The organism is Nocardia sp. NPDC005746, from assembly GCF_040630785.1.
Classification (GTDB): domain Bacteria; phylum Actinomycetota; class Actinomycetes; order Mycobacteriales; family Mycobacteriaceae; genus Nocardia.
On sequence record NZ_JBEXYE010000001.1, the window covers coordinates 171,251 to 399,897 of the forward strand.

Consider the following 228,647-nt stretch of genomic DNA (forward strand, 5'->3'; position numbering starts at 1 on the left):
GCGCGCTACCCGGTCTTCGCCGCGGCCCTCACCAGGGCTGTCGACGTGGTCGTCGAGGTGGGCGGCCCGCGAGTATGGACGCCGCGCTATGGATTCGGGCGGAACGGGCACGTCGCGGTGTCGGCCTCGACCCCGCACCCGGCGTCGGACCATTCACCGCCGTCCACGGCCGCGGCCGCGTCGGGTCGCGGCGATGACCGAGCAGACGCTGCGGAGCTCGACGAGACACCGTGCGCGGGTGCCCCTCCCGATAACGAGACCGGCAGTGGGATCCACGGCGATCTCCGCGACTCCAGTAGGCACGACGGGGGAGTGACGGGCATCCCGGATGGCCGCGATGGGATCGTTTCCAGACAGATTTCGCTGTTCGTCTTCCAGTACGCGCTGACGGAACTGCTGGAGTCGTGGGGGATTCACGCGGACGGGGTCGCCGGGCACGGTGCGGGCGAGGTCGCGGCGGCGGTCGGGTGCGGCGCGTTGTCGCTCGAGGACGGGGCGCGCGTCGCGGTGGCACGAGCGCGGCTGGTGGCCCGGGCCGGTGGCGGCGGGACCGCGGCGGTGCTGGAAGCGACCCCCGCCGAGGTGAATCAGCTGGTCACGCCGATGAGCGCGGAGGTCGCGGTGGCAGCCGTGGACGGCCTGGCGATCACCGTGTCAGGTGAGCCACGGTATGTCGATGCGCTGGTCCGGCGAGCCCATCGGCGCGCCATCTTCGCACAGCGGGTACCCGCCGGATCGGACCACGAGCCGCCACACCTGCCGATGGTCCGCGGCCGCGCCCACGAATTGCGCGGCGAGCTCGCTGATCTCGCGCCCCGGCACCCGTGGTGGCCGCTCTATTCGACCACCCGACGCGGCGCCGTGTTGCGCCCCGACAGCCCGGATTGCTCGCCCCTGATGGACGGCGAGTATTGGACCGCGAACGTCTCGCAGGCGGTCGAGCTCGCGGCGGCGTTGGACGGTGTTGTCGCGGACGGCTTTTCGACCGTGCTCGAGGTCGGTCCCACCTCGGTGCTGACCTCCGCGGTGCGGGAGCGGATCGCGCTGCGGGACGGCGCGTGGCCCGTGCTGGCGGCGGATGACGAGGCGGGGAGTCTGTTGCGCACGATCGCGCGGTTGTATCTGGAGGGGCGGACCGTGGATTGGACCGCGCTGGGTCCGCACACGACCGCACCGCCGCAACGGCAGTGGCGGCGACCGGATTCCGGTGATTCGGGCAGTTGGCCGCGGCCCGGGTTCGCCGCGGACGGACATCCGCCCGGTCCGGTGTTCCCCGAGGTGGAGATCCGTCCCGAGGGGACATATGTGGTAGCGGGCGGGCTGGGGCCGCAGGGCGAAGCCGCGGTGCGGTGGCTGCTGGCGGCCGGTGCGCGGGACGTGGTGGTGTTGACTCGCACACCGCGGCCGCTGCCCGCCCGATTGACCGGCATGGAGGATCGGATCGTCATGATGCGGTGCGACTGCGCCGATCGCGCCGACCTCGCGACGGCCCTGCAGGACATACGCGAATGCGGGTCGGTGGTACGGGGTGTGGTGCACGCGTCCGGCGCGACGCGACTGGTGGCGGCGACCAATCTGCTGGAGCTGACCGCGGCCGATCCCACGGACTTCACCGTGCTGCTGACCTCGGCGCCCGGCGCGGGCGGGCCGGAGGCGGTGCGGGAACTCGCGGACGCGCAGGCGGATCGGCGGGTCATCTGCGTGGAGTGGGAGGTCGGGCCCGCAGCCTGAACGAGTATCGGCGCCGGCTCAGGCATGATGACTGGATGACGGATCCCGAGATCACGGTCGAGTGGAAGAAGGAGCCGGACGAGCACGACTACCCGGCCGCCGCGGACTACCTCGAGATGCTGGCGGAGCCGGACGTCATCGAGCAGGTCGTCCAGTCGCTGCGCGACGCGCCGGTGAGCCACAAGAAGGCCAAGGACCTGTTGCGGGCGTCGCACCTGGAGATCCTGCCCAGCTACAACCCCTACGTGCGGCGTGACCTGGCCAAGATCACTGCCGGGAAGGCGCTGTCGCCGATCCTGGTGGTGCGCGGCGACTTCCGCAAGGGCGTGCCCATGCAGATCGTCGACGGCTACCACCGGGTGTGCGCCATCTATTACACCGACGAGAACATCGCGATCCCGGTGAAGATCGCCCCACTGCCGTGAGATCGAAGTGAACTTCCAGACCCTCACACTGATCACCGTCCTCGGACTGGCCGGGCCCTGGCTGGCCTGGCGGCAGTCCTGGCATCTGCCGGTGATCCTGGGCGAGCTGCTGGCCGGAATCGTCTTCGGCACCACCGGCTTCGGCCTGCTGCACCCGGCCGACCCGACCTTCACCTTCCTGGCCGACGTCGGCTTCGCGGTGGTCATGTTCGTGGCGGGCACCCACGTGCCGGTGCGCGACACGGCGATCCGCTCGGCGCTCGGGCGCGGCGCGGCGCGCGCGGTGGCGGTGGGCGTGCTGGCCATGATCGCGGGGCAGGGCATCGCGGTCTGGTTCGACACCGGGCACGGGCTGCTCTACGCGGTGCTCATCGCCTCGTCGTCGGCGGCCATCGTGCTGCCGATCATCGACTCGCAGGGCCTGGGCGGAAAGCCGGTCCTGGAGTTGACCGCTCAGGTCGCCCTCGCCGACGCGGCCGCGGTGATCGCGTTGCCGCTGGTGATCGATACGGGCAATGCGGGCCGGGCCGCCATCGGCGCGCTGCTGGTCGCGGCGGCCGCGCTGATCGTCTACTTCTTCCTGCGTTGGCTCGAGGAATCCGGTATCCGGCACCGGCTGCACACGGTGTCCGAGGATCGGAAGTTCGCTCTCGAATTGCGGGTCAGCCTGGCGCTGCTGTTCGCCCTCGGCGCGCTGGCCACCCGCAGTCACGTGTCGATCATGTTGGCGGGCTTCGCCCTCGGTCTGGCGGTGGCGGCGGTCGGCGAACCGCGCCGGGTGGCCAGGCAGCTGTTCGCCCTGAGCGACGGATTCCTCGCGCCCTTGTTCTTCGTCTGGCTGGGTGCGCGTCTGAACCTGCGCGAGTTCGGCGACCACCCGTACCTGATCCTGCTCGGCCTAGCCCTCGGGGCGGGCGCGGTGCTGGCCCACGCGCTCATGCGGGTGCTGGGTCAGCCGGTTCCGTTGGGCGCCATCGCCTCGGCGCAGATCGGGGTCCCGGTCGCGGCGGTCACGGTGGGCACCCAACTGCATGCGCTGAAACCGGGCGAACCGGCCGCCCTCATGCTGGGCGCACTGGTGACCATTGCCGCGGCCGCGTGGGGAGCACGGTCGGCCGCGGCGACGCAATCGGGGAATCTCGCTCCGGCGCAGGGCGATAAGAAGTCCTGAGCGTCCCGATCAGTCGGATTCGCGACCGAGGAGTTTGTCGGTCTCGCGGCGCTCCCGCTTGGTGGGGCGTCCCGCACCGCGATCCCGGCGCGGTATCAGCGCGGTCAGTTGCGGATCGGGCGGCGGCGGGCTCTTGTCGATCATGCACTGTACGGCCACGGCCGCGCCCACCCGTTTGGTGATGAGCTGCTCGACGATGACGATGCGTTCGGTCCCGTTGACGCGCACCCGGATCTCGTCACCGGGTTTCAGCGAGTGCGCGGGTTTCACCGGCACGCCGTTCACCCGGACATGCCCGGACCGGCAGGCCGCCGCGGCCGCCGATCGGGTCTTGAAAATGCGGACGGCCCAGGTCCAAGAATCAACTCGGGCCTGGGCCGTAGTGCTCAGTGGAGCAGGGGTCACGCTCTAAAGATTACGTGTCACGCGTTGACGACGCGGCGGGCGGTGACCACCTGGCTGGCGTGCAGCGGGGTGTAGGAGACCGGGGTGCCGGACTGCACGGCGTTCAGCAGCTTGCCGTCGCCGGCGTAGATGCCGACGTGGCCGCCACCGTTGGTGATGACGATGTCGCCGGGCTGCAGGTCGTCGAAGGCGACCGGGGCGCCGACATTGGACTGCTCGAAGCTGGTGCGGGGCAGCTCGATTCCGGCCTGCTTGTAGGCCCACTGGACCAGGCCGGAGCAGTCGAAGCTGTAGGGACCGGTCGCACCCCAGGAGTACTGGGCGCCGACCTTGGTCTCGGCCGCGTGCAGGGCGATGTCACCCACGGAGCTCGGCTTGTTGAAGATGGTCGGCAGCTGGAACTGCGGAGCGGGCGCGACCGCCGGAGCGCCGACCTGGGCGCCGCCGCCCAGAGCGCCGGGGGTCTGCAGCGCCGTCGCGGCGTCCTTGACCGTCTGGTTGAACTGCTGCACCTGGGGCGTGAATTCGTCCGGCACATCGAAGTTTCCGATGCCGGGGATCTCGACGGTGGCGGCCGTGGCGGTGATCGCCGGGAAGACACCAGTAGTCGTCGCCGCCATCGCACCCATGACGATGGCACCCTTCACGGAAGCCGGAAGCTTCGATTCCTGCTGCAAGCTGTGCTTACCCACTGAGACGCATCTCCGATCGTGCTGCTTGTAACTTCGCGGGCTGCCTCTCCGATGAAGCAACAGACTCCGCTAAGTCACGAGAAGATTACGACTCGGTCGCCCGGTTGTCCACCCGACACAGGCGGCGCGTCCAATGTTTCCGAAAACGTCCCGCTAAGCGGTCATTTCGGTGTAAAGAGCCGTGGATCACGAGACGGTATAGGCGATCGTTCCGGCCGTTATCAACCCTTCGCCTGAGCGCCCCGCTCCAGTTCGGCAATCCGCCGGCGCGCGTCGGCGAGGTCCACTTCCAACTGGCCCAGGGCCATCACCAGCGGTCCCACCGCGAGGTCGGCCACCAGCTGCGGATCGTCGTACCCGCGCTCGATGGCGACCAGGATGTTGTTGCGGATGCGTGCGGCGACCACCGCCTCGGCGGGGACGTTCCAGGACTCGACCACCTCCGCGACGGTGGGGGGTACGACTTCTTCCGACATGAACCCTCCTGCCCTGGATCCCAACGAATCAGGCATAAGGGTAGAGACCCCGGGCGACACCGCGGGCACATGTGCCACATGCCGGTCGATAGCTGCGTCTAGGGCCCGCCATAGATACCCGGATAATCCGTGATTCCCGCGCTACGGTTGGGCCGCATGGACCCCGTCAAGAATCCGTACGCACCCGGCGCGGGGCAGCGGCCACCGGAACTCGCGGGCCGGGGCCGGCAGCTCGCGGCCTTCGACATCGTGCTGGAACGGGTGGCGAAGGGCAGGCCGGAGCGCAGCGTCATGCTCACCGGACTGCGCGGGGTCGGAAAGACGGTGCTGCTCAACCAGCTTCGCTCCGCCGCCCGCACCCGCGGATGGGGCACCGGCAAGCTGGAGGCGCGGCCGGATCAGGAACTGCGGCGGCCGCTGGCCTCGGCGCTGCACATGGCGGTGCGTTCCCTGGCCGTGGGACACCGCAATCCGGAGCAGGTGGACGATTTCCTGGGGATTCTCAAGGCTTTCGCGCTGCGCTCCACCGCCGACAAGGGCATGCGGGACCGCTGGAACCCGGGCATCGACGTGCCCGCGGTGACCGGGCGCGCCGACTCCGGCGATATCGAGATCGACCTCGTCGAGCTGCTCGTGGAGGCCGCGGCGCTGGTGCGCGATCACGGCATCGGGATCGCGGTGTTCATCGACGAGATGCAGGATCTCGGGGCCGCCGACATCTCCGCCATCTGCGTGGCCTGCCACGAATTGAGCCAGGACGCCGCGCCTTTGATCGTGGTCGGGGCGGGGCTGCCGCACCTGCCCGCGGTGCTGACCGCGTCCAAGAGCTACTCCGAGCGGTTGTTCTCCTATCACCGGATCGATCGGCTGGATCGGGAGTCGGCGGATCAGGCGTTGATCGCGCCCGCCGAGCGGGAGAGCGTGGAGTACTCGGCGGAGGCGCTGGACGCGCTCTACAAGAAGGCCGACGGGTATCCGTATTTCGTGCAGGCGTACGGCAAGGCGGTGTGGGACGCGGCGGCGCGGAGTCCGATCTCGGCCGAGGACGTGGCGGTGGCGTCACCCGCCGCCGAAGAAGAATTGGCGGTCGGTTTCTTCGGTTCCCGCTACGAACGCGCTACGCCCGCCGAGCGTGAATACATGCGCGCTATGGCCGATCTGTCCGGAGACGACGGACCGGTCGCGACCTCGGCGGTCGCCAACGAACTGGGGCGAAAACCCGCATCTCTGTCCCCGGCCCGGGACGGGCTGATCAAGAAGGGACTCATCTATTCGGCCGAGCGCGGCACCATCGGTTTCACGGTTCCGCATTTCGGCCGCTATCTCCGTGGTGTGCAATAGGAATGGTGAACGATCGATATACCCCTACCGGTGGGTAACAAAGGCTCCTACACTCGAATGTGATTCTCATCACGGTCGAGGAGGACATCATGGCGACTGTCGCCAAAGTCGACGCCACCGAAGAACAGGCCCGGGCACTCGTCGAGGAATCCCGCGAAACCACCTGGGCAAAGCCATCCTTCGCCAAGGAGATGTTCCTCGGCCGATTCCGGCTCGACCTCATCCATCCCTTCCCCCGCCCCAGCGCCGCCGACGAGGCCGCGATCGAGGCCTACCTGACCCGGCTGCGCGCGTTCTGCGAGACCATCGACGGCCTCCGCATCGAGGCCGAGGGCCGCATCCCCGACGAGTACGTGCGCGGGCTGGCCGAGCTCGGCTGCTTCGGGCTCAAGATTCCCGCGGAGTACGGCGGGGTCGGACTCTCCCAGGTCGGCTACAACCGCGCGCTCATGCTGGTCGGCTCCGCGCACGCCAGCCTCGGCGTGCTGCTCTCGGCGCACCAGTCCATCGGCGTGCCGGAACCGCTGAAGCTGGCGGGCACCCCGGAACAGAAGCGGGAGTTCCTGCCGCGCTGCGCCCAGGGCGCGGTCAGCGCGTTCCTGCTCACCGAACCCGATGTCGGCTCCGATCCGGCGCGCATGGCCTCCACCGCCACCCCCACCGCCGACGGCGAGGCCTACGAACTCAACGGCGTGAAGCTGTGGACCACCAACGGCGTGGTGGCCGAACTGCTGGTGGTGATGGCGCGGGTGCCCAGGAGCGAGGGGCACCGCGGCGGCATCTCCGCGTTCATCGTGGAGGCCGACAGCCCCGGCATCACCGTGGAACGCCGCAACGGGTTCATGGGTCTGCGCGGCATCGAGAACGGCGTCACCCGCATGCACAATGTGCGGGTCCCGAAGCGAAACCTGGTGGGGCGTGAAGGCGACGGGCTGAAGATCGCGCTGACCACCCTCAATGCCGGTCGCCTGGCGATTCCGGCCATGTGCACCGCGGCGGCCAAGTGGTCGCTGAAGATCGCGCGGGAATGGTCGGCCACCCGTGTGCAGTGGGGCCGCCCGGTCGGCGAGCACGGCGCCGTCGGCACCAAGCTGTCCTTCATCGCCGCAACGACTTTCGCGCTGGAGTCGGTGCTCGACCTGTCCGCCACCATGTGCGACGAGAACCGCAACGACATCCGCATCGAGGCCGCGCTGGCCAAACTGTGGGCTTCGGAGATGGCCTGTCAGATCGCCGACGAGCTGGTGCAGATCCGCGGCGGCCGCGGCTACGAGACCGCGGCATCGCTGCAGGCCCGCGGCGAAAGGGCGGTCGCCGCCGAGCAATTGGTGCGGGATCTGCGGATCAACCGCATCTTCGAGGGCTCCAGCGAGATCATGCGCCTGCTCATCGCCCGCGAGATGGCCGACGCCCACATGGCCGCCGCCGGCGCCCTGGTCGACCGCAATGCCGAACTGAAGGACAAGGCCAAGGCGGCGGTCGGCGCGAGCGGCTTCTACGCCAAGTGGTTCCCGCAACTGGCCGTCGGCGCGGGCACCGCCCCGGTGAGTTACGGCGAATTCGGCCCCCTCGCACGCCACATGCGCTACGTCGAACGCATGTCCCGCAAGCAGGCCCGCGCCCTCATGTACGGCATGGCCCGCTGGCAGGCCAAGCTCGAATACAAACAGGGCTTCCTCGGCCGCATCGTCGACATCGGCGCCGAACTGTTCGCCATGGCCGCCGCCTGCGTCCGCGCCCAGTCCCTCCGCGTCGCGGGCGGCCCCGACGGCGAAGCCGCCGAGGAGCTGGCCGAAGTCTTCTGCCGCCAGTCCCGTCTCCGCATCGAGCGCCTCTTCGACGCCCTCTGGTCCAACACCGACGACGCCGACACCGACCTGACCCGCGGCATCCTCGACGGCCGCTATCGATGGATCGAGGGCGGCGCCCTGGACCCGAGCGAAGGCACCGGCCCCTGGATCGCCGAATGGCAGTTCGGCCCGTCGGTGGAGAAGAACTTGATCCGCCCGTTCCTGCCGTCCACGAAAACGGAGGCCGCGACCTAGCCGACGGCGCGCGCGATAAAACTCTGCCGCTATCTAGCGAATTGCCTAGATAGCGGCAGATTCTCAGGACGAGGGGTGGGGTGCCAAGGCGCGGGCCCAGATCTCGCGGAGGGCGATGGCGACGAGGACGATCGGCAGGGCGGGGAGGACGGCGGAGGTGCCGTGGCCGCCGCAGCCGGTCGGATTCACCGACCAGAGCACGATGGCCGCGACGAACGGGGTGCCGACGGTCATCAGGCCCGGGGCGAGGCGGCCGACCGCGGCCGCTTCCACCGCGGCGGCGATGATCAGGACCAGGAAGGCTACGACCGCGATCGGGCCGGCCATGCAGAAGCCGTCGGAGGGGAGGTAGTCGGCGTATCCGCGGGGCAGGTCGACGTCGCCGGTCCAGCTGAAATCGGCGCTGCCCGGCCACAGGGTCGCGACGACGAAGACCCACCAGCACGCGTGGCCGGTGACATGGACGAACCGGAACAATCGGTCTCGTGTCACCGGGTCAACTTTAGTCGTGGACTATCTAGAGGTTTCTATTGTTTTTGATAGATACAAGTAGATATTCAGGAGGTGCAAGTTGCCGAGGCGGGGGAGGATCCGTCGGCAGGCTGTATAGATCAGCGGAGACAGTTGGACAACTTGTGCATAACGCCTGGTGTGGGGGGTTAACGCCGGGGGCATCCATTCCGACAACCGGGCAAGAAGGCGCACTCTTCAGGAGGACGTCATGTCCACGCTCAACTCTCGCGCGGCCGATTTCGACGGCCGCCACATCACCGTCACGGCGGATGACGGCGTGCCGCTCGCGGTTCGCGAGTTCGGCGCCACCGATGCCCCGGTCACCGTGGTGTTCGTGCACGGACACTGTCTGCGCGCGGAATCGTGGGCGTTCATGCGCGGGCATCTGATGGAGACCTGGGGCGAGGACACCCACATGGTGTTCTACGACCATCGCGGACACGGGGATTCGGGCAATGCGGACCCCTCGACCTACACCATCGAGCAGCTGGCCAAGGATCTGGACGCGGTGTTGCGGGCCGTGGTGCCGACCGGACCCGTTGTGCTGGTGGGACATTCGATGGGCGCCATGACGGTGCTGGCGTACGCGCGGCTGCACCCGATGGCCATCGGCACCCGGATCGTGGGCGTCGGCCTGATCTCCAGCGCCGCCAATGGCGTGACCCGGGTGGGGCTGGGACGGCTGCTGAGCCCGCCCGCGGTGAGCTCGCTGCGCGCTGCGGTGAAGCGCGCGCCGCGGGCCATGCAGGCCTCGAAGCATCTGAGCCGCAGGATCTTCGAGCCGATCATGCGTGACGCCACCCTGGGCACCCGGAAGGTGAGTCCGCGCATGCTGGCGGTGGCGACGGCCATGCTCAACGACACCTCGCTGCTGACCATGGCCAGCTTCCTGGAGTCGTTGATCCAGTTCGACGAGTCCGCGACCCTGCACCGGCTGGGCGAGATTCCGGTGCTGGTGCTGGCCGGGTCCGCGGACATCATGATCCCGTTCGCGCATTCGGTGGTGCTGGCCTCCCAGGTCGCCGATGCCGAGCTGGTGCGCCTGGACGGGGCCGGGCACAGCGTGATCCTGGAGCGGGCCGAGGAGGTGGCCGCGGCGGTGGTCGGGCTGGTGGCGCGCGCGACCGCGGCGATGCGCGCCGAGAACCCGGATTTCGGCCCGGACGGCGGGCCCGAGTACGCCATCGCGGGGTAGCCGGAAGCCGCTCGGCGACGGCCCGATTCGTGGATCTGAAACGTGTCAGACCCCGATTCGAGCCCTCTCGACAGGCCCTCGAACAGCAAATATCCATCGCGGACGAGACGAATCCCGCATGATCACGTACTGTGTTGTAGATCACGATGTGTGGTCTGTCACACAGGTCGAGGAGGTTTTCGATGACACGCAGCGAGATTGCGGAACTCCGCTACGCGGTTGGCCAGCTCCGCCAGTGCGTGGGCGCGCTGCGCTCGCACTACGGAGACGCGGGCACCGTTCGCCGGCTGGAGAACGATCTGGAGCGGCTCAGCATCGATGCCGACGAGTTCGAGCAGACCCCGCCCCCGGAGTCCCCGGCCGCGAAGCAGGAGACCATCTACGTCCCGGACGCCAAGCACGACGAGGCGGCCTGGATGGGCGCGCAGGACGAGGGCCTCGGCTTCCACTCCCGTCCCCGCACCAAGTAGCCGAACCGTCGTTTCGAACAGCAGCTGAGCCACCTCGACAATGGCGTCGGGGCTCGGTGATTCGGCCAGCGCGTCGGGTGAGCTCAGTTGCCGCTGTAGCGCGCCGATGAGCCGCGCATGGGGATCAGTCAGGGGCGGTGACGACCTCGACCGGAGCGCCGGCCGCCCGCGCCACGGAAGCGCGCACCGCGCGGCGTCTCGGAAACCGGTGTTCGATCCGGTGATTCGAAGATCGCCGCCAGGGCGGTGTCGGGGCCCGCGGGGGTGACCGCCAGGCCGAGTCCGCCTTCCCGGCGAGCCAATTCGTACAGCATGGTGGTGACCATGCGCAGGCCCGCGGCGCCGCCCGGCTCGCCCAGGGCGATCGACCCGCCGTGCACATTCAGGCGGCCATCCGCGGGGTCCGCGATACCGCCCGCGTGTTCCGCCGACCCACCGGCGTGTTCCGTCAGGCCCAGCACGCGGGCCAGCGCCAGAACCTCGACGGCGGACGATTCCTCGACCTCCAGCAAGGCCAGATCGGACAATTCGAATCCATTGCGCCACAGGGTCTTCGCGATCGCACCGGTGGCGGCCGGAGCGGTGGCGTCGGCGGGCGCGGCGGCGCTGGCCCAGTCCATCAGGTAGGCCAGGGGTTCCAGGCCCAGGTCGGCGAGGCGGTCCTCGGCGACCACCAGGCAGGCCGAGGCGGCGAGGCCACGGGTGCTGCTGTTGGCGGCGGTGGTCACCCCGCCGGGGCGGAACGGGGGCAGGGCGGCGAAGGCGCGGTGCGAGACATCGTCGCGCAGGCCCTCGTCGCGGTCGACCAGACGCACCACCTCGGAGTTCGGGTCGTCCGGTCGGGCACACACGACCGTCGGCGCGATCTCGGCTCCGAAGACGCCCTGCCGGTGAGCGCGGGCCGCGCGGCGGTGGCTGACCGCGGCGAAGTCGTCGGCGGCGGTCCGGTCCAGGCCGTGGTGGCGGGCCAGCTGTTCGGTCCGCACCGAATCCGCTTGTCCGCGTGCCGGTTCCGTGGCCCACAGCGCGATCTGCTCGTCGGTGCTGGGGCCGGCGTCCGGAGCTCCGGGCCCGGCGGCGGGCGTCCGGACGCTGGCGAATTGCGCGGCAAACGACGGTGCGGCACAAGGATATTCGGCCCCCACGGCCAGCACCACGCCCGCCGCGCCGGACCGCACCATCATGGTGGCGGTGATCAGGGCACGCAGGCCGCTGCCAGGTCCGGATCCGACGGTGAATTCGCCGAGCTCGGGGGACAGCCCGCAGCGTGGCAGCGCGGGGCGGATGACGCCGGGGTCGGGCACGGCGGTGACCAGCTGTTCCACCCGGAGCGGGTCGATGCCGGACCGGCCGAGCACCGCCCCAATAGCCGTGCCGACCAGACGGTTCGGCGGCACCGCGGCGAGCGCGCCGCCGGGCAGGCCCACCGGTGTGCGCATCGGCATGACGATGGCGGCACGTCTCATCATCGGCTCCCTTCCAGCCCTCATCAGGGGGACAGGCCACCACACCCTTGTTGCTGCCGTGTGACGGTGTGTAACCGGCGAAAACAACCCTCCGGAGCTGCGCAGTCACGCCACGGCCAATCCCGGTGACAGCCCGCCGAGTTCGCGCGATTGCCGTTTGTTCACTACACGAACGAACCGCGAAAGTTCGCAGGAAATGTGGCGTAAATCACTGGATCACGAAATAGCTGATGCGAGCTCGAGTAATAGCACTCCTGTCGTAGGGTGCTCACCATCACATTCGATGCCGGAGGTAACGATGACGTTCCACGGGGTAGAGCAGCGAGGCAGGCCGCAGTGAGCGCCGCACCAGTCAAGGCTTCTGAATCGAGTACCGGGGTTTTCAGCAGGGGTCGGGCCGCCATCGCGGCACGCACACTGCGCACCGACCGGTGGTGGTTGCCGCCGGCATTGACGGTGCTCGGACTGGGGGCGTTCGTCGTCTACGCGACCGTCAGATCCTTTGTGCGGACCGCGTATTGGGTGAACGACTTCCACTATCTGACACCGTTCTATTCGCCCTGCCTGAGCGCTTCGTGCGTCGAGGGCTCGAGCCACTTCGGCACCCCGATCGGCCACCTGCCCATGTGGATTCCGCTGGGCTTCCTGGTGCTGCCGTTCCTGTTGCTGTTCCGGCTCACCTGTTACTACTACCGCAAGGCCTACTACCGGTCGGTGTGGATGTCCCCGCCGGCCTGCGCGGTGGCCGAGCCGCACGCCAAATATTCTGGGGAGACCAAGCTTCCGCTGATCATCCAGAACGCGCACCGCTACTTCTTCTACGTCGCGGTGATCATCTCGGTGATCAACACCTACGACGCGGTGATCTCCTTCCACGCCAAGGACGGTGGCTTCGGCATCGGCCTGGGCACGGCGATCATCACCGGGAACGCCCTGCTGCTGTGGGCGTACACGCTGTCGTGCCACTCCTGCCGGCACATCGCGGGCGGGCGGCTCAAGCACTTCTCGCAGCACCCGGTGCGCTACCGCTTCTGGACCGTGGTGTCGAAGCTGAACACCCGGCACATGCAGTTGGCCTGGACCACGCTGGGCACGCTGGTCCTCACCGATTTCTACGTCATGCTGGTCGCGAGCGGAACCATCTCCGATCCTCGCCTCATCGGCTGACAGTCCTCTATTCCTCAGTCTCCCAGGAGTATTCGGTTCCATGCCTGAAGTCGAGCGGCACAAGTACGACGTCGTCGTGATCGGTGCCGGCGGTGCCGGTCTGCGTGCGGTGATCGAGGCCCGCGAACACGGGTTGTCGGTGGCGGTGGTCTGCAAGTCCCTGTTCGGCAAGGCGCACACCGTCATGGCCGAGGGCGGCTGCGCGGCCGCCATGGGCAACGCCAACGAGAAGGACAGCTGGCAGGTCCATTTCAAGGACACCATGCGCGGTGGAAAGTTCCTCAACAACTGGCGCATGGCCGAACTCCACGCCCAGGAGGCGCCCGACCGGGTGTGGGAGCTGGAAACCTATGGGGCGCTGTTCGATCGAACCCCGGACGGGCGGATCAGCCAGCGCAACTTCGGCGGCCACACCTATCCGCGGCTGGCGCACGTCGGTGACCGCACCGGCCTCGAGATCATCCGCACCATGCAGCAGAAGATCGTCTCGCTGCAGCAGGAGGATTTCGCGCAGACCGGCGACTACGAGGCGCGGATCAAGATCTTCGCCGAGTGCACCATCACCGAACTGCTCAAGGACGGCGACAAGATCTCCGGGGCCTTCGGCTACTGGCGGGAATCGGGCCGCTTCATCCTGTTCGAGACGCCCGCGGTGGTCATCGCCACCGGCGGCGTCGGCAAGTCCTACAAGGTGACCTCGAACTCCTGGGAGTACACCGGCGACGGCCACGCGCTCGCGCTGCGCGCCGGGGCCTCGCTGATCAATATGGAGTTCCTGCAGTTCCATCCGACCGGCATGGTCTGGCCGCCCTCGGTGAAGGGCATCCTGGTCACCGAGGGTGTGCGCGGCGACGGCGGGGTGCTCAAGAACTCCGACGGCAAGCGATTCATGTTCGACTACATCCCGCCGGTGTTCAAGGGGCAGTACGCCGAGAGCATCGAGGAGGCGGACCAGTGGTTGAAGGACAACGACTCCGCCCGCCGCACCCCGGACCTGCTGCCCCGTGACGAGGTGGCGCGTGCCATCAACGAAGAGGTGAAGGCGGGACGCGGCACCGAACACGGCGGCGTGTACCTCGACATCGCCTCGCGGCTGCCCGCCGACCAGATCATCAAGCGGCTGCCGTCCATGCACCACCAGTTCAAGGAGCTGGCGGACGTGGACATCACGAAGGAGCCGATGGAGGTCGGGCCGACCTGCCACTACGTCATGGGCGGCATCGAGGTCGACCCGGACACCCAGGCGGCGAAGGTGCCGGGCCTGTTCGCGGCCGGGGAGTGCGCGGGCGGCCTGCACGGATCCAACCGGCTCGGCGGGAACTCACTGTCGGACCTGCTGGTGTTCGGCCGTCGCGCCGGACTGGGCGCGGCCACCTACGTGGAGCAGCTGGCCGCACGGCCCAAGATCTCCGACACCGATATCGCCGCGGCCGCGAAAGCGGCGGTGACGCCGTTCGATCCGCCGGACGAGGGCCGGGGGGAGAACCCCTACACCCTGCACATGGACCTGCAGCAGACCATGAACGACCTGGTCGGCATCATCCGCAAGGAACACGAGCTGAAGCAGGCCGTGGAGAAGCTGTCCGAACTGCGCGACCGCTACGACCACGTCACCGTGGAGGGGCACCGGCAGTTCAACCCGGGCTGGCACCTGGCCATCGACCTGCGCAACATGCTGCTGATCAGCGAATGCGTCGCGCAGGCGGCGTTGTTGCGCACCGAGAGCCGCGGCGGTCACACCCGCGATGACCACCCGGGCATGGATCCGGTGTGGCGGAATCAGTTGCTGGTCTGCACGATCGGCGAGGACGAGGTCGGCTTCTCGGTGCCCGCGGTCACCGTCACCTCCGAGGCCCAGATCCCGATGCGCGCCGAGCTGCTGCGGCTGTTCGACCTGGCCGAACTCGAAAAGTATTACACCCCCGCCGATCTCGCGGAGCTGCGGGACGACGCCGGAAAGGCGGAATAGCCATGGGTTATCAGGCGAAGTTCAAGGTGTGGCGCGGCGATACCGAGGGCGGCGGCCTGCACGACTTCACCGTGGAGGTGAACGAGGGCGAGGTGGTGCTCGACATCATCCACCGCCTGCAGGCCACCCAGGCCCCGGATCTGGCGGTGCGCTGGAACTGCAAGGCGGGCAAGTGCGGTTCCTGCTCGGCCGAGGTGAACGGCCGGCCGCGGCTGCTGTGCATGACCCGGATGTCGACGTTCACCGAGGACGAAGTGGTGACGGTGACGCCGATGCGCACCTTCCCCGTGATTCGCGACCTGGTCACGGATGTGTCGTTCAATTATCGGAAGGCGCGCGAGGTCCCGTCGTTCACACCGCCGGTGGATCTGAAGCCGGGTGATTATCGGATGCAGCAGGCCGACGTGGAACGGTCACAGGAATTCCGCAAGTGCATCGAGTGCTTCCTGTGCCAGAACACCTGTCATGTGGTGCGCGATCACGAGGACAACAAGCACGCGTTCTCCGGCCCGCGTTACCTGATGCGTATTGCGGAACTCGAAATGCATCCTCTCGATGTGGCGGATCGCCGTGATCTGGCGCAAGAGGACGCCGGGCTGGGCTACTGCAATATCACGAAGTGCTGCACCGAGGTGTGCCCCGAGCACATCAAGATCACCGACAATGCGCTGATCCCACTCAAGGAACGCGTGGTGGACCGGAAATACGATCCGATCGTCTGGCTGGGAAACAAACTGTTCCGTCGCTGACGATCACCACAGAAAATCTGGCACCGGGGCCCCGCGCACCAGTGCGGGGCCCCGGATTCCCAGCGCTGAGAGTTGATCACGAAACGGCAGCCGTTCAGCAACGAAACCATGTTTACGCGCGTTAAAACATGGGTATCCAACTATTCGTGGACCGAGGACTGAAGAATGCACGTCCCCGGTACCGCAAATTGGGTCCTGACGACTGGGTCGAACGGCTGATCGTAGGGATGCTCTTCGCGGTATCGGCGATGGGCGTATACATACTGACCGGCGCTTTGATGCCTTCGGTCGCGATCGGTGTGCTGGTGGCCGCCGTCGCGATCGGAGTAGTCGCGATTCTCTGAGTGTGATCGTGAACGACCGATGCCGAGGTGTGCGGGCAATGGAGCCCGCGCACCTCGTTCAGTTTCTCAGCGCTCGCGAATCGTCCGCCGCACGTGAATCACCTGTCGAAGCACCCGTTTTCGAGGCCGGCGGTGAACGACGACCACTCCGCGGCGCCGAACACCAGCGCCGGCCCCTGCGGATTCTTGCTGTCCCGCACGCCGACCCGGCCCGCGGGCAGGAACGCCACTTCGACGCATTCCTTACCGGCCCCGCTGCGGCTGCTCTTGAACCAGCGGGCCCCGGAAAGCTCCACACTCATGCCGAATACTCCTTCGCCACCTGCCGCAGCAGGCTTCTGCTGTCCTGAACGTCCAACGCGCAGCGTTCCAGCCCCGCCTGGGCCCGGCGATAACGCTGAACGTCGCCCTGTCTCTCGAGATACAGATCGCCGGTGAACCCCTCCACGTAGACCACCGGGGGCTCCACCGGCTGCCCCTTGCCGTCGGATCCGAACTCCAGGATCACGAACGGGCCGGTCGAAAGTCCCAGGGGGACACCGGCGGCGAAGGGCAGAATGCGCAGGACGACATTGGACCGGGTACTCAGTTCCGCCAAGTGCCGCACCTGCGCCGCCATCACCCTTGCACCTCCCACCAGGCGGCGCAATACCGATTCGTGCAACACCATGGCGATCGCGGCCGGGCGCATGCGCCGGGTGATCATGGCCTGGCGCTGCATACGCAGCTGAACGCGCCGATCCACCTCGGCCGCCGTCTCTTCCGGGTATCCGAGCCGGTTCAGGGCCCTTGCGTAGTCGGAGGTCTGCAGCAGGCCCGGCACCAGTTCCGATTGGTAGCAGGACAACTGCTGCGCGGATGCCTCCAAACCCACGTAGACGTCGAAGTTCTCGGGAATCAGGTCGCCGTAGGAGTGCCACCAGCTCTTGACGGCCGCCTGCTGCGCCAAACCCTTGAGTCCGTCGGCGATTTGGGCGGGGATCCCGTAGATCCGGCACAGCTCCTGGATGTCGATGGTGCGGATGCGGTCCGCGTTGCCCTTCTCCAGCCGCTGCAGGGTGCTGGCGCCCCACTCCATCAGCTTGGCGGCCTCGGCGATGGTCAATCCTGCCTGGATACGCCAGTCCCGTAGGTAGCGGCCGAGCTGGCGGCGCGGCAGGGTGGATGACGCGGGACCTTCTGACACAACACGCTCCATTCGCGTTCGCGGGCATGGATCGGGGGACGCGAGGTTCGTCCACTATGGAGAATCGTCCTCTCCCAAGTGGATTCGCTGCTGGGAATTCGCGCAATTTTGCGTTCTCCTTGTCGAAATTCGCCCGCTTGGCGTCTGCTCGTGGTGTGCTAGATATGTGCCCGGAGCGGTGTAGCTAGGCCCCTTTCCTTTCCTGAACCTCCGGGCACTTCAGGAACCAGCGGGAACGAGGAGTGGTCTGGACATGCAACTGACGTCCCTCAATTTGCACATCGCCGTTTTGTCGCGCTGCCGCCGGGATCCGGGGGTGATGACCGCCGAACAGGCACACGCAGCAATGCAATTGCACCTCGATTGCACCGTGCAGACCTGCAAGGTGCGTCGACGAGCCCGGGCCACCCTGGTGGAGGAGGGACGGTGCGTGCTCGACGAGCGCGCGTTGCCATGACGTCCATCGAACCGGCGCACTCGGGCTTCGACCGGGTCGTGTATCGGCTGTTGTGGCTGGTGCTCGACACCCGTTCCACGCGCCATCGCACCCGGAAGTTTTCGCGGTCCGGGACATACCGGGGAATCCCCCGGCCGCGATAAACGCTGCGGCACAGCGCTTTCGAACGCCCCGCGCCTAACCTCCGGGCGACGGCGGCGTGGTCCCCACCGCGTGCAGCAGCGCGGTTCGGCCCGTTCGTTCCACAGACGGCGAGCGGGCCGAACCGCACCCATCCTTCGGCGTGACGCTTACCCTGGAATCCATCGCACTTGCGCCCGGGGTGGAGGGGAACACCGTTGTTGGCCTTCGAAGAGCCGGATATTCCGGTATGTCGGACTGCGTCGCTGGCGGATCTGGACGCCATTCGAGCGCTCGAGGTGGTCGAGTTCGAACATCTCGCGTATCCGTATTTCGTTCTGCGGCAATTGTTCGAATTACACGGAGCAAACTGGACGGTTGCTGAAGATGCGGGGGAGGTGTGCGGGTATGTCCTCACCGCCATCGACGGCGACGGCACGGCGTGGTTCCTCGGCTTCGCCGTGGCTTCCGCCTGCCGCGGCCGCGGTTTCGGCCGGGTCCTGCTGGAAGCCGCGCTGGCCCACTGCCGCAAGGTCCACGCCGAACAGGTCTACGTGACCGTGAAGCCGGGCAATCGCACCGCCTATCACCTGTACAAGGAGGTCGGGTTCGCCTGGGCGGACCACGAGCCCACCTACTTCGGCGCCGATGAGCCCCGAGATGTGCTGGTGCACAGGATCTACCATTGATCATGCTCGAGAGAAACGCGCCGTCGTCACCCTTCGTGGCCGATATGAGCATGCGGATCGAGCGCCACGCCGACGCCTACGGCGAGAGCATCACCGAATTCCTCGCCCAGCCACACGGATTGCGGCGGCGCGCCACCGAGCAACCCCTGCTGGATCTGTTCACCCGGCACACCGAGGCGGTGGTCGCCACCTACGATCCGCCCGGAATCCGCCGGGCCGGCGACAGTCTCGTCTTCGGCCACATCTACGCGCCCGCGCTGCTCCGCCCGGCCGGGTCGGATCCGCAGGCCGTGCCGGTCAACCAGCTGCTCGCGGCGCTCATCGCCGCGGAGGTCGAGTTCCGGGGCCCGCTCCGGCTGAGCCGCACCCAGAATCGGCTGCTCGCCGAGGCGTACGAACGTCTGGGACGTCCGCTCGTCCAGGCCGGACTGCCCGGCCACGCCGCCCTGGCCTATCGGCGCGCGGGCAGTCTGTACCGCATCGACGAGGACACCGACGCCGAGGACCGCTGCGGGCTCGCGCTGGCCCGGGCCCGGCGGCAGGCGCAGCCGCAGGCCTGGAGGCGGCTCGGCGGCCTGGTCCCGGATCTGGTCTGCGGCTACGGGTATCGGCCGTTCCGGATGCTGTGGTTCGTGGTGTTCCAGCTCCTGGTCTTCACCGGCGCGGTGGCGTTGCGCGCGGAGCAGCCGGTGGCCGTGACCGTGTACCAGGTGCTGATGAACTACCTGAACCCGCTCGGTATCGGCGACACCGATCACCTGCGGGTGGGCGGCCGGGCGGTGTTCGTCACCGAGGCGTACACCGGTGCGGTCACCATGTCGGTGTTCTTCGCCCTGCTGGTGCGCCGCTGGTTCCGGCTCTGAGCACCGCCATCACCACTGCACGGTGCTGATCTTGGAGCTGCGCAGCGCTTCCAGGGTGGCCACCGCCAGCCGGTCGCGCAGGTGCCCGACCTGCGCGGTCCACTGCCGGGTGAAACCGGGATCGGATTCCAGCCGGGTCCACAGTTCGCGCAGCCGGGGCGGGGTGTGCGCACCCGGCATCCACAGGTGCACCAATTGTTCGAGCAGCGGAGCCAGTTCGCCTGTGGGATCGCGTTCGAGCACGGGACGATTCGCGTCCGACAACGCGGCGGCGAGGGTGGACAGCAGCCAGTCGTGGACGGCGAGGTCTTCGCAGAAGCGCTGAACCCCGGCCAGGTCCCGGACAGTCGGCACCATGATCCGGACAGACCGGGTGTTCTCGTCCTCCAGCCGGAAGGCGAACAGCGTCCGCCCCCGCGCGCTCCCATCCACCGGCGGCGCGACGCGCGCGGCCCAGCGCAGCCGAGTCGCCCCGGAGTGCACCGGCGGATCCTGGTCCAGCCGCGGATCGGTGCGCACCCGGGTGAGTAGCCGTTCGCTGATCGAGCCGAGGTCGAGGGTGGTGGCGCTGGACGCCTCCAGGAAGCCCTCGGTGAGGTCGACCGCCGTGGCGGTGTCGTCGCCGACGCGGTGCACCAGTTCGACGGTCCCGGCCCGGCTCAGATAGTGCGACCAGGGCCGCCGGTTCTGATTGGCCGCCCGCACCACACTGGAGCAGGCCGAACTCTGGATCACCCGGCCGCCGACCAGTACGGCGTGCGCGGCCACCGTGCCGATGGCCCGGCTGTCGGACCGCGACACCGTCGCCAGTCGGCAGTCCACGCCCACCGGTGTGGTCGGCGAGATGGCCAGCGCCAGTGGGCGTTCCCGCATCAGCACCCGCTGCCCAGGCAGCAGCGAGAGCAGCGCCGACGCTTCCCGCGCCGCCAGTCCCCCCGCATTCGGCAGCAGCGCGGTGCGCACCTCCCCCAGCAGGACCAGCGGATCGCTCATACGGCGGCCACCTCAGACGTCACCGAGGAACAGGTGGTTCAACCGGCGGGTGGCCTGACGCGGCACCGCGACCGGAATCCGTTCGCCCGCACCGCGTTCGGCGAGCTTGGCGTGCACATCGTCGTCGAGTTGCAGGTGGTCCAGGATCACCCGCACCGCGTGCTCGATACCCAGGTAGCTGTAGGGCAACACCGACAGCGCCCGATAGGCGGCGAACGGTTTGGCCTGCGGATTCAGCTGCACCACCGCGGGCAGCCGCGACCACTCCTCGGGCCACGGGTCGCCCCACGCCACCGGGGCGGCCACCATGGCGCCCTCGTCGCGAATCATCCCCAGCCGCAACAACTGCCAGATGGAGGCGAGGAACGGGCAGGACCAGAGGATGCGCTCCACCTGCTGTCCGGCCACCTCCTCGAGCCGGCGACTCCACAGCTGGACGTCCAGGAAGATGGAGTGGTTGCGGGCCCCGAACTCCTCCGGTGGCCGGTACCGCGCGATCCGCATGGCCTGTCCGGCATCGTATTCCGAGGAGCGGCGGCCGTTGCACAGCCAGCCGGATTCGACGGTGGGCGGGCGGCGTCCGGTGCTGTCGCGTTCGGGTTCGGCGACGATGCGCGCCGCCATCATCTCGGCCAGCCGCACCGGTTCGCCCACGGGTTCACCGTCCAGGAACGCCGGCACCTCCGCGCACCCGGCCTCACGGGCCAGGTAGTCGATGCGGACCTCGCATTCCTCCGCGGCGGTCAGCAGTTTCTCGAGCACGTGCCGGGGGTCGGCGACGCGGCGGGCGTCGCGGCCGCGGCCCGGGGTGCGGCCCCAGAAGTAGTCGTCGACCAGGAAGCAGGTGCTGACCCGCGCACCCGGGCCGAATTCCTTTTCGGCGGCCGCGATCTGGGTCTCGACGATGGGCGCGACCTTGCGCAGTTGCGCGCGGATCCGGTCGACGCCGTTCACCAGCTCGTCCATGTAGAAGTGCCCGACCTCGATGGACAGGTGCGAGAGCGGCTGCCCGGCCACGCGGTTGCGTTCGCCGGCCTCGCTGTAATCGGTCGCGGAGCTCATCTGCGTATCTCCACCTGTTCCCAGACGGCGTCGTTCATGAGTTTCTCGGTGAGCGTGCGGAACGCGTCCACGGTCTCGGCATTGGCGACGTGGGCGGCGACATCCACATCCAGGATCACCTGCTCCCGGCATTGCAGCATCGGTTCCACCGGGGTCTGGCCCAGTATCCCGCTCGGACCCATCCCGTGCCGGTTGGCCGCGCGGGTCAGGGTGTTGTGTTGTTCCTGCAGCCAGGCGGCCTGGGCCGGACGCAGCCCGGCGGTGCGGTTCAGTTCGGGTACCGCGATGCGGACGAAGCGCAGCGAGTTCAGCAGTCCGGTGCGGTCGTGTCCCCACGCCTCCCCGGTGGCCAGCACCCCGTGGTCGTCGTGCACCAGGCCGCGGGCGGCGGCGATGTGCTGGCGGGTCCAGCGATGGAAGATGAGCCACCGGCACACCGCGCGCGACAACTGCGACTGCTTGGTCGCGCTGAGCGCGAGCGCCAGGGCGATGGAGCGGCCCGCGCTCAGATCCACGAAGGTGACGTCGAATTCCTGCTCGCAGGTGGCGAACAGAGCGGCGCAGCGGTCGATCATGCGCTCGTCGAGGGTGGTGAACTCGGAGCCCCCGAGATCACCGGGGAACAGCACCAGGCGGCCCGAGGGATGCCGGGACCGGCTCAGTTCCATCCGGTCGGTCTCCGAGCGCACGCTCAGCCGGGCGGGGGAGCCGTTCTCGTTGAGCAGGTACGCGTGCAGGCCGGTGCCGTCACGCACCCCGTTGTCGATGCGGCTGATCTCGAAAGTCCCGCCCGCGGTGGGCGATCCGAAATCGAAGTCCAGATAGGCGACCTTGTGGCCCTTCATGCTCAGCCAGTACGCCATATTGCAGCTGGTGACCGAGCGGCCGGTGCCGCCCTTGTCGGACGCGGAGAACACGAGCACGGTCATTCGCTCCTGGTGGCGTCGAGCCGGGCATAGGCGAGTTCGTCCAGCTCCAGGAGAGCCTGCGAGGCCAGACTGACGGCGGTGCCCGGGCGCTCGTCGATGAGTGTGCGGGCCCGTTCCAAGCGTTGCTCGGCCAGCGCCAATGCGGTACGGCCCGCGGTGATGTCGGTTTCGCTGAGCTCCAGTATCTCCCGGTTGAGCAGGTGTTCGGCCTCGGTGAGCAGCTCCATCGCGCGGGTCGCCGAGTTCGGCGCGCGCAGTGGCGGTTCCCGGTACATGCGGGCGGCGGTCACCATGCACTCGACCACACGCTCGGTGAGATACCAGGACGGCAGATGCGAATCGCTGCCGCCGAAGATGCGGCTGGGGTCGTCCCAGAGGCCGGTGGCCGGTCCCTCACGGAAGGCGCGCAGATCGAGGTGGTCCATGGTGGCCTGGGCCAGCGCCATCAGCTGATCCCGGGTCTCGATGGTGCCGGAGAGCCGCGCCGCCTGCAGGGTGCGCTTCAAAAGCACCGTGGCGTAATCGGATACGGTCCACAGCAGCAGTGGGCCGTCCAGCTCCTCGCTGCCCAGCAGGCGCAGGCTCACGCCCGGGGTGTGCATGGTGCGGGCCGGGTCCCCGGCGGTGAAGCGGCGGATGATGCGGCCGCGGCGGGCCAGTTCGTCGAAGATGGTGGCGGCGCGATCCAGGTCGTCGTCATTGGCCTCGCGGTTGAGCAGATCCTGCATGAGGACCGCGGACACGATGAGACTGAAGTAGTCGGACTCCTCGCCGTCGGAGGTGCGCCACGGAATGTCCTCCAGCGGCCAGCGGCCATTGCCGAAGCGGGCCACCGCCGCCCAGTAGCGCTGAGCCAGATCCCAGCGCAGCTGCAGCGCCTCGGCCAGACGCCGCTGCTCGGGATCGAGCAGGTCGAGTTCGCGGGTGCGCTGCGAGGTGAGGTCGTTGATGCCGTCCAGCGCCACCACGGTGAAATGCAGGTAGGGGCGGGCGACGGCGTGGCCCGGCTGCTGCGCGACGGGCAGGTCGACGAAGTCGATGTCGGCGGCCTTGCGCACGATGGCCCAGCTCCAGCCGCATTCGAACAGCATGTCCGAGCTGTCCAGGTCGACGCCCTCGATCTGGCTCAGGGTGGCGTCGTTGCGTAGTCGGATCCGGACCCGGTCCAGGCGGTCCCGCACCGCCCGTACCACCGTGTCGGTGGAACCGCCCGTCTGATTCAGCATCGACAACATGGCCTGCCCCGCCGGGGACTTGGGCGTCACCGTGTTCACCACGAAACTGCGGATCAGCCCCACCATCGCGGCGGTCAGGCGGGTATTGATGTGCGCGTCGAGGCGGTCGATGCGGGGGCCCAGGTCGATGGCGGTCCGGTTTCGCCGGCCCACCGCCAGCGCCGACACCGGACCGCTGAAGCCGCGCAGGAACTTCAGGGCGGCCAGGCACAGGGTCAGCGACATCGAATAGGAGTCGACGACTTCGAGCGCGTGCTGGTCCGAGGTCGGCTCGGCGCCGTCGGAGGAGGCCAGATAGCTGCCCGCGGCGAAGTTCGGCAGTTCCTTGCCGGTATCCGGATCGTGGTCGGTGTGCCGTTCGACGTACTGCTCGAGCAGCCACACCACCCGCTCGCCGATCCGCAGGCCGTCATCGCCCAGTGGGGACAGCACCGCGAGGATGTCGTCGGCGATCTCGTCGGGCGTCTCCAGGCCGAATCCGTCGATCTCGGTGGCCGGATACAACAGGCACAGCAGCTGTTCGGCGTCGCTGATGGAGTTGGAGCCGTTGCGGCCGCCCCAGACCCAGGCCCCGTCCTGGTAGCACGCGGTCAGCAGCGACCGCCAGACTCCGAGGATCTGTTCCCGTGGCTTGATTCTCATCGACGCCGTCCCCTGCCCTGTCGTGGCCAGCCTCGCCGTCATCGCGATGTACGAGCGCGGCACAAACTATCATGCGCCGACGCCGCGCACCGGGTGGAAAGCCGGCTCGAAATCGCGTCGCGCACAGCGCAATATCGGACATCACACAATATCGGGCAAGTCGGGCGTGGGACGGCGCGCGCACCCGCGCCGGGCCGGTAGCGTCGCCCATCATGGACCGGACGGCCCGCCGCGCCACAGCCGGCACCAGGCACGCCGCGGTCGGCTACGCGCTGCTGCTGCCCAGTCTGCTCGGGGTCGGCTGCTTCCTGTTGCTGCCGATCGCGGTGGTGCTATGGCTGAGCCTGCACAGCTGGAATCTGCTGGGGCCCATTCGATTCACCGGCTGGGACAACTGGCGATCCGTCCTCACCGACCGGCAATTCGGACATTCCATCCTGGTGACACTGGTGTTGACGGCGCTGGTGGTGCCGGTGCAGACGGTCTTGGGGTTCGCGGTGGCGGCGCTGCTGGCACGACGCGGGCGGGCCGGAACCGTGCTGCGGGTGGTGTACGCGCTGCCGTGGATGTGCGCACCCGTGGCGGTAGGCGTGGTGTGGCAGTGGATCTTCGCGCCGACCGGCGGGGCGCTGAACGCCGTCCTGGGGCATCGGGTGGAGTGGTTGAGCTCGCCGAGCCTGGCGCTGCCCGCCGTGGCCGCGGTCATCGTATGGATGAATGTCGGATATGTGGCTTTGTTTTTCGTGGCCGGGATCCGGGCCATACCGCCCGAGATCCTCGACGCGGGGGCCTTGGACGGGGCCGTCGGGTGGCGGCGGGTGCGTTGGCTGATCCTGCCGTTATTGCGGCCGACCATGTTCTTCGTGCTGGTCACCGGGGTGCTCAGCGTGTTCCAGACCTTCGATGCGGTGTACGCGCTGACCAAGGGCGGGCCGGGGCACCACACGGATGTCGTTGCCATGCGGATCTATTCGGAGGCGTTCGACGCCGCGCATCCGGGGCGGGCGGCGGTCATGGCGGTGGTGGTGTTCGCGGTGATGTTCGTGATCACGGTGGCGCAGCACCGGTACTTCCGGAATCGGACCAGCTATGAGTACTGACCGGCGGACGGCGGCGCGGGCGGTCGCCGCGTACGGGGTGTTGATTCTCGGGGCGCTGCTGACGGTCGCGCCGCTGGTGTTGAGCGCCATGACGGCGTTCAAGACACCCAAGCAGTTCGCGGCCGAATCCGCCATGGCCACACCGGATCCAGTGACTGTGGATAACTTCCGCACAGTGCTGGATCAGGGGCTGGGCCGGGCTGTCGCGGTCACCGCGCTGATGACGGTGTGCATAACCTGTGGACAACTCGTGACGTCGATCATGGCGGCATATGCGTTCGCACGCACCAGGTTTCCCGGACGGGACGTGCTGTTCTGGGTATACCTCGGGACCATGATGGTGCCCAGCGCGGTCACCCTCGTGCCGCTGTACCTCATGTTCGCGAAACTGGGGTGGCTCAACACCTTCTGGGCGCTGGTGCTGCCGTTCCTGTTCGGGTCGCCGTACGCGATCTTCCTGCTGCGCCAGTACTTCCTGGCCATCCCGGGGGAGATCATCGACGCGGCGCGGGTCGACGGCGCGAACACCCTCGACATCCTGTTCGGCGTGGTGGTGCCGATGAGCAGGCCCATTCTGGCCACCCTCACCGTCATCACGGTGGTCTCGCAGTGGAACAGCTTCATGTGGCCGTTGGTCGCCGCGTCCGGGGCGAAGTGGCAGGTGCTGACGGTGGCGACGGCGAACATGCAGACCCGGTACAACGCGCAGTGGACGCTGATCATGGCCGCCACCACGCTCGCGATCGCGCCGCTGGTGCTGCTGTTCGTGGTCTTCCAGCGGCAGGTGCTGCGGTCCATCGCGGTGACCGGACTCAAATGAGGAGCCTCCACGTGAAGGACTCGACCCGGGCGGTCCTCGGAATCATCGCGGTCGCGGTACTGCTGGTGGCCGCGGCGCTGTGGCTCGGGCGGGATGCGGAGAGCGGCGGGCGGACGGTGGTGCGGCTGCGGATCTGGGATCAGAGTTTCGTCACCGCCTACCGGGCCTCGCTGGATGATTTCCAGCGCGCCAACCCGGATGTCGAGGTGCGAATCACGCTGGTGCCGTGGGCGTCCTACGCGCAGAAGCTACGGCTGGACGTGGCGGGCGGGATCGCCGATGACCTGTTCTGGACCAACCTCTACGAGGACTACGCCGACAGCGGACACCTGATGGATATCGGCGCGACGCTCGGACCGGAGGCCGCGCGCGGTTGGGATCCCCAGGCCGTCACCCAGTTCACCCGGAACGGGACGCTCTGGGCGGTACCGCAATTCGTGGACGGCGGTAGCGCGGTCTACGTCAATCGTGACCTGCTCGGGCAGGCCGGGGTCGATCCGGGTGAACTGGCCGGACTGCGGTGGAATCCGGATCCCGGGCAGGACACCTTCCGGCCGGTCCTGCGGCGGCTGGCCGCGGTCTCCACATGGCCGTACAACGCCGCCAACGACTTTCAATCGATCGCGCTGCCGTATCTGGGCTCGGCGGGCGGGCAGCTCCAGCGGGACGGGCGGTTCGCGTTCGACTCTCCGCAGGGGCGCGACGCCTACGGATACACCGTGGGTCTGGTGGCCGACCGGCTGTCACCATCGGCCGCCGACACCAATACCAGCGGCGACTTCGCCAAGAACGCCTTCTTGCAGGGCCGGATGGCCTTGTTCCAGTCCGGCACCTTCAATCTGGCCACCATCGCACGGAATGCCGGATTCCCATGGGGATTGGCCATGATTCCCGAGGGACCGGCCGGTCGGGTCAGCGCCAACAATGCCATCGGGGTCGCGGGCAATGCCGCCACCGCACATCCGGACGCGGTGCGGCGCGTACTGGCATGGCTGGGCAGCGCGGCCGGCAACCGCTACCTCGGCCTGGACGGGAACACGATTCCGGCGGTGGTGTCGGAGCAGCAGGTGTATCGCGACTACTGGGCGCGGCGCGGTGTGGACGTGTCGCCGTTCTTCGACGTGCTGCGCGGCCGGACGATCAGCGCCGGTGGTGGGCCCGGATTCCCGGTCGCGCTGCAGGCGATCACGCCCATCTTCGACGAGATGTACCTGGGCCGAATCCCGGTGCCCGAAGCCCTGACCCGCGCGCAGCGGGCGGCGGACACCGCCGCCGAACAGCGGTGATCGGCGTTCAGATGCGGCTGTGATCGGTATAGGGCGTGCGCGGACCGAACTTCGGCTTGTGCGCGAAACCGGCCAGTCCGAGCAGCCGCACCGCCCGATACCGGTGCGGGCGTAGCGGTTCCAGGTATTCGACCATGGCGTCGTCGTCGATCGGCTCACCCAGCAGAGTCCAGCCGACCGTGGCGGCCAGATGGAAATCGCCCACCGACAGGGCGTCCGGATCGCCGAAGGCGCGCTGCGCGATCTCGGCGGCCGTCCAGATCCCGATCCCCGGCACGGTACGCAGCCGGTGCGCGGCGTCGGCGTGACCCAGGGTGGCGGCCTGCTCCAGCTTCGGCGCCATCCGGGCCGCCAGCACAATGGTTTTCGAGCGCTGCGGCCCGACATTGGCGCGGTGGTAGACCCACGACGGGATATGCCGCCAGGTCTCGGCGTCCGGCATCACCCGCAGACCGGCGGGGGCCGGTCCGGGCGCGGGAGTCCCGTAGCGCCACACCAGTTTCCGCCAGGAGTCATGGGCGGTCCTGGTGTGCACCTTCTGCTCCAGCACCGCGGGAACCAGCGCCTCCCACACCAGACCCGTGCGCAGCATGCGCAGGCCCGGATTGCGGCGGTGTGCCTCGACGATCTTGGGATGTTCGGGAGTGAAGTCGCTGACGTCCTCGTCCAGGCACAGCATGCGCGGCAGCTGCGCGAGGAATTCCTCGCTGCCCGGGCCCCAGGCGCGGGCGTCGACGGTGTGCCGGTCGCGCTGACGCAACCGGTAGGTGACCTCGCCGGACGGCATCCGCGAGGCGTGCCAGTGCGAGCCGTCGGGCGTTTCGCGGTGGCAGGGGTCGCCGAATCCGCGGCGCAGCGGGGAGATGGTGGCGGCCAGATCCAGCGGCCGGTCCGAGCTCAGCGTCCGGCTGTGCTCCGCGGCGACAGCCACCGGCCCGCGAGCGGGCTGGGCGGACGGCGGGGAAGTCACCGCGTCATTCTAGGGACGCCTCACCGGTCCAACAGGAACTGGGCGAGATGGCGGGAGGAACGCCCGGTCAGCTGCGCGGCCTGGGTCCGGCAGGAGAAGCCGTCCGCGAGCAGGATCGCGTTCGCGGGCGCGGTGCGCAGAGCCGGGAGCAGGCCGCGCTCGGCGACCGCGACCGAGACGTCGTAGTGGCCGCGCTGCATGCCGAAGTTGCCCGCGAGTCCGCAGCAGCCGATGACCTCGATCACCCGCGCGCCGGTGCGGTCCAGGATCCTGCGGTCGGCGGCGAATCCGAACACGGCGTGCTGGTGGCAGTGCGGCTGCACCAGCACCGTGCGGCCGGAGCGGTCCGGGGGCTGCCAGCCGGGCTGGGTCTCCAGGAACTCGGCGAGGGTGTGCACCGCGGCCGCGACGGCGGCGGCGCGCGGGTCGTCCGGGAGCAGGCGAGGGAGGTCGTCGCGGAGGGCGGCGGTGCAGGACGGCTCCATGCCGACGACCACGCCGCCGGATCGGACGTGGGCGTCGAGCGCGTCGACGGTGGCGCGCAGTCGCTGTCGCGCGCCGTCCAGTTGGCCGGTGCTGATCCAGGTCAGGCCGCAGCAGACGCGCCGGTCCGGGATGTGCACGTGATGGCCGAGCGATTCGATCAATTCGACCGTGGCGGTGGCGATCTCGGGATCGAAAGCGTCGGTGAAGGTATCCGTCCACAGCAGCACGCCCGGCCCGTCCTGCGGAGGCGCCGAAGGACGCCAAGTCCGGCGGAAGCTCTTCTTCGCGAGTGCGGGCACCGTGCGGCGGGAATCCATTCCGGCCGCCCGCAATCCGAGTCCGCGCAGCGGACCGGCACCGCTGAGCGCGTTGACCAGACCCGGCAATCGCGACGCCGCTGCCAGCCAGCGCGGCAGCTGACCGAGGGTGTAGTGATCGATCGGCCGGGGCCTGCCCCGATAGCGGCGGTACAGCGTCTCCGACTTGTAGGTGGCCATGTCGATGCCGGCCGGACACTCGGAATGGCAGGCCTTGCAGGACAGACACAGGTCCAAAGACTCCGCGACGGCCTCCGACCGCCAATCCAGCTCGCCCCTGACGACATCCTGGAGAACTCGGGCGCGGCCCCGGGTGCTGTCCTTCTCGTCGGCGGTCGCCAGATAGGACGGACACATGACGCCGCCGGGAGTATCCGCGCGGCACTTGCCGATACCGACACAGCGGTGCACCGCGGCGGCCAGATCACCGTCGGCGGGGAAGGCGAATCCACCCGTGGTGGGCACCGGGCGCAGGCCCGCCAGGCGTAGGTCGGCGTCGAGCGGGCGGGGATGAACGAGGACACCGGGATTCAGGACCGCGTCCGGATCGAACAGCGCCTTGAAGCCCGCGAAGGCGTCGAGCGCGTCCTGGGAGTACATGAGCCGCAACAGATCCGAACGGGCGCGGCCGTCGCCGTGCTCACCCGACAGCGAGCCGCCGAACCCCACCACCTGCCGGGCCGCGTCCTCGAGGAAGGCGCGGAAGCGTTGCGGCGCATCGGCTATCGGCAGATCCAGGCGCACGTGGACGCAACCGTCGCCGAAATGGCCGTACAACAGGCCGTCCACGCCGTGCTCACGGGTGAGCCGCTCGAAGTCGCGCAGGTAATCCCCCAGGCGGGCGGGCGGCACCGCGGCGTCCTCCCAGCCGGGCCAGGCCGGATGACCGTCCGGGGTGCGTCCGGCCAGGCCCGCGCCATCGGCTCGGATGCCCCACAGTGCGCGAGCCACGGCCGCGTCGGTCACCAGCCGGGAGTCGAGGGCGTGGGCGGACGCGCGCAATGCCTCGGCCTTCTCGCGCGCCTGTTCCGTTGTGTCACCGTCGATTTCGATCAGGAGCCAGCCGCGGCCGCGCGGCAGTTCGGGCACCGCGCCCCGGTGCACACGCACCACATCGACCAGGCGGGCATCCATACCTTCCACGGCGATCGGCCCGGCGGCCATGATCGTGGCGATATCGTCGGCGGCCGTGGGCATGTCCGGGTAGCCGAGCACGACCAATACCGTCGCCGCGGGCACCGGGACCAGATCGACGGTCGCGTCGAGCAGAAGTCCACAGGTTCCCTCGGTGCCGACGAAGGCCTTGGCCGCCGACGAACCGCGTTCCGGCAGCAGATGTTCCAGCGCGTATCCGGATGCCTGCCGTTCGAATCTGCCGAGTTCGGTGCGGATCAAGGCCAGGTGTGCCCGGGTGAATTCGGGCAGCCCGGCGAGTACCGACGGATCGGCCCCGAGGGTGCGCTCCACGCCGCGCCCGTCGAGAATCCGCAACTCCCGCACCGTATCCGAGGTCCTGCCCCAGGCCACGGCGTGCGGGCCGCAGGCATTGTTGCCGATCATCCCGCCCAGCGTGCACCGGTTCTGGGTGGAGGGATCCGGGCCGAACCGCAGCCCGTGCGCCCCCGCCCGCCGCTGCAACGCGGCCAGCACCACGCCCGGCTGCACGCGGGCGATCCGCCGGTCGGGGTCGAGATCGAGGATCCCGGTCAGGTGGCGGCTGAAGTCGAGGACCAGACCCGGTCCGATGGCATTGCCCGCGACCGAGGTGCCCGCCCCGCGCGCGGTCACCGACAGTCCCTCGGCCCGGGCGATATCGAGGGCGGCCATGACATCGGCCGCGTCGCGCGGAAACACGACGGCCGCCGGTGGCACCCGATAGTTCGACGCGTCCGAGGCGTACTCGGCCCGCCGGCGCGGTCCGGTGTCGACCTCGCCGGTGATCGACCCGCGTAATGCCCGCTCCCACGCCGCGCTCACGTCCCGACCTCGCTTCACGGGTCCAACCCTAGGCGGGTTTCGCTGCGAGCGAACTCCTGACCAGGCCGGAAGCACTTGCCCTCAACCTTTGTTGAGGTCTTAGTGTCGGTGGTGAGGGGTTTGCTGTACCCCGGACAGGTGAGGAGCGGGGATGAGTATCGAATCGGTGGCGTGGAATCAGCTCTATCGGCAGATGCACGCGCCCACGGAGCAGCGGCCGCTGCGGATGGCGACGGCGAAGCGGATCCTCGCTTTCGCGCGCCCGCATCACCGGCAGCTGGTGTCGTTCCTGATCTTCAGCATCGTCTCCGCGCTACTCGCGGTGGCGACGCCGGTGCTGGCGGGACGCGTCGTCGACGCCATCGTGTCGCACGGCGCGCCGCGGACGGTCATCGTGCTGGCGGTGATCATCGCGGTGGTCGCGGTCCTGGACGCCGGGCTGGGCCTGGTGATCCGGTGGCTGTCGGCGCGCATCGGAGAAGGGCTCATCTTCGATCTGCGCACCGCGGTGTTCGACCACGTCCAGAAGATGCCGATCGCCTTCTTCACGCGTACCCGGACCGGCGCACTGGTGAGCCGGTTGAACAATGACGTCATCGGGGCGCAGCGGGCCTTCAGCACCACCCTGTCCGGGGTCGTCACCAATGTGGTGACCCTCGCGCTGACCCTGGCCGTGATGCTGCGGCTGTCCTGGCAGATCACCCTGCTCGCGCTGGTGCTGCTGCCGGTGTTCGTCCTGCCCGCGCGGCGCATGGGCGACCGGCTGGCCGGGATCCAGCGTGAGGCCGCCGGGCTCGACGCGGCCATGAGCACCCAGATGACCGAACGCTTCTCCGCGCCCGGCGCCACCCTGGTCAAACTGTTCGGGCGGCCGCGGCAGGAGTCGGCGGAGTTCGGGCTGCGGGCCGGGCGGGTGCGCGATATCGGGGTGCGCACCGCCATGCTGCAGACGGTCTTCGTCACCGCGCTCACCCTGGTCTCGGCGCTCGCGCTGGCGCTCGTCTACGGGCTCGGCGGCTACCTCGCGCTGAAGGGACAGATGGAACCCGGCTCGGTCGTCGCGCTCTCGCTGCTGCTGACCCGGCTGTACTCGCCGCTCACCGCGCTGGCCAGCGCCCGGGTGGACGTGATGTCGGCGCTGGTGAGCTTCGAGCGGGTCTTCGAGGTGCTGGATCTGAAGCCGTTGATCCAGGATTCGCCGCTGGCCGGGCCGGTGCCGCCGGGTCCGGTGGCGGTCGAGCTGGACGGCGTCAGCTTCGGCTATCCGTCGGCGGACAAGGTGTCGCTGGCCTCGCTCGAGGATGTGGCGACCCTGGACACCCGGGGCGGTGAGGAGGTGCTGCACGAGGTGTCGCTGCGCGCCGAGCCCGGGCAGATGGTGGCGCTGGTCGGCTCCTCCGGGGCCGGGAAATCCACCATCGCGCAATTGGTTTCGCGGCTCTACGACGTGGACTCCGGCGCGGTGCTGCTGGGCGGCAAGGATGTGCGGGAGCTGACCGGGCAGTCCATCCAGGACACCGTCGGCCTGGTCACCCAGGACGGGCATCTGTTCCACGACAGCATTCGCGCCAACATGCTGCTCGCGCGGCCCGAGGCCACCGAGGACGACCTCTGGGACGCGCTGCGGCGGGCCCGGCTGCGCGACCTCATCGAATCGCTGCCCGACGGTCTGGACACCGTGGTCGGCGAACGCGGTTACCGCCTGTCCGGTGGTGAACGGCAGCGGCTCACCATCGCCCGACTGCTGCTCAAACAGCCGCGCGTGGTGATCCTCGACGAGGCCACCGCTTCGCTGGACTCCACCTCGGAGGCGGCCGTGCAGGAAGCGCTGGCCGAGGCGCTCGACGGCCGCACCGCCCTGGTCATCGCGCACCGGCTGTCGACGATCCGCAATGCCGACCAGATCGTCGTGCTCGAGCACGGCCGGATCGTGGAACGCGGCACCCACACCGAACTGCTCGCCGCGGACGGCCGCTACACCGAGCTCTACCGCACCCAGTTCGCCGATTCCAGCGTGCCCGCGACGGCCTGATCGGACTCGGCGGGGTCGGCCTGATCGGACCGGACACCTTGCCGGATCGGCAAAAGGATTCGAGGCGGGTGGGCGCTCCCCGATAGCGTCGGGGCATGAGCGCTCACTCCCACGAACAGGCAGGCACGCACGGACACCAGCATTCCCACGGTCACGGCCACGGGCATGCGCACGGTCACGGTCACACGCACGACGGAATCGACTGGGCGACCATGATTCCCGACCTGCAGCGCGACGACGCCATGTCGGCCGCCACCAATGCCGAGATCGCGCGCCGACTGGTCGGATCGATTCCCGCCGGGGTCGAGGCGGTCGTGCTCGACATCGGTGCGGGCGCGGGCGGTCAGAGCGTGGCGTTCGCGCGCGAACTACTCGCCCGCGGCGGCGGCCGGTTGCTGATCGTCGACGCCGTGCCCGAACTGCTCGAGGTCGCCCAGCAGGCCGTGAAGGTCGCGCTGGACGGCGACGACCGGGTGCACGTCGAGACGGTGACCGCCGATGCCGCGGCCGCGGACTTCGGCGCGGGACTCCCGGCCGCGGACCTGGTGTGGGCCTCCCGCATGGTGCATCACCTGCCCGATCAGCAGGCGGGCGTGGCACGCTTCGCCGGACTGCTGCGTCCCGGCGGGCGGCTGGCGCTGGCCGAGGGCGGGGTGAGCGTGCGGTGCCTGCCGTGGGAACTCGGCATCGGCGCACCCGGTCTGCAGGATCGGCTGCTGGGCCTGCGCGACGCGGGCTTCGCGCAGATGCGCACCGACATCACCGGCGCGGTGTCCATGCCCTACGGCTGGAATGTGGCGCTGACCCGGGCGGGGCTGGCCGAGGCCACCTCCTTCAGCGTGCTCACCGATCACCCCGCGCCGCCCGCACCGGCCGTGCGCGACAGTGTGGTGGCGTGGCTGACCGGTTTGAGCGAGCGGGTCGGTGAACGCCTCGACGCGGCGGACCGGGCCACCATCGCGGCCCTGCTGGATCGAGACGCCGATACGTATATCGGTGCGCGCGAGGACATTTACATTCTCGGGGCCACCACGGTGTTCGTCGGCCGCCGCTGATCCGGCTCCCGCCATGCCGCGGGACGACATGTCGATCGGGCGCGATCGTGATCTGGCCGTGCCCGAACCGACACCGTGTTGTGGCCGCAGAACCCGCTCCGACCTCCCGAAATGCCCTGCTATGCGGCATAATTCGAGCTCCCATGGCATAACCCACATGATCGTTTCACATGCCGGGGGAGGAGTTTCGGTGACCCGTACCAAGGAGCAGCGGCAGACGGCCGCGACCCGCGTCGACGATATCGAGGGCGTGCTCGGTGCACGCCGATATCGGCCCTCGATGGACGCGCCTCCCCTGGAACTACGGGTGACCAGCGGCACCAAACGCACCGACGAGGACTGGATCGTCCCCAAACAGCTGGTCGCCGAATGCGTCTCGGGCAAGCTGGTGGTCGACTTCACCCAGGCCCGGTGCTCCCGGCGCGAGATCGACATCCGGGTCGCGGCCGGTGCGGGCGCCATCGTGCTGATCGTGCCGCGCGGCTGGCGGGTCGACACGGACGGCGTGCGACCCGGCAACGGCACCGTCGCCAATCGGGTCAAGCTGCCGCGGTTCCCGGGCGCCCCGCTGATCCGGGTCACCGGGGAGGCCGATTCGGGTGCGGTGAAGGCGCGCTACGCCTACCGCACGCCCATCGGGCTGCTGCGCCGCTCCCGCTGACCCCGGGCGCGCTGCCACCCGACGGATTCCGCGGATCCCGGCATTCCGGGAAACCATGCGGTATGACGGAAGGGTGACGCGCTGGCTGCTGCACGTCGACCTCGACCAATTCCAGGCCGCGGTCGAATTCCGGCGGCACCCGGAGCTGCGCGGGCAGCCGGTCATCGTGGGCGGGAACGGCGATCCCACCGAACCTCGCAAAGTGGTGTCCTGCGCGTCCTATCCGGCGCGGGCATTCGGGGTGCGCGCGGGTATGCCGCTGCGCACCGCCGCGCGAGTCTGCCCGGACGGTGTCTTCCTGCCGCAGGATCTGGCCACCTACGCCGAGGCGTCCGAGGAGATCATGGCGCTGCTGCGCACCTTCCCCGGACGGGTGGAGGTGCTCGGCTTCGACGAGGCCTTCCTCGCCGTCGACACCGAGGATCCCGAGGAACTGGCGGGCGAGATCCGGTCCGCCATCTCGGAATTGGATCTGACCTGCGCGGTCGGCATCGGGGACAACAAGACCCGGGCCAAACTGGCCACCGGGTTCGCCAAGGCCGTGGGGAAATCGCCGCCGGCGGCCGACGAGCCGCCGCCCGAGCAGGACGCGGGGACCGGGATATTCCGGCTGACCAGCGCCAACTGGGTCGAGTTGATGGCCCACCGGCCGACCACCGCGCTGTGGGGGATCGGCGCGCGCATCGCGAAACGCATGAGCGGGTTGGGCATCGAGACCGTGGCCGATCTGGCCGCCGCCGACCGAGGCTTACTGGCGGCCGAGTTCGGGCCCAATACCGGGCCCTACCTGTGGGTACTCGGGCACGGGGCGGGCGACACCGATATCGCCGAGCCGCGAGAACCGGTGGGGCACAGCCGCTCGGAGACCTTCCCCCGCGACCTCACCGAACGCGACGAGATCGACGCCGCGGTGGTGCGGCTGGCCACCCAGGTGGCGGAGGAGACCTTCGCGGCCGGGCGGGCCGTCGGGCGGGTGAGCGTGACAGTGCGGACCAAGACCTTCTTCACCCGCAGCAAGCAGCGGAAACTACCCGCGCCGACCACCGACGTCGACGAGATCGCGCAGACCGCGTTGGAGGTACTGGGCGGGTTCGAGCTGGATCGGCCGATCCGGTTGCTCGGGGTTCGTGTCGAGTACGCCATGCTGTGATCAGGTCTACCGACGGAAGGCATCCTCTCGATGAGCGACAACTACGAGAACATCCTGTTCGAGCACGACGGCCCGATCGCCCGCATCACGCTGAACCGGCCGAACGCCGCCAATGGCATCGATCAGGCGCTCGCCGAAGAGCTGGAGCGCGCGGCCACCTACTGCTCGGAGGATCCGGCGGTGAAGGTCGTGGTGCTGACCGGGGCCGGGCGGTTCTTCTCCGCGGGCGGCGACGTGCGGGCCATGGCGGCCAGCGGCGACACCGGCGCGTTCATCGAGAAGCTGGCCGGGACCCTGCACCGCGCGGTGTCGGCGCTGGCCCGGATGGACGCGCTGCTCATCGTGGGCGTGAACGGCACCGCCGCGGGTGCGGGCATGAGCCTCGCGGTGGCCGGTGACCTGGTGGTGGCCGCCGAGTCCGCCGCCTTCACCATGGCGTACACCAAGATCGGCCTGAGCCCGGACGGCGGCGCGTCCTACTATCTGCCGCGTCTGATCGGCCTGCGCAAGACCCAGGAGCTCATGCTCACCAACCGCACCCTGCGCGCGGCCGAGGCCCTGGAGTGGGGTCTGTTGCACCGCGTCGTCGCCGACGACGAGCTGGCCGGGGCGGTCGAGGCGCTGGCCCAGGAGTTCGCGGCCGGTCCCAAGGCATCGAACGCGGCGGTGAAGAAGCTGCTGCTGGTCTCCGGGCAGCACAACCTGGAGGAGCAGCTCAACACCGAGGCGGCGTTCATCACCCGTAACGCGGAGTCCGCGGACGGCCAGGAGGGTATCGCCGCCTTCACCGGGAAGCGCGCCCCGAAGTACGCCTGACGTCCGGATTCGTCTGAGCCCGGCCGTTTTCCCCGATCCGGCCGGAGCTCCGCCCCCTATGCTCGGACCATGGGTTTCCAGGCGATGGTGGCACAGGAATCGGACAGCGGGATCGCCCTCATCCGGGAGGAAGTCGCCGACGACTTCCTCATGCCGGGTGACGTGACGATCAAGGTGCATTTCTCGAGCGCCAACTACAAGGACGGACTGGCCATCACCCCGCGCGGCGGCGTGGTGCGGCAGTACCCGCTCATCCCCGGCATCGACCTCGCCGGTGAGGTGGTCAGCTCCACCGATCCGGAGTTCGCGCCCGGCGACCTGGTGGTCGCCCACGGCTACGACATCGGCGTCGCCCACCACGGCGGCTTCGCCGAATACGCCCGCGTCCCCGCCGGCTGGGTGGTGAAACTGGACGGCCTCACCCCGCGCGAGGCCGCCGCCATCGGCACCGCGGGCTATACCGCCGCCATGAGCGTGCAGGCCCTCCTCGACCGCGGCCTCACCCCCGACTCCGGCCCGGTCCTGGTCACCGGCGCGACGGGCGGCGTCGGCACCGTCGCCGTCGACATCCTCTCCGGCCTGGGCTTCGAAGTAGTGGCCTCCACCGGCAAACTCGGTGCGAGCGAATTGCTTTCGGCCCTCGGCGCGACCTCGGTCATCGGCCGCCTCCCCGCCGAAGGGGAAAAGCTCCGCGCCCTCGGCAAGGCCCAGTGGGCCGCCGCCGTCGACAGCGTGGGCGGCGAATCGCTGGCCCACATCCTCAGCACGGTCAAATATGGTGGCGCGGTGGCTGTTTCCGGCCTGACCGGCGGCTCCGACCTCCCCACCACCGTCATGCCCTTCATCCTGCGCGGCGTCTCCCTCCTCGGCATCGACTCGGCCCACTTCCCGATCGCCCAGCGCCGCGACCTGTGGGCCCGCCTCGCCAAAGACTTTAAACCCCAGCACCTCTCATTGCTGGAGAATTACGCCCCCATCACCGAAGCCGAATCCGTCCTCCGCTCCATCCTCGACGGAACCCACTCCGGCCGAACGATTCTCGGCGTCGCAGGCGAGTTCTAGCCGACGATCGCATGAACGAGGTTGTGGTCGGAGGCTCCGGCCACATCTTCGACGACGAGGTCGCGCACGGGCACTCCCTGCGCGACAACATGATCGATGAACTGGGACTTCGACCCCGAGTCGCGAGGGCGGGTCGGGATGGAATCCGACGGGAACTCGGCCACGGTGTATCCGTCGCCCAATCCGGCCGCCAGCACCGCCCTGTCGATATTGAAGTCACCGAGCAGGACCGCCGGTCCGGTCGCGGTGAGTTCACGCAGCTGAGCCAGTTGATCGACGCGACGCTCGTCGCCGGTCACGTGCGTGGCGACAATCCGCAGTCCGTCGATCTCGATGGCGACCCAGCCATTGCCCGGATCGGAGTCGAAGGGCACCGCGCCGACCTGCCGTGCGGATCCGTTCACCATCAGCACGAGATGCTCGGTCCGATCCGCCAGGACATCGGGCACGCGCCGCGGCTTCGGCACCCGCGGGTAATCGAGAACGTGGAATTCCCTGGCCGGCAACGCAGCCCGAAGGCTTGCCAACTGGTCGCCACTGACCTCCATGAGCGCGATGACGCGCTCGGTCCGGGCCGCGAGGGTGGCAGTCACGGCCGCGATGCGCTTCGATTCCTCCGGCCACTTCTCGGCGATAGTACTGGCCCAGTTGTCGGCATGGATGCGGTGCAGGACATTCCAGGTGGCGACGGTAATCACCATTGCACCCTATGAGATCCGAACGGAGCGTGCGGCTTTCGTTTCATGTGAAACATAGAAGTTCGCTCAGAGGTTGCGGGGTATCGGCCCGCCGAAACGAAAGGAGCCGTGTGTCCGCACAGCAGACACACGACTCCGGCTCGATCACTCACGCGGTCGCGCTCAGCTGCCGCCCGTCGTAGGCCGGTTCGGCGACCGGTTCGATGGCGTAGGCCAGGATCTCGGCCACGTCGGCCACGGGGCGGACATCCAGGGCGGCCAGCACCTCGGCGGGGACCTCGTCCAGGTCCGGCTCGTTGCGGGCCGGGATGAACACGGTCTTCAGGCCGGCGCGCTGGGCGGCGAGCAGCTTCTGCTTCACGCCGCCGATCGGCAGCACCCGGCCGTTCAGCGTGACCTCACCGGTCATGCCGACATCCGCGCGGACCTGGCGACCCAGGGCCAGCGACACCAGGGCGGTGACCATGGTGACGCCCGCGGACGGTCCGTCCTTGGGCACCGCGCCCGCCGGGAAGTGGATGTGGATATTGCGATCCAGCACCTTCGGCTCGATGCCGATCTCTTCCAGGTGGGAGCGGACGTAGGTCAGGGCGATCTGCGCGGACTCCTTCATGACGTCACCCAGCTGGCCGGTCAGGGTCAGCGAGCGATCGCCCTCGGCGGCATTGGCCTCGATGTAGAGGACGTCGCCGCCCGCGCCGGTCACGGCCAAACCCGTTGCGACGCCGGGAACCGCGGTGCGTTCCACCCCGTCGGGGGTGAAGCGCGGACGGCCCAGGTAGTCCTTCAGGTCACCCAGTCCGATCACCAGCTTGCCGGACGCCGTCGCGTCGGCGTCGTAGCCCAGATCCTGGTCGTACCCCAGGCCCTCCGGCACGAATTCGCCCTTGCCGACCAGGCTTTCGGTGTCCGAGATGTCCGCGGACTCCGACAGCTTGGTGGCCGCCTTGCGCAGCGCCTTCGCGATCAGCCGCTCCATCTGGCGCACACCGGCTTCCCGGGTGTAGTTGGCGGCGACCTCACGCAGCGCCTCGTCCGTGATCGAGACCTCCTCGGCGGTCAGAGCGTTGCGCTCCAGCTGCCGCGGGATCAGGAAGTCGCGGGCGATGGCCACCTTGTCGGCCTCGGTGTAGCCGTCGACGCTGATCAGTTCCATGCGGTCCAGCAGCGGGCCGGGGATCGTCTCGAGGACGTTCGCGGTCGCGATGAACAGCACGTCGGACAGGTCCAGATCCAGGTCCAGGTAGTGGTCGCGGAACGTGTGGTTCTGCGCCGGGTCCAGCACCTCCAGCAGGGCCGCCGCGGGATCGCCGCGGAAGTCGCTGCCGACCTTGTCGATCTCGTCCAGCAGGACAACGGGATTCATCGATCCCGCCTCCTTCATGGCGCGGACGATGCGGCCGGGCAGCGCGCCGACGTAGGTGCGCCGGTGACCGCGGATCTCGGCCTCGTCGCGCACGCCGCCCAGGGCGACACGAACGAACTTGCGGCCCAGCGCCCGTGCCACGGACTCACCCAGCGAGGTCTTGCCGACGCCGGGCGGACCGACCAGCACCAGCACCGCGCCGGAACCGCGTCCGCCGACGACCTCCAGGCCGCGGGCGGCCCGGCGAGAACGCACGGCCAGGTACTCGACCATGCGGTCCTTGACCTCGTCGAGGCCGTGGTGGTCGGCGTCCAGCACCGCGCGGGCGGCCGAAACATCGGCGGAGTCGGTGGTTTTCACCGTCCACGGCAGTTCCAGCACGGTGTCCAGCCAGGTGCGGATCCAGCCCGTCTCCGGGCTCTGATCACTGGAGCGTTCCAGCCGTCCGACCTCGCGCAGCGCGGCCTCGCGGATGTCGTCGGGCAAGTCGGCGTTCTCGACGCGGGTGCGGTAGTCCTCCGCGCCGTCCGGCTCGTCCTCGCCCAGCTCCTTGCGAATCGCGTTGAGCTGCTGGCGCAGCAGGAATTCGCGCTGGGTCTTCTCCATCCCCTCGCGGACGTCCTCGCTGATCTTCTCGCTGATCTCGGTCTCGGCGATGTGCTGGGTGGTCCAGTCGATCAGCTTGTTCAGTCGCGCTTGGGTATCCGGAGTGTCGAGGATCTCGCGCTTCTGCTCGTTGCTCAGGTACGAGGCCCATCCGGCCGCGTCGGCCAGCGTGGACGGATCGTTCATCTGATTGACCGCGTCGATCACCTGCCACGCCTCGCGGCGCTGCAGAACCGACACGACCAGCTTCTTGTATTCGGCCGCAAGCTCTTTCGTGCGTCCGTCGGCGGCCGGAATCTCCACCGGCTCGGCCTCGACCCACAGCGCCGCGCCCGGCCCGGTCACGCCGTGCCCGATCTTGGCCCGGCTCTCGGCCTTCAAGACCGCCGCGGGCGCGCCGCCGCGCATCCGGCCGACCTGTTCGATGGTGGCCACCACGCCGTAGGCGGCGTAGCCCTCATCAAGGCGAGGCGCGACCAACACCTGGTTGACCTTGCCCGCGCGGGCGGCATCGATGGCGGCCTGCGACGACTCGTCCAGCTCGATCGGCACGACCATGCCGGGCAGCACGATCGGATCGGTCAGGAACAGGACCGGCAGGTTCTGAGGTGTAGTCACGTCTTCGACCCCTTCCAAGGTTGAGCGTCACCCAGTCAACCTCGGAGGTATACCGATTGTTCCACCCCGCTGTTCGCCGGCGGCGAACGTGGCCGCGACCTAGGGAATGAGGATCGGGACCAGGTAGGTCCTGGCGAAAGCCGTGAGCGCGGGTTCGGAGTCGAGGTCGATGCCGCCGGTTGGTTGCAGGATCAGGGAGTGGACTATTCGGCAGACGACTTCGGTGCGGGAGGAGAGGTCCGCGGGCTCGGGTAGGGCGTTGTCGGTCAGGACTTTTCGGAGGAGTTCGGTGGCGGAGACGATGGCGAGGACGAAGGGGGCGGCGCCGTCGGTGGTGAATTGGGGGAGGAGGCGCTCGGGTTCGAGGGTCATCAGGCGCTCGACCAGGGGGTGGGTGCGCCAGCGGGTGACGACGGTGGAGAAGACGGCGGCGACCGTGTCGGCGAAGGTGTCGTGGCGGGACGGGATGTCCTCGAGGTCGTCGAGGAGACGGCGGACCTCCCGGGCGGTGACGGCCCGGACCAGTTCGTCCCGGGAACCGATGCGGCGGTAGACGGTGACGCGGTCGACCTCGGCTTGGCGGGCCACGTCCTCGATCGTCGTCTTCTTGACTCCGACGCGGCCGAATTGCACCAGGGCGGCGTCGAGGATGCGGTCCTCGATGGAGTCCGTTCCGGGGGTGTCTTTCGAGGTGGCGGCTGTCGGGGGCACGGTTCGAGGCTAACAGTCGGATGCAGCGATGCAACAATTTGCGGTGATTTGTGGCTGCAACATTGCCATGGTGTTTGTTGCTTTGTTACGGTCGCGGCATGGCTGAGGACAGTGCAACGAGGCGCTCCTATCAGGACGAGGCCCACGCGATTCAGGCTCGGGACGTGCATTTCGACTTCTCGTCGGTGCCGATGCACTACATCCCCGGGGAGGTGCTGGCGACGCACGTCGTGAATGTCATGCACCTGGTGCTGCCGGAGGGGGAGCGGGCCATGGCGGCCTGCCTGGCCGAGGCGCTGCCATTGATCGACGACGAGCGGTTGCGGGAAGAGGTCGCGGGGTTCGTCGGACAGGAGTCGATGCACGCGAGCAGCCACGAGGGGGCGCGGAAGCACCTGCAGGAGATCGGACTCGACGTCGAGTCGTATGTCTCGAAGATCGCGTGGCTCACCGATCGGGTGCTCGGCGATCACGGCCTCACCGGGCGCGCGAAGCAGGAATGGCTGAAGGAACGGCTCGGATTGTTCGCGGGGATGGAGCATTTCACCGCGGTCATCGGCGAGTGGCTGCTGGAAACCGATGCGCTGCAACGGGCCGGGATGGATCCGACCATGCTGGATCTGGTCCGGTGGCACGGCGCGGAGGAGGTCGAGCACCGCAGCGTGGTGTTCGACGCGTACATGCACGTCGACGGAGGATACGGGCGTCGGGCCCGGACCGGGCTGCTGGCCAGTGGACTGCTGCTGCCGCTGTTCGTGATGTCGACCGCGTACCTGTACCGCCGCGATCCGAGCCCGGACAAGGGCCGGTTCTGGCTGAAACAGTTCGTGAGCGCGACCCGGCGGCAGGTGATTCCGAACTTCACCACCTTCGTCACCGAGATGCCGCGCTACCTGGACCGGAGATTCCATCCCTCCCAACTGGGTTCGATGGACAACGCGCTGCGCTACCTGGCGCACTCCCCGGCGGCCCGCGCATGACGGCCGCGCCGACCTTCGGGCTGCGGGCGCTGGGCGCGGCGGTGGACGTGTACAAGAAGGTGTTCACCACTCCCGCGCTGTCGCGACCGCACCCGGTGCGCCACAACGGCTTCGACATGGACGCCGTCGTCGAGACGGCCGAGGCGGAAGCCGAGGATGTGGTGAGCCTGACCCTGGTGCGGCCCGGCCGGGAACGGTTGCCCGCGTGGCGGCCCGGATCGCATCTGGACCTGTTCCTGCCGTCCGGCCGGCAGCGGCAGTACTCGCTGTGCGGCGATCCTGTCGACCAGCACTGCTATCGGATCGCGGTGCGCCGGCTGCCCGACGGTGACGGCGGATCAGTGGAGATGCACGCGCTGCGCCCCGGCGATCCCGTGCGAATTCGCGGTCCCCGCAACGCGTTCACATTCGTCGAGCGCGCGCCTTCCTATCTCTTCCTCGCCGCCGGAATCGGCATCACGCCGATCCTGCCGATGGTGCGCGCGGCCGGAAAGCGCGGCCACCTCGTCTATCTGGGGCGATCCCGGGACACCATGCCGTTCCTGGACGAACTGCCCGGCGACACCGACATCCGCCCCGATGACGAGTGCGGCGCGCCCGATATCGCGGCGATCCTGCGGACCGCGGAGCCCGGCGCGGCGGTCTACGTCTGCGGCCCGCCGCCGGTCCTGGAGGCCGCACAGCGCACGCTGTTCGCGGTGAATCCGACGGCCTCCCTGCACACCGAACGCTTCTCCGCGTTACCGGTGATCGACGGCCGGGAATTCGCTCTGACTTTGGCGCGCAGCGGAATCGAGGTGCGGGTCGGCAGCGCCGAAACCGCGCTGGACGCCATCCGCCGAGTGCGACCCGACGTCGCCTATTCCTGCCGCCAAGGCTTCTGCGGCACGTGCCGGACGCGCGTGCTGTCCGGCTCGGTCGACCATCGCGACCGGCTGCTCACCGAGGCCGAACGACCCGGTCACATGCTCACGTGTGTGTCCCGCGCGGTCGACGGCCCGCTCGTGCTCGACCTCTGACCAGTGAAAGGCCGAACGGTCTCATGCTCACTCGCTTCCCGCTCACGCCCACCGACGACGCCTTCCTGACCACCGCCGCGCACCGCTACGTCCACGTGGTCGATCTCCCCGGCACCCCGCAGGCGGTCTGGCAGCTGCTGATCGCCGACGATGCCCTGGCCTCCTGGTCGGCGGCGGTCACCTCGGTCGAATGGCTGTCGCCCCGCCCCTTCCGGGCAGGCACCACCCGGGTGGTCACGCTCGGCGGCGTCGTCAGCCTGCTGGAGCGGTTCTACCGCTGGGAGCCCGGTTCGCGAATGACCTTCACGGTCGACGCCGCGTCGATTCCCGGTCTGAAACACTTCGCCGAAGACATTCGGCTCGAGCCCATCTCGACGGGAACACGGTTGACCTGGACCTTCGCCCTCGAAGGAACCCCGGCGCTGCGACCCCTGCTCACCGCGGCGAGCCCACTCCAGCGGTACGTCACCCAGACGATCGCCCGGGGCATCACCCGCCGGGCGCAGCCGGCTTCCGCGGAGGCCCGACGATGACCGACTCCATCGAACACCGGAACATCGTCATCCTCGGCGCGGGCTTCGGCGGGATCGGGCTCGCGATCAAGTTGCGGGAAGCCGGATTCGAGGATCTGGCGCTGCTGGAACGCGCGGCGGATCTGGGCGGGACCTGGCAGGCCAATACGTATCCCGGGTGCGCGTGCGATGTGCCGTCGCAGTTGTACAGCTACTCGTTCGCGCCGAATCCCGACTGGTCGCGCACGTATGGGCGGCAGCCGGAGATTCTGGAGTACATCCGGGCCGTCGCCACCGAACACGATGTGGTGCGGCACATTCGGCTCGAAACCGAGGTGCTGGACGCGCGCTGGGACGAGGAGCGTTCGCATTGGCTGATCGAGACCTCACGAGGGCCGATCACGGCGGACTACTTCATCGCCGCGGCCGGGATCTTCGCGGAGGCGAAGTATCCGGACCTGCCGGGGCTGGACACCTTCGAGGGCACGGCATTTCACTCCCTGCACTGGGACCACTCCCACGATCTGACCGGGGAGCGGGTCGCGGTGATCGGGACCGGCGCGTCGGCGGTGCAGTTCATTCCCGAGATCCAGCCGAAGGCCGCGCGGCTGACCGTGTTCCAGCGTTCCGCGCCCTGGATCGTGCCGCGCATGGACCGGCGAACGCTCGGGATGGAACGCGCGATGCTGCGCCGGATTCCCTTGACGCAGCGCCTGGTTCGCGGCACCTGGTACGCGCTGATCGAGAGCTTCGGCCTGGTCGGATTCGTGGACAATCGATTCCGGCATCCGTTCGAGACGCTCGGGCGGATCCAGCTGCGACGGCAGATCCGCGATCCGGAGCTGCGCGCGAAGCTGACCCCGGACTACATGATCGGCTGCAAGCGGGCGATCTTCTCCGACGCCTATCTGCCCGCGCTGGAGCGGGACAATGTCGAGGTCGTCACCGACGGTATCGCGGAAGTCCGCCCGCACTCGGTAGTGACACGCGCAGGCGTCGAAATCCCGGTCGACACCATCGTTTTCGGCACCGGCTTCGAACCCCTCGCCGCCGCTTTCGAACACATCACCGGCCGCGACGGCCTCAGCATCGCCGAGCTGTATCGCAAACAGCCACGCACCTACCTCGGGACAGCGGTCGCCGGCTTCCCCAACTTCTTCTGCACCCTCGGCCCGTTCGGCGCGGCGGGCAACCAGTCGGCCGTCTACATGATCGAGTCGCAGATCGCCTACATCGTCGACGCCCTCGCCACCGTGCGCGACCGCGGCGCGCGCCGGGTGGAAGTGCGGGCCACGCAACAGGACGCGTTCGTGGCCGAGATGCACCGGCGCAGCGCGGCGACGGTGTGGCTCACCGGCGGCTGCGAGACGTACTACACGACGCCGGACGGCGGCAATGCCGGACTGTATCCGGGCTGGAGCTTCGAGTACCGCAGGCGCACACAGCAGTTCGATTCCGACGCGTACGAGGTGAGCGCCTGATGGAGTACGACATCGACGGCAAGGTCGTCCTGATCACGGGCGCGGGCCAGGGCATCGGCCGGGCCCTCGCCGCCATCCTGTACCGGCGCGGCGCACGGGTGATCGTCGCCGATATCGACGCGACCGCCGCGCGGCGAACCGCACTCGACCTCGGCGAACGCGCCCACGCCGTCACCGCCGACGTCACCGATCGGGCGCGGATGGCGGCCGTGATCACCGAGGCGGTCGAGCGGTTCGGCGGCCTGGACGTGGTCGTCGCCAACGCGGGCGTGACACCGGTGCCCGCCACCCTGCGCACCATGGACCCGCGCGACTTCGACCGCGTCCTCGGCATCAACCTGACCGGCGTCTTCAATACCGTGCACCCCGCCCTCGACCACATCGTCCGCGCCCGCGGACACGTCGTGGTGGTGTCCTCCTGCGCCGCCTTCGCCCCCGGCATGGGCGGGTCGCCGTACATGATGAGCAAGGCCGCGGTCGAGCAGCTGGGCCGCGCCCTGCGGGTGGAACTCGCCGCGAGCGGGGCCACCGCCGGCGTCGCCTACTTCGGCATCGTCGAGACCGCCATGACCCACGACATGCTCGACGCCGACGACCTCGGCCGCCGCCTGGACGCCCTGCTGCCCTGGCCGCTGAGCGTGCGCATCACCGCCGACCAGGCCGCTCGCACCATCGCCGACGGCATCGCGCGCCGCGCCGCCCGCACCATCGCACCGCGCGGATGGACGCCCTACGCCCTGCTGCGCGGCGCGATCAATGTCGCACTCGACGGCCGACTGGCCGCGAATCCCACTGTCCACCAGCTCATTCACGCGATCGAGGACCGCCGATGACCGACACCCTGCCCGCGGCATTCCAGCACACCGCCGCCCTAGACCCCGACGCGATCGCGCTGCGCACTCCCGGCGACACACGCACTCTGACCTGGCGGGACTACGCCCGTCAGGTGCGGGAGGTCGCCGCCGGGCTAGCCACCATCGGCGTCACGCGTGGGGACACCGTGGCGCTGATGATGAGCAACCGGGTCGAGTTCTATCCCCTCGAAGTCGGTGCGCAGCATCTGGGAGCGACATCGTTCTCGGTGTACAACACACTGCCCGCCGAGCAGCTGGCGTACGTGCTCGGGAACGCGGGAGCGCGAATCGTGATGTGCGAGCCGCAATACGTGGAGCGGTTGCGGAGCTGCGGGGTGCCACTCGATCGGATCATCTGCGTCGACGACGCGCCCGAGGGGACCATGACGGTCGCCGAGCTGATCACGTCCGGTGCAGCCAATTTCGACTTCGAGGCCGCATGGCGGGCCGTTCGACCGGAGGACATCGCCACCCTGATCTACACGTCCGGGACCACCGGCAATCCCAAGGGCGTGGAGACCACGCACGCCAATCTGCTGTTCCAGGTGCGCGGGATCGCCGAGGTACTGGGGTTCGTATTCGGCGACACCATCACGTCGTTCATGCCGACCGCGCACATCGCCGACCGGCTCACCGCGCTGTACGTGCAGGAAGTGCTCGGCACCCAGGTCACCTGCGTCAGCGACGCCAAGGAGATCGCGCCCGCGCTGGTCGATCTGAAGCCGACCGTGTGGGGTGCGGTGCCCCGGGTGTGGGAGAAGCTCAAGGCCGCAATCGAATTCAAGGTCGCCAACGAACCGGACGTGGATCGGCGGGCGGCGATGGAGTGGGCGCTGTCGGTGGCTGCCACCCGCAGCGGCTACCAGCTGGCCGGCGCAGCCGTGCCCGAGGATGTCGCCGCGGATTGGAAGCGCGCCGACGACTTGGTGCTGCGACACCTGCGGGCCGCTCTGGGGTTCGACCGGCTGCGCTGGGCGCTGTCGGGAGCAGCGCCGATTCCGCCGCAGACCCTGGGATTTTTTGCCGGACTGGGTATTCCGATCGCGGAGATCTGGGGCATGTCGGAGCTGTCGTGCATCTGCAGCGTCTCCCATCCGGACGACGCGAAACTCGGCACGGTCGGAAAACTATTGCCCGGCATGGCGGCCCGACACACCGCCGACGGTGAGCTCCAGGTGCGCGGACCACTGGTGATGAAGGGGTATCGAGGGCTGCCCGAGCAGACCACGGAGGCGATCGACGCGGAGGGCTGGCTGTCCACCGGCGACATCATCACCGTCGACGCGGACGGATTCCTCACGGTCGTGGACCGCAAGAAGGAACTGATCATCAACGCGGCAGGTAAGAACATGTCGCCCACCCACATCGAGAACACGGTGAAAGCCGCGACCCCGCTGATCGGGGCCATGGCGGTGATCGGTGACGGTCGGCCGTACAACACGGCGCTGATCGTGCTCGACGAGGAGACCGGGGAGCGATTCGCCGACCCGGCGGTGCTCGAGGCGATCGCGGCCGGGGTGGCCGCCGGGAACGAACGCCTGTCCCGGGTGGAGCAGATCAAGCGGTTCGTGGTGCTGCCGACCTTCTGGGAGGCGGGCGGCGACGAGATCACGCTGACCATGAAGCTCAAGCGCAAGGCCATTGCCGCCAAGTACGCGAAGGAGATCGACGAACTCTACGAAGTCAGGGGTTGACGCGGTTGGCTAACTCGATTAGCTTTATAGCTATCGCAGTTAGCTACCCCCAGAGAGCGACAGGACCATGACGCAGTACGTGGACATCGACGGCGGCCGGATCGCATACGACGAGCAGGGCACCGGCCCGCTGGTGGTGCTGTCCCATGGGATGGGCATCGACCGCACCGTGAACCGGCGCCTCGCCCCCCTGCTGGCGGCGGCCGGATACCGGGTGGTCAACACCGATATGCGCGGCCACGGCGAATCCAGCCTGGACTGGGCGTCGGAGACCGGCAAGGCGGCCATCAGCCGCACCGATGTCGCCCACGACCTGCTGGCCGTCATCGAAAAGCTGGGCGGCGGTCCCGCCATCGTGGTGGGCCATTCGCTCTCGGGCGGCTCGGCCACCATCGCCGCCGCGCTGCGGCCGGACCTGGTGCGGGCGATCGTGGAGATCAACCCCTTCACCCTCACCCAGAAGGCCGACGTGGGAGCGCTTTTCACCAACGCGCGCCACCGCCGCGGCATGGTCCCGCTGATGGGGACCATGATGTTCAAGAGCATCGGGCAGTGGCTGAAGTACCTGCGGGTGGCCATGCCGTCCCAGCCCGCCGACCTCGACACCTACCTGGGCGAGGTGGCCGCGAAGCTGAACGAGCCCGGTCGCATGGCCGAGTTCATGAAATGCGGCAAGTCCACCCCGGCCGACGCGGAAGCCCAGGTGCCCAACGTGACCCGGCCCGCGCTCATCCTGATGGGCACCGCCGACCCGGACTTCCCGAGCCCCGAGGCCGAGGGCCAGCGCATCGTCGCCGCTCTGCCCGCCGGACTGGGCAGCCTGGGCCTGATCGAGGGCACCGGCCACTACCCGCAGTTCGAGGCCGCCGAGCGCACCGCCGAACTGATGCTGCCATTCCTGAAGGAACACCATGCCTAGGGTCGGGCTGAACCGGCCCGACGTCATCGCCGCCGGCGCCGCCCTCGCCGACGAGGTCGGCTTCGGCGACCTGGCGCTGGGCGCGCTCGCGCAGCGGCTCGGAGTGCGCACGCCGTCGCTGTACAAGCACATCGAGAGCTTGGCCGATCTGCGGCACGGCATCGCCGCGCTCGCCATGGCCGAACTCGACGCCCGGGTCCGCGACGCCATGCACGGACTCGCGGGCCGCGACGCGCTCACCGCCTTCGCCAACGCCTTCCGCGGCTACGTGGTCGAACATCCGGGCCGGTACGCCGCCACCGTGGGCGCGCGCTTCACCGGGCCGGACGACCCACTGCTGCAATCGGGTTCGCGGCTGCTGGAATCCATGGAGGCGGTGCTGCGCGGCTACGGCATCGGCGCCGACGAGATGGTGCACGCGCTGCGCACGCTGCGCTCCACCTTCCACGGTTTCGCCAGCCTGCAGGCCTCCGACGGCTTCCAGTGGAGCGACGACGCCGAGCAGAGTTTCGTCTGGATGATCCGTTTTCTCGACCGTGGACTCACCGACATCGGCCTACGATGAGCCGATGACGATGCTGGCCGCACGACTCCATCTGGGACCCGAACGCCGACTCGAACTGGACCGGGTGCCGATCCCGGAACCCGGCCCGGACCACGTGCTGGTCAAGGTCGAAGCCGCCGGTGTGTGCCTGTCCGACGTGCACCTCATCGACGGCACCCTCACCCCGCTGTTCCTGCGCGGCGACGTGGTGACGCTCGGCCACGAGGTCGCGGGCACCGTCCACACCCTCGGACCGGGGGTCACCACCGCGAAGGTCGGCGATCGAGTCCTGTTGCAGGCGGGCGAACTGCGCGGCGGCGCCACCTTCACCCGCGGCGTCGACTACGACGGCGGCTGGGCCGAATACACCCTGGCCCGCGTCGACACCCTGGTCCCGATTCCCGACGAACTGCCCTTCGAACAGGCCTGCTTCATCCCCGACGCGGTGTCCACGCCGTGGGCGGCCATCACCGCCACCGCCGAGGTGAAAGCCGGTGAGGCCGTGGGCGTCTGGGGTGTCGGCGGGCTCGGCGCGCACGGGATCCAGTTATTGCGCCTGGTCGGGGCCGCACCCATCATCGCGATCGATCCGCTGCCCGCCGCCCGTGAGCGCGCGCTGTCCTTCGGCGCGGATCTGGCGTTCGATCCGGCCGATCCGGACCTGCGCGCCAAGATCTTCCAGGCCAGCGGCACCGGTCTGGCCGCGGCTTTCGACTTCGCGGGCGTGGCGCCGGTGCGCGAACAAGCGGTCACCTGCCTCGCACCGCAGGGCCGCCTGGTGCTGGTCGGGCTGACGGACAAGCCGATCACCATTACCGGCGGCACCGCGTTCAGCTTCTTCCAGCAGCAGCTGCGCGGGCACTACGGGTCCGCACCGGAGCATGTCACCCAGCTGGTGAAACTCCAAGGGCTGCAACGAATCGACTTCGCGCGCTCGGTGAGCGCCGTGGTGCCGCTCGCCGACGCCCCCAAGGCCGTGCACGCCCTGGAGGCCAAGGAAGGCAACCCGATCCGGATCGTCCTGAAACCGTAGGCGACGAGCGTGCCTGGTGCGGGCTAGCCGAGCCGACGTTGGAAGACGTTGGCGGACTGGCCGTTCGAGAGGTCGACGGTGTAGACCCCCAGGTCCGCGGCGGCGGGGGTCAGGTCCAGGACCATGAAGCCCAGATCGTTGTAGTTCTCGTAGAGCGCGACGTTGGGGCTGCCCTCGCCGCCCGAGGACGGTTCGCCGTGCACGGATTTCGCGGCCGCGCCGGAGATGATCTGCCGGGTGCCCTTCGACGCGGTGGTGGGTTCGAGCACCTGCAGCGAATGATCGTGGCCCGACAGCAGGAACTGACAGCGGCCGACCACGTGCGCCTCGAAGAAGTCCCGCGCGTGGCGGCCGTCGATCGGGCCGATGGTCAATCCGTCGTATTCGCCGGCGTTCCCGTGCGGCCCATTGTTGCGGTACGGATGGTGGGTGCAGGCGATCTTCCAGGGCGCGGGGGACTCGTCGAGAGCGCGGTCCAGCCAGGCCGCCTGCTCGGTCATGAACTGGCCGTCGGCCGCCCAGTACGGCTGGAAGAGCGGGGGCAGGTAAGCGGCGACGGGATTCAGGTCGAGCACGAAGAACTCGACGACCGGATTCTCCTGCGGAACCCGCACCGAGTAATAGCGCGACGGCATGAACCAGCGGGCCGAGCGAGCGTGATAGGCCACCTCGTGATCGCCGCGCAGCAGCCAGCCGCCATCGCCGGGCAGGATCGAGGAATTGTCGTGATTGCCCTGCACCATGAGCCAGGGGAAGTCGAGGTCGTGGTTGGGGTTCTCGAACTTGGCCGCGAACTGGGCGTCGTCGTCGGCCCACGGGCCCTGCTCGTAGACATTGTCGCCGAGGGCGAGGGCGAGCGAGAACGGGTCGCGCGCATGCTGTTCGCGCATGGCGTCGGCGACCTGCCACTGCGGGCGCGCGCCGGTGCCCGCGTCGCCGGTGACGAGCACGCGCAGCCGCTGCGCGTCAGGGAAGGCGAATTTACCGACGGCCGGGGCGTTCTCGGCCTGCGCGGGCGCCGCGCCCACGGTCAGCGCCGCAGCGCCGCCCATTGCCGCGGCGGCGGTGCCGCCGATGAAGGCCCGACGATCGACGGTCATACTCTGCTCCCTGCCTGTCACCCTGGACTCCCCGACTACCACCCTGGTCGGTTGACCAGTATTCCGAACTCCCGGACCCGCCGCAGAGTACGTTGCCATGACCCCGCCCACACCGGCACGACACGACACGTTCTTCCAGGCCAGGACCTTTTGACAGCGACTCGGACCGATGAGAGTGTTGGGGATCTGATTTCTCACCACGAGCTCGGCCGTAGGGGGACCCCGCAATGACGACACTGGCCTCGGGCCTGTTCCTGGATTGGGAACAACTGACGGGCCAGTCCAAACTCGTGGTCGATCTGATCAGCTTCCCCATCTTCAGCGCCATCGCCGGCTGGCTCACCAACTGGACCGGCGTGCTGATGTTGTTCTGGCCGGTCTACTTCAAGGGTTTCCGGGTGCCCGGCCTCGAGATCCTCTACCCCTACCTGCCGCGCCGCGTCCAGGTGCTGCCCACCTTCTCCGGCGACGGCAGGCAGCTCGGCTTCCAGGGCTTCATCCCCGCGCGCGCCGAGAAGATGGCCAGCATCTGTGTGGACGTGGCCATCATGCGGATCGGCAGTCCCAAGGACTTCATTCGCGAACTCGACCTCGAGGGCATCGCCGACCACATCGCCGAGGTGGGCCGCAAACAGGTGCCGGGCATGGTCGACGAGATCATGAGCAAGGAGAACCCTGACCTGTGGGGCGCGGTGCCCAAGTCCGTGCGCAATGCGCTCTACCAGCGCATCGAACGCGAACTGCCGTCGCTGGCCCGGACCGCCTTCGACCAGCTCGGCGACAATGTCGACCAGCTGATCGACATCAAGGACTTCGTCATCCGGTATCTGCGGGAGAACCCGGAGATCCTCAAGGACCTGACCACCACCATCGCCGCACCGGAACTCAAGTTCATGGTCCGCATCGGCCTGCTGGGCGCGCCGTTCGGCCTGCTGCTCGCGCTGTACATGCATGTGCACCAGAGCATTCCGGTGCTGGGCTGGATCCCGCCGTGGCTGGTCATCCTGTCCGCGACCGCGACCATCGGCGTGCTGGTCAATGTCATCGCCGTCAAGATGGTGTTCGAGCCGGGCGATCCCCAGCCTTGGTACAAGTACCTGTGGAAGCAGGCGCTGCTGGCCAAGCGGCAGCCCGAGGCCGCCGCCGATCTGGCCCACATCCTGGCCTACCAGGTGCTGACCCTGCCGAACCTGGCGGGCGAACTGCTCAGCGGCCCCAACGGTGACAAGACCCGGCAGCTGCTGGAACGGCTCATCGCCAAGGAGATCCACCGCCAGCTCGGGCCGACGCACTCGGTGGTGCGGACCGTGTTCGGCAAGCGGCAGTTCGACAATCTGAAGATCGGCGCGACCACCGCGGCGGTAGGGCTGGCCCCGAGCCTGGCCGACGATCCGGAATTCGCGGCCGCGCAGGCCAAGAAGATCGACGAGTTCGCGGCCCGCAAGCTGCAGCAGCTCACGCCGGGCGAGTTCATGGAGATGTTCTACGCCTCCGTCGAGCAGGACGCCTGGCTGCTGTATCTCCACGGCGCCGCCCTGGGCCTGGTGGTCGGGGCCGTGCATCTGATCCTTTTCGGCTGGTAGACAGCCCTTTCGGAGCAACTCTCCGGCAGCCCAGGAAATCAAGCACGCATGCTTGCATTTTTCCGGGACGGCTGCGATGCTGGGCCCGTGGCCGATCTCGAGGCATTGCTCGCCGACTTCACCGCCGAATGCGCCGATCTCGATCGGCTGATCGCGGACCTGGATCCGACCGGCTGGGAGCGCGACACGCCCGCCGCCGGGTGGACCATCGCGCACCAGATCGCCCACCTGAACTGGACCGATCAGGTCGCCGCCATCGCGGCCACCGATGCGGCCGAATTCGACAAGCTGGTGCAGGCGGCGCTGCCGAAGGCCCTCACCTTCGTCGACGAGGCCGCCGAGGAGGGCGCGAAAACCCCTGCGCCGCAATTGCTCGCCGACTGGCGTCGCGACCGTGCCGCCCTGGTGGAGGCGCTGCGCGCCGTTCCGGCCGGGACCAAACTGCCCTGGTTCGGCCCGCCCATGAGCCCCGCCTCCATGGTCACCGCCCGCCTGATGGAGACCTGGGCGCACGGCCAGGACGTGGCCGACACGCTGGGCCTCACCCGGGAGCCCACCGCGCGGCTGCGGCACATCGCGCACATCGGCGTCCGGACCCGGAACTTCGCGTACATGACGCACGGCAAGACCGCTCCCGCCGAGGAGTTCCGCATCGAGCTGACCGCGCCCGATGGCAGTCTGTGGACCTGGGGCCCGGACGACGCCGCGCAGCGGATCAGCGGTCCGGCCTGGGATTTCTGCCAGCTGGTCACCCAGCGTCGCCATCTCGACGATCTGGCTCTCGAGGTGCGGGGCGAGGAGGCGTTGGAATGGCTGGGCCTGGCCCAGGCCTTCGCCGGTCCGCCCGGAAGCGGCAGAACGGCGGGCCAGTTCGGCTGACCCGCCGTCGATCCCGGCCTCCGACCAGAATCCCCAATTCCCACAGGGGCTTTTCTCCCAGCGGTCCGGGCAATGCCCGACCGACCGGGAGGGAGCGAGCGAGCGCCAGCCTGGGTGCGCCGTGCCTGGTGCCGACCGGACGCCGTTGGCCGGAGGTCTCTTCGATGGCAGTCGAGTTGGCGCTCGCCGCTAACAAGTTTTTACCCAGGCTTTCGCTGCCGAAAACCTGATGATGCCCAACCTTTCTCGATAGTGATCCTGGTCTCACCCCAGGCATGTGGTACCCGCCGCCACCGTAATCTGGACGTGCGTACGACTTTCAATGGTGCGGGTCTGCGTTGCGCAGGGGGCCCCAGGGGAGAGGGAGAGGACGCACCAGTCATGTCGCATCAATTGGCGACCCAGGCCGCCCGGTCGACCCGGCGAACAGCCCAGGTGATCCGCTACAGCGCCATCGTCACCGCCAGCATGGCCAGCATCGGGCTGACCGTCGCGGCGGGCTCGTACATCGCCAACGAGATGGCCCAGCGGCCCGGCAAGCTCACGACCACCACACCGGCCGGACGCCCGGCGCTCGCCGCGCCCGGCCCCGCCACCGATCGGCCGGGCGTCCAGCTCGGCGCGCCGATCGCCGAGAAGATCACGCTGACCTCGCTTTTCAGCGGATATCCACTGGATTCCGCGGTGGCGCAGGTGATTCCGGACCACACCCCGGGCACCGCTCCCGCGGCCGAGGCGCCGCGGCCGCTGGCCGGTCAGCTCCGGCTCGGCACCACCTATGTGGGCGCGCAGCTGGCCGGGGTTCAGCACGAGACGGTGACCCTCACCCTCGACACCAACGTCTTCGCCACCGTGGCCGACGTGCTGCTGAACTCGCCACTCGGGCAGCAGCTGGGGATCACCACCGATCCGACCGCCAACACCCGGCTGCGCACCGATGTGAACAGCCGCGGCGACGTGACGCTGACCCTGTCGGATCCGGCGCTGGGCACCTACGGCCTGCAGATCGCCCGGCATCCGGTCCCGGCCGCGGCCGATACGAACGTCGTCCACGGAGCAGACTCCGCGACCGTCACTGTGTGAGACTTCCGGTGTGTACGACTACTGCGTGATCGGCGGGGGCATCGTCGGGGTGGCGACCGCGCGCCGCATTCTCCAGCGTCACCCGGGGGCGAGCCTGCTGCTGGTGGAGAAGGCCGGACAGCTGGGCCTGCACCAGACCGGGCACAACAGCGGGGTCATCCACTCCGGCATCTACTACGAGCCCGGAAGCCTGAAGGCGCGGCTGTGCGTGCGCGGCGCGGAGCTGACCAAGGAATTCGCGGCGGCACACCACATTCCGTTCGAGGAATGCGGAAAACTGCTGGTGGCCACCGATGCGGCAGAGCACGCGCGGATGCTCGCGCTCTACGAGCGGTCGGTCGCCAACGGGGTCGAGGTGGAATTGCTCGACGCCGCCGAACTGGTGCGACGGGAGCCGCGGATCACCGGGGTCGGGGCCCTGTTCGTGGCGAGCACCGGCATCATCGACTACGGCAAGGTGACCCGGGCGCTGGCCGAGGACGTGCGCGCGGCCGGGGGCGAGATCGTCCTGAACGCGGAGATCGCCGCTATCACCGAAACAGACTCAGCGGTAACAATTTCCGGTCCGCCCGGCACCTGGCAGACCCGGCGGCTGGTGGTGTGCGCGGGCCTGCAGGCCGACCGGATGGCGCGACTGGCGCGACTCGACATCGATCTGCGCATCGTGCCCTTCCGCGGCGAGTACTACCAACTGCCGCCGCACCGCAAAGATCTGGTGAACACCCTCATCTACCCGATCCCGGATCCCGAATTGCCGTTCCTGGGGGTGCATCTGAGCCCCACCATCGACGGCGCGCTGACCGTCGGGCCCAATGCCGTGCTCGGCCTGGCCCGCGAGGGGTACCGCAAGGGCAGCGTGAATCTGCGTGACGCCCGGGAGATCCTGGGCTACCGCGGTTTTCACAAGGTGGCCGCCGCCAATGTCCGCACCGGGCTGCGGGAGCTGCGCAACTCCCTGTTCAAGCGCGGCTACCTGGCCGAATGCCGCCGCTACTGCCCGGAGTTGACGGCCGCCGACCTGTTGCCACGGGAGGCCGGTATCCGCGCCCAAGCGGTGCTGCGCGACGGTAGCCTGGCTCACGACTTCCTGCTCGAGCGCACCCCGCGCTCGGTGCATGTGCTCAACGCACCGTCCCCGGCGGCCACCTCCGCGCTGCCGATCGCCGAGTACATCGTGGATCGATTGGGCGACTCCGTTCAATAAATAGGATTGCTGTAGTACTTTTGATGGCAGCCGTGGGACAGGGAGCAGCCTATGGGCCATTTCAAGTACGCGAGTGATGTCGGCGCACCGGTGGAAGTCGCGTTCACATATACGGACAACCATCAGTTCGTGCCGGACTGGGCGTTCGGCGTGGCCGCCTTCGAGCCGGTCGGGGATTCCGACCATGGTCTCGGAGCGGTATTCGCCGCGACGCTGCGCGTCGGCCTGTGGCACCCCACGATCGAGTGTGAGATCACCGACTACCGCCGCAACGCGGTCATCGAGTACACACTGCGCCGACGCCGGAAGGGGAAGCCGGCGTCGGCGTGCTCCAACTTCTGTGTCATCACCCTGCGCTTCGACCCACTCGGGTACGGACGCGCGGTGCTGACCTCGGAGACCGAATACTGGGCGCCGCGCGGTGTCACCGGCAAGTTGCTCTCCGCGGCGCTGGCCGCATTGGTGCAGGCCACGGTCCGGCAGACCGAATCGCAATTGCGCAGGGAGATAGAGGAATTCCACGGCACCGATCTTGTCGGCCGGATCGCGTAGGGTAGGCCGCATGATCATCGTGAGCACCGACGGATCATGCCTGCGCAATCCGGGCGGGGCGATCGGCTGGGCCTGGGTCAATCACGCGGGCGGCTCGGCCAGCGGCGGCGGGCCCTCGGGCACCAATCAGATCGCGGAACTGCGCGCGCTACTCGAGGCCGTCCGGGCCCATCCGAGCGCCGAACCCCTACTCATCGAGAGCGATTCGCTCTACGCCATCAAATGCGCCTCCGAGTGGATCCACGGCTGGCGCAACAACGGCTGGAAGACCTCGACCGGCGCGGCGGTCAAGAATGTCGAACTGATCCAGCAGATCGATCGCGCCATCGCCACCCGCCCCGGTCCGGTCCGGTTCCGCTGGGTGCGCGGCCACGTCGGCAACTACTTCAACGAACAGGCCGACACCCTGGCCGGACAGGCGGCCCGCCAGGCCGCCGCCACCGGGCAGACCACCGACTCCGATGCCGGTCAGCCGGAGCCCTTCGATCCGCCCACCGCGCCGATCCCGGTCGTGGAACCCAAGACCGAGCCGCTGCCGGTGACCGCGCCCGCGGAACCGGCCGAGAAGATCGGCGCGACCGCGCATTCCGCACCGGCCACCCCGCGCCGCCGGGCCGCCGCCGCCAAAGCGCCTGTCACCGAGGCACTCACACTGTTCTGAGAACAGCCCCGAGGACCCGGGTGCAGCGCGCCTACCTGCGACGATAACGCCGCGATACAACCAGAAGGGCCCACCTCCGGAAAGATCCGGGGGCGGGCCCTTTTCGCGCTGTGGCGAACTACTCAGTTGCCGGGCTTGGGAGCCGCGGACGTCGGCGCGGGCTGCGCCGGGGGAGTCGCCTGGCCCGAGGGCTGGACGCCCTGCTTGTCGCCACCCGCGCCGGGGATGGCGCTGTCATCGTTTCCATAGACCGTGCGGTACTTGGTGACCAGCCATTTGTCGCCCTTCTTCTCCAGCTCGACGTAGGAGGGCAGCGGCAGCACGACCGGCTGGGCGTGCAGATCGTTGCTGGCGGTCTGGAGCACGTCCACCAGGATGGTCGCCTTGTTCGCGTCGCCGGACTCGTAGGCGCAGCGCAGCATGCCCAGTGTCGCCTTGGCGTGCTGCTTGATCAGTAGATCCTGCAGGTCGGAGGCGACCGGATCGAAGCTCTGCGCGAACTCGCCGCCGTCGGCGATCTGCGCCTTCATCCGGGCGGCGAAGTCGGGCAGCGACTTCTCGTCGTACGCGGTGAGGGTGCGTACGAAACCGCAGGCCGCCGAGGTGGCGTTGTCGCGGTCGTCGAGCTGCTGGGCGCGGTCGTGGGACTGCCACCAGAATCCGGCCGCACCGGCGATCGCGGCCACCGCCACCACACCGAGGGCGCCGAGCGCGACCAGCGGCACCGGCACGGCGGACAGCAGGCCGGACTTGCCGCCCGCCTTCGGATCGGCGGGCGACTCGGAGCCCGCCGCGGCCTCGGCGTCCACACTCGCCTTCGGCTCGGCGTCCTTGCTGATCACCACCGTTTCGGCGGTTTCGCTCGCCTTCGGCTCGGCGGTTTCGCTCGCCTTCGGCTCGGCGGCGGCCGGCTCGGTGACCTGTTCGGCGTTGCCCTGGCTAGCGGCCTCGGCGATCGAATCGTCTTCGGTTTTCTTGTCCTGGGCAGCGTCGTCCGACATCTATCGATCACTTTCCCGGTGCGCTGCGGACGCACCGTGTTGGTTATGGCCTCACTTGACCGGCGGCAGGGTCCGCTCGTTCGGATCCGCGCCCGCGGGCGGCAGTGCGCCGTTGTTGGGCACGTCCGGTCGCGGAGCGTTGGCCGATCCGCGGATCTGCTGGTCCTGCGGCGGGTTCTGGCAGTAGCCCGCCCACCGCGGGAAGGTGTTCTCGGTGGCCGCATCCGGCCGCACCTTCTTGGTGACGTAGTCGCAGAAGGACCGCGGCCAGATATCGAGAATCGTGTAGAACTCGCCGTCGTGCGCGGGCACACCCATGGCGGAGGTACCGATCACCAGCGACGGGAACAGTGCCCGCAGCGCCGGCGCGCGCAGCTGCGCGGCCCTGGTGATGGCCGCGAAGTTGGTGGCCAGGCTGGTCATCGGGTCCGCGGTCCGGTCCAGCACCGCGCCGAGGTCCCGCATCTGGCCGGGGGCCTGCTCCAGGATCTTCTGGAGTTCGGCATTCGCGTCGTTGAACTGGTTGAACAACACACTCGAATTACGGGTCAGCGTACCCAGGTCCGGTTGCGCGAGCGCGGTGGTGCCGGAAATGACCTGCAAATTCTTGAGCAGGTTGGTGGTCTGCGGGAGCAGATCGTCGAGACCCTTGGTGGCGATGCTGACCGCGTTGATCAGCGAACGCAGCTGGTCCGGGCCGCCGGACAACGCGGTGTCCAGCTCGGTCAGGACGACGCTGAACTTGTCCGGATCCACCTGCGCGATCAGGGCGCTGGCGTTGTCGAGCACCGACCACACCGGGGTGGGCGTCTTGACCTTGGCCGGATCGAACTGCACCAGCGAGCCGTTGTGCAGGAACGGGCCGCTCTCGGTGTTCGGGCGGAAGTCGATGTACTGCTCGCCCGCGCCGGAGAGCGCGCCCACCGCGACCACGGTGTCCGCGGGAATGGAGTACTTCTTGTCGATCTCGGCGGTGGCCGCGATGGCCGCGCCGTTGTCGATCAGCTTGATGTCGTCGACCTTGCCGACCCGGAAGCCGCGCAGGGTCACGTCATTGCCCGCCTGCAACCCGCCGGAACGGTCCAGATTGACCGTCACCGTGTAGGTTTCGCGCAGCGGGTTCACCCGCATCACGCTGATCGCCAGGTAGGACGCGCCCACCAGCAGGATCAGCACCAGCGCGGCATTGGACACCAGGTTCTTGTGTCGCGATACCCAGTTCATCGGTGTCCCCCGTTGATCCGGCCGTAGATGATCTGCAGGACCTGGATCAGGCTGCCGCCGAAATCGTTGAGGTCCTTCAGGTCCGGGAACTTGCTGTTGGCCGGGTCGGTGAGCAGGCCGATATCGAGCATGGTGAGGGTGGCGCCGACGGCCAGGGTGTCGCCCTTGAAGGAGGCGTCGGCCTTGGGCCGGATGTCGTGCAGCGCGTCCAGCGCCGGGCCGAGCGTCTGATCGGTCCGGGCCAGCGCCGACATCAGCTGGTTCAGGTTGTCGAGCAGACTGCCCAGCGAGTCCGACGTGGTGTTCGCGTAATCACCCAGGGCCGCACTGGTCGTCGAGATCTTGTTGAGCAGATCGCCGATGGCCTGGTTGTTCTCGGCGATGGCGCCGATCATGCCGGGCAGGCTGTCGGCCACCTGGCCGAGCTGCTGGTGATTGGCCTCGATGGTGTTGGCCAGCGCACTGAAGCCGGACAGCACATTGTCGACGCGCGCGCTGTTCTTGTTGAGACTGGCCATCACACTGGTCATCTGGGTCAGCACGTGGCCGAGTTGTTCCCCGCGGCCGCCGACGATGGAGTCCATCTCGGAGGTCAGCTTGGACAGGCTGGCGATGCCACCGCCGTTGAACAGCAACGAGACCGAGATCAGCAGCTCTTCGACGGTGGCGCCGGCCGAGGTGTTCTCGATCCGGCCGCCGTCCTTCAGCATCTCCGCGCCGGGCTGGGTCTTGGGTTTGGACACCGCCACGAAGACGTCGCCGAGCGGGGTGGCCTGCCGCAGTTCCGCCGTGCTGCCCTGGGGCAACTCGATGTCCTTGCGGATGGCCAGGTCGACATTGGCCTTGAAGTCCTTGGTGGTGATCTTGGTGACCACCCCGACGTCGGAACCACCGATCTTGACCTTGGCCTGGTCCGGGAGGTTCAGGGCATTGTCGAAGGCCGCGTGAATCGTGTAGGTATCGCTGCCCGGACCGGGTTTGGGCAGCGGCAGGCTCTCCACCGTGACACCGCAGCCCGACGCCACCACGGCCGTCGCGGTGACCGCGACCGCGACGATCGCGCGCCGCGCCCGGCGGCCCGTGCGCTCACCCCAGAGGGCCGACATTCGATTACTCATTTGGTCATCCCCAGCGCCGCCGCCATCAGACCGAAGTCGGGTCCGAAGTCCTCCATCTTGCCCGTCCGGCAGCCGTCCGCCTTCATCTGCACACGCTCGCAGAACAGGCTGACGATCTCACCCGAGAGCGCGGTGCCGATCAGGCCGTGCAGGCGAATGAAGTTGCCCTGCCGGTTGACCGAGCGGTCCAGGTTCTGCATGAGCAGCGGCGTCACGTCGACCACCTCGGTCACCCCGGCCGCGTTGTCGCGCAGCTGCTTGGTGACCGCGGTGAGCCCGGTGAGGGTGCCGTTGAGCTGATCGGAGTACTGCGAGAACGCGCCACTGGTGTTGGCCAGGAAGGCGTTCAGCTGATCGAGGGTGGCCTGCAGGCCGGGGGCCTGGTCGGACAGCAGCCCGGTCATCTGGGTGATCTTGTTGCTGAACCCGCGCACCGAATCGTCGTTCTCGGCGAGCATGGTGGTCAGCTCGTTCAGCTTGATGATGATGGTGGAGATGGCGTCCTTGTTGTCCAGGCCCGTCTTCAGGGCGCCGGACAGCGAGTTGAGCACATCGCGCATCTTCTCGCCGTTGCCGTTCATCATCGGGTAGAGCACCCGGCCCGACAGCGGGCCGATGCCGTCCTGTCCCTCTTGGGGTTTCAGCGCGGCGGCGAACGAGTCGATGGTCTTGATCATGGTGTCCAGCTCGACCGGGGTCTTGGTCTGCTGGGTGGTCAGGTGCGCGCCGTCGCGCAGCTTGTCACCGCCGGTGTAGCGCGGGGTGAGCTCGATGTGCCGGTCGGTCACGATGGAGGGCGAAACCAGCGCGGCCTGAACGTTCTTCGGGATGTCGACACCCTTGTCCACGGTCATGTGGACCTCGACGTACTGACCCTTGGGCACGATCTTGTCGACCCGGCCCACCTCGAGGCCGAGCACGGTGATCGGGTTGCCCTCGAACATGCCCGCGATATTGAGGAAGTCGGCGGTGAAGTGCTGGGTCTGACCCGCGGCGTCCTTCACGCCGAGCGGTACGAGCGAGCACGAGCCGATGGCGGCGGCCGCCACACCGACCATGGCCGCCTGGGCAATTCGTTTCAGCATCATGGGTGGCACCCCTCGTTCACCTGCGCGAAGCACAACCAGTTGTCCGGGAACAGCCAGGGCAGCGCGACCTCACCGTAGTTGCCGTTGCCGAAGACATTGTTGAACTGCCGCACGGCCGGCGGCATGATCGACAGCAGCCGATCCAGGTTGTCCTTGTTCTTCTGCAGACCCTCGGCCATGGTGTTGAGCTGCGTCAGCGTCGGGCCGAACCGGTTGTCGTTCTGCGCGCCGATCTGCTGCAACTGCTTGCTGAGCGTGGCGATATTGTCCAGCAGGCTCTTGAGCAGGCCCTGCCGCTCCATCACCCGGTTGGCGATGGCCTCGCCCTGGGTGATCACCAGCAGCACGCTGTTGCGGTTGTCACCGAGGATCTTGGTGACCTTGTCCAGATCCTTGAGCAGCTGGTCGACCTGGTCCTTGCGGTTGTTCATGGTCTTGGCCAGCGCGCCGATGGCGTCGAGGGCCTGCACCGTCATCTGGGGGGTGTCGCCCATCTGCTGATTGATCAGATTGAGCGAGTCCGCCAGCTTCTTGGTGTCGAGCTCCTCGAACTTCGGCGTGCCCTCCTGGACCACGTCGGCCAGGTTGTAGGGAACCACGGTGTTGGACTTGGGGATCCGGTTGCCCTTCAGGCCCTTGCCGTCACCCGGGACGAGGTCGACGTAGCGCGCGCCCAGCAGGGTCGCCATCTTGATCGAGGCCTTGGCGTCCTGGCCGAGCTTCACATCGTCGTTGACGCTCAGGGTGATCAGCACGTGGTCGCCCTCGAGCTCGGCGGCCGAGACGGTGCCGACCGGGACGCCGGAGACGTCCACCTTGTCACCGACCTTGATGCCGGCGGTCTGCACGAACTCCGCCTTGACGCTCTTGGTGCCGATGCCGACCGACTTGTAGATGGAGGAGCCCATCAGCAGCCCGACGATCACCGCGGCGCCGAGCACGCCGAGCCAGAAATTGCGGTTGGAATTGAAGCGGGACTTGAGTTTCGACATCATGGCCGGCACACCGCCGAGTGGGAGTTGCCGCCGATCTGCGAGAACAGACCGCGCGGGAAGAGGACACCGTACAGCGAGACATCCAGGCCGCACAGGTAGGCATTGGCGTAGGCGCCGTTCTGGGTGAACTTGCCGACATCGGAGAGGATGCCGGGCAGATCCACCGCGGCCTGGTCCAGCTTGGGGCCGTTGGCCAGCAGCAACGCGAGCGCGTCGTTGCTGGAGGCCTGCGCCGCCACCAGCTTGGGCTGGATCTTGCCGAACATGTCGACCAGACCCAGTGTGGCGTCGGCGATCTGGACCGTGGACGCCTGCAGCGACTGCCCCTGGGCGTACAGGCCGCCGATCAGGGCGCGGGTCTGGGTGACCAGCGTCTCCAGTTCGTCGCCGCGCTTGGCCAGGCCGGACATGACGCTGGACAGATTGGTGATCACGTCGGAGAGGATCCCGTCGCGGCGTTCGAAGTCCGAGGCCACCGCGGCGGCCTGGGTGATGAACGCGCTCAACGAGACATTGTCGCCCTGCAACGCCAGGATGAAGGTGTTGGACAGGTTGTTCACCTGCTCCGGCTGCAGCACCTGGAACAGCGGCTGGAAACCGTTGAGCAGACCCGAGACGTCGAACGACGGCTCGGTGCGCTCGATCGGGATCACGCCATTGTTCTTCAGCGCCACGTGATCACCGGTCTTGGGCTTGCCCGCGACCGGCGGGGTCAGCGCGACATACCGCTGACCGATGAGGTTCTGGTAGCGGACCAGCGCCTTGGTGTCGCCGAACAGCGTCTGATCGCGCTGCACGATGAAGGTCACCTTGGCCTGGTTCTTGCTGTCCAGCTCGATTTTGTTCACCTTGCCGACGCGCACGCCGGCCATCCGCACGTCGTCGCCCGGACGCAGACCCAGCACATCGGTGAAGGTCGCGGAGTAGGTGTTGGTGGACCCCTGCACGGTGCGGGCCAGTGTGTTCCAGATGACCGCGGTCACCAGGACGGACACGATCGCGAAGATGCCGAAGCCGATCAGCGGTTTGCGAATGCTCATCGGCCGGCCTCGCTCTGCGTCAGGTGCACGGTCGCATCCTTCAGAATCGGGCTCAGCAGCAGGTATTCCGCCGCGGTGGGACGCCTGCCGAGCATCGCGGTGATGGCGTCGTCACCGCCGAGGGCGATGTCCTTGCCGGTCGCCGGGGCCCCCGGCTGGCTCGCCGGGGCCGCGGGAACCAGGTTCGGGAACATGCCCTGCAGCGGGGTGCCCGCGAGCGGGTCATTGCCCGGCTGCTTCGGAGCCTCACCGGTCGAGGGCGTACCCGTGACGGTCACGCCCGGGATCAGCGGGAAGCCCGGCGGCGGCGCGGTGATCGGCAGACCCGCCGCGGCGTCGATGGACCTGGGCCGCAACGAGTCCGGCAGCGTGCCCGGATCCGAGGTGAGCGGCGCGGTGCCGCAGCTGGGCGCGGCCAGCTCGCCGTACCGCGGGCAGTCCTCGCGGGTGTACGGCTTGTACGGCGTGAACGTGATGCCCAGGTTCCAGATCATCTGGTTCTGCGTGCCCCAGTGGAACGTCGAGCCCAGCTTGCGGACCGAGTCGTTGAGGTTCGCGATGGCCTGCGGGATCGCGTCCGGGTTGTCCGACAGCGCGCCGAACAGGGCGCTGGTGCCATTGGTGACGTCCTTACCGACATTGGGGTTGCGGGCGAAGAGGCCGTTCACCTTGTCGATGGTGTTGGACGTCCCGGCCAGCAGTGCGGTCAGCTCGGCCCGGCGGTCGGAGATGGTCTGCGCGGTCTTGACCGAATCCTGCAGCACCCCCATCAGTTCCGGCGCGGACTGGTTGAGCGCGCGGAAGGAGGTGGAGAAGTCGTCGAGGAAGCCGCCCACATCCGGGACCGCCCCGCGCACCCCGGCGAGCCAGGTGTCGACACGCTCGATGGTGGAGCCGGGCATCCGGCCGCTGCCGTCGAGGGCGTAGGACAGGGTGCCCAGCACCCGGCCCAGCTGCACCGGATCCAGCTTGCCGAGGATGTTGCGGACCGTGGTGAGGGTGTCCTGCAGGGCGATGGTGCCCTTGGAGGTGTCCTCCGCGATCTGCGAGCCCTCTTTGATGTGCGCGGAATCGGCTCCGTTGTAGACCAGTTCGACCGAGGTGACGGCGAACAGGTTGGACGGCACCACGCGCGCGGTGACATTGGCCGGGATGCCCGAGGTGTACTCGGGCTTCATCTCGATGTGCACCTGCTGCAGCTCGCCCTTGGCGGCCACCGACACATCCTTGACCGCGCCCACCAGCACGCCGCGGAACTTCACGTCCGCGTTGGCCGGCAGGCCGTCACCGGTGGTGGTGAGATTCGCGGTGACGTTGACCTTTTCGACGAAGTAGCCCTTGTACCGCGCCATCAGGAAGCCCAGGATGACGGCCATGACGGTGAGGCCGCAGATACCGGCGATGAGCAGCTGCCGCATCGTCGGTCCGCGCCCGCTCGGATCGATGATCATCGTGTGCGCCCCCTATCCCGAGATCCGGATACCGGGGTTGACCCCCCAGATCGCCAAGGTCATGAACAGGTCGGCGAAGACGACCGCGATGATGCAGTACTTGATCGCGCGCCCAGCGGCCACACCCACGCCCTCCGGGCCGCCGGAGGCGAAATACCCGTAGTAGCACTGGATGAAGGTGGTGATCGCGACGAAGATGATCGCCTTCAGCAGTGAGTACAGCACATCGTGGGGGATCAGGAACTGATAGAAGTAGTGCTGGAAGGTGCCTGTCGCGGTACCGCCCACCAGGGACACGGTCAACGAGCAGGAGATGTAGGCCAGCGGCAGCGCCAGGCAGTACAGCGGCACGATGGCGATCATGGCCGCGATCATGCGGGTGCTGACCAGGTACGGAAGCGGCCGGATGGCAACCGATTCCAGCGCGTCGATCTCCTCGGAGATGCGCATGGCGCCCAGCTGCGCGGTGAACCGGCAGCCCGCCTGCGCCGCGAACGCGACCGTGGCCAGCATGGGCCCGAGCTCACGCGTGGTGGCGAAGGCGGAGATGGCACCGGTCAGCGGGCTCAACCCGAGCAGGTTCAGCGAGGTGTAGCCCTGGATGGCGACGGTCATGCCGCCGAACGCCGACAGGATCAGCACCACGCCGATGGTGCCGCCACCGACCACGAGATTGCCGTTGCCCCAGGTGACGTCGGACAGCAGCCGCCACACCTCTTTGGGGTACTGCTTGAACGCCATCGGCATGGAGCCGATCGAGCGTAGGAAGAAGAAGACCTGGTGGCCGATGCGCGCCAGCCAGTCGCGCGGCCATCCGGCCGCGCCCTTGATGCGTGTGAACGGCCGCAGCAGCGGCGGTACGTAAGTAGCTGACACGGCTCAGACCATCGCTGGGGGGAAGAAGGAGTTGTACAGCTGCGTGATGATCAGATTGACGCCGAAGAGCATGACCGCCGACATGACCACGGCGGTGTTCACCGCGTTGGCGACACCGCCCGGGCCGCCCTTGGCATTGAGCCCGGAGTCGCAGGCGATGATGGCCGCGAGCAGGCCGAAGATGAGCGACTTCAGTAGGGCGGCAATCAGATCGGCCGTGACGGCGAAGGACGAGAAGGTCCCGATGTAGGAGCCCGGCGTGCCGTTCTGCGCGAAGATGTTGAAGACGTAGCCGGTCAGGAAGCCGACGAAAACCACGAAGCCGCAGAGCAGTACGGAGACCAGCATGGCCGCGCCGAGGCGGGGGGCCACCAGCCGCCGCATGGGGTCGACGCCCATCACCTTCATGGCGTCGATCTCCTCGCGGATGGTCCGCGAGCCGAGGTCGGCGCAGATGGCCGAACCGACCGCTCCGGCGATCATGAGCGAGGTGACCAGCGGCGCGCCCTGCTGAATGATGCCCAGGCCGTTGGCCGCACCGATGAACGAGGTCGCACCGACCTGTCCGGCAACCGAACCCACCTGGATCGAGACGATGACGCCGATCGGAATGGCGACCAGCAGGGTGGGGGCGGCGGCGACATTGGCCATGAAGGCGCACTGCCGGACGAACTCACCGTAGGGGAAGCGCCTGCGGAAGATGGCCACGAAGAGCTCGGTGACCGCCGCGACACCCATCACCATCATGCGGCCGCCGGTTTCCAGCGACCGTTTCGGATGGTCCCGCCAGTACCCCTTGGCCCAATCCACTGCCGTATTCATCCGTGACGCCGGCGGTGGACTCCCCGGTCCCCCCGGGATCGTGGTCGACTGCACTGACTACCCCTCTCGACGCCGGAGTTACCCGCCTCCGGCGACTGTTTGCTTGACGCACCCTACTACGGAGTTAGGAAAAACACACCACCGATTGTGGTTCCGATCATAGAGCCGGATCACATTCACGCTATGGCTGTGAACAGCCACATCAGGGTTGGTTTTCGTGCAAAAGAACCTGGCAGATATCTAGAACTTGTTCTAGTTTTCGACTATCCACCGGAAGATGCGAACACCTACCGGCAACAATTTGCAGGACTAAATTTATCGGAATTCGATAGCCATTGCGCATTGTCCCGATATACCCATCCAACTAGGTAAGTGCCGCGAAGCCCAGCAGGACACGGCTCGGCAACACAAGGCACTACAACCGCCAACCGGGCCCGAATACTGACAGGATGTGTAACCGCAGGTTGCGATTCGTGCGGTTTCCGACACCTGGAGGGACATGATCAACAAACTGGCCGGGGCGACCGGCGTGCTCGCCGTCGCTATCGGCACCGTGCTCGCCGGCGCCGGAGCCGCTCATGCCGACGGAGGCGCCGTCATCGGCGGCGGCTCCGGGATCATCATCGACGATCAATACGAATGCACCGTCACCACGATCGGTCACGACGGAGCAGGGCGCCTGGTCGGCCTCACCGCCGGTCACTGCGGCGACGCGGGCTCCAAGGTCTGGGCCGAAAAGGACCGGGCCGCAGGGCAGATCGGGCAGTTCGTGTACTCCAACCACGATCTGGACTACGCCGTCATCCAGTTCGATCCGAACCGGGTCATCCCGGTCAACCGGATCGGCGGCGTCACCATCACCGGCATGGGCGGTCCGGCGAGCTTCCCCACCATCGTCTGCAAGGAGGGCCGGACCACCGGCAACACCTGCGGCGTCGCGTGGGGCGACGTCTTCGACACCAATGTCGAGACCTGGAGCCAGATGTGCGTCGTCGAGGGCGATTCCGGCGCGCCGGTCGTCGTCGGCACCACCCTGGTCGGCATGGTCAACGCCTACCTGGCGGTGGCCTGCTTCGGCCCGGAGGTCGGCACCAATATGAGCGCGATCATGGATGACGTCAACGCACGGGGCGGTGTCGGCGCGGGCTACCGTCCCGTCTGACCCGGCCCTCGGTCATCCGAGGCGAGAAATGCGGACAGCGGCGGTGATTCGAGAATCACCGCCGCTGTCCGTCGTACCGGTCCTGGAGCGTTTCGACGCCGTTCTAGAGCGTATTCACGCAGACGACGAAGTTGCGATCGTCGTAGACGTAGCCCTGGTCACCGTCGGGGCAGTCGTCGACGCTGGTGCTGTGCTGCACGATCGACACCACCTTCACGCCCTCGGTGGCCGTCTTGCTGGTGCACGGGATGCGGTGCGCGGTGTCGCCGCCGACCTCCATGCAGTCGCCCACCACCCAGTCGATGGTCAGGCAGAGCGCGCCGGTCTCGGAACCGTTGAGGGTCTCGTAGTAGACCTGGTCGGAGTCCTTGCCGCACTGGGCATTCTTCGGGGCCTTGCCGGTCACCTTGTAGTTGGAGTCCTGGCTGCCGCACACCGCCTTGTCGATGGTGGCGTTCTCGGTGGTGCCGCCCAGCTTCACGCAGTCGCCGATCGAGGCGTGGAAGTCGGTCTTGCCACCGCGATCCGCGCGCGGAGTGGTGGTCGGCGCACCGGGCTTGCCGGGCTTGGTGGGCGTGTTCCCGGGGGTCTTGGTCGTGGTCGGGAGCACGATATCGCCGGGGGCGGCCGTCGGATGGCCGGTGACGGTGCTCCCACAGCCGGCGAGCAGCAGGGCGGCGACGGCGGAGATCGCGGGCACGACGATCCGGACGGAAAGCTGCTGACGCAACACGGGCGAGTCCTATATTTCGAAACAAACAGGTTTGAGTTGTGCGCCCATGAGTACACCACGGGCACCCAGAAGATCGAATCAAGGCTGCGAACCATTTCATCCGGGCACCCGTAGAGGAAGCCATGAGCACCGACATCCTGGAGCGGTACGTCACCTGGCGGCGCGCCCGCGACGGCGATCCCTTCCGAGTGCGCATGCCCACGCTCGGTTCGGTTCTCTTCACCGGCACCGCCGCCGGTGCGCGGGAACTGTTCCGCGCGCCCATGGATCTGCTGGAACCGCCGCTGCCCAATCCGATCGAGCCGATGGTCGGCGCGGCCTCACTCATCCTGGCCCGCGGCGAGCGGCACCGGCGCGAGCGCGCCCTGCTCGCGCCCGCCTTCCACCGCAATCGAATCAGCGCCTACGGCACCGTCATTCGCGACGCCACCCGCGCCGAATTGGATGGCGAACGCACCGGGACGCCGTGGCGGCCGGGCACCCGCGTCGATGCCCGCGCGGCGGCCCGGGCACTCACGCTGCGGGTGATCCTGGCGGCCGTGTTCGGCATCGACGAGCCCGCGCGGCGCGCCGAGTACACCGCCGCCACCACCGCCTTCCTGGAATCCTTCGGCAGCACGCTGTTCCTGGCTCCGGGCCTGCGGCGCAACATGTTCGGGCTGACCGGCTGGGAGCGGTTCGCCGCGGCGCGGGACCGGCTCGACGAACTCGTCGACGCCGAGGTGACGCGGCGGCGCGCGCACGGGGGCGGCGGCACGGATCTGCTGGCGCTGCTGCTGGATACGCGTTACGAGGACGGTGACGCCATCAGCGACACCGATCTGCGCGAGCAGTTGCGCACGCTGCTGGTGGCGGGGCACGAAACCACCGCCACCGCACTGGTGTGGGCGCTGTACCGGCTGCACCGGGAACCGGACACGCTGGCTCGGCTGCGCGACGAATTGACCGGCGCCGGAACCGATCCCGATCCGGCCGAGTTGATGAAGCTCCCCTACCTGGACGCGGTCTGCCAGGAGACGCTGCGATTGCATCCGCCGGTGCCGATCGTGTTGCGCAGGCTCGCAGGTGATTTCGCGCTGCTCGGCAAGCCGCTGACTGCGGGGGACACCATGGGGGTGTCGATGCACCTGCTGCACACCGATCCCGCGGTGTGGCCGGAACCACGGCGTTTCCGGCCCGAACGGTTCCTCGAGCGCAAATACGGCCCGTTCGAGTACGCGCCGTTCGGGGGCGGTCACCGGCGCTGCATCGGCGCCACCCTGGCCGATTACGAGCTGCGCATCGTGCTGGCAACCATGCTGAACGGGGTGCGGATGCGGCTCACGCCGCGCTTCGCGCGCGGGGGCGCGCCGCCGTCGGTGCCGCACACCATCACAGTCGGACCGCGGCGCGCCATCACGTTCGACATCGTCGAGTCGTGAAGCGCCGTCGGTGATTTCGATCACAAGTAGGTTTTGGGAAGCAATCACTCCGAAAGCGGCCGTACCGGTGTCACTTTCGGTGAATCGCCGCCGCCATCGGCGCATACACACCCGGCGAGGAACCGACCCGCGGTGTTGTGACTGAGCGAACACCTAGCAGTCGGTATGAATAAGTCGCAGAAGGCGGTTGGCGCACTCGACAGATCGCTGTAGTAATGGACGCGGGGTTGGGACTACTGCGGGTGAAGTGCGCCCGCGTTCTGCGTGAAGAACAAAGATCTGAGAGGACCAAGCTGTGCGCCATACCCGGTATCGAAAGACGGGACTGATCGCCCTTGCCGCCATCGCGGCAACCGGAGCAGTGGTGGCAGCACCCGCCTCAGCGACTCCGCTATGGCCGGGCGGCCCGGACATTCCGGGCACCCCCTCCGCGGTCATGCCGCAGCCCGAGCCGGGCTCGCTGCCGACCGACCCGAACGCCAAGGCGCCGATTCCGCCCGCCAACTTCGCGGCCCCGAACATCAGCCCCGGCGACGGTGACGTGGTCGGCGTGGCCATGCCCGTCATCATCAACTTCAAGGACCCGGTCGGCGACCACGCGGCCGCCGAGAAGTCGATCCGCATCACCTCCACCAACAAGGTGAACGGCCACTTCTACTGGATGGGCGACAAGCAGGTCCGCTGGCGGCCCGAGAACTTCTGGCCCGCCGGCTCCAAGGTGACCGTCCAGGCCGGTGGTACCGACGTGGCCTACACGATCGGCGACGAGTTCATCACCACCGCCGACGACACCACCCACACGATCACCGTGACCCGCAACGGCGAGGTCGTGAAGACCATGCCCACCTCCATGGGCAAGAAGGGTCACGAGACCCCGAACGGGACCTACATCGTCAGCGAGAAGAACCGCAAGATGATCATGGACTCGTCCACCTACGGCGTGCCGACCACCGCACCCGAGGGCTACAAGCTCGAGGTCGAATACGCGACCCGCATGTCCAACAGCGGCATCTTCGTGCACGCCGCCCCGTGGAGCCTGGCGCAGCAGGGCGTCTCGAACGCCTCGCACGGCTGCCTGAACGTGTCCACCGAGGACGCCAAGTGGTTCCAGGAGAACGTGCAGAAGGGTGACCCGGTCATCGTGCAGAACACCGCGGGCGGCACGCTGAACACCGGCGACGGCTGGGGCGACTGGAACTGATCCAGCCCTGAATGCGAGGGCCGCGCTCGAATCGAGCGCGGCCCTCGCTGTTTTCTATTGGCTAACCGTTCATATTGTTTTGGCCTCGAAACATCTTGGGCGGTCGTACGATTCGGCGCATGTCCGCGCCCCTCGGTGGTGTGACCGGTGAACAGTCGATGGCGGGAGCCGACCGACAGTTCAGCGAGCTACCATCTGGAATTAACCAATCAGTTGCCAAGGGCCGCAAGGCTGCGCGGGTGCGATCTTGGCCCGAACGAGTACTCCCGACGCCCCCCGGGCGCGGGTGGCGAAACAGACCCTGGCGGGACTACGCGCTGTTCACCGTCCTGGTCGCGCCCAACCTGATCCTGTTGGGGCTGTTCGTCTATCGGCCGCTGATCGACAACGTGCGACTGTCCTTCACCGACTGGAACATCTCCGCGACCACCCTGAACTGGGTCGGATTCGACAACTACACCGAATGGTTCGGGCGCGACGACTCCTGGCAGATCGTCGGCAATACCGTCGTGTTCACCGTCGCCGCGGTGCTGGGCAGCATGATCCTGGGCCTGGCCCTCGCGCTGCTGCTGGACCGCAAGCTGCTCGGGCGCAATGTGGTTCGATCCGCCATCTTCGCGCCGTACGTCATCTCCGGCGCGGCCATCGGCGTGGGCTTCCAGTTCATCTTCGACCCCGGCTTCGGCCTGATCCCGGACCTGCTGCAGCGGATGGGAATCCACTCACCCGACTTCGCGCAGGACCCGCACTGGGCACTGTTCATGATCACGGTCACCTATATCTGGAAGAACCTGGGCTACAGCTTCGTCATCTATCTGGCGGCGCTGCAAGGGGTTCGGGCCGACCTGATGGAGGCCGCCGAGATCGACGGCGCCGGCCGCTGGACCACCTTCACCCGGGTTTTGCTGCCGCAGCTGCGGCCCACCACCTACTTCCTGTCGATCACGGTGCTACTCAACTCGCTGCAGGTCTTCGACCTCATCAACGTGATGACCCGCGGCGGGCCCATCGGCACCGGCACCACCACCATGATCTACCAGGTCTATCGCGAATCCTGGGTGAACCAGCGGGCGGGCTACGGCGCGGCCGTCGCCACCATCATGTTCCTCGTGCTGCTGATCGTGACATTGATCCAGGTGCGCGTCATGGACCGAGGAGACGAGAAGTGAAGCGGCTGAACCTACTGCGCGCATTCCACGATCAGGAGTTCTGGGCCAAGGTCTTCGGCTACGCCGCCATGGTGTGCGTGCTGATCATCATCGGCGTCCCGCTGTACTACATCCTCACGCGCTCGTTCATGGCGCACGCGGAGGTCTACTCCCAGCCGGTCAGCTACTGGCCGAAACAGTGGCTGGCCTCCAACTATCACGACGCCACCACCACGCTGCCGTTCTGGCAGTTCCTGCGCAACTCCATCATCGTGACCAGCATCGTGTCCGCGGTGAAGTTCGTGCTCGGCGTGCTCAGCGCCTACGGGCTGGTGTTCCTGCGCTTCCCCGGCAAGAACATCGTGTTCCTGGTGATCATCGCGGCGCTCATGGTGCCCAACCAGATCACCATCATCTCCAACTACGCGCTCATCGCGCAGCTGGGCTGGCGGAACACCTTCCAGGGCATCATCGTTCCGCTCTGCGGCGTCGCCTTCGGCACTTTCCTCATGCGCAACCACTTCCTGTCGCTGCCCTCCGAGGTCATCGAGGCGGCGCGGATGGACGGCGCGGGCTGGTGGCGGCTGCTGACCCGGGTGGTGCTGCCCATGTCCGGGCCCACCATGGTGGCGTTCGCGGTGGTCACCCTGGTGAACGAGTGGAACGAATACCTGTGGCCCTTCCTGATGGCCGACGACGCGCGGGTCGCCACCCTGCCGGTCGGCCTGACCCTGCTGCAGAACACCGAGAACCCCAGCGTCACCAACTGGGGACCCGTCATGGCCGGGGTCATCCTGACCATGCTCCCTATCCTCATCGTCTTCCTGGTGCTCCAGCGCCAGATGATCAAGGGCCTCACCTCCGGTGCGGTCAAGGGTTGAGTCCCAGAAGGAGATTCACGTGTCCGATTCACGATTTCCCGCGCTGTCGCGCCGCGGCTTCCTCGGCCTGGCCGGCGCGGCCGCGGGTGCGGTGGCCCTGACCGCGTGCGCCGGGTCCGGTGGCGGTGGCACCCAGGGCGGCGACTCGAAGACCATCACCTTCTGGTCCAACCACCCGGGCACCTCCAAGGATCAGGAAACCGAGCTGATCAACCGGTTCCAGGCCAAGTACCCGGACCTGAAGGTCAACCTGGTCGACGCGGGCAAGAACTACGAGGAGGTCGCGACCAAGTTCAATGCCGCGCTCTCCGGCGGCGAACTGCCCGACGTGGTCATCCTGTCCGACGTGTGGTGGTTCAACTACGCGCTCAACGGCACCATCGAACCGCTGGACAGCCACTTCGCCGGCGCCGGCGTGAACGTGTCCGACTACGTCGACACCTTCATCGGCGACTACAAGTTCAACGGCAAGACCTGGGCGCTTCCCTACTCACGCTCGACGCAGATCTTCTACTACAACAAGGACGTCTGGGCGAAAGCCGGGCTGCCCGACCGCACCCCGAACAGCTGGGCCGAATTCGACGAGTGGGGCCCCAAGATCCAGGGCGTGCTCGGCGGCGACAAGTGGGCGCACGGCTGGGGCGACGCCAAGAACTACCTGGCCTGGACCTTCCAGGGACCGTGCTGGACCTTCGGCGGCGCGTACTCCGACGAGTGGAAGCTGAAGTTCAACGACCCGGCCACCATCAAAGCCGGTGAGTACCTGCGCGACTCGATCAACACCAAGAAGTACGCCAGCATCCGGCCCACCTACGCGGTGGACTTCGGCAACGGCATCATCGCCTCGGCCATCGGCTCCACCGGCGACCTCAAGAGCATCAAGAAGAACTCCGAGGGCAAGGTCGAATTCGGCACCGGATTCCTGCCGCACCCGAACGGGGCGGGCGCCACCACCGGCGGCGCCGGCCTGGCGATTCCGGCCCGGATCAGCGACGCCCGCAAGGAGAACGCGCTCAAGTTCATCGAGTTCATCACCAACGCGGCCAACACCTCCTACTTCTCGCAGGCCACCGGCTATGTGCCGGTGCGCAAGTCGGCGCAGCAGGACCCGGGCATGGCCGACTTCCTGGCCAAGAACCCCAACTTCAAGACCGCCATCGAACAGCTGCCGCTGACCAAGCCGCAGAACTACGCGCGCGTGTTCGTGCCCGGCGGCGACCAGATCATCGGCACCGGGCTCGAGCAGATCGGCCTGCAGAACCGGGACGTGGCAGGCGCTTTCGGCGACATCACCAACCAGCTGCAGACCATCATCGACCGGCAGATCACGCCCAAGCTGCCCAAGTAAGAACTAAGCGAGGAGACCCGCCCGCCATGGCGACTGTGCAGTTCGAGGGTGTTTCCCTCACCTATCCGGGTGCGCCCGGCCCCGCGGTCGACGACCTGAATCTGGAGATCGCCGACGGCGAATTCCTGGTGCTGGTCGGGCCTTCGGGCTGCGGCAAGTCCACCAGTCTGCGCATGCTGGCGGGTCTCGAAGCGGTGACCGCCGGGCGGCTGCGCATCGGCGGCCTGGACGTCACCGGCCTGCCGCCGCGCTCGCGCGACGTGGCCATGGTGTTCCAGAGCTACGCGCTCTACCCGAACATGACCGTGGCCGACAATATGGGATTCGCGCTGCGTAACGCCGGAATGAGCAAGGCCGACACCCTGGTTCGGGTCAAGGAGGCCGCGGCCATGCTGGAGCTCGAGGACCTCCTGGACCGCAAACCCGCGCGGCTGTCCGGCGGCCAGCGGCAGCGCGTCGCCATGGGCCGGGCCATCGTGCGGCGGCCGCAGGTGTTCTGCATGGACGAACCGCTGTCGAATCTCGATGCGAAACTGCGGGTCTCGACCCGCTCGCAGATCGCCGCGCTGCAGAAGCGGCTCGGCACCACCACCGTGTACGTCACCCACGACCAGGTCGAGGCCATGACCATGGGGCACCGGGTGGCGGTGATGAAGGACGGGAAGCTGCAGCAGGTCGCCGCCCCGCGGGAGCTCTACGACGACCCGGTCAATACCTTCGTCGCCGGATTCATCGGATCCCCCGGCATGAACCTGCTCACCGCGCCCGTCCGCGAGGGCGCGGCCGTGCTGAACGACCTGCGAATCCCGCTGCCGCACAGCGTCGACGGCGCCAATGTCATCGTCGGCATCCGGCCGGAATCGTGGGAGGTCACCACCGACGCGAGCGATGCGCTCGCGGTCGAGGTGGAGCTGCTCGAGGAGCTGGGCTCGGAATCGTTCGTCTACTCGCACGGCGTGGCAGACGAATGGTCCAGCCGCTCCGGCCGGGTGGTGGCGCGCGTCGACCGGCGCTTCCAGGTCGCGCTGGGCGACCGGCTCTACCTGACGCCCAAGCGGGACGAACTGTTCTTCTTCGACGCCCGAACCGAAGAGCGCCTGCGCTGATCCACCGCCCCCACGCCTCGAGCCCCACCCGCCAGGACGGGGCTCGAGGTCGTCAGAGGTGAGTGATCACCAGATCTTCACGCGCTCCGCGGGATCCAGGTAGAGAGCATCGCCGGGAGTGACCTCGAAGGCTTCGTGGAAACTGTCGAGGTTGCGGACGACGCCATTGCAACGGAACTCCGGCGGGGAGTGCGGATCGACCGCGAGGCGGCGAATCGCCTCCTCCGAGCGAGCCTTGGTGCGCCACACCTGCGCCCAGCCGAAGAACACGCGCTGCAACCCGGTCAGCTGGTCGAGGACGGGGGAGTCCTGACCCTCGGTGGCGATCTTGTACGCCTCCAGCGCGATCGACAGACCACCCAGATCGCCGATGTTCTCACCGATGGTGAACTCGCCGTTGACCGTATGGTCGTCGGACAGGTCCTTCGGCGAGAAGGTGCTGTACTGGGCGATCAGCGCCTTGGTGCGCTTGCCGAATTCGGTGCGGTCCGACTCCGTCCACCAGTCGATCATGTTGCCGTCGCCGTCGTACTTCGAACCCTGATCGTCGAAGCCGTGACCGATCTCGTGGCCGATGACCGCGCCGATACCGCCGTAGTTGGCGGCGTCGTCGGCGTTCATGTCGAAGAACGGAGGCTGCAGGATCGCGGCCGGGAAGACGATCTCGTTCATGCCCGGGTTGTAGTAGGCGTTCACCGTCTGCGGGGTCATGAACCACTCGCCGCGATCCACCGGGCCGCCCAGCTTGTTCAGATCCCGGTCGTGCTCGGCGGCGTACCCGCTGCGGTAGTTGCCCACCACGTCGGCGGGATCCACGGTGACGGCGGCGTAGTCGCGCCACTCGTCCGGGTAGCCGATCTTGGGGGTGAACTTCTCCAGCTTGGCCAGCGCGGCCTGCCGGGTGTCCGGGCCCATCCACTCCAGCTGGGAGATATTGCGGCGGTAGGCCTCCTGCAGGTTCTCCACCAGCTCGACCATGCGGGCCTTGGCGGCGGGCGGGAAATGCCGGGCCACATAGAGCTTGCCGACCGCCTCGCCGAGCAGGTCCTGCACCAGGGAGACGCCGCGCTTCCAGCGCTCCCGGTTCTCCTGCGCGCCGGTCAGGGTGCGGCCGTAGAAGTCGAAGCTCTCCTCGACCAGGGCCTCGGTCAGGTACGGGGCACGGGCCTTCACCACGCGCCAGGCGGCCCAGCCCTTCCAGTCCTCCAGCGACTCCGACGCCCAGGTCTGGGCGAAGGTGCGCACGTAATCGGGCTGGCGCACCACCAGTTCCGCGAACAGCTCGGCGCCCGAGCGGTCCAGGCCGGCGGCCAGCGCGGAAGTCCAGGCGGTCCAGTCGAATTCCGGGTTCTCCGCGGTCAGGTCAGCGAAAGTCACCAGGTTGTAGCTCAATTCGGCGTCGCGGCGGCGCACCACGTCCCAATGGCCCGCGGCCAGCTTGGCTTCCAGGTCGAAGACCCGCTGCGCGTCGTAATCCAGGCCCGCCAGCTCGAACATACGGCGCATGTGCGCGACGTACTTCGCACGGATCTCCGCGTATTCGTCCTTGTGGTAGTACGACTCGTCGGGCAGGCCGATGCCGGACTGAGTGGCGTGCACCAGGTAGCGGGTGGAGTTCTTGTCGTCGGTGTCGACGTAGAACGCCAGCGCGCCGCCGACGCCGGTGCGCTGCAGGCGGCCGATGAGGGCGGCGAACTCCGCGCGGTCGGCGACCGCGGCGACGGCGGCAAATTCCTCGGCGATCGGGGTCAGGCCCGCGGCCTCGATGACCTCGGCGGCCATGAAGCTGTTGTACAGATCGCCGATCTTGCGCTCCTCGGAGCCGGGCGCGGCGTCGGCGGCCGAGGCGTCCTGGATGATCTTCTGCACATCCAGTTCGGCCTGGTCGTAGAGCGTGCGGAAGGCACCGTCGACCGCGCGGTCGGCCGGTATTTCGTAGGTGTCCAGCCATTTGCCGTTGACGTGCGCGAACAGGTCGTCCTGCACCCGCACGTCCGCGTCACGGAAGGACAGGTCGATACCGGAGGGAGGCGTCAGCTGCGAAGTCACGGTGTCCAGTATGCCGATTACGAGGGCATCCGGCCGGGGTGTGTGAACTTCGCACCCATTGCGTTCACGATTGGTGAACGCACCGATTCAGGCGCCGACCGGCACCCGGTCGAATTCCCCGTCCCGTACCCCGGCGACGAAGGCTCGCCATTCGCCAGGGGTATAGATCAGGGTGATCGGTCCGTGCCGGAGCGAGGTGTGGCCGTCCGCACCGGTCTCCGCGATGAGCGCGGTGCGGTGGATATGGCGGCCCAGCACGGCGGCCAGGAATGTCATCCATTCGGCCGCGGTGACGGTGATGATGGGCTCGTCGTCAGGGCGATGTTCCGGATTGCGCCGGTACTTGCTGTCGCGGATGAGCACCGCATCACCGTCGAATCGAACCTCCACGCACTGATTTCCGTTATTGGTACGAGTCGACGTGAACCAGCCGCTGGATTCCGGCTGATACTTCGCGGTGGTAAGCATGGGCAGCATTTTACCGTTACGCATGCGTCTCCTACCCTTGCGAATAGCGTTTGATGAGCTCCAAAGATTCTGCGCGACCGAGTGATTGGTCGAGTGCGCGCACAAATGCGAACCGCAGATCGCGAATCTGATCCGGATCCTCCACGGCCCCACCGAAAACCGCGCTCTCCACCCAGGTGAAGGTGGGAAGACTTTCGGAAGCGAAATCCAGCAGATGGAAACTCGAGCCGCCCAGCATCGCGCCGCGTGTCGCGGTGAACGGAATCACCCGCACCGAAATGGAATCCAGTTCATCCAGCAGTATTGCCAGATGTTCGAGTTGGCCGCGCAATACCTTCGGGCCGCCGATCTGCTGCAACAGGGTGGCCTCGCCGATCACCGCGGTGAGCTCCACCCGGTCGTCGCCGCGCAGCCGTTCCTGCCGCTTCATCCGCACCGCCACGAGCTGTTCCACCTGCACCGGGCGGATCATGACGTCGGCACTGATCAGCGCCCGCGCATATTCCTCGGTCTGCAGCAGGCCCGGCACCACCAGGCTGTCGTAGCTGAGGATGCTCTCCGCGCCCAGCTCCATGCCGTAATACCGTTGCAGCTCAGGCCCGATCAGCGCCGAGGACTTGGCCCACCAGCCGCGCTCCTTGCTGAGCAGCAGCAGCTCCAGCAGTTCGTCGCGCTCCTCGCCCTCCACCTCGAGCAGCTCGAGCACCGGGCCGATGGTGGTCGTGGTGAGGACGCGGCGGCCCTTCTCCACATGCGACCAGTTGGCCGGGGTGAAGCCGACGTGCTTGGCGAACGTCGCCGAATCGAAGCCGCACTGCTCGCGTAATTCGCGCAGTCGCAGGACCAGCTCCCACCGGGCGACGGTAGGCGAGACGGGTGCCACGGCCACCGATGCTACGCCGCGAAACTCGCTGGCGTGTGACTATTGTCATAGTGATTGCGCGGGCTTACTGTCGGTAGCAGGAGGTTCGCCATGAGCGCGCTGGACCCGTCGTCGTACACCGCCACCCAGGAAGCGCTGGCCCGGTGCAGACGCTACCGCAAGGAACACGGGCTGTACGGCGTGGTGGATTCGACGCTGGGCCGAATCATGTTGGAGGTCGGGGCCGTCGGCGCCGTGACCATGCCTGCTGAGCTGGGCCGCAGGGTCCGCGACCAGCTCACCGCGCGACAGCGCCGCGGTCCGGTCATCGCCCATCCGCGCTCCGGCCGCTGGACCTTCCTCACCGGGCCCAGCGACGATTCGTATCTCGACATGGCGCTGTTCTCGGACCTGTTCCGCGATTGCGCGTCCGTAGCGCAGCCCGGCAGCACCATCGTGCTGCCCTCACCCACCGACGAGCACAACGCCTACCGCACCTGGATTCACCCGCCCGAACGGGACTTTCGCCCGGAACTCTCCGAAGTGCTGGCCGCCGTACGCGAATGCCACCCGGGGGCAGCGGGATCCAGCACCAGCGGCGTCAGCGCGTCGGAACCGGTGTGAGGGTCACGCTGAACTTGTCCTCCAGCCGCTGATTGAACTCGCGCTGGCATTGATCGACCTTGGCCTGATCGCCGTTCGCGTCGCGGACACAGTCCAGGAAGTCGGTGGTGCCGGTGTCCTTGAACACCGTCCACACCAGCACGCCGATCACCGCGCCGCCGATCAGGCTGATCACCCCCATGATCACGCCCGCCAGCGCCATCCCGAAGCCACCGGCCGTCCCGCGCCGGGCCTTCATCACCGCGATCAGGCCCAGCACGATGGCGACCACGCCGCAGATCAGGCCGACAATGGTGAACAAGACGGTCCAGAACGTCAGCAGGCCGATGACGCCGAATACCAGGGCGGTGATCGCCATGCCCTTGCGCTGCGGCGACTCCTGCCAGTACTGCCCACCGCCCGGCGGCGGATAGTTGCCCGGCGGCGGGTACGCACCCGGCGGGTAGTTCCCCGGCTGCCCCTGCGGCGGGTACTGACCGTGCTGGTCCGGTGGCGGGTACTGGTTCATGGGCAGATGCTATTGCCCGCCGAGCCGGGCATGCATTTCCCACACCAGCAGCTCCGACGGCAGGTTGGCCGTGACCCGCTGGCCGCCGCTGCGGGCCAGCCGGACCGCGTCACCCTCGTACAGGGTCCCCGCGCCCTCCATCTCCACCTCGCCGCGTGCGACGAAAACGTGCAGGTAGGGGGCCTCGGGTAGGCGGACCTCGGTGCCCTCGCCGGGCATCCGGGCCACGTGCATGGCGGAATGACTGCTGGCGATGGCGATGGCCGTGCGGTCGCGGTACCGGGGCAGGCCCGAGGCCACCGTGACCAGGTCGCCGCTCGCGAGTTCGGCGTCGATCTCCAGCTGCTGGTAGCCGGGGGTCAGCCCGGAGTCGTCGGGCACCACCCACATCTGCACGAAATGTACCGGCTCCTGGTGTTCGGGCGCATTGCTGAGCCGCCAGGAGTCGTTCTTCTCCGAGTGCAGGATGCCGGTGCCGGCGCTCATCCGCTGGGCCAGGCCCGGGTAGATGACGCCGTTGTGGCCCAGGGAATCCTGATGCACCAGGCTGCCGCTCAGCACCCAGGTGACGATCTCCATGTCCCGGTGCGGATGGGTCTCGAACCCCTCGCCGGGCAGGACGATGTCCTCGTTGTTGACCAGCAACAGGCCGTGATGGGTGTTGTCGGGATCGTAGTGTTCTCCGAAGGAGAAAGAATGCTTCGAATCCAGCCACGCCACACGGGTTTTCATGCGGTCGCCGCCACGATGGATATCGATGTGTGGTGTCGTGAGGGTGGACACCGCCGTACTCCTCTCACCGGCGAGCACCGATCGGATTCCAGGGTAGGGGCCGATACAGCGGCCCAACTTGAATTCCGGGTTAAATTCTAGCGTGCGGGCAGCGCTGCCCCACCTGCCGCCGACCAGGTACTACGCTTCCGGCAATCGGCCCGGGCAAATGCCCGGCGATTGTCCGGGCGCCCGGCCGCCACGTTCCCGGATCCCGCCCCGACCATCAGCGGGTTTCGGTCGGCGACCGTATCATGATGTGCCGCAAGCGAAACGGGAGGGAGAGCAGGGGGATGCGACCCGAGGTACTCGCGGGCATCGAGCGCGAACTCCGGCAGCAGGCCGAGAGCGAGGGGATCGCTCATTTCGTCATGGGCGTGGCCGTCTTCCGGGACGGCAAACTCCTGGTCGTACGGCGTGTCGAGGAAGGCTCGCACGCGGGGATGTGGGAACTGCCGGGCGGCGGCGTGGAATCGGGGGAGACCTTCGCCGACTGCGTGGCCCGCGAGCTCTTCGAGGAGACCGGGCTGCGGGTCGTGAACATCACCGATGTGCTGGGCGGCTTCGACTACGCCACCCGCACCAAGTCGCGGGTCCGCAAATACAGCTTCGTGGTCGAGGCCGAACCCGGCGAGATCCGGCTCGACCCCCTCGAACACGATCGCTACCAGTGGATCGATTCCGACACCGTCGACAACCTGCCCATGGCCGATGACATGCGCGCCGCCGTGTTCGCCCTGGTGACCACGCACCCGTCCCGGTGACCGCGCCCCCGCCCGCCGAGCCGCGCACCCGGCTCGCCGCGGTGACGGCCGCGCTGCGCGAGAACCCGGGCACCCTGCGCCTGACCCTGGTCCGGCTCACCGGACAGTTCGGCGACGGCATGTTCCAGGCCGCCCTGTCCGGCGCGATCCTGTTCAACCCCGAGCGGCAGACCGATCCGCTGGCCATCGCCGGGGGCTTCGCCGCGCTGCTGCTGCCGTATTCGATCATCGGGCCGTTCGCGGGCGCGCTGCTCGACCGCTGGGACCGCCGCCGGGTGCTGCTGTACGCCAACCTGCTGCGGGCCGTGCTCATCGTGGCGACCGCCGCCGGGCTGCTGGCCGGGATCCGGGCCACGCCGCTCCTGCTGGGCGCGCTGGCCGTCGTCGGGGTGAGCCGCTTCGTCGGCGCGGGCGTGTCCGCGTCCCTGCCCAAGGTGCTGTCCCAGCGCTGGCTGGTCCCGATGAACTCGGTGCTGGCGACGGTGTCGTCCGGGTGCGCGATCCTCGGCGCGGGCCTGGGGTTCTCGATCATCGGCGTGATCGGGGCGGGTGACTTCGCGTCCGCGGTGGCGACGGCCGCCAGCGCCTCGGGCTCGATCGTGAGCGGGCTCGTGGTGGCCGGATTCCGGCCGCGGGCACTGGGTCCCGACCGGGACGGGCCCACCGTCGAGACCGTGGGCGGGCTCGCCACCGTACGGGCCATCGCCGCCGGACTGCGCCGGGGCGCCACCGCGGCCTGGGGGTCGCGGGACGTGACCACCGCGTTCCTCGGGATCGGCGCGCACCGCATCGTGTTCGGCGCGGACACCCTGCTCATGGTGCTGGCGCTGCGCCGCGGCGACGAGTCCGCGGTCGGCACCCACCTCGCCAAGTTCAGCGCGGCCATCACCGCGACCGGGGCGGGACTGGTGACCGCGGCCGTGGTGGCGCCGTTCCTGATTCCGCGGCTGGGCCGCCCGCGCACCGTGGTGAGCTGCCTGGTGGCCGCGATCATCGTGCAACTGACCCTGGTCACGCCCATCACCGTCGCCACCGGCGAGACCGAGCGGCGGGCGGAACTGCTCCTGCTCGCGGCGGCCTTCCTGCTCGGGCTGGCCGGGCAGGTCATCAAGCTGACCGGCGACGCGGCCATGCAGATCGAGATCGACGACACCCACCGCGGCCAGGTGTTCGCGTTGCAGGACACGATCTTCAACATCACCTTCGTGCTGGCCCTGGCCGGGACCGCGCTGCTGATCCCGGCGGACGGGCGCTCCCCGGCGGTGGTGGTGGCCGCGGCCGCCGTCTACGCCTGCGGAATCGTCGCCATCGGGGCGAATTCCCGCCGCCGGACCGGTCCGTCCAGGGCATAGATATCGGCTCGATCACACCGGCCCGGCGACACGCGGCAGCGCTCTGTCGGATCCGGCCGGGGCCGATACCGTGGATTCAATGACTGCGCGGCGCTCCGAAGCACCTGCGGCACTGGCGCTCTCCAGCCTGGCGATGGCCGGGGTCATGGTGCTGCCCGGCGTGCCCGCCACCGCGAACGCCCTGGCGCCCTGGGCGCCGCCGCCGCTGAACGCCTGCGGCGAAACGGGATTCGATCCGCTGGCCCGGGAACCGGATCCGGACCTCCCGCCGCCGCCACCCCCGCCCGTGGACACCACCATCCACATCCAGCTCCCGGTCCCGAAGTTCACGCCGGTCCCGATCCCCGGACCCCGGCAGAACAACACCCGCATCGACCCGGCGCCACTGCCCGAGGACCCGTGCGCCAACCCGTGCCCGGACATTCGCACCGACCAGAGCCCACGGCCCGAGAACCTCCCGCCCGAGACCGAGCCCGCCGAACCGGGCGACGACGAGGAAGCCACCGACGAGCCGCCCGCCACCGAGCCGGAGCCCGAACCCGCGCCCCCGCCGCCGGCCAACAGCGGATCGGACGGAATCCCGTTGCCGCGGCTCCAGATCGATCAGGTCCCCGAGACCATCCCGATCCCGATCCCCGGCGGGGAACCCCCCGAACCACAGTCGCGGCCCGCGCCGGCCGTGCCGTCCCTGGCGCCCGCGCCGGTCGCCGCGCCCGTCGCCCCCGTCGCGCTCGACGAGCTGGAGCTGGTGAACCAGGTGACCGGGCACGGCTCCAGCAACCGCACCGACATGCGCTGGTCGGTCGACGGCACGGACCTCGGCCTGATGTGGGAAACCGAGCCCGGACGGATCGCCGTCGTATTCGGCGACACCTTCGGTAAGGGCTGGGAGCCGGTCGGGGCGGGCAACGGGGACCAGGACTGGCGCAGCAACGCCATCGCCTTCAGCACCGAGCGCGACCTGTCCAAAGGTCTGGTGCTGGACGCCTTCGCCCAGAACAGCCGCTGCCACGCCGCCGAAATCCTGGCCAGCCGCAAGGTCGACAACTTCGAGATCACCACCATCCCCACCTCAGGATTCGCGCTGCACGGCCGGCAGTATCTGACCTACATGTCGGTGGCGCGGTGGAGCCGCGTCAAGCCCGGCATGTGGTGGACCACTCTGGGCGGGCTGGCCTGGTCCGACGACGGCGGCGATACCTGGACCAAATCCGAATGGGCGCGCTGGGACAACGTTTTCGGACTCGGGCGGTTCCAGGTCATGGCGATGGCCCCGCACGACGGGTACGCGTACATGTTCGGCACGCCCAACGGCCGGTTCGGCACCATCGCGCTGGCCCGGGTGCCCAGCGATCAGGTGCTCAACAAGTCGGCGTACCAGTACTGGATCGGCAACACCTGGGTGCCCGCGTTCGGGCCCGACGAATTGCTCGCCACGCCCGTGGTTTCCGGGACCGCGGGGGAGGTGTCGGTGCGGTACGACGCGTCGACGCGGCGGTGGCAGATGCTGTACCTGGACCTCGACCGGGGGGCGCTGGTGCTGCGCACCGCCGCCGAACCGCAAGGGACGTGGACCGATCCGGTAACGCTGGTCGACACCCGCGAATATCCCACCACCTACGGCGGATTCATCCATCCCTGGTCGAGTGGGAACGATCTGTACTTCACCATGTCGGCGTGGAACAGCTACAACGTGTACCTCATGCACGCGAAGCTGAAGTAACGCAGTGGAATCCGTGCGGCCGCACTGTCACTCGATGCGGCGGAAGCGCAGCGGCTGCCCCGGTCTGGCCTGCGCCACCGTGTCCACGTCGGCGTCCACCACCACCGCGATCACCGGGTAGCCCCCGGTGATCGGGTGATCCGCGAGGAAGACCACGGGCTGACCGCTGGGCGGCACCTGCACCGAACCCAAGGCCATACCCTCCGTGGGCAATTCACCGGCGACGCTGCGCTGCAACGCGGGGCCGCGCCGCCGGTCCAGCCGTGCGCCGATCCGGTCGGTGTCCGGGGACACCGTCCACTCGCCCGCGAAAAGCGCTGCGGCATCGGTGAACCAGTCGGCGCGCGGGCCGGGCACCGCGCGCACCGTGAGCAGGTCGTTGCCCAGCGCCGGAACGGGTGCGACATCCACGATCGGCAGCGCGCGCGGCGGCGGGCCCACCGGCAGCAGGTCACCCGGGCGCAGCGGCTCGGGGCCGATCCCGGAGAGGGTGTCGCGGCTGCGGGAACCCAGCACCGGCGAGACCTCGATCCCGCCGCGCACCGCCACATAGCTGCGCAGGCCGGTGGCGGCGAGCCCCAGCCGAAGCCGTTGGCCCTCCTCGATTTCCAGCACGCTGGCCGTGCCCATCGGGCGGTCGTCGACGGTGACGGGGGCCGACGCGCCGGTCACCGCCACCGTGACATGCCGCTGGGCCAGTAGTTCCAGCCCGCCCAGCAGCACTTCGATGCCGGCGGCGCCCTCGGAGTTGCCGACCAGTCGGTTCGCCAGCCGTAGCGAGGCCCGGTCCGCGGCCCCGGCCGCGCCCACCCCCGAGTCGAACCAGCCCGGACGGCCCAGATCCTGAATGGTGGCCAGCGGCCCCACCCGATCGACCCGCAATGCGCTCATGGCCTACCTCCCCGCGTCGACGAACCGGACCCGCGTCCCCGCGCGTACGAGGGCGGGCGGATCCCGGTCCACATCCCACATCGATGAATCGGTGGTGCCGATCAACCGCCACCCGCCCGGGCTGCGGCGCGGGTAGACGGCCGAATAGCCGCCCGCCAGGGCCACCGCGCCCGCCGGGATCGCGGTCCGCGATTGGGCGCGCCGCGGCACGGTCAGCCGGGCGTCGGGTGATTCCAGATAGCCGAAACCGGGCGCGAAACCCACGAAGGCGCAACGCCATACGGTCCCGATGTGCTGGGCGACGACCTCGGCCTCGGACAAGCCGAGCAGGCGCGCGACCTCGGGTAGATCCTCGCCGTCGTAGCGGACGGGGATCACGACCGGTTCGCGTGGCGCGGCCCGCTCACCACGATCGCCCACGACATCCTCACGACTCCAGCCGTCGAGAGCGGAAGGCCGCGCCGGTGACCGCCGATCACCGGCACCGACCCGGGCCGCCGCGTCGAGCCGGTTCAGCAAGGTCAGCAACCGCTTTCGCACCGGCTCCAGCGACCGCGGCGAATCCAGGGTCACCAGCACGGTTTCGGCGGCGGGCAGAACATCCAGCACGCCGCGCGGCCGCGGCTCCAGCGCGGACACCAGCTCGGCGACCCAGGCGTGCAGCGGTGGAATCACCAGCAGCGCACGGTCACCCGCCGCCCGCACTTCGCCGGCGGCGTCGATCTGTGGGGGTTCGGTCATGGCGCACCATCCCCGGTCAGGTGAAAGCCCGCACGGGCGTGCCGGATTCGTCGAGCGCCGCGCGGATCCGGCGGGCCATCTCGACCGCCGCCGGAGTGTCGCCGTGCACGCAGATGCTGGCCGCCGTCACCGCCACCGTGCCGCCGTCCACGGCCGCCGCCTTGCCGTCCCGGGCGATCGACAGCGCCTGGGCCACCGCCGCGTCCGCGCCGAGCACCGCGCCGGGCAGCCCGCGCGGGGCGAGCAGACCCTCCGGCGTGTAGGCGCGATCGGCGAAACCCTCACCGAAGAACGGGGTTCCGGCGGCCGCGGCCGCGTGCTCGAGTTCCGTGCCCGCCGGGCCCAGCAGGGCCAGAGCGGTGTCGAAGTCACGCAGCGCCGCGACGATCGCGTCGGCCAGCGCCCGGTCGGCGGCCGCCTGGTGGTACAGCGCGCCATGGGGTTTCACGTAGCGAACCCGGTCTCCGGCCGCGACGGCGAAGCCCGCCAGCGCGCCGATCTGATACAGCGTCTCGTCCCGCAGGTCGGCCGGGGTGACGGCGATGGCGCGGCGGCCGAACCCGGCCAGATCGCGATGGCCCACGTGCGCGCCGATCCGGACACCCTTCTCCACGGCCAGGGCGCAGGTGCGGCGCATGATGGCCGGATCACCCGCATGGAAGCCGCAGGCGATGTTCGCGCTGGTGACCACGTCAAGCATGGCGGCGTCATCGCCCATGGCCCAATCGCCGAAACCCTCGCCGAGGTCGCTGTTCAGATCCAGCGTCATCCGCGTCCTCTCGCTGTCGTCGTGATCCGATTGTGGGCGCGCCCGCATCCGGCGACAAGAATGTCACGACAGAAACTGTGTCATGGATCACAGCGACGTGCGGCCGGTTCCGGCGGCGCTCCCCGCGTCAATACGCGTAGACGTCCACTTCGGTCGCCTTCACCGCGAAATACACCTCCATACCGGGGGCCACGCCCAGCCGGGCCACGGCGGCCGGAGTCAGGTCGGCCGCCAGGCCCGCGGTCGCCCCCGGGCCGTCCATCGCGCGTACCCGCACGATCCCGCCGCGATCCTCCAGCTCGGACACCGTCACCCGGAACACATTGCGGGGACTGCCCTCCGGATGGTCCCGATGCACGGCCACCGCGGCGGGCGAGAACACCGCCGCGGCGTCGCCACCGGGGGTCCACTCCTCCTGGGCCCGGCCGAAAACCTCGGCGCCGCCGTCCGTCACGGCGCCCAGCCCCGCACTGTCACCGGGCACCGCCGTACCGAGAATCAGGTTCACCCCGGCGATCCGGGCCGCGAAACGGCTGCGCGGACGCGCGAGAACCTCGGTGACGGAACCGGATTCGATGACCCGGCCGGACTCGATCACGACGACCCGATCCGCCAGGGTGACCGCGTCGATGATGTCGTGGGTGACCAGAATCGTGGCCGTGGGACGCGCATCGGCGAAGGCGGCGTCCTCGCCGTGCGGGCGCAGCACCTTGCGCACCAACGCCCGCATGGCCGGGGCCGCGGTCACATCCAATGCCGCCATGGGTTCGTCGAGCAGCAGCACCCGCGGATGCACGGCCAGTGCCCGGGCCAGGGCCACCCGCTGTGCCTGGCCGCCCGACAGGGAAGCGGGCGAACGGTTCGCCAGGTCCTCCGCCTCGACCGCCCGCAACCACTCCCGCGCGAGCGCCACCGCGGCCTTGCCGCGCATGCCGCGGCTCCGGGGGCCGAACGCGACATTCGCCTCCACCGACAGATGCGGGAACAGCAGGGCATCCTGCGCCAGCAGGGATACACCCCGCTGATGCGGCGGCACCGCAAGACCTTTCGAGGTATCGGTCAGCGCACGCCCGTCGAGCCGGACATATCCCTCGTCCGGAACGGCCAGGCCCGCGACCACATCCAGCAGACTCGACTTGCCGGCGCCATTCGGGCCGAGGACCGCCAGCACCGCACCAGCCGGAACCTGAACGGCCACCTGGACATCCCGCTCGTGCAGCCGGGCGGACACCTCGAGCCCGGTCACGGCGTCAGCTCTCCCAGCAGCGTGCCCAGGTGGCGGGGCGCGGGGGACCCGTGCGCGAGCATCGCGTCGTGCCAGTCCCGCAGGGGAGTCGCGGCGGGGCGCACGGCGGCCAGGGCGGCCACCTCGGTGTAGCCGACGAAATAGGTGGAGAGCTGGGTGGAGGTGAGCAGGGTGCGACGCCATTTGCCGGCGGCCTCGCCCTCCTCCTGGAAGCCGCGGTCGTGCATCAAGCCCATGGCCTCGGACTCGGTCATGGCGTCGCAGTGCACCGACTGGTCCAGGATGGCGTTGATGGTCATGCGGAGGTGGGACTTCAACTGCTGCAACCGGACCGGGAGCCCGCCGAAACCGGTGTCGGCCATGAGTTTCTCGGTGTAGACGGCCCAGCCCTCGATGAACGTCCCGCTCGAGCACAACGCGCGGACCGCGGTCGACCCGCGGAAGCGGCGGGCTCGCGCCAACTGGAGATAGTGACCGGGCACGGCCTCGTGCACGGTCAGATTGCGCATCATGTGGTCGTTGTATTCGCGATAGAACGACCTCGCCCGCTCCGGCGACCAGTCCTCCGGGGTCGGGGCGATGGCGAAGAAGGTGGGGAGCTCGGCGGTCTCGAGCGGACCCACCGAATCGCAGTAGGCCACGGCCACCCCGCGCGCGAATTCCGGCATCTCCTGGATCACCAGCGGGTCCTCGACCAGCGACACCAGGTCGTGCTCGCGGACGAAGGCGGTGGCCTCGGCGAGCGCGTCGGTGGCCACGGCCACCACCGTGTCGTTCGACGGGCGCTGGGCCGACACCCGCTCCAGCGCGCGGCGCACGGTGTCGTCGTCGGGGTTCGCGATGCCGAGCAGTTCGCCCGCCGCCGAACGGATTTCGCCGGTCAGCCGCTCCAGATGACGGTGGGCGCGGTCCAGGATCTCCCGCGAGCCCAGTTCGGTGTCGAGGGTGTGCCAGAGCCTGGCCTCCCACAGGCGACGGCCCAGGCGCGGGTCACGCTCCGCGCCGTCGAGGCGACCGCCCAGCCAGGAGGTGAACTCCCTCAGCGCCGACACCGCGCCGGTGACGGCGGGCTCGATGGCGAACCCGGGCGCCTCGGCGGCCAGCGCCGGCACCTGGTCGCGCACCAGCGCGGCCACTCCGTCGAACTGGCCGATCGCGGTCCCGACATGGACGCCCGGCATGTCACCGAGCACCGCGCGCGCCGTGGCCAGTGCGTCCGGGAGCGCGGTGAGCCGGGCGCGCAGCGCCTCCAGCCGCACCTCGGCGGGAGCGAACGGGCGGGCGATCAGGTGATGCAGGAGCGGACCGGGATTGTGCACCAGCGGATTCCACTCGTGTTCACGGATCTCGGTGAGCTCGAAGAGCAGGCCGTCGACCCGCTGCTGCAGCAACGCCAGATCGACGCCGTCCTCGGGCGCGAGATCGTCGGGATCCACCTCGGCCAGCGTGTGCGAGGCGTCGCGCAGCAGGGCGACCCGCTCGGCCACCGCACCCGGCGACAGATCCGGCAACCGGTCATCGGCGCGATGATCACCGACCTCGGCGGCCAGGTGCGGATCGGCGGTCAGCAGCGCATCGACGATGCGCTCGGCACGGGAGGCGAAGATCGGCGACATGGTGGTCACGCTAGCGTCCGCCGGTACGCGACCAGCACGATCACCGCGGCGACCAGCACCAGCAGCAGCGAAAGCGCCACCGCGGCATCCGGATCGGACTCACGTTGCAGATAGATCTCCAACGGCAGGGTGCGGGTCCGGCCCTGCAGACTGCCCGCGAAGGTGAGGGTCGCGCCGAACTCACCCAGCGCCCGCGCGAACGCCAGCACCGTCCCCGACACCAGGGCCGGGCGCAGCAGCGGCAAGGTCACCCGCCACCACACCACCGACGGCCGCGCGCCCAGGGTCGCCGCGATCCGCTCGTACCGGTCGCCCGCGGTGCGCATCGCGCCCTCCAGCGTGATCACCAGGAACGGCAGCGCGACGAACGTCTGCGCCAGCACCACCGCCGTCGTGCTGAACGCGATGCGGATGCCGATCGACTCCAGCTCGCGGCCCACCAGGCCGTGCCGTCCGAACAGATACAGCAGCGCCAGACCACCCACCACCGGCGGTAAGACCAAGGGCAGCAACACCAGTGCGCGCAGCACCGGCATCACCCGCCACCGGACCCGGGCCAGCACCGCCGCCATGGGCACGCCCAGCAGGACGCACAATACGGCGGCGGCCAGCGACGTGCGCAGGCTCAGCTCCAGCGCCACCCGCGAGGACTCCGAGGTGATCAGGCCGAAGAAATGCGACCAGTTCACCGCCCCGGTCAGAGCCACCAGCGGACCGGCCACCAGCACGAAGCCGATGGCGGCCGGCAGCAGCAACCAGACCGGGGGACGCATCACGGCTGCCCGAAACCGGCCTGCTGCAACGCCTTCCGACCGTCCGGTCCGGTGACCAGGGTGACGAAGTCCTTCGCCGCGGCCGCGTTCTTGGAATCCGCCACCGTCGCGATCGGATAGGTGTTCACGGCCTTGGCGGATTCGGGGAAGTTCACGGTGGTGACCTTGGCGCCCGCGCCCGCCGCGTCGGTGACGTAGACCAGCCCGGCGTCGGCCTGACCCGAGGTCACCTTGGCCAGCACGTCGGTCACCGAGGACTCCTCGCTCACCGGCGAAATCGCCACTCCGGCATCGGCGGTCACCTTCTTGGTGGCCGAACCGCACGGCACCTGCGGCGCGCACACCACCAGCCGCAGACCCGCGTGCGACAGGTCGGCCAGCGAATTGACGTGCGCCGGATTACCGGGCGGCGTCACGATGGTCAGCACATTGGTGGCGAAAGTCTGCGGCTTGTCGGTGATCCTGCCGCCCTTCACCGCCTTGTCCATATTGTTCTGGTCCGCGGAGGCGAAGACGTCGGCGGGCGCGCCTTGATTCAACTGCGCCACCAGATCCGAGGAACCGGCGAAGGAGAACGTCACCTTCGTCCCCGGGTGTGCGGACTCGTACTGCGTGCCCAGCTGGGTGAACACCTGCTTCAGGGACGCGGCCGCGAACACGGTGACGGTCTTGGTCTCGGTGCTGTCCGACGAGGACCCGCACCCCGCGAGCAGGCCCGCGCCGAGGACGGCGGTCGCGGAGAGGGCCGCGCCGGACTTGAAACCTAGGCCGCGCCACCGGCTTCCTTGAATGTCGCGGTGGTCGCCGTCTCCACCACGACGGTGGTCGCCTTGACGCTCGCCCACGCCACGCTGCCGGGCTGCAGCCCCAGCTCGCGCACCGACTCGCTGCTCATCAACGACACCACTGTGAACGGTCCGCATTGCATCTCCACCTGTGCCATCACGGTATCGGCCACCACTCTGGTGACCAGTCCCGGAAACCGATTGCGCGCCGAACTGGCGCTACCCATCCGGGTATGCGGCGTGCGGGCCTGCTCGACGGCCAATTCCGCGAGCTCCCCGCCGTCCACCACCAGGCGACCGGACTCGTCCTTGCGGCCGGACAACACGCCGCCGTCGATCCAGCGGCGCACCGTGTCGTCACTGACGCCGAGCAGCTGCGCGGCGTCACGAATCCGTATTTCGGGCATGGCAGGCAGGATATATCCGCAACTACGGAGATATCAATGGGATACATCCGCAAGTACGGATGACAAGAGTTCTCGGAGTGTTCCTGTTCACTTTCGCGCCGCTGGCGTCGCCACCGGCGGCCAGTACGCTCGAAGCAATCATGGCCACGTATTTCGATCCGAAGGCCTGGTCACCCCTGCGCGCGGTGGACCTGGGCATGGACCTCGGAAAACGCTTGTTCGACCAGGTCTGGGTGGAGCAGTGGACGAGCTTCACCAGCGCCTGGCTCGAACCGGCCGCCGACTTCGGGTCCGGAACCGTCACCGCGCTGATGCCCGACGTCCTCATGACCCTGCTGTCCGAAGGCATCCTCAGTCAGTTCGGCGGCCAGGAGGTCAGCGCCACCCTGCTCGGCAGCGATATGCGAGCCACCCTGCACACTCTCAAGGTGCGGCGGCGCGGCGCGCACTTCCAGGCCAAGACCGTGCTCACCGGACTGCTCTGGAACACCCACCCGATCGAGGAACTGACCGTCATCGCCCACGGACTGCGGCTCATCCCCGGCGTCCCCACCAAGGTCCGCACCTCACAGCTCGACCTCACCGGCGTGATAACCCTTGCGGCACTGCTGGAATGGATCAACAGCTGGCAGCCCGACTGGGAACTGGAACCCGCCGACGACGGGCTCATCCTGGCCCGGCACCGGCGGCGGCGGATCCGGGCGCTGGCCTCGGCCGAGGTCATCGACAATGTCCTGTCGATCACCGTGCACCGCGCACACTGGCGAAAAGTCCGCGCGCCCAAACGATTCACCACGCTCAACCCGATCCCGCTGACCGGGCTGCCCAGTCAGGCTCGGATCAGCCGGGCCGAACTGGTCGGCGAGCACGTGTTCTTCCGCATCGACCTGCCGGGCATCACCGGCTCGTTCGATCTCGCGCAGATCCGATCGGCCATCGTCGCGGGGACGACGCTGATCATCTTCTGACGCAACGCCTTACCGCCGGGCCAGACGCTACTTCTGCGTCGGCCACCACTCGAGCAGGGCCGCTTCGGCTTCATCACGAGTCATCGGGCCGCGGTCCAGGCGCAGTTCCTTCAGGAAGCGCCACGCCTTGCCGACATCCGGGCCCGGCTTCAGATCCAGCAGCTCCATGATCGCGTTGCCGTCCAGATCCGGCCGCACCCGCGCCAGATCCTCCTGCTCGGCCAGCGCCGCGATGCGCGTCTCCAGCCCGTCATAGGTCGAGCGCAGCGCCGCGGCCCGGCGCTTGTTGCGGGTGGTGCAGTCGGCGCGAACCAGCTTGTGCAGGCGGGGAAGCAGATCACCGCCGTCGGTCACGTAGCGGCGCACCGCCGAATCGGTCCACTGGCCCTTGCCGTAGCCGTGGAAACGCAGGTGCAGGTACACCAGCCGCGCCACATCCTCGGTGAACTGCTTGGGATACTTCAAGGCGCGCAAGCGCTTTCGCACCATCTTCGCGCCCACCACCTCGTGATGGTGGAAGCTGACGCCGCCGCCGGGCTCATTGCGCTTGGTCGGCGGCTTGCCGATGTCGTGCAGCAGGGCGGCCCAGCGCAACACCAGGTCCGGATCGCCGTCCTCCTGGTCGATGGCCTGGCGCAGCACGGTCAGCGAATGCTGATAGACGTCCTTGTGCTGGTGGTGCTCGTCGATCTCCAGCTGCATGGCCGGAACCTCGGGCAGCACCCGCTCGGCCAGACCGGTCTCGACCATGATGTCGATGCCGTCGGTCGGGTACTCGCCGCCGATCAGCTTGTCCAGCTCGGTGCGCACCCGCTCCGCGGTGATTCGGTCGATCTCGGTAGCCATCTCCACGATCGCCGCCCGCACCCGCGGGGCCAGCTCGAAACCCAGCTGCGAGACGAAACGCGCGGCGCGCAGCATGCGCAGCGGGTCGTCGGCGAACGAATCCTGCGGCAGCGCAGGCGTATCCAGGACACCGGCCAGCAGCGCCTCGACACCGTCCAGTGGGTCCACGAACTCCAGCTCGCCCAGCGCGCCGATCCGCACCGCCATGGCGTTCACCGTGAAGTCCCGGCGCACCAGATCACCCTCGAGGGTGTCGCCGAAAGTGACCTCCGGATTGCGGGAGACCCGATCGTAGGCGTCGCTGCGGAACGTGGTGATCTCCAGTTGCTGGCCGTCCTTGGCCGCGCTCACCGTGCCGAAGGCCAGGCCACCGGTGTCCCACAGATTGTCGGCCCAGCCGCGCATCAACTCCTGCACCACTTCGGGGTGGGCGTTGGTGGTGAAATCCAGATCGGTGCCGAGACGGCCGAGCACCGCGTCGCGGACGCTGCCGCCGACCAGATACAGCTGATGGCCGTGCGCGGCGAACAGTTCGCCGAGAGGAGTCAGAACATCGGAGAGCCTGCCGAGGGTTATCGCGGCCGCCGCCAGCAAGCGAGTACGGCGATCCTCGACAGCTACATCCTCGGACTTCGGCGAAACCACGAAGACGCAGCTTAGTCGCACGTGGGCGCAATCCCCGAATAGTGTCCCGCGACCCGGTGCGGGCATCCGGCGTGCCGTGTCACGACCGGTGTCTACCTGCTATGAGAGCTCCGTATATATAGGAGCCACCGCGCTGGGGCGGGCGGAGCCGCCCTCCCCTATAGACTGACGCAGTGTCCCCGGCCGATCGTGCGAACAGTCGACGCCGCCAGCCCCGGCGGCGTGGTTCGGCCGGTAATGCGGCGAAAGCTACCGGCGCGGCGAAACCGCGCATGCGCACCGTCCGCGAGACCTCCGCGGGCGGACTCGTGGTGGACGGTCTCGACGGCCCCAGCGAGAAGCGCTGCGCCGCCCTCATCGGGCGCACCGACCGGCGCGGACGCCTGCTCTGGTCCCTGCCCAAGGGACACATCGAAGAAGGCGAGACCTCCGAGCAGACCGCCATCCGGGAAGTCCAGGAGGAGACCGGCATCCACGGCACCGTGGTCGCCGAACTCGGCAGCATCGACTACTGGTTCGTCACCGAGGGCCGGCGGGTACACAAGACCGTGCACCATTACCTGATGCGTTCACTCGGCGGTGAACTCTCCGACGCCGACGTCGAAGTCACCAAGGTGGCCTGGGTTCCCTTGAGCGAACTAGACTCCCGGCTCGCCTACGCTGACGAACGCAGGCTGGCCGAGGTCGCCAACCGGCTGATCGACCGGATGGAGAACGGCAGACAATGACGCGTGCGGGATCGCGGCGCACGCTGCTGTCACTCGTCGCGGTAATGCTGGCGGTGCTCACCTCACTGGGAATCGGCCCGGGAATCGGCACGCCCATTGCCGCCGCCGAACCCACCGGCAGCGGTAGCGGTAGCGGACAGAACAGTGGACCCAAATTCCTGAAACTGTCACTGGATTCGGTGACGCCGACCGCCATCACGGCCGGCAGCGACCCCTACTTCGTGGTGTCGGGCACCGTGACCAATATCGGCGACCGGCCGGTCGACGACGTCAGCGTCCGCATCCAGCGCGGCGCGGCCGTCACCAACCCCAGCGCGTTGCGCACCACTTTGCGCCTGGACCAGGCCAGTTACGACGTCACCGGTGAATTCCAGGACGTCGCAGACCGATTGACCGCCGGACAGCGCAAGCAGTTCAGCGTCACCGTCGCCCTGCACTCCGGAACCGAGCTGCCCGACGGCATCTCGTCGCTCAATATCGACGCGCCCGGTGTCTACCCGCTGCTGCTCAATGTGAACGGGCAACCCGCCTACGGCGGCCAGGCCCGCCTCGACGATGCCCGCTTCCTGCTGCCCGTGCTCGGCGTGCCCGGCGGCGCCGACCCCAAACACGCGCCCGGGCAACCCGCCCCGTCCGTCGTCGACACTCCGCCGGTCGCCACCACCCTGCTGTGGCCGCTGGCCGACCGGCCCCGGCTGGTCGCCGGGCAGCCCGGAGCACCCGACGCGCAAGCCCTGCTCACCGATGACGACCTCGCCGCCTCACTGGCCCAGGGCGGACGGCTCGACCAGCTGCTCTCGGCCCTGGAGAGCATCGTCAAACCCGACAGCGCCCGCGACCGCAGCCTGATCAACGCGGTCTGCCTGGCCGTCGACCCGGACCTGCTCATCACCGTGTCCGACATGACCAGGGACTACCGGGTGCTGGCCAGCCCCTCCGACCCCGAAGGATCCACCCGGTCCGGTAGCGGCGGCCGGGCCGCCAAGGCGTGGCTGGAACGACTGCGCACGCTCGCGCCGGGAATGTGCGTGACCGCCCTGCCGTTCGCGCAGGTCGACCCGAACGCGCTGGCCGCGGCCGGGGACGTCACGCTCGCCGACCGCGCGCTCAACGCGCCCGCCGACCTCGTCGACTCCGTACTCGGCGTGAAATCGGTGCGCGGCGTGGCCATTCCGGACGCGGGCACCGTCGACAACGAGGGCGCCGCGCTCTTCGCGCACCACGGCTTCACCACCACCGTGCTCGCCGACAACGCGGTCGCACCGGCCGACGGCCGCTCCAACCTGCTCACCGCCAAGACCCCGCCCGCGACGCCCGGCGGCGCACCCGAACCCGGCACCCCGGACATGGTCACCCTGGCCGATGTCAGCCCGCCGCCCGCCACCGGCACCACCACGCAGCCCGCACCCGCCGCCCCGCGTGCCGCCACCTTCGACATCTGGGCCGCCACCGCGCTCGCGGCCATCGGATCCAACCCGCCCACCCCGCCCTTCACCCCGGACAAGGCCCGCTACGACGTCACCGTCGACTCGCGCGCGGCGCGGTTGCAGGACGCGCTCGGGGCCGTCGCGTGGACCGCCCTCAACCCGCAGCCCGGCCGCCCGCGCTCCGCGCTGCTGGTACCGCCGCAGCAGTGGGGGGCCAACCGGGACGAGGCCTCCTCGGTCCTCGCCCTGCTGGACCTGCAGCTGCGCAACAACCTCGCCACCCCGCGACCGCTCACCGAACTGCTTGCACAACAGCCCGATCCGCAGCCCTACACGCTCGACTATCTGGAGCAGGCCGCCGACGACGCGGTCCCGGCGCACTACGCCGAACCCGTGCACCAGCAGGGCCAGCGCATCACCGAACTGATGAGCGCGCTGGTGGACGTGCCGCAGCAGGAGCTCAGCCCGCGCGCCTTCCTCACACCGCTGCGCGATGACCTGATCCGGGTGCTGTCGCTGACCGACCGCCGGTCCGGGGGCGCCGCCGCCGACACCAATGCCCAGCGGCGGCTGGACCAGACCACCAAGACCATGAACAACCTGTTCGGATCGGTGACCGTGCTGCCGCCCGGCGGCGTCTACACGCTCGCCTCCGAACAGAGCCCGCTGCTCCTGGTCGCCCGCAACGACCTGCCGGTGGCCATCCGGGTGCGGTTCAAGATCAACGCACCGGCCGAGACGAATATCACCGATATCGGCGAACAGCAGCTGCCCGCCAAGGGAAACCGGTCTTTCCAGATCCCGACCGAGGTCTCCGACAGTCGAAACCTGACCATTCCCATCGGACTCAGCACGCCGGACGGCGTGCCGCTCGGCAATGCGGTCTCGGTATCGGTGCGGTCCAACGCCTACGGTCAGGTGTTGGCAATAATTACGGCGAGCGCCTGTGCACTTCTGCTCCTGCTGGTCGGTCGCCGGCTCTGGCACCGCTTCCGCGGACAGTCCGATCCGGCCGACGAGGAGGGGTTCGACGCCGGCGCCGCCCACGGCCCCGAGCAGGACGGCCGCGGGCGCAAGCGGGACATGAAACGACAGGAGGCACGGTGAGCGAGTACGGCGGACCACGCTCATCCGGCCGACCGGAGGACTCATCGGGCCGGGCCGCGGGCCACCCCGGACATCACGAAGGACAGGGCGGGCGGCAGGACGGGCCCGACGGTCCGCCGCAGGCGCGCCGTGCCCCCTCCGCGCCGTGGGAACGCGGCGTGCCCCGCCCCGGACCGCGCGGACCGCAAGGCCCCGCCTCCGGAGCACAGCGAGCGATTCCCGGTCATCCGCAGGGCAATCCCGGCCGCCCCTATCCGGGTCAACCGACCGGTCCACAACGACACGTTCCCGCGCCCGGCGAATCCGGGCCCATCATGCGACGACCCCAGCAGGGCCGCCCCGAACCCGCCGCCGGACGCGTCCCACCCGAAGAGCGCTACCACTGGGGACACCCCGGCGCCGCGGGCAACCGCGCACCCGGAACCGGGCCCATCTCGATGCCGCCCGGCCCCCAGCGCTACCCGACACCCCCGATGTCGAATCCGCGCCCGATGGCCGCCCCGCGCCCCGGACCGCCGACCGGGCCGCAGCGGCAAGCCGATTCGGGCCGGCAGGCAGTGGTCACCGCACCGCGCGCCGACGAGAAGCCGGACAACTCCAACGCCAAACTCGTGCGCGACACCGGCTCGCTCGCGCTGGCGACGCTGATCAGCCGCATCACCGGATTCGCGAAACAGGCGCTGCTGCTGACCGTGCTCGGCCCGGCCATCGCCAGTGCCTTCACCATCGCCAGCTCCATCCCCAACATGATCTCCGAGCTGCTGCTCGGCGCGGTGCTCACCGCCATCGTGGTGCCCACCCTGGTCCGGGCCGAACGCGAGGACGCCGACGGGGGAGCGGCCTTCGTCCGACGGCTGTTCACCACCGCGCTCACCGTGCTCGGCACCGGAACCGTCATCGCGCTGATCCTGACCCCGGTGCTCACCGAGCACGTCTTCCTGTCCAGCGACAGCAAGGTCAACTCCGCGCTCACCACCGCGCTGACCTTCATGCTCGTGCCCGCCGTACTGCTCTACGGCATGTCGGCGCTGCTCATGGCGATCCTGAACACCCACCAGGTGTTCAAACCCGGCGCCTGGGCGCCCGTGCTCAACAACTGCGTCGCCCTGGTGGTACTCGGGCTCTACGCCCTGCTCCCCGGCGAGCTGACGCTCAACCCGGTCCGGATGGGCGAACCCAAACTGCTGCTGCTCGGCATCGGCACCACCGTCGGCGTCGCCGTTCAGGTCGCCACCCTGCTGCCCGCCATCCGGCGCGAAGGCATCGACCTGCGGCCGCTGTGGGGCCTCGACGCCCGGCTCAAGCAGTTCGGCGGCATGGCCGCGGCCATCATCCTGTACGTGCTGATCAGCCAGATCGGCTTCAGCTTCACCCTGCGCGTGGCCTCGCACGCCGACGTCGCGGGCCCGACCATCTACCAGAACGCGTGGCTGCTGCTGCAGCTGCCGTGGGGCGTGCTCGGCGTGACCCTGCTGACCGCGATCATGCCGCGGCTCAGCCGCAACGCCGCCGCCGACGACACACCGGCCGTGGTCGACGATCTGAGCGCGGCCACCAAGCTCACCATGATCGCGCTGGTGCCGATCGTCACCTTCCTGACCTTCGCCGGCACCCAGATCGGTGAGGCCATCTACGGATACGGCCGCTTCGGCGGCGACGCGGCCCGCCTCGGCGAAGCCGTGTCCTGGTCCGCGTTCAACCTGATCCCGTACGCGCTGGTGCTGATCCACCTGCGCGTCTTCTACGCCCGTGAACAGGCGTGGACGCCCACCTGGATCATCCTCGGCATCACCAGCGTCCAGATCACGCTGTCGGCGCTGGCGCCGGTGTTCTTCTCACCCGAACACGTGGTCATCGCGCTCGGCGTGGCCCGCGGGCTCGGCTTCGTGACCGGCGCGATGATCGGCGGCTGGCTGCTGCACCGCAGCCTCGGCGATCTGCGCATGGCCAATGTCGGCCAGACCATCACGCGCGTGGTGCTCGCCTCGCTGGCCGGCGGCGCGGTGCTGCTCATCGTGGACAAGGTGCTGGGCCTGCACCGGCTCTCGGACTCCTTCGGCGGCTTCGGCTCGCTCATCCGGGTCGGCATCACCGCCATCGTCATGTTCGGCGTGGCCTTCGGACTGATGCGCCTGCTCGGCATCCCCGAGATCGTGGCCATCACCGTCGCCGTGTCGCGGCGGCTCGGCTTCACGCCGCCCGCCCCGGATCTGGACCTCGACGGCACCCCGCTCGAGGACCTCCACGAGACCACCCTGCTGCCCAAACCGGACCTGCGCGCCGCGCCGTACTACTACCGCTTCGATCCGTACCTCGACGCGCAGACCATGGTGCTTCCGGTCATCCGACCCGACGCGGTTGAACTCACCGAGAAGGTGGAGTTCCCGTACCCTGTTCGGCAGGCAAACGCAACTGCCCAAACCGGCCTGCCCGCGGACAGCTCCCGCGGCACGCCGGATGCCGCCCGGAACCCCGACGGCGGCTTCCGCACTACTCCGGAGGCCGCCGCGGCGGGTCCGGCGCCGACACATCGGTCTTCGACATATGAGGGCGAAGGAGGAACGAGGGTGAGCGACGACGCGGCGGGTGGTGTCCCGGCCGCCGAATCCGCACAGGCCGCGGGCGGCGGGCTCTCCACGGACACCCCTCCGGTCGGCGAGGCCGGCGGAAAGCCCGGGGTCAGAGCCGAGTCCGCGGACCGCACGAGCGGGTCCGGCGGACCGGAGAAACTACCGGAGGACCAGGACCACGCAGGTCCCGAAACCGGTGTCTACGAGGCCATCTCACCGCAGATGCCGCCCATGCGGGTGGAATCGCCGACCAAGCGGATCCAGCGCGGACCCAAGCTGACCCCCGGCGCCTCCGTGGCGGGCGGCCGCTACCGGCTGCTGGCCGGACACGGCGGCGCGCGCGGCCTGCGGTTCTGGCAGGCCCTGGACGTGAAGCTCGACCGCGAGGTGGCCCTCACCTTCGTCGACGCCGACCAGGAGGCCACCGAGAACTCCGGGCACGACGGACCGCAGGCCATCCTGTCCCGCACGCTGCGCCTGGGCCGGATCAACTCGCCCGGCCTGGCCCGCGTCCTGGACGTGGTGCGCGGCTCCTCCGGCGGCATCGTGGTGGCCGAATGGACGCCCGGCCGCTCGCTCAAGGAGATGGCCGACACCGTGCCGTCCCCGATCGGCGCGGCCCGCGCCATCCGGGCGCTGGCGGCCGCTGCCGAGATGGCGCACCGCGGCGGCGGCTCACTGTCCATCGACCACCCCGACCGGGTGCGGATCAGCGCCTCCGGCGACGCCGTGCTGGCCTTCCCCGGCACCCTGTCCGACTCCGACGCGCAGTCCGACGTGCGCGGCCTCGGCGCCATGCTCTACGCGCTGATCACCGCGCACTGGCCCATCCGCCCCGGCGGCATCTCCGGCAGCGCGATCACCGTCGGCGGACTGCCGCTGGCCGATTTCGGGCCCGACGGAACCCCGGTGGAACCCCGCAATATCCGGCCCGAGGTGCCCTTCGAGATCTCCGCGGTCGCGGTGCGCTCGCTGGAGTCCAACAAGGGCGTCCGCACCGCCGCCACCGTCCAGCACGTGCTGGAGCAGGCGTCGGTGGTGGACCAGAAGACCGACTTCATCCCCGTGCTGCGGCTCGGGCAGAAGCCGCCCAGCGCACCGGACGAGACCCTCGCCGATCCGGAACTGCTCGCCGCCGAGAAGGAACGCTCGCAGCGGATGATGTGGATCCTGGTCGGGATCGGCGTGCTGGCCGCGCTCGTGGTCGGCGTCATCATCTGGTGGCTGCTGAGCGTGTTCGCGCCCGGCTCCTCCAACGCGCCGCTCAACGAACAGCGCAATATCGGCCTCACCACCTCGGCGACGCCGCCGCCCGGCCCGGGCGCGGCCACCCAGACCCCCGTCGGCGCGCCGCCCGCCGGCGGTGTGCCGGTGCCGGTCACCGGCGCGACGGTGTTCTCCCCGGAGGGCACCCCGGACAATGTGGGCAGCATCGGGGCCGTGCTGGACAACAACCCCACCACCACCTGGCGTAGCGACGCCTACTTCCAGCAGTTCCCGGCCCTCAAGAAGGGCGTGGGCGTCCTCACCACCCTCGGCAGCCCGTCCAAGCTGACCAAGGTGAGCATCGAATCGCCCTCGCCCGGAACGCAGGTCGAGATCCGCACCTCGCCGACCGCCTCGCCGACCCTCGACCAGACCCAGCTGGTCGGGTCGGCAGTGCTCGGCGACGGCATGACCGAGATCCCGGTGCGGGCCGACCAGCCTGCCCGGTACGTGCTCCTGTGGATCACCCAGCTCGCGAACAACGGCGGCCAGTTCCAGACGGCCATCGCCGAAATCCGCTTCGAAGCAAGTGTCTGACGGGCTCCTCCGGCGTCCTGAACGCTGACCGCCACCAGGCCGCGTGATCCGAACCAAACGGCCGCTACCTGCGCATTCTTGCGCGATTCACCGCTGCTGAATCGTTGTCCTCGATATGATCTTGGCGCTCTCGGCATGGGGAGTTCGCCGCTCTGAGGGGATGCATTGCCGTCACCGAACGCAGTGTCAGCATCGAGGACAGAGTCACCGTCGAACGCGAGCGATCGCGAACTATTGGCCGCGCACGCCGCGGGCGCACCGCACGCCTTCGCCGAACTGTTCCGCCGCCATGGCGACCACCTCTACCAAACCGCGCTACGCGCCTCCTACAGTCCCGAGGACGCCGCCGACTCGCTCCAGGACGCCCTGCTGTCCGCGCACCGCGGCGCGGCCGGATTCCGCGGCGACGCCGAGGTCCGCAGCTGGATGCACCGCATCGTGGTCAACGCCTGCCTGGACCGCATCCGCCGCAACAAACTGCGCCGCACCGAACCGCTGTCCGAGGACACCGCCGACGAGCCCGCCTGTCCGCGAGACGATTTCGCGGCCCTGGAGGCCAGCCTGCTGGTCGACGCGGCGCTGTTCACGCTGCCCGCCGACCAGCGCACCGCACTGGTCACGGTGGAACTCGAGGGCTACTCCATCGCGGATGCCGCTGCCCTGCTGGGCATCCCGGAGGGCACGGTCAAGAGCCGCTGCGCCCGCGGCCGCCGAAGGCTCGAGATGAAACTTCGCGAATAGGACGTTTGCGCGCCGACACAGCCGGGCATGAACACCTGAATTCCGCTCGAACACCGCACTATTGGGGGAACCTTGTACGGTTCCCATACGTCCGATACGAAGACAGGTCTGTGATTCCCACTCGACGCCCTGGAGGGGCAATGGAGGAAACCTTCTCCACCGAGCTGCTGGCCGATCTGCACGGCGGCAGCCTGCCGCCGGAGCAGGCCGCACGGCTCTGGCCCGCGGTCCGGCGCGACCCGGAGGCCATGCGCTACCTCGAGGCCCTCGACGGCATCGACGACCGGCTGCGCGAACTCGGACGCGACGAGAACATCACCCGCCCCATCCCCACCGACGTGGCCGACCGCTTGGAACGCATGATCGACGACCTCGCGGCCGGGGACACCCCTATCCCCACCGCACCCATGCCGGTCCTCGACGGCTCCATCTTCGCCACCGGCCGCCTCGACCCCCGCGAACTCGAGGAACCGCTCCTCCCGCCGGACCTGGACGAGGACGAGACCGCCGAGTTCACCGAACGCCCGTCCCGCCGCCTGCGCTGGCTCACCGCCGCCGCGGCCGCCGCCGCCCTGGCCGCGGGCGCCGTCGTCGCCGTGGACGCCCTGAGCACCCGCCCGACCACCCCGGCCGCCCAGCCCAGCGCCGACGAACTGGACCCCGCCCTCTCACCCGGCGTCGTCCTGACCGCCATGGGCCGCCACGACATCACCGGCCCCCTGGCCGCGGGCACCGCCCTCAGAGACTGCCTACGCGCCGCCGATCTGGACCGCCAGGTCCTCGGCAGCCGCAGCGTCGTGTTCTCCGGCACCCCGGGTGTCCTGGTCCTGCTCCAAGGCCCGAAAGCGCCACAGATCACAGCTGCCGTCCTCGGAACGAATTGCACGCCTGGCCACCCCCAGGTGCTCGGCCGCACCGATATCGGGTAGCCCACCTGCCAGTTCGCGGGCGTCTCGATTCCGGACTGCGGCTTGTTAGACCTCCGCCTCGGAGCGGGGGAGCGAAGCGCAGAAGGGCAGAATCGAGACCTCGGGGCCGCGAACCCGCCGGAGCGAAGCGGAGGCGATCAGACCCGGGAATGACAGCGTTTAGGCTGTTGTTGACCGGTTCGCTCACGCTCGAGCGATCGAGATTCTGTACTACAGCTTCGGAGGGCCATCTTGAGCACGCCTGTTCGCGACCTGATCATCGTCGGCTCCGGCCCGGCCGGCTACACCGCCGCGGTGTACGCCGCCCGCGCGGAACTGGAACCGCTGCTGTTCGAGGGCACCCAGTTCGGCGGCGCGCTCATGACCACCACCGAGGTCGAGAACTTCCCCGGCTTCCGCGAGGGCATCATGGGCCCCGACCTGATGGAGGAGATGCGGGAGCAGGCCAAGCGCTTCGGCACCGATATCCGCACCGAGGACGTGGACGCCCTCGATCTGACCGGTCCGGTCAAGAAGGTGACCGTCGGCGGCGAGGTGTACCAGGCGCACGCCGTGATCCTCGCCATGGGTTCGGCGGCCCGCTACCTCAATGTCCCGGGCGAGCAGGAGCTGCTCGGCCGCGGCGTCAGCGCCTGCGCCACCTGCGACGGCTTCTTCTTCAAGGGCCAGGACATCGTGGTGGTCGGCGGCGGCGACTCGGCGATGGAGGAGGCGACCTTCCTCACCAAGTTCGCCAGCTCGGTGACCGTCATCCACCGCCGCGAGGAGTTCCGCGCCTCCCGGATCATGCTGGAGCGGGCCAAGAACAACGACAAGATCCGCTTCATCCTGAACTCGGAAGTCGCTGCGGTACACGGTGATTCGAGCGTCACCAGCCTGACCCTGCGCGACACCCGCACCGGCGAGACCTCCGAGCTGGCCGCCACCGGCCTGTTCGTCGCCATCGGCCACGATCCGCGCAGCGAACTGGTGCGCGGCCAGGTCGATCTGGACGACGAGGGCTACGTGCTGGTCCAGGGCCAGAGCACCTACACCTCGGTGCCGGGCGTCTTCGCCGCCGGCGACCTGGTCGACCACACCTACCGGCAGGCCATCACCGCCGCCGGCACCGGCTGCCGCGCGGCCATCGACGCCGAGCGCTGGCTCGCCGACCAGGGTGACATCACCAGCAACACCCTCGATCACGCCGGTCAGCCGGTGGAAGTGAACAACTAAGGAGTTTGGCAATGTCCGACGCCAAGACCGGTGCCACCAAGACGGTGACCGACGCGACCTTCGCCGACGAAGTACTGCTCAGCGAGAAGCCCGTACTCGTCGATTTCTGGGCGGCCTGGTGCGGCCCGTGCAAGATGGTCGCCCCCGTGCTGGAGGAGATCGCCGCCAACACGGACAAGATCACCATCGCCAAGCTCGACGCCGACAACAACCCGGAGACCTCGAAGCACTACGGGATCCTGTCGTTGCCTACCATGGTCCTGTTCCAAGGGGGCAAGGAAACCAAGCGGATCGTCGGAGCAAAGGGCAAAGCCGCCCTCTTGCGCGAACTAGAAGAAGTTCTTTAGCGACGCTGGATAGAATTTCGGCGCCAGCGGGGGCCTACGTGGTTACACAGGCAAGCGCGGAGAGGCGGAGCGACGCCTTCGGCCCCTGACGCTGGCGCCGGGGTTAGTATCCCTGCACTCGACAGTTGCCGAAATTCGGTCCGGGTCTGAAACAATCGTTCAACGCTCCGGTCGCGCGGTGGTGTGGACCACTGCGCGAATGGGTACCCGGGTTGGCGGAAGGAAAGGGCTCTCACGCATGCACCGACTTCGTCACGGCGATACAGGACCAGCCGTAGCAGAGGTTCGGAGCACCCTGGCAAGCCTCGGGTTCCTGCACACTCATCCCCATAGCGATCCGGCGGGTCTGGACGGGGAGTACTGGAAGGACGCCGACGCCACCTTCGACCATGATCTGGACTCCGCCGTACGCGCTTTTCAGCAGCACCGCGGTCTCCTGGTCGATGGCGTGGTCGGCCCGGCCACCTACCGCGCGCTGAAGGAGGCCTCGTACCGCCTCGGCGCTCGCACTCTCATCTACCAGCTCTCCGCACCGCTCTACGGCGACGACGTCGCCACCCTGCAGCGTCGGCTGCAGGATCTCGGCTTCTATGTGGGCCGGGTCGACGGGTACTTCGGCCCGCACACCCACGACGCGCTCACCGCGTTCCAGCGCGAGATCGGGCTCTCCTCGGACGGCATCTGCGGTCCGGACACGCTGCGCTCGCTGGATCTGCTGGGCGCCCGCGTCACCGGCGGCAATCCGCATCGGATCGCCGAGGAAGAGGTGGTGCACCGGGCCGGGCCGCAGCTCACCGGCAAGCGCATCGTCATCGATCCGGGTCTGGGCGGGCCGGACAAGGGTTCGCCGGTGCCGACCGAATTCGGTGACGTCTACGAATCGGAGATCCTCTGGGATCTGGCCAGCCGGCTCGAAGGCCGCATGGCGGCAACGGGTATGGAGACCTTCCTGTCGCGGCCGTGGGGGGCCAACCCCTCCGATGCCGAGCGGGCCGAGACCTCCAATACCTTCGACGCCGACCTGATGATCTCGCTGCGCTGCGCCAGCAGCGACAACGATTCCGCCAGCGGCGTGGCCAGCTTCCACTTCGGCAACTCGCACGGCTCGACCTCGATGATCGGTCAGGTGCTGGCCGGGTTCATCCAGCGCGAGATCGTGGCCCGTACCTCGCTGCAGGACTGCCGGACCCACGCCCGCACCTGGGACCTGCTGCGCCTGACCAAGATGCCGACCGTGCAGGTCGACATCGGCTATCTCACCAGTGATTACGACGCGTCGGTGCTGACCAATCCGCGCATGCGCGACGTCATCGCCGAGGCCATCCTGATCTCGGTGAAGCGGCTGTACCTGCTGGGCCAGGACGACCAGCCCACCGGGACTTACACATTCGCCGAGTTGCTCGCCGAAGAGTTGGCGGCCGCAGACCGGCTGTAATGTTTCACATGAAACAACCCCGCCTCCCGAACATCCGGGAGGCGGGGTTTTTCGTTGCGGTGGAACCGGACGGGGGAGTGGTCAGCGGGTGGAGATACGGGTCGGCATGGTGAGCGCCGCCGCCGCGAGAAGCTGATCGAGCGCCCGCTCGACGTCTTCCTTCCACAGGTGCTCGTGATCCAATTCCAGCCGCAGGCGCGGGAACCGGTGATGCGAGGCGACCACCTTGAAACCGACGTCCTCCAGGAAGTCGGCCTCGATCATGCAGTTCTCGGGGGAGCACCCCGAGGGCGACGGCGCGGGGGAGCGCAGCGGCGAGCCGATCCGCTCGCGCAGCGACATGGAACCGACGGCGGGCATGGAACTGGTCGGCGGATCCTTGCGAATGCCGAACGCCTCGATGGCCCGCACACCGCGGCGCACCAGATCGCCCACCACGGCCTGGATCAACTGCTGACCAACCTGCTCCCCTTGGAACGGGATTTCGGCGCTCAGCGTGGTCAGCAGCACCGCATCCGGGCTCACCGGGGACGTGGGGAAGAGACCCGCGCGCGGGACCGCGCTCGGCGGCGCGTAGATGGCGCAGCCGGCCGGTTTATCCTCGACCACGGCGACCTGACCACACAACCCCCACTGCAACATGACGGTCGAGAGCCAGGCCTCCTTCTCGAAGACCGGGTCACTGAAGCTATGGGAATCCGCCGCCACCGCCGGATCGATCTCCCAGAACACGCATCGCCGCGCATGCACCGGAAGTTTGTCGAGTCCGCCGAGGGTAAGTGCTGTCACGCTGGTCGACACTGCTCTGCTCAGCCTCCAGCTGTCTGATTCATCCACACTCACGCCGCATCACACAGTTCTCGCCAGCAAGAATAAGCGATCAACGCTTTACGCCTCTCCAGGGCCGTAAACCCGAACGTCACAGTGACGTTTCCACTGTGACCTCCGGGATGGGCCCTCCTTAGGGCCTGGACTGCTCCATCATGCTGACAATCCGCTCCAGATCGTCGATGGAGCCGAATTCGACAGTGATCTTTCCCTTGCGCTTGCCGAGGCTGACCGTGACGCGAGTGTCGAACGACTCCGACAACCGCTCCGCCACATCCTGCAGACCCGGCATCTGAATCGGCTTCCGCTTCGGCGCCGGGGGAGCGGCCGCATCCGGATTCCGGTTCGCCAGCGTCACCGCTTCCTCGGTGGCCCGAACGGACATGCCCTCGGCGACGATCCGCGCGGCCAACGCCTCCTGCGCATCGGCACCCGCCTCCAGCGCCAGCAGAGCGCGCGCGTGGCCGGCGGACAAGACGTTCGCGGCCACCCGGCGCTGCACCGGGATCGGAAGCTTCAGCAGCCGAATCATATTCGTCACCACCGGACGCGAACGGCCGATCCGCGAAGCCAGTTCCTCATGGGTGACGCCGAACTCCTCCAGCAGCTGCTGATAGGCGGCCGCCTCTTCGAGCGGGTTCAGCTGCACGCGATGGATGTTCTCCAGCAACGCATCCCGCAGCATGGAGTCGTCGGCAGTCTCGCGCACGATGGCGGGGATGGCTTCCAGCCCCGCCTCCTGGCTGGCCCGCCACCGCCGCTCACCCATGATGAGCTGATAGCGGGGGACCGGCCCGGACTCGACCTGACGCACCACGATGGGCTGCATCAGACCGAATTCCTTGATGGAGTGCACCAGTTCGGCCAGCGCCTCTTCTTCGAAGACCGAGCGCGGCTGCTTCGGGTTGGGCTCGATCTGCTGCGGTGGGATCTCGCGGTACACCGCGCCCGGGTCCGCGCCGTCGGCCGACTCGACCGGATCGGGGACCCGATGCAGGTACGCCGACGCGGGCTGCGGCCCAGCCGGATCGATGCCGATGACGACATTGGCCGCGGCACTGCCCAGCCCGCCCGGTGTGGTGGCCGGTCCGGTCGGAATCAATGCCGCGAGGCCACGCCCCAGCCCGCCCTTCTTCGCCTGACTCATCGGCCTACCGATCCCTTCCGTTGTTCACCGTCACCGCCGCCGAGATTTATCTACACACCGGATTGTGCGTCCGAAACGGGCACCGGCGCGGCTTGGCGCGCCGAGTTCCGCGACGCGATCTCACGACCGGCGTCGAGGTAGCTCATCGCACCCCGCGAGCCCGGATCGTAATCGAGGACGGTCATGCCGTACCCGGGAGCCTCCGACACCTTCACGCTGCGGGGGATGACCGAACGCAGCACCGCGTCACCGAAGTGTGAGCGGACTTCCTCGGCCACCTGATCGGCGAGCTTGGTGCGGCCGTCGTACATGGTGAGCACGACGGTGGAGACATGCAGTCCGGGATTCAGGTGCGCCTGCACCAGACCGATATTGCGGAGCAGCTGACCCACGCCCTCGAGTGCGTAGTACTCGCACTGGATGGGGATCAGCACCTCCTTGGCGGCGACCATGGCATTGACGGTGAGCAGACCCAGCGACGGCGGGCAGTCGATCATCACGTAGTCGATGTCGTACCCGGCGAGGTTCGCTTCCTGGATGGCGGCCTTGAGGCGGCCCTCACGGGCGACCATGGAGACGAGTTCGATCTCGGCGCCGGCGAGGTCGATGGTGGCGGGGATGCAGAGCAGTCGTTCATTGTGCGGGCTCTGCTGGATGGCGTCGCCGACCGAGCACTCGCCGATGAGGAGTTCATAGCTGGACGGGGTGCCCGACTGGTGGGGGATGCCGAGCGCGGTGCTGGCATTGCCCTGCGGGTCGAGGTCGATGACGAGGACCCGCATGCCCTGGATGGCGAGCGCGGCAGCCAGATTCACGGCCGTCGTGGTCTTGCCCACGCCGCCCTTCTGATTGGCGATGGTGATGACGCGCTGTTCTTTGGGACGCGGAATGTGGGCGTTGGTCCCCGACAGCACCTGACTGGCGCGCTGCGCCTCGGCGGCAATCGGGGTGTCGGCGGAGATGTTGCCGTAGGGGGTGCGGCTGAACTCGTCCGTATCGAAGGGACCGCTATCGAGCATGCCGGGAACCCGAGACGTTGTTTCCCGTGAAACATTCGCCGGACCGTTGGACATACAGGCTCCTAACCCCGAGAACTCAAAGACACGTGGCCGAGCTGAAATTCGCGCGCCTGGCAGCAGCAGCCGCGTCACTGCGTTGTCACTGAGGGCTGGCTGGAATCGGCTGGAAGTCGTTCATTGCTCGACGTTCATTAGCTTGCCAGTAGAGGACACAATACGGAAGTTGAACGCACAGCTTCGCACCACGACACACCCCGAGGCGACTCAAAGATCGCGAGGGGGCGCATGTTTCACGGGAAACATCGCTTCGTCAGTGACGCTTCGAAGGCGGGGTCCCACGACCCCCGGCTTTGCGCTCAGCACTCGCCGCTTTGCGTTCCGCACTGCCTGCCTTGCGCTCAGCACGACGCTCGGCGCGGGCCAGCCGCTCCGCGCTGATGACGAAGGTGGGCGTCTCGAGCACTCCCACACCGCATTCCAGAACTTCGGCGTGACCCGCGCCCGCTTTGGTGAGCTCGTCACGATCCCGCTCGAGTTCCTCGGCGGCGCTGATTCCCTTGAGGGCCAACATCCGTCCGTGCTCGTGCACCAGCGGCATGGACCACCCCGCGAGCTTCGCCAGGGGAGCGACCGCACGGGAGGTGACGATGTCCGCGCCGCCCGCCTCCTTCTTCACGCCCGCCTGCTCGGCGCGGCCGCGCACGATGACGATATTGTCCAGCCCCGCCTCGGCCGCGAACTCGGCGAGGAAGACGGTCCGGCGAAGCAGCGGCTCCACCAATGTGATCCGGAGATCGGGCCGGGCGATGGCGAGCGGGATGCCGGGGAGGCCCGCGCCGCTGCCGATGTCGACCACACGCGCGCCGGGCGCGATGAGGTCACCGATCACCGCGCAGTTGAGGATGTGGCGATCCCAGAGCCGGGGAACCTCCCGGGGGCCGATCAGTCCGCGCTCCACACCCGCGGTCGCGAGCGCGGTGTAGTACTGCCGGGCCTTGTCGAGCCGATCGCCGAAAACGACCGCGGCGGCGGCCGGGGGATCGACCGGACCCGGAGCGGTCATCTCGGTGTCTGGTTCCACGTGAAACATCCTTCCGGGGGGACGACTATAGCTAAAAGAGTAGGGCCCCTGGGTTTCCGAAACCCGGGGGCCCTACCGCTGCGATCCGCGTGTCAGCCGGGGAGTACCACCACGTGACGATTCGGCTCGACACCCTCACTCTCGCTCACGACACCGTCGATCGCGGCCACGGCGTCGTGCACGATCTTGCGCTCGAACGGAGTCATGGGGGAGAGCGCCTCGCGCTCGCCGGTTTCCAGCACGCGCTTGCCGGCCTCGGCGCCGAGCGCGCTCAGCTCCGAACGACGCGCGGCCCGCCAGCCCGCCACATCCAGCATGAGCCGGCTGCGGATGCCGGTCGCCTGCTGCACGGCCAGCCGGGTCAGCTCCTGGAGCGCGTCCAGCACCTCACCCCGGCGGCCCACCAGCTTCGCCAGATCCTTGCCGCCGTCAATGCTCACGATGGCACGGTCGCCCTCGACATCGAGGTCGATATCGCCGTCGAAGTCGAGGACATCCAGCAACTGCTCGAGGTAGTCGCCGGCGATCTCGCCCTCTTCGATGAGCGCTTCCTCGGCGTCGCTCGCGGCGCCCGGTGCGGCCGTCGCTGACGTCACAGTGGGATCCCCTCCGTCGGTTTCAACAGTCATGGTTGTTTCCTTCATCTGGAGTTGTAAGTCTCAGCGACGCCGCTTCTGGTTGGCGCGACCACGGTTGCCCGACCGCTTCTTTCCGGTGGTGGGCTTGGCGCCGGCGGCCGGCTTGGCGGGCGCGGGGCTCACACCATTCTGCGACGCGTCCTCGGCGGCATCGGTCACGGCGTCCTCGACCTTGGTGCCGGACGGCTTCTTGCGGACGTCGACCGGCTTCGCGCCCGGCTTCGGGGCGTTCTGGGCGCGTCGCTCGAGAGCGGCCTGCTTCTTCTCCTCTTCCTCTTTTTCGATCTTGCCGAAAACGAGGTGCTGCTGACCATAGGTCCAGATGTTGTTGGAGACCCAGTAGATCAGGATGGCGACGGGCAGGAACGGACCACCGACGAGCACGCCGAGCGGGAACACGTAGAGCGCCAGCTTGTTCATCATGGCGGCCTGCGGGTTGGCCGCGGCCTCCGCCGACTGCCGGGCCACCGAGGCGCGGGCGTTCATGTGGGTCGCGATACCGGCGATCACCATGAGCGGGATCGAGACCAGCGCGATGACCAGCTTGCTCGGCACGCCGCCGTAATCGGCGAAGGACTCCAGGACCTTCGCCGGCTCGGTGATGTACGCCGACAGGGGAGCGCCGAAGAGCCGCGCGGTCAGGAAGGACTGGACGTCGGCCGCGGAGAAGATGTAGTTCGGGGTGTGGGCGTTGTCGTAGGGCGACATGCCCAGCTGCCCGATCCCGGTGCCGGTGCGGTTGAACGACCGCAGCACGTGGAACAGACCCAGGAACACCGGAACCTGCAGCAGCACCGGCAGACAGCCCATGAGCGGGTTGAAGCCGTGTTCCTTCTGGAGCTTCTGCATCTCGACCGTCATCTGCTGACGGTCGTTCTTGTACTTCTTCTGCAGCTCCTTGATCTGGGGCTGCAGCTCCTGCATCTGCCGGGTGGTGCGGACCTGCTTCACGAACGGCTTGTAGAGCACCAGCCGCAACGTGAACACCAGGAACACCACGGCCAGAGCCCAGGCGAATCCGCTGTTCTTGCCCAGCACATACCCGAATGCCTGGTGCCAGAACCACAAAATGGCCGACACCGGGTAATAGATGAAGTCGAGCACGGCGCTATGCACTCCCGTCGTTCGTATCGCCGGTCACCGCGGGCGATGATCCTTCGTAAGCTGATGCCGCGCGCCGGTGCTTACGCTCCGGAACGGGGTCCCACCCACCAGGGTGCCAGGGCGCACATTTCGCCAGACGGACGGCTGCCAGTCCGAGTCCGACGAACAGTCCGCGGGTGCGCAACGCCGTCACCGCGTACTCACTGCACGTGGGAGTGAATCGGCACACCGGCATGCGGGTGGGGGAGATATAGGTCCGATACAGCTCGATGAGGAATATCAGAGCTTTGGCCGGTAATCCGGCAGCCGCGCGCAGCGCGCCCGCGGAAGAATGCGGCGCGTTCATGCGAGGGAGCCGAGCTTGCGCAGTCCGCTGTGCAACTGGCGCAGCAGTTCTTCGGAGGGCGCGTCGGCGGCACCCGGGAGGGCGCGAATGACAACATCTGCGCCGCCGGGCAATTCGGCCGTCAGGCTTGCGCAGATATGACGCAGGCGGCGGGCCACCCGGTGGCGTACCACCGCCGGACCCACCGCCTTGCTGACGATCAAGCCGAAACGCGGACCGCCCACCCGGATGGGTGGGGTCGATCCGTTCGCTTGATCGTCGTGTAGCAGTACGTGCACAACGAGGTCCCGTCTCCCGATCCGCCGGCCCTGGCGCACCGTCCGGGAAAAATCGGTGCGCCGGTGCAGCCGGTAGGGCTCAGGCAGCACCTGAGCGTCCAGCGGAGTGCGGGCGGATGGGGGACCGGAGACCGGACGGCGAGTCGCTCATACGACGCCGCATCCGGGGTTTCCGAATCAGGCGGTCAGCTTGGCGCGGCCCTTGCCACGACGAGCCGACACGATGGCGCGACCCGCACGGGTCCGCATCCGGAGACGGAAGCCGTGGACGCGCGCCCGACGACGGTTGTTCGGCTGGAACGTCCGCTTGCCCTTGGCCACGGTCAACACTCCTCTAGGTGGTGGACGTCCGGTGACGCCCGAAGCTGTTCGGTGAAACGGTGCTCTCGACGGACGGGAGTCCCTCGGCGCAATACCCTTGTCGGCACGGGCAGCAGACAGCCGCCACCGCACCATAGGGTGACTGTAGAAGGGTACTTACCCCCTGGACGAGGGTCAAACTCGGGGGTCGAGGCCCGATTTCGCGGGACTGGATCGATCGTTCCGCGTGGCGTTCGGGGAGGGTTCGTGTCGGAGCGCCGGTGTCGTGTACGGTCCTTCCCAGTCCCTTCCGGTGACCGCGGACGGCTTCGTCCTCCGCCCCGCGAGCGGTATTGCCAGCTGGTAGCTGTGAAGCCGCAGGTACGCGCCGGATCCGAGGAATCAGACACGCGGACGCGCGTATCCCCAGGTTGTCCACATCTGTGGATAATTGTGTGGAAATACCCCTGGAGTGGCATATTCGTAGGGCCGACGGTACCCGCCGACGCCCGGTGACTGGGGGAGCCGAGCAGCGCAACCGTCTGCTCCTATCGACCTACATCCGGGGAGGACTACGTTCGTGGACGACGAGCAGAATGTGCTGACGGCTGTCTGGCCGGAGGTGATCGCCGAATTGGCGAGCGGCTCCGCGGATGGGGAGATCCAGCCGGTCAGCAAGGCTCACAAGGCGTGGCTCAACACTATCGAACCGATCACCTTCGCGCAGGGGTTCGCCCTGCTCTCGGTGCCCGGCACGATGGCGCAGGTGACGGTCGAACGCGACTTGCGGGAGCTTATTCTGCGGTCTCTCGCCCGCCGCGGACTCCAGGTCGAGGGGCTGGGCGTGCGCATCCGCGCGCAGCAGAATCCGCCCGCCGGACGGTCCGCGAACGCACCCCGGCACGCCCGCATGACCTCCCGCCCGGAGCGTCCCCGCGAGCCCGAACCGACGCCCCCGGCGTACGCGCCCGAGCCGCCGATGACCGAGCGTCCACAGCCCTCGTACCAGTCCCAGCCGGAGTACGCGCCGCGCTACCTACCTCCCCAGGACTACCCGGGCGAGTACGACGAGCGCGAGGCTTATCCACCTGTGGAATACGGGCAGCCGCCGATGGCCGAGGAGTTGCCGCCCGTCACCGCCGACCGTCCGACCGCGCCCGAGCGGCCGTTGCCGGGTGGTGAACCGGCCGCCGCGCCCCTGGGCCAGCGGCCCGACCGGCGGCGGGACAACCATCGCGGCGCACCCATGCCGCCGGGACAGGAGTCCCTGTTCTCCCCGGACCCCGAGGACGAACCGGTCCGGTCCGCCCCGCAGCGGTACGCCGACGAGCCCGCGCCCCAGCGCTACGCCGACGAACCGTCCCCACAGCGCTACGCGGACGAACCCGCGCAGCAACGGTATTCCGACGAGCCCGCGCCGCAGCGCTATGCGGATGAGCCCGCGCCGCAGCGCTACGCCGACGAACCGGCGGTTCGCTACGAGGAGCCCGCGCCGCGCTACTCCGAGGAACCGGCCGCGCGCCGTCCGGTGGACGAGCCGCACGACGACGAGCCGGTGGTCAATGTCCGCAATTCGTGGCCGACCTACTTCAATCGGCCGCCCGAGCGGGAGCCCGCGCCCGCGCCGTCCTCGGCCAGCCTGAACGCGAAGTACACCTTCGACACCTTCGTCATCGGCGCGTCCAACCGCTTCGCGCACGCCGCGGCGGTGGCCATCGCGGAGGCGCCGGCGCGCGCCTACAACCCGCTGTTCGTTTGGGGCGCTTCGGGTTTGGGCAAGACGCACCTGTTGCACGCCGCGGGCCACTACGCGCAGCGGCTGTTCCCGGGCATGCGGGTGAAGTACGTGTCCACCGAGGAATTCACCAACGACTTCATCAACTCGCTGCGTGACGACCGGAAGGTGGCGTTCAAGCGCCGCTACCGGGAGACCGACATCCTGCTGGTGGACGACATCCAGTTCATCGAGGGCAAGGAAGGCATCCAGGAGGAGTTCTTCCACACCTTCAACACCCTGCACAACGCGAACAAGCAGATCGTGGTGTCCTCCGACCGGCCGCCGAAGCAGCTGGCGACGCTGGAGGAGCGGCTGCGGACGCGGTTCGAGTGGGGTCTGATCACCGATGTGCAGCCGCCGGAGCTGGAGACCCGCATCGCGATCCTGCGCAAGAAGGCGCGCATGGACCGCCTAGACGTGCCGCACGACGTGCTCGAACTGATCGCCAGCCGGGTGGAGCGCAATATCCGCGAGCTGGAGGGCGCGCTGATCCGCGTCACCGCGTTCGCGTCGCTGAACGGGCAGCCGCTGGATCTGTCGCTGGCCGAGGTGGTGCTGCGGGATCTGATGCCCGACACCGCGACGCTGGAGATCACGGCGGCCACGATCATGGCCGTGACCGCGGAGTACTTCAACACCACGCTGGAAGAACTGACCGGACCGGGTAAGGCGCGGCCGCTGGCGCAGGCCCGGCAGATCGCCATGTACCTGTGCCGTGAACTCACCGACCTCTCCCTGCCCAAGATCGGCCAGGCCTTCGGACGCGACCACACCACGGTCATGTACGCGGAGAAGAAGGTGCGCAAGGAGATGACCGAGCGGCGGCGTGTGTACGACCAGGTTCAAGAACTCACAGCCCGAATTAAACAGCGTTCGCGCTGATCCACAGTCCACAGGACCCCACGTCGTCTGACGTGGGGTTCTTTGCTTTCCGGGGTTGTGGATTCCTCGAGGAGTCCTCGAGGAAAGGGTGTGGAGTCCTCGAGGAATCCCACTGTTGTCCACGGGGTTGCGCACAGGTCGCTACTCACAGTGGTGCACAGGTGTCGATCCACAGATCCCACAGGTGAATTCATCCTCGAGGGCTGAGCTGCGCGGATGGGGTTTTCGGCTTGTGGATTCCTCGAGGAGTCCCTGTCAGGTCCTCGAGGAATCCACGGGGTAGTCCCCGGTTCCATCCTCATGTGGGTATCCCGGCCCGATTCGGGGGAGCAACTCGAGGATCACTCGAGGATGGCTGGGGAGTTCCCGGCTGACTCCACAAGCACCGGCTGTTCATCCTCGAGCCACCCCAACGACATCCCCACGCCGCCGCCTGGTCGGACCTGCGGAAACAGGCGAAGTCCACAGAACTAACAGGACCTACTACTACTTCAGTTCTTCATCTAGAGAAGGTTCTTCTAAAACAGGGTGTGTGGAAACTCGGGTGGGGAGGGCACGGTGCGATGGGCAGCTCCTCCACACCCGATCGGGAGGCAGGGAGGAGAAGGGAGAGGGACCGGTCCGCAGCGGAAGGCTCGGCGGGGTCGGGGCAAAGGCTCGGTGGGTCGGCGTAGGCGGGTCGGTCTCGCGCAGGTACGGTTTGGTGTCGGCCCCGTGTGCGAGACTGCCGATTACCGTTTCGAGATCCGAACGACCCCCAGTGGAGAGGACAGACCGGGCGATGGAGCTTGCAAGCATGAAGTTTCGGGTCGCCCGCGAGGACTTCGCCGAATCCGTAGCTTGGGTGGCCCGCAGCCTGCCGTCGCGGCCTCCGGTGCCCGTGCTCGGTGGCGTACTCCTCGTGGCTGACGAGGACGGCCTGACGGTGTCCGGTTTCGATTACGAGGTCTCCGCGCAGATGCGGGTGGCGGCCGAGGTCGCCGGTCCGGGCCAGGTGCTGGTGTCGGGCCGCCTGCTGGCCGATATCACCAAGGCGCTGTCCAACAAGCCCGTGGACGTGTCGGTGGACGGCACCCGCGTGCTGATCGCCTGTGGCAGTGCCAAGTTCTCGCTGCCGACCATGCCCGTCGAGGACTATCCCCAGCTTCCCGAGCTCCCGCCGCAGACCGGCGAGCTCGCCGTGGATCTGTTCTCCGAGGCCGTCTCCCAGGTGGCCGTGGCCGCCGGCCGTGACGACACCCTCCCCATGCTCACCGGCATCCGTGTGGAGATCGAGGGCCCGAAGGTGGTCCTGGCCGCCACCGACCGTTTCCGGCTCGCTGTGCGCGAACTGGAGTGGCAGCCGGGCCGTGCGGATGTGGAGACCGCGGTCCTGGTCCCGGCTCGCACCCTGTCCGAGTCCGCGAAGACCCTCGGCGCTTCCGATCAGCCGGTGCAGTTGGCGTTCGGCACCGGCACCGACGGCCTGCTGGGCATCGTGAACGGCGGCCGCCGCACCACCACCCGCCTGCTCGACGCGGAATTCCCCAAGTTCCGCCAGTTGCTCCCCAAGGAGCACACGTCGCTCGCGACCATCGCGGTCAGCGCGCTCACCGAGGCCATCAAGCGTGTGGCCCTGGTGGCCGAGCGCGGCGCCCAGGTGCGGCTGGAGTTCTCCGAGGAGGGCCTGCTGCTCTCCGCCGGTGGCGACGACGCCGGTCGCGCCGAGGAGTGGCTGGTCGCCGATTTCCGCGGTGAGCCGCTGACCATCGCCTTCAACCCCGGCTACCTGCTCGACGGCCTCTCCGCCGCGCATTCGGACCGGGTGACCTTCGGCTTCACCACGCCCAGCCGTCCGGCGGTGTTCCTGCCCGCGCCGGAGGAGGAGCCCGCGCAGCTGGAGTCGGGCGCGTTCGCGGCGCTGGCCGGAAGTTACATCTACCTGTTGATGCCGGTGCGGTTGCCGGGCTGAGCAGGTTTGGCGACCCATCGCTTCGGAGCGAACGACATACCTGTGCACAGTGTTGACAAACCTGTGAAAAACGCGGGGACGGTGGACTGACCGGATGTACGTGCGTGCGCTGTCACTGCGCGATTTCCGGTCCTGGGAGGCCGCCGAACTCGAACTTTCGCCCGGTGGAACGGTTTTCCTGGGGTCCAATGGGAACGGCAAGACCAACCTGATCGAGGCCATCGGGTATTTGTCCACACTCGGCTCACATCGGGTGTCGGCCGATGCTCCGCTCATCCGGATCGGCGCGCAGAAGGCCCGGATCGGCGCGACGGTGGTGAACACCGGCCGCGAGCTGCGGGTCGACATGGAGCTGAATCAGGGCACGGCCAATCGCGCCCAGATCAATCGGTCCCCGGTGCGTCGGCCGCGGGAGATCCTGGGGATTCTGCAGACGGTGTTGTTCGCTCCCGAAGATCTGTCGCTGGTGCGCGGAGATCCGGGGGAGCGGCGGCGGTTCCTGGACGAGCTGGCCACGGCCCGGCTGCCGCGCCTGGCCGGGGTGCGCGCGGATTACGAGAAGGTGCTGCGGCAGCGGTCGGCCCTGTTGAAAACGGCTGGGCGCAATGCCCGTTCGGGGGCGCGGGGCGCGGAGATGAGCACCCTCGATGTGTGGGACGGCCATCTGGCGGCCCACGGCGCGGTGCTGCTCGCGCATCGGCTGCGACTTGTCCACGACCTTTATCCACATCTTGCACAGGCTTATTCAGATATCGCGCCCGAGTCGCGGCCCGCGTCGATCGGCTATCGCAGTGCGAGTCTGCCGCCGGAATTGCTGGATTCCGCGCGTTCTCCACAGGACGATGACGAGGAGGCGCTCGAGGCGATCCTGTTGCGGGAGTTGGCCGCCGCGCGTCCCAAGGAGCTGGAGCGCGGGGTGTGCCTGGTCGGCCCGCATCGTGACGAACTGGATCTGATGCTGGGGTCCGCGCCGGCCAAGGGTTTCGCCAGTCACGGCGAGTCCTGGTCCTTCGCACTGGCTCTGCGGCTCGGGGCGTTCGAGTTGTTGCGGTCCGCCGGGACCGATCCGGTGCTGATCCTCGATGATGTCTTCGCCGAACTGGATCGCCGCCGTCGCAGTGCGCTGGCTCGGGTCGCCGCGGGCGCGGAGCAGGTATTGATCACCGCGGCGGTGCCCGAGGACGTTCCGCCCGAACTCGATGCCGCGCCGCAACGCGTGGAGACGACCGGGGAGGCGGATCGGCGGGCCTCCCGGATCGCGGAGTGAGGTTGCCCGAGTGCGTCGGCGGTGGGAATCGCCGAGTCGTCGGTGGCATGCGGCAGAATCACGTGACGAACCGAGGGTGATCATCCGGATTCCCAGGTGTGGAAGGAGTTGTGGATGGCCGAGTCGCCGGAAGCCGACGACCACACCCCGCGCGGGGGTGCGACCGGACCGGGCGCCGAACCGGAGTTGCGTGGAGTCGATCTGGCTCGGCGCGCCCTGGAGGAGGCGCGGGCCGCGGCACGCGCGGCCGGGAAGTCGGTGGGGCAGGGGCGGGCCTCGCCGGCCGCGCCGCGCAAGGGCGGCATCCGGGCATTGCGGCGGCGCAGCAGCTGGTCGGGCGCGCACCCCGACGATCGGGATCCGCAGACCTTCGCGTCCCTGGCCATGCAGTTGGCGAAGGGCCGGGGCTGGTCGGCCAAGGTCGCCGAGGGCACGGTGTTCGGCCGGTGGGCGAGCGTGGTGGGGGAGGACATCGCCTCCCATGCCCAGCCGATCTCGCTGGAGAACGGCGTGTTGAGCATTCAGGCCGAGTCCACGGCCTGGGCCACCCAGCTGCGCATGTTCCAGTCCCAGATCCTGGCGAAGATCGCGGCGGCGGTCGGGAACGGCGTGGTCAAGCAGCTGAAGATCAATGGTCCGACCGCGCCGAGCTGGCGTAAGGGCGAGCGGCACATCAAGGGCCGCGGCCCCCGCGACACCTACGGGTAGGCCGCTGTCACCGGGGTCCGGGCCGTGAATCCCGGCGTCCGCGCGCTGGTTTCACGTGGAACGTTCGGAGATCACGACGAACCCTCGCGCAAACGCCCGCGTGTCCGCTGGCGCATCGACCGCTGAGGCTCCCGGAACCGCCCAGACCCATAACGGGTCATGTCGCTGGTCGATTTCATGACCGTACGGCCCACTCAGGGGTGTCATAGGTGGGTTCTCTGTCGGTCGTACCAGTAGGATGAGGGAGTAACTAGCGGCGATACCTCCCGGCGCGTTCCGTAGCGCCCGCGCGTGGGCCCCCGTAACTCTCGAGCAGACAGTGTTCCGGAGCTCGGGCAGACAGTGTCTGTGGGCCTCACGCGTGCGACCGCACTGTGCCGGGAGGATCAGCAAGTAAGGAGAGCTACCGACCAGTGGCTGCCATGGACTCCAACGCAGACGGCTCGACCCAGCCCAAGTCAGGCAAGCCGACGTCGTACGGTGCCGACTCCATCACCGTCCTCGAGGGCCTCGAGGCGGTTCGCAAGCGCCCCGGTATGTACATCGGTTCCACCGGTGAGCGCGGCCTGCACCACCTGATCTGGGAGGTCGTCGACAACTCGGTCGACGAGGCGATGGCCGGATACGCCTCGCGGGTCGATGTCACCCTGCTGGCCGACGGCGGCGTCGAGGTGGTCGACGACGGCCGCGGCATCCCGGTCGCGATGCACGCTCAGGGTGTGCCCACCATCGAGGTGGTCATGACCCAGCTGCACGCGGGCGGCAAGTTCGACGGCGAATCCTATGCGGTGTCGGGCGGTCTGCACGGCGTCGGCATCTCGGTGGTGAACGCGCTGTCCACCCGGCTGCAGGCCGATGTGGACACCGACGGGTACCACTGGACCCAGGAGTACAAGGACTCCAAGCCGGGCAAGCTGGTGCAGGGCGGCGCGACCAAGCGCACCGGTACCACCATCAAGTTCTGGCCGGACCCGGACATCTTCGAGACCACCACCTTCAGCTTCGAGACGGTCGCGCGCCGCCTGCAGGAGATGGCGTTCCTGAACAAGGGCCTGACCATCACGCTGACCGATCAGCGGGTGTCCGAGGGTGACGTCACCGACGAGGTGGTCAGCGAGACCGCCGAGGCGCCCAAGCACATCGACGAGAACACCCCGGCCGCCGAGCCGAAGGTGAAGACCCGCACCTACCACTACCCGGGCGGGCTCGAGGACTACGTCAAGCACATCAACCGGACCAAGACGCCGATCCACAACTCGATCGTGGCGTTCACCGGTAAGGGCACCGGCCACGAGGTCGAGGTCGCGATGCAGTGGAACTCGGGTTACTCCGAGTCCGTCCACACCTTCGCCAACACCATCAACACCCATGAGGGCGGTACCCACGAGGAGGGCTTCCGCGCGGCGCTCACCACGGTGGTGAACAAGTACGCGAAGGACAAGAAGCTCCTCAAGGAGAAGGAAGGCAACCTCACCGGTGACGACATCCGTGAGGGCCTCGCCGCCATCGTGAGCGTGAAGATCGCCGACCCGCAGTTCGAGGGCCAGACCAAGACCAAGCTCGGCAACACCGAGGTGAAGTCCTTCGTCCAGCGCACCTGCAACGAGCACATCTCGCACTGGTTCGAGGCGAACCCGGCCGACGCGAAGACGATTGTGCAGAAGGCGGTTTCGTCGGCGCAGGCCCGCGTCGCCGCCCGTAAGGCGCGAGAGCTGGTGCGGCGCAAGTCCGCCACCGATCTGGGCGGCCTGCCGGGCAAGCTGGCCGACTGCCGTTCCAAGGATCCGAGCAAGTCCGAGATCTACATCGTGGAGGGTGACTCCGCCGGTGGCTCGGCCAAGTCCGGCCGTGACTCGATGTACCAGGCGATCCTGCCGCTGCGCGGCAAGATCATCAATGTCGAGAAGGCGCGCATCGACCGCGTGCTGAAGAACACCGAAGTGCAGTCCATCATCACCGCGTTCGGCACCGGTATCCACGACGAGTTCGATATCGCCAAGCTGCGTTATCACAAGATCGTGCTGATGGCCGACGCCGACGTGGACGGCCAGCACATCTCGACCCTGCTGCTCACCCTGCTGTTCCGCTTCATGCGCCCGCTGGTCGAGCACGGTCACGTGTACCTGGCCATGCCGCCGCTGTACAAGCTGAAGTGGCAGCGCTCGGAGCCGGAGTTCGCTTACTCCGACCGCGAGCGCGACGGGCTGCTGGAGCGCGGCCTGGCGGCCGGCAAGAAGATCAACAAGGACGACGGCATCCAGCGCTACAAGGGTCTCGGTGAGATGAACCCGAAGGAGCTGTGGGAGACCACCATGGATCCGAGCGTGCGGGTCCTGCGCCTGGTCACCCTCGATGACGCCGCCGCGGCCGATGAGCTGTTCTCCATCCTGATGGGTGAGGACGTCGAGGCTCGCCGCAGCTTCATCACTCGGAACGCCAAGGACGTCCGGTTCCTCGACGTGTAATTCGCGACGGCAGCGGCCCTTCCGGGTCGCTGCCTGCGCGCCGCGAGGACCACCCACAACTTCTGACGGAGACCAATTCATGACTGAGACTTCGCTTCCGCCCTCGGGTGGCGACCGCATCGAGCCGGTCGACATCCAGCAGGAGATGCAGAACTCCTACATCGACTACGCCATGAGCGTGATCGTGGGCCGTGCGCTGCCGGAGGTGCGCGACGGTATGAAGCCGGTGCACCGGCGCATCCTGTACGCGATGTACGACAACGGGTATCGGCCCGACCGCGGCTATGTGAAGTCCGCGCGCCCGGTCGCCGACACCATGGGTAACTATCACCCGCACGGTGACACGGCCATCTACGACACCCTGGTGCGTATGGCGCAGCCGTGGGCGCTGCGGTATCCGCTGGTCGACGGTCAGGGCAACTTCGGTTCCCGCGGTAATGACGGCGCGGCCGCCATGCGTTACACCGAGTGCCGCCTGACGCCGCTGGCGATGGAGATGCTGCGCGAGATCGACCACGAGACGGTCGATTTCACCCCGAACTACGACGGTAAGACCCAGGAGCCGACCGTCCTGCCGAGCCGGGTGCCCGCCCTGCTCATGAACGGTTCCAACGGTATCGCCGTCGGTATGGCGACGAATATCCCGCCGCACAACCTGAACGAGCTGGCCGAGGCCATCTATTGGGCGCTGGATAATCACGACGCCGACGAGGAGGCCACTCTCGCCGCGTGCATCGAGCGGGTGAAGGGTCCGGACTTCCCGACCGCGGGCCTGATCGTGGGTACCCAGGGCATCCACGACGCCTACACCACCGGACGCGGTTCGGTCCGCATGCGCGGCGTGGTGGAGATCGAGGAGGACAGCCGCGGTCGCACCACGATCGTCATCACCGAGCTGCCGTACCAGGTCAATACCGACAACTTCATCAATGCCATCGCGGAGCAGGTGAAGGACGGCAAGATCGCGGGTGTCTCCGACATCCACGACGAGTCCTCCGACCGTGTCGGTATGCGCATCGTGGTGACCGTGAAGCGCGACGCCATCGCCAAGGTGGTGCTCAACAACCTCTACAAGCACACCCAGCTGCAGACCTCCTTCGGCTGCAACATGCTGTCGATCGTCGACAAGGTGCCGCGCACGCTGCGTCTGGATCAGATGATCCGGCTGTATGTGAATCACCAGTTGGAAGTCATCATCCGGCGGACCCGCTACCTGCTGCGCAAGGCGGAGGAGCGGGCTCACATCCTGCGCGGTCTGGTGAAGGCGCTGGATCAGCTGGACGCGGTGATCGCCCTGATCCGCCGTTCGGCCGACACCGAGACCGCCCGCACCGGCCTGATGCAGTTGCTGGAGATCGACGAGATCCAGGCGACCGCCATCCTCGACATGCAGCTGCGTCGCCTGTCGGCTCTGGAGCGGCAGAAGATCCTCGACGAGTTGGCCAAGATCGAGGCCGAGATCGCGGATTTGAACGACATTCTGGCCAAGCCGGAGCGGCAGCGCGCCATCGTCCGTGACGAATTGGCGGAGATCGTCGACAAGTACGGCGACGACCGCCGCACCAAGATCATCGCGGCCGACGGCGACGTGCAGGACGAGGACCTGATCGCCCGCGAGGACGTGGTCGTGACGATCACCGAGACCGGCTACGCCAAGCGCACCAAGACCGACCTCTACCGCTCGCAGAAGCGCGGCGGCAAGGGCGTGCAGGGCGCGGGTCTCAAGCAGGACGACATCGTCAAGCACTTCTTCGTCACCTCGACCCACGACTGGCTGCTGTTCTTCACCAACAAGGGCCGGGTGTACCGGGCCAAGGCGTACGAGCTGCCCGAGGCCAACCGCACCGCGCGCGGCCAGCACGTGGCGAACCTGCTGGCCTTCCAGCCGGACGAGAAGATCGCCCAGGTCATCCAGCTGAAGTCGTACGAGGACGCGCCGTACCTGGTGCTGGCCACCCGCAAGGGCCTGGTCAAGAAGTCCAAGCTGACCGACTTCGACTCGAACCGGACCGGCGGCATCGTGGCGGTCAATCTGCGCGACGAGGACGAATTGGTCGGTGCGGCACTGTGTTCGGCCGATGACGACCTGCTGCTCGTCTCCGCGCACGGCCAGTCGATCCGCTTCAACGCCAATGACGAGGTGCTGCGCCCGATGGGCCGCGCCACCTCCGGCGTGCAGGGCATGCGCTTCAACGCCGACGACGAACTGTTGTCGCTCAACGTGGTTCGCGACGCGGAGGGCATCTATCTGCTTGTCGCGACGGCGGGCGGGTACTCCAAGCGCACGGCCATCGACGAGTACACCGCGCAGGGTCGTGGCGGCAAGGGTGTGCTGACGATTCAGTACGACGAGAAGCGTGGCAGTCTGGTCGGTGCGCTCATTGTCAATGACGACGACGAGCTGTACGCGATCACCTCCGGCGGCGGTGTCATTCGCACACTGGCGCACCAGGTTCGTAAAGCGGGTCGTCAAACCAAGGGCGTCCGGTTGATGAACCTGGGTGAGGGCGATACTTTGCTCGCGATCGCTAGGAACGCGGATGAGCCCGACCAGGTTGCCGAAGATGACACCAGCGGTTCGGCGAAGCAGTAGTTTCTCCACAGCAGCGGCGGCACAACGGATCGAAGGATTCACCATTGACCACGAATCAGCCGAATGACCAGCGAGGTCACGCCAACGGCGTGACCGAGAGAATCGCCCCGTCCCCGATTCCGCCGCGTCCCATTCCGCGGCCGGGCGCGCAGGACGGTGGAACGCCGCAGAATTCCGAATTGCCGCCCAAATCCGGTGATTCGGCCGCCGAGGCCCCCGCGGCCGACGCGGCGCCCGCCGCTCCCGAGGCGGCGGACGGGCAGGGCGGTTCGCCCTTCCAGGAGGGCTGGTCGCAGCTGCCGCAGCGGGAGCCGCAGTCCAACCTGTACCGTCCGGGCCAGTCCCCGACGGCGGGCCGGCCGGGGACCAACCCGAGCCTGGGCGGTGGCGGCCTGCAGGGCGGCGGCCTGAACGCCGGTGTCTCCAATGCCCGCACCACCGCCGACCTGGCGGCCAAGGCGGCGCGCAAGGAGGCGGCCATGGTGAAGTCCGTCGGCATCGACGGACCGACCCGCAGCATCTCCCGCCCGGAGCTGGTCAAGGATCTGCCGGATCTGTCCGAGCTGCGGCACCCGCTGCCGCCGCCGGACCCGATCGCGCCGGCCGGCCCGGTGTCGCCGTCCGCCCCGGCGGCGGTGGCGCAGGCCGCGGCCACCGGTGAGCCGCTGCGCGCCACCGTGCAGCTGCGCCACATCGACCCGTGGTCCACGCTGAAGGTCTCGCTGGTGATCAGCGTGGCCATGTTCTTCGTGTGGATGCTGGCGGTCGGCCTGCTGTATCTGGTGCTGGAGGGTATGGGCGTCTGGGAGCGCCTGAACTCCACCTTCACCGACATGGTCTCGGACAACTCCAGTTCGGCGCTCATCGACGCGGGCACGGTCTTCGGCTACGCCGGTGTGATCGGCCTGATCAATGTGGTGCTGCTCACCGCGCTGTCCACGGTCGGGGTGTTCGTCTACAACCAGTGCACCGATCTGGTCGGCGGCATCCAGGTCACCCTGTCCGATCCGGACTAGGAAACCGCTGTTTCGATCCGCCCGCGACGGCCGGTCAGTCTTGCTTCCGCAAGCCGCTGACCGGCCGTTTTGGTTATCGGTGCCGACGTACGGTAATCTTCTGCCTCGTTCGAGTCACACACTTCGAACACCCACTAAGGGCCTATAGCTCAGGCGGTTAGAGCGCTTCGCTGATAACGAAGAGGTCGGAGGTTCAAGTCCTCCTAGGCCCACCCACAGGTAAAGAACGAACTGCCTTCCCAGGGGCCTTAGCTCAATTGGCAGAGCACTGCCTTTGCAAGGCAGGGGTTAGGGGTTCGATTCCCCTAGGCTCCACTCCCACCAGCCGCAGACCGCCTCGGTCTGCGGCTTCTGTCGTTGCAGTACTGTGGGATTCATGAAAATCCTGCTCACCATTGTGATCGCCGCCGCCGTCGTTTTCGGGATCAGCAAACTGCGTCAGCGCAATGACGCCGACCTGTGGCATGAGGTCACCACGCGCTGACCGCCTCGAATTTGGCTGTGACACGGAACAAGCGGCGGTTTTCCATCCGATTCACGCCGTAAGGTCGAGAGATGGCGTCCACTGAGATCTCCGAGCTGGTGCAGTCCGTGGTCGAGCCATATCTGTTGAGCGGCCCGCGCCGGTACAACCGGCATCAGGTCGCGGATCTGACCGGGTTGCCCAACAATGTCACCCGCCGCCTGTGGGTGGCGTTGGGCTTCCCGGCCGATCCGGACGACGAGGCCGTGGAATACAGCGACTCCGATATCGAGGCCGCCCAGACCTTCGCCAAGCTGCACGTGCTGGCCACCGCCGACACGCACCGTCAGACCACGGCCGCGCGCACGCTGGGACGGTCCATGGCGCGGCTGGCGGAGTGGCAGGTCGATCTGGTGACGGAGGAGATCCTGGACCGGATCACGACCCTCGCGCGCGAGCAGCCGGACCTCGATCCGAAGGAAGCGGCGCGCATCGCCACCGACGAGGTGGTCACCGAATTCGAGACCTTGCAGCGCTACGCCTTCCGCCGGCACCTGGACGCCGCGCTGGCGCGGTCGCTGGACGGGGGAGCGGCGGCGGGGGACACGGTTCGCGTGCTGGCCGTCGGATTCGCCGACATGGTCGGTTACACCCGCCTGACCCGCCACCTGGAGGCCGATGAGCTGTCGGCGCTGCTGGAGGCCTTCGAGACGGCCACCAGCAACGCCATCGTCGCCAATGGCGGCTGGGTGATCAAGAACGTGGGTGACGAGGTCATGTTCGCGGCGGCGACGGCCACCGACGGGGCGCGGATCGCGCTCGCGGTGCAGGAGGCCGCCATCGCCTCGCACGGCGTCACCCAGGAGCTGCGGGTGGGTCTGGCCTACGGGGAGGTGTTGCAGCGCTTCGGCGACCTCTACGGGTCGACGGTGAACACGGCGGCGCGGCTCACTGGTGTGGCCCGGCCGGGCACGGTGCTGGTGGACGACGGGGCGGCCGCGGCCATCGAGGCGGATCTGGATTTCACGCTGCGGCATCTGGCCACGGTGCGGGTGAAGGGCATCAATCGGCTGTACGGGCATGTGCTGCGCCGCAATGAGATTCGACCGCTGGTCTGAGTGATCCCCGTCGAGGACGTGCTCCGGGAATGGGGGCGGGCCTCGGCGAAGGGGGGGGAGTTAGCCGAGGCCCGCGTAAGGTCGGCCCGGGGGGGAGGGGCCGACGGGAACGATCCTACGCGACGATTTCGGATTGTGTGGCTATCGGGGCATCGCGTTCAAAGATTTTTTCGAGTAATAAGCGCGGTTGTCGGCGGCGGGCTCGGCATCGTGACCGAAATGCGTCCTTCGCCGAATTACGTTCGAGTAGTTGACGACTCACGATCCCGGGCGCCGTCCGTGCCGACACTGGTGAAACTCGGATGACTCACTCTGCCGATCCGGGCATACTGGCCAGACGCCGACGATCGTGTTCGACCGCATCCGTGCAGTTCGGAACAGGAGAATCATGCCTGCCGCCATAGTCGCCGAGGGTCTGGTCAAGAGGTACGGCCATCTGGTCGCCCTCGACGGCCTCGACCTCTCGGTCCCCGAAGGCACCGTGACCGCCCTGCTCGGCCCCAATGGCGCCGGCAAGACCACCACCGTGCGCGTGCTCACCACGCTGCTCATCCCCGACGCGGGTCACGCCGTCGTCGCCGGGGTGGACGTCCTGAAGGACCCGCAGCTGCTGCGCTCCCGCATCGGCGCCTCCGGCCAGTACGCCGCGGTCGACGAATACCTCACTGGCTTCGAGAATCTCGAGATGGTGGGCCGTCTGTACCACATGGGGGTGCGGCGCAGTAAGGAGCGAGCGCGCGAGCTGCTGGACCGGTTCCGCCTCGCCGACGCCGCCGACCGCCCGGTCAAGGGCTACTCCGGCGGTATGCGCCGCCGCCTGGACCTGGCGGGCGCGCTGGTCGCGAATCCGCCCGTGCTGTTCCTGGACGAACCCACCACCGGCCTGGATCCCCGTGCGCGCCTGGACCTCTGGGACGTCATCGAGGAACTGGTGGCGGGCGGCACCACGCTGCTGCTGACCACCCAGTACATGGAGGAGGCCGACCGGCTGGCCGATTCCATCGCCGTCATCGACCACGGGCGGGTGATCGCGGAGGGCACCTCCGACGAGCTCAAGGCGATGGTGGGCGGCGACCGGATCGAGCTGGTCGTCGATCACGCCGACAATCTCGCGGTGGCGCGGCAGGCGCTGGAAGGCTTGGCGCACGGCGAGATTCGGCTCGAGCCGGGGCTGCGGCGGATCATCGTGCCGGTCGAGGACGGCTCGCAGGCGCTGGTGGACGCCATCGGGCAGCTGACCGCGCACGAGGTGCAGATCCACGACGTGGGTCTGCGCCGGCCCTCGCTCGACGATGTGTTCCTGTCCCTGACCGGACACGAGGCCGAAGAACTGATCAACGGCAATCGACCCGCCGAGGAGAAGGAGGGGGCTCGATGAGCGCCACGCTCGCCGTCGCCGGAAAGCCTTCGCTCGCACAGCGACTGGCCATGGTGGTGACCGACAGCATCACCATCACCAAACGCAATGTGATCAAGATCCGCCGGGTGCCGGATGTGCTGATCTTCTCGACGCTGTCGCCGATCATGTTCGTGCTGCTGTTCGCCTACGTCTTCGGCTCGTCGATCCAGTTGCCGGGCACGTCCTATCGCGAGTTCCTGATCGCGGGGATCTTCGCCCAGACCGTGGTGTTCGGTGCGACGTTCACCGGTCTGAGCCTGGCCGAGGACATGCAGAAGGGCATCATCGACCGCTTCCGGTCACTGCCCATGGCCCCGTCGGCGGTGCTGATCGGCCGCACGCTCTCCGACGTGGTCATCAATGTGGTGAGCCTGGTGGTGATGTCGCTGACCGGTCTGCTGGTGGGCTGGCGGATCCGCGGCTCGTTCCTCGACGCGGTGCTGGCGTACGTGCTGTTGCTGCTGTTCGCGTACGCGGTGTCGTGGATCATGGCGGTGGTCGGCCTGCTGGTGCGCGCGCCGGAGGTCTACAACAACGCCAGCTTCATGGTGATCTTCCCACTCACGTTCATCGCCAACACCTTCGTGCCGTCCGCGAACCTGCCGACGGTGTTGCGCGTTGTGGCGGAATGGAATCCGGTGTCGGCGGTGACGCAGGCGACGCGTGATCTGTTCGGCAACACCTCGCCGATGGGTCCGAGCGCGGATGTCTGGCCCATGCGGCATCCGGTCGCGACGACCCTGATGTGGATCGTCGTGATCCTGGCGATCTTCGTGCCGCTCGCCCTGAAGCAGTACAAGCGCTCGGTGAGTCACTGAGTAACTCGGCGACTCACCGCGGGCTTCAGTGGTTCACGAGGTCCGGCGAGGGCGCCGAACCGTTGCGCGAGTAGCCCAGGCGCGGCGGTTCGGCGGCCGGTGCCTCCGGTTGCGGACGCTTGTTCACGAAAAACGCGACGACACCTCCCGCGATAGCCACGAGGGCGGCCACGATGACCTTGTTACGAACGCTCCCCAGCTCCATCCGACCATGCTGGCACAGCAAGACAATTCGTGCACGGACGGGGCCGCCGATCGGTTACTCGACGGTAACGCTCTTGGCCAGGTTGCGCGGCTTGTCCACGTCCCGGCCCAGCGCCATGGCCGTGTGATAGGCCAGCAACTGCAACGGAATCGTGAGGATGATCGGGTCGAGTTCCGGGCACACCGCCGGAACCCGGATCACCGAATCCGCCAGCCCGTCCGGCAGATCGGTGTTGGTGACCGCGATGACCGGGCCGCCGCGCGCCTTGATCTGCTCGATGGTGGTGATGTTCTTCGCCAGCAGCTCGTCGCCGGGCACCAGCACGATGGAGGGCATCTCCGGGTCGATCAGCGCCAGCGGGCCGTGCTTGAGTTCGGAACCCTGGTACGCCTCGGCGTGGATGTAGGAGATCTCCTTCAGCTTCTGCGCGCCCTCGCGCGCCACCGGCCAGGCACGCACCCGGCCGATGAAGAACATGCTGCGCGCCTTGGCGAATCGCGACGCGATGTCGGCGACCGTCTCCTCCTCGGCCAGCACGGCGTCGATGGCGTCGGGCAGCGCGCGCAGCCCGGACACGATGCGCTCGCCCGCCGCCGCCGACAGGTCCCGCACCCGGCCCAGCAGCAGGCCCAGCATGGCGAAGGACACGGTCATATTGGTGAGCGCCTTGGTCGAGGCCACCGAGACCTCCGGGCCCGCGTGCAGGAACACGCCCGCACCGCACTCGCGCGCGATGGCGCTGCCGACCACGTTCACCGCACCGATGACACGGCCGCCCTTGCGCTGCAATTCCTGAACGGCGGCAAGGGTATCCAGGGTCTCGCCGGACTGGCTGATCGCCACGTACAGCGCGTCCGGGTCCACCACCGGATTGCGGTAGCGGAACTCCGAGGCGGGCTCGGCGACGGCCGGGATCCGGGCCAGCTCCTCGACCAGCTGCGCGCCCAGCTGGCCCGCGTAATAGGCGGAGCCGCAGCCCAGGAACACCACCTTGCTGATGCCGCGCAGCTCGCGCGCGTCCATGTTCAGGCCGCCCAGGTGGGCGGTGGCGAAGCGCTCGTCGAGGCGGCCGCGCAGCGCCCGGCGGACGGCGTCGGGCTGTTCGGCCATCTCCTTGCGCATGAAGTCGGGGTATCCGCCCAGCGCGTAGTCCTCGGCCGCCATATCGATGGTGGTGGGGATCTTGTCGGTGCGGCGGGCCTCGAGACCCAGTGTGCTGGTGCGGAATTCGTCGGCGCGCACGGTGGCCAGCTCGCCGTCGTCGAGGAACACCACGCGCTGGGTGTGGTGCACCAGGGCGGCCACGTCGGAGGCCACGAACATCTCACCGTCGCCGACGCCGAGCACGATGGGGGAGCCGTTGCGGGCCACCACCAGTTCGTCGGGGCGGCGGGCGTCGAGCACCAGCAGGCCGTAGGTGCCCTCGACCCGGCGCATGGCGGTGCGGACCGCGTCCTCCAGGGTCTCGGATCCCTCCAGGGCGGCGGCGACCAGATGCGCGATGGCCTCGGTGTCGGTGTCGGAGACGAATTCCACGCCCTCGGCGGTCAGCGCGGCGCGCAGCACCTCGGCGTTCTCGACGATGCCGTTGTGCACGACCGCGATCCGGCCGGAGACGTCGGTGTGCGGGTGCGCATTGGCGTCGGAGGGTTCGCCGTGGGTCGCCCAGCGGGTGTGGGCGATGCCCACATTGCCGCGCAGCCGGGCGGCTTCGGCATCGGCCTTGTTGCGTAGGTCCTGGACCCGGCCCTGGGTTTTGGTGACCCGCAGGCGGCCGCGGTGCGGCACGGCCAGGCCCGCGGAGTCGTAGCCGCGGTATTCGAGCCGGTGCAGGCCTTCCAACAGGACCGGGACGGCCTCACGATGCCCGATATAACCGACGATTCCACACATTGCGCGACGGACTCCTCACCCGTAGACGATGCGACGCAGTTGCCGTTCGGTGAAGTCGGGGGCGGCGACCCGGCGCTGCGCGAGCTCGGCCGCCAGGCGCTGCCAGATTTCGGCATTGCGGACCTGACGGCTCTGCAATTCGGCATGTCTGCGGCGCACGAACTGCTCGGCGGTCTCGTCGAAGTATCCGACGACATCGGCGACCACGCGGGCCGCGACGGCGGGCGGCAGGCCGGTGGAGGCCGCCACATGGCGGACCAGATCGACCGGATCCCCGTCATTCACTCGACCGAACATGCCATGCCGGGACCGTTTCCGCCACTTCTGTGCCCGAATCCGGGCAGGGAATCACATCTCACGGCGGATTCGGGGGCTTCGCGTGTGCCGCTTCGGCCCGGCCGCGCGCCCTGCACCTATCCTGGCGGCGTGACTTCACCGAATCAGACCGCAGTGGCGACGTTGCACACGAACCACGGCGACATCAAGATCTCGCTCTTCGGTAACCACGCCCCCGCCACCGTCCGCAATTTCGTCGGCCTGGCCGACGGCTCGAAGGCGTACAGCACCCCGAACGCCGCGGGCACCGACTCCGGGCCGTTCTACGACGGCTCGCTCTTCCACCGTGTGATCGACGGCTTCATGATCCAGGGCGGCGACCCGACCGGCACCAGCCGCGGCGGGCCCGGCTACGAGTTCAAGGACGAGTTCCACCCGGAACTGCGCTTCGACCGGGGCTACCTGCTCGCCATGGCCAACTCCGGGCCCGGCACCAACGGCTCCCAATTCTTCATCACCTTGGGCGCGCAGCCTCACCTGAATCGCCGCCACACCATCTTCGGTGAGGTCGTGGACCCTGATTCCCGCAAGGTGGTCGACGCCATCGCCACCATCGCCACCGACCGCGACGACCGCCCCAAGGACGACGTGGTGATCAACAGCATCACCATCGCCTGAGAAACGGCCCTCGTACGGCCTTCGAAGAGGAAATCCCCATGCAGCCCCAGCCGCCCGCCCCGGCCTGCTACCGCCACCCCGACCGGCCCACCGGTCTGGCCTGCACCCGGTGCGGGCGTCCGGCCTGCCCCGAATGCCTCACCGCGGCCGCGGTCGGGCAGCACTGCGTGGAGTGCGTCCAGCAGGGCCGTGACGATGTCCGGCCGGTCCGCAACGCGGCCGGTACGACGCTGTCGCGGATCTCGCAGCCGTACGTCACCTACACGCTGATCGCCGTCAATGTGATCGTCTTCGCGGTCACCGCGCTGCAGTCGCACAGCCTGATGGACAACCAGCGTTCCCGGCTGTTCTACGACTGGGTGCTGGTGCCGGGCTTCGTCGGCTACGACGGCGGCTGGGCGCGGGTGCTCGGCTCGGGCTTCCTGCACTACGGGCCGATCCACCTGCTGGCCAATATGTTCGCGCTCTACGTGCTGGGCCCGTACTGCGAGGTGGCGCTGGGCCGGGCCCGCTTCGTGGCGGTGTACTTCGCGTCCCTGCTGGGTGGTTCGGCGGCGATCACCGCGCTGTCGGATCCGCTGACCGCCTCCGCGGGCGCCTCGGGCGCGATCTTCGGGATCTTCGGCGCGGTCGCGGTGATCATGCTGCGCACCCGCCAGAACCTCACTCAGATCGCGGTGCTGCTGGGGATCAACCTGTTGATCACTTTCTCGGTGCCCGGCATCTCGGTGTGGGGGCACCTGGGCGGACTGCTCGCGGGCACGCTCGCCACCACCGGAATCCTGTATGTGCCGCGCTGGATCGGGATCCGGGAAACCCGTAAGGCGCTCACCGTCGGCTGGGTGGCGGTCGCGGTGGTGGCGCTGGCCTCGGTGCTGGTGACCGTGCTGGCCGCGCCCACCCTCTAACGCGACAGGTGCGCGCGCAGCACCTCGAGGACATCCTCGGGGCGCGTGCCCAGATCCCAGCGGCCGAAGATCAACAGCCGTTCCTCGCCGGAGTTGTCCACATCCATCTCCAGCATGGGCATACGGCGGCCCAGCCGCCGGTAGTGCACAACCCGGACCCGCAGGATCTGCTCGGGTGCGTACCGCTGCGGCCCGGTCAGACCGCGCACCACGATATGCACAGGGTCACCGGGTTCGACCGCGAGCCGCGGCCGTTGCCGCACGCCCAGGGCGGTCAGACCGAGTAGTCCCACCGCGGCCACACCGATGAGCAGACGGCCGGGGCCGTCCGTCGACACGATCGCGGCCACGGCCAGCACCAGGCCGCCGATGCCGCAGGCCACCAGGGCGGCCGGGGGTGTGGACCAGGACAGTCGGGAGTCGGGGCCGGTGGCGGTCACTGTCCCCACTCTTTCCTCGAGTTGTCCACAGGCTCATCCACAGGTGTGCATGAATGACAATGGTGTAAGCCACATTCCCGGGGGAGCGGGCCACCCGTGCGGGGCATTCAGCGCCAGCGCATGGTCATGATCAGACCGACCACCATCAGGCCGAATCCGATCAGGAAGTTCCACGCGCCCAGATCGCTCATCCAGTGGATCTGCTCGTTGGCCAGGTAGTAGACGAGCAGCCACACCAGACCGGCGAGCATGAAGCCCAGCATGATGGAGACGTACCAGACCGGCGACGGACCAGCCGTCTTCACCCGCACCGGGGTGCGGCTGGCCGGGTTGATCGTGTAATCGGTCTTCTTCCGGACCTTCGACTTCGGCATGACGTCCTCGTTTTCGGCGTTCTGTCTGCGTAGACATTATCCCGGGAACCCTGGGGAAAGTGTCGTCGGGGAGGGCGCGGGCGATTGTGGCGACACGGTTCGGCGGTATTGCGTGCGACGGCGGCGGCCGCGCCAACTACTCTCGAATCATGCGTGTACTGGTCGTCGACAACTACGACAGCTTCGTGTTCAACCTGGTTCAGTATCTCGGACAGCTGGGTGTGGACGCCGAGGTCTGGCGCAACGACGACGCGCAGCTCGCGGATGTGGACAAGGTTGTGCAGGACTTCGACGGCGTGCTGATCAGCCCCGGACCCGGCACCCCCGACCGCGCCGGCGCCTCCATCCCGCTGGTGCACGCCGCCGCGAAGCACGCCACCCCGCTGCTCGGCGTGTGCCTGGGACACCAGGCCATCGGAGAAGCCTTCGGCGCCACCGTGACCCGCGCCCCCGAACTGCTGCACGGCAAGACCAGCAGCGTCTTCCACATCGGCGCCGGCGTGCTGGCCGGGCTACCGGATCCGTTCACCGCCACCCGCTACCACTCCCTGACCGTCCTCGAGGAGACCATGCCGCCGGAGCTGGAGGTGCTGGGCCGCACCGAATCCGGCATCGTCATGGCCCTGCGGCATCGCGACCTGCCCATCCACGGTGTGCAGTTCCACCCCGAATCCGTGCTCACCCAGGGCGGGCACCGCATGCTCGCCAACTGGCTGGGCGTGTGCGGCGAGCGGCCGGCGGAGGGGCTGGTGCAGACCTTGGAGGCGGAGGTCGCGGCCCTGGCATGAGCGGTCAGGGGCCGGAGGCGGCAGCCTGCGTAACCATGCAGGCCCCCGCGCCCATGCCATATGGAGACGCCGTCATGATGGGCGGCGCGGCGTGAGGCCGCGGGTCCTGCTGTCGGTGGCCGTCAGCATCGACGGCTGCATCGACGACGCGAGCCCGGACCGCCTGTTGCTGTCCAACGCCGCTGATTTCGATCGGGTCGACGCGCTGCGCGCCGACTCCGACGCCATCCTGATCGGTGCGGAGACCCTGCGCCGCGACAATCCCCGGCTGCTCGTGAACAGTTCGGACCGCCGCCTGCAGCGGGTCGCCGCGGGCAAGCCCGACTATCCGGTGCGGGTGATCGTCTCCGCACGCGGCGAGCTCGACCCGGAGCTGCGGTTCTGGCACAGCGGCGGCGAAAGACTGGTCTACACCACCGATTCCGGGGCCGCGCGCCTCGGCGACCGGCTCGCCGGTCTGGCCGAGGTGATATCCCTGGGCGCGACGATCGATTTCGCGGCCCTGCTCGATGACCTGGGGAAACGTGGTGTCGAGAGCCTGATGGTCGAGGGCGGCGGCTCGATCCACACCGCCTTCCTGTCGTCCGGATTGGTCGACGAGATCTGGATGGCCGTGGCGCCCTTGGTGGTCGGCGATCCGGCTGCCCCGCGCTTCCTGGGACCCGCCGCCTTCCCCGGCGGGCCCCAACACCGCATGCGGCTGGCCGATGTGGCCCGGATCGGGGATATCGCCCTGCTGCACTACCTGCCGAAGGAGGATTCCGATGTCGGATGAGGCACGGCTGGATCGCGGCTGGATGCGGCACGCCATCGGTCTGGCGCGGTTGTGCCCGCACAGCGACACCGCCTTCGCGGTGGGTGCGGTGATCGTGGGCCCGGACGGGGTGGAGATCGAGCACGGGTGGTCGCGGGAGACCGACGACAAGGTGCACGCCGAGGAGTCGGCGCTGAACAAGCTGGCCGCCGACGATCCGCGGCTGCGGCACGCCACCCTGTACAGCACCCTCGAGCCCTGTTCGCAGCGCGCGAGTCAGGATCGGCTGCCCTGCACGGATCGGATTCTGCGGGCCGGGATCCGGCGTGTGGTGATCGCCTGGCGGGAACCCGGCACCTTCGTGGACAACTGTGTCGGGGTGGAGCGGCTGCGTGAGCACGGCGTCGAGGTGGTCGAACTGCCCGATCTGGCCGAGGAGGCCATGTCGATGAACCGGCATCTGCGGCTGTAGGTTTCGCCCGCGCACGGTTTCACATGAAACAAGACAGGGGTTCGCGGACGATCCGCGAACCCCTATTCTCACAATGGAATCCGAATCACGGCGGGCCGAGCGACAGCACCCCGGTCGTGATGGTCACCGTCTGGGACTTGCCCAGCGACGAGCCCGCGGTCGGCTGCTGGGCCAGGATTCGACCGACCTCGCCCGCGTTCAGCGTGCTCATGGTGTTCTGGCTGACCTGCCCGTTCCAGCCGCTCTTGCGCAGCATGTCCACGGCCTGCGCCGGGGTGAGGCCGCGCAGGTCGGGCATGGTGATCTGATCGCCGCTCGACACCTGCACGGTCACCGTGGAGCCCTTGTCGGCCTGGGTGCCCGCGGACGGGTTGGTGGCGATGACCGTGCCCTTGGGCTGGTTGTTCGGCACCTCCTGGACCACGACCTTGAACAGCGCGGTGTCGCCCAGCGTGGACTGCGCGACCTCGATCGACTGCCCGACCACATTGGGGACGACCACCTTGTCCGGACCCGAACCGAGGGTGATGGTGACCTGTCCGTCGGTATCGACCTTCTGGCCCGCGTCCGGGGTCGACGACACGACCTTGTCCTTGTCGTCGGCGCTGGAGGCCTCCCGCTTCACGTCGGGATTCATCCGCAGCCCTTGCGAATTCAGGGTCTGCTCGGCCTGCTGGCGGGTGAGGCCGGCCAGTTTCGGCACCGTCACCTGCTGCGGTCCCGCGGACACCTGCAGGGTGATGGTGCTGCCCTTGCCGACCCGGGATCCACCCAGCGGCTGGGTGGCGATGACATTGTTCAATGCCACCTTCGGGTCGTTCTTCTGCTGGATGGCGACCGTGAAACCGGCCTTCTCCAGATCCCGTTGCGCCAGTTGGTAGTTCTGGTTGGCGACGTCGGGCACGGTGACCTGATCGGCCCGTGACCCGGGGCCGACCAGCATCCACAACAGGATGCCGACCACCGCGACCGCGGCCACCCCGAGGATGCCGATGAGCGCGGTGCGCCGGCGCGGGTTGGCCTCGACGATCTCCTGTTCGGTGGTGTCGTCACGGCGTTCGACGGTGCGGTAGCTGCGCGGCGGCGGCAGGTCGTCGTCGAGGAAGCCGGTGCGGTCCTCGTCGGTCATGACCATGGGGGCGGTGGGCTTCTGCCCGCCCAGCACCCGGATCAGGTCGGCGCGCATCTCGGCCGCGGTCTGATACCTGTTGGCCGGGTTCTTGCTCATCGCCTTGAGGATCACCGAGTCGAGCTCGCGCGGCACCCCGGGATGCACCTGCGACGGCAGCCGCGGATCCTCCCGGACATGCTGGTAGGCGACCGCGACCGGGGAATCGCCGGTGAAAGGCGGTTCGCCGGTGAGGATCTCGTAGAGCACGCAGCCCACCGAGTACACGTCCGACCGCGCGTCCACCTGCTCGCCGCGGGCCTGTTCGGGGGAGAGGTACTGTGCGGTGCCGATGACCGCGGCCGTCTGGGTCATCGGGTTGGAGCTGTCGGCGATGGCGCGGGCGATGCCGAAGTCCATCACCTTCACCGCGCCGGCCCGGTTGATCATGATGTTGGCGGGCTTCATGTCCCGGTGCACGATGCCGTTGCGGTGCGAGAAGTCCAGCGCCGCGCACACGTCGGCGATGACCTCCATGGCGCGCCGCGGCGGCAGCGGTCCCTTACCGCGCACGATGTCGCGCAGGGTGTCGCCGTCGACGTACTCCATCACGATGTAGGGCAGCGGCCCGCCGTCGATCTCGGCCTCGCCGGTGTCGTACACCGCGACGATGGCCGGATGGTTGAGGGCGGCCGCGTTCTGCGCCTCACGCTTGAAGCGCAGGTAGAACGTGGGGTCGCGGGCCAGGTCGGCGCGCAGCACCTTGATCGCCACATCCCGGCCCAGCCGCAGATCTCGGGCCTTGTGGACCTCGGACATGCCACCGAACCCGATGATCTCGCCCAGCTCGTAGCGGGAGGAGAGGTTCTTCGGGGTCGTCATGGCAATCCTTGCTGCGCGACTGAGGATGAATTGGGGTCCTGTGCGTACACCGGACTGCGGTTACTGCCGGGACTCACCGCTCCGCCGGAATTCGCCCCGCCGGAATTCGCGCCGGGAGTCACTGGCAATGATGGTAGGTCGCCCCCGCCCTGGCCCGGCCACGGCCACCGGTCGGGCTTGGTGGTCGTGGGTTTCGCCGGGGTGGTGGTGACCGGCGGGGTGGTCTTGGGCGGCGTCGTCGTGGTGACCGGCGGCGGGGTGGTGGTCGGCTCGACCGTGGTGGTCGGCGGCGGCTCGACCGTGGTCACCGGGGGCGGCGGCGGCACCGGCCGTTCCCGGGTGGTGGTGGTCGGCGGGACGGTGGTGGTCGGGGTGATCACCGGCGGCGCGATCACCGCGCTGGTGCGGGCGGGCGGCGTGGAGTCGTGCGAGGAGCTGCTCATCAGGATGATGGCGGCGGCCGCGCCGAGGATCAGCGCGCCCACACCCAGTCCGGCGACGACCTTCTGGCCATTGGTGAATCGACCCGAGCCGCCGTCCTCCACACCGGGGACCGTCATGGGTCCGACCGGGGTGCGGGGTCCGGACATGACGGTGGTCTGGGCGGCGGGCGGTTCCATGGGCCCGCGCATCGGCTGCTGCGTCGGCGGGGCGTAGCGGGCGGTGGCCTGGTCGGCCCGCGCGCCCGGGATGATCATGGTCGGTCCGGGCGGCAGCACCCGGGTGGCGCCGGTCATGGCCGCGGACGGCAGGCCGCCGGGCGGCGTGGGCCGACGACCCGAACGCACCGCGGACACCGCGTCGGCGAACTCGCCGCCATTGGCGTAGCGCTGGCCCGGCTCCTTGGCCATGGTGATCTCGATGAGCTCCCGCACGTTCGGCGGCAGGTCGGCGGGCAGCGGCGGCGGGGCCTCCCGCACATGCTTCATGGCGACGGTCAGCGCGCCGTCGCCGGTGAACGGCCGCGCGCCCGCGAGCGCCTCGTAGCCGACGACGCCCAGCGAATACACGTCCGAGGCGGCGGTGGCGTCCTCACCGGTGGCCTGCTCCGGCGCGATGTACTGGGCGGTGCCCATCACCATGCCGGTCTTGGTGACCGGGGAGGCGTCGACGGCCTTGGCGATGCCGAAGTCGGTGATCTTCACCTGACCGGTCGGCGTCACGAGGATGTTGCCGGGCTTCACGTCCCGGTGCACGACACCCGCGAGGTGCGCCACCTGCAGCGCGCGCCCGGTCTGCTCGAGCATGTCGAGGCCCTGAGCCACCGAGAGCCGGTTCAGCCGGGACAGCACCGCGTTGAGCGGCTCGCCCTGCACGAATTCCATGACCAGATAGGCGATCTCGCCGCCGGACGGATCCTGCGTCTCGCCGTAGTCGTAAATGCTCGCGATGCCCGGGTGATTCAGCTGCGCGGTGGTCCGCGCCTCGGTACGGAAGCGCTGCCGGAAGGTGGGGTCGGTGGAGAACTCCGCCTTCAGCACCTTCACCGCGACCCGGCGGTCCAGCCGGGTGTCCAGCGCTTCCCAGACCTGACCCATGCCGCCGGTGGCGATCAGCCGCTGCAGCCGGTACCGGTCCGCGATCATCGCACCGTTGTTCAGCATTCGTGACCCTGTCTGCTCCCATGCAGCATGAGTGAGGGCCCCGCGTGGTGACGCAGGCTGCCTCCTCCGGGCCGTGACTCACTCATGCTGTCTTGCACTCTCATGTCTCTCAGCCCCCCAGCCCGGCGTCCAGCACGGCCCGCGCGATCGGTGCGGCCACCGAGCCGCCGGTCGCGGCCAGGGCCCGATCGCCGCCGTTCTCGACGATCACCGCGATGGCGATCTTCGGGTTCTGCGCCGGTGCGAACGCCATGTACCAGGCGTGCGGCGGGGTGTTGCGCGGATCCGAGCCGTGCTCGGCCGTTCCGGTCTTCGACGCGATCTGATACGGGCGCGGCTGCGTCCCTCCCTGCGTGTTCTTCTCCGACTCGATCATCAGATTGGTGATCTGGGTGGCCACCTGCGGGGTGACCGCCTGGCCCACCGAGGTCGGTTTGGTGGTGCTCAGCGTGCTGAGGTCCGGCGCCTGCAACTGGTCGACCAGGTAGGGCTTCATCCGCACGCCGCCGTTGGCGATGGTGGCCGCGATGACCGCGTTGTCCAAGGGGGTCAGGGCCACATCGCGCTGTCCGATGCTGCTCTGGCCCAGCGCCGCGTTGTCGGGAATGTCGCCCACGGTGCTGTCGGTCCAGGGGATCGGGATGCTGTTGTGCAGATCCTTGCCGATCCCGAACGCGCTCGCCTCGTCCTTGAGTTTCGCGGTCCCCACCTTGATACCGAGTTCCACGAAGGCCGTGTTACACGAGTACTTGAAAGCTTCTGTGAGCGAAGCGGTTTGGCTGTCGCCGGGACCGCAGTGGCTGCCGTTGTAGTTCTCCAGCGTGGTCTGGGTGCCGGGCAGGGTGATCCGCGGCGCGGCGGTGAACTGGTCCTCCGGCTTCGCGATGCCGTTGGACAGCGCGGCCGCGGTGACCACCACCTTGAACGTCGAACCCGGCGGGTAGGTGGTGGACACGGCGCGATTGATCAGCGGCTTGCCGGTGTCCTTGTCCAGCTGCTTGTAGGTGTCCTCGACCCGGCCGGCATCGTGCCCGGCGAGGGTGTTCGGATCGTAGGACGGCGTGGACACCATGGTCAGGATGCGCCCGGTGCTCGGCTCGATCGCCACCACCGAACCGGTCAGTTTCTTCGCGGTCAGCTGCTCGTAGGCGACCTTCTGCATGAGCGGGTTGATCGTGGTCACCACATTGCCGCCGCGCGGATCCCGGCCCGAGATGAGGTCGATGAGCCGCCGCCCGAACAGCTGGTTGTCCGAACCGTTGAGCACCGAGTCCTCGGTGTGCTCGAGTCCGTTGTTGCCGTTCTGGAGCGAGTAGAAGCCGGTCACCGGCGCGTAGGCCATCGGATCGGTCGGGTAGGTGCGCAGGTACTTGTAGCGGTCGTCGGTGGCCACCGAACTCGCGAGCACCGTTCCGGCCGCGGAGATCTGGCCGCGCTGGCGGGCGTACTCGTCGAGCAGCACGCGATCGTTGCGCGGGTCGTTGCGCAGGCTGTCGGCCTTGCCGATCGGGCCGATCTGGACCTGCACGTAGGTGGCGTTGATCAGCAGCGCGACGATCATCGCCATCACCGCCAGCGCCACCCGGCGCAGAGGCGTGTTCACCCGGCACCCCCCTCGACCTTGCGCAGCATCTGCGTCGACGCGTCCGCGATCGGCTCGGCCCGCTTGCGGGCGGGCGCCGGGCGGCGGGCCGCGTCGGAAATCTTGATCAGCACTCCCAGCAGGACGTAGTTCGCCAGCAGCGACGAACCGCCGTACGACATGAACGGGGTGGTCAACCCGGTCAGCGGAATCAGCTTGGTGACTCCGCCGACCACGACGAACACCTGAATGGCAATGGTGAAGGCCAGCCCCGACGCGAGCAACTTGCCGAAGCTGTCGCGGATGGCCAGCGCGGTGCGGATGCCGCGCACCGACAGGATGCAGAACAGTACGAGGATCACCGCCAGGCCGATCAGGCCGAGCTCCTCACCGATGGCGGCGATGATGAAGTCAGTCTTCGCGAACGGCACCTTCGACGGATTCCCGCTGCCCAGACCGGTTCCCGCGAGACCGCCGGTGGCCAGGCCGAACAGCGACTGCGAGATCTGGTAGCCGGTGCTGGAGTAGTCGTCGAACGGGTGCAGCCAGGTCGAGACCCGGACCCGCACATGCCCGAACGCGTTGTAGGCGAACACGAATCCGACGGTCAGCAGCACCAGCCCGACCGCCACCCAGCCCACTCGCTCGGTCGCGACGTAGAGCATGCACAGCACGGTCGCGAAGATCAGCAGCGAGGTGCCCAGATCCTTCTCGACCACCAGCACGCCCACCGAGACCACCCACACCAGCAGGATCGGTCCCATGTCGCGCATGCGCGGCAACTCCATACCGAACACGTGCTTGCCCGCGCCGGTGAACAGGTCGCGCTTGGACACCAGCACCCCGGCGAAGAACACGATCAGCGCGATCTTGGCGAACTCACCGGGCTGAACGCTGAAGCCGGGCAGCCGGATCCAGATCTTCGCGCCGTTCACCATGGAGTACCGGTCCGGCAGCAGCGCGGGCAGCGCGAGCGCGACCAACCCGAGCAGGCCGACCGTGTAGGAGTAGCGGGCCAGGCTGCGGTAATCGCGCAACGCGATCAACAACCCCATGAAGACCACCATCCCCAACCCCGTCCACAGCACCTGCTGGTTGGCGTCGGGGGAGGGGATGGGCAGGTTGGCGAAGGCGGCGTCCTGGGCCTGCGCTAGGTCCACGCGGTGAATCACCACCAGGCCCAACCCGTTCAGCAGTGCCGCGATCGGTAGGAGGAGCGGATCCGCGAATGCCGCGAACCGCCGCACCGCCAGATGCGCGACGCCGAACAGGGCCAGGTACGCGGCACCGAGTTTGGCGATCTCCCAGGTGATCGCCTGCTCCTGACTGGCCTCCACCAACACCAGGGACACGGTGGTGATGAGGGCCGCCAGCCCCAACAGCAGCAACTCGACATTGCGCCGGGTGGCGGGCGGCGGCGCAGGAGCGAATCCGCCGGGTGGACTGGGGAAGGCCCCAGTGAACGGCGGTGCCGGTGCGGACATCAGTCCGCCGTCCTGCAGTTCTGCCCCGGGTTCTGCGGTGCCGTGGTGGTGGGAACGGTGGTGGCCGGCGGATTCGGCTGCTCGGACTTGTGCTCCAGCGGGTGGTTCTCGCCGGTCCGTTCGCCGCCGCTGAGGCCGCCGGGGACGGCGGGCGGTGCGGCGGGTGTGGGGGTGACCGAGGCGCCCGGCTGGTTCGGGTCGGCGGGCGGGGCCGGAGTCGGGGTCGGGGTGCTCGGGGCCTGTGCCTTGGTCTCGCAGGGCGGCAGCAGCTCGGTCGACACCAGCATGCGGATCTGCTTGATGGCGTCGTCGCGCGAGCCCGGCGGCAGACCCTTGTCGACCGAATCCCGGCCGCTGGGGCGCAGCGCCTCCCGGGTCAGCGGGACACAACCGGCGGCGAACTTGTCGCCGGGAGCGGCCAGCGTCAATTCACCGGAACGGGTGACACATCCGACCTGATCCACATCGCGGATCGAGTAGCCCAGCACCGAACCGGGCAGGCCGCGCAGCACGACCACCTTCTCGCCGTCCACGCCGACGTAGTAGTTGCTGCGAATCATGTTGTAGCCCACGGTGAGACCCGCGCCGACGGCCACCAGCAGGGCCAGCGACAGCGCCAGCCAGCGCAGCTTGTGGCTCTTCCTGGGCGGTTCGGGTTCGGGCTGCGCGACCGTGCGGCGCGGGGTGGCCCGCGGCGGGCGCATGGCGGCGGCCCGGCCGGCGGCGGTGTTCGGCGGGGGAGTGTCCTCGTCCTCGCCGGACGCCGCGCCCGCCACGATGGGGTGGCTCTGGCCGTAGTCCAGATCGATGACGTCGGCGACCACCACGGTCACGTTGTCGGGACCGCCACTGCGCAAGGCCAATTCGATGAGCCGGTCGGCCGCCTCGTCGGTGGTGCCCTCGCGCAGGGTGTTGGCGATGGTCTCGTCGCTGACCACGTCGGACAGGCCGTCCGAGCACAGCAGGTAGCGGTCTCCGGCACGAGCCTCGCGCACCACCAGGGTGGGGTCGATCTCGTTGCCGGTGAGCGCCCGCATGATCAGCGAGCGCTGGGGATGAGTGTGGGCCTGTTCCGGGGTGATTCGTCCCTCGTCCACCAGCGACTGCACGAAGGTGTCGTCGCGGGTGATCTGGGCCAGTTCACCGCCTCGGAGCAGATAGGCGCGGGAGTCGCCGATGTGGGCGAGGCCGAGTTTGCGGCCGGCGAACAGGATGGCGGTGAGCGTGGTGCCCATGCCGTCGAGTTCCGGCTCCTCCTCGACCTGGTCGGCGATGGACGCATTGCCTTCGTGCACGGCACGATTCAGCTTGCCGAGCAGATCGTCGCCGGGCTCGTCGTCGTCCAGATGCGCCAGGGCGGCGATCATCAGTTGCGAGGCGACCTCACCGGCGGCGTGGCCGCCCATGCCGTCCGCCAGCGCGAGCAGTCGCGCACCGGCGTAGACGGAGTCCTCGTTATTGGCTCGGACGAGACCACGGTCGCTGCGCGCTGCGTAGCGGAGAACAAGTGTCACGATCGCAGCTCGATCACTGTCTTGCCGACACGGACAGGGGTGCCGAGTGGGACTCGGACCGGAGTGGTGACCTTCGACCGGTCGAGGTAGGTCCCGTTGGTGGAACCGAGATCCTCGACGTACCAATCCTCACCGCGCGGAGACAGTCGCGCGTGGCGGGTGGAGGCGTAGTCGTCGGTGAGGACCAGTGTGGAGTCGTCCGCGCGCCCGATCAGCACCGGCTGCTGGCCGAGTGAGATGCGAGTGCCGGCGAGAGAACCCTGAGTCACCACGAGATATTTGGCGCCCTTCTGGCCCCGGCGAAAAGATGGGAGCACCGCGGAACCGCCTGCGGCCCGAGGCGCGACCCGAAGGCCGGAAGCCGCGTAGATATCGCTGCGCAGGGTCCGGAGCACCGCCCACACGAACAGCCATAACAGCAGCAGGAACCCCGCACGGGTCAATTGCAGGATCAGTCCCTGCACGGTGCTCCACCTCCTGTTCGACCGTGTCGTAGGTACGGGGCAGTTACGGAGGAATGGCTCCGTGACCCCCAACCGGTGTGTTGCGTGTCAGCGCGGCCAGAGTCCGCCGCGTGTAATGGCAGCATCATAGGGCCGTCGACCGGTTGCGATCACGATACGACCGAGGAATTCCTAGTCATATCGTGACCTGCACCGCGAGCTTACGGGATCAGACGATCCGGATCAGGATCTCGGAATGCCCGGCGCGGATGACATCTCCGTCGGCCAGCTGCCAATCCTGGACGGGAGACCCGTTGACCAGCGTGCCATTGGTCGAACCGAGGTCCGAGAGCATCGCGGTCTGGCCGTCCCAGCGAACCTCGATGTGCCGCCGGGACACGCCGGTGTCCGGCAGCCGGAAGTGCGCGTCCTGCCCACGGCCGATGATGTTGCTGCCCTCGCGCAGCTGGTAGGTGCGGCCGGAGCCGTCGTCCAGCTGCAGCGTCGCCGAGTAGCCCGACGCGCCCCGCGCGGGAGCCGCGCCGTAGCCGGCCTGCTGCTGGTCGTAGCCCTGCTGGCCGTAGCCCTGCTGGTCGCTGTAACCCTGCTCGTAGCCCTGCTGCTGGCCATAGCCCGGGTCGGCGTAACCCTGCTGCTGACCGTAGCCCTGCTCGGCGTACCCGCCCTGCTGCTGGCCGCCGTAGCCGCCACCCTGCTCGTAGCCCTGCTGACCGTAGCCCTGCTGCTGGCCGTAGCCCGGGTCGGCGTAACCCTGCTGCTGGCCGTAGCCCTGCTGGTCGCCGTAGCCCTGCTCGTAGCCCTGCTGCTGGCCGTAGCCCTGCTGGTCGGCATAGCCCTGCTGCTGGCCGTAGGCCTGATCCGGCGCGCCGTACCCGCCCTGCTGGCCGTAGCCCTGGTCGGCGTACCCGCCCTGCTGCTGGGCGCCGTAGCCGCCGCCCTGCTGCTGGTAGTCGTAGCCGTTCTGGTACTCGCCGTAGCCCTGCTCGGACTGGCCGTAGCCGTACTCGCCGTACCCCTGCTGACCGGGGCGGCCCGCAGGCGGGGGCGCGTACCCGCGGTTCCGCGGATCGGACTCCGCGGGCTCACGGCTGGGGTCGTAGCCTGAGTTCTGCGTCATGGGGCCAGCTCCTGGTTGCGGGTTGGGTCGTTGTGGGCGTTCAGGTCCCGGTGACGGGCTGGCCCGCCTGCCCGCGTCCGGATCCACCCGGCCGCGCGTCCTGAACTGTCCGGTGTGCAGCGTAGGGGATGCCTCGAACTCCACGTGCACTTCGCCGTAGGTCTGCCACCCTTGCTCACGGATGTGGTCCTGTAGATGTTTGGCGAACGCACGCACGGTGAGCTGGTAATCCTCCGTGGCGACCTGCTGGTCCGGCTGGCCTTCACCATGGACGAGTTGCCGGAGATCGGTCTCGTTGACGGTGATGACGTAGCTGTTGGGAGCCAGCAGATGTCCCCCGCCCAGATCCTGGACGTGGTCGCCGGCCTCACGCTGCAGTGCGGCCTCGACCTCCTGGGGAACCACGCTGCCGCCGAACGCACGGGCGAAGACATCACCGACAGCACCCTGGAGGCGGCGCTCGAAGCGGGAAACGAACCCCATCGCCCCTCCTTCCCGGGTCGTGTCGTTTCTGACCTGCCAATAGTCGTGCGTGGAGCGTCCCGGAATGCAACACGCAGGCATGGCGTGTCGCCGGAGGGACACGGTCTTTGCATGATATCCACGATCGTCCACACCTGTAACTCTTGGCGGCGAGCCCAGGTTCCCGGGGCGTACCCACTGCGCCACGAAGCATGCGCACCCCCGATAACCAGGCGATTTCGTTTTGGTGCAAACCCCGTGATACGTTCTTCTCGTCGCTCGGGCGAGTGGCGGAATGGCAGACGCGCTGGCTTCAGGTGCCAGTGTCCGTAAGGACGTGGGGGTTCAAGTCCCCCTTCGCCCACAACGAGGAAGGCCCTCGATCCAATCGGATCGGGGGCCTTCTTCTTTGTCCGGACTTCCTTCTTTGTCCGGACTTCCTTGTCTGGACTCGGTTCTCGGTCCGGCCGTCCGGTTCGCCGGGGAATCCATGGATGTGACGAAGGTCGCACACCCTGTCCGGGGTGGGTTTCGAGAGACGTTGCCAGGGGCCGTTTCTGGGCCTCGCGAGGGGTGAAAATCGTTTGCCGGAGGATGTCGCCTCGGGTATGCGCCCGATTACTGTCCAGCGTTGCCTGATGATCATTTAGCTAAACCCATTCGAAACAAACTTGAGGTTTGTTTGACCCCAAGCGACTGCTTGGCAATCACGCTGAGCTGGGGCGAAACGCCAGCTTAACGGCGGTTGAACCGGCGGTGAGCGGAGAATTTGCGAGTTTTCCGCAAACCGGATGACGGCGTTCGAAACGCATCGCGCGCAATGGGTTGAAACGGGTCCTGAAACGCAACCGCGGGGATAGTTTCGGGGCCCTCCGCAGACCGCCCGCAAAGGGTATGCGGAGGATTAGCGATGGTGTCGGGTTCCCTACGGGGAGGGCGCATTTCGCCTGGTCGCGTTATACGCCCGGTGGGCAAGTCGGAGGTTGCGTAGCCATAACGATTGTGTAGAGTCAACGGCAACGCTGGCCGCAGCTGAGCCGGACTCGCTGCGGCCAGTGGAAATCAATCCGAACGGTGCTCGCGACTACGAAGTCGCCACTCACACAACCGGTTCCGGATGGTTCCCGACCGAATTGCCCGTGATGTGCTCCGGGCCCAACTCCCGCGCCGCGTCGGTCAACCCTCGCGCTGTGTCGTCCATCTCTCGCACCGCCCGGCGACCACGCCCGAATATGTAGGCCAGGAAACCGAGTTCGGCCACCGCCCCGACCCCGACCCGCACCGCGGTGGGCCATCCGCTGGGCGTCACGAATCCCTCCAGGAATCCCGACACCAGCAGTACCCCGGCCAGGCCCAGCGCGATCACCGCCGTCGCGCGCCCCTGCCGGGCCAGTGCCTGCGGGCGGCTCTCCCGGCCCGGGTCGATCAATGTCCAGCCCAGTTTCAGGCCCGCCCCGCCGGCCACGAAGATGGCTGTGAGCTCGAGCATTCCGTGCGGCAGGATCCAGCCGAAGAACGGCCCCAGCCGTCCCGCCTCCGCCATCAGCCCGGCACTGACGCCGAGGTTCAGCGCGTTCATGAACAACAGGTAGAGCGCGGGCAGCACCAGCACCCCCATGAACAGCGCCATGGCCGACACCCACGCGTTGTTGGTCCACACCTTCGCCGCGAACGCGTCGTGCGAGTGCTCGTAGTAGTACGTCTCGAATTCGCCGCCCGGCTTCGTCAAGACGTCTGTATCCATGTTCAGCCCGAGACGCTTCCGCGTCGTCTCGGAATTGGCCACCGCCGCGCCGAGCGCCGCCGCGCCGAGCAGGAACACCGCCGCCACCGACAGCCACCACGGCCAGGCCCGGTACACGGCGGCCGGGAAGCGGTGCGTGAAGAAGTACCCGATCTCGTGGGGAGTGTCGATGCGCGCGCTCAGGATTCGTCCCCGCGCCCGGGTCAGCCCCGCGGACAGCCCGGCGATCAGCTCCGGATCGGCCTCCCGGGTCTGCAACCGCGCCAGCTGCTGTGAGGCCACCCGGTACAGCCGCACCAGTTCGTCGGCCTCCGCCCCGCTGAGCCGCTTGCCTCGCGACGCCAGCCGATCCAGCCGATCCCAGGAAGGCCGGTGAACGAAGGTGTACGCGTCCAGATCCATGAGTTCCCCTCCCGCACTTCGGCTGACAAAATGCTAACCACACGATTCCTGCTCGCTGATCAACGTTCGAAGTTCGCGGCCGTCTCGATTCTGGACGGACGGAGCGGGGGAGCGAAGCGGAGGAGCGGAGGAGGGAAGAATCGGGACCAGGGGCCGCGAACCCGCCCGGAGCGAAGCGGAGGGCACATGGGCAGAGCACTTTTCACCACGGGCGAGGCCGTAGCCGTCGAACTGCCCATCGCGCGGATCCCGACGCGCGCCGCGGCGTTCCTGCTCGACCTGATCGTGCAGTTCATGCTGGGTGTGACGCTGGTTCTGCTGTTCCAGGCGCTGTTGGTGTGGATCGGCGCGGACGCCGCCTGGCGGGACGCGGCGCTGCTGGTGGCCCTGGTGTGCGCGGCCATCGGATATCCGGTGGTGTTCGAGACCCTCACCCGCGGGCGTTCGCTCGGGAAGATGGCGGTCGGGTTGCGGGTGGTGCGCGCCGACGGCGGGCCCGTCGACTTCAAGCACGCGGTGACGCGGGGCCTGGCCGGGATCGTCGACTTCTGGGTGCTGGGCACCGGTCTGATCGCCGTGGTGGTGTCGCTGTGCTCGCCGCAGGGCCGCCGGGTCGGGGACGCGCTGGCGGGCACCGTGGTGGTGCACGACCGCAGCCGCCTGCCGTTCGCGGCGCTGGCCGCGCCGCCGCCGTGGCTGGCGGGCTGGGCGCGACAGCTGGACCTGTCCGGGCTCTCCGACGAGCAGGCGTTCGCGGTGCGGCAGTACCTGCTGCGGTTCCGCACCCTGACCCCCGAGGTGCAGGACCGGCTGGGCCGGGCACTGGTGGTCTCGGTGTGCGCGAGCCTGCGCACCGCGCCCCTGAACGGCTATCCGCCGCTGCAGATCCTGGGCGCGGTGCTGGCCGAGCGGCAGCGGCGGCAGTTGCCGCCGCCGTCCTTCCCGCCGCGGCAGCCGGTCACCCCGCCCTCGCCGGTCACAGCGCTCCGGTCCGTTTGAGTTCGAGGTATTCGTCGGCCAGCGCCCCGGGCAGCAGGTCCGGCGGCGCGGTGATGACGCGGACGCCCGCGCGGCGCAGGGTCTCCCGGGCCACGGCCTCCTCCGCGATCACGTTCTCGGCGGCCGCGGCGGTGTAGAGGTCGGTCAGCCCGGTGCGGTGGATGGCGGCGGCCGCCACCTCCGGGTCGGTCACCGACACCACCAGCACCCGGTGCCGCTCCGCAAGGACCGGCAGCACCGGCCGCAGGCCCTCCTGCACGGTGGCGGCGTCGAGGTGGGTGAACCAGACCACCAGGCTGCGGCGGCGGGCCCGCTGCAGGGTGGCGCGCAGCATGCCGCGGTAGTCGGTGTCGGCCAGTTCGGGGGTGAGTCCGGCGAGCGCGTGCATCAGCTTGAGCTGCAGGCGTTTTCCGCCGACGCCGCGCACCTCGATGCGCAGCCGCCGGTCGTAGGCCAGCAGATCCACCGAATCGCCTCCGGCGGCGGCCAATCCGCCGAGCAGCAGGGCGGCTTCGATGGCGGCGTCGAGGCGGGTGCCGCCGCCACCGTGTGCACTATCGGCGCCGCCGATGCGGCCCGCGCTCACCCGTCCGGTGTCGAGCAGCATCACCACGTGCCGGTTGCGTTCCGGCCGCCAGGTGCGGACCAGCACGTCGTTGGCGCGGGCGGTGGCCCGCCAGTCGATGGTGCGCACGTCGTCGCCCGCGACATATTCACGGAACGAATCGAATTCGGTGCCCTGTCCGCGAATCGTGGTGGTGTTGCGGCCTTCCAGCTGCTGCAACTGCTTGACCTTGGAGGCCAGCAGCGGCTCGCTGCGGAACGGCGGCAGCGCGCGCAACCGGGCGGGCACCTCGCGGCGCACCTGGCGTCCGGCGAGGCCGAGCGGTCCGAGCAGGCGCAGCGTCACCGGACCGGCCACCCGGTCGCCGTGATAGGCGGGGGTGAGTTCGGTGTGCAGCCGAATCCTGGTGTTGGGCGGCAGGTTCAACGGGTGCGTGCGGTGCCGGGCGTGGGCGCTGGGCGGCCAGTCGTCCCACAGTGTCCCGCGCACCGGCCGGGCGCCGCCATTGAGCACCGCCAGTTCCACGTCGATGCTGCGGCCCGTGCGCACGCTGGTGAGCGGCTCGCGCGAGAGTTCCAGCGCGCCCGGCGATCCCAGCAGCAGCAGATCGAGCCCGATGAGCGCGGCCAGCGCCAGCGTGGCGACCAGCACGCCGAGCCACGACGGCAGCACCAGCGTGACGAACAGGGCCGCGAGCACCGCGGCGGCGGCCAGCCGGCCGGTGACGACCACCGGCTACACCGGAACCGGGACGGACATCAGCAGCGAGGCCAGCACGCCCTCGGCGGTGACGCCCTCCACCTCGTGTTCGGGCCGCAGGTGCAGTCGATGCCGCAGCACCGGCGTCGCAACGGCTTTCACGTCGTCGGGGGTGACGTAGCCGCGGCCGTGCAACCAGGCGAAGGCCCGCGCGGCCGCCATCAGCGCGGTCGCGCCGCGGGTGGACGCGCCGTGCGCCACGGCGGGGGAGGTGCGGGTGGCCCGGCACAGGTCCACGGTGTAGGCGAGCACCTCGGGACTGATGGCGACCTGGGCGACCGCGGCGCGGGCAGCCGCGATGTGCGCGGGACCGGCCACCGGCCGCAGTCCGGCCGCGGCCAGGTCCCGTGGGTCGAAGCCGGCGGCATGCCGTTGCAGGATGCGGAATTCGTCGTCGCGCCCGGGCAATTGGACGTCGACCTTGAAGAGGAACCGGTCCAGCTGCGCTTCCGGCAGCGGATAGGTGCCCTCCTGCTCGATCGGGTTCTGGGTGGCGACCACCACGAACGGGTCCGGCAGCGGCTGCGGCACGCCGTCTACCGAAACCTGCCGCTCCTCCATCGATTCCAGCAGCGAGGACTGGGTCTTGGGCGGGGTGCGGTTGATCTCGTCGGCCAGCAGCAGGTTGGTGAACACCGGGCCGCGGCGGAAGGTGAACTCGGCCGAGTGCGGATCGTAGATCTGGGAGCCGGTGACGTCACCGGGCATCAGGTCCGGGGTGAACTGGATGCGGGCGTGCTCCAGGTCCACAGCGGTGGCCAGCGCCCGCACCAGCAGCGTCTTGGCCACGCCCGGAACGCCTTCCAGCAGCACGTGGCCGCGGCACAGCAGCGCCAGCACCAGGAACATGACGGCGTGGTCGTTGCCGACCACGGCTTTGCCGATCTCGGCGCGCAGGGCCAGCAGCGCCTGCTGCGCGTCCTGCTCGGTCGGCGCCTGACCGTCGGTCGCCAGGGTGCCGTCGTGGTGGGCGTCCACCACGTCCTTGGACAGGTTGGTCACAAGACCTCCGCTTCGATCCATTCGAGTTGTGCCGCCACGAGTTCGAGGGTCTCCCGGTCGGTGACCGGGGCGTAGAGGGCGGCGCGGAGGACGGCCGGGTCCGCGCCGGTGCGGACGGCGAGCGCCCCGACCACCAGTTCCGCCGGGGTGTCGGCGGTGACGCCGAGCGCGGGGCGCAGCCGGCGCAGCGCCGCCGCCCGCAGTTTGGCGGCCACATGGTCGTGATCGCGCGATTTCCGGTACAGCCCGGCCTGTCCGGCCAGCAGTTCCTGGGCCGGGGCCTCGACCGGCAGCGGTTCGCGCACGATGGCGCCGCGCCTCCGGCCGCGCCACCACAACACCGTGACCCACGCGATGAGGAACTGCAGACCGCCGAAGGCCAGCCAGCCCGGCAGCCGTTCGAAGATGGAGTCCTCGCCGTCACCGAAGTTCGGCGGCGGCAGGTCCGGTTCCCGGCGCGGGGTCGGCGGATGCGTCGGCGGCATGTCCGGATGGGGCGACGCGGGCGCGTGCCCGAGATGGGTGATCACATACACCAGCGCGACGACCGCCAGCAGCGCGGCGAGCGCCGCCCACAGTCGCCAATCCCGCAGCAGCTCCGGCAGTTCCGGGCGCTGCCGGGCGGGTTTGTCCTTGGCGGCCTTGGTCTTGCGCACCTTGCGTTTCTCGGTGAGCTCGACCGGCCCGTCCTTGGGCGGCGGCGCGCTGGAGAACCGGTCGGCCTGTTCGAGCTGCCGGTACTCCGACTCGGTGGCGTACCGGCCGCCGTAGACGACCTCGTCGAAACTGTGTGCCGCCGAGGGCAGTTCACCCGCGTCGTGGACCGCCGCGGTGGCGGCCCGAGCCGTCTCCCGCGCGGTGCGCGCCCGCTCCTCGTCGAGGATGCCGCGCTGCTCCAGGCCGCGGGTGACGGCGCGATACCGTTCGCGCAGCGCCACCCCGAAGTCGCCGCGCCGGGCGGCGTCCTCCGCCGCGGCCAGGTGCGTGGCGGCCGGGCCCAGCGCGGGCTCGGGCGGTGCGGCGTGCGGGTGCCCGGGCGGTGCGGTGTGCGGAACCTCGGTCATCGGGCCCCTCCCGTGGGCACCCGGATGTCCCACGCTTCGCGGCGGCAACGCCGGTCCACATAGGTCACGACCTGGGTGGCGGATTCCACCAGCTCGCCGATCGCCACGATGAGCAGAGCCACCGAGACGATCAGCACCGTCACCGTCCCGCGGTGGGTGCCGGAGAAGTCGGTGATGAACCGCGGCAACGCCAGCAGCGGCACGATGAGCACCAGCAGCAATACGCGCAGGTACAGCCACAGCCCGACCAGCTGCCATTCCGCGCCGCCCGCAAGCAGTTTCGCCCGCCGGGCGGCTTCGCGGTAGCCGATCGAACCGTCGAAGCTGCTGGGCACCAGCGTGAATCGCCGTCCACGCAGCCAGGCCAGCCAGATCACCGCGAACGGCGCGGTGAACAGCAGGGGAGCGCCCACGGCCAGCACGCCGACCCCGATCAGCGTGTACATCACCTGGTAGGCGAGCAGCGGCCCGGCTCCGGAGCGCAGCCGCCGCAGTACGCCGCGCCAGGTCGAGGGCCTGCGGTACACGACATCCAGTCCGGTCGGCACGGTCACCCCGCGCACGAAAAACCGTAGCCCCCAAGCGCACAGCAGGCTGGTGAGCAGCGCACCCCAGAAGGTCCCGAGGTCGGAATCGCCGGTGATCGCGGCGGCGGCCGCGGTGCCCGCGACGGACACCAGCACGGCGGCCACCCAGGCCACCCCGAGCAGGGCCGCGAGGATCGTGATCCGGGCCTGGATCAGCGCGAACGGCAGGTCCAGCAGCTCCCGGAACTGCATCGGGCGAATCGGAACAACCGCCGGGTCGGTCGAAGTCGGTTCCCCCACCGAGCCGGTCGGCGAACCGACGGAGTCGGCGGCGGTCGGCAACACGGGCCCGAGTCTATCCGGAGTCGCGCCCCAGGAGCCGGGCGACGACCTGGCGGTACATGTCCGGTTCGATCGGCGGCATTCCCATCAGCGCGCGCAGGTAGACGCCGTCGCCGACCAGGCGCACGATCTCGGCCCGCACCGGGTCGTCGATCTCGTTGTCCAGGGCCGTCTTCCAGGAGGTCATCACCTCGGTGATGGCCCGGTCGGTCTCGGCCTGGGCGCCGTCGGCCGGGGCGTCGACGGTCCGCATGGCGGCGAGCATGGATCGGTACAGCGCGAGTTCCACGGCGTCGGATTCGTCGTCGGGGTGCGGCGCCTGCAGGTACCACTCGGCCACCGAGCGGCCCTGTTCGATCGCGGTGCGCACCTGCTGGTCGGCCCGTTCGGTGACGCGGCGCAGCAGTCCGGCGAGCAGCGCGTCCTTGCTCTTGAAGTGATAGAGGAGCCCGCCCTTGGAGACGCCCGCGGTGGCGGCGACGTTCTCCAGGGTCACCTGGGACAGGCCCTTGTCGAGCAGCAGGTTCTCGAGCGCATCGAGGATCCGGTCGCGGGTGCCGGCGGGGTCGCGGGTGGTCACGGGGGTTGACTGTACCGGCTGGACGGTTCAGGCTGTTACTGTACCGGCTGGACGGTTCAGAAACGAAAGAGAAAGCTGATGACCACCCACCCGACCGCGCGTTCCGGAACTCCTTCGACCCTCGACCGGCCCGTGACCCCGCACGCCGCGCCCAAGGCCCGGCCCCGGGACTGGGCCGGCCTCGCCGTGCTGGCCCTGGCGCTGCTGCTGATCGCCGTCGACGCCACCGTGCTCGACCTGGCGGTCCCCTCGATCACCGCGCACCTCGCGCCCACCACCCCGCAGCTGCTCTGGATCATCGACGTCTACTCGTTCGTGCTGGCCGGCCTGCTGGTCACCATGGGCACCCTCGGCGACCGCATCGGCCGCCGTCGACTGCTGCTCATCGGCGCGGCCGGATTCGCGGCCGCCTCGGCGCTCGCCGCCTGGGCGATCAGCCCCGAAATGCTCATCGCCGCCCGCGTCCTGCAGGGTGTCGCCGGTGCGACCCTGATGCCCGCCACTCTGGGCCTGATCCGGTCCATGTTCGCCGACGCCCGTCAGCGCACCCTGGCGATCTCGGTCTGGGGCGCGATGGCCGCCTCCGGTGCGGCGTTCGGCCCGCTGCTCGGCGGCTGGATGCTCGAGCACTTCTGGTGGGGCTCGGTGTTCCTGGTGAACCTGCCCGTCATGGCGCTGCTGCTGGTCCTGGCACCGATCCTGGTACCGGAATCGCGGGATCCCAACCCGGGCCGTTTCGACCTGGTGAGCGCCGGACTGTCGATGCTGGCCCTGATCCCGGTGGTGTACGCGGTCAAGGAGTTCGCGGCCCACGGTCCGAGCCTGAACCTGCTGATCAGTGCCGGTGTCGGTGTGACGGCCGGCGTGCTGTTCGTGCGTCGTCAGCGCGGGCTGTCGGCTCCGCTCATCGACCTGGACCTGTTCCGGCTGCCCGCCTTCCGGGCCGCCGTGTTCACCAACCTGCTGTCGGTGTTCGCGCTGGCCGGTGTGCTGTTCTTCGGCTCGCAGTACCTGCAGCTGGTGCTGGGCAAGTCACCGTTGGAAGCCGGCCTGCTGCTGATCCCGGGCACGGTCGGTTCCATGTTGGGTGCGCTCGCCGCGGCCTGGCTGGTCCGGTACTGGCGTCCGGCGACCGTGCTCGCGGGCTCGCTGGCGACGGTCGCGCTCGGGGCGGGCCTGTACTGGCTGCTGCCCACCGATCCCTCGGGTTCGGTGACCCCGTTCATCGTCGGCTTCCTGCTGATCGGACTGGGTGAGGGTGTGGCCCTGACGGTGTCGGCCGACATGATCGTGAGCACCGCGCCGGAGGCGCGCGCGGGCAATGCCGCCGCCATCTCGGAGACCGCGATGGAGATGGGTATCGCGCTGGGTGTGGCGGTGCTGGGCAGTGCCGTGATGGCCGCCTTCCGCGGCGGTCTGGACCTGACGCACGTGCCATCGGGTCAGGCGGACGCGGCGCGCGAGTCGCTGGGCGGCGCCATCGAAACCGCCCGGGCGCTACCGGAACCCGCGGCCGGGGAGCTGTTGCGCTCGGCGCACACGGCGTTCGTCAGCGGCATCCACTTGGCTGCCACGTCGACGGCGGTCATCCTGCTGCTGACCGCGTTCGTCGCCTACCGCGCGGCGACTCGCAAGACCGCGGTGGTGTAGTCGAAAAAGGCTGTGGCCCGGATGTTTCCGTGTTCAACGTGAAACATTCCGGGCCACAGTGCGTTTCCTCGGGTTACTCCTGGCCCTTGCCCGGCGGCAGTTCACGCGGGGCCCGGTAGTCGAGTTCGGGGTTGCGGCGACCCGCCAGCGCGTCCTGCTGCGCGGGCGCGGGCAGCGGGTAGCCCGGGTCCACCACGTGACCCTGGGGGAGCGGGGCGTATCCCGGGTAGGCGGCATAGGGCTGATCCACCACGGTGGAGGCCACCCGCTGCGCGTAGACCTGCTGGGGCGCGCCCTGCGGCAGGTATCCGTACTGCTGGGGCTGCGCGTACATCTGCTGCTGGTGCTGCTGCGGCTGCGCGGAATCCTCCGAGTCCACCGTGACCTTGCGCGTGCGGCGCAGGGTGAAGGTGATCTCCTCGGCCTCCTCGAACGCCTGCCGCACCGTGCGCAGTGGATGCGTGGCGGTGTCGATGGCATTGGCCACGAAGGACGGGACCAGCGGCCGGATCCAGCGGGCAGCGGTGTCGGTGAACGGCACCGTGCCGATGATCGGCAGTTCCAGGCCGCCCCCCTTGGCGGGCTGCGGCGCCGGCGCGGCGGGCGCGAGCGCGCCGCCGGACGGCACGGGGGCCAGCGCACCCGAGGTGAGCTGGGCGGGCAGGTTCGGCGACTGTGTCACGATCCCCTCCTGGGACACGGTGCGGTCCTTTCGATCTCCGGCCGCGGTCCCGGCCGGAAGTTCCAGTCTGGTGGCGGAGTCGAATTCGGCCACGGCGCGCTGCGCGGGCTCGGTGATGCCGATCTCGAAATTGCCGATGGCGGCGATGATGCGGGTGCGCTGCCGTTCCCGGTCGATGGCGGTGTCGGCGTGCGCGGCCAGCCGCGCGGCGGTGAGCTGTTGTTCCGCGCGCAGGTTTTCGGTCTCCACCCGCACCTCGGCCTGTTTGATGGCGATGGCGGTGGCGGCGGCCTGGTCGATCCGGTCGGTCTCGGTGCTGACCGCGACGCTGCGGTCGAACGCCGTCTCGCCGCGCCACCAGCGCAGCAGCAGCGGCAGCAGGGCGAGGGTGATCAGGAGCAGGGCGACGGCGAGGCGCAGGACGAACGCTCCGAAATGCCCTGTGGTGTAGTCGTTCACGGCCACCCAGCGGGCCCCGAGTCCGCGGTCGCCGTCCGTATAGGCGGCCTTGCGGGCGTCGGCGAGGGCCTTGTCCCGCGCGGTGACCTTGTCGTCGAGCCCGGCCACCTTGTTCCGCTCGGCGGTGAGCTGGGCGCGCGCGTCGTCGAGCATCTGATTGGCGGTGCGCTCCTCGGGACCGCGTCCGGGGACGCCGGTCCGGGGGATTCCGTCGCAGTCCTGCGACGGGTTGATCTCGCAGCGCGCGATCTTCAGTGCGGTCCCGACGTCTGTCTGTGCCTTGGTGATCTGCTGCTCGAGCGCGCCGCGCGCGGCTTTCGCCTGGTCCAGGTCGGTGCGGGCGGTGACGACGGCGGGCGCGGATTCCACTGCGCGCTGCGCGTTCTCGTCGAGCAATCGGTGCACGGTACCGGAGAACAAGAGGGTGCAGGCCAGTTCGGCCACCACCACCCCGGCCAGTACCGCGACGGCGATGCGCCCGGCGAATTCGGCGACGGCCCGCCGGTCCTCGCGCCGATCGGGCGTGGCCGCGGTGGCGAGAGCCCGGGACAGCGCCCCGACCAGGAAGGTCGCGATCAGCGCGATGGCCACGACGCCGAGAGCGGGCCGGCCCGCGGCCCCGGTGGCGGCGGCGGTGATGCCTCCCGCGGTGACCGCGAACAGGGCCACCACCGCACCGGTGACGGTGTAGCCCGCACGCTCGGGACCGGAGGTGAGCTGCGGTTGCGCCCCACCCAGCCAGACCAGCAGGTCGCCGGGTCCGGCCGGGGAATGGACGTGGGGATCTGTCATGGGAGGCTCACATCCTCTACGTCCCAGGTGGTTCGGCAGAGCGAAACTGTCGCTGATTCGTTGTCTCAGCGTGACAGGCGTCCGGCGGTTACACCGACCGCGGCGGGTGTGATGTGGCCAGGCTCACATCGACCCTTTTCGGGCCGCTGAGGTGGTGTTGATCACCTGCGTCCGGTCTCGGATATCACCGAAAACCGAGTCGGGAGACAGATTTGCGGTTTGCTGGACGTGTGCTGAATCCCACATTCAGGAAAAATTCCGTACGGTCCGCACGTTGCGAGCTCATGTCTCCCGGGTGGTCGCAGGAGCGACGGAACTTGTCCGGAAAGTTAGCGGCCTAACGCCCGGTTTGCCGGATCCGCTTGTGGGGAAACCTGATTCATTGCAGGTGGGAGGCAGTCTGGAGCTGCACTGGACCGTCCGGCCGTCGACCTCGCGCGGGTGCGTCACAGTGGTGAACTCAACTGAAACGCACGGGCACCCCTGCTTTACACTGGAGAACGCGCGTGTGTTGGAGGACCGGATGTAGAAGCCCAGCTAGAAGCTGGAATTAGCCTTACCTGAGTTGGTTGGGCTCCAGTCCTGACTTATCGTTTGCTCTTACGCCGAACTACACAATTCGGTGTATCTCCCCATACGGACAGAGGCCCGATCGGTGCTCAGCCTAGCGGGCGAGAACGGCACGGCGTGTAGCGAACGCGTAAGAGTTCCGTTACCACCGAGCACCCGACTAGGTAATCGAAGCGGGTGGACAACTGCAAAGTTGACTGCACGGAGTGACCATCAGCGCCGCTGGTCTCCGAAACGTCCGGACGCAGTCCAGACCGGAGGCGTTCGACGAAGGCCGCATTCTTCGAAGGCCTGTTTTTTGTGAAGGCAGAGGCATGACGCAACTTCCTGGCCACAGGTCCCCTGGACCCATCGGGCTCTATGACCCGGCGAATGAACACGACGCCTGTGGTGTCGCATTCGTCGTCGACATGCACGGCCGCCGCAGCCGCGACATCGTCGACAAGGCTATTACGGCATTGCTGAACCTGGAGCACCGTGGTGCGGCCGGCGCCGAACCCAACTCGGGTGACGGCGCGGGCATCCTGATCCAGCTCCCGGACAAGTTCTTCCGTGCCGTGGTCGACTTCGAGCTCCCCGCCGAAGGCTCCTACGCGACCGGCATCGGCTTCCTGCCGCAGGCACGCCGCGAGGCCGCCCGCGCCGGGTACGGCGTCGAGAAGATCGTGCGCGAGGAGGGCCTCGAGGTCCTCGGCTGGCGCGAGGTCCCGATCGACGAGTCGTCGCTGGGCGCGCTGTCGCGCGACGCCATGCCGACCTTCCGGCAGATCTTCATCGCCTCCCCCAAGGGCGGCGCCGAGCAGCTCTCCGGCATGGACCTGGAGCGCCGCGCCTACGTCATCCGCAAGCGCATCGAGCACGAGCTCGGCAAGTCGGGCGCCGGCGAGGGCGCGACCGGCAAGGAGTCGGTCTACTTCCCGAGCCTGTCCGGCGAGACCTTCGTCTACAAGGGCATGTTCACCACCCCGCAGCTGCGGGCGTTCTACCTGGACCTGCAGGACGACCGGGTCGAGTCGGCGCTGGGCATCGTGCACTCGCGCTTCTCCACCAACACCTTCCCGTCGTGGCCGCTGGCGCACCCGTTCCGGCGCGTCGCCCACAACGGTGAGATCAACACCGTCTCCGGCAACGAGAACTGGATGCGGGCCCGTGAGGCGCTGCTGAACTCCGATGTGTTCGGCATCGACTCCGAGGGCAACAACCGCCTGGAGAAGATCTTCCCGGTCTGTACCCCGGGCGCGTCGGACACCGCGCGTTTCGACGAGGTGCTCGAGCTGCTGCACCTGGGTGGCCGCAGCCTGCCGCACGCCGTGCTCATGATGATTCCGGAGGCGTGGGAGCGCCACGAGTCCATGACCCCGGAGCAGCGCGCGTTCTACCGCTACCACTCCTTCCTCATGGAGCCCTGGGACGGCCCGGCCTCGGTGTGCTTCACCGACGGTTCGGTCGTCGGCGCGGTGCTGGACCGCAACGGTCTGCGCCCCGGCCGCATCTGGGTCACCGAGGACGGCCTGGTCGTGCTGGCCTCCGAGGTCGGCGTGCTCGACATCGACCCGGCCAAGATCGTCTACAAGAAGCGCCTGCAGCCCGGCCACATGTTCCTGGTCGACACCAAGCAGGGTCGCATCATCAGCGACGACGAGGTCAAGTCGACGCTGGCCGCCGAGTTCCCGTACCAGCAGTGGCTGGACGAGGGCCCGACCAAGCTGAGCGACCTGCCCGACCGCCCGCATGTGCACATGTCGCACGACCGCGTGCTGATCCGCCAGCAGATCTTCGGATACTCCACCGAGGAACTGAACATCCTGATCTCGCCGATGGCGCAGACCGGTGGCGAGGCGCTCGGCTCGATGGGCACCGACACCCCGATCGCGGTGCTGTCCTCGCGGCCGCGCCTGCTGTTCGACTACTTCTCGCAGCTCTTCGCTCAGGTCACCAACCCGCCGCTGGACGCCATCCGCGAAGAGGTCGTGACCTCGCTGCGCAGCATGGTGGGCCCGGAGGCCGACCTGCTGAACCCGGGACCGGAGTCCTGCGGTCAGATCACCCTGACCCAGCCGATCCTGGACAACGACGAGCTGGCCAAGCTGGTCCACATCAATGACGACGGCTCCCGTCCCGAACTGCGTTCGGTCGTGGTCCACGGCCTGTACCCGGTGAAGAAGGGCGGCAAGGGGCTGCGCAAGGCCATCGAGGCCGTGCAGCGTCAGGTCTCGGCGGCCATCGACGGCGGCGCGCGCATCATCGTGCTGTCCGACCGCGAGTCCAACGAGAAGCTGGCCCCGATCCCGTCGCTGCTGCTGACCGCCGCGGTGCACCACCACCTGGTCCGGGAACGCACCCGCACCAAGGTCGGCCTGGTCATCGAGGCCGGTGACGCCCGCGAGGTGCACCACATGGCCATGCTCGTCGGCTTCGGCGCGGCGGCCATCAACCCCTACATGGCCTTCGAGTCCATCGAGGACATGCTGGAGCGTGGCGCGCTGCAGATGCCGGGCAGCACCGGCGATCACGCGGCCGACTTCAAGAAGGCCGTCTACAACTACAACAAGGCGGCCGGCAAGGGCGTGCTGAAGGTGATGTCCAAGATGGGCATCTCCACCATCGCCTCCTACCGTGGCGCGCAGCTGTTCCAGGTCGTCGGCCTGGCGCAGGAGCTCGTCGACGAGTACTTCACCGGTCTGCGTTCGCCGCTGGACGGCATCGGCCTCGACGACATCGCCGACGAGGTCGCGCAGCGGCACCGGATCGCGTTCCTGGAGAACCGCAACGAGCGCGCGCACCGCGAGCTCGAGATCGGCGGCGAGTACCAGTGGCGTCGTGAGGGCGAGTACCACCTGTTCAACCCGGACACGGTGTTCAAGCTGCAGCACGCCACCCGCTCGGGCCAGTACAAGGTCTTCAAGGAGTACACGAAGCTGGTCGACGACCAGTCGGAGCGTCTCGCCTCGCTGCGCGGTCTGTTCAAGTTCAAGAACGAGCACCGCAACCCGATCTCGATCGACGAGGTCGAGCCGGCGTCGGAGATCGTGAAGCGCTTCTCGACCGGTGCGATGAGCTACGGCTCCATCTCCGCCGAGGCCCACGAGACCCTGGCCATCGCCATGAACCGCCTGGGCGGTCGCTCGAACTCCGGTGAGGGCGGCGAGCACCCGGCGCGCTTCGAGCCGGAGGAGAACGGCGACTGGCGCCGGTCCGCGATCAAGCAGGTGGCCTCGGGCCGCTTCGGTGTGACCGCGCACTACCTGACCAACTGCACCGACATCCAGATCAAGATGGCGCAAGGCGCGAAGCCGGGTGAGGGCGGCCAGCTTCCGGCGCACAAGGTGTACCCGTGGGTCGCCGAGGTCCGGCACTCCACCCCGGGCGTCGGCCTGATCTCGCCGCCGCCGCACCACGACATCTACTCGATCGAGGATCTGGCGCAGCTGATCCACGACCTGAAGAACGCGAACCCGCAGGCGCGGATTCACGTGAAGCTGGTCGCGGAGCCGGGCGTCGGCACCGTCGCCGCGGGTGTCTCGAAGGCGCACGCCGACGTGGTGCTCATCTCCGGCCACGACGGTGGTACCGGTGCGTCGCCGCTGACCTCGCTGAAGCACGCGGGTGGCCCCTGGGAGCTCGGCCTGGCCGAGACCCAGCAGACCCTGCTGCTCAATGGTCTGCGCGACCGCATCGTGGTCCAGGTCGACGGTCAGATGAAGACCGGCCGCGACGTCATGATCGCCGCGCTGCTGGGCGCCGAGGAGTACGGTTTCGCGACCGCTCCGCTGGTCGTCTCGGGCTGCATCATGATGCGCGTCTGCCACCTCGACACCTGCCCGGTCGGCGTCGCGACCCAGAACCCCGTGCTGCGTGAGCGTTTCACCGGCAAGCCGGAGTTCGTCGAGAACTTCATGCTCTACGTCGCCGAGGAAGTCCGCGAGCTGCTGGCGTCGCTGGGTCTGCGGACCCTGGACGAGGCCGTCGGCCGGGTCGACCTGCTCGACACCACCGCCGCCAAGGCGCACTGGAAGGCCGCCAAGCTCGACCTGTCGCCGATCCTGGACGACGTCGAGACCGCGTTCATGTTCCAGGACCGCCGCCGCACCAAGGACCAGGACCACGGCCTGGACAAGGCGCTGGACAACGAGCTGATCGCGCGTTCGGCCGACGCCCTGGAGCGTGGCAAGCCGGTCAAGTTCGACTCCAAGATCACCAACGTGAACCGGACCGTCGGCACCATGCTCGGCCACGAGGTGACCAAGCTGTACGGCGGAGTCGGCCTGCCGGACAACACCATCGACATCACGTTCACCGGTTCCGCCGGTAACTCGTTCGGTGCGTTCGTCCCGGCCGGTATCACCCTGCGGGTGGTCGGCGACGCCAACGACTATGTCGGCAAGGGTCTTTCGGGTGGCCGCATCACGGTGCGCCCGTCCGACGACGCGCCGGAGTCCTACGTCGCGGAGCAGAACATCATCGCGGGCAACGTGATCCTGTTCGGCGCCACCAGCGGCCAGGCCTTCCTGCGCGGTGTGGCCGGCGAGCGCTTCGCCGTCCGCAACTCGGGCGCGACCGCGGTCGTCGAGGGTGTGGGCGACCACGCCTGTGAGTACATGACCGGTGGCCGCGTGGTCATCCTCGGTGAGACCGGCCGCAACTTCGGCGCGGGCATGTCGGGCGGTATCGCCTACGTGTACAACCCGAACGGCACCTTCGAGGCCAACCTCAACACCGAGCTGGTCGACCTGGAGCAGCTCTCGGCCGATGACGCGCAGATCCTGCACGACATCGTCGCGCAGCACCGCGACGAGACCGGTTCGGCTGTCGCCGAAGGCATCCTGAGCGACTGGTCGCAGCAGGTGACCAAGTTCGTGAAGGTCATGCCGCGCGACTACAAGAAGGTCCTGCTCGCCATCTCCGAGGCCGAGAAGGCCGGCCGGAACGTGGACGAGGCCATCATGGAGGCGGCTCGTGGGTAACACCTCACCTTTGGCGTGGACGAGGCGCTGTGACCATTCAAGGCAGCTCGTGGCTGACCTCATCTCCGCGGTGCAACGCAGCACCATCGTTGTTCCGTGCGCGCAGCGCATTAGTCAGGAGTTCGTAAATGGGTGACGCACAAGGCTTCCTGAAGCACACTTCCCGGGAACTGCCCAAGCGCCGTCCGGTTCCGCTGCGACTGCTGGACTGGAAAGAGGTCTACGAGGAGAAGTTCTCCCACGAGACCCTGCAGAAGCAGGCCAGCCGCTGCATGGACTGCGGTATCCCCTTCTGTCACAACGGCTGTCCGCTCGGGAACCTGATTCCCGAGTGGAACGACCTGGTGTACAAGGGCGCGTGGAAGGAGTCGTTCGATCGGCTGCACGCGACCAACAACTTCCCGGAGTTCACCGGCCGCCTGTGCCCGGCTCCGTGTGAGGCGTCCTGCGTCCTGGGCATCAACCAGGATCCGGTGACCATCAAGCAGGTCGAGGTCGAGATCATCGAGAACGGTTTCGACGAGGGCTGGGTCACCCCGGTCTACCCGACCCGTCTCACCGGCAAGCGCATCGCGGTCGTCGGCTCCGGCCCCGCGGGCCTGGCCGCCGCCCAGCAGCTGACCCGGGCCGGTCACACCGTGACCGTGTTCGAGCGCGACGACCGCATCGGCGGCCTGCTGCGCTACGGCATCCCGGAATTCAAGATGGAGAAGCGCTTCATCGACCGCCGCGTCGCGCAGATGGAGGCCGAGGGCACCATCTTCAAGACCAGCGTGAACGTGGGCGTGGACATCACCGCCGACCAGCTGCGCAAGCAGTTCGACGCGGTCGTCCTGGCCGGTGGCGCCACCATCGCGCGTGACCTGCCGATCCCGGGTCGCGACCTGGACGGCATCCACCAGGCCATGGAGTTCCTGCCGCTCGCCAACCGCGTGCAGCTGGGCGACCGGATCACCGACGAGGACGGCCTGCCGCGCATCAACGCGCGTGGCAAGAAGGTCGTCATCATCGGTGGCGGTGACACCGGCGCGGACTGCCTGGGCACCTCGCACCGTCAGGGTGCGGAGTCGATCCACCAGTTCGAGATCATGCCGCGTCCGCCGGAGGAGCGGGCCGCCTCGACCCCGTGGCCGACCTACCCGCTGATGTACCGCGTCTCCTCGGCTCACGAGGAGGGCGGCGAGCGCGTGTTCTCCGTCAACACCGAGCGTTTCGTCGGTGCGGACGGCAAGGTCACCGGCCTGCAGGCGCACGAGGTGAAGATGGTCAACGGCCGCTTCGAGAAGGTCGACGGCACCGACTTCACCTTGGAGGCGGACCTGGTGCTGCTGGCCATGGGCTTCGTCGGTCCGCAGAAGAACGGCCTGCTCGAGGGTCTGGGCGTCGGTTACGACCAGCGCGGCAATGTCATGCGTGACAAGGACTGGGCCACCACGGTGCCCGGCGTCTTCGTCGCCGGCGACATGGGCCGCGGTCAGTCGCTGATCGTGTGGGCCATCGCCGAGGGCCGCGCGGCGGCCGCCGCGGTGGACAAGTACCTGGAGGGGGAGACGGCGCTGCCGTCCCCGATCACCCCGACCATGGTCGCCCAGCGCTGATCCGCAGCCACTGAGCGAACGCTCGAAGGTGCCCCCGGACTTCGGTTCGGGGGCACCTTTTGTCATGCCGGGACACTTTTGGTCATGCGATAAACGTATGTGAAATGTTTACTAGTCAGTAGCTTCGAGTAGTTTTCGCAAACCCTGGACAGGGGACCAGTTACACCTGTTTACTTACCCCTCGTGTGGAGTCCACCTCTCCGAGTCGTCCGCAGCGCTCGGTAAGTATGGATCGGTCCCGGAGGATCTCGGGACATCTTTGGAGGAAAAGTAATGTTCCGTAATCGCCGCGCGGCCGCAATCGCGACTTCTGGCGCAATGGTTTTCGCCGGTATGGGCATGGCCGTCATGGAAACCGGCGTCGCGTCCGCCGAAGGCACCTGCGCCATCAGCTCGCACGCCGAGAAGAAGGATGCCAGCACCGTCGGCATCACCATGACCTATGACAAGTCGGTCAACGGTGACTCGATCGGCGTCGGCACCACCGCGACGTACAAGATCGTCGTCGGCACCACGGGCATCGGCAACCCGTACGTCAACACCATCACCGACTACCCGCCGTCCGGCTTCGGCGCGCCGCTCGAGGCCAGCGTCACCGCCTACCACCTGGCCGGTGGCCAGCGCACCGAGGCGGTCACCCCGGAGCCCAACGGCGGCGGCTGGAAGGTCACCAACCCGGGCTGGTTCGTGAACTCCGGTAACCCGGTCACCTACACCATCACCTACCGGGTGCCCACCAACCTCTCCGGTGGTCAGCAGGTCACCAGCGGTGGCATCGGCGTCGCCGGCACCGTCGGCGTCAGCAACAGCCTGCCGAACCTGACCGCGTGCTTCACCGCCCGCCCGAACACCGTCGGCGAGTCCGCCCTCGGCAGCCTGAACAACAACGGCCTGGGCTCCTCGGACGGTCAGACCAGCTCGACCGGTTCGTTCTCCGACATCATCTCGGACGCGATCCGCAAGTACATCGGCAGCTGATCCCCGACCGGGCCGATTCGATCGATAGGAACACCCGTACCGATGCGCACCCGTAAGTCACCGGCACTCACCGCGATTGCGGGCCTGGCGTTCTCGCTGGCCCTCACGTTGTCACCGGAGGCCATCGGTACGGCCACGGCCGATCCCGCGAATTCCGCGGAATCCCACCTCGTTTCGATCGATCGGCCCGGACAGCGGCAGGAAGAGTTCAAGGTCTATTCGGCCGCCATGGGCCGGGAGATCACGCTCCAGGTCCTCACCGCATTCGACAACAGCGTGCCGCGACCGACGCTGTATCTGTTGAATGGCGCGGGCGGCGGCGAGGACGCTGCGACCTGGTACCGGCAAACCGATATTGTCAGTTTCTTCTCCGACAAGAACGTGAATGTGGTATCGCCGGTCGGCGGCAAATTCTCGTATTACACCGACTGGCAACAGGATGACCCGGCGATCGGCCGCCAGAAGTGGGAAACCTTCCTGACCGCCGAACTGCCGCCCATTATCGACAAGGCGCTGAACACCTCCGGCGCGAACGCCATCGCGGGCGTCTCCATGTCCGCGACCTCCGCGTTGAACATGGCCATCCTCGCGCCCGATCGCTACCGTGCGGTCGCCGCTTACAGCGGGTGCGCCTCCACCGCCGATGACAACAGCCGCAAGTACATTCAGATGGTGCTCGACCGCGGCGACGCCGACTCCCGCAATATGTGGGGTCCGCCCGGTGACCCCGACTGGGCCCGGCACGACGCGGTGATCAATGCCGAAAAGCTGCGCGGCAAGGCGCTGTTCATCTCCAACTCCACCGGACTGCCCGGTCCGATGGACACCTTGGATTCGCCGTCGATCGGCGGTCGACCGGCGACGCTGGCCAACCAGATCATCCTCGGCGGCCTGATCGAGGCCGCGACCAACGGGTGCACGCATCAGCTCGCCGACCGGCTGGGCGCGCTCGGTATCCCGGCGCAGATCGAATTCCGGCCCTCCGGAACGCATTCCTGGCGGTACTGGGAGGACGCGCTGCACCGCTCCTGGCCGATGCTCGAGGCCGCGCTTCAGGGCTGATCCGCCGGGGTTGCCGGATGTTGCTGCGCCGGTGAAGGTTCGGCCGGAATCGGACGTCTTCCCCCGCTCGCCTGGCACTGCTGACTAGGCCCCTTTATGCTAGTCGGCGGTGTGTCGCTGATCTCGTCGACCAGTTTGTTCCGGCGAACTCATACGGGGCGGTTACGTGGGTTAACCCGGAGTGCACCGGAGTGTCATCCGGCGACCGCACCATGATCGGGAATACGGGACGCGTGAGATGTCCCGGCACAAGCGTGAACTGGAGCAAGGGTGCGGTTGAAGAATATTGTCGCGGCTGCGGGGGCAGCGGCGAGCGTGCTCATGTCGGGAATCGTCCTGGGCAGCGGTCCCGTTTCGGCGGATCCGGGTTGCCCGCGGCTCTACACGGTCGCCGTCCCCGGCACCTGGGAGACCGGTCACGACAAGGACCCCAAGCCCGGCATGCTGGCCACGGTGACCAGTGGTCTACCCGGTGAGGTCGACTACGTGACCTACGCGGCGACCGCCTTCCCGTGGGAGGGCGACATCTACGCCGCCTCCAAGAAGGAAGCCGTCGACAACGCCCGCGGTCTGGTCCAGGCCATGGCCGCGCGGTGCGCGGGCACCAAGATCGCCATCACCGGCTACAGCCAGGGCGCCGACGCCGCAGGCGATCTCGCCGCCGAGATCGGCACCGGCCACGGTGTGGTGCCGCCGGATCGGGTCGCCGCCGTCGCGCTGATCTCCGACCCGCGGCGTTCGCCCACCGACGCCCAGATCGGTCCGTTCGCCCCCGGCGCGGGCGCGGGTGGACCGCGCGCGGGCGGCTTCGGCTGGGTCAGCGACAAGGTGCGCACCGTGTGCGCCCTCGGCGACCTGTACTGCTCCACCGAGGAGACCGACTTCGTCACCCGCTTCGCGGGCTTCCTCGCGCAGGCGACCAACCCGAACAACTTCAACCCGTGGCAGACGCAGCTCGAGTTCGGATCGATCCTCAATGACCTGATGGCCCAGGGCGGTTTCGGCACCCTGCAGGCGCAGCTGGCCGAGGGCGCCGACAGCGAGTACGCGCACCAGCTCGAGCAGTTCTACCGCAGCGGCAAGCACACCAGCTACGGCAGCTACGGCGTCGGCGGCGGCCAGACCGCGCTGACCTGGATGCACAACTGGATCTTGACCAACGCCTGATCCTCCGGCGACAGGTCCTGCGCCCCAGGACCGCACCACATCGACAAGGCCGCTCCCCTTCCGGGAGCGGCCTTGTCGGCTGTCTGCGAGCGATCTAGCCGAAGGAGCCGGTGGGCGGCAGCGCGGGCGCGGGGGCGGGGTTGTTGTTCCAGCCGTTGTTGTTCCAGTCGCCGTCGTGATCGCGGTCGTGGCGGTCCCGGTCTCGGTCGTGATCGTGGTCCCACGGCCCGTTGTCGTCGATCTGCTGGGCGACGACCGGGGCGGTGGTGTCGGCGGGGGTCGCCGCGTTCGCCGGAAGGGCGACGACGGTGAGCGGGATGGCGGCCAGGAACCCGGCCGCGGCCAGACGCAGGGCGAGACGACGGCGGGGCTTGTCGAGGGCGGACATCGTGGTGCCTTTCTGTCGGGATCGTGCGCTGCGGGGGAGCGGCGCACGAGTCCCATCGAAAGGCCCGGCCCTCCGGGGTATGTGAGATCGGGCTGGGAGTCGGCTGAGCGTCCGTACGGTCAGGGCAGGGCGCGTTGCGCGCGCGGCAGCAGGTCCCAGACGTGCCCGTTCTCGTTGACCGTGGCGGCGGTGCGGCCGCCGGTGCGCGAGTACAGGATTCGGGTGATCGAGCAGTAGTCGATCGGGAAGGTGAGCGGCCGTGCCAGTCCCAGCACGTCCTGCAGCAGCACATTGATCACACCGCCGTGCGCGAACACGACCACGGTGTCGGCGGGCGCGGCGGCCGCCACGATGGCGGTGACGCTGTCACGCACCCGTGCGATGAAGGCGTCCCCGTCGATCTGCTCGGGCAGGTGCCCGGCCTTGATGCGCGCGTAGGTTTCCTGGAAGTCCCGCTGCGCGTCCTCGATGGGGATGTACATCGGCAGCTCGCGGTCGTATTCGGCGAGCCCGTCCACGATGTCGATATCGAGCCCGAGCTTCTCCGCGGTGGGCCGCGCGGTCTCGCGGGCCCGCAGCTGCGGGCTGCTGACCACCCGCGCGATCCGGTGCTGGGCGAGTGCGGCCGGCACCCGGCCCGCCTGGTCGATCCCGAGCGCGGTGAGATCCGGGTCGGCGTGGCCGGATTCGGCCTGGACGCGCTGCGGCTGGGCGTGGCGGACGAGGATCAACTGCACACCCCCACTCTGCCGCACCCGGCCCGCAGCGCACCCCGGGGGTGCCGGGGGTCAGCTCTTCTTGCGTCGCATCAGGTAGACGATGCCCAGGACGAGGATGACGATGCCGATGCAGCAGACGCCCAGGAAGCCCCAGAAGCTCATGCCGCGCTTGCTGCTGGAGCGGCGGGCGGCGGTGTTCTCGAGTGCGGCGTTCCAGGTGTCGGGGTGGGTCCACACGTGGTGGTCCAGCAGTGTCGCCTGGGTCATGAGATCTAGGTAGTGCACGGAGTCCCCAATCGGTGTGGCCGGTGGCCCTCCCGGGCCGAACTCCCAGATTAACCGGGGAGACGGCCGCGGGAATCAGGGTTTACCCCGGTCCTGCCGGGTTCAGCTGCCCGCGCCGCGGGGTTTCACCAGCGGGAAGGGCAGGGTTTCGCGGATGCTGCGGCCGATCAGCAGCATGACCACCCGGTCCACGCCGACGCCGAGGCCGCCGGTGGGCGGCATGGCGTGTTCGAGGGCCTGCAGGAAGTCCTCGTCGAGTTCCATGGCCTCCGGGTCGCCGCCGGCGGCGAGCATGGACTGTTCGGTGAGGCGGCGGCGCTGTTCCACCGGATCGGTCAATTCGCTGTAGGCGGTGGCCAATTCGACGCCCCAGGCGACCAGGTCCCAGCGTTCGGTGACACCGGCGATGTGCCGGTGCGCGCGGGTGAGCGGGGACACGGAGGTGGGGAAGTCGATGTAGAAGGTGGGGTTCTGGGTGCTGGCCTCGACCAGGTGCTCGTACATCTCGAGCACGAGTTGACCGGCGTCCCAGCCCAATTGGAACGGGACGCCCGCCTTCTCGCAGAGCAGCCGCAGCCGTTCGGCGTCGGTGTCGGGGGTGATGGTCTCGCCGAGCGCTTCGGACACGGCACCGTGCACGGTCTTGACGGTCCAGTCGCCGGAGATGTCGACCTCGGTGAGCGCGCCGTCGGGTCCGGGCCGCAGCGCCACCATCCTGCCGTTGGCGGCGACCGCGGCGGCCTGGATGAGCTGGCGGCAGGCGTGCATCATGCGTTCGTAATCGCTGTGCGCCTCATAGGCTTCCAGGATGGTGAACTCGGGGTTGTGGCTGTAGTCGACGCCCTCGTTGCGGAAGACGCGGCCCAGTTCGAACACCTTCTCCATGCCGCCCACGCACAGTCGCTTGAGATACAGCTCGGGTGCGATGCGCAGGTACAGGTCCAGGTCGTAGGCGTTGATGTGGGTGGTGAAGGGCAGCGCGTTGGCGCCGCCGTGCACCTGCTGCAGCACCGGGGTCTCGACCTCGAGGAAGCCCCAGCCGTGCAGGCTGTCCCGCAGGGACCGCACCACCGCGCTGCGCTTGGCCACCACCTCGCGAATGTCGGTGTTGATGGCCATGTCGACGTAGCGCTGCCGCACCCGGGCTTCCGGATCGGAGAGGCCCTTCCACTTGTCGGGCAGCGGGTGCAGGCATTTGCCGATCATCCGCCAGTCCTGCGCGAGCAGGGACAGTTCGCCGCGGCGGCTGCGGCCCAGCTGGCCGCTCACCTCGATCAGGTCGCCCAGGTCGAAGAACTCGGTGAACGATTCGCTGCGGTCCGCGCCCACCCGGCCGCGGTCGATGAGCAGCTGGATGTCGCCGGACCAGTCGCGCAGCACGGCGAAGATGACGCCGCCGTAGTCGCGAATCCGCAAGAGCCGCCCGCAGACTCGCACCGTGGTGCCCTGCGGGCAGCCGCGGGCCGCGGCCACGGTGTGGGTGGGCGGATAGGCGACCGGGTAGGCCTCGACGCCGGAGTCCTGGAGCTTGGCCAGCTTGTCCATCCGCACCCGCACCTGTTCGGGGCGGCGCTGGCCGTTCTCCTCGAGTTCCTCGGGCGGCAGGTCGGGCGGGCTGCCGTCGGCGTGCAGGCCGGTGACCCCGGCGGGCACCGAGGGCCGTAGACCGGTGTGGGCGGAGGCGTCGTGTTCACGGCCGAAGCGGGGCAGGAAGCCTTCGGCCAGCGCGCTGGCGGTGGCGACCCGCAGCAGGTGGCGGCGTTCCTCGAACATGGAGAACCGCGGCACCCATTCGGGCTGGTACTTCACATTGGAGCGGTAGAGCGCCTCGAGCTGGTACCAGCGCGAGAAGAACATGAGCACGCCGCGCCACAGCCGCAGCACCGGTCCGGCGCCGATCCGGCTGCCCTCCTCGAAGACCGCGCGGAAGACCGCGAAGTTCAACGAGATCCGGGTGATGCCGTACTGGTCGGAGGTGAGGGCGAGCCGCGAGATCATCAGTTCCATCAGCCCGTTGGGGCCGGTGCGGTCGCGGCGCATGAGGTCGAGGGAGACACCGGCGCGGCCCCACGGCACGAACGACAGCATGCCGAGCACCTGCCCGTTCGGCGCGACCGCCTCGGCGAGCAGGCAGTCGCCGTCGAGCGGGTCGCCGAGCCGGTCCAGGGCCATGGAGAAGCCGCGTTCGGTCTCGGTGTCGCGCCATTCGTTGGCGCGTCGCATGACGTCCTGCATCTCCTCGGGGGAGATCTCCTTGTGGCGGCGCACCCGCACCGTGATGCCTTGTTTGGCCAGACGATTGGCGGCCTGCCGGACCGGCTTCATATCGGGTCCGGCCAGGGAGAAGGTGCGGGTCTCGAGGATGGCCTCGTCGCCCAGGCGCAGCGCGGACAGTCCGGCCCGCCGGTAGGCGGTGGCGCCGAGCTCGCTGGCGCCCATCACCGCGGGGGCCCAGCCGTACTGGTCGGCGAGCCGCAGCCAGGCGTCGATGGCGTGCGACCACGCCTCCTTCGGCCCGATCGGGTCGCCGGAGGCCAGGCAGACGCCGAGCTCCACGCGGTAGGTGATGGCGGCCTTGCCGTTGGGCGCGAACACCACGGCCTTGTCGCGGCGGGTGGCGAAGTAGCCGAGCGAGTCCTCGACGTCGGAGCGCTCGATGAGCCCGCGCAGTGCGGATTCGTCGAGTCCGGTGAGCGCGTTGGAGGAGCGCTGCGACCGGAACAGGGTGATCACCGCGGCCAGCAGTGCGATGGCGCCGAACAGGCCGAGCAGCAGGTTCACCGGATGCGGCGGATGCCCGTCGAAGTCCTCGTTGGAGACCAGGATGGTGGCGGTCACCCGCGACACCGCCCACAGCGCGCGCTCGGTGTGGTCGGGCAGGCTGCCGGGGAACAGTTCGACCAGGCCCCACCCCGCGAGGCTGCCCAGGGCCAGGCCGCCCGCGAGCACGCCCAGCGCCCGCCATACCGCGCCCTGCTGCACGTGGGTGTAGAACTCCGACCAGGACGCGATCAGGACGCCGATCACCGCGAGATGGATGATCAACGCCACCAGGGCGTTGATGTCGCCCTCGGAGGCGAAGTCGAGGGCGTTGGCGAGCGCGAAGGCCGCCATGTAGCCGACCAGCAGCCACCAGGCGATGCGTTTGCGGCTGGCGGTCGCGCCGGCCAGCAGGCCGATGACCAGGGCCCACACCAGCGAGGTGTCGGGCGCGTCGAAGTAGTAGGTGTCGACGAAGTGGCGCAGGTGCGTGGTCAGGTAGCGCAGCCCGGGCGAGATGCTCCAGGCGAAGCACAGGACCGAGAAAATGCCCAGCGCGGTGCCCGCCAGGTGCGGCAGCTCCCGCAACCGGCCGTGCCCGCGGTGTGGCACCTCCGGGGACCGCGGCTCCGGTCTGTGGTCGGAGTCGGGGTGCGGCCGGTCCTGCGTGGAAGTCACTGCACCAGTGTGAATGTTGCCGGTACCCATGTGCACTCAGAACCCGGTTCGTGTCTTGTCGCCGCGGTGCGGCCGATGGATGCTGCCGCGGTGCGGCGGGTGGATGCTGCCGCGATGCGGCCGGTCGCGGGTACCGCCGCGGTGCGGCCGGTGGTGGGGGCGCCGTTTGGTCTCGCGGCGGCCGCGGGTGAGGATGTATCCCATGTCGGATCCATTCGATGTCCCGATCGAGGACGAGGTCATTCGACTCGGCCAGTTCCTGAAGCTGGCGAACCTCATCGATTCGGGTTCGGAAGCCAAGTCGGTTATCGCCCAGGGCCTGGTACGTGTCAACGACGAGGTGGAGCTGCGCCGCGGGCGGCAGCTACACGCCGGGGATGTGGTGGCGTTGGCCGGGCACAAGGCTCGGGTCACCAGCGGCTGAAGGCACACGGGTTCCCATTGTCGGGGGTTCCGGGCTTCAGCCGCTGAGAGCTTCCCGAGAGTCGGCCTAGTCTTCGCTGCGAACCACGACGCCGTCATGGTCGCTGTAGAGCATGTCGCCGGGGACGAAGCTGACGCCGCCGAATTCGACGGTGACGTCCTTCTCCGCGTTGCCCTCCTTCTGGGTGCTCTTGCGCGGGTTGGTGCCGAGGGCCTTGATGCCGATGGGCATGGTGCGCAGCACGGCGGAGTCCCGGACCGCGCCATTGATGACGACGCCGGCCCAGCCGTTGTCCACGCCGCGGCCCGCGATGATGTCGCCGACCAGGGCGGTGTGAATGCTGCCGCCGCCGTCGACGACCAGCACCCGGCCCTCGCCGGGTTCGCCCAGGGTCTGCTTGACCAGCAGGTTGTCCTGGAAGGTCTTGATGGTCACGATGCGGCCGGCGAAGGTCTCGCGGCCACCGAACTGAATGAACTGGGTGTCGCAGCTTCGGATCTCGGGGCCGATCTCGTCGGCTAGGTCGGCGGTTGCCACTACGTTCGTTGATTCGGTCACGAGAACTATCTTGTCAGGGCGAATATCCGCAAGTCACGGGCGGTGCGATTGCGGTAGGCGGTGTACGCCTCGGTGGTCTCCTCGAAGCGTTCGAAGATCACCCGCCGGCGGTCTTCGTCGGTGACCAGGGCGGCGGTGACGGGCAGATGCTGCCCGGCGATCGCGACCTCGGCGGCCGGGTTGGCGAGCAGGTTCGCGGTCCAGGCGGGGTGGTGGTCCTGGCCGAAGTTGGAGCCGATCACGTACAGGGTGTCGCCGTCGTGCACGTAGAGCAGCGGGGTGGTGCGGGGTGCGCCGGACTTGCGGCCGACGGTGGTGAGCAGGATGACCGGCGCGCCGATCGGGCCCAGGACGGTGTATTTTCCGCCGCTGCGTTCGAGCACCCTGCGATCGAGCGGGGTCAGCTTGCGGATGACCAGTGATCCGAGCTTGGTGGCGGCGAATGGGCTGGCCAGCCGGGACAGCAGGTTGGTACGGGAACCCCAGATCCGTTCCGGGAACTGCTCACTCATACCGCGACAATAATGCTCCGCGACCGGCCGTGCGGGGGCTCCGGTTGGCCGCCTCGGAACCTTGGTGATGCGCTCCGCGCTCGCTCCGCGATCTATCTACAGGAATGAATCAACCGCTCAGTCGGATTCTCGGGCGCATACTGGCGACACCCGGTGAATCCAGGTCGGGGGAGGCATGAACGTGGAACCGGCGATCGACTCCGATGGCGTCGACGAGATCCGTTCTCTGCTGGCGTCGACCATCGCCGGGTTCCAGGCCGCCTGGGAGGCCGCCGGCGCCCCGCCGAACCTGGTCGAATTCCTGCCGCGCGCACCACAACTACGCCGCGTCGCGCTGATCGAACTGATCAAGGTGGACCTCGAATACCGCTGGATCCGTTACGACTTCCCCAAACGCCTGGCCGAATACCGCGGCGAGTTCGACGAATTGCGTTCCGGCCCACTGCCCCCGGACCTGGCCTACGAGGAGTTCCACGCGCTCGAGCGCTCCGGGATCGCCCTCGACATCAGCTGCTACCCGACCGAGGCCGCCCCTACCGAGTGGGCCGAGCACGACTACCGCAGCACCCTGATCGCCCGCCCGCAGGCTCAGCACGCGCTGGAGGGCATCGAGGTCGGCGATCGCATCGACGATTTCGATCTGCTGGTGGAGTTGGGCGCGGGCGCCTTCGCCCGGGTGTTCCTGGCCCGGCAGCGATCCATGCAACGCCTGGTGGCGGTGAAGATCTCGCAGAACCACGGCACCGAGTCCGAGACCCTGGCCCAGCTCGACCACGAGCACATCGTGCGCGTCTTCGACCAGCGGCTGCTCGCCGACCGGGAACTGAAACTGCTCTACATGCAATACCTTCCGGGCGGCACGCTGTCGAAGGTGCTGGGGCTGGTGCGTTCCCGGGAACCAGCCGAACGGAACGGCGGCATCCTGCTGGAGGCCGTCAACGCCGCCATGCGCGACAAGGGCGGCCTGGTGCCGGGCGAATCCGCCACGCGCACCGAGCACGCGGCGCGGACCTGGCCGGAAACCGTTGCGTGGCTGGGCGCCCGGCTGGCCCGTGCGCTGGACTACTCGTCCGCCAACGGCGTCCTGCACCGGGACATCAAGCCCGCCAACGTGCTGCTCACCGCGGACGGCAGTCCGAAGCTGGCGGACTTCAACATCAGTTTCAGCACGCACGTGGCCGGCGCGAGTCCGCTGGCCTACTTCGGCGGTTCCCTCGCCTACATGTCGCCGGAACAGCTGGCCGCCTGCCATCCGCACCTGCCGGAGACGGCCGAGGCGCTCGACGGGCGCAGCGATGTCTACGCCCTCGGGGTGGTGCTGTGGGAACTGCTCACCGGCCACCGTCCCTTCGACGACGAGACCGGCGCGGGTGATTCGGAGTCCTCGCTCGAGCGGATGCTGCGGCTGCGCCGCCACGAGGTCGATCCGGTCCACCTCGAGGCGCTGCCGCCCGACTGCCCGGCGACCCTGCGCCGTGTGCTGCTGAAATGTCTGGCCCCCGACCGCGAGAACCGCTGGGCGGACGGCGCGGCCCTGGCCCAGCAGCTGGAGCTGTGCCTGGACGAGCGGGCCCGCGATCTGGTGGATCCGCCCGAGCACAGCTGGCGGGCCCGGGTAGGGCCGTGGTCGCTGCTGGCATTGATCACGGTGGCCAGCCTGGTCGGCGACGCGCTCGGCATGGCGTACGCGAATCTGCACAACCATCCGCTGTGGGCGCTCTGGTTCACCCCCGAGGAGCGGGCGCGGTTGCAGGTGGTCGGCAACGCGCTGGTATTGATCTCGACGCCCGCGGCCATCGCGGTCACCAATTATCTGTGCCGCCGGGCCTTCATCGTGTGGCGTGGTCTGCGCCGGGGCCGCACCTACGATTCCGCGGCCCTGTCGCTGGCCCGACGGGACACGTTGAAGAACGGTGACCGGGTGGCGTTGCTGGCCTTCGCGTGGTGGGTGCTGGCGGCCGTGGTGTCGGCGGTGTCGCTGGCCGTCCTCACCGACCTGTCACCGGGCCGGATCGCGAATCTGGTGGCGACGCTGCTGGTTTCGGGTGCGATCGCGGTCGCCTACCCGTTCTTCGTGGTGACCTTCTTCATCGTGCGCTGCTTCTATCCGCGGCTGCTCACCCACGGCGAGACGGCCGAGGATCGGGACGCGCTGCGCGCGCTGGGCCGCCGCTGCACCCGCTATCTGGCGGTGGCCGTGGCGATTCCGCTGGTCGGGGTGATCGCCAGCCTGATGTTCCTCGACGCCGGGGAGGTGGCGCTGGTGCTGGTCCCGATCTACGGCCTGTGCGTGGCGGGCGTGTTCGGCTTCCTCGGCGACTACTGGCTGTTCCGCCAGACCGAGGCCGACCTGCTGGCCTTCGAGCGAGCGGTCAGCTGAAGTAGATCCATCCGAAGATCAGCATCCACATCGCGCCCACCGCCAGCCCCGCGATCGCGAACCCGCGGTCGTCGCGGCGTTCGGGCTCGACGGTGAGCGCGACCAGGCCCAGCACCACCGCCGGAACCGCGGTGAATCCGCACAGGAACCCGAACACCCCGAGCACGAACGCGGCGATCCCCATCCCCTTCGACCGCGCGGGCGGCGGCGTATAGGGCGCGTAATACGCGGGATACCGGATCGGCGTGACCGGCTGCCACGGTAATCCGCTCATCACCCGGTCGATTTCCCCGCAGGTCCGCGCATTGAGCGCGTGCCCGATGCGTTCGGACAATTCCTCGACCGTGATCCGACCGGCCTGAAAACTCTGCTTCAGCGCCTCGATCGCGTGTTCCCGATCGGCATCACTCGCCAGGAATTGCGGTGCCGCCCATTGAGGTTCCATCTGGTTCTCCATCGAACCCGAAGCCGATTATCACTGCCTTCGAGCGTATTCCTCGCGGCCGTCGGGGGGTTCGAATCGAGACCGGGGACACAGGGTCAGGCGCGGCCGTGGCGCTGCTCGTAGGCGTTGCGGTCGGCGGCCTCGCGGGCGCGGCGGTCGGCGTCGGCCAGGGCGGGGTCCAGGCCGTTCTTGATGAGCCGGTTGCGGCGGAAGACGTAGGTGAGGGCCGCGGTGAAGTAGATGAGCGGCAGGTACAGCAGGGCCATCATGGCCAGGCCCATCCACAGCGGGCCGGGGATGAGCAGGAACAGGCACAGCACCGGGATGATCGGGATCAGAATGCGCAGCAGGTAGCGGCGGGTGGCGCCGGGGCCGGTGAGGTCGCGCAGCACCCAGTCCCGCATGGACGGCGGGAGGGGCCGGCCGCAGATGTAGCCGAGGCGCTGCAGCGGGCTGGGGGTGGTGCGTTCGGGCATGCGCCCAGGATCCCTCAGCGGGCGCGCGACGGACAACCGCGGGGGGTCGGCGGCTCTGACGACCCGTGGACTGGATCAGGCGTTGGTGCGGTCCGGCTCGGCCTCGGTGCGCTCGGCGTGGAAGGCCGAGACCTGGCTGACCAGATTGCCGGTGGAACTCTTCACCGCGAGCTTCACGAAGGGCTCGATGGTCTTGCCGAGAATCTTGCCCGCCAGGCCGCCGGGGACCCGGTAGTCGACGATGGCGTCGATGGTGCAGGATTCGGCGCCCTTGTCGTGGAACAGGAAGGTGGATTCGATTTCGAAGCCCTTGATGGATTTCACCGCGATGGCGTAGCCGGGCTCGTGCCGGACGATCTTGATGGTGGAGTGCAGCGCGATCGGCCCGAGCTGAATGGTGCCGTCGAAGGTGGCGTCCACGCCCTCGATCTGTTCGGTCAACGGCGTGAAGGCGCTGATCTCATTGATGAATTTCGGCAGGTGCCGGTAATCGTTGACATAGGCGAAGGCGGATTCGGCCGAGGCGGCGCAATCCGCGACGATCTTGACTTCTGTCATGGGCGCAACTGTAACGTGTTCTAGTTTTCGTCGCAGGGGTTGTGATGCATGCCATCTATCACGCGGTCACTGCCAGCGTCGCGGCCAACCCGAAGACTAGCGCCATCACCAGCACTTCCACAATCGCGCGCCGCAGCGACTGCTCCGCCGTCATCCGGTGATCGGCGGCCTTCGGCACCCAGCCGCGCCGCCACCACCAGCCCAGCCCGATCAGCACCACCACCAGCAACGTCTTCGCCAGCAGGATCCGCCCGTACCCGCTGGTCACCAGGGGACTCACGCCGCCGATCCGCACCAGTCCGTTCACCACTCCGGTGACGGCCACCGTGACCACCAGCGGCAGCGCCCACGTCGAGTACTTCGGCAGCAGCGCCGCCCATTCGCCGCGGGTGCGCACGGTCAGCGCCAGCGCCAGCAGCAGCCCGAACCAGGCCGCGGCGGCCAGCGCGTGCACCGCCGCCAGCACCGACCCGAACGTCTGCTGCGACATGTGCCCGGTGATCGGCCGCAGCGCCAGCGTCACAGCGGTGAAGACCAGCACCAGATCGGGAGTGGCCCGATCCGGCCGCCGGAAACCGAAGGCGCTGTAGGCCGCCACCACGCCGGTCCCGATGAGCAGCGCGACCCCGATCTGCCCGCCGCTCACGTGCGCGAGATAGTCGCCGAACTGGGTCCCGCTCAGCCGCCGCGCCCGAATCCCTTGCACCTCCGCGGCTTCCAGCACCAGCATGGCGAATTCCATGGCCGCCCAGACGGCGGCGGCCACGGTGAGCGCCCGCCAGTGCGGGGTCAACCGGTCCGAGAGCCGCGGCAGCGCCGCCAGCCCCAGCACGGTCGCCCCCGCGCAGTCCGCGAGCACCCGGACCGGGGCCTCGGCCTGCACCGGATCCTCGGCGGCCAGTGCCCAGGCTAGCCCGGTCCCGGCCAGGGCGGCCGGAATGACCAGCAGCAGTAGCCATCTCGGTGAGCTGCCACCGCCGGTCGTCCCGCGCTCCCGGCGACGATCGATGCGGCCGGGCCGGTTCACGAGCGTCGCTTGCCCCGTCCGCCGAACAGGGCGAAGGCCAGGCCGCCGCCGAACAGCGCCACCGCGCACACGATGAAGATCCACAGCGGCACGCCACCGTCGGAGCCGCCCGACTTGGCGCCCGCGTCGGACTTCGGGCCCGGAGTTCCGTTGCCCGCCTTGGTGAGCGTGAACGACCGGGTGCCGCTGACCGGGTGCCCGTCGGCGGAGGTGACCCGGTAGGCGATCTTGTACTCGCCCACCGGACCCAGCTCGCCGACCTCGACGCTGAGCGTCGCGCCGTCCACCTTCGGCTGCCCCTTGGACCACAGATTGCCGTCCGGCCCGGTGACCGTCATGGACGGGTAGGCGGGCTGCAGGCTCTCGTTGAAGGTGACGCTGACCGTCGCGGGGGAGGTATCGATCTGCGCGCCGTTCTCCGGGGTGGAACCCACCACGGCCGAATGCGCGCCCGCCACACCACCGCCGAGCAGCGCGAACAGGGCGACCAGCAGGCCGGTGATCAGACCGGCGACCTTGCGGCTCATGACCGCCGTCCCCGGATGACGCTGCCCAGGCCGAGCGCCGCGCCCAGCGCGCCGAGCGCGAGCCCGACGCCGCCGAGCCAGCGGGCGGTGTCGTCGGTGACCTTGTCACCCTTGTCCGCGTCGGCCGCGGCGGGTGCGTCGTCGTCGTGGCCGGTGCTCTTGGCGAGCGTGAGGGTGGGGGCCGGGTGCTCGGGCTCGCTGCCGTCGGCGTTCGCCGGCTGGTTCCAGTCCACGACCTTGCCGTCGCTGTAGGTCTGGCTCGCGTTGAAGCTGACCTTCGCCTGCTCGGGCAGCGGCCCGAGGGAGACCGCGAAGCGCTGGAACTGGCCCGGCGCCACACCCGGATTGCCGGGGTCCGCGGTCCAGGTGACGGACACTGCCTGGCCCTGCGCGTTCTTCTCGACCTTGGACGTCCAGCCGGCGATCGGCTCGGTCCGCGCACTCTTCAGATTCGGCAGCGTCACCGAAACCTTGGTGGTGGAAGCGGTATCGGACTCGGTCGGCACCCGGAAGGTCGCGACCGTGTAGCCCTTCTGGGTAGCGCCGGGAGCGTCGACCACCACGTGCGCGGCGGCGATGCCCGCGCCGGACAGCAGCAGCCCCGCGGCGGCGGCCGACGTGATCAGGGCACGCGAAAGAGAGGTGTTCATGAGTGTATTGCCTTCTCTGACAATGGTTACGGGAAGTTGGGGAGCGGGGTTACACCGTGACCGGGGGCGCGCGCGGTCCGGCCGCGCCCAGTGCGAGAAGGGTTTTCGACGTGGGGGAGTGGTGCGCCGGGCGCGGCCGCGCGACACGCGTCGGCGGCCCGGCGGGGCGGGTGAGCGCCACCCGGACGGCCCGGGAGATCAGTTCGTAGAGCCGCTCGGCGACCAGGATCCCGAACGCGCAGACCAGGCCCGCGGCCGCGTGCGCGAACACCATCGGCCCGTGCGCGGTGAATTCCATTGCCCGCGCGGCGTGCCCGTGCTGCACCAGCCCGCTCAGCGCGACGTGGCAGACGGGCTGGCCCGCCAGCATGAGCAGCGGCAGCGCGGCGGGCGGGCGCAGCACGGCGGCGATCGCGCCGAGCGCGGCCGCCGCCAGCATCAGCAGCATCAGCCCGGAGGTGCCGGGGTAGCCGCCGCCCGCGAACCCGTGCGCGCCGACCGCCAGGGCGGCCATGGCCACCCCGGCCGATCCGCCGCGCACCGAGCTCATGGGTGACTCAGCGCACGCCGAGCCGGTTGAGCACGTCGGCTTCGATGCCGGAGAGCTCGTTGGAGATCGAGGCGTGCACCGCGCGGCGCCGCGGCACCGGCATCTGGGCGGCGGTGCGGACCGCCGCGGACAGGCTGTCCAGCCGGTCGCGGGTGGCGGCCACGAACTTCTTGGTCTCGGTGTCGGTGTGCTTGGCCTCGATCTCGGCCAGCGTCGACTCCACGCCCGCGATCCGGGCCTGCAGCTTGGCGCCCGGCCCGGCGAACTCGCCGAGCTGGTCCAGGCCGACGCCGAGCTGCTGCGCGCGGCGGGTGTCGAGCTGCCCGCGCACGAAGGTGGCGCCGCGGTAGGCGAGCGGCGCCAGCACCGGCACCAGGATCCGGGCCACGCCCAGGTACTTGCGGATCGAGGCCGCGCTGAACGGGTCCCGCTCGGCACGGGCGGCCACCTTCTCCGCGGCCTTCTCCTCGGCCTGCAGCTTCGCGATCTCGGCCTTGGCGACCTGCTTCTGCGTGCGCGCCTCGGCACGGTTGCGCTTGCGCTCGTTGCGCGCCCCGAGCTTGGCCTCCATGCCGGCCTTGTGCTTGAGGGCTTTCGCCTCGGCTCGGCGGCTGACCCGCTTCTTGCGCTTGGTGAACAACCCCATTGATGGCCTCCGTCATGCTGGTTCGCCATGGCAGTACAGGGCCGGGGGAAATGCCTGTCCGCCCATGAAACGCAGTGTCGAATCACCCTAACGGGTGGGTTCCCGCCGCAGCGAGCGCCTGGCGGAAACAGGGCGGCCCGCCGACCCTGTCGGGGGATGAGGCCATACTGACTGGCGTGTATTCGGGCATCGGTGACCATGGCGAGCGGGCGGCGTTCGTGGACGCGCGCGCGCTGATCGGGTGCCGGCACCGGCTTTTCCTGGACGCCACCCATCCGGGCGTGTTGACCGGAGTCGCCGAGGACGCCGGCGTGCAGCAGCGACGAGAAGCGGCGGCCGCGCACAGATCTCAGGTGCGTGACACCCTGGTCGCCGCGGCGCCCGAGAGCTGGACGGTGATCGATCCCAAGCAGCCCGCGACCGCGCGGGCGGCCGCCACCATGGCCGCCATGGCCGCGGGCGCCGACCGCATCTGGGGCGGGCTGCTACCGCAGGAGGCCGACACCGGCCGTCGCGGCGGCTGCGAAATCCTGTGGCGTGACAGCGATCGCGGCGGATACCGCCCGGTCATCGTGGTGAACCACAAGGTGACCGACCCCCGTCAGCCCGACCCGGCCGATCACCACCCGCTGACCAGCGGCCTGTACGAGTGGAATCCCCAGGAGGACAGGCACGTCCGCACCCGGCCGCAGCCGCGCGACCTCCAGCGCCTCGCGCACCTGTACCGCATGCTGCAGCGGCACGGCCTGGCCAGCCCGGCGCTGACCGGCGGCGCCATCGGCTACCACTTCGACCGCATCCTGGTGCACGACCTGGCCCTGCTGCTGGACGACTACGACATCCGCTACGCCGACCGCATCGCGGTGGTGCGCGGCGAACTCCCCACCATCCCTTCGAAAGTCCCCGAATGCCGCCAGTGCCCGTGGTGGAGCCGGGCCCCCGAGGAGGGCGGCCGCAGCTGTGAGCAGTGGCTGGTCGAGCATCGCGACGTGAGCCTGGTGGCCCCGGGTTCGCGCGCGGAGGTGCTGCGCCGCCACGGCGTCGAGACCATCGACGAGCTGGCCGCCTGGAGCGGCGACGATCCGGACGACTGGCAGTACGAGCCGTTCACCGAGGCCGTGGTCACCGCCCGCGCCTGGGCGACGGGCGCGCCGCTGGTCCGCCGGGTGGACCGGGTGCGGGTGACCCGCGCCGACGTCGAGGTGGACGTGGACCTGGAGAGCTTCCAGGAGCACGGCGCCTACCTGTGGGGCACCCTGCTCGACGGTGTGTACCGCCCGTTCGTCACCTGGGATCCGCTGCCCACCGAGGACGAGGGCCGCTCCTTCGCGGAGTTCTGGACCTGGCTGATGGGCGTGCGCGCGCAAGCCGCCGCCGACGGTAAATCCTTTGCCGCCTACTGCTATTCGCGCACCGCCGAGGACAAGTGGCTCTACGAGTCGGCGCGCCGGTTCGCGGGCCGCCCCGGCATCCCCACCGAGCGGGAGGTGCAGCGGTTCGTGGACGGGCCGCAGTGGGTGGACATGTTCCAGGCGGTGTCGGAGCAGTTCATCTGCCCGAACGGCAAGGGTCTCAAGAAGATCGCGCCGGTCGCGGGCTTCCACTGGCGTGACGCGGAGGCCGGCGGCGAGGCGTCGATGGCCTGGTACCGCCTGGCCGTCGCCTACGACGGCGGCGAACCGGACCTGTCGCAGCGCACCCGCATCTTCGAGTACAACGAGGACGACTGCCGCGCGACCCAGGTGCTGCGGGACTGGATGACAGACCGCGCGGACGCCGAGGTTCCCGCCATCGCCGACTTCGACCGTCGTAATATCGCGTCGTGACCGAACACGTCGAACACCTGGAGTTTCAGGCCGAGACCCATCAGCTGCTGGAGCTGATGATCCACTCGGTGTATTCGAACAAGGACACCTTCCTGCGGGAGTTGGTCTCCAATGCCTCCGACGCGCTGGACAAGCTGCGCCTGGAGACCTTCCGCGACAAGGACCTGCACGCCGACACCTCGGATCTGCACATCGAGCTCGAGGTCGACCGCGACAACCGCGTGCTCACCGTGCGCGACAACGGCATCGGAATGTCCCGAGCCGAGGTGGTGGACCTGATCGGCACCCTCGCCAAGTCGGGCACCGCCGCGCTACGCCAGCAGCTGCTGGAGGCCAAGGCCGGCGACCAGCAGGCCGAGGAGCTGATCGGCCAGTTCGGCATCGGCTTCTACTCGACCTTCATGGTGGCCGACAAGGTCACCCTGACCACCCGCAAGGCGGGCGAAACCACCGGTACCCGTTGGGAATCGGAGGCCGGCAGCCCCACCTACACGATCGAGGAACTCGACACCGCCCCACAGGGCACCTCGGTGTCGCTGCACCTGATGGCGGCCGACGAGGACGATCACCTCTTCGACTACACGCAGGAGTGGAAGCTCCGCGAAATCGTCAAGAAGTACTCGGATTTCATCGCCTGGCCGGTCCGGATGGACGTCGAGCGCACCGTCATGGAGGGCGAGGGCGAGGACAAGGTCGAGAAGACCATCGTCGAGACCCAGACCCTGAACTCCCAGAAGGCGTTGTGGACCCGCCCGCGCAGCGAGGTCACCGACGAGGAGTACACGGAGTTCTACAAGCACGTCGCCCACGCCTGGGACGATCCGCTCGAGATCATCCCGATGAAGGCCGAGGGCACCTTCGAATACCAAGCGCTGCTGTTCATTCCCTCGCACGCGCCGTTCGACCTGTTCACCCGCGAGCACAAACGCGGCGTGCAGCTCTACGTACGCCGGGTGTTCATCATGGACAACTGCGAAGAGCTGATGCCGGAGTATCTGCGCTTCGTCAAGGGCGTGGTCGACGCGCAGGACCTGTCGCTCAATGTGTCCCGCGAGATCCTGCAGCAGGACCGCCAGATCCAGATGATCCGCAAGCGCCTGGTGAAGAAGGTGCTGTCCACGGTCAAGGATCTGAAGAACGCCGAGGACCAGGCCAAGTACCAGGAGTTCTGGCGCGAGTTCGGCCGGGTGCTCAAGGAGGGTCTGCTCTCCGACGCCGACAATCGCGAGACCATCCTGGGCGTCTCGTCGTTCGCGTCCACGCACTCCGACAGCGAGCTGACCACACTGGCCGGGTACGTCGAGCGCATGCCCGAGACCCAGTCGGCGATCTACTACATGACCGGCGAGACCCGGCAGCAGATCGAGAACTCGCCGCACATGGAGGCGCTGCGGGCCAGGGGCCTCGAGGTGCTGGTGCTGACCGACCCGGTCGACGAGATGTGGGTCGGCTCGGTCACCGAGTTCGAGGGCAAGCCGATCGTCTCCATCGCCAAGGGCGAGGTCGACCTGGAGACCGAGGACGAGAAGAAGGCCTCCGAGCAGCTGCGCGAACAGCAGGAGAAGGACTTCTCCGGCGTGCTCGGCTGGCTCCAGCAGACCCTGGACGCGGACGTCAAGGAGGTGCGCCTGACCAACCGGCTCACCACCTTCCCGGCCTGCATCGTCGGCGATGTGTTCGATTTCACTCCGATGCTGGAACGCATGTACCGCGCCTCCGGCCAGGAGCTGCCGCACAGCAAGCGCATCCTGGAACTGAACCCGGACCACGCTCTGGTGACGGGTCTGCGCGACGCGTACGCGAAGGTGTCCGGCGACGAGGACAAGCCGCTCGCCCTCACCGAGACGGCCGAATTGCTCTACGGCACGGCGGTTCTCGCCGAGGGCGGGGAGCTGAAGGACCCGGCGCACTTCGCCCGGATCCTCGCCGATCGCCTCACCCGCACGCTCTGACCTGGCGCGTCGGATCGGGTCGTGCCGGCGTCGCCGGCACGTTCCCGATCCATAGCGAGCGGGAATCGGTCATGCTCAGCCGGTCCCCGGTGTGACGGTGCACATGTCTCGGCGAATTTCGGGAACTAGTGGCGAGGGCGTACGTTGTATGTCTTGGTCGTAAGTTTTTCGTGTTCGTGTTTCAACATGCTCGCGCGGAACAGTGTGCGGGCGTTGCTTCACCTTGCCAGTCAAGTTGCAAGCCGCCTTCTGATCGACCCGGGTGCCGCAGCCGCGGCGCCCACGCATTAAAAGAAACACCTCGTCAGGAGAAGGTAATGGTTCAGGGCACCGTCAAGTGGTTCAACGCGGAGAAGGGCTACGGCTTCATCGCCCGCGAGGACGGCCCCGACGTTTTCGTCCACTACTCGGAGATCGAGGGCAACGGCTACCGTCAGCTCGAGGAGGGCCAGGCGGTCTCGTTCGAGATCACCGAGGGCAAGAAGGGCCCCCAGGCGGCCGCTGTTCGCCCGCACTAAGGCAGGCTCTCCCGCCTCCCCGAGACTGTAGCGCCCGGCTGAAAGCCGTGGGCCGCACTGCATGCGGGCTGGCGGTTGGGTGCCGAGCCGATTTTGGGGGTACCCCCGGAGTTACCCGGAACCTTCCGAGATCAGTTCTCGCGGACTCGATAACAAGATTCAAGGCCCCGCACTGAATTCAGTGCGGGGCCTTGGTCTTTCGCACAATCAGCGCGGGGCCATACGCAGGGCGCCGTCCATGCGGATGGTCTCGCCGTTCAGGTAGTCGTGCTCGGTGATGTACTGCGCGAGCTGCGCGTACTCGTCCGGGCGGCCCAGGCGGGACGGGAACGGAACGCCGGACTCGAGGCCCTTGCGGTACTCCTCGGTGACACCGGCGAGCATCGGGGTGTCGATGATGCCGGGCGCGATGGTGTTCACGCGGATGCCGAACTGCGCGAGGTCACGCGCGGCGGGGATGGTCATGCCGGCGACGCCGCCCTTGGAGGCGGAGTAGGCGATCTGCCCGATCTGGCCCTCGAAGGCCGCGACCGAGGCGGTGTTGATGATGACGCCGCGCGAGCCGTACTCGTCGACCGGCTCGGTCTTGGCGATGGCGTCGGCGGCCAGGCGCATGACGTTGAAGGAGCCGAGCAGGTTCACGGTGATGACCGTGCGGAACAGCTCGAGGTCGTGCGGGCCGTTCTTGGACAGGATGCGTCCCGCCCAGCCCACACCGGCGCAGTTGACGACAATGCGCAGCGGCACACCGGATTCCACGACCTTGGCGACCGCGGCGGCCACCTCGTCACCGCTGGTGACGTCGGTCGGGATGAGGGTGACGCCGGCCGGCACGCTGTCACCCGCACGCTCGATGGACTGAGCCAGATCCAGGCCGAACACGGTCGCGCCCGCATCGGCGAAACGCTTGGCGGTGGCCGCACCCAGACCGGACGCACCTCCGGTGACAATGGCGGCGGAGCCCGAAATCTCCACGGTTTGGTCCTCTCGACAAGGGACGGCCCTCTCGCTGGCCATCCGTCAATATCTAATTTGCCCTACGCTCCGCTCCGGGCAAGCCGCGGGGTGGAGAGAGGCGGTCGCGGCCCCCGAAGTCTCGATTCTTCCCTCCTTCGCTCCTCCGCTTCGCTCCCCCGCGCCGTCAGTCCAGAATCGAGACGGGCCGCGAACCCTCAGCTTTACGAACATGAGTGTTCGTCTAAGTGGTAGCTTCGCATATATGAACGCCAGCACGGTCGGTCATCGCCGTGGTTTCCGCCGCCGGATCCCGCGCGTGGCCGGTAAACGCATCCTGATCACGGGCGCGGCCCGCGGCATCGGGGCCGCTCTCGCCCGTCAGTTGCACGCGCACGGGGCGCACGTCGCACTGCTCGGCATCGAGGAGACGCTGCTGGCCCAGGTCGCGAGCGAATGCGGCGACGCGCCCTGGCGATACTGCGACATCGGCGACCCGGCCCAGGTGGAACGGGTGGTGAACTCGCTGACCGCCGAACTGGGCGGCCTGGACGCGGTGGTGTGCAACGCGGGCATCGCCCGGCAACTGTCCCTGCTCGGCGGCGACCCGACCGTGCTCGAGGAGACCCTCGCCGTCAATGTGCTGGGCGTCTACTACACGATGCGCGCGGCCGGACCGCACATCGCGCACCGGGGCGGGTACATCCTGATCGTCTCCTCGCTGGCCGCCGCCATCCATCTACCCCTGGCGGGGGCGTACAGCGCCTCCAAGGCCGCGGTCGAGGCGCTCGGCGACACCCTGCGCATCGAATTGCGGCACACCGGGGCCAAAGTGGGCATGGCCTATTTCGCCGAACTCGACACCGAGATGACCAGCCGCGGCTTCGGCACCGAGGCCGCCCGCAGCATTCTGGGCCGGTCCACCGTCTCCGGCGTGGCTCCGCTGGGCCCGGCCATCGACGCCTGTGAGCGGGCGCTGGCCCGCCGTTCCCGCCACATCGTCTCGCCGTATTGGGTGAGCATGGCACTGTGGTGCCGTCCGCTCACCCAGCACCTGATCGACTTCTCGCTGCGCCGGGGTGTAGCGAGTGGACTGGCCATCGCCGATACGGAACCAACGGGGTTCACGACCGAGCAACCGGCCCGGCCCCGCAGAATGAGAAAGCTCGCCTGAACGACCGAGGCCACCTGGAGTCCCGCGTATGACCGAATCGGCAACCCGCCAACTTCCCCGCGGCCGGCACGGCCTGTCCCGGGAGCATGTGGTGGCCGCCCAGCGCGACCGCATCCTGGCCGCCATGGCCGAGGCGATGGCCGAGAACGGTTATGTCGGAACGCCGGTGGCCGCGGTCATCAAGCGCGCGGGGGTTTCCCGTGAAACCTTCTACGAGCAATTCCGTTCCAAGGAGGACTGTTTCGAGGCCGCCTATGAGCGGGCCACGGAGCTCATGCTGACCGGCATCCTGGCGGCCACCGGCGCCGAGTTCGACGGGGAGACCCGCACCGAGCGGATGGAACGGCTGCTCGGCGCGTACCTGGAGGCGCTGGCCGCGCAACCGGCTTACGCCCGGGTTTTCCTCGTCGAGGTGTATGCCGCGGGCCCGGACGCCATCGCGCGCCGCACCCACCTGCAGGAAACCTTCGCAGCCATGGTCGCCGACGTGCTGGGCGCCGAGACCGAGTCGCAGCGTTTCGCCTGTCAGACCCTGGTCGCGGCGCTGAGCTCGATGGTCACCGCGCGCATCGCGGTCGGCGACCCGGACGGGCTGCGCGAATTGCGTGCGCCGCTACTGGACCTCGTGCGGCGCAGCGGGGATCTGTTCGGCGACAACGTGCTCGGCGACTGAACCGGCCGGGGTCCCGGCGCGGCGGCGCAGCGCCGGCAGCACGCCGCCGGCGAGGGCGGGCAGCGCCAGCGACAGCAGCGCGGCCAGCGGGGTGCCCAGTCCATGCGCGAAGGCCTCGAGCAGGGTGAGCGCACCGAAGTACAGGAACAACAGGCCCGAGCAGACCGCGATGATCCGCTCCGGGATGTGCTTGCCGACGGTCACGCCGATCGCGATGGCCAGCGCGCCCGCGGCCACCATGCCCGCGACCGAACCGATCCACACGGCGACCCAGTTGTTGTTGGTGGCCAGTGCCATGGTGGCGAACATGGTGCGGTCGCCGAGTTCGGCGAGCAGGAAGGCCGACAGCACGACCAGGAACGCGGACCGGGACCTGACCTGCGGCGCGACCTCGTCATCGGAGGCGTCCGAGGAGCTCGTCAGGGTCTCGCGCAGGGTCCAGAGACCGACGCCGATCAGGGTGGCGGCGGCGAACAGCGAGATGACGCCGGTCGGCAGGGCCGCACCGAGGAAGTGGCCGACGCCGACCGCGATCAGATTCACCAGCACGCTGGCGACGGTGATGCCGGACAGCACGGTCCACCAGTGGTAGCGCAGCGCGAAGGTCAGCGCCATGAGTTGAGATTTATCGCCCAGTTCGGCGAGGAACAGCACGCCGAAACTCAGCAATATCGTGGCGATCATGAAGTCAGCTCCCAGGTCTCCGGCCTGTCGGCTGAATGCGGGGGCGCTTCAGCCGACACCGCACCGGTAAATCGGTTTGGTTCTTGTCGGCCGAAGGTCTCGCCCACCGGAAGATTCCGGTCCACGCGCCGGATCCCGGGGGATCAGTATGTCGACGACGTGATTGGGGGCTACTCCCCTTCGCTCGGGCGCAACTTTACTCCGGCAAACCGGGCGCATGCAAACCACTGTCGTCCAAATCGCAATGCGCACAATAAGTTTGGCGATGCTGCCGGAAGGTTTCGGGTTCCCTTACGCGGCCAGCAGCATAGCCAGAACCGCGGTGTCGGGATCACTGATCGGATCCACCCCGACCCGCGAAACCATCGAGGTCACCGCGCCATCGGAATCCGTTTCGACCCAGGCGGCGCGGTGTTCCAGCCCCAGATGCGGCAGGCCCGGTAGCAGCAGGCAGCCCGAGGCCGCGCCGGAGCACTCGGGCAGCGAGGGTCGCGTTTCGCGCGGCGGATGCAACATGATCAAGGCCGGTGGCACATGTCCGGCAAACCTGCCGGGCTGCAACGCTTCGTCCCCGAGGACGGGCCCTTCCGCGATCACCAGCCCCACCATGGCGGGATCCGGGTCGTCCGGCAGCTCTTCGCGCGCCCCGAAGACCGTCGACGTGGGCAGCAGGCCCGGGAGCCCGGCCACCCGCACGGCCAGGACCAGCAGTTGCGCCCATTCCTTGGTGGAGTCGGGCCAGCGTCCGGAGATCACGAATCCTTGCAGCGAACCATGGGCCTGGAAGGGCATGACGCCGATCTGACCACTCATGATGTGCCTCCCGAACTTCCCAGGGGGCGGCTGTGCCCGGTGTTGCCAGTGGGAACACCAGGTTGTACCCGAAGCTAACTGGCACACAAGTACCAAAGAGTGCTAGCACCCGGCCCCCTGAAATGCCGAAAGGCCCGCGAACCGACCGGTTCGCGGGCCTCCGCAAGCAAGAGGGGCGTCAGCCGAAGATCAGGCCCTTGCCCTGGGAAACCGCCTTGGAGTAGCGGTCCTGGATCTCCGCCCAGTTGACGACGTTCCAGAACGCCTTCACGTAGTCGGCCTTGACGTTCTTGTACTGCAGGTAGAAGGCGTGCTCCCACATGTCCAGACCGAGCAGCGGGATGATGCCGAGCGGCACGTTGCCCTGCTGGTCGGTGAGCTGGAAGGTGAGCAGCTTGTTGCCCAGGGTGTCGTAGCCCAGCCAGGCCCAACCGGAGCCCTGCAGGCCGTTGGCCGCGGCGGAGAACTGCGCGACGAACTTGTCGAAGGAGCCGAACTCCTCGTCGATGGCCGAGGCCAGGTCGCCGACCGGCTTGTCGCCGCCGTCCTTGGACAGGCTCTTCCACCAGATGGTGTGGTTCACATGGCCACCGAGGTGGAACGCGAGGTTCTTCTCGTTGAGGAAGATGGCGGCGTGGTCGTCCTTGGCCCGCGCCTCTTCCAGCTTCTCGAGGGCAGCGTTGACGCCCGCGACGTAGGCGGCGTGGTGCTTGGTGTGGTGGATCTCGTTGATCTGCCCGGAGATGAAGGGCTCCAGGGCGCTGTAGTCGTAATCGAGTTCTGGCAACGTGTAAACAGCCACGATGTCCCTTTCCGTGTCGGGGCCGCGTGCCCTCGGCATGATCCGAGGCGCACCCAACCATCATTCGTACACCCGCTCGTTCGCAACCGGGCTGCGTGCCCCCGCATTCCGGCCCAGATATATATCCCACACGTCCCGTAGCCTGGAGTCATGTCGTGGTACGACGAGTTCGTCGGTCGCTTGCGACTGCCGGAGCCGACCATGGTGACTCCCGGGCAAGCCCTGCCCGGGCGTGCCGAACCGCTGGTCGTGCCCGGCAAGCACTGTGTCAGCGGGCATTCCTTCAAACCCCCTTTCCCGGCGGGCACGCAACTCGCGGTGCTGGCCATGGGCTGTTTCTGGGGCGCTGAGCAGGGGTTCTGGGGATTGGAGGGCGTGTACTGCACGGCCGTGGGCTACGCGGGCGGCTTCACCCCGAACCCGACCTACGAGGAAACCTGTTCGGGCCGTACCGGTCACACCGAATCGGTGCTGGTGGTCTTCGATCCGCAGGTGATCGACTACGCCGCGATCCTGCGGCGGTTCTGGGAGCACCACGATCCGACCCAGACCATGCGGCAGGGCAATGATCGTGGCACCCAATACCGTTCGGCCGTCTTCACCTTCGACGACGAGCAGGCGCGGACGGCCGCGGCGTCGCGGGCCGACTATCAGGAACGCTTGTCGGCGGCCGGGTTCGGGGAGATCACCACCGAGATCGCCCCGCTCCCGGACCTTTCCGCGTTCTTCTACGCCGAGGGCTATCACCAGCAGTATCTGGCGAAGAACCCCGGCGGGTACTGCCCCGATCACGCGACCGGGGTGACCGCCGCCTAGAGCGCCGGGACCACGTCCGGCCGCTGGGTGCGCGGGTCGCCCGCGTCGTGGGCCTGCCACCAGCGCACGCCACCGGCGATGAACTCCGGCAACGGGATCGGGTTGCCCTGCTTGTCGGTGACCTCGGCGGCGTCGAACCACACGCGGATGTCGAGTTCGCGCGGGTCGACGCCCTCTTCCTGGCAGAACTCCATCAGGTGGGCGCCGGGTTCGTCACGCAGCACCGTGTCGAAGCTGAGCAGCTTGCGCCACTGGCTCCAGGAGCTGTCGCTGAGGTCGAGGAAGTCCCACCCGTGCAGCGCGCCGCCGCCGAAGCTGTTCACGGCGTCGTGCAGGCCGTCGACGGTGAGCGGGAGCACAACCGGCTCGAGGTCGTCCCAGCGCTGGCGGCGCAGGGAGGCGGCGATCCGGCTGACGCCGAGGAGGTTGAGGTAGATGTCGCAGTCGGCCGGTGGCGGGCCGTCCGCGGGGAGGGTCAAGACGTCCAATTCCAGCCTCAGCGTGGCCGCCGCCGGATCGACGTCGATGCCGAGGCAGGTCGCCTCCGACAGCGCGAGGTTCAGTCCTTTGATATCCAGGCCGCCGAGTAGCCCCCTGCTCACAGTCATAGCGCCAGGCTACCGATCTTGCCCGGCTGGACCGAGGATTTCCGGCTTTATCTAGTTATGTCGTGTTTTCCGGTGCGAATGGAACCGCGGGCCGACCTGCGGCGTCAGACTGGATGAGGCCCTCTGAGACAGGCCTTCGGGTCGGCCGCTCCGGAACGGGGAGGGGACTTCCGGATCGGCCGACCCGGACGAATCAGTCGTCTATCAACCTGTGGATCAGGTTGTGGATTATGTGGATAACTCCCGAAACCAACCCTGTGCAGGTACGGAACTCCACAGCTCCCGCGCGCGCGTGGCAGGATCGAAACCGTGACGAACCCCCACGTGCCCTCGGTGCCTATCGATGAGGTGCCCGCGGAATTCGACGCCGCGGACGGATGGGGCTCCGCCGCGCCCGCCCCGGCCCAGCTCCTCGACGTCCGCGAGGACGACGAGTGGCAGCTCGGCCGCGCGCCCGGCGCCATCCACATCCCCATGACCGACGTCCCCGCCCGGCTCGACGACCTGGACATCGACGCCGAGATCTACGTGATCTGCCGGCAGGGCGGCCGGTCCATCGCGGTGGTGGAGTTCCTGAACCAGATCGGTTACGAGGCGATCAATGTCTCCGGTGGCATGGTGGCCTGGCAGCAGACCGGCCGTCCGCTCACCGGCGACGGTCCCGAGGCGAAGATCTACTAGGCGCGGAGAGGTGGAGCGATGAACGGGGGACAGGTGGGCCGATCGCGATCCGCCGTCGTACAGCCGTGCGCCCGCTGCGGCGCCCGCTGGGCGGTCCAGGGCAAGCCGCTGCATTGGTGCCCGCGCTGCCACGGCGTGCTGCTGTCACCGGCCCCGGTGGACGCGCCCGCTGACCGCCGCAACTACCGCTGGGTGGCCCGCCCGCCGGGCCGCAGATCACCTGCTGCCCAGCCCCTCCGGCGCTCGGGTTCGACGGAGACGCCGCGCTATCAGCAGATTCCGCGCTGGGGATTACACGACCGGCCCGCGGCCGAAGCTCCCGAGCCGCACCGCCCGCTGGCCGCCTGGACCGACCGGTTGGACCGGTTGCTCATCACGACCGCGGCCGTCTTCGTGGTGGCGGCCCTGGCCGAATTGGGTCGCTACGGGATCCTGTTGCGCAATCGCACCCGCCTCATCCAGCCCTGGCTGCTGTGGATCTCCGATGCGGCCGTGACCGTGTCGGCGATCCTGGCGCTGGCGCTGGCCCTGCTGTCGGCGGTGGCGCTGGTCGGCTGGCTCGCCGAGACCCGCCGCGCCGCGTACGCGAATGTGGGCGAGTCGGATTCGCGGTCGCTGCTGTCGCTGGTGCTCGGCTGTGTGGTGCCGGTCGCGAACCTGATCTGGCCGGGCATCTTCCTGACCGAGGCGGCCCAGCGCACCGGCGACGGTGATCCGCGGCTGCTGCGCGCGGTCCGGATCTGGTGGGCCGCTTGGCTGTCGAACGCGGTGCTGGTGCTGGTGGCGCTGGGCTACCGATTGGCGGATTCGCTGCAGGTGCAGGCCGACGGCGTGCTGGTGGCGATGTGGACGGATCTGGCCGCGGCCGGTGTCGCGGTGGCCTCGCTGGGCCTGGTGCGCGCGTTCGCGGGCCTGGACCTGCAGGGTCGTCCGAAGACGCCGCGCCGCTGGCTGATCGCGACCGGCCCGGCGCGCCCGGTGATCGAGCCCGTGCGGCGCGCGCCCGCGGCCCCGGTCGGGGATGATGCTGTGGTCGGGGATGAGGCCGCCGCCGGGGACGCTGCGCAGGCAGCTCCGGACGCGGAGCAACAGGAGGTAGTGGCGAAGTGAGCCGGGCCAGTCGCGCGCCGTTCGTGGTGGCGCACCGGGGGGCGTCCGCGGCGCGACCCGAACACACCCTCGCCGCCTACGATCTCGCCCTGCAGGAGGGCGCCGACGGCGTCGAATGCGATATCCGCCTGACCCGTGACGGACACCTGGTCTGCGTGCACGACCGCACGGTGGACCGCACCTCGACCGGGATCGGCGCGGTCAGCGAGATGACGCTCGCGGAGCTGAAGGCCCTGAACTTCGGCACCGTCGCGGAACCGGAGGGCGTGCTCACCCTGCGCGAGCTCATCGAGCTGGTGCTGGACTGGAAGAGCCGTCCCACCAAGCTGTTCATCGAGACCAAGCACCCGGTCCGGTACGGCGCGCTGGTCGAGACCACCCTGCTGAACGAGCTGAACCACTACGGCATCGGCGCGCCCGCCTCCGCGGATCACTCACGCGCCGTGGTCATGTCGTTCGCCGCGACCGCGGTCTGGCGCATCCGCCGCGCGGCCCCGCTGTTGCCGACGGTGCTGCTGGGCGAGTCCTCGCTGTACCTGTCCGGCGGCGCGGCGCACACGGTCGGCGCGACCGCCATCGGCCCGTCGGTCCGCACCCTGCGCGAGCACCCGGATCTGGTCGACAAGGCCGCCGCCGCGGGCCGCGCCACCTACGTCTGGACCTGCGACGACCCCGAGGACATCCAGCTCTGCGCCGACCTCGGCGTGGACTGGGTGGCCACCAATCACCCCGCCCGCACCAAGGCCGTGCTCACCACCGCATAACCCTCGCCCTTGCAAGGCGCATTACCCAAGGTTCGCGGCCGTCCCGATTCTGGACTGACGGAGCGGGGGAGCGAAGCGGAGGAGCGGAGGAGGGAAGAATCGGGACCAGGGGCCGCGAACCCTGCCCGGAGCGGAGCGTAGGGCCAAAGACACAGTAGGTTTGCCAACCATGGGTAAGAGCAAGCGCAACAGTCCCAAGCCGGACTCCAATCGGGCGCAGAAGCTGGCCGCCCGCCGTGCCGAACAGGAGGCGGCGGCGTCGGCCGTGACGCGGCCCTTCGCGGGCTTGGCCGCGGAATGCGATCTGGTCGCGCTACGGGAGTTCGTGCCGTCGGCGACCGCGACCTTGAAGCTGGCGCCGAGCGTCGGCGCGGAGCGTGAGGTCACCCTCGCCACCGTGCTGCCGGGTGCGGTCGCCGCGCTGGTGCGGGCCGGTGACGAGCCGGTCGGTTTCGTTGGCACGCAGGTGCAGTTCCAGTCCGCCGATCCCGCCGCGGATCTGGCCGCCGCCATCCTGTGGACCCAGTCCGCCACCCCCGGCGACTCGCTCGCCTCCGCCAGCGTCGGCGGCGCCCCGCTGACCGAGGTGCTGGATTCCGGTGCGGCCCTGGACCTCACGGTGCACCAGGACTTCAACTGGTGGGTGCCCGCGGGTGTCACCCCGGACCCGCAGGTGGCCGCCACCATCGAGCAGGCCAACCGGGCCATCATGCCGTCGGCTCGCCTGGAGCTGGGCGCGGACGCGACCGGCGCGGCCTGGTGGGTCGACGCCGGCGAGAAGGCACACATCCGCTGGGTGCGCCCCGAGGACGAGGACCAGCTGATGCTGGCCCTGGCCCGCCTGCACGCCGCCGGTGATCTGCATCTGGGCGAGGGTTCGCGGTTCGCGGGCTCGTTCCGCACCCATGGCCTGCTGGTGCCGGTCTTCGACCTGGACCGTGAGCGTCACGCGAGCGAATGGGAAGCTCCCGCACGCGAATTCGGCGCGAAGCTGGCGGCCGCGCTGAAGTCGGACGCCCCGCTGACCTCCGACGAGCGTCGTTCCCGCGACGGCCTGCGTTCGCGTCAGGTCACCTTGCGCTGACCGTCCGCGGATTTCCGCGCGATACGGCAACAGGCCCGGTCCGAAGCGTCGGACCGGGCCTGTGTCGTCTATCCACCGGACGGAGCCGAATCATGTTCGGCCCCACGGGTTATTGCCGTGATTCGCTGGTTACAGCGAGCCACCCGCGGCGTGCGGCGCGCCGGACGCGTCCTTCGGGCTGCTCATTTCCCGCTGCACGAAGTTCTCCAGGTCGAACAGATTCGCGCTGGCCCGCTCGGCGACGGTGAGCAGGGTCTTCATGGTGGCGACTTCCTCGACCTGCTCCTTGAGGAACCACTGCATGAACTGTTCGCCCTGGTAGTCGCCCTCTTCGCGGGCGGTCTTGGCGAGCTGGACGATCTGGTCGGTGACCGACTGCTCCTGCGCGACGGCGAGCGCGATCGGCTCCTTGGCGTTCGCGAAATGCGAAGTGGCGGAATCGACCCCGGGCATCTCGACACTGATGTCCTGGTCGATCAGGTACTGCGCGATCATCATCGCGTGATTGCGCTCTTCCACGGCCTGCTTGTAGAAATACTTGGCCAGGACCGGAAGATCGGCATTGTCGAACCACAATGCCACCGCGATGTACTGGTGCTCGGCATTGAATTCGTTGCGGATCTGATCCTGCAGCAGGGCCTGGAACTTGCTGCGCTTGGTCTGGGTTCGGGTGGACATGCGGAGAACATTAATCCTGGTAAAACCGCGTGTCATCCAAGTGCAGCCTTATTGAGCACAGCCTTATTGAGGCAAGTATTGCCTAAATCGAACTAACTTCCGACCGTGGTGATCAGGTCCGCCGGGATCTGCTGATCCTTGGCCAGCGCGTCGAAGAACGCACTCGCCTTGGTCTTGTCCCAGAGCAGCACATTGCCGCTGCCGGAGACATTCTCGAAGCCGCCGACCGGCACCGTCGTGGTGATCGGATCGCTGCTCAGCGCATTGCCCAGGCCCGCCAGATTCCATATGTGCGCACCGTCGTCGACTTTCAACGCCGAGGTGAGATCCCTTACCAGCGGCCAGGATCGGAACGGATTGGCCAGCGTGGCCGGGCTGGACGCCTTCTTCAACAGCGCGCTGAGGAATTTGCGCTGATTCAGCATGCGATCCAGATCGGCGCGCGGCGTGGCGCGGGAACGGACGAAACCCAGTGCGTTCGGGCCACTCAGGGTCTGGCAGCCCGCCGGCAGATCGATACCCGCCAAGGGGTCCTTCATCGGCTCGTCCAGGCACATATCGATGCCGCCGACCGCGTCCACGATATTGGCGAAGCCGCCGAATCCGATCTGCACGTAGTGGTCGATGTGCACACCGGTCGCGCCTTCGACGGTGCGGGCCAGCAATTTCGCGCCGCCCACCGAGAAAGCGGCATTGAGCTTGTCCTTGCCGACGCCCGGGATGTTCACATACGAGTCGCGCGGCAGGCTGACGAGGGTGGGCCGCCCGGATTTGGGGATGTGGACCAGGATCACGGTGTCGGTGCGTTCCCCCTCCACATCGGACCCGGTGGACAACTCGTCCTCCTGCGCCTGGGAGAGCCCGGCGCGGCTGTCTGATCCGACCAGAAGCCAATTCGTCCCGGGCGTGTCGCCGACCCGTCCGGAATAGTCCGCGAGCGCGTCGATCCGGGTCAGGTGGGTGTCGACGTAAATGGCCGCGGCGATGGGCAGCACGAGCAGCACCACCAGCAGCGACAGAATCCAGCGGAACCAGTGCCGTTTGCGGCGCGGCCGGGCCCCGCGCGGGGGACGCCCGTCGTCGCCGCGGCGCTTGCCGGGCAGTGGCGGCGGGGGAGTGCGGGGCGGGTCCTCGTGGAAGGGGGCCGGCTGCTGGGTGGGCGCGTGTCCCATGGGCGTCGCGGTCCGGGCGGGCATCCGATCACCCTGCGGCGGAACCCGATTCCCCCGGGGTGGCACGCGATTGCCCGGCGGCGGCATCCGGTTCCCGGGCGGTCGCTGTCGCGGGTCCGGGTTCCGGGGCGGCGGCACCTGCGAATACGCCAGGCCCTGACCGGATTCATCGCGTCGGATCACCTGGGTTGGTTCTACCCGCGGCCCGCCATCGTTAACGGGCGGGTCGTAGTTCCGCGCCCGCTCGGGCATGGGCTGCCGTGGAGCCGAAGGCCGCTGTGGTTGCCCGGGATTCGCCATCGGGCGCTGCGGGTGTGCCGGGCGCTCCCCCGGGCGTCCCGGCGGCGGCTCCCGGCGCATCCGTGCAAAGTGCTGGGGGTCGTCGCCGTTCATTACTGGAAACAGTACCGACCGCGCCCGCGCCGCGCCGCTTTCCGGGCGGATTCACGGCAGCCAGGAGACATGTCCGCGCAGGAAGGCGTACCCGAGGTAGGCGATGGTGTCGATGAGGGCGTGTGCGAGCAGCAGCGGCCACAGCCGGTTGGTGCGCTGCCAGTAGCGCCCGAAGATCAACCCCATCACCAGGTTTCCGAGCCCGCCGCCGAGACCCTGGTACAGGTGGTAGCTGCCGCGCAGTAGCGCCGACGCCAGCAGGGACCGGTTCTCGGTCCAGCCGAGCGCCCGCAGCCGGGTGATGAGATAGGCCACAACGAGCACTTCCTCGGCCGCGGAATTGGCCCAGGCGGCCAGTACCAGCATGGGCAGTCGCCACCAGTGTTCGAGTGAACTGGGGACGATGGTCACACTCACGCCGAGGGCGTGTGCCGCCAGATACAGCCCCAGTCCGGGTATCCCGATCACCGCGGTGAGCAGCAGTCCGGGCAGCACGTCCGCGCGCCAGCGCAGTGACCGCGCCAGTCCGATGGCCCGCGGCGCGATCCCGCTGCGCCACAACAGATATATCCCCAGGGCCGCCCACCCGAGCAGCCGCGCCACGCTCAACAGCTGGAACAGCAGGTCGATGGCCGATTGGGTGGCGCGCGAGGGATTGAGCGCCACCGTCTGCCCGCCGACCCCGCCGGGGGAGAGGGCGCTCTCCAGCAGTGACAGTGCCGCGTTGGCCCCGCTCAGTCCGAAGGTGACGACCAGCACCACCGTGATCTCGAGTGTGATCGCCCGGCGCCCCTGCTCGGACGACTCGGGGGCGGGCCAGACGGGCGCGGGATCAGCCGAAACCATGCCGCCAATCTAGGCGCGGCGGCGTCAGATCCGGTGCATCCCGCCGTGGAAGGGGTTGCCCGCCAAGGCGTGTACCGCGCGGCTGAGCGATTCGATGTCGTCGGCGGGGGCCTCGAAGGGGATGCGGACGTCGTGGTCGGCCTCGATGGCCTCGACGCGCAGGGTGACGCCGTATCGGTCGATGGCCAGCGGGTGGATGAGCGCGCCGCGGCGCAGCGCGTGCGGGAGGCGGCGGGCCAGCCGGTCCACCACGTCGGGGTGGTCGGCCTGAAGGTGTTGCAGCCAACCGGCTTCCAGCGCGCAGAACGGGTCGGGCCGGGCGTCGCGGAGTTGTTCGCGGTCGACCGAGGCGGCCCCGGAGGTGTCGGCCACCACGGCGGAGTCGATGACCAGCCGCAGCAGGGTGGCGGTGTGGCCGATGTCGAGTAGGTCGGGGTGCGGGTGGTCGGCGGCGATCGCCCCGGCGAGGGCGCGTTGGGAGTGCGCGGGCACCGCGTGGGCCCAGCCACGCAGCCAGACCAGGGCGCGGACGCGTTCGCGCAGGGCCAGTGGCGCCTGGTCGGTGAGTTCGAGCACCGCCGGGGAGCCGTTCACGCCGCAGCCGTGCACGAGTCCGGCGGCGGTGGAGTTCATCGGCACCGCCATCACCATGTCGCCGCACTGCCGCAGCAGGTGCACGGAGGTGGGCACGGGGTCGAGGCCGGGTAGGGCCAGGACCGCGTGTTCGGCGTGCGCGCAGGCGCTGTGCACGCGTTCGGCGGTTGTGGGCGCGACGACCTGGGCCGCGTGCGTCATGGACACCTCCGGGGGTGAATTAGGTAAACCTAAGCTAAGTGACGCACGTCGCTCGCGCAAGACGTTCCCCCGCCGGCCGGGACCGCGCCGTCCCGCCGCACACCCTCGGGGTCGAGGTCAGGTGGCCTGCCGGGGCCATTACCGTGGGAGCGTGCCGCACGATTCATCGCACGCGCCCGAACCGGTCGCGCTGAGCCTGTCCGTCCCGCCGCGCCCGGCGCGCGGGCTCACCGAGGACCTGGTCCGCCCGATCACCGCCGCCCCGGGCGTCGAGGTCCTGGACCTCACCCTCGACGACGAGGCGGTCTCGGAATTCCTGGTGCGAATCGTGCACGGCGACACCGGTTTCGTGGCCCGCACCGACTCCGGCGAGCGCGCCCTGGCCGCTGTCGCCGCGACCGTGGCCGCCCTCTGCGGCGAGGACATCCGCACCGCACTGACCGCCCCCGACACCGCGTTCCTGACGGGCCTGCAGCCGCCCGCCGTCGAGGCCTTCCGTGATGTTCTGCTCGCCATCGAGACCGCGGACGCGGTTGCCGTGCGAACCGGATTGGCGGTTCTGGGCGGCTGAATTCGCCCCGCCGCTGGCCTCCGCCCGGCCCTCCTGGCGTCCGGGCCTGCGGTTTTTATGGCGACACCGAGGATTTCGCCGAAAGTTACCCGGGAGCCGGGCAAAGCGGGGGGTGACCGCGCGCACGCAAGTAATGTCGTAACCGTGCCGCGTATCGCCTACTTCGGGCCGTCGGGAACCTTCACCGAGATGGCCCTCGCCAAACTCGAGTCCACCGGAGCCTTCGATGGACCGGTCGAGCGCATCCCCGCCCCGAGTCAGGGCGCTGCCGTCGAACTGGTGCGCGCCGGCAAGGCGGCGGGCGCGGTGGTGCCGATCGAGAGCTCGGTGGAGGGTTCGATCGCACCCACGCTGGACGCGCTGGCCGTCGGTCCGCGATTACAGATCCTCGCCGAGACCGATCTGGATGTGGCGTTCACGATCGTGGGCCGCCCGGGCATCGCGCTCGACCAGGTCCGCCGCATCGCCGCCTATCCGGTCGCGGCCGCGCAGGTGCGGATGTGGCTGGCCGTGAACATGCCGCTGGCCGAGATGTACACCTCGGCATCGAACGCCGCGGCCGCCGAGGACGTGGTGGCCGGGCACGCCGAGGCCGCGGTCTCCACCGCGCTGGCGGGTGAGCGCCTGGGGCTGACCACCCTCGCCGACGGGGTCGCCGACGTCGAACGCGCCGTCACCCGCTTCGTGCTGGTCGCGCCGCCGCAACCGGCCCCGCGACGGACGGGTGCGGATCGCACCTCGATCGTGCTGGAGCTGGCCAACGAACCGGGTTCGCTGATGCGGGCGTTCGCCGAGTTCGCCACCCGCGGTATCGATCTCACCCGCATCGAGTCCCGGCCGACGCGCACCGGCATGGGGACCTATCGCTTCTACCTGGACTGTGTCGGACACATCGACGACACCGCTGTCGCCGAGGCCCTGAAGGCATTGCACCGCACCGCCGCCCGGATCCGGTTCCTCGGTTCCTGGCCCGCCACCGCGGCCACCGGCACCCCGCCGCCACCGGACGCGCCCGCCGCGGCCTGGCTGGCTGATCTGAAGAAGGGGGTGGCCGACCTGTGAGCGGCAAACTCATCCTGGTCCGCCACGGCGAGACCGAAGGCAATGTGGGCAAGATTCTCGACACCCGGCTGCCCGGGCTGCCGCTCACCGAACGCGGTGTGGCCCAGGCGAAGACCTTCGGCGCGAACCTGATCGCGCCGCCGCAACAGCTGTTCTCGTCGCAGGCGCTGCGGGCCCGCCAGACCGGCGGCTACATCGAGTCGGCCACCGGCGTCGCGCTCAACGTGCTCGACGACCTGCAGGAAGTGCAGCTCGGCGACCTGGAGGGCCAGACCAGCCGGGACGCGCATCTGGAATTCCAGAAGGTCTATCACGCCTGGCATTTCGGTGATCTGAGCGTGCGGATCCCGGGCGGCGAATCCGGCGAGGACGTGCTCGCCCGCTACCTGCCCGCACTGCGGCGACTACGCGACGACTACCTGACCAGGCCCGGCGCCGGCGATGTCATCGTGGTCAGCCACGGCGCGGCCATGCGCCTGGTGTCGCGTGAACTCACCGGGGTGCCACGGCTTTTCGCCGCGAACAATCATCTCGACAACACCGAGACCATCGAGTTGCAGCCGTTCGAGGACGACCGCTGGGAGTGCACCCGCTGGGGCCGCCATCCCGCGCCGTTCACCGGCGCGTTCGCCGCCACCGGCGACGACCCGATGGGCTAGGAACCGAATTCGGTACGCAGCGGCAGGGATTCGGCGAGATCCCGCAATGCCGTGCGCAGCCGGGCGGGGGTGCCGCTCGCGAAGGACGTCCACTTGGTCCCGTCCTCGGCGGTGGTGGTGATGGCGAGGAACCGACCGTGACGGGTGTCGTACACGGCGAGGTGGTTCCCGGCGACCTCGCGCACGCCGTCGCCGTAGCGCACGCCGACGATCTCCGCGTGCGCATGCACCCGCACCAGCGCCGCTGCGATGGCCTGCGCGTCCCGCGCCGGATCGCACACCGTGCTCAGGCGGGCTGCCGTGGTGGCGGAGTCGCCCGCGTCGTCGAAGATCGGCACCAGATCCTCGGTGGGCGCGTGCATTCCGGCCAGTTCCAGCGGATCGGCCGGGCCGAGCGCGGCCAGCACGGTGCCGGGGAGATCGTGGCTCGCCTCGTCGACGACGTAGGATCCGGGGCCGCGCAGCGCGACCACGTCGACGTCGTCGCCCCTGGCGATACACAGCCGATTGACCTGGCCCTCGACGTACCAGCGCAACGCCAGCACCCAGTGCGGCCGGTGGAGCACCCGCAGCCGTTCGGCCAATTCCGGATGGACCCGATGGTCCTCGGCGGCCGGATCACCCTCGAGCAGTTCACGTTCGGCGAGTGCGTCCGCCGCCGCGGCCATGGCGGCATCGCGGTCGGCGGCATGGTCGTAGCGCCCCAGGGCATTCAGCACCACGGGCAGCTCGTCGATACCCGATGTCTCCTGGAGATACCGCATTTCGTCGAGGGACAGTGTGACCGAGCCCAGCGGCGACGGCCCGCGGCCCGCGCCGAGGACGGTCACCGATGCGCCCGGGCAGCGACACTCGCGTGGATGGCCGCAGGCGCGACCGCCGTGTCCCCGCCGCAGACCGCGTCGCCACCGATGACCGCGGGCGCGACCACCCGCCCGTCCGTGAACACCTCGACCGAGCGGCCGTAGTCGTGGCCGCGGCGCGTCTCGATTTCGTCGCCGCCGTGCTGCCCGAGCACTGAGCCGGTCCCGGTGGAACGGACCAGTGCGGTCGACGCGGGTGTCCCGGCCACACCCCTCGGATCGGCGGCCGGCGCGGCCGGTGCCGTTGCGCCACTGGGGTTTCCGAGGCCACCGGGTCCGTCGAGGCCGGGTCCCCAGCCCTCGGGCAGACGCAGGGTACCCGCGCCGTTGCCGATACTCACCGATCCGCCGCCGGTGTAGGACACGGCCTGCGTGGACAGCGCCGCCCCGCCGACTCCGGTGGTCGCGACCCCTGTGGCCGCCGCGCCCGCCGGTGCCGGCGTCCCGTATCCCGGCTGTGTCAGGGCGTTGGCTGCGGCCGTGATCGCCGTGCTCGCAACGCTTCCCGCACTCGTGACACCGCCGGTGGTGAACGCGTCCCCACCGGCGTCGGCCGACCCCGCGCCCACCGCGATGGGCGGCGGCATCAGGAATTGGCCGGGTGTGGCGACCATCGAACTCGTCGCCGCCTCATAGGTTTCCATGACCAGCGCGGCCCGGATGTCGAGCGCCAGCTTGGCGGCCTCGGCGGCTTCGGCCGCGCCATCGAGTGCGCCGCCGGACGAGTACGCGGCCACCCGCGCGGTCTCCACCAGCGCGATCTCCGGCAGGCTCGGCATGGCGATGGAGGCCACGGTGTAGGCGGTGGCATGGGCGCCGGCCTTGCCCGCCATCACGCCTGCCATGACCGCCTGCTGTTCGGCCCAGACGGTGAACCGGCCGAGCCGGGCCAGCACGGCAAGCCCGTTGACGCCCTCGAGCCCGACCCCGATCTCGGCCATCACCCGCGCCACCGTCGTGGTGGCGTCCACCCAGGCGGCGGAGAGGCCGCCCCAGGCGCCGCCCGCGGCCGCGATCGGAATCGCGTGCGCCCCGGTGTTGAGTGAGAGGGAGTTGATCTCGGCCATGCGGGGCAGCCAGCACACCCCGGTGATCCCCAATGTCATGCGTTTCTTCCCTTACACCCGGATCGCCGCGAGAGCGGCCGCCCGCATGGCGTCGTGGGCCAGGTACTGGGCCAGCTGGCCGCGCAGGGTGGCGGCGGCGTGGTGCAGTTCGAGAATGCCCTGGGCGAGGGACCGGTCGTGGGTCAGCGCGGCGGTGTTGAAATGCGCGGCGGCCAGGAAGGACACCTCTTCGGTGCCGGAGGGGAGCACGTGGGTCGCCGGCGCGGTCGCGCTCGCGGCGGCGACCAGGCGTTCGGCGAGCAGATCGAGTTCCAGGGCGGCCGCGAGGATCACCTCGGGCTGCACGAGCACATGGCCAACCATGATCGGGCCCCTCTCTACGTTCTATCCCCGGTTATGAGGATTGGACGCAGAGGTTCGCCGGTCGGTTCCCCCGGATCAGCCCCATCCCAGCTGATGGAGGCGCTCGTCGTCGATCCCGAAATAGTGCGCTATCTCGTGAATCACCGTGATCGCCACCTCTTCGACCACCTCGTCTTCGCTGCCGCACATCTCGAGGATGGCGTCGCGATAGATGGTGATGGTGTCCGGCAGGGCGCCCCCGTAGTGGCTGAAGTCCCGATCGGTGAGGGCGATGCCGTGGTAGAGACCGAGCAGGTGGTGGTCCTCGTCACTGCGCGCTTCGATGAGGACCACCACATTGTCGATCGCCCGGGCCAGCTCCGGCGGAATCAGGTCGAGCGCGTCGCCGACCAGCTCCTCGAAGCGGTCGTCGGACATCGAGACGGGCATGACTGCGTTGTCCCCCGGAACTAGCGAGGCTGGGGGATGACCGGCGGCACCGCGCCGGGCAGCGGCGGCGGGGTGTAGCGGCCGTTGTTGGGCGGCGGCACCGGGGCCTGACCGTCGATCTGGATGTCGCCCTTGGCCGATCCGGTGATGGCCGCGAAGCCCTCCTGGTCCGCGCCCTTGCCGACCAGGCAGTTGAGGCTGCGGCTGCCGGCCACCCAGCTGCGGGTGTCGAGCGCGTCCCAGAACAGGGTGAGGGTCTTGTTGCGCAGCGCGTCGGGGGAGCCGAGGTAGTCGGTGGCGTCCTTGGCGCACTGGTCTTCCATGTACTTGTCCTGCTCGTCCTTCGACGGCGGGCCGCCGTTGAAGTGGGTGGCCAGGTCCACGGTGGAGACGATCTCGAAGGCGTGCGGCTGGCTGCAGTCGACCGGGTCGGTGGGCAGGTTCGACTTGATGCCGATGCAGGTGCCCACGTCGTAGACCTTGGACTGGTTGATGTCGCGCACGCTGCCGGTGATGGGCTTGGTCGCCAGGCCCTGGCTGCCGGAGACCTGCAGGCCGCAGCGCAGCGTGCGCTCGCCCGCCTTCCAGCCCGCCTCACCCGGATTGATCAGGCCGACGACGAATTTGCCGCGCGGGTCGAGCCGACCGCCGAGGTACTCCTGGGCGGCGGACACGCAGTGCTCGTCGCGCAGTTCGGAGAAGCGCAGCGAGTCCGGGAAGCGGGAGCCGGGCCCGAACTCCTTGCCCGGGTACTTGCTCAGGTCGATGTCGGCGGTCACCTCGAACAGGTGCTTGCCGCCGCACTCCACCTTGGACAGGTCGCTGGCATTGGACTTGGTCCAGGTCAGGCAGTCGCCCTCCTTGGCGGTGCCGAAGGCCGCGCCCGCGACCGCGCCGGTGGGCTGCGCGGCCCCCGGTGCGTGCGCCTTCACCCGGTTGGAGTCGAAGCCGTGCGAGACGAACATGGTGATGAGCACGGCGAGCGTGACGCCGACCGCCATGGCCAGCAGCCCCCACCGCACGGTGGATGCCGAGAGCGGACCGTTCTTGTCCAACTGGGCTTCCACCGCGCGGAAGGGCGTCAGCAGTCGATCCGCCGCCGTCGGCTTGCGACGGGACGGCGACCCGGGGCGCTGCGAGGACGGCGCGGACCACTGCGAAGGCGTCTTTTGCTCAGGCATCGCAGCCGAGCTTAATTGCCTCCGCTTCGCTCCGGCCGGTTCGCGGCCCCGCGGTCTCGATTCTTCCCTCCTCCGCTCCTCCGCTCCGTCCGTCCAGAATCGAGACGGCCGCGAACCCGCGGGCGCTGTTTCAGCCCGTGAGCGGGGGCAGGACCGTTAAGACAAGATCAGGTCAGCTGCCTTCTCGCCGATCATGACGGCCGGGGCGTGGGTGTGGCCGCGGGTGATCATCGGCATCACCGAGGTGTCGGCGACGCGCAGGCCCTCGATGCCGCGCACCCGCAGTTGCGGGTCCACCACGCTGGATTCGTCGCGGCTCATCGCGCAGGTGCCGACCGGGTGGTACAGCGTGTGCGAGTGGTCCTCGAGGCAGCGGCGCAGCACCTCGTCCAGCGCGGTGTCGGACGGGACGGCGGGTTGCATGAGTTCGCCGATGTGCTCCTTCAACGAGGGCTGGTTGGCGATTTCGACGCAGGTGCGCAGGCCCGCGAGCAGGGCGGCGCGGTCGGCCGGTTCGGCGCAGTAGCGCGGGTTGATGCGCGGCGCGACGAACGGATCCGGCGAGGTGATGGAGACGCTGCCGATGGATTCCGGCTTGAGCAGCACCGCGGCGAAGGTGAGCGCGTGCCCGTCGGGTTCGCCCAGGCCCTCGGCGATGTAGGGGGCGGGCGCGAAGATGAGTTCCAGGTCGGGCAGGTCGAGGCCCTCGCGGCTGCGCGTGAACCCGTACGCCTCACCGATGTTGGAGGTGAGCTGCCCGCGCCGCAGCACGAAGTAGTTGGCGAGTTCGAGCAGGTTCTTGTCCGCGCCGTAGAGGCTGCCGCCGGTGGTGCGGTAGACGATGGGGGCGGCCAGGTGGTCGCGCAGGCCGCGCCCGACCTCGGGCAGGTGCCGCACCACGGGGATGCCGAGTTCCTGTAGCCGGTCGCCGTCGCCGATGCCGGACAGTTCGAGCAGCTGCGGGCTGTTGATCGCGCCGCCGGACAGGATGACCTCGCGTTTGGCGCTGATCTGCTTGGTCTCGCCGCCGATCCGGAATTCCACGCCGATGGCGCGGGTGCCCTCGAACAGCACCCGGGTGGCGTGCGCGTCGGTGACGACGGTGAGGTTGCGTCCTTGCTGGCGGGCGGGCCGCAGGTAGGCGTCGGCGGTGCTCCAGCGGGCGCCGCGCTTCTGCGTCACCATGGTCTGCGAGAACCCTTGCGGCCGATCGCTGTTGGCGCGTTCAACCGGGTATCCGGCTTCGGCGGCGGCCTGCAGGTAGGCGTGGGTGAGGGCACGGGGGCTGCGCTGGCGGGAGATGTGCAGCGGTCCCTTGCGGCCTTCGCCGGGCTCGCTGGCCTCTTCCACGGATTCGATTCGCTGGAAGTAGGGCAGCACGTTGTCGAAGGACCATTCGGGTCCGGCGTAGCGGGCCCATTCGTCGTAGTCGGCGGCGAAGCCGCGCACCCACATCATGGCGTTCATGGAGGAGGATCCGCCGAGCATCTTGCCGCGTGGCCAGTAGACGCGCCGGTTGCTGAGTTCGGGCTGGGTCTCGGTCCGGTAGTTCCAGTCGTTGTCGCCCTGGAACAGCTGGTTGAACGCCGCGGGGATGTGCGCGAACTTGTCGTTGTCCTCACCGCCGGCCTCCAGGACCACGACGCTGACGCCGGGTCGCTCACTCAGTTTCGCGGCCAGTGCGGCCCCCGCCGATCCGGCACCGACTACGACGAAATCGGCGGTGTGCGGGGTGTATTGGGGCATGGTGACTCCTCGGAAAGACCACGGCGGAGCCCGTCCCGGGCCCCGGCCGTCCCATCGGGGTAACCCTATGGCGGAAATCACCGGGTCGTGGGGTGGATGGCCCGGATGGATCGGATCAACTCAAAGGTTCGCGGCCGTCCCGATTCTGGACTGACGGAGCGGGGGAGCGAAGCGGAGGAGCGGAGGAGGGAAGAATCGGGACCAGAGGCCGCGAACCCGCCGGAGCGCAGCGGAGGCAGTCAAACTAGGCTGAATACTCATGATCGACCTTCGATTCCTGCGGGAGAACCCCGACGTGGTCCGTGCTTCGCAGCGTGCTCGCGGTGAGGACCCGTCCCTGGTGGATGCCCTGCTCGAGGCGGATGCCGCCCGTCGCGCGGCGGTCGCGACGGCCGACAATCTGCGCGCCGAGCAGAAGGCCCTGGGTAAGAAGGTCGGCAAGGCTTCCAAGGAGGAGCGCCCGGCGCTGCTGCAGGTGGGCCAGGAGCTGTCGGCGAAGGTGAAGGAGGCCGAAGCGGCGGAGAACGCCGCGGACGCCGACCTCGACGCCGCCCAGCGCGCGCTGTCGAATGTGGTGCAGGAGGGCGCGCCCGCCGGCGGCGAGGACGACTACATCGTGCTCGACACGGTCGGCACGCCGCGCGAGTTCGATTTCGAGCCGAAGGACCACCTGGATCTGGGTGAGTCGCTGGGCCTGATCGATATGGAACGTGGCGCGAAGGTGTCGGGTTCGCGGTTCTACTTCCTGACCGGCAACGGCGCGCTGCTGCAGCTGGGCCTGTTGCAGCTGGCCGCGCAGAAGGCGACGGCGAACGGTTTCACCATGATGATCCCGCCGGTGCTGGTGCGCCCGGAGATCATGCAGGGCACCGGCTTCTTGGGTCAGCATTCGGCCGAGGTCTACCACCTCGAGGACGATGACCTGTACCTGGTCGGCACCTCGGAGGTGCCGCTGGCGGGTTATCACTCGGGCGAGATCCTGGATCTGAGCGGCGGTCCCAAGCGCTACGCCGGCTGGTCGTCGTGCTTCCGCCGGGAGGCGGGCAGCTACGGCAAGGACACTCGCGGCATCATCCGCGTGCACCAGTTCGACAAGGTGGAGATGTTCGTCTACACCACCCCGGAGCAGGCCGACGAGGAACACCGGCGGCTGCTGGCCTGGGAGCGGGAGATGCTGGCCGCCATCGAGGTGCCCTACCGGGTGATCGATGTGGCGGCGGGCGATCTGGGTAGCTCGGCGGCCCGCAAATTCGATTGCGAGGCTTGGGTTCCCACTCAGCAGACCTACCGCGAACTCACCTCGACCTCGAACTGCACGACGTTCCAGGCCCGTCGCCTGAACGTCCGGTACCGGGACGAGAACGGCAAGCCGCAGATCGCCGCCACCCTGAATGGCACATTGGCGACAACGCGCTGGATTGTCGCGCTGCTGGAAAACCATCAGCAAGCGGACGGTTCGGTACGAGTGCCCGCTGCGCTGGTGCCTTTCGTCGGCGCCGAGGTTTTGGAGCCGCGCTGAGTATTCGCTACTCGGCGTGGCTTATTCCGCCGGATGTGTCTACCGCTGGCTGGGCTTGTGGCTAGGCTGGGCAGCGTGCGAGGAATCGGGTCTCGCGGCGATGCCCGAACCCGGGTCCGGGCGGCATCGGCGCTGGCGACGGCAATGGTCATGGCTCGGACCACCGGGGCGTTCTACGTCATGGGTGGCTTTCTGGGTCTTGTCCTGACCGCCGTCGCTCCGGGTGATGAGGGCAATCGGCCGTTGGTGGGCGTGGCGGCGTTCGTGGCGCTGCTGCTGGGCATCAGCCTGCTCATCTGGGGTCCGAGGCTGCCGCATTCGGTGCATCACGCTTATGTGGCGACGGCGACGGTGCTGGTGACCGTTGCGGTGCATTGGTTTCCGAACACGGTCGGCGCGATCAGCCTGGCCGCGTTCTATGTGTTCGTGGCCTGTGACGCCGCGATCTTCTTCTCGTGGCGCTGGCTGGGCGCGCATCTGGCGTTCGCCATAGCCTGCTGTCTCTGGGTGGTGCCGTCGCGCGGGCTGCCGTGGTGGTCGGGCATCATTCCGGCGGGTATCACCTTCGGAATCGGCATCGTGGTCGGCATTTTGACGCGCATGGCGTCCGACGCCGACATCGATGTGCTGACCCGTCTGCTGAACCGCCGCGGTTTCGACCGCGCGTTGAGCAATGCCATCGCGCACGCCACCCGTACCGGTCAAGGTCTGGCCTTGGTGCTGATGGACCTGGACCGCTTCCAGAAGATCAACGACCATCTGGGTCACCGGGCCGGTGACGCCGTGCTGCAGCGGGTGGCCGACACCTGGTCGAAACTGCTTGCGCCGGATCAGCGCCTGGCCCGCTACGGCGGTGACGCGTTCGCGCTGCTGCTGCCCGGCACCACCGAGCAGGCCGCGATCCTGTTGACCGAGGAGCTGCGGGCCGCCGTCACCACCGGTTGTTCGGCGGGTGTGACGTCGTGGCAGCCGGGTGAATCCGGTTCGCTGCTGGTGTCGCGTGCGGATGTGGGTCTGTACCGGGCCAAGCAGGCGGGCCGTAATCGCACGGTGCTGGAGTCGTCGCGGCAGCTGCCGCTGGCGGTGGAGCTGCGTGAGGCCATCGACCGCGGCACCCTGGATGTGCAGTACCAGCCGATCGTGAGTCTCACCGACGGCGATACCCGCGCGGTCGGCGTGGAAGCCTTGCTGCGCTGGTCTTCTCACGCGCAGCCGGAGGTCACCACGGAGGGCCTGATCCGGGTCGCCGAGGAATACGACCTCATCTCCGATCTGGACGAGCTGGTGTTGCGTCGCGCCTGCGCCGACGCCGCCCGCCTGCAGGAGACGTTCGCTCAGCTGGACCTGACTCTGAACGTCAATGTGAGCGGCCTGGAGTTGGCCGAGTCCGAGTACGCCGCCCGGGTTTCCGGCATTCTCGAGGAAACCGGCTGGCCTGCCGAGCAACTGGTGCTCGAGGTGACCGAGAGCGAGCTGGCGGCCGAGTCCGAGACCGCGATCGCGAACCTGCACAAGCTGCGTGAGTTCGGCGTCCGTATCGCCATCGACGATTTCGGCACCGGCTACTCCTCGCTGAGCCGCCTGGCCACCCTGCCCTCGGACATCCTCAAGGTGGACCAGTCCTTCGTGGCGTCGATCCGCTCCGATTCCCCCGCCCCGCCGCTGCTGGGCGTGATCGCGGCGTTGAGCAAGTCCCTGGACCTGCAGGTGATCGCCGAGGGTGTGGAGACCGAGTACCAGGCCGCGGTCCTCACCGAGCTCGGTTTCGCTCTCGCCCAGGGCTACCACTACAGCGACGAGCACCCGGTCACCGAGCTCATCAATGACCTCAACGAACGCCCGGGTCTGGTCGGCGCGTCGGTGTCGGAGGGCGAGCCGTCCAGCAACGGCTGGATCCCCATCGATAATCCGCTTGACGGTGGTACCCCCGGCGCGCAGAGTTGATCCCATGCGGATGCTGATCTACGCCTGTTGATTCGTCCTTCGTAGCGCTCTGCCCCGCACCGAGTGTGCGGGCTCGATGCACGCACTCACCTTCCGGGCGGTCCTGTTCGCGTTCACCGCGGATCTGATCCCGCTCTACGCGATCTACGCCCTGCTGTTCGCCGATCACGGCCTGAACGCCGCGCAGATCTCCTCGCTGTTCGCGATCTGGTCGGCAACCGCGTTCATCCTGGAGATCCCCTCCGGAGCCTGGGCCGACACCGTGTCGCGGCGCGGCCTGCTCGTGTTGTCCGGCGCGCTCCTGGCGGCAGGCTTCGCGGTCTGGACCCTGTACCCGTCCTACCTGGGCTTCGCCGCCGGCTTCGTGCTCTGGGGCACGTCCGGCGCCCTCCGATCGGGCACCTTCGAGGCCCTGATCTACGACGACCTGCATGCCCGCGCCGCAACCGTCGAATACCCGCGCCTGATGGGCTACGTCCGCGCGGCCACCGAAGCGGCCGCGCTCGCAGGCATTCTCGCGGCCGCCCCGCTCTACGCTTGGGGCGGTTACGCCCTGGTCGCCTGGTCGAGCGTCGCGATCGCCGCCGTGCACACCCTGACGGCGGTCCTGCTGCCCAGTGCACCGAAGTCGATATCCGCCGCGACTGTCGAGGATCTCGAGGACGTCGACGATGACGATCCGGATCCCGCCGTGGAGTCTCGCCTGTCACGAGCCCCGGCAGCCTCGGAACCTGTTGGCTACCTGGCGATGCTGCGCGCCGGACTACGAGAAGCACTGCATGTCAGGCTGATTCGCCGAGGAGTCATCCTGGTCGCCCTGCTGAACGGCATCACCGCCTTCGACGAGTACTTCTCCCTACTCGCCGACCACGCCGGCGCCGGACCGTCCCTGGCCGCGGTGCTGGTCGGCGTCACGGTCGCCGGTTCCCTGGCCGGCGCGATGCTGGTGGGCCGTACCGAGCGGACGTCGGCCCGAGGCATGGCATCGGCCCTGACAGTCGCGGGCGTCCTGTTCATCGCCGGCGCGCTGCTGGCGGGCTCGGCCGCCGCCCACCCGACCTCTCTGTATGTCCTGACCGCCGTGGGCTTTTCAGCGGTGGGCATCGCCTACGGCATCGACTACAACGCCGACGTTATCGCCTCGGCCCGCCTGCAGGACGCCATCACCGGCCCGGCCCGTGCCACGGTGACCTCGGTCTCCGGCTTCCTGACCGAGGTGATCGCCCTGCTGGTCTTCGCTTTCGCAGCCGTCGCCACCACCTGGCTCCCCTTGCCGTTCGTGGTCGCCGCGCTGGGTATCCCTCTCCTCCTGGCCGCCGCCCTGACCCCCACCTGGCTTCCGCTCCAGTCCCACACCAGATCTCTTGCGGCCGAGCACGACTAGCCCCCGAAATTCGGGGGCCCGCGAGAGTGCCGATTCCGGAGCCATTCTGAAATGGAAGCGATTAACTGTCTGGGCGGTGGTCGAGAGGTCCGGCCGCACGCTCGATCGAAGGGTTTCACGCATGCGCACTGTCATTGCGGCGGTTGGCATTGCCACGGCACTGACTGTCGGAGCCGGTCAGGCGGGGGCCGCGCCGCTCCCGCTCGTCGACGCTCCGGCCGCGGCCCCGGTTGCGGGGTCCGGCTCGTCCACAGGCTCGGCCTTCCCGATCACGACCGGTTCGGTAGGGGTGGACGCGGCCCTCAATATCGCCGGCACCATCGTGTGCGCGATCATGATCCCCGACTGCTTCCACCGGGAGACGAACGACGTGAGCTAGTCCCGTGGGAACGTCGGTGGGGCAGGCGTTTCGCGGTCCCCGGAGCCGAGCGTACCCATGCGCCGCTTCAATAGATCCGTACAGTGCTACATCCGGCTGCCGGCGACTCTGCCGGTGGCCGCCCCCCGACACCTCATGGGGCGGCTCATCCGGGGCGGTTATGCACTTGGTTGCGGATTACGTCTAGGGACAGTCGAATTCACCGTTGCGGACGCCAGCGGCGAACGCATCCCATGCGTCGGGGGCGAAGATGAAGGCCGGGCCGGTGCGGTCCTTGCTGTCGCGGACGGCGACGCGCTCACCTTCGATAAAGGCGACCTCGACGCACTCCCCGCCGGCCTGGCTATAGCTGCTCTTGAACCACCGTGCATCGGATAGCTTCACGTTCACGACGAATACTCCCTCGCTAGCCGCCTCAACAGGTTTCGAGAGACCACCTCTTCGAGGGCGGCCTGTCGGATGACATCGTGGGCCGCATAGTGGAACCTCACGTCGTCCCGTTCCTCAAGGTACATACTTCCGACCGCCCCCTCCAGGTATACGACCGGAGGTTCGGTGGGCTCTCCTCGGGGTGGCTCTCCGAAGTCGAGAATCACGAACGGCGACATGGCGATACCGCCCGGGAAGCCGGCCTCGAACGGCAGCACGCGAAGCGAGATATTCTCGCGCGTAGAGACATCGGCGAGATGCCGCAGTTGGTTCGCCATGACGGCCGGTCCGCCGACCGAACAGTGCAGTGCCGCCTGCCCGATGACCACATCAAGGTCGAGTGGAAGGTGTTTTCGCGTGATGGCGATCTGGCGGCGTTGCTTGATCTGGACCCGGCGATCTCGATCTTCGTCCGGTTCACCGGGCCAGCGGACCTTCATCAAGGCGCGATCGTAAGCCTCGGTCTGCAGCAGGCCTGGAATCAAATCCGGCTGGTACGCAACATATCCGACGGCAGCGGCTTCCAGTCCGACATATACGTCGAGATTCTTGGGCATCAGATCGGCGTACGAGTGCCACCAGCTCTTGACCTTGGCCTGCTGAGCCAACCCGATCATGCCTTCAGCAGTGTCTCCGGGCACACCATAGATCCCGCAGGCTTCCTTGATGACAGCCGTTTTGATGCGTGTGATCTCGGCCTTTTCGATGCGCGCCAGACTGGACGCCCCCATCTCGAGTAGCTCGGCGGCCCGCGCTTGGCTCAAACCGGACCGGTTTCGCCACTCCAGCATCAATCGTCCGAGTTGCCGGAGAGGCACAGTCGAGCTGAGGTCAGACATGATCGCATCCTCCGTTTCCAGTGGTCACGCTCATCCGCTGCGGGCGTCCCCCGCCACCCGATTCGGTGTAAGGGTCCCACCGCATTCGGTGATCGTGCAGGCGATTCGGTGAAACCGATTCGGAGTCACCGGATCGGTGGCAGTGTCGCCGCTCCGAGCGGTTCTATGGGAACGCGTCCGGTTGAGGGTGCACTCCACTCCGACACCCTCGCCGGGCGCGTCTATTCGCACCGATTGAGAGGTTTGCAATGAATCTGCTTGATTGCGAATCGGATCCGGGGCCGTTGACGAGGTTTGATGCTCGGCTGGCGTGGCAGATGCACCGGTACTGCGATCGGGAGGTGTGCCGGGTGCGGCGGCGAGCGCGGGTCATCTTGGAGGGATTCGTCAGTGCGGCAGGGGGTTTCGAGAGGGATGTGAATGACCGCGGGTGAGGGTGGGGCGCGGGTGGAGGATCACTGCGCCAATGGGCGGATTGTCCCGATTTCCCGGGAGCGGGCCGAAGGGATTCTGGCCATTCACGCCGGCTGTGATTCGGCCTGCGCGCGGAAGGCGAGCGCGGCCGCGTATCTGCGCGGCCGGACGGTGGAACCGAGCGAAAGGCACTCCGATGCTGGTTGAACTGTTCTGCGCGGCGGCGACGGTGATCCTGTGCGCGCTGGCGGCGCTGCACATGACTCATGACGCGCCGGTGTCGGCGGCCCGGCACGCGCGGGATCGCTACTCGGTCGCGGCGATCCGGGCCCGCATCGAAGCCGAGAATCGGGCCGAGCGCCGAGCCGCCGCGCTCACGATCCGGCCGGTCGGTCGCGGACGCCGCCGGTGAGGGGAGAATCGGGCGGTGGAGATGCGGCGGTGGGTCGGGTTGGGGTTCGGGGGTTCCATCGGTGCGGCCGTGGCCGTTCAGGCGCGGATCAATGGTGAGCTGGGGGAGCGGCTGGGGGACGGGATCGCGGCGGCGGCGATCAGTTTCGGTAGTGGGCTGCTGATCCTGGGGGTGGTGTTCGCGGCCAGCGGGCGGTTGCGTGCGGGTGTCGGGCAGGTACGGGCGGCGCTCGACAGCGGCGAGTTGCGCTGGTGGCAATTGCTGGGCGGCTTGTCCGGCGCGTATTTCGTTGCGTGTCAGGGTCTTACGGTCGCGACCATCGGGGTTACGGCGTTCACGGTGGCCACCGTGGCCGGGCAGCTGGCGAGCAGTTTGGTGGTGGATCGGCTGGGCTGGGGTCCGAGTGGACCTACGCCCGTGACGGCTCTGCGGGTCGGTGCCGCGGTACTCGGTCTGGTCGCGGTCCTGCTCGCGGTGGTCGGCCGGAGCGGCACCGATACCGGCTCACGCTCCGCTGCCTCGGTGCTGCTGGTGGTCCTGCCCCTGATCGCGGGCGTGCTGGTGGCGTGGCAGCAGGCGGTGAACGGCCGGGTGGGCGCGGTCGGCGGGCCCTTGTCGGCGACGCTGGCGAACTTCGCGACCGGTACCGCGGCGCTGCTGGTCGTCGAAGCGGTGGTGCTGGTCCGGCGCGGCGGTCTCCACAGTCCGCCGACCGAGCCCTGGCTGTATCTCGGCGGCCTGATCGGGATTTCGTTCGTGGCGCTGGCGGTGGCCGTGGTGCGCTGGATCGGCGTGCTGCTGCTGGGCCTGGCCTCGGTGGCGGGTCAGCTGCTGGCGTCGGTGGTGCTGGATGTGGTCGCGCCGACCGGGGCCGGTGTGTCCGCGCTGGCGGTCACGGGTTGCGCCTTGACCTTCGTGGCGGTGGCCGTGGCCGCGAGATCCCGTGCGGGATTGCCGGCGGAGCCCGCGTGAGAGGCACCGGATCCGCTGTGTGACAGGGGCTTCCGGTTCGCGGCGGGTACCCCGGTACCGGCCGCGATCACCGTGTCAGACCAGCTTCTTCGACCGCAGTTCGTGGCCCTTGGAGGTCTTGCAACGCCCCGATTCCAGATCCCACTGCCACCCGTGCAGGTTGCAGGTCAGCGTATTGCCCTCCACCACACCGAATTTCGACAGGTCGGCCTTGAGGTGCGGGCAGCGGCGCTGCACTTCCCAGCCGTCGAGTTCGGTGGAGGCGGTGTCGTCGTGCGCCTCGGAGAACCAGCCGTCGGCGTAGGCGATGCGCTCGTCGGTGAGGCATTTGAAGAAGGTGTACAGGAATTCGTTGTATCCGCCGATGCGCCAGGTGGTGAAGCGCGTGGACAGGAAGATGGTGTTGACCCAGTCGGGTTCGTCGTCGCGCAGCACGGTGCGGACCAGCTGCGGCGCGATGCGGAATCCGTAGCGGTACTTGCCTTCTCCCTCGATGGGTTCGCGCACTTCGCGCTTGGGGAAGTCCAGTACCACGGTCTCGTCGCCCATGACCAGGCCGACGGGGTAGCCGATGCCGTCGCAGATCAGGTCGCTCTGCTTCATGATCGGCTCGAACTTGGCCTTCAGCGCGGGCAGCAGCGGTTCGCCCTCGGCGGGCGCCCAGGTCGCCTTCTCGGCGGCCAGCACGGGAGCCATGCGCTGGGCCATGTCCTCGATGTAGGCGGCCTTGTCGCCGTAGATGGTGTCGGGGTCGACCGGGTGGGTGAGCGAAAGCAGTTCCTTGCCACGCAGATCCGCGGTCGAGCCGGGGATCAGCAGCAGCCCGCCCTCGTTGCCGTGGATCTTCATCTGATCCAGGAAGGTGATCTGGTCGGGGAAGATATTGCCTTCGTCGCCGCGGTCGTCGTTGAGGTAGCGCAGCTCGTCGTCGAGGAACACCGGCGGACCGGCGGACGGCACGACCCAGGTGGCGCCGACCTGCTCGATGTAGGAGCGGGCGCGGTCCATGCCGCGCTGCCGCTTCTGCTTGCCGAAGTTGGCCTTGGTCTTGGTCGGAATGTCGTAGACCATCGGGTACCAGATGGCGCCGGAGTACTGCAGCAGGTGGACGTCGACGTGCCCGAAGTTGTCGTGCAGCACGTCCATGTCGACGGGTCGCGCGTCGTTCATGTTGAAGCAGACGGTTTCCCCGTCGGCGACGACGAGCGCGGAGTCGCCGATCGGCCCGTCGGCGGGCGCGCGCAGCGCGATGATCATGATGTCGAGGTCGCCGCCGGGTCCGGTGACAGCGGTCTTGACGGAATCCTCGGTCTCCACGAACTTGGTGAACCCGAGCGCTTCGAGCTCCCGCTTAAGGTCGGGCACCGGGTAGTCGGGGAGCAGGACGGTGGTGTCCTTGTTGATCTTGTCCGCGAGCAGCTTGGCGTCCCAGTGATCGCGGTGCAGGTGCGACACGTAGAGGAAGTCGCAGTTGCCGAGCTCGTCCCAGTCCAACTGGGTGTTGTCGGGGAACGGGAACCATGACCCGAAATAGGCCGGATTGACCCATGGATCGCAGAGGATCGTTCCGGCCGCGGTTCGGATGTGGAATCCGGCGTGTCCGACGCTGGTGATCTGCACGAGCTTCATTCCTCCCTGACCGTTACCAGCCACTCACACTACTGGCTGGCCGGAGACGTCACCGATGCAGTAACCCCTCGGTGCCCGACTTCGAGATGTATATCTACTTGGTCTGACTACCCGCACCGGACCTGTTTCAGTGTCACCGCGTCACACCAAAACGGGGCGCTGTTACCCGGATCACTGGATGCCGCGCGGGCAGCGACTACGCTAGCGGAACTGTGGAACCCGTCTACTACCCGATCATCGGGCTGGCCCGCACCGTTTTCGCGCTGCAGGGCCTGAAGTTCGCCATCAAGGGCGACGACAATATTCCGTCGACCGGTGGTGCGGTGATCGCGATCAACCACACCGGGTACATGGACTTCACCTACGCGGGCCTGCCCGCCCGCACCACGAAGCGCTACATCCGTTTCATGGCGAAGAAGGAAGTCTTCGACAACGCCATCACCGGCCCGGTCATGCGTGCGCTGAAGCACATTCCGGTGGACCGGTCGGCGGGCGCGGATTCCTATCACGAGGCCGTGGCCCGACTGAAGGCCGGCGAACTGGTCGGCGTCTACCCCGAGGCCACCATCAGCCGCAGCTTCGAGCTGAAGGACTTCAAGTCCGGCGCGGCCCGCATGGCCATCGAGGCGGGTGTCCCGATCATCCCGATCGTCGTCTGGGGCGCGCAGCGCGTCTGGACGAAGGGCCACCCGAAGCGTCTGGGCCGCACCAACACCCCGGTCTCCATCGCGGTCGGCAAGCCGATCCAGCCCTTCGAGCCCGCCTGGGCACTGACCGAGCAGCTCAAGGGCACCATGCATGACATGCTGCTGGACCTGCAGAAGGACTACACCCACGAGCCCGGTGCCTACTGGGTCCCGTCCCGCCTGGGCGGCAGCGCCCCCACCCTCGAGGAGGCCAACGAGATGGACCGCCGCGAAGCCGAGGAGAAGGCCGCCCGCCGTACCCAGCGGTCCGCCGACTAACTCGGATCCGACCCGCTGACGGCAGACAGCCACGTGGCCGTGGCCGCCCCCACGATGGTGGCGGCCACGAAAGCCCCCACCCCACCGCCCGCCACATACACCCACAGCAACCCGGCGAACGGCCCCACCACCGCAGACTGCGCATCCAACAACACCCTGCGCCCAACCCCGGTCCGCTCGATCGCCTCGGGATCCGCCCGCTCGGGATTGTCGACGAGCCGCCCCACGGGTTCCGAATCCCGCACCCGCCCGGACGGATACATCCGGCGCCCGTCGACGGACATCTTTCGCCCGTCGATCGCGGCCGCCCGCGGTACGAGCGTCACCAGCCCCGGTTCGAAATACACGGGCAGCCACCGATTCCGGCCATCAACGGTGATTTCCAGCCACGACCGACTGACCAACCGATGCTGCTGCCGAACCCGCCGCACCGCCGCTTCCCTCGCCCCACCCCGAAGCCCCACGGGCAAATATCCGACCGCCACCGCGAACCGAAACCCGGTGTAGCCCAGAATGACCGCCGCCACGGCGATCAACATCCCAACCTGCTCCGGATCAGCGAACGGGACCCAGGCGAGGGTGATCGCCAGGGTCCCGATCGTCACGAGCGCCGGATAGGCCAGGGGGTGGCCCACCCGGGAATTCACTTCAGGAAGCCGATTTTGGTGTAGTCGAGGCTGGCCAGACCGGCCGCGCCGTAGTTGGCGAGGTTGCCGCGAACGGCCACATTGCCGGCCGACTGCATGAGCGGCAGGGAGTGGCCTTCGGCGAAGATCTGCTTGTCGACCTGGTTGGCCAGTTCGATGGCCTTGTCGGCGTCGAGCTCGGAGACGGTCTTCTCGATCAGATCGTTGAGTTCGGGAGAACCGATGCGGCCGTAGTTGCCCTGCAGGTCATTGGTTTCGGGGTGGTAGCCCCAGATCTGATCGATACTGCCGAGCGGGAACAGGTCGCCGACCCAACTCCAGTGCGCCATGTCGAAGTCGCCGGGCTGGATCACCTTGGTGAAGTAGTCCTGGCCGGGCTTCGTCACGATATTGAGCTTCACGCCGATCGACGCCAGATTCTGCTGCATGACCTGCGCCATCTGCACCCAGGTGTCGGCGTTGTACATCACATCGCGGAACTCGAGCTTCTTCCCGTCCTTCTCGCGGATGCCGCCACCGGCGGGCACCTTCCAGCCGAGGTCGTCGAGTTCCTTGGCGGCCTCGTTCGGGTCGAAGGCCGGAGCGTTGTCCTGATAGCCCTTCTGTCCCGCCATGTAGATGTGGTTGTTGAGCGGCTTGGGATCGACGACCAGGCCGGTCTGGATAGCGGTGGCGATACCCTGCCGGTCGATGGCCTTGCCGATGGCCACGCGCAGCTTGGGGTCGGCGAAGATGGATCCGGGCGCGCCGTTGAAGGTGATGTGCGACCACGAGTTACCGGGCGCGTGGCGAATGACCACGCCCGGAGTGTTCTCGGCGGTCTTGCGATCGTCGCGTGAGCCGATGCCGACCACGTCGATCTCGTTGTTCTGGAGGGCCGGCATGGTCGCCTGGTCATTGAGCACGCTGAACGTGATGGTGTCGAGCTTGGGGGTGTCACCCCACCACTTCGGGTTGTGCCCCAACACGATCCGGCCTTGCCCGCGATCGGTGGACTGAACCATGAACGGTCCCGAGGTCAGCCCGATGGCGTCCACGTATCCCTTGTTGAAGGACTCCGGCGTGCTGGTCACGGACTTCGGGTAGAGGAAGGAGTTGCCGGCGAACTGGCCCTTCCACTCCGAGAAGTGCTTGTTGAAGGTGAGGACGGCCTGCCGGTCGTCGGTCCCGCGCTCGATCTTCTCGACCCGGTCCCAACCCTGGTTGTTGGCGAGCAGGAAGTCCTTGTTGCGCCCGCTGAGCGCATTGCCCTGGGCGGCGATGTCCTCCCAGGTGATCGGCGATCCATCGGACCACACGGCCTTGGGGTTGATCGTGTAGGTGACCTGCTGCGGATTCGTATTCGTCAGCTGGACATCGGTGAAGTAGTTCGTGTCGATCGAGAGATTGCCCGACGCGTCGGATCTGAAGGCGCGCGGCATCATCGACCGTTCGACGCCCATGATCTCGGCGTCATTGCCGTCGATGTTCAGCGTGTTCCAGTTCGCCGGGAACGCCGACATGGCCAGCCGCAGATTGCCGCCGTCCTTCAGATCGGCGACATCGTGCGGATTGATATCACTGGTGGTGCCGAGCTCGGCTTTGCCCTGCGGTGCGGTGCCGTCGTCGCCGCCGCATCCGGTCGCTACCATTGTCACGGCGACCAGTGGGACCGCGAGCTTCGTTCCGATCGAGCGAATCCTCACCGGTTGCTCCTTCCGTTGGAGTTCTGCTGGAACACTCTCCGCTCCTATCCCGAAACGACCGGGACGGGAACGGCGTCGATGAGGGCGCGGGTGTACTCGTGCCGCGGATCGTTGAAGACCTGTTCGGCCGCACCATATTCGACGATCTGACCGCGGTACATGACGGCAATGTCGTGGGCAAGATTGCGTACCACCGACAGGTCGTGGGAGACGAAGAGGTACGACAGCCCGCGTTCGGCCTGCAAGTCGCGCAGCAGATTCAGCACTCCGGCCTGGATCGATACGTCCAGCGAGGACACCGGCTCGTCGAGGACCAGGATCTCCGGATCCAAGGCGAGTGCTCGCGCGATATTGATGCGCTGCTTCTGGCCGCCGGAGAAGTCGGCCGGATAGCGGTCGGCATGCTCGGGGCGGAGACCCACGAGCTGCAGCAATTCCTTGACCCGGCGTTGGATCTCGTCCTTCGGGCGGCCGTTGATGCGCAGCGGCTCGCCGAGCGCGTCGGAGATCGGAAGGCGCGGGTCGAGTGAGGCGGCGGGATCCTGGAACACGATCTGCATCTTGCGCCGGATCTCCCGCCGCCGGGCCTTGGTGAGGGTGGTGACATCGCTGCCCAATACCTCGATGCTGCCGCTCTCCGGCACGACGAGGTCCATGATCTGGGTCAGCGTCGTCGATTTCCCGGAACCGGATTCCCCGACCAGCGCCAGCGTGCGGCCCGACTTGATCTCGAAGCTGACGCCGTCGACCGCCTTCACCTCGCCGGTCCGTCGTTTGAAGACCACTCCGGAGGTGAGCGGGAAGGTCTTCTTCAGGTCCGAAACCCGCAGCATCACACGCTCATCGGTGGGTTTCGGCGTTTCGGTGGGCGGCACCTCGCGGCGGTAGGCCGCGAAAAGGTCCGCGGTCCCGACTTCGGAGACGCGGATGCAGGCGGCCCGATGCCCGGGCTCGGTGTCCTGCAGGGGAGGTTCTGCCGCACGGCAGTCCTCCACCGCGACCGGGCAGCGTGGTGCGAACGGGCAGCCCGGAGGCAGTGCGTGCATGGCCGGCGGCGCACCGACGATGGGCACCAGCGGCATTCGCGCCGGACCGTCCAGTCGCGGGATGGAACCCAGCAGGCCCACCGTGTACGGCATCCGCGGTGCGTTGAAAAGGTCTGCGGTGCGCGCGGTTTCGATGATCCGGCCCGCGTACATGACCGCCACCCGATCGGCCAGCGTGGCCGCGATCCCCATGTCGTGGGTGATGAAGACGACGCCCGCGCCGGTGATGTCACGGGCCTTGCGCAGCAGGTTCAGGATTTGCTTCTGCACAGTGACGTCGAGCGCGGTGGTCGGCTCGTCGCAGATGATGAGCTCGGGATCATTGGCGATGGCGATGGCGATCACCACGCGCTGGCGCATACCGCCGGAGAACTCGTGCGGGAACGCCTTGGCGCGCAGAGCGGCATCCGGAATGCCGACCAGATCCAGTAGTTCCACCGCCTTGTCGGCGGCTTCCTGCTTGCTCATCTTGCCGTGTGCCAGTAGTGCTTCGGCGATCTGGTCGCCGACGCGGTATACCGGTGTCAAGGCCGAGAGCGGGTCCTGGAAGACCATGGAGATCTTGCTGCCGCGCAGCGTGGACAGCTGCCGGTCACCCATGCCGAGCAGTTCCTGGCCTCGGAGCCGGATGGATCCCTGCACCCGGGCCTGATCGGGGAGCAGGCCCATGATCGCCAGCGAGGACACCGATTTTCCGGAACCGGATTCACCGACGATGGCCAGGACCTCACCGTCCTGCACGGTGTAGTTCACACCGCGCACCGCCTCGACGCGGCCCTCTTCGCTCGGGAAGCTCACCCGCAGATCGGACACCTCGAGCAGCGGCGCCGTTGTGGGGCGGATTCCATTGTCGGACATGGTCGTGTCGTCGGTCATGCCGCGGCCTTTCCGGCGGGAGCCGCCGCCCGGTCCTTGCGGCGTGAGCGCGCACGCTGAGAGCTGGGGTCGAAAGCGTCGCGCAATCCGTCGCCGACCAGGTTCGTGCACAACACGGTCAGGATCAGGAACCCACCGGCGAACAGGAACAGCCACGGGTAGGTGAGCGCCGACTTGGTGCCCGAGGCGATCAGCGTGCCCAGTGAGACATCCGGCGGCTGGACACCGAATCCCAGGTAGCTCAGGCCGGTTTCGCCCATGATCGCCGCGCCCACCGCCAGCGCGGTGTCGATGATCAGGAACGACGCGACATTCGGGATGATGTGGGTGGTGATGACGGTCCAGGTCGACGCGCCCATATAACGTGCGGCCCTGACGAATTCACGCTCACGCAGGCTCAAGGTGAGTCCGCGCACGATGCGGGCGCTGATCATCCAGCCGAAGCCGCCGAGCAACAGGATGAGCAGCACGATGCTGCCGCTGCCTTTCGCCCGCGGCGCGAACAACGCGACGATGATGAAACTGGGGATGACCAGCAGCAGGTCCACCAGCCACATGATCGCCAGATCGGTCCAGCCGCCGAGCAATCCGGCCACCGATCCGGTGAACGCCGCGATCAGAGCGGCCATGAAAGCCACCGCGAAGCCGATGAGCAAGGACTTCTGCAGGCCGCGCAGGGTCTGCGCGAGGACGTCCTGACCGATCTGGTTGGTGCCGAAGGGATGCCGTGAGCTGGGCGGCTTGAGCAGCGCCGTGTAATCGAGCTGCTGGTAGTCGTATTTCAGGAACGGTGGCAAGGCGAAGGCGAGCACCACCATGAGGATCAGGATCGCCAGTCCGATGACGGCCGGCTTGTTGCGCAGGAAGCGCCGTACGACCAGCTTGCGCCGACCCGCGGCCATCGGCTCGGGAGCGCCTTGGACGATGAGTTCGGTTTCGGACATCACGCACGCACCCTGGGGTCGAGAATGGCTGTGACGATGTCGGACAACAATCCCGACAACAGGATCACCAACGCGACGAATCCGGTGACCGTCACCACGGGGTACAGGTCCTGGGCGTTGATCGAGTCGACCAGCCATTCACCGACGCCATGCCAGCCGAAGATCTTCTCGACGAACGCCGCGCCGGTGATGAGCCCGCCGAAGCTGTACGCGAACAGCGTCGCCATCGGGATGAGCGCGGTGCGCAGGCCGTGTTTGTACAGCGCCCGGGAACGGGTGAGACCCTTCGCGCGTGCCGTTCGGATGAAGTCGTTCTGGAGGACGTCGAGCATGGCGGCGCGCTGATAGCGGCTGTATCCGGCGGCGGCGGTGAGGATCAGGGCCGCCGTGGGAACGATCATGTGCTGTAGGCGGTCCACGAACTGATTCCAGGTGCCGTGCACCGCGTTCGCCGAGGTCTCGCCGGTGTAGTAGAAGATCTGCTGCCCCGTGGCCGTATTGATGCCGTACGCACCGTATTTCAGCAGTGTCGCGAGCAGGAACACGGGCGTGCTGATGATCAACAGCGAAATCACCGTGGTCAGGTAGTCGCTGAACTTGTACTGCCGGATCGCCCCGGCCGCGCCGATCAGCACACCGAGAATCGTGCCGATGATCGAGCCGACGAGGACCAGCCGGAGGCTGACCCCGATGCGGCGCGGCAGTTCCTGGTTCACCGGCTGCCCCGCCAGCGTCTTGCCGAAGTCTCCGTGCGTGACGATCCCGCCGACCCACTCCGCGTAGCGCTGCGGGATCGGCATGTCCAGCTTCAGCTCTTCGCGCTTGGCGTCGATCACCGACTGCGGCGGCCGCGGGTTGCGATGCTCGAGACTGTCGAGCGGGCGAAACGTGAGGGACGCGAGCCCGAAGGCCAGGAACGACGCCAGTACCAACAGCACGACATAGTTCAGCGCACGTCGCAGCAGAAAACCGGCCATCATTCCCTTTCGGGGTCGAGTTCTGCACCAGATCATAGGGAGTGGAGTGGGGAAACGCGGGGTACGGACCGGGGACGCCCCGGCAATCCGTGTGTTACCCGGCGCGGGCGGGTGTAGTGCCGGAAAGGTCTCGTTTGTACGGCAGCGTCCGTAATCCACGGGCGCACGGGTCGCGGCTCGAGGCAGGATGGAGTAGGTGACGCTCTTTCACCTGCCCAAACCCAAGATGGTCGCCTCCGACGTGGATGGCACGCTCATCGACCACCGTGAGCAGGTGAGCGCCCGGACCAAGGCCGCTGTCGACGCCCTGATCGCGGACGGGGTGCCGTTCGTGCTGGCGACCGGACGGCCGCCGCGCTGGATCGATCCGGTGGTCGAAGGGTTGGGGTACGCGCCGCTGTGTGTGTGCGGCAACGGTGCGGTCATCTACGACAGCGCCTCGGATCGGGTGCTGGACAGCCGGACCCTCGATATCGAAACCCTCACCTGGCTCGCCGATCTGGCCGAGAGTCTGCTCCCCGGCTGTGGCCTGGCCGCGGAACGCGTCGGCGCCACCGCGCACGACGCCGCGACTCCGCAGTTCGTGAGTTCCCCCGAGTACGAGCACGCCTGGCTGAACCCGGACGACACCCAGGTCTCTCGCGCCGAGGTCATCGCCTCCTCCGCGATCAAGATGCTGATCCGGCTGCCCGGAACCTCCAGCGCGGTCATGCGCAGCACCCTGGAACCGCACCTGGAGGGCCGCGCGGATCTCACCTATTCGACCGACAACGGCTTGATCGAATTGTCCGCGCCGGGCGTCACCAAGGCGACGGGTCTGGCCGCGGTGGCGCAGCGCCTGGGTGTCCAGCACTCCTCGCTGATCGCCTTCGGTGACATGCCGAACGATGTGCCGATGCTGCTCATGGCGGGTCACGGCGTCGCCATGGCGAACGCCCACCCGGAGGCCATCGCCGCCGCCGACGAGGTGGCTCCCTCGAATGTCGACGACGGCGTGGCCCGCACCCTGGAACGCTGGTGGTCCTGACCTAGTTGGGCGCCACCGCGGGAATGGGTTTGATGGGGTCCTGGACCGCGCCGTAATTCTTCAGCACGGTGGTGACGATTCCGGTCATCCGGTCGAAAATCAGTGCGCCGTTCTGGAAATCGGTGCGGACGCCGTTCGAGACCGGATATTCATTCGACGTCGGCAGGCCGAGAATGCCTGTGCCCGCGCCCATTTGCAGGAATCGTTCCAGGATCTTCCCGACCACCGAAACGATTCGTCCGGCGGAATTGGCGTACACGAATCCATTCGTGAATTGCCCGTACTGCCCGCCGTCGGCCAGCGCGACCGGCTCCGCTTTCGGTTGTCCCAGTGGACCTGCCGCGCCGCCCTGCTCGTTCCAGTAGCGGGCGACGGCACTGCGGTCGAGCATGCCGAGGATCCGCTGCGTGAGGTCGGCGAGGGCGGCCAGGTCCGCTTCGCTGGAATCGGGCGCGGGCGGCGCCGGGGCGGCCTGGACCTGCGGGTTCGCGCCCGCGTCCTGACCGGGCCGGTTCCGGTTCGGGCTGATCGGTTCGTCGGCGCTGGCGCCGCCGGCGGCATCGGCGGCGATCTGCCGGATCTTGTCCATCAGGGCGTAGGCGGCATCGCCGGGGCAGGTGGTGTTGCCGACGTCGCGGTGGGCGAAGATATTCGGCAGCTTGACCGCCTGTCCGAGCGCGTATTTCGTGTAGTC

Annotated in this window: 212 protein-coding genes and 3 tRNA genes (2 of these 215 running past the window's edge); 107 read left to right on the forward strand and 108 right to left on the reverse strand. The window is 68.5% G+C overall.

What is annotated here, in order from left to right:
- The 3 genes in view from ABZ412_RS00775 to ABZ412_RS00785 are tightly spaced (at most 35 nt apart) and all read left to right on the forward strand, a layout consistent with a single transcriptional unit that may run on beyond the window.
- On the forward strand, window positions 1-1,731 hold the 3' portion of the coding sequence (locus tag ABZ412_RS00775) for an acyltransferase domain-containing protein (RefSeq protein ID WP_357274706.1). It extends 1,032 nt beyond the left edge of the window; only the last 1,731 of its 2,763 coding nucleotides appear in the window; the start codon falls outside the window, past its left edge; the stop codon is at window positions 1,729-1,731.
- 35 nt (window positions 1,732-1,766) lie between these two features.
- A complete protein-coding gene (locus ABZ412_RS00780; RefSeq protein WP_357274709.1) occupies window positions 1,767-2,156 on the forward strand; it encodes a hypothetical protein in 390 nt (129 codons plus the stop codon).
- 7 nt (window positions 2,157-2,163) lie between these two features.
- Entirely contained in the window at window positions 2,164-3,327 is a 1,164-nt protein-coding gene (locus ABZ412_RS00785; RefSeq protein WP_357274711.1) for a cation:proton antiporter, read from the forward strand.
- A gap of 9 nt (window positions 3,328-3,336) precedes the next feature.
- On the opposite strand, the gene ABZ412_RS00790 is transcribed toward ABZ412_RS00785, so the two are convergent.
- From ABZ412_RS00790 to ABZ412_RS00800, 3 genes are all read right to left on the reverse strand, one after another.
- Window positions 3,337-3,732 (reverse strand): RNA-binding S4 domain-containing protein, encoded by a 396-nt coding sequence (locus ABZ412_RS00790; RefSeq protein WP_357274713.1) that lies wholly within the window; start codon window positions 3,730-3,732, stop codon window positions 3,337-3,339.
- A gap of 17 nt (window positions 3,733-3,749) precedes the next feature.
- Window positions 3,750-4,361: an NlpC/P60 family protein gene (locus ABZ412_RS00795; RefSeq protein WP_357275884.1), complete on the reverse strand. Its 612-nt coding sequence runs from the start codon at window positions 4,359-4,361 to the stop codon at window positions 3,750-3,752.
- Between the two features lie 284 nt (window positions 4,362-4,645).
- Window positions 4,646-4,900: a hypothetical protein gene (locus ABZ412_RS00800; RefSeq protein WP_357098812.1), complete on the reverse strand. Its 255-nt coding sequence runs from the start codon at window positions 4,898-4,900 to the stop codon at window positions 4,646-4,648.
- Window positions 4,901-5,056: 156 nt separating this feature from the next.
- On the opposite strand from ABZ412_RS00800, the gene ABZ412_RS00805 reads away from it, so the two are divergent.
- Both ABZ412_RS00805 and ABZ412_RS00810 read left to right on the forward strand, forming a co-directional pair.
- A complete protein-coding gene (locus ABZ412_RS00805) occupies window positions 5,057-6,241 on the forward strand; it encodes an ATP-binding protein (protein WP_357274715.1) in 1,185 nt (394 codons plus the stop codon).
- An 89-nt stretch (window positions 6,242-6,330) separates the two neighbouring features.
- On the forward strand, window positions 6,331-8,286 hold the full coding sequence (locus ABZ412_RS00810) for an acyl-CoA dehydrogenase family protein (protein ID WP_357274717.1): 1,956 nt from the start codon (window positions 6,331-6,333) through the stop codon (window positions 8,284-8,286).
- A 63-nt stretch (window positions 8,287-8,349) separates the two neighbouring features.
- Here the strand turns inward: ABZ412_RS00810 and ABZ412_RS00815 are convergent, their stop codons facing one another.
- The gene (locus ABZ412_RS00815; protein ID WP_357274719.1) at window positions 8,350-8,778 is read right to left on the reverse strand and encodes a hypothetical protein; all 429 of its coding nucleotides are present in this window, start codon (window positions 8,776-8,778) and stop codon (window positions 8,350-8,352) included.
- 229 nt (window positions 8,779-9,007) lie between these two features.
- Between ABZ412_RS00815 and ABZ412_RS00820 the strand changes: the two genes are divergently transcribed.
- Window positions 9,008-9,994, forward strand: a complete 987-nt coding sequence (locus tag ABZ412_RS00820; RefSeq protein WP_357274722.1) for an alpha/beta hydrolase — start codon at window positions 9,008-9,010, stop codon at window positions 9,992-9,994.
- Window positions 9,995-10,176: 182 nt separating this feature from the next.
- Window positions 10,177-10,464, forward strand: a complete 288-nt coding sequence (locus tag ABZ412_RS00825) for a hypothetical protein (RefSeq protein ID WP_357098825.1) — start codon at window positions 10,177-10,179, stop codon at window positions 10,462-10,464.
- Between the two features lie 128 nt (window positions 10,465-10,592).
- Here ABZ412_RS00825 and ABZ412_RS00830 read toward each other — a convergent pair whose 3' ends face one another.
- Window positions 10,593-11,930, reverse strand: a complete 1,338-nt coding sequence (locus ABZ412_RS00830; protein WP_357274724.1) for an acetyl-CoA acetyltransferase — start codon at window positions 11,928-11,930, stop codon at window positions 10,593-10,595.
- 336 nt (window positions 11,931-12,266) lie between these two features.
- On the opposite strand from ABZ412_RS00830, the gene ABZ412_RS00835 reads away from it, so the two are divergent.
- The 4 genes from ABZ412_RS00835 to ABZ412_RS00850 all read left to right on the forward strand — a co-directional run bounded on the left by ABZ412_RS00835 (window position 12,267) and on the right by ABZ412_RS00850 (window position 16,159).
- Window positions 12,267-13,097: a hypothetical protein gene (locus ABZ412_RS00835; protein ID WP_357274726.1), complete on the forward strand. Its 831-nt coding sequence runs from the start codon at window positions 12,267-12,269 to the stop codon at window positions 13,095-13,097.
- Between the two features lie 40 nt (window positions 13,098-13,137).
- Window positions 13,138-15,066 carry a fumarate reductase/succinate dehydrogenase flavoprotein subunit gene (locus tag ABZ412_RS00840; protein WP_357274728.1) on the forward strand — a complete coding sequence of 643 codons (1,929 nt, stop codon included), beginning with the start codon at window positions 13,138-13,140 and terminating at the stop codon, window positions 15,064-15,066.
- Between the two features lie 2 nt (window positions 15,067-15,068).
- Complete coding sequence (locus tag ABZ412_RS00845) at window positions 15,069-15,815, forward strand: succinate dehydrogenase/fumarate reductase iron-sulfur subunit (protein WP_357274730.1); 747 nt, start codon at window positions 15,069-15,071, stop codon at window positions 15,813-15,815.
- A gap of 146 nt (window positions 15,816-15,961) precedes the next feature.
- The gene (locus tag ABZ412_RS00850; RefSeq protein ID WP_357274732.1) at window positions 15,962-16,159 is read left to right on the forward strand and encodes a hypothetical protein; all 198 of its coding nucleotides are present in this window, start codon (window positions 15,962-15,964) and stop codon (window positions 16,157-16,159) included.
- A gap of 98 nt (window positions 16,160-16,257) precedes the next feature.
- On the opposite strand, the gene ABZ412_RS00855 is transcribed toward ABZ412_RS00850, so the two are convergent.
- Together ABZ412_RS00855 and ABZ412_RS00860 are read right to left on the reverse strand one after the other, a co-directional pair.
- Complete coding sequence (locus tag ABZ412_RS00855; RefSeq protein WP_357274734.1) at window positions 16,258-16,461, reverse strand: DUF397 domain-containing protein; 204 nt, start codon at window positions 16,459-16,461, stop codon at window positions 16,258-16,260.
- Window positions 16,458-17,345 carry a helix-turn-helix transcriptional regulator gene (locus tag ABZ412_RS00860; protein ID WP_357274736.1) on the reverse strand — a complete coding sequence of 296 codons (888 nt, stop codon included), beginning with the start codon at window positions 17,343-17,345 and terminating at the stop codon, window positions 16,458-16,460. The genes ABZ412_RS00855 and ABZ412_RS00860 overlap by 4 nt, the downstream gene beginning before the upstream one ends.
- 253 nt (window positions 17,346-17,598) lie before the next feature.
- On the opposite strand from ABZ412_RS00860, the gene ABZ412_RS00865 reads away from it, so the two are divergent.
- The 3 genes from ABZ412_RS00865 to ABZ412_RS00875 all read left to right on the forward strand — a co-directional run bounded on the left by ABZ412_RS00865 (window position 17,599) and on the right by ABZ412_RS00875 (window position 19,474).
- On the forward strand, window positions 17,599-17,802 hold the full coding sequence (locus tag ABZ412_RS00865) for a hypothetical protein (RefSeq protein ID WP_357088694.1): 204 nt from the start codon (window positions 17,599-17,601) through the stop codon (window positions 17,800-17,802).
- Between the two features lie 338 nt (window positions 17,803-18,140).
- Complete coding sequence (locus tag ABZ412_RS00870; protein WP_357274739.1) at window positions 18,141-18,611, forward strand: GNAT family N-acetyltransferase; 471 nt, start codon at window positions 18,141-18,143, stop codon at window positions 18,609-18,611.
- A gap of 2 nt (window positions 18,612-18,613) precedes the next feature.
- On the forward strand, window positions 18,614-19,474 hold the full coding sequence (locus ABZ412_RS00875; RefSeq protein ID WP_357274740.1) for a hypothetical protein: 861 nt from the start codon (window positions 18,614-18,616) through the stop codon (window positions 19,472-19,474).
- A gap of 9 nt (window positions 19,475-19,483) precedes the next feature.
- Here the strand turns inward: ABZ412_RS00875 and ABZ412_RS00880 are convergent, their stop codons facing one another.
- The 4 genes from ABZ412_RS00880 to ABZ412_RS00895 are packed head-to-tail and all read right to left on the reverse strand — an operon-like array spanning window position 19,484 to window position 24,335.
- A complete protein-coding gene (locus ABZ412_RS00880; RefSeq protein ID WP_357274742.1) occupies window positions 19,484-20,467 on the reverse strand; it encodes an SCO2521 family protein in 984 nt (327 codons plus the stop codon).
- Window positions 20,468-20,479: 12 nt separating this feature from the next.
- On the reverse strand, window positions 20,480-21,529 hold the full coding sequence (locus tag ABZ412_RS00885) for an SCO2522 family protein (protein WP_357274745.1): 1,050 nt from the start codon (window positions 21,527-21,529) through the stop codon (window positions 20,480-20,482).
- Entirely contained in the window at window positions 21,526-22,458 is a 933-nt protein-coding gene (locus ABZ412_RS00890) for an SCO2523 family variant P-loop protein (RefSeq protein ID WP_357274747.1), read from the reverse strand. Before ABZ412_RS00890 ends, ABZ412_RS00885 begins: the two co-directional genes overlap by 4 nt.
- Window positions 22,455-24,335 (reverse strand): SCO2524 family protein, encoded by a 1,881-nt coding sequence (locus ABZ412_RS00895; RefSeq protein WP_357274749.1) that lies wholly within the window; start codon window positions 24,333-24,335, stop codon window positions 22,455-22,457. Before ABZ412_RS00895 ends, ABZ412_RS00890 begins: the two co-directional genes overlap by 4 nt.
- Window positions 24,336-24,547: 212 nt before the next feature.
- Here ABZ412_RS00895 and ABZ412_RS00900 point away from each other — a divergent pair, with 212 nt between their 5' ends.
- The 3 genes from ABZ412_RS00900 to ABZ412_RS00910 are packed head-to-tail and all read left to right on the forward strand — an operon-like array spanning window position 24,548 to window position 27,541.
- Window positions 24,548-25,435 (forward strand): sugar ABC transporter permease, encoded by an 888-nt coding sequence (locus ABZ412_RS00900; protein WP_357274751.1) that lies wholly within the window; start codon window positions 24,548-24,550, stop codon window positions 25,433-25,435.
- Window positions 25,425-26,255: a carbohydrate ABC transporter permease gene (locus ABZ412_RS00905; RefSeq protein ID WP_357274754.1), complete on the forward strand. Its 831-nt coding sequence runs from the start codon at window positions 25,425-25,427 to the stop codon at window positions 26,253-26,255. Before ABZ412_RS00900 ends, ABZ412_RS00905 begins: the two co-directional genes overlap by 11 nt.
- An 11-nt stretch (window positions 26,256-26,266) precedes the next feature.
- The gene (locus ABZ412_RS00910) at window positions 26,267-27,541 is read left to right on the forward strand and encodes a sugar ABC transporter substrate-binding protein (protein WP_357274756.1); all 1,275 of its coding nucleotides are present in this window, start codon (window positions 26,267-26,269) and stop codon (window positions 27,539-27,541) included.
- Between the two features lie 7 nt (window positions 27,542-27,548).
- Here the strand turns inward: ABZ412_RS00910 and ABZ412_RS00915 are convergent, their stop codons facing one another.
- Complete coding sequence (locus tag ABZ412_RS00915; protein WP_357275886.1) at window positions 27,549-28,472, reverse strand: DNA-3-methyladenine glycosylase 2 family protein; 924 nt, start codon at window positions 28,470-28,472, stop codon at window positions 27,549-27,551.
- 59 nt (window positions 28,473-28,531) lie between these two features.
- The gene (locus ABZ412_RS00920; protein WP_357274758.1) at window positions 28,532-31,309 is read right to left on the reverse strand and encodes an FAD-binding and (Fe-S)-binding domain-containing protein; all 2,778 of its coding nucleotides are present in this window, start codon (window positions 31,307-31,309) and stop codon (window positions 28,532-28,534) included.
- 133 nt (window positions 31,310-31,442) lie between these two features.
- On the opposite strand from ABZ412_RS00920, the gene ABZ412_RS00925 reads away from it, so the two are divergent.
- From ABZ412_RS00925 to ABZ412_RS00950, 6 genes are all read left to right on the forward strand, one after another.
- Window positions 31,443-33,323 carry an ABC transporter ATP-binding protein gene (locus ABZ412_RS00925; RefSeq protein ID WP_357274761.1) on the forward strand — a complete coding sequence of 627 codons (1,881 nt, stop codon included), beginning with the start codon at window positions 31,443-31,445 and terminating at the stop codon, window positions 33,321-33,323.
- A gap of 95 nt (window positions 33,324-33,418) precedes the next feature.
- Window positions 33,419-34,378, forward strand: coding sequence for a class I SAM-dependent methyltransferase (locus tag ABZ412_RS00930; protein WP_357274763.1), 960 nt, complete (start codon window positions 33,419-33,421; stop codon window positions 34,376-34,378).
- Between the two features lie 190 nt (window positions 34,379-34,568).
- Window positions 34,569-35,039: a hypothetical protein gene (locus ABZ412_RS00935; protein ID WP_357274766.1), complete on the forward strand. Its 471-nt coding sequence runs from the start codon at window positions 34,569-34,571 to the stop codon at window positions 35,037-35,039.
- 73 nt (window positions 35,040-35,112) lie between these two features.
- A complete protein-coding gene (locus tag ABZ412_RS00940) occupies window positions 35,113-36,189 on the forward strand; it encodes a DNA polymerase IV (protein ID WP_357274767.1) in 1,077 nt (358 codons plus the stop codon).
- Between the two features lie 30 nt (window positions 36,190-36,219).
- The gene (locus ABZ412_RS00945) at window positions 36,220-37,005 is read left to right on the forward strand and encodes an enoyl-CoA hydratase-related protein (protein ID WP_357274769.1); all 786 of its coding nucleotides are present in this window, start codon (window positions 36,220-36,222) and stop codon (window positions 37,003-37,005) included.
- A gap of 69 nt (window positions 37,006-37,074) precedes the next feature.
- Complete coding sequence (locus ABZ412_RS00950) at window positions 37,075-38,067, forward strand: oxidoreductase (RefSeq protein WP_357274772.1); 993 nt, start codon at window positions 37,075-37,077, stop codon at window positions 38,065-38,067.
- Here ABZ412_RS00950 and ABZ412_RS00955 read toward each other — a convergent pair.
- The 3 genes from ABZ412_RS00955 to ABZ412_RS00965 form a co-directional block, all read right to left on the reverse strand.
- Window positions 38,064-38,768, reverse strand: coding sequence for an endonuclease/exonuclease/phosphatase family protein (locus tag ABZ412_RS00955; protein ID WP_357274774.1), 705 nt, complete (start codon window positions 38,766-38,768; stop codon window positions 38,064-38,066). The two genes, ABZ412_RS00950 and ABZ412_RS00955, sit on opposite strands and share 4 nt — an antisense overlap.
- A gap of 145 nt (window positions 38,769-38,913) precedes the next feature.
- On the reverse strand, window positions 38,914-41,355 hold the full coding sequence (gene lon / locus ABZ412_RS00960) for an endopeptidase La (RefSeq protein WP_357274776.1): 2,442 nt from the start codon (window positions 41,353-41,355) through the stop codon (window positions 38,914-38,916).
- 99 nt (window positions 41,356-41,454) lie between these two features.
- Window positions 41,455-42,066: a helix-turn-helix domain-containing protein gene (locus tag ABZ412_RS00965; RefSeq protein ID WP_357274778.1), complete on the reverse strand. Its 612-nt coding sequence runs from the start codon at window positions 42,064-42,066 to the stop codon at window positions 41,455-41,457.
- 98 nt (window positions 42,067-42,164) lie between these two features.
- On the opposite strand from ABZ412_RS00965, the gene ABZ412_RS00970 reads away from it, so the two are divergent.
- The 9 genes from ABZ412_RS00970 to ABZ412_RS01010 all read left to right on the forward strand — a co-directional run bounded on the left by ABZ412_RS00970 (window position 42,165) and on the right by ABZ412_RS01010 (window position 51,102).
- Complete coding sequence (locus tag ABZ412_RS00970) at window positions 42,165-43,046, forward strand: metal-dependent hydrolase (protein ID WP_357274781.1); 882 nt, start codon at window positions 42,165-42,167, stop codon at window positions 43,044-43,046.
- Window positions 43,043-44,065 carry a PDR/VanB family oxidoreductase gene (locus ABZ412_RS00975; protein WP_357274783.1) on the forward strand — a complete coding sequence of 341 codons (1,023 nt, stop codon included), beginning with the start codon at window positions 43,043-43,045 and terminating at the stop codon, window positions 44,063-44,065. Before ABZ412_RS00970 ends, ABZ412_RS00975 begins: the two co-directional genes overlap by 4 nt.
- 23 nt (window positions 44,066-44,088) lie before the next feature.
- Window positions 44,089-44,598: an SRPBCC family protein gene (locus ABZ412_RS00980; protein ID WP_357274786.1), complete on the forward strand. Its 510-nt coding sequence runs from the start codon at window positions 44,089-44,091 to the stop codon at window positions 44,596-44,598.
- The gene (locus ABZ412_RS00985) at window positions 44,595-46,058 is read left to right on the forward strand and encodes an NAD(P)/FAD-dependent oxidoreductase (RefSeq protein ID WP_357274788.1); all 1,464 of its coding nucleotides are present in this window, start codon (window positions 44,595-44,597) and stop codon (window positions 46,056-46,058) included. The genes ABZ412_RS00980 and ABZ412_RS00985 overlap by 4 nt, the downstream gene beginning before the upstream one ends.
- Entirely contained in the window at window positions 46,058-46,891 is an 834-nt protein-coding gene (locus ABZ412_RS00990) for a short-chain dehydrogenase/reductase (protein WP_357274790.1), read from the forward strand. The genes ABZ412_RS00985 and ABZ412_RS00990 overlap by 1 nt, the downstream gene beginning before the upstream one ends.
- Entirely contained in the window at window positions 46,888-48,606 is a 1,719-nt protein-coding gene (fadD11, locus tag ABZ412_RS00995; RefSeq protein WP_357274793.1) for a fatty acid--CoA ligase FadD11, read from the forward strand. Before ABZ412_RS00990 ends, fadD11 begins: the two co-directional genes overlap by 4 nt.
- Window positions 48,607-48,673: 67 nt before the next feature.
- Window positions 48,674-49,525, forward strand: coding sequence for an alpha/beta hydrolase (locus tag ABZ412_RS01000; protein WP_357274795.1), 852 nt, complete (start codon window positions 48,674-48,676; stop codon window positions 49,523-49,525).
- On the forward strand, window positions 49,518-50,090 hold the full coding sequence (locus ABZ412_RS01005) for a WHG domain-containing protein (RefSeq protein ID WP_357274797.1): 573 nt from the start codon (window positions 49,518-49,520) through the stop codon (window positions 50,088-50,090). Before ABZ412_RS01000 ends, ABZ412_RS01005 begins: the two co-directional genes overlap by 8 nt.
- Before the next feature lie 4 nt (window positions 50,091-50,094).
- The gene (locus ABZ412_RS01010) at window positions 50,095-51,102 is read left to right on the forward strand and encodes a zinc-binding dehydrogenase (protein ID WP_357274800.1); all 1,008 of its coding nucleotides are present in this window, start codon (window positions 50,095-50,097) and stop codon (window positions 51,100-51,102) included.
- A 23-nt stretch (window positions 51,103-51,125) separates the two neighbouring features.
- Here the strand turns inward: ABZ412_RS01010 and ABZ412_RS01015 are convergent, their stop codons facing one another.
- Window positions 51,126-52,202: a metallophosphoesterase gene (locus ABZ412_RS01015; protein WP_357274802.1), complete on the reverse strand. Its 1,077-nt coding sequence runs from the start codon at window positions 52,200-52,202 to the stop codon at window positions 51,126-51,128.
- A 227-nt stretch (window positions 52,203-52,429) separates the two neighbouring features.
- On the opposite strand from ABZ412_RS01015, the gene ABZ412_RS01020 reads away from it, so the two are divergent.
- The 6 genes from ABZ412_RS01020 (at window position 52,430) to ABZ412_RS01045 (ending at window position 58,164) form a co-directional block, all read left to right on the forward strand.
- Window positions 52,430-53,785, forward strand: coding sequence for a hypothetical protein (locus tag ABZ412_RS01020; protein WP_357274804.1), 1,356 nt, complete (start codon window positions 52,430-52,432; stop codon window positions 53,783-53,785).
- Between the two features lie 87 nt (window positions 53,786-53,872).
- Window positions 53,873-54,664, forward strand: coding sequence for a TIGR03084 family metal-binding protein (locus tag ABZ412_RS01025; protein WP_357274806.1), 792 nt, complete (start codon window positions 53,873-53,875; stop codon window positions 54,662-54,664).
- Between the two features lie 381 nt (window positions 54,665-55,045).
- Window positions 55,046-55,747: a hypothetical protein gene (locus ABZ412_RS01030; protein ID WP_357274808.1), complete on the forward strand. Its 702-nt coding sequence runs from the start codon at window positions 55,046-55,048 to the stop codon at window positions 55,745-55,747.
- 10 nt (window positions 55,748-55,757) lie between these two features.
- Window positions 55,758-56,951, forward strand: coding sequence for an L-2-hydroxyglutarate oxidase (gene lhgO / locus ABZ412_RS01035; protein ID WP_357274811.1), 1,194 nt, complete (start codon window positions 55,758-55,760; stop codon window positions 56,949-56,951).
- Window positions 56,952-57,002: 51 nt separating this feature from the next.
- Window positions 57,003-57,503, forward strand: a complete 501-nt coding sequence (locus tag ABZ412_RS01040) for an SRPBCC family protein (protein WP_357274813.1) — start codon at window positions 57,003-57,005, stop codon at window positions 57,501-57,503.
- A gap of 10 nt (window positions 57,504-57,513) precedes the next feature.
- Window positions 57,514-58,164 (forward strand): ribonuclease H, encoded by a 651-nt coding sequence (locus ABZ412_RS01045; RefSeq protein WP_357274815.1) that lies wholly within the window; start codon window positions 57,514-57,516, stop codon window positions 58,162-58,164.
- Between the two features lie 122 nt (window positions 58,165-58,286).
- Here ABZ412_RS01045 and ABZ412_RS01050 read toward each other — a convergent pair whose 3' ends face one another.
- From ABZ412_RS01050 to ABZ412_RS01090, 9 genes are read right to left on the reverse strand one after another with little or no spacing between them, the layout of a single operon-like run.
- Window positions 58,287-59,165, reverse strand: coding sequence for a hypothetical protein (locus ABZ412_RS01050; RefSeq protein ID WP_357274817.1), 879 nt, complete (start codon window positions 59,163-59,165; stop codon window positions 58,287-58,289).
- A 51-nt stretch (window positions 59,166-59,216) separates the two neighbouring features.
- On the reverse strand, window positions 59,217-60,389 hold the full coding sequence (locus tag ABZ412_RS01055) for an MlaD family protein (RefSeq protein WP_357274819.1): 1,173 nt from the start codon (window positions 60,387-60,389) through the stop codon (window positions 59,217-59,219).
- The gene (locus ABZ412_RS01060) at window positions 60,386-61,507 is read right to left on the reverse strand and encodes an MCE family protein (protein WP_357274821.1); all 1,122 of its coding nucleotides are present in this window, start codon (window positions 61,505-61,507) and stop codon (window positions 60,386-60,388) included. The genes ABZ412_RS01055 and ABZ412_RS01060 overlap by 4 nt, the downstream gene beginning before the upstream one ends.
- Complete coding sequence (locus ABZ412_RS01065; protein ID WP_357274823.1) at window positions 61,504-62,595, reverse strand: MCE family protein; 1,092 nt, start codon at window positions 62,593-62,595, stop codon at window positions 61,504-61,506. Before ABZ412_RS01065 ends, ABZ412_RS01060 begins: the two co-directional genes overlap by 4 nt.
- On the reverse strand, window positions 62,592-63,587 hold the full coding sequence (locus tag ABZ412_RS01070; RefSeq protein WP_357275888.1) for an MCE family protein: 996 nt from the start codon (window positions 63,585-63,587) through the stop codon (window positions 62,592-62,594). The genes ABZ412_RS01065 and ABZ412_RS01070 overlap by 4 nt, the downstream gene beginning before the upstream one ends.
- Window positions 63,587-64,630 carry an MCE family protein gene (locus tag ABZ412_RS01075; protein ID WP_357274826.1) on the reverse strand — a complete coding sequence of 348 codons (1,044 nt, stop codon included), beginning with the start codon at window positions 64,628-64,630 and terminating at the stop codon, window positions 63,587-63,589. The genes ABZ412_RS01070 and ABZ412_RS01075 overlap by 1 nt, the downstream gene beginning before the upstream one ends.
- Complete coding sequence (locus ABZ412_RS01080; RefSeq protein WP_357274828.1) at window positions 64,627-66,081, reverse strand: MCE family protein; 1,455 nt, start codon at window positions 66,079-66,081, stop codon at window positions 64,627-64,629. Before ABZ412_RS01080 ends, ABZ412_RS01075 begins: the two co-directional genes overlap by 4 nt.
- A 12-nt stretch (window positions 66,082-66,093) precedes the next feature.
- Window positions 66,094-66,957: an ABC transporter permease gene (locus ABZ412_RS01085; RefSeq protein ID WP_357274830.1), complete on the reverse strand. Its 864-nt coding sequence runs from the start codon at window positions 66,955-66,957 to the stop codon at window positions 66,094-66,096.
- Window positions 66,958-66,960: 3 nt separating this feature from the next.
- Window positions 66,961-67,779: an ABC transporter permease gene (locus ABZ412_RS01090; protein ID WP_357088587.1), complete on the reverse strand. Its 819-nt coding sequence runs from the start codon at window positions 67,777-67,779 to the stop codon at window positions 66,961-66,963.
- A 499-nt stretch (window positions 67,780-68,278) separates the two neighbouring features.
- On the opposite strand from ABZ412_RS01090, the gene ABZ412_RS01095 reads away from it, so the two are divergent.
- Entirely contained in the window at window positions 68,279-68,941 is a 663-nt protein-coding gene (locus ABZ412_RS01095) for a serine protease (RefSeq protein WP_357274832.1), read from the forward strand.
- A gap of 103 nt (window positions 68,942-69,044) precedes the next feature.
- On the opposite strand, the gene ABZ412_RS01100 is transcribed toward ABZ412_RS01095, so the two are convergent.
- Window positions 69,045-69,674: a hypothetical protein gene (locus ABZ412_RS01100; protein WP_357088584.1), complete on the reverse strand. Its 630-nt coding sequence runs from the start codon at window positions 69,672-69,674 to the stop codon at window positions 69,045-69,047.
- A 122-nt stretch (window positions 69,675-69,796) separates the two neighbouring features.
- On the opposite strand from ABZ412_RS01100, the gene ABZ412_RS01105 reads away from it, so the two are divergent.
- From ABZ412_RS01105 to ugpC, 6 genes are all read left to right on the forward strand, one after another.
- Window positions 69,797-71,095 (forward strand): cytochrome P450, encoded by a 1,299-nt coding sequence (locus tag ABZ412_RS01105; protein WP_357274834.1) that lies wholly within the window; start codon window positions 69,797-69,799, stop codon window positions 71,093-71,095.
- Window positions 71,096-71,420: 325 nt separating this feature from the next.
- The gene (locus tag ABZ412_RS01110) at window positions 71,421-72,296 is read left to right on the forward strand and encodes a L,D-transpeptidase (RefSeq protein WP_357275891.1); all 876 of its coding nucleotides are present in this window, start codon (window positions 71,421-71,423) and stop codon (window positions 72,294-72,296) included.
- A 239-nt stretch (window positions 72,297-72,535) separates the two neighbouring features.
- On the forward strand, window positions 72,536-73,465 hold the full coding sequence (locus ABZ412_RS01115) for a sugar ABC transporter permease (protein WP_357274836.1): 930 nt from the start codon (window positions 72,536-72,538) through the stop codon (window positions 73,463-73,465).
- A 68-nt stretch (window positions 73,466-73,533) separates the two neighbouring features.
- Window positions 73,534-74,325, forward strand: coding sequence for a carbohydrate ABC transporter permease (locus ABZ412_RS01120; protein ID WP_357088804.1), 792 nt, complete (start codon window positions 73,534-73,536; stop codon window positions 74,323-74,325).
- Window positions 74,326-74,344: 19 nt separating this feature from the next.
- Window positions 74,345-75,673, forward strand: a complete 1,329-nt coding sequence (locus tag ABZ412_RS01125; RefSeq protein ID WP_357274838.1) for an ABC transporter substrate-binding protein — start codon at window positions 74,345-74,347, stop codon at window positions 75,671-75,673.
- Window positions 75,674-75,699: 26 nt separating this feature from the next.
- Window positions 75,700-76,779: a sn-glycerol-3-phosphate ABC transporter ATP-binding protein UgpC gene (gene ugpC, locus ABZ412_RS01130; RefSeq protein ID WP_357274841.1), complete on the forward strand. Its 1,080-nt coding sequence runs from the start codon at window positions 75,700-75,702 to the stop codon at window positions 76,777-76,779.
- Window positions 76,780-76,845: 66 nt separating this feature from the next.
- Here the strand turns inward: ugpC and ABZ412_RS01135 are convergent, their stop codons facing one another.
- The 3 genes from ABZ412_RS01135 to ABZ412_RS01145 all read right to left on the reverse strand — a co-directional run bounded on the left by ABZ412_RS01135 (window position 76,846) and on the right by ABZ412_RS01145 (window position 80,179).
- Window positions 76,846-78,828, reverse strand: coding sequence for a M13-type metalloendopeptidase (locus tag ABZ412_RS01135; RefSeq protein WP_357274843.1), 1,983 nt, complete (start codon window positions 78,826-78,828; stop codon window positions 76,846-76,848).
- Between the two features lie 87 nt (window positions 78,829-78,915).
- Complete coding sequence (locus ABZ412_RS01140) at window positions 78,916-79,296, reverse strand: DUF397 domain-containing protein (RefSeq protein WP_357274845.1); 381 nt, start codon at window positions 79,294-79,296, stop codon at window positions 78,916-78,918.
- A gap of 31 nt (window positions 79,297-79,327) precedes the next feature.
- On the reverse strand, window positions 79,328-80,179 hold the full coding sequence (locus tag ABZ412_RS01145) for a Scr1 family TA system antitoxin-like transcriptional regulator (protein WP_357274847.1): 852 nt from the start codon (window positions 80,177-80,179) through the stop codon (window positions 79,328-79,330).
- 90 nt (window positions 80,180-80,269) lie between these two features.
- Between ABZ412_RS01145 and ABZ412_RS01150 the strand changes: the two genes are divergently transcribed.
- Window positions 80,270-80,782, forward strand: a complete 513-nt coding sequence (locus ABZ412_RS01150; protein WP_357274849.1) for a hypothetical protein — start codon at window positions 80,270-80,272, stop codon at window positions 80,780-80,782.
- On the opposite strand, the gene ABZ412_RS01155 is transcribed toward ABZ412_RS01150, so the two are convergent.
- Both ABZ412_RS01155 and ABZ412_RS01160 read right to left on the reverse strand, forming a co-directional pair.
- Entirely contained in the window at window positions 80,760-81,290 is a 531-nt protein-coding gene (locus tag ABZ412_RS01155; protein ID WP_357274852.1) for a DUF4190 domain-containing protein, read from the reverse strand. The two genes, ABZ412_RS01150 and ABZ412_RS01155, sit on opposite strands and share 23 nt — an antisense overlap.
- 9 nt (window positions 81,291-81,299) lie before the next feature.
- Window positions 81,300-82,073 carry a pirin family protein gene (locus ABZ412_RS01160; protein ID WP_357274854.1) on the reverse strand — a complete coding sequence of 258 codons (774 nt, stop codon included), beginning with the start codon at window positions 82,071-82,073 and terminating at the stop codon, window positions 81,300-81,302.
- A gap of 281 nt (window positions 82,074-82,354) precedes the next feature.
- On the opposite strand from ABZ412_RS01160, the gene ABZ412_RS01165 reads away from it, so the two are divergent.
- The 3 genes from ABZ412_RS01165 (at window position 82,355) to ABZ412_RS01175 (ending at window position 85,900) form a co-directional block, all read left to right on the forward strand.
- Window positions 82,355-82,825, forward strand: a complete 471-nt coding sequence (locus ABZ412_RS01165; protein ID WP_357088557.1) for an NUDIX domain-containing protein — start codon at window positions 82,355-82,357, stop codon at window positions 82,823-82,825.
- On the forward strand, window positions 82,822-84,177 hold the full coding sequence (locus ABZ412_RS01170) for a hypothetical protein (protein ID WP_357274856.1): 1,356 nt from the start codon (window positions 82,822-82,824) through the stop codon (window positions 84,175-84,177). Before ABZ412_RS01165 ends, ABZ412_RS01170 begins: the two co-directional genes overlap by 4 nt.
- Window positions 84,178-84,256: 79 nt before the next feature.
- Window positions 84,257-85,900, forward strand: a complete 1,644-nt coding sequence (locus tag ABZ412_RS01175; RefSeq protein WP_357274858.1) for a DUF4185 domain-containing protein — start codon at window positions 84,257-84,259, stop codon at window positions 85,898-85,900.
- 27 nt (window positions 85,901-85,927) lie between these two features.
- Here the strand turns inward: ABZ412_RS01175 and ABZ412_RS01180 are convergent, their stop codons facing one another.
- From ABZ412_RS01180 to ABZ412_RS01215, 8 genes are all read right to left on the reverse strand, one after another.
- Window positions 85,928-86,791 carry a biotin-dependent carboxyltransferase family protein gene (locus ABZ412_RS01180; RefSeq protein WP_357274861.1) on the reverse strand — a complete coding sequence of 288 codons (864 nt, stop codon included), beginning with the start codon at window positions 86,789-86,791 and terminating at the stop codon, window positions 85,928-85,930.
- A 3-nt stretch (window positions 86,792-86,794) separates the two neighbouring features.
- Window positions 86,795-87,532: an allophanate hydrolase subunit 1 gene (locus ABZ412_RS01185; RefSeq protein WP_357274863.1), complete on the reverse strand. Its 738-nt coding sequence runs from the start codon at window positions 87,530-87,532 to the stop codon at window positions 86,795-86,797.
- 16 nt (window positions 87,533-87,548) lie between these two features.
- On the reverse strand, window positions 87,549-88,301 hold the full coding sequence (locus ABZ412_RS01190) for a 5-oxoprolinase subunit PxpA (protein ID WP_357274865.1): 753 nt from the start codon (window positions 88,299-88,301) through the stop codon (window positions 87,549-87,551).
- Window positions 88,302-88,428: 127 nt separating this feature from the next.
- The gene (locus tag ABZ412_RS01195; RefSeq protein ID WP_357274867.1) at window positions 88,429-89,547 is read right to left on the reverse strand and encodes an ATP-binding cassette domain-containing protein; all 1,119 of its coding nucleotides are present in this window, start codon (window positions 89,545-89,547) and stop codon (window positions 88,429-88,431) included.
- Window positions 89,544-91,163 (reverse strand): DUF885 domain-containing protein, encoded by a 1,620-nt coding sequence (locus ABZ412_RS01200; protein WP_357274870.1) that lies wholly within the window; start codon window positions 91,161-91,163, stop codon window positions 89,544-89,546. The genes ABZ412_RS01195 and ABZ412_RS01200 overlap by 4 nt, the downstream gene beginning before the upstream one ends.
- A gap of 5 nt (window positions 91,164-91,168) precedes the next feature.
- Window positions 91,169-91,936: an ABC transporter permease gene (locus tag ABZ412_RS01205; protein WP_357274872.1), complete on the reverse strand. Its 768-nt coding sequence runs from the start codon at window positions 91,934-91,936 to the stop codon at window positions 91,169-91,171.
- Window positions 91,936-92,727, reverse strand: coding sequence for a molybdate ABC transporter substrate-binding protein (modA, locus tag ABZ412_RS01210; protein ID WP_357275893.1), 792 nt, complete (start codon window positions 92,725-92,727; stop codon window positions 91,936-91,938). Before modA ends, ABZ412_RS01205 begins: the two co-directional genes overlap by 1 nt.
- Window positions 92,700-93,128: a TOBE domain-containing protein gene (locus ABZ412_RS01215; RefSeq protein ID WP_357274874.1), complete on the reverse strand. Its 429-nt coding sequence runs from the start codon at window positions 93,126-93,128 to the stop codon at window positions 92,700-92,702. Before ABZ412_RS01215 ends, modA begins: the two co-directional genes overlap by 28 nt.
- A 140-nt stretch (window positions 93,129-93,268) precedes the next feature.
- On the opposite strand from ABZ412_RS01215, the gene ABZ412_RS01220 reads away from it, so the two are divergent.
- Window positions 93,269-94,096: a hypothetical protein gene (locus tag ABZ412_RS01220; protein ID WP_357274876.1), complete on the forward strand. Its 828-nt coding sequence runs from the start codon at window positions 93,269-93,271 to the stop codon at window positions 94,094-94,096.
- Window positions 94,097-94,123: 27 nt separating this feature from the next.
- On the opposite strand, the gene ABZ412_RS01225 is transcribed toward ABZ412_RS01220, so the two are convergent.
- A complete protein-coding gene (locus ABZ412_RS01225; protein WP_357274879.1) occupies window positions 94,124-95,587 on the reverse strand; it encodes a CCA tRNA nucleotidyltransferase in 1,464 nt (487 codons plus the stop codon).
- 173 nt (window positions 95,588-95,760) lie between these two features.
- Here ABZ412_RS01225 and ABZ412_RS01230 point away from each other — a divergent pair, with 173 nt between their 5' ends.
- The 8 genes from ABZ412_RS01230 (at window position 95,761) to ABZ412_RS01265 (ending at window position 107,889) form a co-directional block, all read left to right on the forward strand.
- A complete protein-coding gene (locus ABZ412_RS01230) occupies window positions 95,761-96,315 on the forward strand; it encodes an NUDIX hydrolase (protein ID WP_357088536.1) in 555 nt (184 codons plus the stop codon).
- The gene (locus ABZ412_RS01235; RefSeq protein WP_357274881.1) at window positions 96,312-98,849 is read left to right on the forward strand and encodes a DUF6049 family protein; all 2,538 of its coding nucleotides are present in this window, start codon (window positions 96,312-96,314) and stop codon (window positions 98,847-98,849) included. Before ABZ412_RS01230 ends, ABZ412_RS01235 begins: the two co-directional genes overlap by 4 nt.
- Before the next feature lie 314 nt (window positions 98,850-99,163).
- Window positions 99,164-103,222 carry a lipid II flippase MurJ gene (locus tag ABZ412_RS01240; protein ID WP_357274883.1) on the forward strand — a complete coding sequence of 1,353 codons (4,059 nt, stop codon included), beginning with the start codon at window positions 99,164-99,166 and terminating at the stop codon, window positions 103,220-103,222.
- A 183-nt stretch (window positions 103,223-103,405) separates the two neighbouring features.
- Window positions 103,406-103,963: an RNA polymerase sigma factor SigM gene (sigM, locus tag ABZ412_RS01245; protein ID WP_357274885.1), complete on the forward strand. Its 558-nt coding sequence runs from the start codon at window positions 103,406-103,408 to the stop codon at window positions 103,961-103,963.
- Between the two features lie 140 nt (window positions 103,964-104,103).
- On the forward strand, window positions 104,104-104,892 hold the full coding sequence (locus tag ABZ412_RS01250) for a hypothetical protein (protein ID WP_357274888.1): 789 nt from the start codon (window positions 104,104-104,106) through the stop codon (window positions 104,890-104,892).
- 231 nt (window positions 104,893-105,123) lie between these two features.
- The gene (gene trxB, locus ABZ412_RS01255; protein ID WP_357274890.1) at window positions 105,124-106,107 is read left to right on the forward strand and encodes a thioredoxin-disulfide reductase; all 984 of its coding nucleotides are present in this window, start codon (window positions 105,124-105,126) and stop codon (window positions 106,105-106,107) included.
- A gap of 11 nt (window positions 106,108-106,118) precedes the next feature.
- Window positions 106,119-106,454 (forward strand): thioredoxin, encoded by a 336-nt coding sequence (gene trxA / locus ABZ412_RS01260; RefSeq protein WP_357088521.1) that lies wholly within the window; start codon window positions 106,119-106,121, stop codon window positions 106,452-106,454.
- A 238-nt stretch (window positions 106,455-106,692) separates the two neighbouring features.
- Entirely contained in the window at window positions 106,693-107,889 is a 1,197-nt protein-coding gene (locus ABZ412_RS01265; RefSeq protein ID WP_357274892.1) for an N-acetylmuramoyl-L-alanine amidase, read from the forward strand.
- A gap of 81 nt (window positions 107,890-107,970) precedes the next feature.
- Here the strand turns inward: ABZ412_RS01265 and ABZ412_RS01270 are convergent, their stop codons facing one another.
- From ABZ412_RS01270 to rpmH, 9 genes are all read right to left on the reverse strand, one after another.
- Window positions 107,971-108,690 (reverse strand): GNAT family N-acetyltransferase, encoded by a 720-nt coding sequence (locus ABZ412_RS01270; protein ID WP_357088516.1) that lies wholly within the window; start codon window positions 108,688-108,690, stop codon window positions 107,971-107,973.
- Window positions 108,691-108,850: 160 nt separating this feature from the next.
- Window positions 108,851-109,864 carry a ParB/RepB/Spo0J family partition protein gene (locus ABZ412_RS01275; protein WP_357274894.1) on the reverse strand — a complete coding sequence of 338 codons (1,014 nt, stop codon included), beginning with the start codon at window positions 109,862-109,864 and terminating at the stop codon, window positions 108,851-108,853.
- Between the two features lie 50 nt (window positions 109,865-109,914).
- Window positions 109,915-110,937, reverse strand: coding sequence for a ParA family protein (locus tag ABZ412_RS01280; protein WP_357274896.1), 1,023 nt, complete (start codon window positions 110,935-110,937; stop codon window positions 109,915-109,917).
- Window positions 110,938-111,193: 256 nt separating this feature from the next.
- The gene (rsmG, locus tag ABZ412_RS01285) at window positions 111,194-111,973 is read right to left on the reverse strand and encodes a 16S rRNA (guanine(527)-N(7))-methyltransferase RsmG (protein ID WP_357088507.1); all 780 of its coding nucleotides are present in this window, start codon (window positions 111,971-111,973) and stop codon (window positions 111,194-111,196) included.
- An 83-nt stretch (window positions 111,974-112,056) separates the two neighbouring features.
- On the reverse strand, window positions 112,057-112,593 hold the full coding sequence (locus ABZ412_RS01290) for a protein jag (protein WP_357274899.1): 537 nt from the start codon (window positions 112,591-112,593) through the stop codon (window positions 112,057-112,059).
- Window positions 112,594-112,623: 30 nt separating this feature from the next.
- The gene (yidC, locus tag ABZ412_RS01295) at window positions 112,624-113,706 is read right to left on the reverse strand and encodes a membrane protein insertase YidC (RefSeq protein WP_357275896.1); all 1,083 of its coding nucleotides are present in this window, start codon (window positions 113,704-113,706) and stop codon (window positions 112,624-112,626) included.
- Between the two features lie 4 nt (window positions 113,707-113,710).
- Entirely contained in the window at window positions 113,711-114,052 is a 342-nt protein-coding gene (gene yidD / locus ABZ412_RS01300; RefSeq protein WP_357274901.1) for a membrane protein insertion efficiency factor YidD, read from the reverse strand.
- Window positions 114,049-114,420 (reverse strand): ribonuclease P protein component, encoded by a 372-nt coding sequence (gene rnpA, locus ABZ412_RS01305; protein WP_357274904.1) that lies wholly within the window; start codon window positions 114,418-114,420, stop codon window positions 114,049-114,051. Before rnpA ends, yidD begins: the two co-directional genes overlap by 4 nt.
- Window positions 114,421-114,507: 87 nt before the next feature.
- Window positions 114,508-114,651 (reverse strand): 50S ribosomal protein L34, encoded by a 144-nt coding sequence (gene rpmH / locus ABZ412_RS01310; RefSeq protein ID WP_033085250.1) that lies wholly within the window; start codon window positions 114,649-114,651, stop codon window positions 114,508-114,510.
- Between the two features lie 559 nt (window positions 114,652-115,210).
- Between rpmH and dnaA the strand changes: the two genes are divergently transcribed.
- The 13 genes from dnaA (at window position 115,211) to ABZ412_RS01375 (ending at window position 131,087) form a co-directional block, all read left to right on the forward strand.
- Window positions 115,211-117,289 carry a chromosomal replication initiator protein DnaA gene (gene dnaA, locus ABZ412_RS01315; RefSeq protein WP_357274906.1) on the forward strand — a complete coding sequence of 693 codons (2,079 nt, stop codon included), beginning with the start codon at window positions 115,211-115,213 and terminating at the stop codon, window positions 117,287-117,289.
- Window positions 117,290-118,070: 781 nt separating this feature from the next.
- The gene (gene dnaN, locus ABZ412_RS01320) at window positions 118,071-119,240 is read left to right on the forward strand and encodes a DNA polymerase III subunit beta (protein WP_357274908.1); all 1,170 of its coding nucleotides are present in this window, start codon (window positions 118,071-118,073) and stop codon (window positions 119,238-119,240) included.
- A gap of 94 nt (window positions 119,241-119,334) precedes the next feature.
- Complete coding sequence (gene recF, locus ABZ412_RS01325; protein ID WP_357274910.1) at window positions 119,335-120,507, forward strand: DNA replication/repair protein RecF; 1,173 nt, start codon at window positions 119,335-119,337, stop codon at window positions 120,505-120,507.
- A 114-nt stretch (window positions 120,508-120,621) separates the two neighbouring features.
- Window positions 120,622-121,215: a DUF721 family protein gene (locus tag ABZ412_RS01330; protein WP_357274912.1), complete on the forward strand. Its 594-nt coding sequence runs from the start codon at window positions 120,622-120,624 to the stop codon at window positions 121,213-121,215.
- A gap of 422 nt (window positions 121,216-121,637) precedes the next feature.
- A complete protein-coding gene (gyrB, locus tag ABZ412_RS01335) occupies window positions 121,638-123,680 on the forward strand; it encodes a DNA topoisomerase (ATP-hydrolyzing) subunit B (RefSeq protein WP_357274915.1) in 2,043 nt (680 codons plus the stop codon).
- A 79-nt stretch (window positions 123,681-123,759) separates the two neighbouring features.
- Entirely contained in the window at window positions 123,760-126,273 is a 2,514-nt protein-coding gene (gene gyrA / locus ABZ412_RS01340; protein WP_357274918.1) for a DNA gyrase subunit A, read from the forward strand.
- 89 nt (window positions 126,274-126,362) lie between these two features.
- Window positions 126,363-127,289: a DUF3566 domain-containing protein gene (locus ABZ412_RS01345; protein WP_357274920.1), complete on the forward strand. Its 927-nt coding sequence runs from the start codon at window positions 126,363-126,365 to the stop codon at window positions 127,287-127,289.
- A 138-nt stretch (window positions 127,290-127,427) separates the two neighbouring features.
- Window positions 127,428-127,501 (forward strand) — tRNA-Ile (locus ABZ412_RS01350).
- 30 nt (window positions 127,502-127,531) lie between these two features.
- Window positions 127,532-127,604 (forward strand) — tRNA-Ala (locus ABZ412_RS01355).
- Window positions 127,605-127,665: 61 nt separating this feature from the next.
- Window positions 127,666-127,773, forward strand: coding sequence for a DLW-39 family protein (locus ABZ412_RS01360; protein WP_357274922.1), 108 nt, complete (start codon window positions 127,666-127,668; stop codon window positions 127,771-127,773).
- A 71-nt stretch (window positions 127,774-127,844) separates the two neighbouring features.
- Window positions 127,845-128,870 carry an adenylate/guanylate cyclase domain-containing protein gene (locus ABZ412_RS01365; RefSeq protein ID WP_357274924.1) on the forward strand — a complete coding sequence of 342 codons (1,026 nt, stop codon included), beginning with the start codon at window positions 127,845-127,847 and terminating at the stop codon, window positions 128,868-128,870.
- A 388-nt stretch (window positions 128,871-129,258) separates the two neighbouring features.
- Window positions 129,259-130,248, forward strand: coding sequence for an ATP-binding cassette domain-containing protein (locus ABZ412_RS01370; RefSeq protein WP_357274927.1), 990 nt, complete (start codon window positions 129,259-129,261; stop codon window positions 130,246-130,248).
- Window positions 130,249-130,298: 50 nt separating this feature from the next.
- Complete coding sequence (locus ABZ412_RS01375; protein WP_357275898.1) at window positions 130,299-131,087, forward strand: ABC transporter permease; 789 nt, start codon at window positions 130,299-130,301, stop codon at window positions 131,085-131,087.
- Window positions 131,088-131,112: 25 nt separating this feature from the next.
- Here ABZ412_RS01375 and ABZ412_RS01380 read toward each other — a convergent pair whose 3' ends face one another.
- Genes ABZ412_RS01380 through ABZ412_RS01390 form a run of 3 tightly spaced genes read right to left on the reverse strand, consistent with a single transcriptional unit; the run spans window position 131,113 to window position 133,470 of the window.
- Window positions 131,113-131,292 (reverse strand): hypothetical protein, encoded by a 180-nt coding sequence (locus tag ABZ412_RS01380; protein WP_357274929.1) that lies wholly within the window; start codon window positions 131,290-131,292, stop codon window positions 131,113-131,115.
- Between the two features lie 54 nt (window positions 131,293-131,346).
- Window positions 131,347-133,185 (reverse strand): glutamine--fructose-6-phosphate transaminase (isomerizing), encoded by a 1,839-nt coding sequence (glmS, locus tag ABZ412_RS01385; RefSeq protein WP_357274930.1) that lies wholly within the window; start codon window positions 133,183-133,185, stop codon window positions 131,347-131,349.
- A gap of 15 nt (window positions 133,186-133,200) precedes the next feature.
- On the reverse strand, window positions 133,201-133,470 hold the full coding sequence (locus tag ABZ412_RS01390; RefSeq protein WP_246598244.1) for a hypothetical protein: 270 nt from the start codon (window positions 133,468-133,470) through the stop codon (window positions 133,201-133,203).
- 141 nt (window positions 133,471-133,611) lie between these two features.
- Between ABZ412_RS01390 and ABZ412_RS01395 the strand changes: the two genes are divergently transcribed.
- Together ABZ412_RS01395 and ABZ412_RS01400 are read left to right on the forward strand one after the other, a co-directional pair.
- Complete coding sequence (locus ABZ412_RS01395) at window positions 133,612-134,139, forward strand: peptidylprolyl isomerase (protein ID WP_357274932.1); 528 nt, start codon at window positions 133,612-133,614, stop codon at window positions 134,137-134,139.
- A 38-nt stretch (window positions 134,140-134,177) separates the two neighbouring features.
- Window positions 134,178-135,047 carry a rhomboid family intramembrane serine protease gene (locus ABZ412_RS01400; protein WP_357274934.1) on the forward strand — a complete coding sequence of 290 codons (870 nt, stop codon included), beginning with the start codon at window positions 134,178-134,180 and terminating at the stop codon, window positions 135,045-135,047.
- On the opposite strand, the gene ABZ412_RS01405 is transcribed toward ABZ412_RS01400, so the two are convergent.
- Together ABZ412_RS01405 and crgA are read right to left on the reverse strand one after the other, a co-directional pair.
- The gene (locus tag ABZ412_RS01405; protein WP_357274937.1) at window positions 135,044-135,487 is read right to left on the reverse strand and encodes a PH domain-containing protein; all 444 of its coding nucleotides are present in this window, start codon (window positions 135,485-135,487) and stop codon (window positions 135,044-135,046) included. The genes ABZ412_RS01400 and ABZ412_RS01405 overlap by 4 nt on opposite strands.
- A gap of 107 nt (window positions 135,488-135,594) precedes the next feature.
- On the reverse strand, window positions 135,595-135,861 hold the full coding sequence (crgA, locus tag ABZ412_RS01410) for a cell division protein CrgA (RefSeq protein ID WP_357088463.1): 267 nt from the start codon (window positions 135,859-135,861) through the stop codon (window positions 135,595-135,597).
- A 149-nt stretch (window positions 135,862-136,010) separates the two neighbouring features.
- On the opposite strand from crgA, the gene ABZ412_RS01415 reads away from it, so the two are divergent.
- From ABZ412_RS01415 to ABZ412_RS01425, 3 genes are all read left to right on the forward strand, one after another.
- Window positions 136,011-136,649, forward strand: a complete 639-nt coding sequence (locus ABZ412_RS01415; RefSeq protein ID WP_357274939.1) for an aminodeoxychorismate/anthranilate synthase component II — start codon at window positions 136,011-136,013, stop codon at window positions 136,647-136,649.
- Window positions 136,650-136,740: 91 nt separating this feature from the next.
- A complete protein-coding gene (locus tag ABZ412_RS01420; RefSeq protein ID WP_357274941.1) occupies window positions 136,741-137,424 on the forward strand; it encodes a dihydrofolate reductase family protein in 684 nt (227 codons plus the stop codon).
- Window positions 137,414-137,875 (forward strand): dCMP deaminase, encoded by a 462-nt coding sequence (locus tag ABZ412_RS01425; RefSeq protein WP_357274943.1) that lies wholly within the window; start codon window positions 137,414-137,416, stop codon window positions 137,873-137,875. The genes ABZ412_RS01420 and ABZ412_RS01425 overlap by 11 nt, the downstream gene beginning before the upstream one ends.
- 85 nt (window positions 137,876-137,960) lie before the next feature.
- On the opposite strand, the gene pknB is transcribed toward ABZ412_RS01425, so the two are convergent.
- The 7 genes from pknB to ABZ412_RS01460 all read right to left on the reverse strand — a co-directional run bounded on the left by pknB (window position 137,961) and on the right by ABZ412_RS01460 (window position 148,113).
- Window positions 137,961-139,865 (reverse strand): Stk1 family PASTA domain-containing Ser/Thr kinase, encoded by a 1,905-nt coding sequence (gene pknB, locus ABZ412_RS01430; protein WP_357274945.1) that lies wholly within the window; start codon window positions 139,863-139,865, stop codon window positions 137,961-137,963.
- On the reverse strand, window positions 139,862-141,469 hold the full coding sequence (locus ABZ412_RS01435; protein WP_357274947.1) for a protein kinase: 1,608 nt from the start codon (window positions 141,467-141,469) through the stop codon (window positions 139,862-139,864). The genes pknB and ABZ412_RS01435 overlap by 4 nt, the downstream gene beginning before the upstream one ends.
- A 109-nt stretch (window positions 141,470-141,578) precedes the next feature.
- Window positions 141,579-143,072 (reverse strand): penicillin-binding protein 2, encoded by a 1,494-nt coding sequence (locus tag ABZ412_RS01440; protein ID WP_357274949.1) that lies wholly within the window; start codon window positions 143,070-143,072, stop codon window positions 141,579-141,581.
- Complete coding sequence (locus tag ABZ412_RS01445) at window positions 143,069-144,535, reverse strand: FtsW/RodA/SpoVE family cell cycle protein (RefSeq protein ID WP_357274952.1); 1,467 nt, start codon at window positions 144,533-144,535, stop codon at window positions 143,069-143,071. The genes ABZ412_RS01440 and ABZ412_RS01445 overlap by 4 nt, the downstream gene beginning before the upstream one ends.
- Entirely contained in the window at window positions 144,535-146,049 is a 1,515-nt protein-coding gene (locus tag ABZ412_RS01450) for a PP2C family serine/threonine-protein phosphatase (RefSeq protein ID WP_357274954.1), read from the reverse strand. The genes ABZ412_RS01445 and ABZ412_RS01450 overlap by 1 nt, the downstream gene beginning before the upstream one ends.
- Complete coding sequence (locus ABZ412_RS01455; protein WP_213558686.1) at window positions 146,046-146,513, reverse strand: FHA domain-containing protein; 468 nt, start codon at window positions 146,511-146,513, stop codon at window positions 146,046-146,048. The genes ABZ412_RS01450 and ABZ412_RS01455 overlap by 4 nt, the downstream gene beginning before the upstream one ends.
- 208 nt (window positions 146,514-146,721) lie before the next feature.
- A complete protein-coding gene (locus ABZ412_RS01460) occupies window positions 146,722-148,113 on the reverse strand; it encodes an FhaA domain-containing protein (protein WP_357274956.1) in 1,392 nt (463 codons plus the stop codon).
- Window positions 148,114-148,373: 260 nt separating this feature from the next.
- Here ABZ412_RS01460 and ABZ412_RS01465 point away from each other — a divergent pair.
- A tRNA-Leu gene (locus tag ABZ412_RS01465) sits at window positions 148,374-148,456 on the forward strand.
- Between the two features lie 735 nt (window positions 148,457-149,191).
- Here the strand turns inward: ABZ412_RS01465 and ABZ412_RS01470 are convergent.
- On the reverse strand, window positions 149,192-150,238 hold the full coding sequence (locus ABZ412_RS01470; protein WP_357274958.1) for a stage II sporulation protein M: 1,047 nt from the start codon (window positions 150,236-150,238) through the stop codon (window positions 149,192-149,194).
- Window positions 150,239-150,424: 186 nt separating this feature from the next.
- On the opposite strand from ABZ412_RS01470, the gene ABZ412_RS01475 reads away from it, so the two are divergent.
- Entirely contained in the window at window positions 150,425-151,237 is an 813-nt protein-coding gene (locus tag ABZ412_RS01475; RefSeq protein WP_357274961.1) for an RDD family protein, read from the forward strand.
- On the opposite strand, the gene ABZ412_RS01480 is transcribed toward ABZ412_RS01475, so the two are convergent.
- The 5 genes from ABZ412_RS01480 to ABZ412_RS01500 are packed head-to-tail and all read right to left on the reverse strand — an operon-like array spanning window position 151,215 to window position 156,076.
- Window positions 151,215-152,534, reverse strand: coding sequence for a DUF58 domain-containing protein (locus ABZ412_RS01480; protein WP_357274963.1), 1,320 nt, complete (start codon window positions 152,532-152,534; stop codon window positions 151,215-151,217). The two genes, ABZ412_RS01475 and ABZ412_RS01480, sit on opposite strands and share 23 nt — an antisense overlap.
- Before the next feature lie 3 nt (window positions 152,535-152,537).
- On the reverse strand, window positions 152,538-153,515 hold the full coding sequence (locus ABZ412_RS01485; protein WP_357275901.1) for a MoxR family ATPase: 978 nt from the start codon (window positions 153,513-153,515) through the stop codon (window positions 152,538-152,540).
- Window positions 153,516-153,559: 44 nt separating this feature from the next.
- Window positions 153,560-154,627, reverse strand: coding sequence for a DUF4129 domain-containing protein (locus ABZ412_RS01490; protein WP_357274965.1), 1,068 nt, complete (start codon window positions 154,625-154,627; stop codon window positions 153,560-153,562).
- On the reverse strand, window positions 154,624-155,499 hold the full coding sequence (locus tag ABZ412_RS01495) for a hypothetical protein (protein WP_357274967.1): 876 nt from the start codon (window positions 155,497-155,499) through the stop codon (window positions 154,624-154,626). Before ABZ412_RS01495 ends, ABZ412_RS01490 begins: the two co-directional genes overlap by 4 nt.
- Before the next feature lie 10 nt (window positions 155,500-155,509).
- Complete coding sequence (locus ABZ412_RS01500) at window positions 155,510-156,076, reverse strand: TetR/AcrR family transcriptional regulator (protein WP_357274969.1); 567 nt, start codon at window positions 156,074-156,076, stop codon at window positions 155,510-155,512.
- A 78-nt stretch (window positions 156,077-156,154) separates the two neighbouring features.
- On the opposite strand from ABZ412_RS01500, the gene ABZ412_RS01505 reads away from it, so the two are divergent.
- Window positions 156,155-157,726: an MFS transporter gene (locus ABZ412_RS01505; protein WP_357274971.1), complete on the forward strand. Its 1,572-nt coding sequence runs from the start codon at window positions 156,155-156,157 to the stop codon at window positions 157,724-157,726.
- A 73-nt stretch (window positions 157,727-157,799) separates the two neighbouring features.
- Here ABZ412_RS01505 and ABZ412_RS01510 read toward each other — a convergent pair whose 3' ends face one another.
- Window positions 157,800-159,659: a DUF4407 domain-containing protein gene (locus ABZ412_RS01510; protein ID WP_357274973.1), complete on the reverse strand. Its 1,860-nt coding sequence runs from the start codon at window positions 159,657-159,659 to the stop codon at window positions 157,800-157,802.
- 884 nt (window positions 159,660-160,543) lie between these two features.
- Here ABZ412_RS01510 and gltB point away from each other — a divergent pair.
- The 5 genes from gltB to ABZ412_RS01535 all read left to right on the forward strand — a co-directional run bounded on the left by gltB (window position 160,544) and on the right by ABZ412_RS01535 (window position 169,998).
- On the forward strand, window positions 160,544-165,193 hold the full coding sequence (gltB, locus tag ABZ412_RS01515) for a glutamate synthase large subunit (RefSeq protein ID WP_357274975.1): 4,650 nt from the start codon (window positions 160,544-160,546) through the stop codon (window positions 165,191-165,193).
- A gap of 128 nt (window positions 165,194-165,321) precedes the next feature.
- A complete protein-coding gene (locus ABZ412_RS01520) occupies window positions 165,322-166,791 on the forward strand; it encodes a glutamate synthase subunit beta (protein WP_357274977.1) in 1,470 nt (489 codons plus the stop codon).
- A 318-nt stretch (window positions 166,792-167,109) separates the two neighbouring features.
- The gene (locus ABZ412_RS01525; protein ID WP_357274979.1) at window positions 167,110-167,769 is read left to right on the forward strand and encodes a hypothetical protein; all 660 of its coding nucleotides are present in this window, start codon (window positions 167,110-167,112) and stop codon (window positions 167,767-167,769) included.
- Window positions 167,770-167,811: 42 nt separating this feature from the next.
- Complete coding sequence (locus ABZ412_RS01530; RefSeq protein ID WP_357274981.1) at window positions 167,812-168,831, forward strand: alpha/beta hydrolase family protein; 1,020 nt, start codon at window positions 167,812-167,814, stop codon at window positions 168,829-168,831.
- 321 nt (window positions 168,832-169,152) lie between these two features.
- On the forward strand, window positions 169,153-169,998 hold the full coding sequence (locus ABZ412_RS01535) for a cutinase family protein (protein ID WP_357275903.1): 846 nt from the start codon (window positions 169,153-169,155) through the stop codon (window positions 169,996-169,998).
- A 94-nt stretch (window positions 169,999-170,092) separates the two neighbouring features.
- Here the strand turns inward: ABZ412_RS01535 and ABZ412_RS01540 are convergent, their stop codons facing one another.
- The 5 genes from ABZ412_RS01540 to ABZ412_RS01560 form a co-directional block, all read right to left on the reverse strand.
- Entirely contained in the window at window positions 170,093-170,386 is a 294-nt protein-coding gene (locus ABZ412_RS01540; RefSeq protein WP_357274983.1) for a hypothetical protein, read from the reverse strand.
- Between the two features lie 119 nt (window positions 170,387-170,505).
- Window positions 170,506-171,123, reverse strand: coding sequence for a histidine phosphatase family protein (locus ABZ412_RS01545; RefSeq protein ID WP_357274985.1), 618 nt, complete (start codon window positions 171,121-171,123; stop codon window positions 170,506-170,508).
- A 51-nt stretch (window positions 171,124-171,174) separates the two neighbouring features.
- A complete protein-coding gene (locus ABZ412_RS01550) occupies window positions 171,175-171,372 on the reverse strand; it encodes a hypothetical protein (RefSeq protein WP_357274987.1) in 198 nt (65 codons plus the stop codon).
- Window positions 171,373-171,492: 120 nt separating this feature from the next.
- On the reverse strand, window positions 171,493-174,762 hold the full coding sequence (lysX, locus tag ABZ412_RS01555) for a bifunctional lysylphosphatidylglycerol synthetase/lysine--tRNA ligase LysX (protein ID WP_357275905.1): 3,270 nt from the start codon (window positions 174,760-174,762) through the stop codon (window positions 171,493-171,495).
- Between the two features lie 102 nt (window positions 174,763-174,864).
- Window positions 174,865-175,032 (reverse strand): hypothetical protein, encoded by a 168-nt coding sequence (locus ABZ412_RS01560; RefSeq protein ID WP_357274989.1) that lies wholly within the window; start codon window positions 175,030-175,032, stop codon window positions 174,865-174,867.
- Between ABZ412_RS01560 and ABZ412_RS01565 the strand changes: the two genes are divergently transcribed.
- On the forward strand, window positions 175,031-175,252 hold the full coding sequence (locus ABZ412_RS01565; RefSeq protein WP_357274991.1) for an RNA-binding S4 domain-containing protein: 222 nt from the start codon (window positions 175,031-175,033) through the stop codon (window positions 175,250-175,252). The genes ABZ412_RS01560 and ABZ412_RS01565 overlap by 2 nt on opposite strands.
- Before the next feature lie 66 nt (window positions 175,253-175,318).
- Here ABZ412_RS01565 and rraA read toward each other — a convergent pair whose 3' ends face one another.
- Both rraA and ABZ412_RS01575 read right to left on the reverse strand, forming a co-directional pair.
- Window positions 175,319-175,810 carry a ribonuclease E activity regulator RraA gene (gene rraA / locus ABZ412_RS01570; RefSeq protein ID WP_357274994.1) on the reverse strand — a complete coding sequence of 164 codons (492 nt, stop codon included), beginning with the start codon at window positions 175,808-175,810 and terminating at the stop codon, window positions 175,319-175,321.
- A gap of 5 nt (window positions 175,811-175,815) precedes the next feature.
- The gene (locus tag ABZ412_RS01575; RefSeq protein WP_357274996.1) at window positions 175,816-176,322 is read right to left on the reverse strand and encodes a nitroreductase/quinone reductase family protein; all 507 of its coding nucleotides are present in this window, start codon (window positions 176,320-176,322) and stop codon (window positions 175,816-175,818) included.
- 175 nt (window positions 176,323-176,497) lie between these two features.
- On the opposite strand from ABZ412_RS01575, the gene ABZ412_RS01580 reads away from it, so the two are divergent.
- On the forward strand, window positions 176,498-178,702 hold the full coding sequence (locus ABZ412_RS01580; RefSeq protein WP_357274998.1) for a serine/threonine-protein kinase: 2,205 nt from the start codon (window positions 176,498-176,500) through the stop codon (window positions 178,700-178,702).
- Here the strand turns inward: ABZ412_RS01580 and ABZ412_RS01585 are convergent.
- The 8 genes from ABZ412_RS01585 to ABZ412_RS01620 all read right to left on the reverse strand — a co-directional run bounded on the left by ABZ412_RS01585 (window position 178,695) and on the right by ABZ412_RS01620 (window position 183,581).
- Entirely contained in the window at window positions 178,695-179,147 is a 453-nt protein-coding gene (locus ABZ412_RS01585; protein ID WP_357275000.1) for a DUF1707 and DUF4190 domain-containing protein, read from the reverse strand. The two genes, ABZ412_RS01580 and ABZ412_RS01585, sit on opposite strands and share 8 nt — an antisense overlap.
- Before the next feature lie 95 nt (window positions 179,148-179,242).
- Window positions 179,243-179,623 carry a DUF5313 family protein gene (locus ABZ412_RS01590; RefSeq protein ID WP_357275002.1) on the reverse strand — a complete coding sequence of 127 codons (381 nt, stop codon included), beginning with the start codon at window positions 179,621-179,623 and terminating at the stop codon, window positions 179,243-179,245.
- 75 nt (window positions 179,624-179,698) lie between these two features.
- Window positions 179,699-180,181 (reverse strand): SRPBCC family protein, encoded by a 483-nt coding sequence (locus ABZ412_RS01595; protein WP_357275004.1) that lies wholly within the window; start codon window positions 180,179-180,181, stop codon window positions 179,699-179,701.
- Between the two features lie 58 nt (window positions 180,182-180,239).
- Entirely contained in the window at window positions 180,240-181,190 is a 951-nt protein-coding gene (locus ABZ412_RS01600; RefSeq protein WP_357275907.1) for a CopD family protein, read from the reverse strand.
- Between the two features lie 14 nt (window positions 181,191-181,204).
- The gene (locus ABZ412_RS01605) at window positions 181,205-181,735 is read right to left on the reverse strand and encodes a copper resistance CopC family protein (RefSeq protein WP_357275006.1); all 531 of its coding nucleotides are present in this window, start codon (window positions 181,733-181,735) and stop codon (window positions 181,205-181,207) included.
- Window positions 181,732-182,385 (reverse strand): YcnI family protein, encoded by a 654-nt coding sequence (locus ABZ412_RS01610; RefSeq protein ID WP_357275009.1) that lies wholly within the window; start codon window positions 182,383-182,385, stop codon window positions 181,732-181,734. The genes ABZ412_RS01605 and ABZ412_RS01610 overlap by 4 nt, the downstream gene beginning before the upstream one ends.
- A gap of 49 nt (window positions 182,386-182,434) precedes the next feature.
- Window positions 182,435-182,935 carry a hypothetical protein gene (locus tag ABZ412_RS01615; protein WP_357275011.1) on the reverse strand — a complete coding sequence of 167 codons (501 nt, stop codon included), beginning with the start codon at window positions 182,933-182,935 and terminating at the stop codon, window positions 182,435-182,437.
- Window positions 182,936-182,942: 7 nt separating this feature from the next.
- Entirely contained in the window at window positions 182,943-183,581 is a 639-nt protein-coding gene (locus ABZ412_RS01620; protein ID WP_357275013.1) for a DUF6474 family protein, read from the reverse strand.
- 176 nt (window positions 183,582-183,757) lie between these two features.
- On the opposite strand from ABZ412_RS01620, the gene ABZ412_RS01625 reads away from it, so the two are divergent.
- The 3 genes from ABZ412_RS01625 to ABZ412_RS01635 all read left to right on the forward strand — a co-directional run bounded on the left by ABZ412_RS01625 (window position 183,758) and on the right by ABZ412_RS01635 (window position 187,877).
- The gene (locus tag ABZ412_RS01625) at window positions 183,758-185,407 is read left to right on the forward strand and encodes a TM0106 family RecB-like putative nuclease (protein WP_357275015.1); all 1,650 of its coding nucleotides are present in this window, start codon (window positions 183,758-183,760) and stop codon (window positions 185,405-185,407) included.
- Complete coding sequence (gene htpG, locus ABZ412_RS01630; protein ID WP_357275018.1) at window positions 185,404-187,359, forward strand: molecular chaperone HtpG; 1,956 nt, start codon at window positions 185,404-185,406, stop codon at window positions 187,357-187,359. The genes ABZ412_RS01625 and htpG overlap by 4 nt, the downstream gene beginning before the upstream one ends.
- A gap of 317 nt (window positions 187,360-187,676) precedes the next feature.
- Window positions 187,677-187,877, forward strand: a complete 201-nt coding sequence (locus ABZ412_RS01635; protein WP_033085228.1) for a cold shock domain-containing protein — start codon at window positions 187,677-187,679, stop codon at window positions 187,875-187,877.
- A gap of 207 nt (window positions 187,878-188,084) precedes the next feature.
- Here ABZ412_RS01635 and ABZ412_RS01640 read toward each other — a convergent pair whose 3' ends face one another.
- On the reverse strand, window positions 188,085-188,852 hold the full coding sequence (locus ABZ412_RS01640; protein WP_357275020.1) for an SDR family NAD(P)-dependent oxidoreductase: 768 nt from the start codon (window positions 188,850-188,852) through the stop codon (window positions 188,085-188,087).
- 244 nt (window positions 188,853-189,096) lie between these two features.
- On the opposite strand from ABZ412_RS01640, the gene ABZ412_RS01645 reads away from it, so the two are divergent.
- Both ABZ412_RS01645 and ABZ412_RS01650 read left to right on the forward strand, forming a co-directional pair.
- Window positions 189,097-190,005, forward strand: a complete 909-nt coding sequence (locus tag ABZ412_RS01645) for an SDR family NAD(P)-dependent oxidoreductase (protein WP_357275022.1) — start codon at window positions 189,097-189,099, stop codon at window positions 190,003-190,005.
- 28 nt (window positions 190,006-190,033) lie between these two features.
- Window positions 190,034-190,678, forward strand: a complete 645-nt coding sequence (locus ABZ412_RS01650; protein ID WP_357275024.1) for a TetR/AcrR family transcriptional regulator — start codon at window positions 190,034-190,036, stop codon at window positions 190,676-190,678.
- On the opposite strand, the gene ABZ412_RS01655 is transcribed toward ABZ412_RS01650, so the two are convergent.
- The 3 genes from ABZ412_RS01655 to ABZ412_RS01665 all read right to left on the reverse strand — a co-directional run bounded on the left by ABZ412_RS01655 (window position 190,619) and on the right by ABZ412_RS01665 (window position 192,977).
- The gene (locus tag ABZ412_RS01655; RefSeq protein ID WP_357275027.1) at window positions 190,619-191,362 is read right to left on the reverse strand and encodes a TMEM165/GDT1 family protein; all 744 of its coding nucleotides are present in this window, start codon (window positions 191,360-191,362) and stop codon (window positions 190,619-190,621) included. The genes ABZ412_RS01650 and ABZ412_RS01655 overlap by 60 nt on opposite strands.
- A 291-nt stretch (window positions 191,363-191,653) precedes the next feature.
- A complete protein-coding gene (locus ABZ412_RS01660; protein WP_357088368.1) occupies window positions 191,654-192,175 on the reverse strand; it encodes a peptidase in 522 nt (173 codons plus the stop codon).
- Between the two features lie 178 nt (window positions 192,176-192,353).
- Window positions 192,354-192,977, reverse strand: a complete 624-nt coding sequence (locus ABZ412_RS01665; RefSeq protein ID WP_357275029.1) for a superoxide dismutase — start codon at window positions 192,975-192,977, stop codon at window positions 192,354-192,356.
- A 150-nt stretch (window positions 192,978-193,127) separates the two neighbouring features.
- Here ABZ412_RS01665 and msrA point away from each other — a divergent pair, with 150 nt between their 5' ends.
- Window positions 193,128-193,793 (forward strand): peptide-methionine (S)-S-oxide reductase MsrA, encoded by a 666-nt coding sequence (gene msrA, locus ABZ412_RS01670; RefSeq protein WP_357275033.1) that lies wholly within the window; start codon window positions 193,128-193,130, stop codon window positions 193,791-193,793.
- On the opposite strand, the gene ABZ412_RS01675 is transcribed toward msrA, so the two are convergent.
- On the reverse strand, window positions 193,790-194,401 hold the full coding sequence (locus ABZ412_RS01675; protein ID WP_357275035.1) for a hypothetical protein: 612 nt from the start codon (window positions 194,399-194,401) through the stop codon (window positions 193,790-193,792). The two genes, msrA and ABZ412_RS01675, sit on opposite strands and share 4 nt — an antisense overlap.
- Window positions 194,402-194,749: 348 nt before the next feature.
- Here ABZ412_RS01675 and ABZ412_RS01680 point away from each other — a divergent pair, with 348 nt between their 5' ends.
- The 4 genes from ABZ412_RS01680 to ABZ412_RS01695 all read left to right on the forward strand — a co-directional run bounded on the left by ABZ412_RS01680 (window position 194,750) and on the right by ABZ412_RS01695 (window position 198,040).
- Window positions 194,750-195,082 carry a rhodanese-like domain-containing protein gene (locus ABZ412_RS01680; RefSeq protein ID WP_357275909.1) on the forward strand — a complete coding sequence of 111 codons (333 nt, stop codon included), beginning with the start codon at window positions 194,750-194,752 and terminating at the stop codon, window positions 195,080-195,082.
- 18 nt (window positions 195,083-195,100) lie between these two features.
- Window positions 195,101-196,192, forward strand: a complete 1,092-nt coding sequence (locus ABZ412_RS01685; protein ID WP_357275037.1) for a DUF4328 domain-containing protein — start codon at window positions 195,101-195,103, stop codon at window positions 196,190-196,192.
- Window positions 196,189-196,956 carry a glycerophosphodiester phosphodiesterase gene (locus tag ABZ412_RS01690; RefSeq protein ID WP_357275040.1) on the forward strand — a complete coding sequence of 256 codons (768 nt, stop codon included), beginning with the start codon at window positions 196,189-196,191 and terminating at the stop codon, window positions 196,954-196,956. Before ABZ412_RS01685 ends, ABZ412_RS01690 begins: the two co-directional genes overlap by 4 nt.
- 169 nt (window positions 196,957-197,125) lie before the next feature.
- Window positions 197,126-198,040: a DUF5926 family protein gene (locus ABZ412_RS01695; RefSeq protein WP_357275042.1), complete on the forward strand. Its 915-nt coding sequence runs from the start codon at window positions 197,126-197,128 to the stop codon at window positions 198,038-198,040.
- Between the two features lie 129 nt (window positions 198,041-198,169).
- Here the strand turns inward: ABZ412_RS01695 and ABZ412_RS01700 are convergent, their stop codons facing one another.
- The 4 genes from ABZ412_RS01700 to ABZ412_RS01715 all read right to left on the reverse strand — a co-directional run bounded on the left by ABZ412_RS01700 (window position 198,170) and on the right by ABZ412_RS01715 (window position 201,924).
- Window positions 198,170-198,718, reverse strand: a complete 549-nt coding sequence (locus ABZ412_RS01700; protein ID WP_357088354.1) for a ferritin — start codon at window positions 198,716-198,718, stop codon at window positions 198,170-198,172.
- A 92-nt stretch (window positions 198,719-198,810) separates the two neighbouring features.
- Window positions 198,811-199,914, reverse strand: coding sequence for an LCP family protein (locus tag ABZ412_RS01705; protein ID WP_357275045.1), 1,104 nt, complete (start codon window positions 199,912-199,914; stop codon window positions 198,811-198,813).
- 420 nt (window positions 199,915-200,334) lie between these two features.
- Window positions 200,335-201,129 carry a CPBP family intramembrane glutamic endopeptidase gene (locus tag ABZ412_RS01710; protein WP_357275047.1) on the reverse strand — a complete coding sequence of 265 codons (795 nt, stop codon included), beginning with the start codon at window positions 201,127-201,129 and terminating at the stop codon, window positions 200,335-200,337.
- A gap of 24 nt (window positions 201,130-201,153) precedes the next feature.
- Entirely contained in the window at window positions 201,154-201,924 is a 771-nt protein-coding gene (locus ABZ412_RS01715; protein ID WP_357275049.1) for a DUF2470 domain-containing protein, read from the reverse strand.
- Between the two features lie 151 nt (window positions 201,925-202,075).
- On the opposite strand from ABZ412_RS01715, the gene ABZ412_RS01720 reads away from it, so the two are divergent.
- From ABZ412_RS01720 to ABZ412_RS01730, 3 genes are all read left to right on the forward strand, one after another.
- The gene (locus ABZ412_RS01720; protein WP_357275051.1) at window positions 202,076-202,495 is read left to right on the forward strand and encodes a hypothetical protein; all 420 of its coding nucleotides are present in this window, start codon (window positions 202,076-202,078) and stop codon (window positions 202,493-202,495) included.
- A 144-nt stretch (window positions 202,496-202,639) separates the two neighbouring features.
- Window positions 202,640-203,557: a prephenate dehydratase gene (gene pheA, locus ABZ412_RS01725; RefSeq protein WP_357275053.1), complete on the forward strand. Its 918-nt coding sequence runs from the start codon at window positions 202,640-202,642 to the stop codon at window positions 203,555-203,557.
- The gene (locus ABZ412_RS01730) at window positions 203,554-204,216 is read left to right on the forward strand and encodes a histidine phosphatase family protein (RefSeq protein ID WP_357275056.1); all 663 of its coding nucleotides are present in this window, start codon (window positions 203,554-203,556) and stop codon (window positions 204,214-204,216) included. Before pheA ends, ABZ412_RS01730 begins: the two co-directional genes overlap by 4 nt.
- Here the strand turns inward: ABZ412_RS01730 and ABZ412_RS01735 are convergent.
- The 6 genes from ABZ412_RS01735 to ABZ412_RS01760 form a co-directional block, all read right to left on the reverse strand.
- Complete coding sequence (locus tag ABZ412_RS01735; RefSeq protein WP_357275058.1) at window positions 204,213-205,046, reverse strand: ESX secretion-associated protein EspG; 834 nt, start codon at window positions 205,044-205,046, stop codon at window positions 204,213-204,215. The two genes, ABZ412_RS01730 and ABZ412_RS01735, sit on opposite strands and share 4 nt — an antisense overlap.
- Window positions 205,043-206,185, reverse strand: coding sequence for a PPE domain-containing protein (locus ABZ412_RS01740; protein ID WP_357275060.1), 1,143 nt, complete (start codon window positions 206,183-206,185; stop codon window positions 205,043-205,045). Before ABZ412_RS01740 ends, ABZ412_RS01735 begins: the two co-directional genes overlap by 4 nt.
- Window positions 206,186-206,197: 12 nt before the next feature.
- Complete coding sequence (locus tag ABZ412_RS01745; protein ID WP_357275062.1) at window positions 206,198-206,509, reverse strand: PE family protein; 312 nt, start codon at window positions 206,507-206,509, stop codon at window positions 206,198-206,200.
- Between the two features lie 75 nt (window positions 206,510-206,584).
- Window positions 206,585-206,938, reverse strand: coding sequence for a metallopeptidase family protein (locus ABZ412_RS01750; RefSeq protein ID WP_357275064.1), 354 nt, complete (start codon window positions 206,936-206,938; stop codon window positions 206,585-206,587).
- A gap of 20 nt (window positions 206,939-206,958) precedes the next feature.
- Window positions 206,959-208,119 (reverse strand): septum formation family protein, encoded by a 1,161-nt coding sequence (locus ABZ412_RS01755; protein WP_357275067.1) that lies wholly within the window; start codon window positions 208,117-208,119, stop codon window positions 206,959-206,961.
- A 156-nt stretch (window positions 208,120-208,275) separates the two neighbouring features.
- Window positions 208,276-209,865, reverse strand: coding sequence for a GMC family oxidoreductase N-terminal domain-containing protein (locus tag ABZ412_RS01760; protein WP_357275069.1), 1,590 nt, complete (start codon window positions 209,863-209,865; stop codon window positions 208,276-208,278).
- A 259-nt stretch (window positions 209,866-210,124) separates the two neighbouring features.
- Between ABZ412_RS01760 and serS the strand changes: the two genes are divergently transcribed.
- The 4 genes from serS (at window position 210,125) to ABZ412_RS01780 (ending at window position 215,091) form a co-directional block, all read left to right on the forward strand.
- A complete protein-coding gene (gene serS, locus ABZ412_RS01765) occupies window positions 210,125-211,384 on the forward strand; it encodes a serine--tRNA ligase (protein WP_357275072.1) in 1,260 nt (419 codons plus the stop codon).
- Between the two features lie 150 nt (window positions 211,385-211,534).
- Entirely contained in the window at window positions 211,535-213,328 is a 1,794-nt protein-coding gene (locus tag ABZ412_RS01770) for a bifunctional diguanylate cyclase/phosphodiesterase (RefSeq protein ID WP_357275074.1), read from the forward strand.
- Between the two features lie 76 nt (window positions 213,329-213,404).
- Window positions 213,405-214,712 carry an MFS transporter gene (locus ABZ412_RS01775; protein WP_357275076.1) on the forward strand — a complete coding sequence of 436 codons (1,308 nt, stop codon included), beginning with the start codon at window positions 213,405-213,407 and terminating at the stop codon, window positions 214,710-214,712.
- Window positions 214,713-214,833: 121 nt separating this feature from the next.
- Entirely contained in the window at window positions 214,834-215,091 is a 258-nt protein-coding gene (locus ABZ412_RS01780) for a hypothetical protein (protein WP_357275078.1), read from the forward strand.
- Between the two features lie 183 nt (window positions 215,092-215,274).
- Here the strand turns inward: ABZ412_RS01780 and ABZ412_RS01785 are convergent, their stop codons facing one another.
- Window positions 215,275-215,481: a DUF397 domain-containing protein gene (locus tag ABZ412_RS01785; protein ID WP_357275080.1), complete on the reverse strand. Its 207-nt coding sequence runs from the start codon at window positions 215,479-215,481 to the stop codon at window positions 215,275-215,277.
- Entirely contained in the window at window positions 215,478-216,359 is an 882-nt protein-coding gene (locus tag ABZ412_RS01790; RefSeq protein WP_357275083.1) for a helix-turn-helix transcriptional regulator, read from the reverse strand. The genes ABZ412_RS01785 and ABZ412_RS01790 overlap by 4 nt, the downstream gene beginning before the upstream one ends.
- Window positions 216,360-216,969: 610 nt before the next feature.
- On the opposite strand from ABZ412_RS01790, the gene ABZ412_RS01795 reads away from it, so the two are divergent.
- Window positions 216,970-217,185, forward strand: coding sequence for a hypothetical protein (locus tag ABZ412_RS01795; protein WP_357275085.1), 216 nt, complete (start codon window positions 216,970-216,972; stop codon window positions 217,183-217,185).
- A 21-nt stretch (window positions 217,186-217,206) separates the two neighbouring features.
- Window positions 217,207-218,157 (forward strand): DMT family transporter, encoded by a 951-nt coding sequence (locus tag ABZ412_RS01800; RefSeq protein ID WP_357275912.1) that lies wholly within the window; start codon window positions 217,207-217,209, stop codon window positions 218,155-218,157.
- 75 nt (window positions 218,158-218,232) lie between these two features.
- Here the strand turns inward: ABZ412_RS01800 and ABZ412_RS01805 are convergent, their stop codons facing one another.
- Window positions 218,233-219,777 carry a Rieske 2Fe-2S domain-containing protein gene (locus tag ABZ412_RS01805; RefSeq protein WP_357275914.1) on the reverse strand — a complete coding sequence of 515 codons (1,545 nt, stop codon included), beginning with the start codon at window positions 219,775-219,777 and terminating at the stop codon, window positions 218,233-218,235.
- Window positions 219,778-219,998: 221 nt separating this feature from the next.
- Here ABZ412_RS01805 and ABZ412_RS01810 point away from each other — a divergent pair, with 221 nt between their 5' ends.
- Window positions 219,999-220,751, forward strand: a complete 753-nt coding sequence (locus ABZ412_RS01810) for a lysophospholipid acyltransferase family protein (RefSeq protein ID WP_357275087.1) — start codon at window positions 219,999-220,001, stop codon at window positions 220,749-220,751.
- On the opposite strand, the gene ABZ412_RS01815 is transcribed toward ABZ412_RS01810, so the two are convergent.
- Genes ABZ412_RS01815 through ABZ412_RS01835 form a run of 5 tightly spaced genes read right to left on the reverse strand, consistent with a single transcriptional unit; the run spans window position 220,748 to window position 226,926 of the window.
- A complete protein-coding gene (locus tag ABZ412_RS01815; protein ID WP_357275089.1) occupies window positions 220,748-221,398 on the reverse strand; it encodes a hypothetical protein in 651 nt (216 codons plus the stop codon). The genes ABZ412_RS01810 and ABZ412_RS01815 overlap by 4 nt on opposite strands.
- Window positions 221,395-223,083 carry an ABC transporter family substrate-binding protein gene (locus ABZ412_RS01820; protein ID WP_357275091.1) on the reverse strand — a complete coding sequence of 563 codons (1,689 nt, stop codon included), beginning with the start codon at window positions 223,081-223,083 and terminating at the stop codon, window positions 221,395-221,397. Before ABZ412_RS01820 ends, ABZ412_RS01815 begins: the two co-directional genes overlap by 4 nt.
- 44 nt (window positions 223,084-223,127) lie before the next feature.
- Window positions 223,128-225,005, reverse strand: a complete 1,878-nt coding sequence (locus ABZ412_RS01825) for an ABC transporter ATP-binding protein (RefSeq protein WP_357275094.1) — start codon at window positions 225,003-225,005, stop codon at window positions 223,128-223,130.
- A complete protein-coding gene (locus ABZ412_RS01830) occupies window positions 225,002-225,949 on the reverse strand; it encodes an ABC transporter permease (protein ID WP_357275096.1) in 948 nt (315 codons plus the stop codon). Before ABZ412_RS01830 ends, ABZ412_RS01825 begins: the two co-directional genes overlap by 4 nt.
- Window positions 225,949-226,926, reverse strand: a complete 978-nt coding sequence (locus ABZ412_RS01835; protein WP_357275098.1) for an ABC transporter permease — start codon at window positions 226,924-226,926, stop codon at window positions 225,949-225,951. The genes ABZ412_RS01830 and ABZ412_RS01835 overlap by 1 nt, the downstream gene beginning before the upstream one ends.
- Window positions 226,927-227,152: 226 nt before the next feature.
- On the opposite strand from ABZ412_RS01835, the gene ABZ412_RS01840 reads away from it, so the two are divergent.
- Window positions 227,153-227,953 carry an HAD family hydrolase gene (locus tag ABZ412_RS01840; protein ID WP_357275917.1) on the forward strand — a complete coding sequence of 267 codons (801 nt, stop codon included), beginning with the start codon at window positions 227,153-227,155 and terminating at the stop codon, window positions 227,951-227,953.
- A gap of 1 nt (window position 227,954) precedes the next feature.
- Here the strand turns inward: ABZ412_RS01840 and ABZ412_RS01845 are convergent, their stop codons facing one another.
- Window positions 227,955-228,647: the 3' end of an N-acetylmuramoyl-L-alanine amidase gene (locus ABZ412_RS01845; protein WP_357275101.1), read on the reverse strand. The gene runs 1,413 nt beyond the window's last position; the window shows 693 of its 2,106 coding nt (coding positions 1,414-2,106); its start codon lies beyond the right edge, outside the window — the gene reads right to left on this strand; the stop codon is at window positions 227,955-227,957.

Excerpts from the sequence above, each read along its gene's own strand:
- ABZ412_RS01660 (WP_357088368.1), bottom strand. The coding sequence starts at position 192,175 with ATGAGTGGTCAGATCGGCGTCATGCCCTTCCAGGCCCATGGTTCGCTG.
- ABZ412_RS01715 (WP_357275049.1), bottom strand. The coding sequence starts at position 201,924 with ATGACGCACGCGGCCCAGGTCGTCGCGCCCACAACCGCCGAACGCGTG.
- ABZ412_RS01830 (WP_357275096.1), bottom strand. The coding sequence starts at position 225,949 with ATGTCCGAAACCGAACTCATCGTCCAAGGCGCTCCCGAGCCGATGGCC.
- ABZ412_RS01705 (WP_357275045.1), bottom strand. The coding sequence starts at position 199,914 with ATGCCCGCCCGGACCGCGACGCCCATGGGACACGCGCCCACCCAGCAG.
- ABZ412_RS01700 (WP_357088354.1), bottom strand. The coding sequence starts at position 198,718 with ATGTCCACCCGAACCCAGACCAAGCGCAGCAAGTTCCAGGCCCTGCTG.
- ABZ412_RS01200 (WP_357274870.1), bottom strand. The coding sequence starts at position 91,163 with ATGTCGCCGATCTTCGCCTCCCGTGCCGAGCGCATCGTCGATGCGCTG.
- ABZ412_RS01445 (WP_357274952.1), bottom strand. The coding sequence starts at position 144,535 with ATGTCCGCACCGGCACCGCCGTTCACTGGGGCCTTCCCCAGTCCACCC.
- ABZ412_RS01165 (WP_357088557.1), top strand. The coding sequence starts at position 82,355 with ATGCGACCCGAGGTACTCGCGGGCATCGAGCGCGAACTCCGGCAGCAG.
- ABZ412_RS01370 (WP_357274927.1), top strand. The coding sequence starts at position 129,259 with ATGCCTGCCGCCATAGTCGCCGAGGGTCTGGTCAAGAGGTACGGCCAT.
- ABZ412_RS01540 (WP_357274983.1), bottom strand. The coding sequence starts at position 170,386 with ATGTCCGCCCTCGACAAGCCCCGCCGTCGTCTCGCCCTGCGTCTGGCC.
- ABZ412_RS01055 (WP_357274819.1), bottom strand. The coding sequence starts at position 60,389 with ATGAACTGGGTATCGCGACACAAGAACCTGGTGTCCAATGCCGCGCTG.
- ABZ412_RS01220 (WP_357274876.1), top strand. The coding sequence starts at position 93,269 with ATGGCCACGTATTTCGATCCGAAGGCCTGGTCACCCCTGCGCGCGGTG.
- ABZ412_RS00925 (WP_357274761.1), top strand. The coding sequence starts at position 31,443 with ATGAGTATCGAATCGGTGGCGTGGAATCAGCTCTATCGGCAGATGCAC.
- ABZ412_RS01280 (WP_357274896.1), bottom strand. The coding sequence starts at position 110,937 with ATGTCCAACGGTCCGGCGAATGTTTCACGGGAAACAACGTCTCGGGTT.
- ABZ412_RS01080 (WP_357274828.1), bottom strand. The coding sequence starts at position 66,081 with ATGATCATCGATCCGAGCGGGCGCGGACCGACGATGCGGCAGCTGCTC.
- ABZ412_RS01580 (WP_357274998.1), top strand. The coding sequence starts at position 176,498 with ATGAACGTGGAACCGGCGATCGACTCCGATGGCGTCGACGAGATCCGT.
- recF (WP_357274910.1), top strand. The coding sequence starts at position 119,335 with ATGTACGTGCGTGCGCTGTCACTGCGCGATTTCCGGTCCTGGGAGGCC.
- ABZ412_RS01795 (WP_357275085.1), top strand. The coding sequence starts at position 216,970 with ATGCTGGTTGAACTGTTCTGCGCGGCGGCGACGGTGATCCTGTGCGCG.
- ABZ412_RS01040 (WP_357274813.1), top strand. The coding sequence starts at position 57,003 with ATGGGCCATTTCAAGTACGCGAGTGATGTCGGCGCACCGGTGGAAGTC.
- serS (WP_357275072.1), top strand. The coding sequence starts at position 210,125 with ATGATCGACCTTCGATTCCTGCGGGAGAACCCCGACGTGGTCCGTGCT.
- ABZ412_RS01425 (WP_357274943.1), top strand. The coding sequence starts at position 137,414 with ATGTCGGATGAGGCACGGCTGGATCGCGGCTGGATGCGGCACGCCATC.
- ABZ412_RS01750 (WP_357275064.1), bottom strand. The coding sequence starts at position 206,938 with ATGCCCGTCTCGATGTCCGACGACCGCTTCGAGGAGCTGGTCGGCGAC.
- ABZ412_RS01010 (WP_357274800.1), top strand. The coding sequence starts at position 50,095 with ATGACGATGCTGGCCGCACGACTCCATCTGGGACCCGAACGCCGACTC.
- trxA (WP_357088521.1), top strand. The coding sequence starts at position 106,119 with ATGTCCGACGCCAAGACCGGTGCCACCAAGACGGTGACCGACGCGACC.
- ABZ412_RS00825 (WP_357098825.1), top strand. The coding sequence starts at position 10,177 with ATGACACGCAGCGAGATTGCGGAACTCCGCTACGCGGTTGGCCAGCTC.
- ABZ412_RS00840 (WP_357274728.1), top strand. The coding sequence starts at position 13,138 with ATGCCTGAAGTCGAGCGGCACAAGTACGACGTCGTCGTGATCGGTGCC.
- ABZ412_RS01475 (WP_357274961.1), top strand. The coding sequence starts at position 150,425 with ATGGGCAGAGCACTTTTCACCACGGGCGAGGCCGTAGCCGTCGAACTG.
- ABZ412_RS01075 (WP_357274826.1), bottom strand. The coding sequence starts at position 64,630 with ATGAGCATTCGCAAACCGCTGATCGGCTTCGGCATCTTCGCGATCGTG.
- ABZ412_RS00780 (WP_357274709.1), top strand. The coding sequence starts at position 1,767 with ATGACGGATCCCGAGATCACGGTCGAGTGGAAGAAGGAGCCGGACGAG.
- ABZ412_RS01275 (WP_357274894.1), bottom strand. The coding sequence starts at position 109,864 with ATGAGTCAGGCGAAGAAGGGCGGGCTGGGGCGTGGCCTCGCGGCATTG.
- ABZ412_RS00885 (WP_357274745.1), bottom strand. The coding sequence starts at position 21,529 with ATGAGCTCCGCGACCGATTACAGCGAGGCCGGCGAACGCAACCGCGTG.
- ABZ412_RS01235 (WP_357274881.1), top strand. The coding sequence starts at position 96,312 with ATGACGCGTGCGGGATCGCGGCGCACGCTGCTGTCACTCGTCGCGGTA.
- ABZ412_RS01150 (WP_357274849.1), top strand. The coding sequence starts at position 80,270 with ATGAGCGCGCTGGACCCGTCGTCGTACACCGCCACCCAGGAAGCGCTG.
- ABZ412_RS01650 (WP_357275024.1), top strand. The coding sequence starts at position 190,034 with ATGACCGAATCGGCAACCCGCCAACTTCCCCGCGGCCGGCACGGCCTG.
- ABZ412_RS01180 (WP_357274861.1), bottom strand. The coding sequence starts at position 86,791 with ATGAGCGCATTGCGGGTCGATCGGGTGGGGCCGCTGGCCACCATTCAG.
- ABZ412_RS00865 (WP_357088694.1), top strand. The coding sequence starts at position 17,599 with ATGCAACTGACGTCCCTCAATTTGCACATCGCCGTTTTGTCGCGCTGC.
- ABZ412_RS01365 (WP_357274924.1), top strand. The coding sequence starts at position 127,845 with ATGGCGTCCACTGAGATCTCCGAGCTGGTGCAGTCCGTGGTCGAGCCA.
- ABZ412_RS01605 (WP_357275006.1), bottom strand. The coding sequence starts at position 181,735 with ATGAGCCGCAAGGTCGCCGGTCTGATCACCGGCCTGCTGGTCGCCCTG.
- ABZ412_RS01710 (WP_357275047.1), bottom strand. The coding sequence starts at position 201,129 with ATGGTTTCGGCTGATCCCGCGCCCGTCTGGCCCGCCCCCGAGTCGTCC.
- ABZ412_RS01375 (WP_357275898.1), top strand. The coding sequence starts at position 130,299 with ATGGTGGTGACCGACAGCATCACCATCACCAAACGCAATGTGATCAAG.
- ABZ412_RS01550 (WP_357274987.1), bottom strand. The coding sequence starts at position 171,372 with ATGACCCAGGCGACACTGCTGGACCACCACGTGTGGACCCACCCCGAC.
- ABZ412_RS01380 (WP_357274929.1), bottom strand. The coding sequence starts at position 131,292 with ATGGAGCTGGGGAGCGTTCGTAACAAGGTCATCGTGGCCGCCCTCGTG.
- glmS (WP_357274930.1), bottom strand. The coding sequence starts at position 133,185 with ATGTGTGGAATCGTCGGTTATATCGGGCATCGTGAGGCCGTCCCGGTC.
- ABZ412_RS01490 (WP_357274965.1), bottom strand. The coding sequence starts at position 154,627 with ATGACCGAGGTTCCGCACACCGCACCGCCCGGGCACCCGCACGCCGCA.
- ABZ412_RS01400 (WP_357274934.1), top strand. The coding sequence starts at position 134,178 with ATGCAGCCCCAGCCGCCCGCCCCGGCCTGCTACCGCCACCCCGACCGG.
- ABZ412_RS01825 (WP_357275094.1), bottom strand. The coding sequence starts at position 225,005 with ATGACCGACGACACGACCATGTCCGACAATGGAATCCGCCCCACAACG.
- ABZ412_RS00810 (WP_357274717.1), top strand. The coding sequence starts at position 6,331 with ATGGCGACTGTCGCCAAAGTCGACGCCACCGAAGAACAGGCCCGGGCA.
- ABZ412_RS01290 (WP_357274899.1), bottom strand. The coding sequence starts at position 112,593 with ATGACTGTTGAAACCGACGGAGGGGATCCCACTGTGACGTCAGCGACG.
- gyrB (WP_357274915.1), top strand. The coding sequence starts at position 121,638 with ATGGACTCCAACGCAGACGGCTCGACCCAGCCCAAGTCAGGCAAGCCG.
- ABZ412_RS01635 (WP_033085228.1), top strand. The coding sequence starts at position 187,677 with ATGGTTCAGGGCACCGTCAAGTGGTTCAACGCGGAGAAGGGCTACGGC.
- ABZ412_RS00820 (WP_357274722.1), top strand. The coding sequence starts at position 9,008 with ATGTCCACGCTCAACTCTCGCGCGGCCGATTTCGACGGCCGCCACATC.
- ABZ412_RS01030 (WP_357274808.1), top strand. The coding sequence starts at position 55,046 with ATGTCGCATCAATTGGCGACCCAGGCCGCCCGGTCGACCCGGCGAACA.
- ABZ412_RS01205 (WP_357274872.1), bottom strand. The coding sequence starts at position 91,936 with ATGCGTCCCCCGGTCTGGTTGCTGCTGCCGGCCGCCATCGGCTTCGTG.
- ABZ412_RS00830 (WP_357274724.1), bottom strand. The coding sequence starts at position 11,930 with ATGAGACGTGCCGCCATCGTCATGCCGATGCGCACACCGGTGGGCCTG.
- ABZ412_RS00950 (WP_357274772.1), top strand. The coding sequence starts at position 37,075 with ATGGGTTTCCAGGCGATGGTGGCACAGGAATCGGACAGCGGGATCGCC.
- ABZ412_RS01510 (WP_357274973.1), bottom strand. The coding sequence starts at position 159,659 with ATGACAGATCCCCACGTCCATTCCCCGGCCGGACCCGGCGACCTGCTG.
- ABZ412_RS01755 (WP_357275067.1), bottom strand. The coding sequence starts at position 208,119 with ATGCCTGAGCAAAAGACGCCTTCGCAGTGGTCCGCGCCGTCCTCGCAG.
- crgA (WP_357088463.1), bottom strand. The coding sequence starts at position 135,861 with ATGCCGAAGTCGAAGGTCCGGAAGAAGACCGATTACACGATCAACCCG.
- ABZ412_RS01155 (WP_357274852.1), bottom strand. The coding sequence starts at position 81,290 with ATGAACCAGTACCCGCCACCGGACCAGCACGGTCAGTACCCGCCGCAG.
- ABZ412_RS01655 (WP_357275027.1), bottom strand. The coding sequence starts at position 191,362 with ATGATCGCCACGATATTGCTGAGTTTCGGCGTGCTGTTCCTCGCCGAA.
- ABZ412_RS01105 (WP_357274834.1), top strand. The coding sequence starts at position 69,797 with ATGAGCACCGACATCCTGGAGCGGTACGTCACCTGGCGGCGCGCCCGC.
- ABZ412_RS00800 (WP_357098812.1), bottom strand. The coding sequence starts at position 4,900 with ATGTCGGAAGAAGTCGTACCCCCCACCGTCGCGGAGGTGGTCGAGTCC.
- ABZ412_RS01185 (WP_357274863.1), bottom strand. The coding sequence starts at position 87,532 with ATGACCGAACCCCCACAGATCGACGCCGCCGGCGAAGTGCGGGCGGCG.
- ABZ412_RS00945 (WP_357274769.1), top strand. The coding sequence starts at position 36,220 with ATGAGCGACAACTACGAGAACATCCTGTTCGAGCACGACGGCCCGATC.
- ABZ412_RS00795 (WP_357275884.1), bottom strand. The coding sequence starts at position 4,361 with ATGGGTGCGATGGCGGCGACGACTACTGGTGTCTTCCCGGCGATCACC.
- ABZ412_RS01065 (WP_357274823.1), bottom strand. The coding sequence starts at position 62,595 with ATGATGCTGAAACGAATTGCCCAGGCGGCCATGGTCGGTGTGGCGGCC.
- ABZ412_RS00880 (WP_357274742.1), bottom strand. The coding sequence starts at position 20,467 with ATGAGCGATCCGCTGGTCCTGCTGGGGGAGGTGCGCACCGCGCTGCTG.
- ABZ412_RS01560 (WP_357274989.1), bottom strand. The coding sequence starts at position 175,032 with ATGGGATACATCCTCACCCGCGGCCGCCGCGAGACCAAACGGCGCCCC.
- ABZ412_RS00900 (WP_357274751.1), top strand. The coding sequence starts at position 24,548 with ATGGACCGGACGGCCCGCCGCGCCACAGCCGGCACCAGGCACGCCGCG.
- ugpC (WP_357274841.1), top strand. The coding sequence starts at position 75,700 with ATGGCGACTGTGCAGTTCGAGGGTGTTTCCCTCACCTATCCGGGTGCG.
- ABZ412_RS01005 (WP_357274797.1), top strand. The coding sequence starts at position 49,518 with ATGCCTAGGGTCGGGCTGAACCGGCCCGACGTCATCGCCGCCGGCGCC.
- ABZ412_RS01685 (WP_357275037.1), top strand. The coding sequence starts at position 195,101 with ATGAACGGGGGACAGGTGGGCCGATCGCGATCCGCCGTCGTACAGCCG.
- ABZ412_RS01585 (WP_357275000.1), bottom strand. The coding sequence starts at position 179,147 with ATGGAACCTCAATGGGCGGCACCGCAATTCCTGGCGAGTGATGCCGAT.
- ABZ412_RS01535 (WP_357275903.1), top strand. The coding sequence starts at position 169,153 with ATGTCGGGAATCGTCCTGGGCAGCGGTCCCGTTTCGGCGGATCCGGGT.
- ABZ412_RS01590 (WP_357275002.1), bottom strand. The coding sequence starts at position 179,623 with ATGCCCGAACGCACCACCCCCAGCCCGCTGCAGCGCCTCGGCTACATC.
- ABZ412_RS01095 (WP_357274832.1), top strand. The coding sequence starts at position 68,279 with ATGATCAACAAACTGGCCGGGGCGACCGGCGTGCTCGCCGTCGCTATC.
- ABZ412_RS01525 (WP_357274979.1), top strand. The coding sequence starts at position 167,110 with ATGGTTTTCGCCGGTATGGGCATGGCCGTCATGGAAACCGGCGTCGCG.
- ABZ412_RS00805 (WP_357274715.1), top strand. The coding sequence starts at position 5,057 with ATGGACCCCGTCAAGAATCCGTACGCACCCGGCGCGGGGCAGCGGCCA.
- ABZ412_RS01595 (WP_357275004.1), bottom strand. The coding sequence starts at position 180,181 with ATGACAGAAGTCAAGATCGTCGCGGATTGCGCCGCCTCGGCCGAATCC.
- ABZ412_RS00905 (WP_357274754.1), top strand. The coding sequence starts at position 25,425 with ATGAGTACTGACCGGCGGACGGCGGCGCGGGCGGTCGCCGCGTACGGG.
- ABZ412_RS01045 (WP_357274815.1), top strand. The coding sequence starts at position 57,514 with ATGATCATCGTGAGCACCGACGGATCATGCCTGCGCAATCCGGGCGGG.
- ABZ412_RS01415 (WP_357274939.1), top strand. The coding sequence starts at position 136,011 with ATGCGTGTACTGGTCGTCGACAACTACGACAGCTTCGTGTTCAACCTG.
- ABZ412_RS01695 (WP_357275042.1), top strand. The coding sequence starts at position 197,126 with ATGGGTAAGAGCAAGCGCAACAGTCCCAAGCCGGACTCCAATCGGGCG.
- ABZ412_RS00890 (WP_357274747.1), bottom strand. The coding sequence starts at position 22,458 with ATGACCGTGCTCGTGTTCTCCGCGTCCGACAAGGGCGGCACCGGCCGC.
- gyrA (WP_357274918.1), top strand. The coding sequence starts at position 123,760 with ATGACTGAGACTTCGCTTCCGCCCTCGGGTGGCGACCGCATCGAGCCG.
- ABZ412_RS01675 (WP_357275035.1), bottom strand. The coding sequence starts at position 194,401 with ATGACTGTGAGCAGGGGGCTACTCGGCGGCCTGGATATCAAAGGACTG.
- ABZ412_RS01070 (WP_357275888.1), bottom strand. The coding sequence starts at position 63,587 with ATGTCGAAACTCAAGTCCCGCTTCAATTCCAACCGCAATTTCTGGCTC.
- ABZ412_RS01435 (WP_357274947.1), bottom strand. The coding sequence starts at position 141,469 with ATGCTGAACAACGGTGCGATGATCGCGGACCGGTACCGGCTGCAGCGG.
- ABZ412_RS01250 (WP_357274888.1), top strand. The coding sequence starts at position 104,104 with ATGGAGGAAACCTTCTCCACCGAGCTGCTGGCCGATCTGCACGGCGGC.
- ABZ412_RS01190 (WP_357274865.1), bottom strand. The coding sequence starts at position 88,301 with ATGACGCTGGATCTGAACAGCGACCTCGGCGAGGGTTTCGGCGATTGG.
- ABZ412_RS00985 (WP_357274788.1), top strand. The coding sequence starts at position 44,595 with ATGACCGACTCCATCGAACACCGGAACATCGTCATCCTCGGCGCGGGC.
- ABZ412_RS01775 (WP_357275076.1), top strand. The coding sequence starts at position 213,405 with ATGCACGCACTCACCTTCCGGGCGGTCCTGTTCGCGTTCACCGCGGAT.
- ABZ412_RS01780 (WP_357275078.1), top strand. The coding sequence starts at position 214,834 with ATGCGCACTGTCATTGCGGCGGTTGGCATTGCCACGGCACTGACTGTC.
- ABZ412_RS01140 (WP_357274845.1), bottom strand. The coding sequence starts at position 79,296 with ATGCTTACCACCGCGAAGTATCAGCCGGAATCCAGCGGCTGGTTCACG.
- msrA (WP_357275033.1), top strand. The coding sequence starts at position 193,128 with ATGTCGTGGTACGACGAGTTCGTCGGTCGCTTGCGACTGCCGGAGCCG.
- ABZ412_RS01620 (WP_357275013.1), bottom strand. The coding sequence starts at position 183,581 with ATGGGGTTGTTCACCAAGCGCAAGAAGCGGGTCAGCCGCCGAGCCGAG.
- ABZ412_RS01020 (WP_357274804.1), top strand. The coding sequence starts at position 52,430 with ATGACGACACTGGCCTCGGGCCTGTTCCTGGATTGGGAACAACTGACG.
- ABZ412_RS00855 (WP_357274734.1), bottom strand. The coding sequence starts at position 16,461 with ATGAGTGTGGAGCTTTCCGGGGCCCGCTGGTTCAAGAGCAGCCGCAGC.
- ABZ412_RS00975 (WP_357274783.1), top strand. The coding sequence starts at position 43,043 with ATGACGGCCGCGCCGACCTTCGGGCTGCGGGCGCTGGGCGCGGCGGTG.
- gltB (WP_357274975.1), top strand. The coding sequence starts at position 160,544 with ATGACGCAACTTCCTGGCCACAGGTCCCCTGGACCCATCGGGCTCTAT.
- pknB (WP_357274945.1), bottom strand. The coding sequence starts at position 139,865 with ATGACGACCCCGAAGAACCTCTCCTCCCGCTACGAGCTGGGCGAGATC.
- ABZ412_RS01800 (WP_357275912.1), top strand. The coding sequence starts at position 217,207 with ATGCGGCGGTGGGTCGGGTTGGGGTTCGGGGGTTCCATCGGTGCGGCC.
- ABZ412_RS01470 (WP_357274958.1), bottom strand. The coding sequence starts at position 150,238 with ATGGATCTGGACGCGTACACCTTCGTTCACCGGCCTTCCTGGGATCGG.
- ABZ412_RS00875 (WP_357274740.1), top strand. The coding sequence starts at position 18,614 with ATGCTCGAGAGAAACGCGCCGTCGTCACCCTTCGTGGCCGATATGAGC.
- ABZ412_RS01565 (WP_357274991.1), top strand. The coding sequence starts at position 175,031 with ATGTCGGATCCATTCGATGTCCCGATCGAGGACGAGGTCATTCGACTC.
- ABZ412_RS00990 (WP_357274790.1), top strand. The coding sequence starts at position 46,058 with ATGGAGTACGACATCGACGGCAAGGTCGTCCTGATCACGGGCGCGGGC.
- ABZ412_RS01740 (WP_357275060.1), bottom strand. The coding sequence starts at position 206,185 with ATGACATTGGGGATCACCGGGGTGTGCTGGCTGCCCCGCATGGCCGAG.
- ABZ412_RS01575 (WP_357274996.1), bottom strand. The coding sequence starts at position 176,322 with ATGAGTGAGCAGTTCCCGGAACGGATCTGGGGTTCCCGTACCAACCTG.
- ABZ412_RS00980 (WP_357274786.1), top strand. The coding sequence starts at position 44,089 with ATGCTCACTCGCTTCCCGCTCACGCCCACCGACGACGCCTTCCTGACC.
- ABZ412_RS01520 (WP_357274977.1), top strand. The coding sequence starts at position 165,322 with ATGGGTGACGCACAAGGCTTCCTGAAGCACACTTCCCGGGAACTGCCC.
- ABZ412_RS01790 (WP_357275083.1), bottom strand. The coding sequence starts at position 216,359 with ATGTCTGACCTCAGCTCGACTGTGCCTCTCCGGCAACTCGGACGATTG.
- fadD11 (WP_357274793.1), top strand. The coding sequence starts at position 46,888 with ATGACCGACACCCTGCCCGCGGCATTCCAGCACACCGCCGCCCTAGAC.
- ABZ412_RS01840 (WP_357275917.1), top strand. The coding sequence starts at position 227,153 with ATGGTCGCCTCCGACGTGGATGGCACGCTCATCGACCACCGTGAGCAG.
- ABZ412_RS01090 (WP_357088587.1), bottom strand. The coding sequence starts at position 67,779 with ATGAATACGGCAGTGGATTGGGCCAAGGGGTACTGGCGGGACCATCCG.
- ABZ412_RS01000 (WP_357274795.1), top strand. The coding sequence starts at position 48,674 with ATGACGCAGTACGTGGACATCGACGGCGGCCGGATCGCATACGACGAG.
- ABZ412_RS01645 (WP_357275022.1), top strand. The coding sequence starts at position 189,097 with ATGAACGCCAGCACGGTCGGTCATCGCCGTGGTTTCCGCCGCCGGATC.
- ABZ412_RS01060 (WP_357274821.1), bottom strand. The coding sequence starts at position 61,507 with ATGAGTAATCGAATGTCGGCCCTCTGGGGTGAGCGCACGGGCCGCCGG.
- ABZ412_RS01835 (WP_357275098.1), bottom strand. The coding sequence starts at position 226,926 with ATGGCCGGTTTTCTGCTGCGACGTGCGCTGAACTATGTCGTGCTGTTG.
- ABZ412_RS01360 (WP_357274922.1), top strand. The coding sequence starts at position 127,666 with ATGAAAATCCTGCTCACCATTGTGATCGCCGCCGCCGTCGTTTTCGGG.
- rsmG (WP_357088507.1), bottom strand. The coding sequence starts at position 111,973 with ATGTTTCACGTGGAACCAGACACCGAGATGACCGCTCCGGGTCCGGTC.
- ABZ412_RS00895 (WP_357274749.1), bottom strand. The coding sequence starts at position 24,335 with ATGAGAATCAAGCCACGGGAACAGATCCTCGGAGTCTGGCGGTCGCTG.
- ABZ412_RS01505 (WP_357274971.1), top strand. The coding sequence starts at position 156,155 with ATGACCACCCACCCGACCGCGCGTTCCGGAACTCCTTCGACCCTCGAC.
- ABZ412_RS01615 (WP_357275011.1), bottom strand. The coding sequence starts at position 182,935 with ATGAGCTCGGTGCGCGGCGGATCGGCCGGGGTGGCCATGGCCGCCCTG.
- ABZ412_RS01120 (WP_357088804.1), top strand. The coding sequence starts at position 73,534 with ATGGTGTGCGTGCTGATCATCATCGGCGTCCCGCTGTACTACATCCTC.
- ABZ412_RS00930 (WP_357274763.1), top strand. The coding sequence starts at position 33,419 with ATGAGCGCTCACTCCCACGAACAGGCAGGCACGCACGGACACCAGCAT.
- ABZ412_RS01050 (WP_357274817.1), bottom strand. The coding sequence starts at position 59,165 with ATGTCGGACGACGCTGCCCAGGACAAGAAAACCGAAGACGATTCGATC.
- ABZ412_RS00845 (WP_357274730.1), top strand. The coding sequence starts at position 15,069 with ATGGGTTATCAGGCGAAGTTCAAGGTGTGGCGCGGCGATACCGAGGGC.
- ABZ412_RS01240 (WP_357274883.1), top strand. The coding sequence starts at position 99,164 with ATGCGACGACCCCAGCAGGGCCGCCCCGAACCCGCCGCCGGACGCGTC.
- ABZ412_RS01760 (WP_357275069.1), bottom strand. The coding sequence starts at position 209,865 with ATGCCCCAATACACCCCGCACACCGCCGATTTCGTCGTAGTCGGTGCC.
- ABZ412_RS01265 (WP_357274892.1), top strand. The coding sequence starts at position 106,693 with ATGCACCGACTTCGTCACGGCGATACAGGACCAGCCGTAGCAGAGGTT.
- dnaN (WP_357274908.1), top strand. The coding sequence starts at position 118,071 with ATGGAGCTTGCAAGCATGAAGTTTCGGGTCGCCCGCGAGGACTTCGCC.
- ABZ412_RS01530 (WP_357274981.1), top strand. The coding sequence starts at position 167,812 with ATGCGCACCCGTAAGTCACCGGCACTCACCGCGATTGCGGGCCTGGCG.
- ABZ412_RS01015 (WP_357274802.1), bottom strand. The coding sequence starts at position 52,202 with ATGACCGTCGATCGTCGGGCCTTCATCGGCGGCACCGCCGCCGCGGCA.
- ABZ412_RS01610 (WP_357275009.1), bottom strand. The coding sequence starts at position 182,385 with ATGAACACCTCTCTTTCGCGTGCCCTGATCACGTCGGCCGCCGCCGCG.
- ABZ412_RS00955 (WP_357274774.1), bottom strand. The coding sequence starts at position 38,768 with ATGGTGATTACCGTCGCCACCTGGAATGTCCTGCACCGCATCCATGCC.
- ABZ412_RS00970 (WP_357274781.1), top strand. The coding sequence starts at position 42,165 with ATGGCTGAGGACAGTGCAACGAGGCGCTCCTATCAGGACGAGGCCCAC.
- ABZ412_RS01770 (WP_357275074.1), top strand. The coding sequence starts at position 211,535 with ATGGCTCGGACCACCGGGGCGTTCTACGTCATGGGTGGCTTTCTGGGT.
- ABZ412_RS01330 (WP_357274912.1), top strand. The coding sequence starts at position 120,622 with ATGGCCGAGTCGCCGGAAGCCGACGACCACACCCCGCGCGGGGGTGCG.
- ABZ412_RS01745 (WP_357275062.1), bottom strand. The coding sequence starts at position 206,509 with ATGGTTGGCCATGTGCTCGTGCAGCCCGAGGTGATCCTCGCGGCCGCC.
- yidD (WP_357274901.1), bottom strand. The coding sequence starts at position 114,052 with ATGAACGCGCCGCATTCTTCCGCGGGCGCGCTGCGCGCGGCTGCCGGA.
- ABZ412_RS01460 (WP_357274956.1), bottom strand. The coding sequence starts at position 148,113 with ATGGGGTTCGTTTCCCGCTTCGAGCGCCGCCTCCAGGGTGCTGTCGGT.
- ABZ412_RS01215 (WP_357274874.1), bottom strand. The coding sequence starts at position 93,128 with ATGCCCGAAATACGGATTCGTGACGCCGCGCAGCTGCTCGGCGTCAGT.
- ABZ412_RS01175 (WP_357274858.1), top strand. The coding sequence starts at position 84,257 with ATGACTGCGCGGCGCTCCGAAGCACCTGCGGCACTGGCGCTCTCCAGC.